The organism is uncultured Sulfitobacter sp., assembly GCF_947499945.1.
Taxonomy (GTDB): domain Bacteria; phylum Pseudomonadota; class Alphaproteobacteria; order Rhodobacterales; family Rhodobacteraceae; genus Sulfitobacter.
The window spans coordinates 1,192,342-1,418,714 of sequence record NZ_CANMQD010000001.1; the positions used below are offsets into that span (position 1 = coordinate 1,192,342).

Here is a 226,373-nt window from a genome sequence, read left to right on the forward strand (position 1 = left end):
GCCCCTTCACAACCCACGCTTTCTCACAACAACTTTGAACGGCGAAGGAACGAGGAGGGGCTTTTGTTCAATTTCGGGTAATGTCTTTTGTTGAGTGATCACTTCATGTCCGCGCAATGTACCGACAACAATTGCCATTAATTGCTGCATAGCCATGCCTTGAGCCACGCAATTTCGAGGCCCGTGGCCAAACGGGGCAAAGCTGGTGGAGCGCTCAAGAGTCCCATCCAAGAACCTTGTCGGAGCAAAGATCTCGGGTCTCGTGAATACAGCCGGGTTATGATGCATGTTGTAGAAAGAATTGAAGATGTACGTACCCTTGGGAAGTCGGTGCCCAGCGATATTCACTTCCTTGCGTAAAACGCGTGGCTGATTGGCAGGCGCTGGCGGGCGCAATCGGAGCACTTCGGAAATTGTTGCTTTGAGTAGCGCGCAATTGTGAAAGTCCTGCGCCTCCGAACCAATGTCTGCAACTTCGGTCCGAATTTCATCTTGCAGGTGGGGGTGATGCGCAAGAAACGCCAAAACCCACGCTGTTGCTGCTGCAATATTATCTTGGGCACCCATCAACAAACCGACGAGAATGGCCAGCACTTCATCATCATTTGAGGTGATAAAATCGCCCTTAACGTAGTGGTTCATCAAGCCATCATTAGGCACGTCCGTGTCTCGCAGATCGTCTATGGCACTCTGAACAATCGGGAAGACGTCACTCTTACGGCGGGTCAATTCTCTTCGCCAAGGCGCAAGCATCCAATTGGGGCGCGCAAAAAGTTGGGCAGACTCTGCGTTAAACCTATCTGCTGCCGCTTGGCTAAATGCAATTTGAGTGTCGGCCTCACCCAAAGAAATCGCGCGTCCAAGAATTCCGCGACTTGAGGTCAGCGCGGCCATGCGTCTTGCAATTGTGATTGCATCTTGTGGTGCCGCACCCAGCCCCGCGACATAATTGCGTGTAACGTCGACTTGCCCTGAGCAAGACGCTTCGACGACATTGCGTGAGAACAAGATGTTGGCCTCTTTGCGTTTCCTACGCCAATCACCACCATGGGCCGTCGCGACGCTTTGGCCGGCGGCATAAATAAACGTTTGGATCTGGGAAGGTGATTTCCCAAGCGCTTCGGTGTTGCGCACAAACAATTCTCTGTTCGCGGCACCGTCACTGATGAATGCAAAATTCAACAAACCACCGAAAAGCCGCCAATGAATCAAATCGCCGTGGCGCGCTTGCACTTTGGACATTGTGCCAATGTAGTCGTTGGGCAATTCCTTTAAAAACCGCACCAACGGCCAGCCAAACTCTCTTCCGTTAACAACATTAAACTGCATTTTTTAAAACCGATCGTACGATCATTCGATGAAACGGCGTGATGATGGCGATATAGATGCGCCCCAATGCGTTGTGGCGATTAACGAGGGTTGTCGCACGCAATCGAAAGGCCTGAGCCCCTTTGCTTCGGTCAACGATGATACGAAAATCCAGATGCCTATCATCAAAACCAAGGACGATCCGGTCCTTCGTTTCGTCCAAGATCGGGAAAATACCAACGCTATCCACTTCGCCTTGCAGGTCGTTCATACCGTCGATCTTCAACCCAAACGGCGCGACAACAATATTTCGAACTCGAAGAAGCCCTCTCGCCCAGCGTGGCATGGAGCCGATCGTTTGACCGGCGACGGATCTCATGTCCCCAAAATCTCGGTGCGTTTCAATTTCAAATGCATCCGCCCAATTCGCACCGGGTAAGATGGGGTTCGGAAATTGCGGAGTGACTTGGACCGGTTTTACGTTTGATGTGATGTTGTCTGACATGTGATTAGCCTTTCGCGTGTTGCAGGCAATCTGGCACAATCATTTCACCGTCTATAGAATGAACACGTCAACTTTTAAAAAGGCGGCTCAATGCCAACAAAAAGCCAACTGATCCTACCGCCAAAAACACTCTCCAACTGTATCGCTGGCTGTATTGTCCGTGATACCCGGGGCGTGCCGTTATCAGTCACCGACCGCGTGAATTACTTTCCCGCCTCGCCCCTTTATACGGTCACTTTAACTTTTGCAGGGAGGATACATATGGCGGACCAAATTCTCCCGCTTGAGCAACTTCGCAAGCGACCTTGTGCCCCAAAGAGGTTGTTCATGCCGCCTCAAAGCAAGCCGCAGATGAGTTGGAGTTCTGGACCTATCTGGGCAATGACAGTCGCATTTTATCCTGATGCCTGGCAGCGACTGGGAGGCACATTGGATGGTGCGCCGCCTGAAACTATTGAAGATGCGTTATCCCTGCTGGAAACGGGGCTTCTTGAAATCTCTTGGTCTGAGTTTTGGCAGGAAATGTCGACCATTTGGGCGAAAAGTGAAGGCAGCGATTGGCCGACGAATTGGAGCGGTTCTGACCGACTTAAAGATTGGACCAATCACCTGATGGGCCAACTTTTGCAAACAGGCTTGGGGCGCAGTCTTCGATCTACACAACGTCGCCTCCAACGTTGGACGGGTCTCGACAAACAGGCGCTCGAATTTTTTGCCAGGATCGAAGAAGTGCACCGATTAATTTCCGCCGAACCTACGGCCACTCCGGCTGAACTTGCCACAGAAGCAGGTTTTGCCGATCAGTCGCATATGGGGCGTTCTCTCAAGCGTGCAACCGGCTTTTCTCCAGTGAGCCTGAACCAAAAAATCGCCACCGAAGAATCATTCTGGTGTTATCGCCTTCTAGGTGAAAGGTTTTGATCTTCCAAAACTCTGGCTCTCAGACACGATGCTACCCCAACATTCATCAACAGGTACCGGATGGCCGCTTTTCGTGATCCAACGTCATTGGATATTTGAACCAAATAGCCACCATCTATAGGCCGGATATTGATTTATTCTCCAGCATCATACATTTTTGGCTCGGGTTTGGCGGTTTGCTCAGCAGGTTGGAAGTGGCTGGCAAGTAAGATAAATTATTGCTCTCTTAATGTAATAAGGCCATTCCAAAGTCGCTTGCCGTGGGTGATGGCATCTAACGCGATTGCGCCACTGTCCGACAAGGCGGCATCAAAGGAGACGATGAGTTCGATCTGGGGCGAGATGTCTATGCGGGTGTAGCAGCGGCCATTAACGCAATCGCCGTCCGCTATTGTCAGCCCATTACCGCGTGTCTGGAAATACACTCTGAACCGCGCGTCATCGGCATCTTGAACACAAACAACAGATCTATGTTCTGAAGGCACTGAGGTGCACCAGTCCCGAAGTTGCGCACCGCTAACGCCCTCGCAGTATGCGCGCGACGGCCCATCGCAATCCAATGCGACCTCCAAAACAATAAGTTGCGACAGAACCAATGGGCCTGAATTTGTCGCAAGAACCTCAGCGAATTCTTCTAAGCTGCGCTGTCGTTTCAGATTGCCACCGTAAAAGTTTCCGTCCGCGCCACGATAAACCAGATGAAAGCGCGGGCTTAAGGGCAATTGAAAGTTCATATCCCCGAGTTGAACAACAGGGTGTTGCGTCCAGACCGCATTGCGGGCGGCTGCGTCCTCGCGTTCTGACAGAAACGTCCAGGCACTACCTATCAACACGGGCAATGCCAGCAAAACCACAGCTACAACAACTCCGCGTCCGACGTTTCGCCCGCGAACAATGCCCTGCACATACAGCCCCGCCGCAAGCCCGGCTGCCACCACCGTTGGGACCCCGAAAAAGGCAATAACGGGAAGCAAAACGAGGCCTGCCCCAGCTTGTCGCGCTGTAGCAAGGCTAAAAAAAATGATCACCCCCAGCGAGACAAACATCACTCTTAAGCACGACTTAACCCACAGCCTTATATTGCGAACGGGTAGCACAACCCCAAGCAAGAAAGCGCATGCATAAATATACCAAAAGAGCATCATATTCCTTGTGACATCGTTGAAATACCTGAAACGCCACCGGTGCTACGTTACCATGGCTGTAGAGACTGCAAGTTAAGGACGATGCTTAGCGCAACTTAAATTACTCTTTGCGCCTGCTGATCTGGGTCGGTTTCCCGCTAATTGACTACAACAAGTGGCTGCCAGACAAGGGCTGGGTGCGGACACTGGCTCATGAACCCGGCTTCTTTGGTACGCAGTTAGTACGGCTGGTTCAGCCTGCTTCGTCTCTAGAGGCTCGGCGCATTGCTTGTCCTGTCCAATGCCCATCATGAACTCCGCCTCCAGTTTCCGCGACACTATTTCGTTTCCGTCGCGGCCAGTATCATTTGTTTCAGTGCAGTAAGCGCGCCGCTGCTGTTTGTACGGCCCTTGGATTGCAGATCATCCAGACCGATATATGCCCCATAAATCAATTCAGAGAGTACTTTTCCATCTAATCCCCAACCATCCAACAGGCTCTTTAGAAACAAGAGCCGCAGCGTATCTAAGTCAGCTAATGCCTTTCCTACGTCTTGATCAGAAAGCGCCCATGCCCGCATGGCAGGTTCGATTTTTTTCCCGCCGTACTCTTCGGGTGCGGGGCGCGTGGCATCTGCAAACAACGCATCCAGCTGCTGCTCAAGGGTTTGTTGGGCATTGATGTTATCGATGACATCGCTTGCAACTTTGGTACGCCAAAGCTCAAGCATAGCCGATTTGTATTCTGAGATATCCTTAAAGTGCCAGTAAAAGGATCCCTTTGTTGCACCTAATTTTTGGGACAGCAAATTGATTTGCACGGAGGTAGGACCGCTGTCCGCCAGAGATTGAAAACCAGCTGCAAGCCAAGTGTCTTTGGAGAGTTTTTCCTTTGCCATACGGGACCATACCCAAGGGTATTGACATTTGCAACAGGCTTACCGTACCTTTGGGTATGGTAAGAACTATTTTCAGTATTCCCGCCCTCATTGCCATTAGAGCAACCGCGCTGCACCGTCTGTTGGGGCTGTCGCTGGTCGTGTTCATCGCAGCGCATCTTGGCAATCATATTGCACTATTCTGGGGGGTGGAGCAGCACCTCGCAGTGCAGGAGGCTCTGCGAAAAATTTACCGCCATACTGTTATCGAGACAATTCTTGTTGCTGGCTTTGCGATTCAGCTATTCTTGGGTATGCGGCTACTCATAAAGCGAGGTTGGCCGCGGCGTTTCTGGTCTCGATTGCAATGGTTGAGTGGCGTCACTTTAGTCTTGTTTCTCGTTCAGCATGTTGGCGCAGTTTTATATACAAGGGCGTTCTGGCCAAGCATTGATACCAATATATATTGGGCAGCTTCTGTCGTCAGTCAAACCAACTCGGCTTTATACTTCGCCCCTTACTACGTTCTAGGTGTCAGTGCGTTTTTTGTTCATATCGCCGCCTTCGTAGCCCTGAAAAAACGGCGCATGCGCCTTGCTTGGGCAGTCTGCATTCTAGGTGGCATGCTTTCGATCGCGCTCGTTATGGCACTTAGCGGGGCATTCTATTCGATAGATTTGCCTTTGCCCTATGTTTCATATCTTAACGCGGCAGGTTTTTGAATAGATTTAGCTTCTGAAGCAGATATTTGACTGCGATGCAGTATCGGTCATAATTGGCTCGAAGCTGCCGTTCGCGGCATTTGCCTCCCTCAAACCGGCAACGCCGTCGTCTTACAAACAGTCCTGAGCGCAAAGCTCGACTGCATCTGCCCCACCCCCGGCAACCTCGCCAGATACTGGCGGTGGATGCGCGCAAAATCCTCGGTATCCTCCGCCACAACCTTCAGTAAATAATCCGCCGATCCCGCCATCAGGTGACACTCCAGCACATCAGGTATCCGCCGCACACCCTTCTCGAAGGCCTCTAACAACTCATCCGCCTGCCCCGACAGCGTGATCTCGACAAACACAGTCGTCGGCACCCCCAGCTTGCGCGCATCCAGCAGCGCGACGTAATCGCGGATATACCCCTCCGCCTCCAACCGTTGCACACGCCGGTGACAGGCCGAGGGCGACAGATTCACCTGCTCCGACAGTTCTGAATTCGACATCCGCCCGCGTTGCTGCAACGCGGCGAGGAGCTTTCGGTCTATACTATCCAACATACGCGCAATACCTTTGCGTCTAGGTGTCCTTTATCCGCAGACTATTCGAACATCCCCCCCTTTAGCGACCCATAATCGCCACCTAATTGCAGTCAATCAGGCGTATTCCTCACGCAATCATCGGAGGAGGAAAATTCCATGAAAATCGGTTGCCCAAAAGAGATTAAACCCCAAGAATTCCGCGTCGGCATGACACCAAACGCAGCTTATGAAGCTGTCCAAGCAGGCCATAGCGTCATCATCGAGACAAACGCAGGCGCAGGTGCAGGCTTTGAAGACGCTGACTACATCGCCGCTGGTGCCGAGATTATCGCCACTGCCGCCGAAGTCTTCGCCGCCGCCGATATGATCGTGAAGGTGAAAGAGCCACAAGCAGGCGAGCGCAAGATGCTGCGCGAGGGCCAAGTGCTGTTCACCTACCTCCACCTCGCCCCCGATCCAGAACAGACAAAGGACCTCATCGCGTCAGGTGCAACTTGCATCGCCTATGAGACAGTGACCGACCGTAACGGCGGCCTGCCCCTGCTCGCCCCGATGTCCGAAGTCGCAGGTAAACTCGCCCCCCAAGTAGGCAGCTGGACATTGCAAAAGGCCAACGGCGGCCGCGGCGTCCTCATGGGCGGCGTTCCGGGTGTTGGCCCTGCAAAAGTCGTCGTCATCGGCGGCGGCGTTGTGGGTACTCACGCCGCTCGCGTTGCGGCGGGCATGGGCGCAGACGTCACAGTCCTCGACCGCTCGCTCGTGCGCATGCGCTACCTCGACGATGCCTTCTCTGGCGTGTTCAAAACCAGCTTCGCCTCCGCAGGCAACACCATAGAGCTGGCCCGTCAGGCCGACCTGATCATCGGTGCGGTCCTCATCCCCGGTGCCGCTGCCCCCCAGCTTATCACGCGCACTCAACTGTCCGAACTCAAACCTGGTGCCGCCCTCGTGGACGTCGCCATCGACCAAGGCGGCTGTTTCGAGACGTCAAAAGCCACCACGCACCAAGACCCGATCTATGAGGTGGACGGCATCATGCACTATTGCGTGGCCAACATGCCAGGTGCTGTGGCCCGCACCTCCACCATCGCCCTTGGCAATGCCACCATGCCCTTCATGATGGCACTCGCCAACAAAGGCTGGAAGCAAGCCTGCGCTGACGATGCGCATCTGCTGGCAGGTTTGAACGTCCACGCAGGCCAGATCACCTATGCCGCAGTGGGTGAAGCGCTCGGCATGGACTACATCACAGGCGAACAAGCCATCGCATAAACGAAAAAGGGGGCCGCATCACTGCGACCCCCTCCTCTATGTCAAAAGGCTGATGCCTTCTTACTTCTTCAACGCAACTAAGATTTGAGCCAACAGCTCTTCTTGTGTTGGACCAGCAGGCGCCTCAGGAGCGGCCTCTTCTTTTTTCTCTGATGCTTCCTTCACGCGGTTCACCATTTTCACCAGCATGAACACAACAAAAGCAATGATCAGGAAGTTGATGACAGCCATGACAAAACGGCCAATCGCAAAGACAGCAACGCCTGCTTCGGTTGCGGCCTCGATGGAGCTGTACTCGGACGCGTCGCCACCGATTACATAAAACCAGCCAGAGAAATCAATGCCGCCAGTAAAAAGAGCGATGATCGGGTTGATCAAGTCGCCGACAAGCGATGACACAATTGCAGTGAATGCCGCACCAATGATGATACCAACAGCCATGTCCATGACGTTGCCCTTGGCGATAAAGTCTTTGAATTCGTTAATCATGTGTTTTGTCCCTTACAGTGTTATCGGCCGCAGGTTTTCCCACCCTTTGGTCCGTTGCGTAAGCCACTAGCACAGCAGTTCAAGCGAGACACCTTATTTTTATGGGGAAACAACAGACATCTCGCCCCATCATAAGGGCACAGAAAACTCTTGGGGGACGTTGAACAGCTCCACTTTAATATGCAAACCGCACGCACTACTATTGTTCAATATTTCCAAGCACATCACCCGCAACCAAGTGCATCTATCGGAAATTGCGACCGTTCCAGCGGATAGCCCAAGGTGCCCCGCCATGCGCGTATCCCGATATCACAGGGACATTCGTCGGCCCCAATGTTACACCACCGCCCAGAAAATCGGAGCTTAACTTCAACAATTGTCCTTGGCGCACAAATATCTTCACCGTACAGACCTGCATCCCGCAGTACTTGCTCAGGGTTCTGCTGCCCTTACACCTAAGCTCGCCATGCGAGAGCAACAGATCCTTGCGTCCGTCGCCGTTCAGATCCCGTTCAATCGCACCTTTTGATGTAAACCGCCCGCCCAAAGGACAGGCCGCCTTGATCTCTTGAGCCATCAAATACCTCGCCGCTTTGGAATAAGACTGCGCCGCAGCGGCCCCAACAGATGCTACGACCAGCACCAGCCCCAAAACAGCCGCATGGATCACGCCAGCGCGCCTGTCAGGACATAGCGCAAAATCTCCACAACCTGCGCTGGTTCTGATGCGACCGCCAGCGCCGCTGCATCCACTTCTTTCAGCGCATGGGCATGATCGGCCCCATGCAAAATGATCAACGACTTACCAAGTGCAGCAACATAGCCAGCATCAAACGCAGCATTCCACTGCTTGTACTGATCTCCAAACCGCACAACCACTACATCCGCGTCGGCAATCCCCTTGCGCGTGCGGATCGCATTGATCTGCGCACCTTTACGGTCATGCCAGAACTTGTTCGCCTCAGCGCCCAAAATGGCCACGCCGCAATCATCGCTCGCCGCATGATCTGTCACAGGGCTAGAGAACTCCACATCAAGCCCAGCCGCACCTTCAACAATCTGCTCCCGCCAATCGGTATGAATCTCACCCGACAAATACACTTTCAACATCGCATCATCCTCCTGCCGCATCTTCAGTTGGCCAATAAACTCAAATCCCACGCTCTCAAATAGGTGCAGGTAATTCGGTTATCCGCGCAATACACCACCCGTTGCCTTCGCAATAGATGCAACCACCTTGGCGGAGACCGCCTCGATATCCGCATCCTTCAACGTGGCATCACGCGGCTGCAAACGGACCGTCAGCGCGAGGGACTTCTTACCCTCCCCCAGACTGCCACCAATGAACTCATCAAAGACACGCACATCGTCGATCAGTGCCTTATCCGCACCCATCGCCGCATTGACCAGCGTCAGCGCTTCAACATCGGCATCAACAACAAAGGCAAAGTCACGCTCGACTGCCTGCAAGTCGCTCACCTTGAGCGCGGGACGCGTGGCCCCTGCCTTGCGCTTGAGCGGCACTTCCGCAGGATAGAGGGTAAAGGCCATCGCAGGCCCCTTCACATCCAGCGCAGCCAGCACTTTAGGATGCACTTCACCAAAGATGCCCAAAACCTTCTTCGGCCCCAGACAAATCTTGCCGTGACGGCCAGGATGCCACGTATCATCCGCCCCGCGCATGACTTGCACTTTTGCAGGCGCACCAATCGCAGCCAAAATCGCCTCGGCATCCGCCTTCACATCAAACACATCCACATCCCGCGCCGAGCCCAGAACATCCTTCGGCCCCGTGCGCCCAACCAGCAGACCACTCACTTGCATATGCTGCTCACCGGGCTCACCACCTGTGAAGACTGGCCCCACTTCAAACAGCGCCATATCGGCAAATCCACGCGCCTGATTGCGCGCCGCCGCTTGCAAGAGGGCAGGCAACAGTGACGGGCGCATATGGCTCATGTCATTGCTGATCGGGTTCTCCAGACGCGTCGCATCTGTGCCCCCGCCAAACAGCGCCGCAGAGGGCTGATCGATGAAGCTGTAGGTTACGCACTCATGGTACCCCAGCGCCGCAGCCGTCCGCCGTGCGGCCACTTCACGCCGCTGCACAAGTGACATTACAGGACGCGGCACACCCGCCGTCAAACGCGGCAGTGGCACACCTTCCAGCTTGGTCAGCGATGCAATCCGCGCCACTTCCTCCACCAGATCAGCCTCCCCCTGCACATCGGGACGCCAGCTGGGGACATGAGCCATATCACCCTCCAAACGGAAGCCTAGTGCAGTCAACGACTGCCGCTGCGTCGCCTCCGGAATGTCCATCCCCACCAGCGAGATGACACGCTTTGCGTTCAGCTTATACGCCCGCGCCGTGTCAGGCACCTTACCCGCAATCACCACGTCAGAGGCCTCGCCACCCGCATGCTCCATGATCATCCGCGTCGCATGCTCGATACCGTCCACCACAGATGCAGGATCAATCCCGCGCTCGAAACGGTAGCGCGCATCGGAGTTTATCTTGAGCGCGCGGCCCGTATACGCCGTGCGCACTGGATCGAAATACGCCGCCTCGACAAACACATTCACCGTCTCATCGGTCACACCGGACGGCAGACCACCCATCACACCACCGATGCTCTCGACACCATTCGCGTCCGAGATCAGCGTCATCCCCTCGGTGAGGGTATATTCCTTGTCGTCCAGCGCGACCAAAGTCTCACCACCAACCGCACGGTGCACGCGCAGCGCATCGCCGCCAATCTTATCCGCATCAAACACATGCAGCGGGCGGTTGCGGTCATAGGTGAAAAAGTTCGTCACATCGACCAGAAAACTAATCGGCCTCAGGCCGATCGCACGCAACTTGTCTTGCAACCAAACAGGCGATGGCCCGTTCTTCACACCGCGGATCATACGGCCATAAAACACCGGACACTGCTCCAGCGTATCGGCGTCAATACTCACCGAGACAGGACAGGAAAAACTGCCATCGACAGCCTCCACATCGCGCTGCTTGAGCTTACCTAAACCACGCGCTGCCAGATCACGCGCAATGCCGCGCACGCCCAACGCATCGGGGCGGTTCGGCGTAATCGCAATCTCTATCACAGGGTCCACTTTGCTCGGGTCATTCTCGGCCAGCCAATCGGTGAAGCTGTCGCCGACATTGCCCGACGGCAGCTCGATAATCCCGTCATGCTCCTCGGACAGCTCCAGCTCCCGCTCGGAGGCCATCATGCCAAAACTCTCGATCCCGCGAATTTTGCCGACGCCAATCGTCGTATCAATGCCGGGCACATAAACGCCGGGCTTGGCGATCACGACAGTAATCCCCTCCCGCGCATTGGGCGCACCACAGATGATCTGTTGCAGCCCCTCGTCCGTCTCGACCTGACACACACGCAGACGGTCCGCATCGGGATGCTTCTCGGCAGATTTCACAAAGCCCAAGGTAAACGCGCGCAGCTTAGCGCCCCGATCCTCGACCCCCTCCACTTCCAGACCAAGATCGGTCAGGGCATAGGTGATCTCATCGACCGAAGCCGTGGTGTCGAGGTGCTCTTTGAGCCAAGAGAGTGTGAATTTCATTTTGGTGCTCCCCAGTGAAGTATTGCCCAAGTCGTTAAGGCAGCGGTTACTATGCTAGTTATCCCATGAGGGACACGCTCTAAAGTGGTTAACCACCAACCATGAAGCAACGGCTTGTTGTGCTCTTCCAGATATTCCCAACCGATCTGTGTTAGGCGAACAATTTCGCTTTCTATCTGATAAGAAGGCCTTTCAAGGCCAGGGTGCCTCTCAACCTCCTTATACTTAGAGCGAATAACGAAACCGAACCTATAAGCAAGGATCATATAGTCCTCGAATTCTTTGCCATGAAACTGATAGGCAGGGGTACACGAGAACCTAAAGCGTTTAGACTGGAAAACTTGAGTATCATCTAGCTGGCTCGAAATCAGACCGTTGTGTTCCATTCCGTGGATGCCAGCTTCACCGACTATCGTTAACGCTTCTGCCATTAACTTTCGGCTATAGGAAAAACTCACCTACTCAACCCACCATGCAAATTCGGCTGATCCAAGCTGGCAAACCCATAGTGCCGCAGCCAGCGCAGGTCTGAATCAAAGAACGCGCGCAAATCAGGTATCCCGTATTTCAGCATCGCAATCCGGTCGATCCCCATGCCAAAGGCAAAGCCCTGCCAGATGTCGGGATCAATCCCGCCAGCGGCGAGAACTTTGGGGTGGACCATGCCAGAGCCGAGGACTTCCATCCAACCATCACCCTCACCAATGCGCAGCTGCCCGTCGACCCAAGAGCATTGGATATCCACCTCGGCAGACGGCTCCGTGAACGGAAAGTGCGAGGCGCGGAAACGGGTTTTGATGCCGTCAATCTCGAAGAACGCGGCAAAGAACTCCTCCAGCGTCCATTTCAGGTTCGCCATGGAGATGTCTTTGTCGATCGCCAAGCCCTCAACCTGATGGAACATCGGCGTGTGGGTCTGGTCATAATCGGCACGGTACACACCACCGGGGCAGATGATGCGCAGCGGCGCGCCTTCGGCCTCCATCGTGCGGATTTGCACAGGGGACGTATGCGTGCGCAGGACGTGCGGCGGACGGTTATCCCCCTCGTCCCGCGCCATATAAAATGTGTCCATCTCGGCCCGCGCAGGATGGTGACCCGGGATGTTCAGCGCGTCAAAGTTATACCAATCGGTATCAATGCGCGGCCCCTCGGCCACGGAAAATCCCATCTCGGCAAAGATCGCAGTCAGCTCTTCGGTGACCTGTGACACAGGGTGCAACGTCCCCGCAGGGCGCCCCCGCGACGGCAACGTCACATCAAGCCACTCAGACCGCAAACGCTCATCCAAAGCCGCATCGCCCAACGCAGCCTTCTTCGCCGCCAGCGCCGAGTTAATCTCGTCCTTGAGCGCGTTCAAAGCTGGCCCAGCCACCTGACGCTCCTCAGGGGTCATCTTGCCCAGTTCGCGCATCTTGAGGGCCACTTCGCCCTTCTTGCCAACGGCACCCAGACGGATGTCCTCCAATGCGGCTTCGTCGCTCGCATTTGCAATCTGGCTGAGGTATTTTTGCTTAAGATCGTCCATATCACACGCGTCCTTGAGAATGTCCAAACCTGCTACCAGAACCGCCACCAAACGCAACCCGTCAGCCTGCCCCGACACCCTACTGCGCTCCTCCACGACAAAATTTTCCACCAAATTTCCTGCCAGTGCAGATACTTTTTCCTAAGGGGTGGAAAACGCGCTAGCATGGCACAGGTTATGCGCGGGGAATTTGTGTGCTACGCATCCCCAAGACACAGACAGATAGGGTAAAAATGACACCAGTGATGTACTCACACAGACTTAAAAACGTCCTCCAGCACACCGTGCGGGAACTGGGCCTGACTGTGTCGCTCACCGATGAAAACACGCCTGTGTCCCTCGCCGATAATGAGGCGATGATCCGTGAAACCGCTACAATGCTGGGCATTCAGCTGTCGATTGAGCATGGCGAAAGTGGCACCTACGTGACATTCTTTCCTTGATCTGCCAATTAGGTGTTCTCAGGAAACCGGACTGTATCCATGACTGACAAAAAGACCCAAATCGAAATCCAGCGCTTACGTGCCGCCGGATTTTCGCTGGCCAATGCCGAACGAATGGCCCGTGGCAAACGCGGATCGGGAATGTTTCTCATCATTTGTCTGATTGTCGCGCTTTTTTTGTTGGGTGGAATACTCACCCTCGCCTACGAGCGGTACCGCAGCGCAAACACCACGGTAGAGCAGATACAGATACCCACACTCCAGCAGACGGATGACATCGCATGACACTCGCCTTCATACTTCGATTTATGCTCATTCTTCTGGCGATGCTCGCCGCAGGTGCCGCAGGCTTTGTCTATGCCCGCAACCAGGCAGAGCGGCGCTCGGCCATGCAAATCGCTATGCTGTCATCAGAGATCGGCAAAATGCGTCGGCGCACCGCTCACGCCGAAAGCGAGGCAGAACGCGCCCGCAGCAGGTTCTCGCAAGAGAAACGTCGCAATCGTCGGGCGTAACGCTCTCAGGCCAATTCAACAGAGAGGTCTTGTAACACGTCTAGCAGGCTCTCCACGTTTACCGTCTCGGGGTTCACTTCGTCGGTAGCAAAGTAGCGCAGATAGATCGCACGCGTCTGGTCATCCATTCCCTGATGCAGGCCCATAGACCAGCGCGGGAACATCCGCTCACGCACATCATAACATCCCATTAGGATAATATTGCTGTGCCGCGTGTCACGGGCAATCCGGTGGTACAGCGCCGACACCTCGACGCGTCCCCCTTCAAGCACCTGCAAAAAGTGGTCGCCGTTGTAATGCAACAGACCCGAGACATTCATTCTGCCGTTATTGCGCTGGCACGTCTCGATCAGCTTGTCGATTTCAAGGCTCTCGGACGGGTTCCGTTGGCTGTAATAGACCAGTCGCGTGAGGTTCATGTGCGTATCCGTTCTGACATTTATATCGATTCCGAGGTAACCTAGCACTTCGCAGGGAAAAGCACACATAACAACAGGTGCAAAAACAGTCTGTACATTCAAACTGGACAATGTGCCGCCCCCCCTCGTAGCGTTGCATACCCCAGCAGGAGAAAGCATCATGACGACAACCGGAAAATGTTATTGCGGTGAAATTACTTACACCAGCACCGACGCGCCTGTGTGGCAGGCACAGTGCCACTGCCGCGAGTGCCAGTATATCTCGGGCGGCGGTCCAAATTATTTTATGATGGTCCCTGAAGAAGGATTTTCATACACAAAAGGCACTCCATCACAGTTCACCCGTAGTGATCTGGAGGCCCCGCGCACCCGTGACTTCTGCGGTACCTGCGGCACACATCTGCTCACCCGCTTGCCCGGTCGCCCGCTTCTGGTCCTCAAGGTGGGAACGCTGGACGATCCAAAGGCCTACACAGGCCCAGAGATGGCGATCTTTACCTGTGACAAACAAAGCTTTCATGTCATCGCTGATGGCGTCCCAACAGCAGACAAACTACCGCCCCGTTAACAAGGCCAACAACGAAAAAAGCCGCCCCTTACAGGACGGCCTCTCAATCTCATGGCATCAGTGGCGCATTTTACGCTGCCAGTGACGCCTGTGCCTGCTTCACAATCGCTGTGAAGGATTCCGGCTCGTTCACGGCCAGATCAGCGAGAACTTTGCGGTCAACTTCGATACCGGCAAGGTTCAGACCATTGATAAAGCGTGAATACGTCAGCTCGGCGTCATGTGCGCGAACAGCCGCGTTGATCCGCTGGATCCACAATGCGCGGAAATTGCGCTTGCGATTCTTGCGGTCACGGGTTGCATACTGGTTGGCCTTATCGACGGCCTGACGTGCGACCTTAAAGGTACTCTTGCGGCGGCCATAATAACCTTTGGCTGCTTTGACGACCTTACGGTGACGGGCGTGGGTAACTGTACCACCTTTTGTACGTGACATATCGGCTCTCCTTAGCGGTCGTAGGGCATAAAGCCCTTGATGATCTTGGCATCAGCAGAACAAAGTGTTGTTGTGCCACGTGCGTTGCGCAGGAACTTATTGCTCCGCTTGATCATGCCGTGCTGTTTACCAGCCTGACTCGCGATGACCTTGCCGGTCGCCGAGATCTTGAAGCGCTTTTTAGCGCTCGACTTCGTCTTCATCTTGGGCATTTCTGTCTCCTAATAGTCTACAGTTTAAGCGATGCTCGGCATGCCACTTGAGCCGGCACCGCAGGAATGAAACTGGGCTATAAGATGCACAGCAGTTTAACGCAAGAGGGGATCACCGCCTCCCGTCAGATCCTCAGGGCATGTAGCGTGCAATCACGTTTACAAAAACATCAGGCAGCTGCGCCAGTTGGTATCCACCGGGTTTTCCCTGGATGGCAAACACGATCAGACCTCCCGCAATCAGAATCGTAATTGCAGACGCACGCGGCGCACGCCGGTCCGACAGTGCCGACAAAATCGAGGGGACTGTTAGGGCCGCCAAAACAAGGCCAATAACAAGCGCCAGATCTGAATCCATTATAGGTCTCCGTGTAACAGGTTAATCGAACGTTACTCCGGATCGGCCGCGAAAATCAAACGTTCATCACAGGGGGCAACCCGCAGGATATTGGTACTGCCTGGCACGTTAAACGGCACACCGGCAATCACAACAACATGATCCTGCTCCTCGGCAAAGCCCTCGTTCCGCGCAGCACGCACTGCACTCACTACTGCCTTTTTGAAACGATCCAATTCCTCAGTCAGTACACAATTCACACCCCAGCTGAGTGCCAGACGGCTCGCCGTCCGCTTGAGCGGGGTCAATGCGATGATCGGCACGCGTGGCCGCTCCCGCGCGGTGAGCAATGCAGTGGTTCCTGAATGGGTAAAACAACAGATCGCTTTCACGTCGGTTGTCTCCGCAATCTCGCGCGCTGCCACTACCATCGCATCGGCAATGCCAGAGCGTGACGCGGTGCGGCTCGCCTCTATGATCTGGGTATAAGTGGGGTCGCGCTCCACCTCGATGGCAACATTGTCCATCGTTTTGACTGCCTCAATCGGATAGCTGCCCGCTGCTGATTCCGCCGAGAGCATGACCGCATCCGCACCTTCATAAATCGCTGTTGCCACATCGGACACTTCCGCACGAGTGGGCATCGGGCTCTCGATCATGCTCTCCAACATCTGGGTCGCCACGATCACAGGCTTGCCCACGGCACGACAGCGCCGCACCAGCCGCTTCTGGATCGGCGGTACCGCCGACACAGGAAGCTCGACCCCCAGATCACCCCGCGCCACCATGATTCCGTCACTCACTGCCAGAATATCGTCAAACCGCTCAACCGCAGAAGGTTTCTCGATTTTCGACAGCAGCGCCGCACGGCCCTTAGCCAGCGCCCGCGCCTCTTCCACATCCTCTGGACGCTGGACAAAACTCAGCGCGAGCCAGTCAACACCAAGCTCACAAACGAACTCCAGATCGGCACGGTCCTTATCGCTCAGCGCGGCCAGCGGCAGCACAACGTCAGGCACGTTCACGCCCTTACGGTTGGAGATAGTGCCCCCGATCACAACCTCACATTCCGCGAAATCCGCTCCACAGCGCACAACCTTGAGGCGGATCTTCCCGTCATTCACCAACAAGGAGGACCCTTCCTTTAGAGCTGCAAAAATCTCGGGGTGCGGCAGGCACACACGGCTGACATCGCCCTCGGCAGAGTCAAGATCAAGGCGGAACGCCGCCCCCTCAACCAGTTCCTCACTCTCGGCCGCGAACACCCCCACACGCAGCTTGGGTCCCTGCAAATCCGCCAGAATACAAATGCTCGATCCGGTTTCTTCTTCAACCGCACGGATCATAGCATGTTTGGCGCGAATCTCGTCATGGCTGCCGTGGCTCATGTTGAGGCGAAACACATCCGCACCCGTCTCGTGCAGTAGCTTGATCATCTCATAGGTATCTGACGCAGGCCCAAGGGTCGCTACGATCTTTACATTGCGTTGACGTCTCATTGGGTCGTTCCTTTTAACCAGATTTGGCAAATGTTAGCGCACACATTGCCTATTGATATAGCCATAGCGCCTGACCACCGCCACTAAAACCCGAAAACTGTTTCATTGCGGTGACAGTCTGGCAAAGCACCGATACCATGATCCAGCAATCACACACCCCACTTTAGGTCAAATAAACAGGAGCCCCCATGACAGAGCACACACAACAAGAAATCGAACTTCAGGCCGCCGCATTCCGCCGTTTGCAAAAACATCTGATGGAGGACCGGACCGATGTGCAGAACATCGACATGATGAACCTCACCGGCTTTTGCCGCAACTGCCTGAGCCGCTGGTATCAGGAAGCCGCCGCCGAGAGTGGCGTCGAGATCGGCAAAATGGAAGCGCGCGAGTTGTTCTACGGGATGAGCATGGACGACTGGAAAGCCAACTATCAAACCGATGCGACCGACGGCCAACAAGAGGCGTTCAAGACGGCGTTTGAGGAGAATGTGGGGAAGAAATAGAAGGATGCTGTGGGTCTCGTAGCACGCCAGCATCCGCATCCAGCCCATACTGACAGATGCTTCAGGGCGCATGAATGCCCGCTATCATGAGACCGACCAAAAAACCTTAAACAACTACATGGGTTTTGAACGGGGTTTTTGGCAGCGTGAATTAAGGTGATTTGAAGCTGTTCCAGAAAGGAGGGTTTTTGGAACATATCTGAAGATCTCCAATGCCCGATAAAGCGGCCATTGAAAAAATCAGAGACCGCTCAGAGCCGTAAAGGCAAACCATGTCCAAGCCGCAGACGCCAAAACCACAAAGCGCAGCCAGCCGAAAACCGGCTGGCCCCGACGTTTTTGGTGAACATGGATCGGCCATGCGATTGCACAAGCTATGGTCGGCATGAAAAGCAGCCCTAGAAACATAGCTGCCTCTGCCAAAGCAGCTAGATAGCGAGGATGTGTCCCGACTGTATCGGATGGAGGCGTGAATAAATCTGCAAAGATAACCATTAACAAAACGACACTGGCCGCCAGTGCCACCGTTGCTATGAAGTCCAGATATGTCCCAACTCGTGATGAAATACCCGGCAAACTCTTCTCCTTCAGGATGTAAATAGCGCAATAATTTTCCGGCATCTACCCTCCCAAAAACGACCGTTTTTGAACAATCTCGAAGCAACAATTGGGCGACGAATGTAAAACCTAACTTTGTTCTGCAAAATAGACCCAAAATCGCTCGAATCCCTGCCGCACCGCGACAGCTTTCAAACTGCCGCCTTGCGCATCTCGTCCAGATAAATTTCGCGCAGCCGCAGCGCCACTTTGCCGGGCACACCTTCGCCCAAGGCAACACCGTCAATCTCCACCACAGGCATCACAAACGCACTGGCCGAGGTGGTAAACGCCTCATCCGCCGCTTGCGCTTCCTCGATGGTAAAGGACCGCTCCTCGACTTCCATCTGCGCCTCACGCGCAAACCGCAGCACAGCCGCCCGCGTAATCCCGTGCAAAATTTCCGTCCCCAGATGCCGTGTGATGATACGGTTGCCCTTCACGATATAGGCGTTGTTTGATGTCCCCTCGGTCACCATCCCGTCTTCAACCATCCACGCATCATCGCATCCGGCCTTCTTGGCCATCATCTTGCCCATCGACGGATAGAGTAGTTGCACCGTCTTGATGTCACGCCGCCCCCACCGGATATCCTCAATGGAAATCACCTTGGAGCCACGCTTCGCCGCAGGGCTGTCCGCCAGTCCGGGCTTGTTCTGCGTGAACAACACAATCGTAGGCTCTGTCGTCTCGGGATCAGGGAAGGCAAAATCACGATCCCCATCCGACCCGCGCGTAACCTGCAAATAGATCAACCCTTCGTCAATCTCGTTCACCCGAACCAACTCGCGGTGCACCTCCAGCAAATCCTCCTTGGAGATCGGATTGCGCATATCCAATTCACCCAACGAGCGTTCCAACCGCACAGAGTGTCCCTCAAAATCGATCAGCTTGCCGTCCAGCACCGATGTCACTTCATACACACCATCCGCCATCAGAAACCCGCGATCAAAGATCGACACAGTGGCTTCATTCTCCGGCATATACTGCCCGTTCACATATACTGTCCGCATGTCTTTACCCCCACAATGCACGGGATGGTGGATGCACCCCCGCCGCGTCAAATTTCAATGGCTCGGCCCTGTCTTCGGCCAACAACAACGGCCCGTCAAGGTCCACGTAAGGCATCCCCTGCGCCACTAATACCGCAGGGGCCATCGCAAGCGACGACCCCACCATACAGCCAACCATCACATCATACCCCTGCGCCAGTGCTTCCTCACGCAGTGCCAAGGCCTCGGTTAAACCGCCCGTCTTATCCAGTTTGATATTAACCACATCGTACTTACCCTTCAGGCTCGGCAAACTCCCTCGATCATGGCAGCTCTCGTCCGCACAAACAGGCACAGGCCGCGCCATGCCGATCAACGCATCATCGTCACCCGCAGGCAACGGCTGCTCCACCAACGCCACCCCAAGCCGCACCAGATGCGGCGCCAGATCAGCATAAACCTCTGCCGACCAGCCCTCATTTGCATCCACAATAATCGTGCTCTCAGGCGCACCCGCACGCACCGCCTCAAGACGCGGCATATCATCGGGCGTGCCCAGCTTGATCTTCAACAAGGGACGAAACGCATGTTCCGCCGCTTGGCGTTGCATCGCCTCTGGCGTGTCCAACGACAGCGTATAAGCCGTAATCTCGGGCTTCAAAGGCGCCAGCCCCGCCAACTCCCAAACAGCTTTGCCAGACTGCTTCGCCTCCAGATCCCACAACGCACAATCAACCGCATTCCGCGCCGCCCCCGCGGGCAACAAATCATAGAGGTCCGCCCGCGTCACAGGCCCAGACAGCCCTTCAATCTGCGCCGTCACAGATTCAAGCGTTTCACCATACCGCGCATAGGGGACACATTCCCCCATGCCCACAGCACCACCATCGCTGATGCGCACTGTCAGCACCTTGGCCTCCGTCCGCGATCCCCGCGAGATGGTAAACACCTGCGCCAGCCGAAACACATCTGCCGTCACTTCAATCCGCATACTGCCCTCACAAATCGCACGCAGACCTTACAGCCCGCATTGCTTCTTTATTTTGCCCTTAAACCCAATCCCGCACCCTCAACAGATGCGACAGATCAAATCGCTTCCAGCGCCTCCGCCAAACGCTCCGCACCAAAGCGGAAAGGATCAACCGCAGGAATACCCATATCAGCTTCAACTTTAGCCAGATACGCCTTCGCCTCATCCTCTCCCATGTGTTGCGTGTTGATCGCAGCCCCCACAACCACACAGGCAGGGTTCGCAACCCGCGCCAGCGTCAGCGCCACATCACGGATCGCCTCCATGCTCGGCACCTTATAATCTGGCAAACCGCGCATATGCTCCCGCGTCGGCTCATGACAGATGATCAGTGCATCAGGCTGTCCCCCATGAATCAACGCCAGCGTCACACCGGAGTAGCTCACATGCATCAGGCTGCCCTGGCCTTCGATCACATCCCAGTGATCAGGGTCATTATCAGGCGTCAGATATTCGATCGACCCCGCCATAAAATCCGCCACAACAGCATCAAGCGGCACACCATCACCCGTGATCAAAATCCCGGTCTGTCCCGTCGCGCGGAACGTGCTTTTCATACCGCGTGCCTGCATCGCCTTATCCAGCGCCAGCGCCGTGTACATCTTACCGACAGAGCAGTCGGTCCCAACAGCCAGCACCCGCTTGCCCGTCCGCTTCACACCATTGGCAATCGGATACTCGACCGTCGGAATCCGCACGTCATGCAAGGTGCGCCCCTTGTCCGCCGCCACAGCCACCAGTTCCTCGTCATCACTCAGCAGGTTGTGCAAACCCGAGGCCAGATCATACCCCATGCCCAGCGCCTCGATCAGCACCTCTTTCCACGCCTGCGAGATATAGCCACCACGGTTCGCAACCCCGATCACCAGCGTCTTGGCGCCCTTGGCCTTGGCATGGGCCAGTGTCAGATCCTCCAACCCAAGATCAGCTTTGCAGCCCTCCATCCTTAGTTGCCCTACAGCGTTCTCGGGACGCCAGTCTTTGATCCCCTGCGCCACTTTTGCCGACAACTGGTCAGGCGCATCGCCAAGGAACAGCAGGTAAGGTGTCTGGATCATGGGTCGATTCTCCGATTAAATATGCGTTAGCGCCAGATTGCGCCAAAACCCCCGCAATTCAATCGCGTATCCGCGCATAGCCCCCAACTGGGCGCAAGAATATCCGAGAACTGGACTTATTTGCGCAACATTTTTGCGCAAAGCTTCACACTCGCAAGCATTAGAGGAATGCTGCACCTGCAAAAAGACCTTGCAGCGCTTGGCGTAACTTTATAACTCACAACGGCAATTATACGACATTTTATGTCTCGAAAGGATCACTGTAATGAGCTTCCGCCTCCAGCCAACACCCCCCGCACGCCCCAACCGCTGTCAGCTTTTCGGCCCGGGCTCCAACACCAAGCTCTTTGCAAAAATGGCCGCCTCTGCCGCTGACGTCATCAACCTCGACCTCGAAGACAGCGTCGCCCCCAACGACAAAGACATGGCCCGCGCCAATGTGATCGAAGCGATCAACACCGTCGATTGGGGCAACAAAACCCTCTCCGTGCGCATCAATAGCCTCGACACTCCTTACTGGTACCGCGATGTTGTGGACCTGCTGGAGCAAGCCTCCGAGCGTCTGGACCAGATCATGATTCCCAAAGTAGGTTGCGCCGAAGATGTCTATGCCGTCGACGCACTTGTCTCTGCAATCGAGGCCGCAAAAGGCCGCAAAAAACGCATCGCATTCGAAGTCATCATCGAGAGCGCCGCAGGCATCGCCCATGTTGAGGCAATCGCCGCCTCCTCGCCGCGCTTGGAAGCAATGAGCCTCGGGGCCGCAGATTTCGCCGCCTCTATGGGCATGCAAACCACAGGCATCGGTGGCACACAGGAAAACTATTACATGCTGCACGACGGCCAGAAACACTGGTCCGATCCATGGCACTGGGCACAAACCGCAATCGTCGCCGCCTGCCGCACCCATGGCATCCTGCCCGTGGACGGCCCCTTCGGTGACTTCTCCGATGATGAGGGATGCCGCGCTCAGGCACGCCGCTCCGCCACGCTCGGCATGGTCGGCAAATGGGCAATCCACCCCAAACAAATCGCCATCAGCAACGAAGTGTTCACCCCGTCGGAGGAAGCTGTCACCGAAGCCCGCGAAATCCTCGCCGCAATGGAAACTGCAAAGGCCAATGGCGAAGGCGCCACAGTCTACAAAGGCCGCTTGGTCGATATCGCCTCAATCAAGCAAGCCGAAGTGATTGTGCGCCAGTCCGAGATGATAGCAGGCTAAGACCACTCCCCAAAACGACAAAAAGGCCCGCTATTTCTGCGGGCCTTTTTCATGTGTGCTTTCGGGTATCAGGAAAGATCAGTGAAAACTGGCAAATCGCGCATTTTACTATCCTGCGAGAAATCTACCTTCGCCATGTAGAGCGCGATCCCGACAATCGTTCCAAGCAATCCAACCAGCACATAATTAACCAACGTCATATTTAGCCACCTTTGAAACACATTCTCGCCACATTCAGACCAGCACCTAACCGAGGATACAAGCAAACGGCTCGAAACAGTCTGTTTCGACATCCTTACCGATCCTAGTTCTACCCAGACGAGAAAGATTGTTTCCACGCTGGCGTCGCCGTTAAGGAGAAATTAACAATTTCAACCCGTCAGCTTTTCGCGCAAACCATACGTATGAATTTTGAAACCCTTACCGCCCTCACCCTCTTCGCCTTTGTCAGCTCCTCCACACCGGGACCGAACAACCTGATGCTGATGGCCTCGGGCGCAAACTTTGGCTTTATCCGCTCGATCCCTCATATGCTGGGTATCTCCGTAGGGTTCATGATGATGATGTTCGCCGTGGGTGCAGGCCTTGTGCAAATCTTTGACCGCTTTCCTGTGATCTATGACGTGCTCAAAGGGGCCAGCGTGGTATATATGCTCTGGCTTGCATGGAAAATCGCCAACGCAGCCCCGATCACGAAAAACGCACTGGCAGGCAATCCAATGACCTTCCTCCAGGCCGCCGCTTTCCAGTGGGTAAATCCCAAAGCATGGGCAATGGCCCTCACTGCGATCACCGTCTACGTAGGGGATGCCTCCATCCTTTGGTTGGGCTTAGGCGCCTTGGTGTTTGCCATCGTTAATCTGCCTTCGGTTTCCATCTGGACCATTGCGGGCCAGCAGATGCAGCGCTTACTGACCAATCCCCGCCGCCTGCGCATCTACAATTGGACCATGGCCGCGCTGCTCGTCGCCTCCCTCTACCCTGTGCTCGGCCTTTGAGTCCCGTTGCATCGCGCCGCGTTCACCGCCATATAAGGCGCAACATCAGTGCGGAGCGCATCACATGACCCAGTATATGGATTTCGAAAAACCCCTCGCCGAAATCGAGGGAAAAGCCGAAGAACTGCGTGCCATGGCGCGGCGCGACCCTGACACCGACATGACCGCAGAGGCAAAAGCGCTCGACGCAAAAGCCGCTAAAATGCTGGACGATCTCTATAAAAACCTCACCCCATGGCGCAAATGTCAGGTGGCCCGGCACCCCGACCGCCCCCATTGCAAAGACTACATCGAGGCGCTCTTTACCGAATACACGCCCCTCGCAGGGGATCGTAACTTCGCCGATGATCACGCGGTCATGGGGGGCCTTGCACGATTCAATGACAAACCGGTGATGGTCATCGGCCACGAAAAAGGCAACGATACCAAATCACGCATCGAGCGGAATTTCGGCATGGCCCGACCAGAGGGTTACCGCAAGGCCGTGCGCCTGATGGAAATGGCCCATCGCTTTGGCCTTCCCGTGATTACCCTCGTTGACACTCCCGGTGCCTACCCCGGCAAAGGTGCGGAAGAACGCGGCCAGTCCGAGGCCATCGCCCGCGCCACCCAGAAATGCCTTGAGATCGGCGTGCCCCTCGTCAGCGTCATCATCGGTGAAGGTGGCTCAGGCGGCGCTGTTGCATTTGCAACCGCCAACCGCGTGGCGATGCTGGAACACTCCGTCTATTCTGTGATCTCTCCCGAAGGCTGCGCCTCCATCCTATGGAAAGATGCCGAGAAAATGCGCGAAGCCGCAGAAGCTTTGCGCCTCACCGCACAAGATCTCAAACAACTCGGCGTAAACGATCGCATCATTCCAGAGCCTAAAGGCGGCGCTCACCGCGACCCCCAAACCGCCATCGCTGCAGTCTCCGAGGCCATCACAGAGATGCTCAAATCGCTTGAGGGCAAAGACCCGAAGGCCCTGATAAAAGACCGCCGCGAGAAATACCTCGATATGGGCGACCGCGGGTTAGCCGCCTGATCACCCTCTATCCCATCGCCACAAATTTGGCTGGCGCGCTCACCATCATGACGCGCCCGCAAGTTCTGCCTGACGACATCAAGACTGCGCGTGCCGCTGGCATCACCACCATAATCTCCCTGCTGGAACCAGACGAGGCCGCCAAAATCGGCCTTCAGGATGAGCCCGCCGCCTGCGCCGCAAACGGCATTACTTTCCTAGACCACCCCATCCGCGACATGCACCTGCCAGAGCCCGCAGCTTTCACAGCATTCGCCGCAACAATCGCGAACCGCATCCAAGACGGCGAACACGCAGCCCTTCATTGCTATGCCAGCATCGGCCGCTCGGGCATGCTCACCTGCGCCATCCTCGCCCATTTCGGCTTTGACGCGGAAGCCGCCCTCGCCCACACAAGCAAGATGCGCGGAACAGAAGTTCCAGACACACACGCGCAAGCCTCCTTCATCCATCAAATAATGGTGGGTAAGGCCAGCTGATCCAGCTCCCGCATCTCTATTTTGCCAATAACTCAATCCCGCGCTCACAAACCGCGTAAGCCCTAACCGTCAGCTCGCAAGCATCCGCAGTCCCTGCGTCACATCCGACCGCACAGCCAGCCGCAACCCCGGCTCATCCCCAGCCCGCAGCGCCGCAATGATCAAACGGTGAAACTGCGGCGGCTCCGTCCTGCGTAATCGTCCATAAAGCGCACGCATCGTCGGTCCCATCTGCAACCAGACAGTCTCGGCCATGGCAAGCATCGCAGGCGCTTGGGCACGCAGATAAAGCGTGCGGTGGAATTCCAGATTTGTGCGGATGTAGCTGACTGCATCACGCTGCGCGACGGCCTCCGCGACTTTCACGTTGATGTTCTGCAACCGCTCAATTAGCGCCAGATGCGCACGCGGCAGCGCACGGCTCGCCAGTTCCACCTCGATCAATGCCCTAAGCGCCGCCAACTCCTCGATCCGCTCATTGCTCAACAATGGCGTCGAGATGCGCCCCGAGTTCGACATACTCAGCGCGCCTTCCGCGACCAACCGCCGCACCGACTCACGCGCGGGTGTCATTGAAACTTCGTATTCTTTTCCCAGGCCGCGCAGTGTGAGCGCCTGACCAGGCGGAATATCTCCATGCATGATACGAGACCGCAAATGGCGGTACACCCGATCATGGGCAAGCGGAGCGGGGTCAATAGGACGGGCGGTCAAACTCATACCGCTTGTGTGATCACAAATTTTCCCTGCGTCAACCACCCTGCCATGCGCAGCTGTCACTTCTTCCATGCGCAGCTGTCACTTCTTCGGATCATGCCCCCAGTTCATCAACGAATAGCGCCAGTCGGAATGCTCCATATCCTCTTCAGGCCCCCCTTGGGACAAATGCCGTTTGATATAACCAACAACCGTGGCCATGTGGTCCCACTGATCCTCCGTCAGATTGTCCTTGTTGGTTCGCTTGATTTTCACAATCCGCCGCCCCGATTTATGGCCAGTCGATTCACCGCTGTCACTATCCCCGACCGAACGTGATTCGTCCGTCTCCAACCACTCTTCGATCTCCTGCGGTGCCATATTGACGAGATCGCGCCACTCGTCCCAAATTTGCTCATGTGATTTCGATGATGACATATCTTACTCCTTGGTTTCGCAGTACCAACGCTGCACGGACCAATATCGTTCGCTTCTCGCTGTTGCACCTTTGGCGAAATCCGCTCCACAGACGATACTCTTCGCAATCCTCTGGTAAAGGACCACAAAATGAACCCATGGATCATTCTGATCATTGCAGGCCTCTTCGAAGTTGTTTGGGCAGTTTCAATGAAAGCCTCCGATGGCTTCACCAATACGGTGCCCAGCATCATCACGGGCATCGCTGCCTTTATCAGCTTCTGGCTGCTGGCCATCGCAATGAAAGAACTCCCGCTCGGCACGGCCTATGTGGTCTGGGTCGGCATCGGTGCAATTGGCGCGGCAGTATTTGGAATCATAATGTTCGGTGACGCGGTGACAGCACTGCGAATCGCAGGCATCGCACTGGTTGCCGCAGGGATCGCAGCACTCAAATTCGCCTAGAACTTGTAACGGTGCAATGTGCTGCCGTGCGTGCGCAACCATCCGCGCGCGGCGGCATAATCCCCGTAAATCCGCGTCACCTCGTCCCAAAACGCCTGCGAGTGATTCATCTGCGCCAAATGGGCCACTTCATGCGCCGCGACATAGTCCAGCACTTCTGGTGGAGCCATTATCAATCGCCACGAGTACATGAGCCCCCCATCCGAGGTGCACGATCCCCAGCGCGAGCGTGTGTCGCGCAAACTCAGACGACTATAAGACCGCCCCAAACGCGCAGCGTAATCATCGCTCGCCCCGGCCAGTCTGTCGCGGGCAATCTCTTTGAGGTGTGCGCCAAGTCGCTTGCTTACGCGCTCGGCAGGCCCGGGAACAAATATTCCTTCGGGTGTGATCTGCACGCGACGCCCCGTGCCAGACACCACTGGATACATCTTCCCTGCCAGTGGCAACTCGCTGCCGATTCCAACAGTCTCGTCTTCGCCCCGCGCCTCCAGATGCTTGCGAATCCATCCCTCCTTGCTGCGCGCAAAATCCATTGCTTCGCGTTCCGCCAGCCGTTTTGGCATGGTCAACGTAACTCGCCCGTCCAGTTGGCTGATGCGCAACGAGATGCGCTTTGCCTGCGCAGAGCGCCGCAAGATCAAGGGAATCGGCGGATTGCCGGGTAAATGCGGATCGGACATGGAAGGCTCTTGGCTAAGGGACAATAGGCTTAGGGCTGGACAGCATGCCCTGCATATGGCACTTGGCCATGAAACTGAATACACATCATCTAGACACAACACCAAGTATCAAAGGGGAAATCCATGCCCAACGAAGAATGGGGAACCAAGCGCCTGTGCCCCACCACGGGCAAGCGTTTCTACGACCTGAACAAAAACCCGATCATCAGCCCCTACACGGGCGAAGTCGTGGAAGTAGACCAGTCCAAATCCCGCATGATTGCCGCTGACGCGGAAGATGCAGCCACAGCAAAAGCAAAAGCATCCGAGGTAAAAGACGAAGACGATCTCGTAGATGACGAAGATGTTGACGTGGATCTGGACGACGATCTGCTGGACGACGACGAAGACGATGATGATACTGTTCCGCTCGAAGAGATCGCTGACGTAGCATCAAACGACGACGACTAAAAACGCTGTGGCGGGCGCATGCGTTTTTCGCTTGATCCCGCCGCCGCGAGTGCCTAGTACACGGCGCATCGGGTCCATTGGATCCACACCAGACACTCGGAAACGGGTGGACCAAACCACGCTTGCGTGATTGGGGCATTAGCTCAGCTGGGAGAGCGCCTGCATGGCATGCAGGAGGTCAGCGGTTCGATCCCGCTATGCTCCACCAAGCGCTTTTACGTAGTAAAAGCGCGAAGCCACGGCAGGGTATTCGTGAAACGAATGTCCCGAGAGTGGCAAGGCCTTCAAAAACCCTTCAACTGATTTCAGTTCCTATCAAACTCGGCTCGACAGCCGCCCCTCACTCCTCAATCAATACCGCCCGAAAATCATTCACATTCGTCCCGGTCGGTCCCGTCACAAACAAACTGCCCGCAGCGTCAAACGCGCCCCACGCATCATTGCGCCTCTGTGCATCCGCAGGGTCCACGCCCGCCGCCCGCATGACCGCAGCCGTGCCGCCATCTGCAAACGCCCCAGCATTATCCTCTGACCCGTCAATCCCGTCCGTATCCGCCGCCAGCGCCGTGATCCCACCAACCCCGTCGATTGCCTGAGCAAAGCCCAGAAGGAACGCCGTGTTCCGCCCGCCGCGCCCGTCCTTATGGCGCAAGGTCACTGTCGTCTCGCCACCCGACAGGATCACAACAGGCGCCTTGAACGGGCGCCCCTGCGCCTTAACTTCCCGCGCAATCGCAGCATGCATCTGGCCAATGACCTCCGCCTCGCCCTCAATCGCATCCGACAGGATCACCGCAGGAACGCCTGCCGCCTCCGCATTCGCTGCCGCCGCCTCCAGCGATAGACGCGCCGAAGCGATCACCCGCACTTCATGCCCCGCAAAAACTGCATCATCAGGGTGCGGCGCATCGGCAAGCTTGGCCAGCACCGCCTCAGGCACCGCAATCCCCCGCGCCGCAATCATCGCACGCGCATCGCTCAAACTCACCGCATCAGGCACTGTGGGGCCAGACGCCACCTGCGCAGGATCATCGCCGGGCACATCCGAGACCACCAGGCTCAGCACACGCGCCGGATGGGCCGCCGCTGCCAGCCTTCCACCCTTGATCCCGCTCGCATGTTTGCGGATCGCATTCATCACACCAATCGGCGCACCAGACGCCAACAGCACCTCGTTCAGCCCCTGCTCATCCCCCAGCGTCAAGCTATCAGGCGGACAGGGCAGCAGCGCCGACCCACCGCCACACATCAAAGCCACCACCAAATCATCAGGTCCCAAACCGCGTACCGCCTCAAACAACGCCGCCATCGCCGCCAGACCCGCAGCGTCAGGCACAGGATGCGCGGCCTCCATCACGCGGATGGACTTTGTCTCACAACCATAGCCATAGCGCGTGACGACAACCCCCTCGCACACGCCGTCCCACAACTCCTCAAACGCCGCCGCCAGTTGTGCCGCACCTTTGCCAGCCCCCACAACAACCAACCGCCCCTTGGGCCGCTCAGGCATATTCGGGCGCAGCGCCGCCTTGGCATCTGCCGCCTCAACGGCTGCCTCGAACAACCCCGTCAGAAACGCCCGTTTTGCTGGGTCAATCATCCGCCATACTCCGCACGCAACGCGACCTTCTGCACCTTACCCATTGTATTGCGCGGCAGCTCCTCCACAATGCGGTACTCCCGCGGCTGCTTGAACCGCGCCAGCGCCATGCCCACCGCCGCCTTTACTGCGTCCAGATCAACCTGCGCGCCAGCCTGCGGCACCAACACCGCGAGCGGCACCTCCCCCAGATCAGCATGGGGAATGCCCACAACAGCACTCTCCATCACACCGTCCTGTGCATCCAACACCAACTCCAACTCTTTAGGATAGATGTTATAGCCGCCCGAAATGATCAGGTCCTTGCCGCGCCCGACGATGGTAACATAGCCCGCTTCGTCCTGCACCCCCAGATCACCCGTGATGAAAAATCCGTCCTCACGCATCTCTTCGGCTGTCTTTTCGGGCATGTTCCAATAGCCGGCAAAAACATTGTCACCGCGCACTTCAACCACACCTGTCTCGCCACGGGGCAGCTCAACGCCGTCCGCATCCGCCACCCGCAACTCCACATCAGGCAAAGGCAGGCCCACCGTTCCCGCGCGCCGCTCGCCTGCGTAAGGGTTGGACGTGTTCATATTCGTCTCCGTCATGCCATAGCGTTCCAGAATACGGTGGCCCGTCCGCGCCTCAAACGCCACATGCGTATCCGCGAGCAGCGGCGCAGAGCCCGAGATAAACAGCCGCATATTCGCTGTCAGATCACGGTCAAACCGCGCATCATCCAACAGCCGTGTATAGAATGTCGGCACGCCCATCATCGCAGTCGCCCGCGGCATCCAGTCAATCAACTGATCCACATCCAGCTTCGGCATAAACACCATCGCTCCCCCCGCGATCAGCATCACGTTCGTCGCTACGAACAGGCCATGCGTGTGAAAAATCGGCAGCGCATGGAGCAACACGTCATCGCTCGTAAACCGCCACAACTCTGTCAGCGTCGCAGCGTTGGAAATCAGGTTCTTCTGCGTCAGCATCGCCCCCTTGGACCGTCCCGTCGTGCCCGAAGTATACAGGAACGCCGCCAGATCATCCTCATCCCGCGCCACAGTCTCGAACGTCTCGTCCTGCCCATCCGCCGCGTCGCTTAAACTGCCGCCCGCACTGCTCAGCGTGGCAAACACCGCACCAGACGCATCCGCCACGGTACGTAATTCATCCTCCCGCGCAGGATCGCCCACCAACAACGCCGCCCCACTATCGCCCACAAAATAGGACAGCTCCGCACCCGTATAAGCCGTGTTCAGTGGCAGAAAAATCGCCCCCATCTGCGCACAAGCAGCATAAAGCGCCAGCATGTCAGGGCATTTCTCGACCTGAACCGCCACGCGGTCCCCAGCCTTTACACCCATGCCCCGCACCGCATGGGCCAGCTGCGCCGCACGCCGCACGAACGCATCATGCGTTATCACACCCCCCTCGGGCAGATGCAAAAAAACCGTGTCCTTACCCGCATGGGGTGCAAACATCGTATCATAAAGCGGGTTATTCATGTCGGGACCTCTGTGCTGTTTCCAACACCCTAGCCCAGCATCGCGTCAGTGAAAATCACGAGATTTCGGGATCACCCGCACATCACGCGGATGCCTGCGCCCGCCCCCCACTTGGGAGGGCAGCGGATGGGTCGCATGATCCCCACGCACCGTTGTGGCAGGGACCCGCTCCTGCGCCAAACGGTCAAGCCGCGCCGTGCCATCCTCCAACCGCTCGGCGACCACATGAATAACCCGCCCGTCCGTCTGCACACGACCATGCACCACCAGCAGACGCGCCGTCATAATCAGCGCACGGTAGTGCTCGAACATCTTGGGCCATATCACAAGGTTCGCCACCCCGTCCTCATCCTCGATGGTGATGAAACAAACCCCCTTCGCACTGCCGGGTTTTTGCCGCACAAGAACCAGCCCCGCCAGCGATACACGTTGCCCATGCCCCATGTGGATCAGGTTATGCGTGCTGGAAAACCCCTGTTTGCGCAGGCTCCCCCGAAAGAACCCCATCGGATGCGCCTTAAGCGAGAGGCGCAGCGTCTGGTAATCCGCCACCACATGCTCCGCCTGCGCCATGGCGGGCAAATGCGTCTCTGGCTCCGCCCCTTCCCCTGCCGCCTCCGCATGTTCGAACAACGCCAGCGCAGGCGCATCGCGCAACCCCTGCGCCTGCCAGAGCGCGGCCCGTCGATCTATCCCGCAGGATCGAAACGCATCCGCAGCCGCCAGCTTGCCCACGATCCCACGGTCCAGCCGCGCCCGCGCCTTCACATCCCCCACATCCACAAACGGCTCAGACCGCGCACCCATCAGACGCAGCGCCGCATCCATGCGCATCCCGTCCACCTGCCGCAGGCCCAATCGCAACGAAAACCCCTTATTATCAGGCTCTAACGTACAATCCCAATCGGAATAATTCACATCCACAGGCCGCACCTCGACCCCATGCTCGCGCGCATCACGCACAATCTGCGCAGGGGCATAGAACCCCATCGGCTGACTGTTGAGCAGCCCACAAGCAAACGCCGCCGGATAATGACACTTCATCCACGAGGACACATAGACCAGCTTGGCAAAACTCGCTGCATGGCTCTCGGGAAATCCGTAATCCCCGAACCCTTTGATCTGGTTGAAACACCGCGTGGCAAACTCCTCGTCATAGCCGCGCTCGGTCATCCGCCCAACCATCTTTTGCTGGAGCAACTCAATCGTCCCGCGCGACCGAAACGTCGCCATCGCCTTGCGCAACTCGTTCGCCTCCTTGGGGCTAAACCTTGCCGCATCAATCGCGATCTTCATCGCCTGTTCCTGAAAAATCGGCACGCCAAGTGTGCGCCCCAAAATCCGCAGCAACTCATCCTGCGGATGCTCTGGTCCGGGCGCGGGATAAGACACCCCCTCCAACCCCTGCCGCCGCCGCAGATAAGGATGCACCATATCCCCCTGAATGGGGCCAGGCCGCACAATTGCCACTTCAATCACCAGATCGTAAAACTTGCGCGGCCGCAGCTTGGGCAGCATGGCCATCTGCGCACGGCTCTCCACCTGAAACACGCCCAAGCTGTCCCCCGCACAGAGCATGTCATAGGTATCCGCATCATCGCTCGGCACAGATGCCAGATCATGCCGCACCCCGTAATGCGCCCCCATCAGATCAAACACCTTTGCGATGCAGGTCAGCATCCCCAGCGCCAGAATATCCACCTTGAAAATCCCCAGCGCGTCGATGTCGTCCTTATCCCACTCGATAAAACTCCGCTCTGGCATGGCCCCGTTCCCGATCGGAACCATCTCCGTCAGGGGCCGCTCCGTCAGAATGAACCCGCCCACATGCTGGGACAAATGCCGTGGCATCCCCGTCATCTGCCGCGCAATGGCAATGACGCGGCGCAGGTACGGATCGCTGAGGTCCATCCCTGCATCCTTGACACGCTCGTCGCCCATCTGCCCCTCGAAACTGCCCCAGACCGTGCTGGCCAGCTTGCTGGTCACATCCTCGCTCAGTCCCATCGCCTTGCCCACTTCGCGGATGGCACTGCGCGGGCGGTAGTGGATCACAGTTGCGCACAACCCCGCACGCTCCCGCCCATAAGTGCGGTACATATACTGGATCACCTCTTCGCGCCGCTCATGCTCGAAATCCACGTCAATATCAGGCGGCTCATCGCGCTCCTCGGACAGGAACCGCTCGAACAAAACGTCATGCTCCTCAGGGTCCACCGCAGTGATCCCCAAACAAAAACACACCACCGAATTCGCCGCCGAGCCGCGCCCCTGACACAGGATCGGCGGGCTGGCCTCCTCCCGCGCAAACCGCACAATGTCATTGATGGTCAGGAAATACCGCGCAATGTCCTTGGAGCGGATCAAATCGAATTCCTTCTCAATAATCCCCCGCACCCTGTCCGTCACCCCGTCAGGATAGCGCCACGCCGCCCCTTCCCACGTCAGGCGCTCCAACTCGCTCATCGCGGTGGCCCCTTCGGGGACAATTTCGTGCGGGTACTCATACTTCAGATCATCAAGGCTAAAGGCGCAGGCATCTGCCACCTCCCGCGTCGCCGCAATCGCGTGGGGCCACTGCGCGAACAGGCGGCGCATCTCTTCTGGCGGCTTAAGGTATCGCTCCGCATTTGCCTCCAACAAGAACCCCGCCGTCTCGATCGTCTTGCCGTGGCGGATGCAGGTCATCACATCCTGCAAAGGCCGCCGCGCAGGATGGTGATACAGCACATCATTCGTCGCCAATATCCCCAACCCATGCCGCTGCGCGATCCGGTCAAGTCGCGCAATCCGCGCCACATCATCCCCGCGATAGAGATACGCCGCCCCCACATGCCGTAACGTGGGCAAAGCATTGCACAACCGCCCCAACCCCGCCTCGAAGACATCCAGATTGTCGGGCGGCATCACAATCAACTGCACACCCGCTGAATACGCTGCCACCATCTCCAGCGTAAGATGCGTCTCGCCCTTGACCTGCCACCCACCATCCGCATCCACCATTTTCCCCCGCGACAGCAACGTAGACAGCCGCGCATAAGCCTCACGGTCACGAGGATAGGCCAACAACTCCGTCCCACAGAGCAACAACAAGCGCGCCCCAATCAGGGGCCGCACCTTGGCCGACCGCGCCTCCACATGTACCCGCACCACCCCCGCCAGCGTGTTGTGATCGGCCACCCCGATGCTGTGATAGCCTAGCATATTCGCCGTCACCGCGAGATCGACAGCATCCGACGCCGCGCACAGAAACGAAAAACACGTCGCCAACCCCAGCTCCACATAAGGGCCGGGGGCGTTCCAGTGGAACGGATCGTCGTCCTCTATCGAACGGCGCTTATGTCCCTCTTGTTGTGGCATCAGGTGGCAGCCTTATCCCCTAAAAACAGTCTCTACCGGCCCTCATCGCTCGAACGCGCCTGCGGCCCCTCCGCAAGACGCTCTTCGCATGAACCCCGAAAGGGATGGTGGGTGGGGAGCCGCGCACAGTGCGCTCGTCACCCGTCATCCAAAAACCCCATGCACAAACCACTGCGGATCCCCGCCCCGCGCATCGCCTACAATGCCCTCCCGAAACAGCCAGAACCGCCGCCCGTCCGTGACCTCGACCTTGTAATAATCCCGCAACCGCGTGCCGCTACGATCCCGCCACCACTCTGGCGCAATCCGCTCTGGCCCCTCGAACCGCGTCATCAAAAACGCCACCCTGCGCCAGCGAAACCGCGCAGGCGGCCCCTCTGGCACCGCATACAAAACCGCAACCTCCTCCGCAGGGTCAAACATCCGCAAAGGCCGCTCACGTGCGATCTCCACCACACCCGCAGGTGGCCCCGCCAGCACCGACACACGCTCTTCTACCCGTTCGGGCTTATGGCTTTGCACCCATGCATCCCATGTCACCTTCGACGGCCCCAACTTGGCAGTCAGCCGGTCCAGCAACGCTGCCACATCCGCCCCTGCATCGCGTCCTCCGTCCAGACGGTCTTGGCGCAGGACCAGCGGCTCCACCCGCAGCGCCTCCAACGTCATCAAATCAAACCCGAAACCCGGATCAATCCCCTCCAGCTTTCCCGCGACCAGCCGCACAAAATGCAGCGCGTCACGGCTCGCCCGCGCAGTCGAGACATCGCGCGACCGCCACTCCCCATCCACACGGTAGATCGTCACCCGCAACCGCCGCGCACCTTGATCTGCCTCCGCCAGTTGCTTGCCCAAATCCTCCGCCAACCCCTCCAGCCATGGCACAGGATCGACTACAGGCTCCGCCATCCGCACCCGTGCCAGCCAGCGTGGCACCTCTGCAGGCGCATCCAACGGATCGGCAGACCGCCCCAACGCACGGTCCAGCAGCACCAGCGGGTTCACCGCTTCCGCCGCTCCCGCAAACCGCCGCATCAACCCCACACGCGGCACATCCGCCAGCGCACCAACCGTGCGCTGCCCCAAGCGCTCCAACAAGCGTACCGTTTCACGCGGCAGACGAAGTGCTGCCACAGGCAGCGGCGCCAAAACATCCGCCACATCCTCCTGCGCACAAATCACCCCCTGCCCGCCAAACCGCGCCAGCATCTGCGCCGCACCGCGCGTAGGCGCCAAGGCCAGCCGCGCGCGCAACCCCTGCATCGCAAACCGCGTGTGCATGTCGCGCAACATCTGCGCCTCGCCGCCGAACAAATGCGCCGCACCGCGCACATCCATCAAAATGCCGTCCTGCTCTGCCACTGTCCACGGACACCACCGCCGCGCCCACAGCGCCACACGCTTGAGCAAGGCCTGATCCCCCTCCACATCCGCCTGTTCCACATGCAGATCAGGGTGGATCGCCTGCACATCAACGACCCGCGCACCGCAGGTAATCCCCCGCACGACACCCGCCGCATTTACCGCATGCACCACAGGTCCGTGTGTGCCACCCGCGGCCAGAACAACAGGCACCGCCTCATCCGGCAGCGTGCGCTGCGCGGCTGTGATCCTCCTCCAACGGTCCATCGCCAGATCGGGAAAGAAAACGGAGACCACTCTCGCCCCCGTCATGACAGACCTCATGGCTGACCTCCCAGACACCGGGCGCACGCCCCCGCGCCCGAAACAGCTCCGCCTCCCAAACAGGCGCACCAGGGGCCGCCGCATTGTAGGAATGCACGCCCGAGGGCAGTGATCCGATCCGCCACCGCTCCCGCGCCGCACTCAACCCCTCGACAGCACCCGACCGTATCAACCAAACAGGCAGCCCCGTTGCTTCCGCCCGCATCGCCAAGCGTTTGGTCGCTGTGAAATCCAGAACGGGCGGCGCGCCATGCACTTCGCCCACCACAGCGGCCAACCCGCCACAAGACGCCCCCTCCTCCATCGCCCAAAGCACATCGCGGGCATTGCTCACCTCGACCCGCAACAGCCGCACACCCTTCAAAGCAGGCCCATAAACCCGCCCGTTCTCCAACCGTGAAGTACGGTCCTGCACCCAAAGCACGGGAGCCTTGCTGCGCGGCAAACACGCTAACACAAAGGCCGTCACCGCCGCATCGAAAGGCCGCGCCGACAGCGCATCCTTGAGCACCGCCTGCGCCACGTCGGGCCGCGGCATATCTGCCCCCGCCTCCCCGTCGCCCAGCCGCACCAATCGGTGCAAAGAAGAATCGCTCATCATACATTCCTCCATTTTGTTCTTCTTTTGTTCTATATGGAAGTCATCATTTTTACACCCTCTTTTTGCACCCCTTCACATCACATCGCGCCACAGCCCTGCATCACACACAATGCTGCATCCGCAAAACGCCCCATGTACAAACGCACCTCAACGCTTTAGGGGCAGGAAACCTTATTCTTTATCCGCTCAGGAACACCCCTTGATTCAAACGATCGCAGACGCACTGGCCGCTCAAGGCTACGATACAATGACACCCGTTCAGGACGCTGTAATAGCGCCCGAACTCGACGGCGCCGACCTTCTGGTTTCCGCCCAAACCGGCTCGGGCAAGACCGTGGCATTCGGCATGGCAATCGCCCCCACATTGCTGGGCGACGAGACGCATTTCGGCCGCGCAGGTGCGCCATTGGCCCTCGTTATCGCCCCAACGCGCGAACTTGCCATGCAGGTAAGTCGTGAGCTGACATGGCTTTACGGCAAAGCAGGCGCGATTGTCGCCACTTGTGTCGGCGGCATGGACACGCGCACAGAGCGTCGCACGCTCGACCGTGGCGCACACATCGTTGTGGCCACACCGGGCCGTCTGTGTGACCACATCAAACGCAACAACATCGACCTCACCGACATCCGCGCCGTGGTGCTGGATGAGGCGGACGAGATGCTCGATCTGGGCTTCCGCGAGGACCTTGAGTTCATCTTGGGCGAATCCCCCGCGACACGCCGGACACTGATGTTCTCCGCAACCGTGCCTGCCGCAATTGCAAAACTGGCAAAAGCATACCAGCGCGATGCACAGCGTGTGTCCGTTGTATCCGATGGCAAGCAGCACTCTGACATCGAATACCGCGCACTCACCGTGAACCCGCGCGACACCGAGAACGCGATCCTAAACATCCTACGCTTCTATGAAGCCAAGAATGCGATCGTCTTCTGCAACACCCGCGCCGCCGTGGCCCGCCTGACCGCGCGCCTGTCAAACCGCAACTTCTCTGTCGTTGCCCTATCAGGTGAGCTGTCCCAGCAAGAGCGCACAAACGCCCTGCAATCACTGCGCGATGGTCGTGCTCGCGTTTGTGTGGCGACTGATGTTGCTGCACGCGGCATCGACCTTCCCAATCTTGAGTTGGTCATCCACGCCGATCTGCCCACCAACGCCGACACGCTTCTGCACCGCTCTGGCCGTACAGGCCGCGCGGGCCGCAAAGGGGTTTCCGCCCTTATCGTGCCGCCAAAAATGCGCTCAAAAGCAACCCGCCTGATGGGCTGGGCCAAACTTGACGCCGAATGGGCACTGCCACCCTCTGCTGCCGAAGTGAACGCAGCGGATCAAGAGCGCCTGCTCAACGACGATGCATGGACAACACCTGCACCCGAAGACGCAGTCGAGTTCGTGGCAAAGCTGGTCGAGCAATACACGCCCGAACAACTGGCCACCGCCTTCGTCAACCTCCACCGCTCGCGTGGATCAGCGCCCGAGGAACTCTCCAACCCGGGTGATGGTAAAGAAAACGCACCACGCATGGAATTCGGCAAATCCGTCTGGTTCACCGTCTCCACAGGCCGCAACGATGGGGCCGAGCCGCGCACGATCCTGCCAATGCTCTGCCGCGTCGGCGACATGACCCGCGACGACATTGGTGCGATCCGCGTACAGCCGCGCCACTCCTACGTCGAGGTGGCCGAAGGCGCTGTGCCGAAACTGACAAACGCCCTTGGTCCCGACATGAAGGCAGAAGACGGCGTGACCCTCACCCGTCTCGACGGTGTGCCAGACTTTGGCCCCCGAACAGGCCGCCCCGAGAATAAAGGTAGCGGCCCCAAAGGTGGCAATGATCGCGGCCCAAAGCCAGCGTGGAAAGACAAGCCAAGCTACGACAAAGCCGCAAAACCCGCACCGCGCGATAAACCTGCCTACGACCCAGACGCGCCAAAGCCTGCCTATAAGGCAAAGCCCGCACGCGACGAAGCTCCCAAGGCAGAGTACAAACCCCGCACTGACAAACCACGCGGCGCACCCGCCAAGCCAAAGCGCGATGCAGCACGCCCGCCAAAGTCCCACAAGACTGAGCGGACGCCCATGAAAGCAGGCGAAAAGCCAAAGGCAAAGCCGGCATGGAAAGACAAACCCGCCGGCGACAAACCCGCAGCTAAGTCTGGCGCAAAAGCAGTGTGGAAAAAGCCGTCAAAAGAGGGCGGCGCCCCAGCGCGTGATGCGAAACCAGCAGGCGGCTACAACCGCGCGTCAGACGCTTCCAAACGCTTCACCCCTCCGGGCAAAGGCAAAAAGCCAAGCGGCCCGAAGAAGTAAACCAGACAAGACGGAGAGCATAATTTCTTAAAGAAATCGCTCTCTCAACCTTCTGTACTACACATAAAAAGGGCCGGAGCATCTGCTCCGGCCTTTTTCTTATCCAAAACTAATACGGCGGGATCAGCCTTTTCCTTTCCACGGCACCATCACCCGCTCGGCACCGCGCATCAGCATATCAATACCAAAACCGATGATCCCGATAAGGATGATGCCCAAGATTACGATATCCGTGTTCTGGAACTTGGACGCGACCATGATCATCATACCCGCCCCCTTCTCCGCTGCCACCAACTCGGCCGCGACAACAGTACCCCAACACACGCCCATCGCCACACGCGCACCCGTAAATATCTCGGGCAGCGAGTTGGGGATGATAACATACCGCATGATCTGCCACTTGCTTGCCCCCAGCGAATAGGCTGCGTGCACCTTGGCAATGTTGACACCAGACACGCCCGACCGCGCCGCAATCGCCATGATCCAAAGTGCGGCAAGGAAGAGCAGGATAATCTTCCCCTTCTCCCCAATCCCCGCCCAGATAATCACCAGCGGGATCAGCGCCAGCGGCGGCACGGGGCGCATAAATTCAACAATCGGATCAAACCAGCCACGGAACCAGTTGCTCAAACCCATGGCATAGCCAAGCGGAATACCCACAATCGCGCCACAGACAAAACCGGCCACAACACGAAACAGCGACCAGCCCAGATGGCCCAGTAGGGACGTTCCACGAAACCCCTCATCCAGTACCTTGGCCGTCCGTTCAAGAACCGCTTCGGGCGACGGCAGATACAATGGCTCCATCTGCAATCCCTTTTCAGGCGCAAAATTTGGCGTGCCTTTGTCGGAGATCGTCACCGATCCTCCTTCTATTTCCACCGTATCACCTGGCTTCACAGGCGCGCCATTGATCGCGACAACTTTTGCACCATCAGCACGTTTGACCTCATCGTTGCGGTCAAACAGCACAAGTTCGCTGCGATATTGCGCAACGGTGATGCTGTCATTTTTGGCGATCCCGTCACCCGGCTCTATTGCCAATGCATCGGGATTCTCTTCCCGCTCATGCACCAGCACAGACACAGTTGCCGTATCAGTCTGGCCATTGGCCGAAACCGTATAGTCAAACGATGTCTCGCCCTTGAATGGGGCAGGCGCGTGCAAAAAGCGCGGAACTAACGAGGACCCCGTAAACATCCCCCACAACAACAACAGCGTCAGAATGGAAATAATCCCTGCCGCACGGTTGGGCCGCACTGCACTCTCGTCGCCAAAAGTAACCGTCTTGAGGGCGGTGTACCCGTCCTTGCGCACCCCAATGCGCGTAAAGATAAACGCCGCAGCAGCAAAGATGCCAACATAGACAGCCAGCAGAATGAATCCGGTCATGCTTTTTCCTCCGCAGTGCCCATAATCTCTTCTTCCATGTCCCAAATCATGTTCAGAATCTCTTCACGCTTAACCGAGAAATCAGGATGCTTCTTCACCTCTCGCAAATCCGCCGCGACACCCAGCTCCGCAAATGGCAGACGATATTCTTTGTGGATGCGACCCGGACGCGGGGCCATCACAATCAACCGCTCGCCAAGAAGCAGCGCCTCTTCAACCGAGTGGGTGATCAAAATGATCGTCTTTCCCGTCTCTTTCCACAGCTTGAGCACCAGCGATTGCATCTTTTCCCGCGTCAGCGCGTCCAATGCGCCCAGCGGCTCATCCATCAAAATCACATCGGGATCATTCGCAAGGCAACGGGCCAAAGCCACACGCTGCTGCATCCCGCCAGACAGTTCGTAAACCGCCTTTTCCTTGAAATCCTGTAGCCCTACAACGTCCAGCAGATGATTTACAATCTCTGCCTTGTCGTTGCGCGGCATCCCCTTCATCGACGGGCCAAATCCTACGTTCTCGCGCACGCTCATCCATTCGAACAATGCACCCTGCTGGAACACCATGCCGCGGTCGGCATCGGGTCCGGTAATCGTCTTGCCGTTCAGGGTCATCACACCTTCGGTCGGCGCCAGAAACCCCGCAACGATGTTCAGGAGCGTTGTCTTACCACAGCCCGACGGCCCCAGCACACTCAGCAGCTCACCCGCTTTGAGATCAAGCGATACATCCTTGAGCGCCTGCACCGATCCGCCATCTGGTAAATCAAATCGCATCGAGAGTTTATCAATGGAAAGTCCGGACATGTCCCTGCTTTCTGGCCGCGGCTGGCGGCCCGTAGGATGGGGTTGGCCCCACCTCGTTTTCCGTAAAGTCGTCTTGGCTACAAAAAGGTCCGGCGCACATATGGACGCCGGACCAGAATAACTCCCGAAGGAATTACATGCCTTTTACGGCCATCAACGGGCCTGTGTTCACAGTGCCTTCATAGCTTTCCAGCGCGCCGTCAATAGAGCCACTTTCAACGAAGACCTGAGCAACGCCACCCATGAAGGTCTGGCTGCCGCCGCCGAACCACTTGGCGCTCAACTGCTCTTCAACGGACGGGAAGGAGAAGCCCGCCAGCGTCTCTGCTGTGGCCGCTTCGTCCATGCCTGCATCTTTTGCAATCACGGGCAGCATTTTGGCCGCATCATCACCACCGGCATTCCACATGGCGTTGGCATCTGCCGTCACCTTCAGGAACTTTGCCAGCTCGTCACCGTTCTCGGCAACGTAAGATGCGGGTGCGGATGTCACGTCAAACACCAAGATACCAAGTTCTTCTTTCTCGGCACCAGTCAGCAGGATATTACCGGATTCTTTCATGCGACGCAGTGCACCACCCCAACCACATGCCATGTCTACGGCACCTTGGCTCAGCGCTGCTGCACCTTCGGCAGGGGCCATATCAACAACGGACATGCCTGTAACATCCACGCCAAAGTGGCCCATCTGCTTAAGAAAGCCATAGTGCGCGGCAGTACCAAGTGGCACAGCCACCTTCTTACCTGCCAGCTCCGCTGCGGAAGTCTTGTCGATCTCCAGACCGGAAGCCACAACGCAGTTGTCATTCTCGGAATAGGATACTGCAACGTCAACAATCTGGATATCCTGACCACCCGATGTCGCCACAACGAACGGCGGCACACCTTGGCTTACGGAAATCTGCACGTCACCAGACGCCATGGCCGCAGACATCGCAACGCCGCTGTCAAAGCTGACCCAGTTAACTTTCTTGCCCAAAGCCTCGTCATACGTGCCATTCACTTTTGCAAACTGAAACGGCATGGGCCACTCAAGGAAATAACCGACTGTGATCTCACCATGGCCATCTGCAAATGCAGCCGTGGATGCCAGTGACATTACTGCGCCAGCGACGAACGCGCTTACTGTTTTCTTCATCATATTAGAATTCTCCCAGTTTCATTTTTGCCCGGCTCCTTAACAGAACTCGGGATCGTAGGTTGTGTTTTCACAACTGACGCAGGCATCCTGTGCGATGCCCGAACCACTTGCAATACACTTTGCGGCGATACCCAGACACGAGGCCTGCATACACGCAGATCGTTTTCCGTCCCGTTCAAACGGTCAACAGCAGTTTCGTTCCTCCCCGAGGCATTGACGAAAAGACGGCCCTGCCCCGCGACGTTTGCACATCAACCATGCACAACGCCCGAACTTGCAGCACTCTGGGCTTTGCACACAGAAAACAAATAACCAGTTTCTCCCCCGCCATGAGTCCAGTCACCGCACCTCTCTTTTGCTTTCAATCCCGCTTACACAGGCAAAGCTGCCGACCTCGACCAGAACCCGCACTGCGCACCGCCAAAAGTGATCTCACCGATCCAGCGGCCGTGCATTTGCAGCACCGTCTCAATCGTGCCGTACCTCCCTAATTCCACCTCCAAAACATCTCGCCAAATCCGCCGTAAACAAGGGCTTTTACAGCAACGACAAAACTGGCCATACGCTTCCCTCCCTGCTGGCCCTATTTCCAGAATGAAATTCCCCGTCTAACATAGTGTGAATCAGGGAAGGCACTGCTGATTTCCCATTCTCCTATCCAATCGAAAGGTCGCCTCCATGGACGGTACATTTAACGAAAATGACATTTCCCGCATCGTAGAGGCGGACCGCGCCCATGTCTGGCACCACCTGAGCCAGCATAAACCCTATGAAACAACCGATCCGCGCATCATCGTTGAGGGCAAAGGCATGCGCGTCTGGGACCAGAACGGCAAAGAGCATCTTGATGCCGTCTCGGGCGGTGTGTGGACCGTCAACGTAGGCTACGGCCGCGAATCAATCGCCAATGCGGTCCGTGACCAATTGATCAAATTGAACTACTTCGCAGGCTCCGCAGGTTCGATCCCCGGCTCCATCTTCTCCGAAATGCTGATCGACAAGATGCCCGGGCTGAGCCGCGTCTACTTCTGCAACTCCGGCTCGGAGGCAAACGAAAAGGGCTTCAAAATGGTCCGCCAGATCGCGCACAAGCGGTTCGGCGGCGTGAAGCACAAGATCCTTTACCGCGACCGCGACTATCACGGCACAACGATCACCACTCTCTCTGCAGGGGGTCAGGACGAACGCGGCGCACAATACGGCCCCTTCACACCGGGCTTCATCCGCGTCCCCCACTGCCTTGAGTACCGCAGCTTTGAGCAGGATGGCGCGCCCGTTGAAGGTTACGGCGTCTGGGCCGCCAACCAGATCGAAAAAGTCATCCTTGAAGAAGGCCCCGAAACTGTCGGCGCCCTCTGCCTTGAGCCCGTGACCGCTGGCGGCGGCGTCATCACGCCCCCCGATGGTTATTGGGAGCGTATCCGCGAGATTTGCGACCAATATGACATCCTCCTGCACATCGATGAAGTCGTCTGCGGCTTGGGCCGCACAGGTACGTGGTTCGGCTACCAGCACTACGGGATCAAACCTGACATGGTGACAATGGCCAAAGGGGTGGCATCAGGCTACGCCGCCATCGCCTGCCTCGTGACCACCGAAGATGTCTTTGACAAGTTCAAGGACGACGCCTCCGATCCCATGAACTACTTCCGCGACATCTCCACCTTTGGCGGCTGCACTGCCGGCCCCGCGGCCGCAATCGAGAACATGAAGATCATCGAGCGCGAAGGCCTGCTGCAAAACACCGTCGACATGGGCGACTACATGACAGGCCGCCTGCATGAGCTTGCGGACAAATACCATGTCATCGGCGATGTTCGCTCCAAGGGTCTATTCCTCGGTGCCGAACTGGTCACAGATCGCGAGAGCAAAACACCCGTGGCCGAGAAACTGGTTCAGGCAGTCGTGGGCGATTGCATGCAGCAGGGCGTTGTCATTGGTGCGACCAATCGTTCTCTGCCAGGCAAGAACAACACCCTGTGCTTCTCCCCCGCGCTCATCGCAACAAAAGACGACATCGACCAGATCATCGACGCTGTCGACGGCGCCATGGGCCGTGTTTTCGGCTAAACTTGCAAAATTCCGCTCATCAGACAGGCCTTCCTCGCAGGGAAGGCCTTTTTCGTATCTACAGATCAGGAACCTTCTAATATCCCGCACGTTAAGAACTGATAGATAAGGAATACTCTTATGAAAAAATTCGCACTCGTTATCCCGATGATCGCCGCCCTCGCGGCTTGCGACACACCTGACGGCACCCTCGCTGCATCAACTGTGACAGGAGCAATCATCGGCGCAAGCGTGTCTGGTAGCAACGACAAAGCAAAAGGGGCCATAATCGGTGGCGCTGCTGGCTTAGCCGCAGGAACGCTTATCAACCGTGGCCAAAACGGCAACTGCACATATCAACGCCCAAACGGCACGACATACATCGCAGCCTGCCCGTAACCGCAACGCCTGTTAAAACGAGAAAAGGCCCTGTTGAAAAACAGGGCCTTTTTCCATTCCACACGGAGCTCTTACTCTTTGGTAGCCTAAACACCCCACATAATTGAATGCCAACTACGCTTGTTCACATACCTCTGATACAGCAGAATGACCGTAAGAGCACCGAGCAAGACAGACAAAAAGCTTTCAATCCGACATAGAAAAGCGCGATCGTCCCGACTGCGAACAACGGAACAAACGCGATCATCCGATTTCGCCATGCATTGCGTATTGCGGCCTCTCGTTCAGGGTCTGTATTTTTCTCAATTATTTCAACCATCCATCACGTTATCCGATCTTAGGTGGCATCACCTCTTAGGGCAACGCGCTCCATCATCCCTTATTATTTCCAAGATTCACCATTTGTAGAATAATTCAATTCGCCCTAGGGTAAGGCCAGTTGATTCACCAATTAAGTCCAAATAAAAAGGCACCCCATGGCCCTTCCCGTCGAGACATTCTTCCTCCAGACAGATGCCCAAGGCACATTGCAATCACAGATTCAGCAGATGATTGCACAGGGGATATTGTCGGGCCGTTTCCAGCGCGGGGAAAAGCTACCTTCAACCAGAAAACTCGCTGTGCATCTGGGCGTTAGCCGCATCACAGTGACCATCGCCTACACCGAACTTCTGGCCTCTGATTACCTCAGCTCTAAAGGGCGCTCAGGATATTTCGTATCAGAGAATGCGCCCTCGCCTCCCGTCTTTACTCCGGGTCCCGACACGCAGGATGCTGTCGATTGGACCCGTGCCATCGGGCAGCGGTTTAGTGGCGGCGTCACTCCCAGCAAGCCGCAAGACTGGTCAAAATACCGCTATCCCTTTGTTTATGGTCAGGCTGATAAAACCTTGTTTGACCACGCAAACTGGCGGCTTTGTGCACTTCAAGCTTTGGGTCAACGGGACTTTAACTCGATGACAAATGACTATTATGATCAGGACGATCCACAACTGATTGAATTCATCGCCCGCCATACGCTGCCCCGTCGTGGCATCACCGCAGCGCCTGAACAAATTTTGATTACCCTCGGTGCCCAGAACGCATTATGGCTGACAGCGCAGGTGCTGCTTACCCAGCGTCGTCGCGCCGCTCTTGAAGACCCCTGCTATCACGCCCTGCGCGATATCCTGATCCAATCACGGTGCCACGTAACACCAGTCCGCGTTGATCAGGACGGCCTTCCACCCGAGGCAGTTCCACCCGATACGGATGTCATTTTCACTACCCCCAGCCATCAATGCCCCACAAATGCAACAATGCCCATGGCGCGACGAAGTGCCTTGCTGGAGCGTGCCCGAGAGATAGACGCAATCATTGTGGAGGACGATTACGAATTCGAAACGTCATTTTTGCGCCCGCCGTCCCCCGCGCTCAAATCTCTCGATACCGATGGCCGCGTGATCTATGTCGGCAGCTTCTCCAAATCTTTGTTTCCGGGCCTGCGCCTTGGCTATCTGGTCGGGTCCGAACCATTTATACGCGAGGCCCGCGCCTTACGTGCGTCAGTTTTGCGTCACCCGCCCGGCCACATCCAGCGCACAGCCTCCTACTTTCTGTCCCTCGGCCACTATGATGCGCTGGTCCGTCGCATGAGCAACGCGCTGCATGAACGCCGCACAAGAATGGAAGAAGTTATCGCGCAAACAGGTCTGATCATCGCAGGTCAGGGCGCACACGGTGGCTCCTCATTTTGGATGCGTGCACCTGAAGATGTGGATACGAATACACTCGCCACACGCTTACGCGCCTGTGGCGTATTGATCGAACCTGGGCAGTCCTTTTTCGGCGGTGAAGAACAGCCACAAAACTTCTACCGCCTCGGCTATTCCTCCATCCCAACAAGTCGCATAACCGACGGGCTGCAAGCTCTGGCATCAGAAATTGATGCCATGACAAAAGCTGGTCCTATTCCAGTATAATAACTGGCCCTAACCTTATCCACGCCAAGCGCCTAAATTGCCCCAAACCAGATTCGCATTCATTTAATCCAAGGATCACCTGCTATGAAGATGACCACCGAAGAAGCATTCGTAAAAACGCTCCAGCGTCACGGCATCCAACATGCTTTTGGCATTATTGGCTCTGCCATGATGCCGATCTCCGACATTTTCCCAAAGGCAGGGATCAAATTCTGGGACTGTGCGCACGAAGGCTCCGCCGGTATGATGTCTGACGGCTACACCCGCGCCACTGGCAAAATGTCGATGATGATCGCGCAAAACGGTCCGGGCATTACCAACTTTGTGACGGCTGTTAAAACAGCATATTGGAACCATACGCCTTTACTTTTGGTCACGCCCCAAGCTGCGAACAAGACGATCGGTCAGGGTGGCTTCCAAGAGATGGAGCAGATGAACCTCTTTGCCGATTGTGTCGCCTACCAAGAGGAAGTGCGCGATCCCTCCCGCATCGCCGAAACGCTGAACCGCGTGATCATGCAGGCCAAACGCGCCTCTGGCCCCGCTCAGATCAACGTCCCGCGCGATTTCTGGACCCAAGTCATCGACATCGAAATTCCAGAAGTGGTCGAATTGGAAGTCCCTCAAGGCGGCGACAATGCGATCACACGCGCCGCCGAAATGCTCTCCGAAGCGAAGTTCCCCGTGATCCTGAACGGCGCTGGTGTAGTGCTAGCACAGGGCGGCATCGAGGCTTCCCGCGTGCTTGCCGAACGGCTCGACGCACCTGTTTGCGTGGGCTACCAGCACAACGATGCCTTTCCCGGAAACCACCCGCTGTTCGCAGGTCCGCTTGGCTATAACGGCTCAAAAGCTGGAATGGAGCTAATCTCGAAAGCGGACGTGGTCCTGTGCCTCGGCACGCGCCTCAACCCCTTCTCGACCCTGCCGGGATACGGCATTGATTACTGGCCCACAGACGCCAAAATCATTCAGGTCGACATCAACCCCGACCGCATCGGTCTAACCAAAAAGGTCACCGTCGGCATCGTCGGGGACGCCGCAAAAGTGGCCACTTCCATCACTGCAAAACTGGCAGAAACAGCAGGCGATGCAGGTCGCAAAGAGCGCACCGCCCTAATCGCACAAACCAAATCCGCTTGGGCGCAGGAACTCACCTCCATGACAGACGAGGCCGACGATCCGGGCACAGACTGGAACGTGCGCGCCCGCGCGGCCAAGCCTGACTGGATGAGCCCCCGCATGGCATGGCGCGCGATCCAGCAAGCACTGCCTGTCGAGGCGATTATCTCCTCCGACATCGGCAACAACTGCGCCATCGGTAACGCCTACCCCTCCTTCAATGAGGGCCGCAAATACCTTGCACCCGGTCTGTTCGGCCCCTGCGGCTACGGCCTGCCCGCCATCGTTGGTGCCAAGATCGGCCAGCCTGACGTGCCTGTTGTCGGTTTCGCTGGTGACGGCGCTTTCGGCATCGCGGTCAATGAGTTGACGGCGATCGGCCGCGGCGACTGGCCGCCAGTGACCCAAATCGTCTTCCGCAACTACCAGTGGGGCGCGGAAAAGCGCAACTCGACACTATGGTTTGACGACAACTTTGTTGGCACGGAGCTTGACGAAGACGTGTCATATGCAGGCATCGCACGGGCCTGTGGCCTGCAAGGCGTTGTTGCCCGCACACAAGAAGAGCTGACAGCGGCGCTGGCCAAGGCACTCGACGACCAGATGAACCACGGAAAAACCACGCTGATCGAAGCGATGATCAATCAGGAACTTGGCGATCCCTTCCGCCGTGATGCGATGAAACAGCCCGTTCAAGTTGCAGGTATCGACCCTGCCGACATGCGCGAGCAGGCGGTATAAGCCTTTGGCTCAATCGCCCATATTGGTGATGAACGCAGGATCGTCATCAATCAAGACAGCGCTCTTTGACGGGGCGCTGTCTGAACTTCTCCGCATCGAGGCGACAGGCATCGGCGGACAAGGCGCGGTGAAGATCGGTGAAACGTCGCAAAGCGTCGACCTTCCCGACAACGCCAGCGCCCTATCAACAATCATCGACGCACTTGGGAGCCAAGGCATCGCCCTCACCGATCTGCGCTGTGTCGCCCACCGCGTTGTGCACGGCGGCACTGGCCTGACGACGGCCCAGCGGATCACCCCGCACATCCGCCAAGAGATTGCCGACTGCATCCCGCTGGCTCCCTTGCACAATCCTCACCACCTTGCTGCAATCGACGCCGTGCAGCAGGCCGCCCCTGATCTGCCCCAATGCGCCAGCTTTGACACCGCCTTTCACGCGACCATCCCAGCGCTCGCCCATCGCTTTGCCCTGCCCGACCAGCCTGACCTTGCTGGCCTGCGCCGCTACGGGTTTCACGGTACCAGCTATGCCGCCCTCATCCATCGCTTGCCCGATCAAAGCGGCATACTGCCCCCCCGCCTGCTCGCACTCCACCTTGGCAATGGTGCATCGCTTTGTGCGATAAAGGACGGCCAATCCATCGCCACAACCATGGGCTACTCCCCGCTGGGCGGTCTGACGATGGGTACACGCGCGGGCGAGATTGACCCAGGTGCTGTGCTGGCACTGGCACGGCTGCGCGGGCTGGACGCGGCCGATCACCTGCTCCACCACCAGTCGGGCCTGCTCGGCCTATCGGGTCTCAGCGCCGACATGCGCACCTTGGAAAGCAGCGATACACCTGAAGCGCATTTCGCAATCGCGCATTTCTGCTACTGGATTGGTCGTCAGGCGGGCTCCATGATTGCCGCTCTCGGCGGGCTGGACGCCATCGCCTTTACAGGTGGCATCGGTGAGAAATCGGCCCGCGTGCGGGACACTGTCCTTGAGAATTTGCGCTGGATGGGTGACGTTCCTTCCTACATCGTTCCAGCCGAAGAAGAACTTCATATTGCACGCGAGGCACGCGACCTGCTCGACCAGACATAGCGCAGTCCGCCACCTGAGAGGATCACCATGACCCACATACAGCCCACGCTGGACCTGAGCCCAAAAGTCTCTGACGAAGTCCGCAAGACGACCTGCTACATGTGTGCCTGCCGATGTGGGATTAATGTTCACATGAAAAAAGATCCTCTCGGCGATCTCAAAGTCGCCTATATCGAGGGCAATCGCGACCATCCCGTGAACAAAGGCGTGCTCTGTGCCAAAGGCTCCGCTGGCATCATGCAGCACAACGCGCCGTCGCGCCTCAAATCTCCCATGAAACGCGTGGGCGAACGCGGCGAGGGCAAGTTCGAGGATATCAGCTGGGAAGAAGCCTACAGCATCGCCGAAAGCTGGCTGCGCCCCATCCGTGAGACAAACCCCGAGAAACTCGCCTTCTTCACAGGCCGTGATCAGTCGCAAAGCTTCACCTCGCTCTGGGCGCAATCCTTCGGCACACCTAATTACGCGGCCCACGGCGGCTTTTGCTCCGTCAACATGGCCGCCGCTGGCATTTACACCATGGGCGGTGCGTTCTGGGAGTTCGGCCAGCCCGATTGGGACCACACAAAACTCTTCATGCTGTTCGGCGTCGCCGAGGATCACGACTCCAACCCCATCAAAATGGGCATTGGTAAAATCAAGAAACGCGGCGCGCGCATCATTGGCGTGAACCCTATCCGCACAGGCTATAACGCTGTGGCCGATGATTGGGTCGGCATTACACCGGGCACTGACGGCCTGTTCATCCTGTCGATGATCCACTGCTTGATGAAAGCAGGCAAGATCGACCTGCACTATCTCGCGCAATACACAGACGCCGCCGTGCTGATCAACGGCGATGAGAAATCCCCTGAATTTGGCCTGAAACTGCGCGACGACAACGGCAAAGAACTGGTGATTGATCGCAATACGGGCAAGCCAGCGCCCTTTGACAAAAAGGGTGTAAAACCTGATCTGGCCGCCACCATGCGTGTCGCTGGTGTCACGCACCGCCCCGTCTTCCACCAGATGGCGGACATGTACCTCGACGAGCAATACGCGCCAGAGGCCGTTGCCGATCGTTGCGGTATCTCTGCCAAACGCATCCGCACGCTGGCGGCTGAACTCGCCCGCGTAGCGTTCGACGAAGCATTTGAGCTGGAGCACGAATGGACAGATTTTCGCGGCGAGCATCACACATCCATGACAGGCCGCCCCGTCTCCTTCCACGCCATGCGCGGCATCTCGGCCCACGCCAACGGTTTCCAAACCTGCCGCGCGTTGCACACCCTGCAAATCATCCTCGGCACAGTCGAAGTACCGGGTGGCTTTCGTTTCAAACCACCCTATCCCAAGCCTGCAACTGCCCACCCCAAACCGCACTGCAAAGTCACACCCAACGCGCCGCTGGACGGCCCACACCTCGGCTTCGTACACGGTCCCGACGATCTCGCGCTCAAAGAGGACGGCAGCCCCGCGCGCATCGACAAAGCCTTCACATGGGAAAACCCCATGTCGTCGCATGGCCTGATGCACATGGTGATCTCGAACGCCTACGCCGGTGATCCCTACAAAATCGACACGCTCTTCATGTATATGGCCAACATGTCGTGGAACTCCTCAATGAACACGACAGGCGTGCAAGACATGCTTACGGATAAGGACGAGAGCGGCGAATACGTCATCCCACGCATCATCTACTCCGATGCCTACAGCAGTGAGATGGTCGCCTACGCCGACCTGATCCTGCCCGACACAACCTACCTTGAGCGCCACGATTGCATCTCGCTCCTTGACCGCCCGATCTGCGAAGCCGACGCCGTAGCCGACGCCATCCGCTGGCCCGTGGTAGAGCCTGATCGCAACGTCAAAGGCTTCCAATCCGCGCTCTGCGATCTGGGCGCACGCCTTGGCCTTCCCGCCTTCACCAACGTCGACGGCTCCCAAAAATACGCCGACTATGCAGACTACATTGTCAATCACGAACGCCGCCCCGGTGTCGGCCCCCTCGCCGGATGGCGCATGGGCGAGAACGGCCTGCAAGGCGGACGCGGCAGCCCCAACGAATCCCAGCTCGACAACTACATCGAGAACGGCGGCTTCTTCGTTGAGCACATCCCAGACGGTGCCAACTACTACAAGCCATGGAACGCCGACTATCAGGACTGGGCTGTGAAAATGGGCCTTTACGACAGCCCGCAACCCTACCTGTTCAGCCTCTATTCAGAGCCGATGCGCAAATTCCAACTTGCCGCCGAAGGGCATGGAGAACGTCAGCCTCCGGACCACCTGCGCGCGCGCATCAAAGAGAAAATGTCACCCCTGCCCATCTGGTACGAGACGGATCAACAAGGCAACGAGGGCTTCACCGTTACTGCGCTGACCCAGCGTCCCATGGCCATGTACCACAGCTGGGGAAGCCAGAACGCGTGGCTGCGCCAACTCCACGGCTGCAACCCGATGTACCTGCCGTCCAACCTGATGCGAGAACACGATTTAAGCGATGGCGACTGGGCCGAGATTACCTCCCCCCACGGCGCAATTACTGTGCCCGTAATGGAAATGGCCGCCCTCAACGCCAATACAATCTGGACATGGAACGCGATCGGCAAACGCAAAGGTGCATGGGCGCTGGATGAAAAAGCACCCGAAGCCACCAAAGGCTTCCTGCTCAACCACCTCATCCACGAACTCCTGCCGCCAAAAGGCGACGGCCTCCGCTGGGCCAACTCCGATCCGATCACCGGACAGGCGGCGTGGTTCGACCTAAAAGTTGCGATCAAAAAAGTCGCAGCACCTGCGGATGCACAGTCTCAACCCAACATGCCACCGATCAATTCTCCCGTCGGCAAAGGGCCGTCAGAACTCAAATGGAAGGTCGGCCAATGACACAACTGCCCACCCATACCGAAAAGAAGCTCGGCCTTGTCATTGATCTGGACACCTGCGTCGGATGCCATGCCTGCGTGATCTCCTGCAAAGGCTGGAACACCGAAAACTACGGTGCGCCCCTCAGTGACCAAGATCCATACGGCGCCGACCCCTCAGGCACCTTCCTCAATCGCGTGCACAGCTATGAAGTCCAGCCCGCCCAAGGCGACGCCCAACTCATCCACTTTCCCAAATCCTGCCTACATTGTGAGGACGCCCCCTGCGTCACCGTCTGCCCGACAGGAGCGAGCTACAAACGCGTCGAAGACGGCATTGTGTTGGTGAACGAGAGTGATTGCATCGGCTGTGGCCTGTGCGCATGGGCCTGCCCATATGGCGCGCGCGAAATGGACGCGGCTGAGGGTGTGATGAAGAAATGCACCCTTTGCGTGGACCGCATCTATAACGAGAACCTTCCCGAGGTGGACCGTGAGCCGTCCTGCGTGCGGACCTGCCCGTCCAACGCCCGCCACTTTGGCGATCTTGGCGATCCAAATTCCGACGTGAGCAAACTGGTGGCGGAGCGTGGCGGCATGGACCTCATGCCAGAGCAGGGCACCAAACCTGTCAACCAATACCTCCCCCCCCGCCTCAAGGACCGCTTGGCCCAAGACGAGGACCAGATCGACATCCTCGCGCCATACCTCGCACCTGTCGCCACCGAGACCAAAGGCTTCTTGAGCTGGCTCGATAAAACGCTGGAAAAACTCTGATGCATCCCGCACCCTCCGTCATCTTCTTCTCCACTTTCTCTGGCTTGGGCTTTGGCCTCCTGATCTTCCTCGGCCTCGGCATGCCTGCGACCACGGGGTTCAGCGCCTTCATCTTCTTCGCCATCGCCTATCTTCTCGCTGTTGGCGGGTTGATCTCCTCCACCTTCCACCTTGGCCACCCAGAACGCGCGCTCAAGGCGTTCAGCCAATGGCGCAGCAGTTGGCTCTCGCGCGAAGCATGGTGCGCCGTTGCCGCCCTCGTTCTCATGGCAATCTATGGCGCAGGGCTGGTCTTCTTCGGCCAACGCTGGACCATTATCGGCCTACTGGGCGCAATCGCATCCCTCGGCACTGTCTTCACCACTTCCATGATCTACGGCCAGCTCAAGACAATCCCGCGCTGGAACAGCCCGCTCACCCCCGCCAACTTCCTGTCGCTCTGCATCGCAGGTGGCGCATTGATGGCAGGCCAGACAACCGCTGCAATCATCTTGCTGGCAATCGCGGGTGCTATCCAAGTGGCCACATGGCTGCGCGGTGACACCGCGTTCGCAGACAGCGGCACCAACATGGCAACCGCCACAGGCCTCGGCAATATCGGCACCGTCCGCGCGTTCGAGCCACCGCATACAGGTACGAACTACCTTCTGCGTGAATTCGTGCACGAAATCGGCCGCAAACACGCGCAAAAGCTGCGCATCATCGCAATCGTCCTGATGGCCGTTCTGCCTATCTTCTTCCTGCTCATCCCGTTCAACCACATCATGGCCCTCTTGGCCGTGGTGGCACACGTCGGCGGCGTCCTCACCGCACGCTGGCTCTTTTTCGCGGAGGCTGAACACGTTGTCGGCCTCTACTACGGGAAACGTTGAACCTTGCTGACATAAGAGTACGCGCTGCAGCTGCAGCAGATGCAAAAGCTAAGTCAGCCTTGGTCTACCGCGCCGTGAAATCGAACGGCCACAGTGAGCAGGCAATGGAGAAGTTCGCTCCTTCTTCATAGCGCCAGAGTATCAGGGGCGCGGCATCGGCAAATGCTTGCTACTGGCACTAGTGACCATCGCCAACACCCAAGGGATCATCCGATTGCAGGCCCACGACGATCCCATTTTGGTCAAGCATTACGAAATCTTTGGCTTCAGAATCAAGGGCTCAAAGGCCTCACACTCCTGCCCTGATGCGGCAGTACCCTACGTGCTCCGCGATATCTAAAGTGGTCCGTTAAAGCGGCAAACGCTTTTCCACCATCCGCGCCATCACCGATGCTCCAATCGGCAGGATCTCTGGATCCAGCGTGAACGCCGGATTATGCAGCGGCACGGTCCCCCCATGCCCCACAATGCAATAGGCTCCCGGTACAACTTTGAGCATGTCGGCAAAATCCTCGGACCCCGTCGCGGGGTCGGACTTTTCGATTATATTCTCCGCACCAACGATCTCTGCCGCTGCCTCCATATAAGCATCAGACAGATCGCTATCATTGATCAGCACGTCGAACACATTGCGCAACTCCAGCTCAATCGTGACCCCATGCGCCAGCGCAAACCCGTCGCAAATCGCCTGCATCCGGCTCGCCGCCAATTCATAAATCTCGTCTTTGAAATAGCGGATCGTGCCCGCCAGCGTGGCAACCTCAGGCACCACATTATAAGCTGATCCCGCGTGCATCTGCGTGATCGACAGCACACAAGTATCCAGCGGCGGCACATTACGGCTCAGGATCGTCTGGAACTCGGTCGCGAGGCTGGCCGCAATAATCAGCGCGTCTTTTCCCTGAGAGGGCTGCGCCGCATGGCTGCCCTTACCCGTCACTTTGATATCAATAAACGCCGCCCCCGCCATGGCCGTGCCCTTACAAATTCCGACCTGCCCCAAATCACCACTGGGCCAGTTGTGCATCCCGTAAATCTCGTCGCACGGGAACTGCTCGAACAACCCGTCTGCAATCATCTGGCGCGCTCCGCCCAGCCCCTCCTCGGCAGGTTGGAACACCAGCACCGCCGTTCCGTCAAAATCCCGCGTTGCAGCCAGATGCTTGGCCGCCCCCAGCAGCATTGTCGTATGCCCATCATGTCCGCAGGCATGCATAACCCCGTCATTCTTGGAACTATAGTCCACACCCGAAATCTCATGAATCGGCAGCGCATCCATATCCGCCCGCAGCCCCACACGGCGATTGCCCACACGCTTGCCGTGGATCAGCGCCACAACACCTGTCTTACCCAGCCCCGTATGCACTTCATCCACGCCATATTCGCGCAGCTTTTCAGCCACCACAGCACTGGTGCGCTCTTCGGTAAATCCAATCTCGGGATGCGCGTGAAGGTCGCGAAAAATCGCGAGCATCTCGTCTTTACTCTCGGCAATAACAGGAAGGATATTCATGGCGCAGGCTCCAGCGTTCGGGGGATTAGCACCACCCTACACACGGAGCCTGCGATGAAAAGACTAGTTCAACAAACCAGCGTGACGCAGACCCGCATCAACCAATGCGCGTGTCTCGTCGCTCAACCCCGTCAGCGGCAAACGTACCTCTTCGGAGCACAGATCAAGCCGCGACATGGCATATTTCACACCAACGAGGCCCGGTTCGGTAAAGATCGCTTTGTGCAGCGGCATCAAACGGTCCTGAATGCTCAGCGCCGCGGCATAATCACCCGCAGCACAAGCCGCCTGCAACTCAGCCGACAGTTTCGGTGCAACATTCGCTGTCACGGAAATACAACCAACACCACCTTGGGCGTTGAACCCATGCGCCGTGGCGTCCTCCCCCGACAGCTGGATGAAATCCGGCCCGCAGGTCATACGCTGGTCACACACCCGCGCCAGATCGCCCGTGGCGTCTTTGACACCCACAATGCGCGGCAGCTTGGCCAACTCGCCCATCGTTTCGGGCGACATATCCACGACCGAGCGGCCAGGAATATTATACACAATGATCGGCAGCTTGCAGCAATCATGAACAGCCGTGAAATGCGCGATCAATCCGCGCTGTGTCGGCTTGTTATAATATGGCGTGACCAGCAGGATACCGTCTGCACCAACCTTTTCGGCGTGCTGCGCAAGGCGAATGGACTCAAGCGTATTGTTGCTACCAGCACCCGCAATCACAGGGATGCGACCTGCAGCAGCTTTTACAACTTCTTCCACAACCATCTCATGCTCGCGGTGCGTCAACGTCGGCGATTCGCCCGTGGTGCCAACAGGAACAAGGCCGTTAGACCCTTCTCCGATATGCCATTCCACAAGTTTCTTCAGCGTTTCAATATCCAGCTCGCCGTTGCGAAACGGCGTGACGAGGGCAGGCATAGAACCTGAAAACATGTGCACGCTCCTTTATGTGCTGGAGACCGAACGGCCATCCGGTGAAGCCGCCAGGATGGCGACAAGAAGAAGACAGCCAGCACTTGCGTTCGTGAATTGAACACCGCGCCAGATAGTCTATGATCAAAGGCTGTACTGTGAGCGAGATAGGAAATGCAAGCCATGAGACGCTATCTGACGGCCCTGTTGCTCCTGTGTGCCATGGCACTTCCTGCCAGCGCCGAACGTCCCCGCCCCCTTGGATGGGGGATGGACGCCATGCGCGGGGGTGATTTCGACGCCGCTGAAACCATCGCCGCGCGTGATGGTCAGGTCGCCCGTGACGTGATCATCTGGCACCGTCTGCGCGCCCAACAAGGCAGCTTCGAGCAAATCACAGACTTCCTCAAACGCCGCCCCGATTGGCCCGGTGAGGATTACCTGCGCCGCCGCTCCGAGCCTGAAGTGATCAAGCAAAGCGACGAGCAGATCATCGCCTTTTTTGCCCAGACTGGCCCGCAAACACCCCAAGGGGTGCTCGCCCACGCAAAAGCGCTCACTGCAAAAGGGCTCAGCGGCCCTGCCGAGGCAGGTGTCGTACTCGCATGGCGCACCATGCCGATGAATGCCAATTCGCAGGCTGACTTTCTGGCGGCCCATGCCGACCTGCTCAAACCACACCACGATGCCCGTCTTGATGCGATGGTCTGGCAGCGCGAATACGACGAGGCGCGCCAGATGTACGGCATCGCCAGCAGCTCTGCCAAACAAGCCGCCGAAGCACGTATCGCCCTCTACCGCCGCTTGGATAATGCCGTCTCGCTGTTCGAAGCACTCCCCGCCGCGCTCAAAAATTCGGGTGGCGTGAACCACGCACGGTTTGAATGGCGCATTCGCAAGGGACGCCAAGGCGATGCAATGGACCTCATGCTGGAGGCCTCGAAGAGCATTGAAACACTTGGCGATCCCGCCGCATGGGGTAACCGCCGCCGCGCTCTGGCACGCTATGAAATGCGCAATGGTGACCCAAAACGCGCCTATCAAATGGCGTCGCAGCACAAGCTGACCGAAGGATCTGATTTTGCTGATCTCGAATGGCTTTCAGGTTATCTAGCATTGCGGTTTTTAAAAGATCCGCAACTTGCGTTGAAGCATTTCAAAGGCCACGACAGTGCCGTTGTGTCCCCCATCAGCCAAGGCCGCGCAGGCTATTGGCAGGGTCGCGCACTTGAGGAAGCGGGCGACAATGAAGGGGCCACAGCCGCCTACCGCATGGGCGCGAACTTCCAGACCTCCTTCTACGGCCTTCTTGCGGCCGAGCGGGCACGCATCCCCTTCCCCGAAAAACTACGCGGTGCCCCCCCCGAGGCCGACTGGCGCACCAGCGCATTGGCAAAGGCGCCCCTGTTCGAGGCAGGCCTCCTGCTCCAAGCGTCGGGCGAGATGAACGTGGCTGAGCGGTTCTGGACCCATCTGGCCGAGCAACTTCTGGAACCTGATCTGGAGCTGTTGGGCCAAGCCGCCATTGATGTGGGCCAGCCCCATATCGCCGTAATGATCGGCAAACGAGCCGCCAGACGCGGGTTGGAAATCGCAAATGCTTACTATGCCTTGCACCCTCTCAAAGACGCGGATCTTCCAATGGCGCCAGAAATGTCGCTGGCCATCGCACGGCGCGAAAGCGAATTTGACCCTGTCGTACAATCCGGTGTCGGGGCGCGCGGCCTGATGCAACTGATGCCTGCGACCGCACAGGAAGTGGCGCAAAAGCTCGGGCTGAGTGCGCTGCACAGCACCGACCGACTTACCGCAGACCCCGTCTACAACGCTGTGCTCGGATCTCAGTACCTTTCGGAACTTGCAGGCCGTTTCGATGGCAACGTGGTGATGATGTCTGCAGGATATAACGCAGGCCCAAGCCGCCCGATCCGCTGGATGGATGAATACGGCGACCCGCGTTCGGGCGATATCTACATCGTTGACTGGGTCGAGATGGTCCCTTTCCGTGAGACACAGAATTATATCATGCGCGTCACCGAAAGCTTGCCGATCTACCGCGCACGCATGGGGCAAGATGCACTACCAATACCCTTCTACGAGGAACTTACAGGATCAACCCTTTTGCCGTTCGCGCCAAAAAGTGAATAAGCCAGCAGCCACGATGATCACACAGCCGATTGCGACATTGGTGCTCACCGTTTCGCCGAACAGTGTAATGCCGATGGTCGCAGCGAATACCAGTTGCAGATAGGCAAAAGGCTGCACCGCGCTGGCCTCTGCCACTTCGTAACACCGGATGAGCAGCCAGTGACCCGTCACACCCGTGAGGCACAAACAGCCCATCCAGATCCAGTCCGAGCCGCTCATCGGTTCCCAGAACCAGACGCCCAGACTCGTCATCGCCACCGCCCCCACCGTACCCGTCCAAAAGAAACTTGTTGCCGTGCTGTCGCGCCGTCCGGCATAGCGGGTGAGCAATCCGTATACCGCAAACATCGCCGCCGCCAAAAGTGGGATCAACGCGCGGATGTCAAAGACATCGCCACTTGGTTGCAGAATGATAATCACCCCTATGAACCCGACCCCGATCGCGGCCCAGCGCCGCCAGCCTACATGCTCGCCCAACACAGGCCCCGACAGCGCTGCCACCAACAGCGGATAACACGTGAACACCGCATGGCTTTCCACAAGCCCGAGAATGGTAAATGCAGCAACCATCACACAAATCTCAAGGCTCAGCAGAAGTCCTCGCGTGATCTGGATAAACGGCTGTTCCGTCTTGGCCGCCGCTCTGATCCCGCCTGCACGTTTCTTGGCAATCGCGATGACAAAAGCCGCGAAAAACCAATAGCGGATCATCACGATCATTAGAACGTTATACTCACCCGCCAAATGTCGCGACAGCCCGTCCTGCACGGCAAAGACAAATGTCGTGGCGATCATCAGACCAATGCCCAGCGGGATGTTGTTGCTCTGCGTCATGTCCGTACGGCCCGTGTCATATGTCGTTTGCGGCCAAAGCCCTGAACGCGGCTCACTTCAAAATCCGCTTCCGCCAACCCGCGTCGTACAAACCCCGCCGCGGTGTAAGTCGCCGCTGTACCACCCGTCACCGTATGCGTGCCAACTTCCAACATCAGCTCGGGCGACCAAAGCTCAGGGTTTTTGGCTGGGGAAAATCCATCAAGAAACCAAGCGTCCGCAAGCCCCTCCCAGACTGGCAATGTCTCCCGTGCATCGCCGATCACAACCCGCAATTCGAAGTCAGGCCCGTCCAGCACCGCAGGAAACGCAGCAACCTGCGCCAAGTCATCGGGCAACCCTTCAAACGCCCGCAACGCCGCATGCAGATCATCCATCGCCATCGGAAACGCCTCAAAGCTGGTGAACCGAAGCTTCCCCCCGCACCCGCATTCCCGGAACGCTTGCAACGCCACGAGAAAATTCAGCCCGGTGCCAAACCCCAACTCCGCCACATGAAACCCGTCGGAGAACCGCGCAGGCAGATCATTGCCACCCAAAAACACATGCCTCGTCTCAGCCATCCCGTTCGCGAGACTGAAATAAGGATCATCAAACTGTGTCGACACAGGCACCCGCCCGTCACGCCATTCGATCTGTGCTGTCTGGTCCTGCACGGCTCTGCCCTATATCAGTCATTCAACCGCAGTTAGCGCGCAATCAAAGGCCAGAGCAATGACCGATATCACCATCCGCGGCGCAGGGATTTTCGGCCTGTCCATCGCATGGGCCTGCGTCCAGCGCGGCGCATCAGTCCAGATCATTGATCCGAGCGGTGCAGGTGCAGGCAGCAGCGGCGGCATTGTCGGCGCCCTTGCCCCCCATGTGCCTGAGAATTGGAACCCAAAAAAGGCGTTTCAGCTTGAAAGTCTCCTGATGGCAGAGAGCTTTTGGCAGCAGGTGAGCGCGGCTGGTGGCAAGAATGCAGGCTATATCCGCAGTGGTCGTTTGCAACCGATTGCGGACCAAACGGCCCGCGCTTTGGCAGTGCGTCGCCATGAGACTGCCGTTGATCTTTGGCAGGATAATGCGATTTGGGAGGTGATCCCTACTCCGCAAACCGATTGGCAACCTGTCAGCCCCGATGGCCACCTCATCCGCGACACACTGAGCGCACATATGCATCCGCGCCGCGCCTGTGACGCGCTGGTCGCGGCACTTACAACGTCAGGCGTGAGCATACTGTCCGAGGGACCAGACAAAGGCGCGGTGGTCTGGGCGACTGGCGTGGCAGGGTTGGATGAGTTGAGTGCTGGCCGATCCCGCATCATGGGTAACGGGGTTAAGGGACAGGCTGCCCTCCTGCGCTATGACGCGATTGGCGCACCCCAGTTGTTTGCAAGCGGTGTTCATATCATCCCGCACCTCGATGGCACAGTCGCTGTCGGCTCCACTTCCGAGAGGGAGTATGATCACCCTACCTCCACCGATAACCAGCTTGACGATGTGATCGCGGCCGTGCGCCACGCGGTTCCAGCGTTGAAGGATGCGCCCGTCATTGGCCGATGGGCAGGTGTGCGCCCACGTGCACGTTCACGGGCTCCTATGCTTGGCGCTTGGCCTGATCGCGCAGGGCATTTCATTGCGAACGGCGGCTTCAAAATCGGCTTTGGCATGGCACCCAAAATTGCCGATGTCATGAGTGAACTTATACTAAATGATACGGACACTATTCCTGACGGATTCCGCGTGGAGGACAACCTTTGACGCCCCAACTCACAATGCTCGATCACCTCGTACTCACAGTAACCGATATCGAGGAAACAGTTGCGTTTTACAGCGACGTCCTCGGTATGACTCATACGCCCTTCACTATTGCGGATGGCAGCACGCGTCACGCCATGCGTTTTGGCAATATGAAGATAAATTTACATCAAAAGGGCGCAGAATTTGAACCTAAGGCGCAGAAGGTACAGGTAGGGTCTGCTGATTTGTGTTTTCTGACGGAAACGCCGCTCGACACTTGGAAAGAACATCTGGTCAAATGTGGCGTGACGATCGAAATCGGCCCGACCCCCCGCACAGGGGCAACCGGACCGATCATGTCCCTCTATTTGCGCGATCCCGACGGAAATCTCATCGAAGTCAGCACATCGGCTTAAATATTTATTTCAGCGCGTAGCGATTCCATCAACTGTCTCAGATCTTTGATGTACATCTCGCCCGTGAGCTGGCCATTCTCGTCGAAGGCTTCATGGCTCGCAGCGACATGGATCTCCGGCCCTTGCAGGATGCGCGGACGGAACGGCACCATAAAACCGCGCAGCACCATTTGCGCACGCTCGCCTCCTGCACGCCCTGCTGCGGCAGACATGACCGCAACGGGCTTATTCCCCCATGGCTTCACCTTCGAGCGGCTAACCCAATCCAGAGCGTTCTTAAGAGCACCTGATGGCCCTTTGTTATACTCTGGTGTCGAAATCAAAATCGCATCTGCATCCGAAATCTTTTGCGCCAGCGCGTCAACAGCAGAAGGAACGCCATGCGCCTCTTCGTCATCGCCATTGTAGAGCGGAAAGTTGATGTCAGCCTCATTATAGGTGGCATCGCCAAACAGGCGTGCCGCTTCTGCCAGCAACAAAGAATTGTGGCTGCCTTTGCGCAAAGAGCCGGAAATACCAAGAAGTGTGGTCGTCGCCATGGGAGTGTTCCTCGTTTTCAATAACATTTTTAGTTTAAATGAGGCAGTATGCCCAAGTCTCAAGGGTCGCTTATGCACAGCTTCTGTTCATTCCTGCGCACGCATACAAAAAAGCCCCGAAGCTAAAAGGCTTCGGGGCTTTTGTTTGTCAAATTGGATGTGGATTAAGCTGCGTTCGGCAGTATCACAATCTCAACACGGCGGTTTTGAGCTTTGCCTTGCGGGTTCAGGTTGCTTGCGACTGGCTGGCTTTCGCCACGGCCAAAGGCTTGCACACGTGCATTGCTGATACCGTTACCCAACAGAACCGACGCAACTGCATTTGCACGGCTTTCCGAAAGTTGCTGATTAAAGCCCGCCTCACCGTCGCTATCTGTGTGACCGATCACCTGAATCGTCGAGTTCGGATAGGCCTGCAGGTTGCTTGCGACCGCGCCCAAATCTCGCTGAAGGTCAGGACGTACCGCGCTGGACCCTGACGCAAACAGAATATCCTGGGGCAAGGTCACGATCAAACGGTCGCCCGTATTGTTGATCGTGACATTATTGTTGCCAAGGCTTGCACGCAAATCACGTTCCTGACGGTCGAGCAACGCACCGCCACCGGCACCGATCGCAGCACCGATTAAAGCGCCTTTTACGGCACCTTGATCACGATTGCCGTCACCTTTCGATAGCGCACCGATCACAGCACCCGCACCCGCACCGATCAAGGCACCGTTCTTCGCCCGCTGGTTCGGGTCGTTCTCACCCGCAAGGATAGAGCCGTTTGGATTGGTGCATGCGCCCAACGCAATAACTGTTGCCATAGCGGCAACGAGAGGGAATTTCACAAAAGTCATAGTATACTGCCTTACTGTTTCGGCTTCGTTCGGGCGAAGCACTCTTTTCACAAACTCTGTATAGAGTGGAATAGTTCACGACAAAATGACAGTTCGAAGGGAATAAGCGGCATCCCGCGCAGGTCATCGGTTGTCGACCCGTGCAGCCTCATAGCCAAGCATGGCGCGCTTCATTTGCAGACCCCAATGATATCCGCCCAATTCACCCGATTTGCGCAAAACGCGGTGGCAGGGAATGAGATAACCAATGGGGTTGCGCCCCACAGCAGTCCCCACGGCGCGGACCGCCTTGGGATTCCCAATCGCCGTAGCGATATCACCGTAGGTCGTCACCTGCCCCTCAGGCAATTGCAGAAGCGCCTCCCAAACCTTGATCTGAAACGGCGCTCCGATGAGGTAAAGTGGTGCCTTCTCTGGACCCGCCCCGCCAAACGCGGCCTCGACCCAAGGGCGCAACATCACAGTATTCTCACGGAAAATGGCCGCAGGCCAACGCTTGCGCAAATCAGCCATAGCTGCCTCTTCCCCCATCTCGGCTGCAAGGGACAAACCGCAAATCCCCTTGTCCGTGCCCATCACCAGCACCCGACCAAACGCACTATCAAACCAGCCCCAGCTGATCTGCAACCCGGCACCCCCGCTTGCGTATTCACCGGGGCTCATCGCCTCCCAACGCACAAACAGGTCATGCAAACGACCCGTTCCAGACAGGCCTGCGCCATGTGCCGCCGCCAGCGTGGTAGAACGGTCCCGCAACAACACCTTGGCATTGCCCAACGTGAGATACTGTTGATAGCGTTTCGGTGAGACACCCACCCATGACGAGAAGACCCGCTGGAAATGCGCAGCACTCATCCCCATCTGGCCCGCCAGCGCCTCAAGGCTTAGCGGCGCATCAGCTGCATCAATCAGCTCAATCGCACGGGCCATAACGCCATAATGGTACGCGCGGCTAGGGTCATTGGGGTCAGGCATCATCTGTGTCATGGGGCCACATTATGCGGCCTCGCGCTTGCACGCGACCCGAAACCTGCGCATACCCTTGCCCCATGAACAAAGCATCAAAACAACTCGATTATCACACCATTCGCGCGATCATGGAGCGGTTTCAAGAAGCCGACCCAGAGCCAAAGGGCGAGCTTGAGCATGTGAATGTCTACACTCTTTTGGTGGCAGTGGCCCTATCGGCCCAGTCCACAGACGTTGGCGTGAACAAGGCCACCCGCGCCCTGTTCCAAATCGCCGACACCCCGCAAAAGATGCTCGACCTCGGCCTCGATGCCCTGATCGAACACATCAAGACCATCGGCCTCTACCGCCAGAAGGCAAAGAACGTCATTAAGCTGAGCCAGATTCTTGTAGATGACTACGGCGGCATCGTCCCCAATTCCCGCGCGGCTCTGCAATCACTGCCGGGTGTGGGCCGCAAAACCGCCAATGTGGTGCTGAACATGTGGTGGCATCAGCCCGCACAAGCGGTCGATACCCACATCTTTCGCGTCGGCAACCGAACCGGCATCGCCCCGGGTAAAACCGTCGACGCCGTCGAGCGCGCGGTCGAGGATAACATTCCCGCCGATTTCCAGCTTCACGCCCATCACTGGCTCATCCTGCATGGCCGCTATCACTGCAAGGCACGCAAGCCCCAGTGCCGCACCTGCCTCATCAAAGACCTCTGCGCATATAAGGACAAAACCGAATGAAGACTTACGACCTCGTGGGAATTGGCAATGCTGTTGTCGATGTAATCAGCCATTCGGACGATGCGTTTCTGGACAACATGGGCATTGAAAAAGGCATCATGCAACTGATTGAACAAGACCGCGCAGAGCAGCTCTATGGTGCCATGAGCGACCGCTTGCAAACACCGGGGGGCGCTGTTGCCAACACCATCGCAGGTGTGGGTGCACTGGGTCTAAAGACCGCGTTTATCGGGCGTGTGCGCGATGACGGCTTGGGCCGCTTTTACGCGGACGCCATGACTGACAACGGCATTGATTTCGTCAACCCACCTGTGGCCGATGGTAATCGGCCCACCTCGCGCTCCATGATCTTCGTGACACCTGATGGCGAACGCTCGATGAACACCTATCTGGGTATCTCCACGGGTCTCTCCTCGGCAGATGTCCCTGCCGATGTGGCAGGCAACGCCAAGATCATGTTCCTTGAGGGCTATCTGTTCGACGAGGACGCAGGCAAAACCGCCTTCCGCGAGGCGGCCCGTGCAGCAAAAGCGGGTGGTGGCATGGCAGGCATCACGATCTCCGATCCCTTCTGCGTCGAGCGTCACCGCGCCGACTTCCTCCAGATGATCGAACACGAGCTGGACTTCGTCATCGGCAACGAGGCCGAGATAAAATCCCTGTTTGAGACCGATGCTTTGGAAGACGCCATGGCAAGAACAGCAGCGATCTGCCCCGTGATGGTGTGCACCCGCAGCGGTGACGGCGTTACCCTCATCCGCGGCAAAGAACGTGTCGATATTCCTGCCCCTGAACGCATCACCCCTGTTGACGCCACAGGCGCCGGCGATCAATTCGCAGCGGGCTTCATCTATGGCATGGCAACAGGCCGCGACCTTGAGACTTGCGGGCGCATGGGCAACTTGTGCGGCTCGGAAGTCATCAGCCATGTCGGGCCACGCCCCGAGAAAAATATGATGGAAGAGTTCCGCAAAGCGGGTCTTGTCTGATGCTGGAAAACGGGCTTTTCGCTGTGCCAAAGGGCAAGGTGGCTGTGGTGGTCACCTCCCTCGAGATGCACGTACGTCCATTGATGAAGCAGATCGACCTGCCAGAAGATATCACCTTTTGCCAAGTGACCCCCACGGTCGAATGGTATCGCGATCTCTTCACCCGCGTCGGCGGGTTGGACTGGTTGTGGTATGGGCGGCTCAAGATGGATGACACAACACTACAGACTATTTTAGCAGATCCCAAAAGGGCATTCTTCACCCTGACAAAAGACGGCAAGGACGAGGCGCTGCTAGAGTTGCACTTCCAAGATGGGGGCGATTGTGAGCTTGCCTATTTCGGATTGACCGCCGCCCTCATTGGCACGGGTGCGGGCCGATATCTGATGAACGAGGCGATCACGCGCGCCTGGGACGCTGCCATTCGCCGCTTTCACGTTCACACCTGCACCCATGACAGCCCACAGGCCCTCGGCTTTTATATCCGCTCAGGTTTTGCCCCTTATAAGCGAGAAGTAGATATTGATGATGATCCACGCCTGACAGGCGTGCTGCCAGCAGATTCGTGCAAGAATATCCCGATCATCTAGTTGACCCACTGACTTGCCTGCAAATCACTATCGAATTGTGCGTCGCATATTAGGCTTGGTGAACTGAACCAATTATTCACTACAAAGGTTTGCGCTGACCACCGCACTGTGTAAGTTAGCCTGTCCAAATGCTGGAGCGGATTGCAGCCCTCACAAGTGCTCTGCGAACTCTTCGAGTACGCGCTCATAAACTTTACGCTTGAAGGGTACGATCCCCTCCAGCATTTGCGCAGGAGCCAACCAGCGCCATGCTGCAAACTCGGGCTTTGCCGTTTGGATATTGACCTGATCATCGGTCCCCATAAACCGCAGCAAAAACCACTTTTGCTCCTGACCGCGGAATTTGCCCTTCCACAGCTTTGGCACCAGATCGTGGGGCAATTCGTAAGGCAGCCAGCCTTCCGTTTGAGCCTCGATATTGACCAGATCGCGGGTGATGCCTGTCTCTTCTTCCAACTCGCGCAATGCTGCCTCGGTTGGATCTTCACCGGGGTCTACACCGCCTTGCGGCATTTGCCATGCATCATAATCACGGTCCAAGCGCTGGCCCACAAACACGTAGCCCTCTTTGTTCATCACCATCACGCCCACACAAGGCCGATAAGGGAGCTTAACAATCTCTTCAGGGGTCATACCACGTCCAACTCTTTGATCCATTTGCGCATCAACCTACATCAAGGTTTGCGCGGGTGATAGGAGCCAGCGACTGACGCGGCGTCTTTAATGACAATGCGCAGCCTCATGACCATGCTGCACTCAAACTTATACCTCAAAAAGGGTCCCTCATATGTCTAGCTATCCCAACATGCTCGCGCCTCTCGATCTGGGCTTCACAACCCTTAAAAACCGCGTCCTCATGGGCTCCATGCACACTGGGCTGGAAGAGACGAAGGACTGGAACCGCGTCGCGGAGTTTTATGCCGCACGCGCGCGCGGTGGTGTGGGGCTGATGGTTACAGGCGGCATCGGCCCCAACCCCGAAGGCTCGGTCGCACCCGGGGCCGCCATGATGGCCAGCGACGAGGACGTGGAAAACCACAAAGTCGTCACCGACCGCGTCCATGCCGCAGACGGCAAGATCGCAATGCAAATCCTGCACGCTGGCCGCTATGCGTTCAGCCCGAAATGCGTGTCGGCTTCCGCTATCAAATCACCCATCTCTCCATTCCCGCCAGCCGAATTGGATGAGGCAGGCATCGAAAAGCAGATCGCGGACATCGCGGCCTGCGCAGGCCGCGCAAAAGAAGCAGGCTATGACGGCGTCGAGATTATGGGATCGGAGGGGTACTTCCTCAACCAATTCCTTGTCACCCATACCAACAAGCGCGAGGACCGCTGGGGCGGCTCTTATGAGAACCGCATGCGCCTGCCGATCGAAGTGGTCAAGCGCGTGCGCGAAACTGTTGGCCCCGATTTTATCGTGATCTACCGCCTGAGTATGATCGACCTAATCCCGAATGGGTCTACCTATGATGAGGTTGCCCAACTGGCCGTCGAAATCGAGAAGGCGGGCGCGACGATCATCAACACCGGTATCGGCTGGCACGAGGCGCGCATCCCGACCATCGCCACCTCCGTTCCCCGCGCGGCATTCGCATGGGTGACCAAGAAGCTGATGGGCAAAGTCTCCATACCCCTCATCACTTCCAACCGCATAAACACCCCCGAAGTCGCGGAGGAAGTCCTCTCAACAGGCTGCGCAGACATGGTGTCGATGGCGCGACCCATGTTGGCAGATGCAGAGTTCGTGAACAAAGCAGCCGCTGGCCAATCTGCGCAAATCGCACCCTGCATCGGCTGTAACCAAGCCTGCCTTGACCACACCTTTGGTGGGAAAATCTCAAGCTGCCTTGTGAACCCGCGTGCATGTTACGAGACGGAGCTGGTGCTGACCCCCGCATCCACACCCAAGAACATTGCCATCGTTGGCGCTGGCCCCGCTGGCCTGTCAACCGCTCTCGCAGCCGCTGAGCGGGGCCATACTGTCACCGTCTTCGACAGGGCGGCTGAAATTGGTGGCCAACTTAACCTAGCCAAGCAGGTCGCAGGCAAAGAGGAGTTCTGGGGCTTTGTAGACTGGTATCGTACCATGGTTGCGCACCACGGCATCACCGTGAACCTCAACGCCGAAGTCTCTGCCAACGATCTGGATGGTTTTGACGAAATTATTATCGCCACAGGTGTCGTTCCGCGCGACCCACAGATCGATGGGCAGAACCGCGATAACGTCTACAGCTATATCGACGTTCTGAACGGCACAGCCAAGATTGGGGAGCATGTGGCCGTGATTGGCGCAGGCGGCATCGGTTTTGACGTATCCGAACATCTTGTGCATGATGGGCAGAGCACCACGCTTAACCTGCCGGAATGGATGCGCGAGTGGGGTGTGGCCGATACGTCCGAGCACCGCTCGGGCCTCGCACCCGAAGGGCCACAACCGCATAAACCCGCCCGCGCCGTCACCATGATGCAACGCAAACCCTCCAAAGTGGGCAAGGGTCTGGGCAAAACCACAGGCTGGATCCACCGCGCCTCCCTCACGATGAAGAACGTCGATATGATTGCAGGCGTGAACTACGAGCGGATCGACGATGACGGTGTACACATCACCTTTGGCGAGGGTCGTGAGAACCCGCAGGTGATCCCCGCAGATACCGTTGTCCTTTGCGCTGGGCAGCTTTCCGACCGCTCCCTCGCCGATGCGTTGGAGGCGAAGGGTAAAACCTGTCACGTGATCGGCGGTGCGGATGTCGCAGCTGAGCTGGATGCGAAACGTGCGATTGATCAAGGCACCCGCCTCGCGGCGACGCTCTGAATTAATAGCCGAGCGGGGAAGGTGCTCCTCCCCCGCTTGCAACCCCCCGCCCATCGCGCGACACTGGCACAGCACTGCAAAAAGGACGCAGCCTATGCCCATCTGTGTTTTCGACGTGAATGAGGACGGCAGCACAACTGTTCCCGACACAGCTGCTCTGACTGGTCCTGCCCGCTACCGCTGGTGGCACTTTGATCTGTCCGACAGCCACCTTGCCGACTGGTGCGAAACGCATTTGCCTGCGATCCCTGCTGGTGCGCTCCTGCAGCCCGAAACACGCCCCCGGTGCGATACCTATGAGGACGGGCTGATCCTCAACCTGCGTGGCATCAACCTGAACGCAGGTCAGCATACCGACGAGATGGTTTCAATTCGCATGTGGGTTACCGATGCTGCGATCGTCACAGTGCGCATGCGGCGGGTGTTCGCCATTGATGAAATCCGCCAGAGCGCTGTTGCCCAGATGGCCCCAACCACACCAGCCGCCTTTGTCACTGCTCTTGTGTCTCGCCTTACGACACGTATCCAGTCCGAAGTCAGCGCCATCAGCAAACTGACCGAGTTCTTCGAGGCCGACCTCGAGGACGAGACAACGCCGATTCCTGCCGAGCTAACTCAATCGCGCCGCCGCGTGATCCGCCTGCGCCGCTACCTCGATCCCCAACGCGCAGCACTCAACGCCCTCTCGAGTTCTCCGCTGATCCCGCAAGGAGACCATCCGAGCCTGCGTGAGCTTGCGAACCGCACAACGATGACAGTTGAGGAACTAGACGCGCTGCGCGACCGATTGAGCGCGGTGCAGGACGATCATGATCTTGATGTTGCCCGCAAACAGGCGCGGAATAGCTTTCTACTTTCTGTAGGGGCCGGGATATTTCTGCCGATCAGCTTTCTCACAGGTGTTTTTGGTGTGAACCTCGGCGGTATGCCAGGTGTGGATAGTCCTTGGGCCTTCACAATCCTCTGCGTTGGCATGACTGGCCTCGCCTTTCTCCTTTTGTTGGTCATCCGCAGGATGCAATGGCTTTAGACCGTTCATAATAGGCATTAAGCGCCTGTCTGAGATGTCCCGAAACAGACTGTTCCCCTGTTTCCTGACACGCAACGGTTGCGCAATTACCTTGCTACTGTCCCATCCCTGCCCAGATTGCGCCCCATTCCACCGCCATAGCTGATCCTCGAACAAAGAATGGAAGGGGACGGCAATGGACCGCCTGACAGAAATGGAAGCTTTCGCCACCGTGGTGGATCAAGGGGGCTTCACCGATGCCGCCAAGAAGATGGGGATCTCCAAATCGGCGGTCTCCAAACATGTCTCATCATTGGAGGCACGCCTCGGCGCACGTCTGTTGAACAGAACAACACGCCGTGTGTCACCGACGGAAATCGGCCTCGCCTATTATGACCGCGCCCGCCGCGTTCTCAATGATGCGGGAGAAGCGGACGCGCTTGTCACATCCATGCAATCAGCGCCCTCAGGCCTGCTGCGCATCTCGGTGGCCACAGATTTTGGTGTTAATCACCTCAGTCCGGTCCTATCAGAATTCTTGGGCGACTTTCCTGACATCACCGTCAACATGGTCCTCAACAACCGCTACGTTGAACTGATCTCGGAAGGTTTCGACATGGCTGTACGTATTGGGGAGTTGGAAGACAGCACTCTGCGGGCCCGAAAGCTGACAGAGACGACCAAGCGTATGATCGCCTCGCCTGCTTACTTTGAAAAATATGGCCGACCGGAAAAGATCGACGACCTGAACGATCACAAGCTGCTGCATTACTCCAACCAATCAAGCGGAAACGTATGGAAACTGACAGCACCCTCTGGTGAGAAGCGTCAGGTACGCACCGCAGGCTGGCTTTCGGTCAATGACGGACAATCCCTGCTCAACGCGGCTGTCTCTGGCCTCGGCATCGCCTACCTTCCTAGCTTCCTCTATGCGGATGCGATGGAAAAAGGCCTGATTGAGGACGCGATCCCCGATCTACCGATCGAGACCCAAGGCATCTATGCAGTCTACCCGCCCGGGCGCTTTACGCAGCCCAAGGTCCGCGCCTTTATCGACTTTCTGGTCCACTCCTTCGCCGAAAAAGGCCCAAGCGAGTGGTAAGCTAGACACGACACACCATCTCCCCTCGGTGAACTTTGCCCCGGTAATGCATCATGCGTTATCGGGGCTTTTTTATTCAGAGAGCACAACTGCCTCGACCCTGCGGTTTGTCTCACGACCTTCTTCGGTGCCGTTAGTGGTGATCGGAGCGAGATACCCAGCGCCCTGAGCCTCAAGCCGCGATGCGGAAATTTCAAAGCGGTTGATCAGATAGTCACGCACAGCACTTGCACGGCTGATCGAGAGCGCCGTGTTCCCCTCAAGACTGCCGATGTTGTCAGTATGCCCTACCAAGGCGACGCGCATATCAGCCTGTGCCAAAAGTGCTTGGGCCAAAGCCTCCAAGGTGGCAAACGGCCCAGTGCCCAGCGCGGAGGTGCCACTCTCGAACTCAAGATCCGACAGAACTGCATGTCCATTCTCGGACAATTCCTGCGCGATGTCTCCTTGCGGAACGATGATGCTGCTGACCGGCACAGCACTTTGCCCGACAGCGATAGGCTCCTCTATACCTGCTTGAATAATCTGGACAAAAGATGCGCCACTGGATGCGCTGGCCAGAATGTTCACGGCTTCCTCTGGCACCCCGTCCAAGCTGCGCATGGCAGTGAGAACATGGAAATTTCTGATGTTGACGTACATGTTCGGAGCGGGAAGGACCTCGGCGGCGAAACGGAAATCATACCCGCCGCATGCCCGCGCCGCGCAGTCCAACACGATCTGGTATCCTGCTTCTTCCAGTTGACGGCGCAAAGGATCGGCCAGTTGGAGCGGCGTCAACCCAGCAACATCAATGCGCCACGCGCTACGCTGTACAGACCCCTCGATCATCCGGGTCGGTAAAACACCATCCTCAAAGGGTCCGGTTGGCGCAAAGAACCGGTCCTGCAACGTATCGCGTGAAATCATCTGGCGCGCGCCATTGGGCAATTGCAGTTCAACCGCTTGCGCGGTTCCTGCAATCCCAAGCAGTAGCGCGAGCCAGACAAGCTTCATCGTGATTGCGCGTGGTACGCTTTGTTCGGGCGCATGTCTGACGCGCTGGCAACGCGGTTTGTCATGTTAAAGAATGCTGCAACCGACGCGATGTCCCAGATGTCACGATCAGAGAAGCCGACCACACGCAGCGCCTCACGGTCGTCCTCCTCGATGATCTCTGGCGCCTCGGTCAGCTTGACCGCAAAATCCAGCATCATCCGCGTCTTGTCGTCCAGATCGGCAACGCGGTAGTTCATCACCATCTGCTCACCCAAGATCGGATCACCCGACAGCTCGCGCACTGCCGCACCATGGGCGGTCAGGCAATAGAAGCACTTGTTCACCGCCGAAACGACCACAGCAATCATCTCGCGCTCAAGCTTGCTTAGGTTACTATCGCCCAGCATCAGATCATTATACAGCGCAGTAAATGTATTCAGCTTATCGATATCAAACGCATAGGCCTGCAAAACGTTGGGGATCATACCCAGTTTGTCCGTGCAAATGTCAAAATACTTCTGCGTGGTAGGTGGCAGCGGATCAACCATTGGAAGGTCAAGGGCGGTAGGTGCGTCATCAGCCATGTCAGGCTCCTTTATTCAGGGTATTGTCGGTAATGATATGTGCCAACGGGGGTAAAGCCCAGCTTGGTGTAAAGCGCATTGGCGGGTTTGTTCTCAGTCACGCAGAGGACCGAAATATGGGTAGCACCTTGTTTGGCGCTCCAGAAGGCAGCGGCCCGCATCATCCATTGGGCAACACCCTGTTTGCGCTGATGCGGCAAAACGACGACCCCATGCACCATAGCAATGCCATTATGGATACCAACAAAGGCAACCCCGCCCGGCTTTTCATTCCAGCGTGCCAAGATGCCCGTTTTAATCTTCGCACGCTCCATCACGGCCAACCTTGCAGGTCCGACACCATCTGTCGCCCAAATCTCGGTCATGATTGCAAGCGGCTCCCAGATATTGAAACATGTCACGCGCGGGATCGGAATATCGGTAAGTAAATTGACAGGCGCTACATACAGTTGGACCTCATCGATACGGGCGTAGCCGCGTGCATCAAGCATCGCATCCAGCGCATCATCCCCCTCACGGATCATGAACAGCGGCGGCTGCCCTATCCCGCGCATCGCCGTTTCGGCCGCTGGAATATCACTGTCCGTCACATCGCTTAGCGCCGTTGCAGCCGAGACACGCTTGCCCCCGCCCGCGCCATCACGCAGCGTCCAAACACCCTCCGCCCACGCGCGTGCAGGGGGCCAAGTCCCCTCACAAACATCATACAAAGTGGCAGCATCAGGCGTCATGAAAACGCCTCCGCCAATTTGCCCATCGCCTCATCCAGAAGGGCAGTATCCTGACCCCGCACAACGATATTAGCGCCATACTTCCCGTCCCGCTGAAACGGATAGCTGCCCATCGACAGGGCAGGATAAGCCTCCGCTAACGCACCCAGCGGCCCCGCAATATCGCCCTCGCCACGGTGTATAGTGAGGGTTTTGCTGATCAACGGCGCACCTCCTGTGAGCGTGGGCAGCACACTTGCCACCATCGCTTTGAACACACTGGGCACACCTGCCATTACGTGCACGTTCTCGATGGAAAATCCGGGCGCGGCAGAAACGGGGTTGTCGATCAGCCTTGCACCCTCAGGAATACGCGCCATGCGCAACCGCGCCGCGTTCAACTCGGTCCCCGCCTTGTCGTAATGCACCTGCAAAATCGCGCGGGCATCATCTCTCACATCAATGCTCTGTCCAAACGCCGCCGCCATACAATCGGCAGTAATATCATCATGCGTCGGCCCGATCCCGCCCGAGGTAAACACGGTATCATAAACCGCCGAAAGCGCCTGCACCGCCGATATAATCGCGTCGCGGTCATCCGAGACGATGCGCACTTCGGCAAGGTTGATCCCCACTTCCGTCAACGCCCCCGCAAGATAATGCATATTCGCATCCCGTGTGCGCCCCGAAAGGATCTCGTCCCCGATCACCAGCATTGCTGCGGTTGGATTCGCCATGTCGCCTCTCCTTGAGCCTGTTCCCTCAAAGGTATAGGCCCACCATCATGCGCTTTCAAACCGATCTTGTCCCCGCCCGCCTTATCCGCCGCTACAAACGGTTTCTGGCCGACTGTACGCTGGAGGACGGAAGCGAAATCGTTGCCCACTGCGCTAACCCTGGCTCCATGATGGGACTGGCCGAGGCGGGCACAAAAGTTTGGCTTGAGCCAAATGATGACCCTAAGAAAAAGCTGAAATACGGACTCAGGTTGGTTGATCATGAAAACGGTCACCTTACTGGCGTCGACACCTCCTTGCCCAACCGTGTGTTGCGCACAGCGCTGGAGGCTGGTGAGATTGAGGCGCTGGCCGCTTACACAAATGTACGACCCGAAGTGAAATATGGCGAAAACTCCCGCGTGGATTTCCTGCTGACCAAAGACGGGTTGCCAAATGCCTATGTTGAGGTGAAGTCGGTCACGCTCTGCCGCACGCCTGCGCTGGCGGAATTCCCAGATAGCGTGACCGCACGTGGCACCAAACATATGCATGATCTGGCCGAAGTCGCACGTATGGGCCACCGCGCTGTGTTGCTCTATCTGGTACAGCGCACCGATTGCACCCACGTCGACATCGCCGCCGATATTGATCCAAAGTATGCCGCTGCCCACGCGGAAGCCACAAAAGCAGGCGTTGAAACCATCTGCATCGGCACCCACATCACACCCCAAGGGATTACCATCGCCGCCCCTCTGGCCCTTGGCCGTCCATCGCGTTAAACACCCCCAACACAAGGATGGAGAGAGCCGTGACAGATATTCACAAAGGTCGCACAACTAAGGACGGCATTCGCATCCATGAGGCTGCCGATTTCGCTGGCATGCACGCCGCAGGGCGCCTCGCAGCAACCATCCTCGATGAAATCGCCGAGCATGTGACCGTGGGCCAAACCACTGCCGAGCTTGACCGCATCATCGAAGAAAAGGTGAACACCGCAGGCGCAAAATCCGCGACTATCGGCTATAAAGGCTATCAGCATGCAAGCTGCATTTCCGTAAACCACGTCGTTTGCCACGGCATTCCAGGTGATAAAAAGCTGAAGGATGGCGACATCCTCAACATCGATGTGACCGTGATTGTCGATGGATGGTTTGGCGACACATCCCGCATGTATGTGGCGGGAAAACTTGCCCGCAAGCCTGAACGCTTGATTGAAGTCACCCATGAGGCTCTGATGAAGGGCATTGAGATGGTCAAACCGGGCAATACCTTTGGCGACATCGGCCACGCGATCCAGACCTTCGTAGAAGGGCACCGCATGTCCGTTGTAACTGACTTCTGCGGTCACGGTCTTGGCCGCGTTTTCCATGCACCGCCAAACGTCCTGCACTACGGTAAGGCAGGCACAAAATCTGTATTGGAACCGGGCATGTTCTTTACCATTGAACCGATGGTGAACCTTGGCCGCGCCGAGACAAAGACGCTTGCCGACGACTGGACTGCCGTGACCCGCGACAAATCCCTGTCAGCGCAGTTTGAGCATTCCATCGGTGTGACCGAGACAGGTTACGAGATTTTCACCCTCTCACCTGCGGGTAAATTCCACCCGACCTACTGATCCGCGATGGGTGCCTGAACGGTGTACAGGGGGTGTACAGCAGGTGTACGCATGGCACCCCCCACTAATCCAGCTTGAGCAGCGTCACATGCGTATCGCCATATTTGCGGCGGTCCAGCCGCGTGAACCCCGCAGGCGCGTGCATCGCCGCATTCTCTTCCCAGACCACCACTGCACCCTGCGCCAGCCAACCGCCCCCATGCGCAGCGGCAAGGGCGCTCTGCCCCATCCCCTTGCCATAGGGCGGATCAAGGAAAACCAGATCAAACGGCGCCATAGGCCAAGCGCCCAATTGCGTCGCGTCGTTGCGCATCAATGTCGTCGCATCCTTGGCATGCAACTTCTCGATATTTTGGGCAATCAATTTTTGCGCCACGCGCCCATTTTCAACAAAAACAACATGTTGTGCGCCCCGCGACAGCGCCTCAAGCCCCAGCGCACCAGTCCCCGCAAACAAATCCAACACCCGTGCACCACGGATCACACTCAGATGGGTCAGCATGGAAAACAGGCTCTCTCGAACACGGTCAGAGGTGGGGCGCAAATGCGCGTCCATATCTCCCTTTCCGACATCTGCCAGAACCGTTCCGCGATATGCCCCCGAGATAATCCTCACGCGGACAGCAGCGCCTTCATATCGGTCTCTGGATTGGCAATCACATCTGGCGCAGGAGATTTACTGCCCTCAATCAATCGCTTACCAATCATATACCCGCGCGGGTCATTGGCTGCATCCACCGCCAGCAATGTCTCGCCACGGTAGTACCAGAACGACACCGGCCCCGGTGCGGCCCCCCGCGTCACGACACGGTCATACCCCGTATTCAGGCCCGCGATCTGAAGCTTCACGTTATACTGATCCGACCAGAACCACGGCTTCGCATGGTATTCCTTCTGCGCCCCCATCAGGTTCTCGGCGACCACTTCGGCCTGCTCAATCGCGTTCGGCACACTCTCCAACCGTATGCGCCCGCCGCGGTAGGGGAAAGAGGTGCAATCACCAGCAGCCCAGATGTGCGGAACATTTGTGCGCCCCAAGCTGTCCACCGCGATACCGTTGTCGAGGGCAACGCCCGCCGCCTCTGCCAATGACGTTGCAGGTGCTATACCGACACCAACAATTACAAAATCAACGTTCAGCGTGGTACCATCGGTCAACACAGCACTGCTGACAGCGCCCTCGCCTGCTAAACGCTCAAGCCCGACACCTTCGCGCAGCATCACGCCGTTGCGTTGATGCAGGGCGCGGAAGAAATCAGACGTCTCGGGTGCCGCAACACGCTGCAAGATGCGCGGGGCCATTTCGACCAGCGTCACTTCAAGCCCCAGCTTGGCCGCGACCGATGCCGCCTCCAAACCGATGTAGCCGCCGCCGACAATCAGTACTCGCGCACCTGCCTTGAAACGCGGTGCCATTGCATCCACATCTGCCAATCCACGCACGACATGAACGCCCTCCAATGCACCACCAATCGCAGCGGGCAGATGGTGAGGTGTAGAGCCAGTCGTCAACACCAGATCATCATATGAAATAACCTCATCCCCTAAAGCAATCTGCTGTGCACCGGGATCAATCGCAGAGACAGTTGCACCAAGGCGCAGATCGATATTCTGCTCGGCATAAAATGCCTCTGGCCGCAGGAACAATCGCTCCAGAGCCATTTCCCCCATCAGATAGGCCTTGGACAAGGGTGGGCGCTGGTAGGGGGGGTGTGCCTCGGCCCCGATCAAAGTGATTTTCCCGTCAAACCCGCCATTGCGCAGCTTAGCCACGCAGGAAGATCCCGCCTGCCCTGCTCCGATCACAACGATATGGCGCATGGTAAATCTCCCTGATGCACTGGCCCCGACTGTGCGATGACCCTATATCTGGGATAAGGCTAAACACAATCACATGAAAGGTGACACCATGCCAATTTCCCAAGGCGATACTCTTCCCGACGCGACACTGGTCAAGATGGGTGCAGAAGGTCCCGCTCCCGTCAAGATCAGCGACCTGACCAAAGGCCGTAAAGTCGTCGTATTCGCCGTGCCAGGTGCATTTACGCCCACATGTCATTCTGCCCATGTGCCCAGCTTTGTGCGCACCAAGGACCAATTCGATGCAAAAGGCGTGGACGAGATCATCTGCATTTCCTGCAACGATCCCTTTGTGATGCAGGCATGGGGCGAAGCCACAGGTGCGACGGCTGCGGGCATTACCATGCTCGGCGACGCCAGCTCCGAGTTCACAAAGGCCATAGGCATGGATTTTGACGCAGCGCCCGCTGGCCTCGTTGCACGCTCCAAGCGCTATGCGATGCTGGTAGATGACGGCAAGGTTACTCTTTTACAAGAGGAAGAAAACCCGGGCGTTTGCGAAGTGTCCGGTGGCGAAGGCCTCCTCGCCAGCATGTAATTCAAATAAGGGGGCCGCACATGATGCGGCCCCCTGTGCTCTTATGCGCACTATTACCTAGCTGGTTTTTGCCTGAACCATTGTTCGTGTAGGGAACGGAATATCTACGCCGCCCGCGTCCAAGGCCTCTTTGACCTTTCGGGTCATGTCGGCACGGTAAGCAAAGTATACCGATGCGTCACACCAGACCCGCACCAAGAAATCGACAGAACTATCGCCGAGGTTTGTGACCTGCACAAACGGCTCCGGCTCCGCATGGGAGCGGGAGTCGGACATTACCGTATTGCGAATGATCTCCTCGGCGTCCTTGAGATTGGCACCATAGCCGACGCCAAATTTCCATTCGGCACGTCGTGTATCATTCGTGGAGTAGTTTGTTATAATATTGCCCCAAACCTTGGCGTTTGGCACGATGACCTGCACATTGCTCGTGTCTGAAAGTTCGGTAAAATTCAGATTGATTGCTTTGACAGTCCCCATCTCGTCGGCAACTTCGACGAAATCACCAATTTTGATCGGACGAAACAAGATGAGCATGACCCCCGCCGCGACGTTGGAAAGGGTCCCCTGAAGCGCTAGACCGATTGCCAGACCAGCCGCACCGATGATTGCCACGACAGATGTCGTTTGAACGCCGAAGGTGTTGAGAACAAACAGGACGGTAAAGCCCATGATGATATAACGTACAATCGAGGCTAGAAACTCGAACAGCATATTGTCGAGGTGCTTGTTCTTTTTGCTGAGCTTAATGATCCGGCGTTGCATCCACGCTGATAGCGTCCAGCCGATAAAAAGAATTACAACAGCACCCAGCAGGGACCCCGCCGCAGAGGCGAGAAATTCCAGCGTAAGCAGATCAGACAATGACTTTCCTTGCCAAATTTCGGCATTCATCAGATTATTGATCGTTTCCATATCTTCAGAGCCCGTCCATTTTGCGCGCGAGCTTTGCGTCAAGGGTACTGAGGCCGTCAACATCATGCGTCGTCAGCGTGACTGTGACTTTGTTATAGACGTTTAACCATTCGGGATGGTGGTTCCACTTCTCAGCCCAGATCGCAGCCGAGGTCATCCAGCCAAAAGCATGCGCAAAATCATCAAATTTGAAGGTTTTGACGATGGCATCTCGCCCCTCAGCCATTTCCCATCCGTTTTGCAACAACGGATCCAACAACGGGCCGCGTGTCTCTTCGCTAAGTTTCTCTGTCATTCCTGTTCCTCAATCTTTGTCTTTTTGAACGGACCATAGTCCGTCAGTATTTCAATTTCTTCGTCCACTGCGGCGCGCTCTGCTTCCAGATAGTCGCCCACAGCACGTGCAAACCCCCCATCGCGCATCCAGTGGAGCGACCATGTCGGCGTTGGCAAGTATCCCCGCGCCAGTTTGTGCTCGCCTTGCGCACCCGCTTCAACCGCGCCGAGGCCCATCGCTATCGCGATATCAATCGCTTGGTAATAGCACAGCTCGAAGTGCAGGCAGGAGTGATGCTCTGTGCAGCCCCAATATCTTCCGTACAACGCGTCAGCCCCGATAAAGTTCAATGCCCCAGCGACCCAGCGACCGTCCCGCTCGGCCAGCACGAGTGCCATATCGTTTCGCAGTGTCTCTTGAGCAATGTCGAAGAAAGAACGGGTCAGATAAGGTGTACCCCATTTGCGCATGCCGGTATCCTGATAGAATATCCAGAAGGCATCCCAATGCTCCGGCAGAATCTCGTTTCCAGTAAAGGTTTGAATCGTGCCGCCGAACCCCTGCGCTGTGGTACGTTCTTTACGCATGTTCTTGCGCTTGCGTGAACTGAGGCTGGCAAGGAACTCATCAAAATCTGCATAGCCGTCGTTGCGCCAATGGAACTGCTGGCTCTTGCGGGGCATGAGGCCAAGCCCTTCGGCCCGCTGCGCTTCCTCAGCTGTGCAAAATGTCACGTTGAGCGAGCTGAGATTATTACTCTCGGTGAGTTGCACCGCCCCTTGGACCAGCGCATCGAACGCCACTTCTTCAAACCCCGTTCGTGTCAGGAACCTGCGTCCCGTGGCAGGAGTATGCGGCACAGCAATCTGAAGTTTCGGGTAATAGCGCCCGCCTGCCCGCTCATAGGCATTAGCCCAGGCGTGATCAAAGATATACTCGCCCTGACTATGCGACTTGGCATAGAGCGGTGCGACCCCGATGATCTGCCCCTCGATTTGTGCCGTGAGGTATTGCGGCTGCCAACCCGTACCTGCACCCACACTGCCACTGTCCTCCATCGCTTTGAGAAAGCGATGAGTTGTAAACGGGTCATTGGGCCGCGCGCCATCAATTGCTTCGGGACAAGCACAAGCATCCCAATCCACAGCATCAATTTCGGACAGTGATCCAATGATCCTGATCTCGACCTCTTGCGCGCTCATCATGCAATCCCTGTGCGGTGGCTGAGTGCTAAAGGTGGCACGCAAGCCGCGATGTTCAAGCGTTTGGTACCGCGAGATAGCCATCGAACGTGATTGTATCAGCGACGCGACGCGCTTGTACTTCTTGCTCAGCACTGCGCACCGTCCAGCAGTTTATCACAGCGCCTGCTTTCTTGAGCTCCGCAACGCGTGCACTCTCCAGATCGCTCACTTCGTGACTTATAAATGATGCTCCCACACGGTCGTAATCAGGGATACCCCGAAGCACTGCACAGACCTCCTCCGACAACGGCCAGTCTTCGGGGCGGTAGGCGGAAGTCGTTAGCCCGCGCGGAAGATCCGGCGCCAGCACCTGCATAGTAGCCACGGCATGCGGGTTAAAAGACATGACGGCCACATCACCCTCATATCCTACGAGTGCCTGCGCTGTAGCCCGCTCAAGAGCTCCAACTTTTGGCCCCATTGCGCCATCTTGATCCTTTAGCTCGATGAGGAGCGGCACTTGTCCCGAGACAATCTCAAGGACCTCCGCTAGATCCGGAATGCCTTCATTTCCACCGCGCAGCGGCGTGGATTTCAGAGCATCTGCCGTTAGGAGCTGCACCGCACCCTGAACATCGGTAAGGCGCTCAAGGTGATAGTCGTGAAACACCATCGCAGCCCCGTCACCGCTCAACTGCACATCAATCTCGATGCCATAGCCTGCTGCAATCGCTGCGCGGATGGCTGCGCGGGAGTTCTCGGGTCGCCCGTCTGTGACATCATGCAAGGCGCGATGCGCGAACGGAAGGCGCGCAAAGCTGGGCGGCAATTGGGAAAATGTCATGCGATCTCGAAGATACCTTCGATTTCGACTGCAACGCCCAAAGGCAAAGCACCTGCAGATACGGCAGAACGTGCATGACGGCCTGCATCCCCCAAGGCCTCAACCAGAAAATCGGAGCAGCCGTTGATCACCTTGGGCTGGTCGGTGAAATCCTTGGTCGAGTTTACAAATCCTGTTAATTTGACCACGCGCACAAGGCGGTCAATATCACCGCCACAGGCAGCACGAACCTGAGTAAGCAGTTGGAGCGCACAGGTGCGTGCAGCGGCAGCACCCTCTTCAACGCTCATGTTATCGCCCAAAATGCCAGTGATCAGACCATCATCGGTGCGCGAAATCTGACCCGAGACATAGAGCGTGTTCCCGACCTGAACAAATGGCACATAATTGGCCGCAGGCGCAGATGCGTCTGGCAGAGTGATCCCTTGGTCGGTCAGGCGTTTTGCAATGCTCATAGTGTCGTGTCCTCTTAAATGTTGGTTTTCCAGACGCTAGCGCCCTTGGTTCTCACACGAAAGGCCTTCAGTTAGCTTTCGCGCCAAGACTTCACAAAATAGTCGGTCACAGGCTTGAGCAGATACGTCAATGGAGAGCGATCCCCAGTCTTGATGAACGCATCAACAGGCATACCTGGCAACAGTTGGGTACCCTCAGGAAGCCGCTCGACCTCTCCGGGAGAGAGTGTGATCTCGGCTCTGAAATACCGCGCACCTGTGTTTGGGTCATCAATCGCATCAGCCGAAATGAGCATAACACGCCCTTTGAGTTCTGGTGTTGTGCGTTGATCCATTGAGGACAGACGCAAGTTTACTTCCTGACCTACCGAAATTTCGTCGATATTGGTCGGCAACACTTGTGCTGCAATCACCAGCGGACGGTCCTGTGGCACCAAAAACATCAGGGGCTCTGCCGCCCGAATAACCGAACGCGGCGTGGTGACTTGCATCGAATAAACGATGCCCGAAACAGGGGCGCGGATATCCAGCCTATCGATCATCGCCAAAAGTGCACGCCGCTGCTCAACCAATGACAGCTCTCGATAGCGAATTTCGCGCAGTTGGGAAATCGCTTCTTCGCGACCCGATGTACCAAGTTTTAGACCAATGATCTCAATCTCGGTGATACGTCCTTCTGCTTGCGCGCGGGATGCAACCAAACGGCCGATTTCACCCGAAAGACGGGCTTTCTCGCGTTGAAGTCCCAACACAGTAGACACCTGCGCCAGCCCTTGATCCAACAGGCTTTGTTGGCTGGCTAGTTGCTGCTCAATCAGGCCCAACTGCGTGCTAAGTGCATCCTCTTGTGCACCGATGCCCTTGATCTGCTCCTCAATCTGGTTGCGTTGTTTGCCAAGTTGCTCAATCTCGCGTGCGACACTGTCGCGGCGCGCAAAAAACAGATTGCTCTGACCGTCCATCAACTCTTTGGCGTCAGGGTTAGTCTGCCCAGCAGCTTTCAGCTCTTCGGGAAAACTGATTTCGGCAACCTCATCGCGCTGCGCCTCTAGACGGCCACGACGTGCCATAAGTTCAAACAATTGACCCTCAATCAATGTCAGTTCTGATTGTGCTTCTTGCGGATCAAGCTGCAACAACAGGTCCCCCGCCTTAACCAGATCACCCTCATCGACCAAGATATCGGATATTGTGCCACCTGTGTTATGCTGAACGACCTGTCTGTTGCGGTCCACTTCGATGCGGCCCGAGGCGATAATCGCACCTGCAATGTTGGACGTGACGGACCATGTGCCGAACCCGCCGAACAATATCACAACACCAATAAATCCGATAAGGACGGGGCGCCATGCGCTCCATTTGTTTGCTTTGCTCATGTCACGCCTCCTGTGCCCTTGGGCGCGTTTTGGATTTCTTTGTGGTTTTTGACCATTCCTTTGAGCACTTCGTCCTTGGGGCCAAAGGCCACACACATCCCGTTATCGAGCACCAGCAAAGTATCACACTCCTGAATGGCCGCAGGCCGATGCGCCATAATTAAAACCGAACGCCCAGAGGCTTTCATCGCGCGAATAGCACGATTGAGCGCTTCAGAACCTACATTGTCGAGGTTGGAATTCGGCTCATCCAGCACCAGTATCACTGGATCGTAATAAAGGGCACGTGCAAGACCAATCCGCTGCATTTGCCCCCCTGAAAGGCGGACCTGCCCCGCATTGATCATCGTGTCATAGCCGTCCGGCAGTTCGAGAATCATCTCATGAGCAGCAGCCATTTTTGCAGCAGCGACAACCTTTTCATCATCGGGCGTATCGGCCAAACGCGCGATGTTCTGCGCGATTGTGCCATCGAACAGCGAGACCCGCTGCGGCAGATATCCGATGTAGCGGCCTAGTACCTCGGAGCCGTAATGCTCAAGACTTGCGCCATCAAGCCGAACAGAGCCCCCCGCAGGACGCCAAACCCCCGTAAGAGTTCGTGCCAGTGTTGACTTACCCGCACCGGAAGGACCAATCACACCAACGGCCTGTCCTGGTTCAACTTTGAACGAAACCGACTTGAGCGATGCCTGTTTTTCCCCGGGCGGGACCACAGTAAGGTTTTTTGCAACCAGCATCGCACGGGGTTTTGGCAGCTCAGTGCGCTGCCCCTCTACTGCGACAACGCCCAACAGCTCTGCAAGGTTTGCCCAGCCCGTCATACCCCGTTGCACAACCGGCCATTGGTTCAACCCCATTTCGACAGGCGCAAGGGCGCGCCCCAACAGGATAGAGCCAGCGATCATCGCACCAGGCGTCAATTCATTCTGTAACACCAGATACGCACCCATCCCCAGCATCGCAGATTGTAAAAACAGGCGAATGGTCTTGGTCATGGACGTAAATGTGCCCCCTACGTCTGCAGCTGTCACCTGACCCTCAAGTGCTTCGGTACGTGCCTTTTGCCAGCGGGTGAAGGCCGCGTCGCGCATGCCCATGGCCTGCACCATCTCGGCTTCGGTCCGAATTTGATCTGCCATGCCGCCTGCCTGTTGGCCTGCAACCGCCGCACGCGCCTGTGCGCCGCGTGACAAATACTGGTTCGCTATCGCGATCACGACCAGCACGGCCCCACCCGCGAGCGCAAGGTACCCCAGATAGACGTGAAAAACAAAAATGCCTGCAAAGAAAATCGGCGTCCACGGCAGGTCAAATGCTGCCATGAGCACTGGTGACGTAATCGTGCGCTGCACGGCCTCTAGATCGGCGAGGCCTGCATTTGTCTTTGCATCAGGAGCCACTGCCGATTTGCGCACAACAGCGTCAAACACCCGTCGGTCCAGATCATCCTGAAACCGTGCCCCAACACGCGCCATGATTCTTCCGCGGGTGTAGTCAAGGATGCCCATTACACCGTATAAAAACACAACGAGCAGAGACAGAGCTACCAGTGTTTCCTGACTGCCTGACCCTAAAACACGGTCATAAACCTGCAACATATAGAGTGGGCCAGTCAGCATCAGCAGGTTTGCAAAAGCTGAAAACAGCCCCACCGTCCAATACAATCCACGACTGCGCTTGCGTATCTGTTGTAGTTCTGCACGGCCGCGCTTGACAATATCGGTCTGCATTTTTCTCCTTCCAAAGCCGCTATCGGCTCCTTGCGTTATCACATGTTAACGCGTAATCACGTCAGCCGAAGCCCAAAGTCAACTAAAGCACTCATTACTTTAAAAGCACGTATAAAAAATCCACATCACCGATCTCCCGCGCGTGGTGCAGGAGCTGAGCTACCCTCACCCCCTCCACCAAAAATATCCTGAAGAACCTGATCAATAATATTGGTCGGGCGCGGCGCCGCGGAAACAGGTCCAAGATTTGTATCTGGCAACGGAGCAACCTCGTTGACGTCACCCTCAAAGAGAACCCGCGCAGGGGCCGGCAACACCATCGGCAGCGGTTTCACCGGAACGCCCTCATGCACCCGTTTCATCGCTTCGCGCCAAATCTCGGTTGGCAAACCGCCACCAGTCACCCCTTTGAGGGGCGTATTATCATCATATCCCATCCAGACACCTGCGACGTAGTCGGCTGAAAAGCCGATAAACCACGCGTCTTTTGCTGCGGATGTAGTGCCCGTCTTACCCGCCAATTGACGGCCTCCGAATTGAGCACGCTGACCCGTCCCTTCAGAGACGACTTTCTCCATCATATAGATAAGCTGACCCGCAGCGTTCTCTTGGATAACGCGTTCACCGATTCCGCCGCCACTGCCCATCAAGGCCTCTGAATCGCCCCGCAAGCGCAGGTCAATCAATCCATAGGGTGTTACAGAGGAGCCGCCGTTCAGGATGCCAGCAAATGCGCCTGTCATTTCTATAAGAGTGCTCTCAGACGCACCAAGTGCAAGCGCAGGACCTGCCGCAAGATCATTCTTGATCCCGAATTGCGAGGCAACGGTGCTGACAGTCTCACGGCCAACAGACTCGGATATCTTGACCGCAGGAATGTTCAGCGATTGCGCCAGCGCGTTGGTCATCGTGGTCTGACCGGAAAAGCGGTTTGTGTAGTTGCGGGGGCACCACTCTCCCGATCCTGGAATGTTAAGGCAATACGGGCTGTCGTCCACCAGATCATTGGGCGAGTAACCCAGATCGAGTGCTGCCGCATAAACGAAAGGTTTGAATGCTGATCCCGTTTGCCGCAGTGCTTGGGTCGCACGGTTAAATGCGCCCGACACCTTGGTCTTGCGTCCACCAACCATCGCGCGCACCGCACCATCCGCACTCATCACTACAATCGCAGCCTGCGCTTTTGATCCTTCGCGTACCTTGTTGTCAAAGACCCAATTCAAACCGTCCACTGCCGCCTGCTGCATACGCTGGTCGAGTGTAGTGCGGATAATCACGTCTTCTGTTGTCTTGCGGGTAAAGAACTCTGGCCCTGTGGACATAACCCAGTCAGCGAAATAACCGCCTGCTCGTGCTTCTGCAGCTTCGGACAGGGTTGCGGGATTGGCCATCGCCTTTTCCACTTGCTCATCCGTCAAATACCCCTGCTCGTTCATCAGGCGCAGGACCGTTGCCGCACGGTTGCGCGAACGTTCAAGATTTGATGTCGGCGAAAGTGTACTCGGCGCCGTGAGCAGACCCGCGATGGTCGCCGCCTCGGCGGGATCAACGTCGGCTGCTGATTTTCCAAAAAACCGTTGCGAGGCCGCCTCTGCACCATAGGCACCGCCGCCCATATACGCGCGGTTCAAATAGATGGAGAGGATATCGTTTTTGGAATACTTTGCCTCCATCGCCATCGCATAAACGGCTTCCTTCGCCTTACGCTTGATGGAGCCACGGCGGCATTCACGTTCATACTCCGCCTCAGTTTGGCCTGCGGTAGGATCAAACGGCTCTCCCAGGCACAGCAATTTGGCCGTCTGCTGGGTAATCGTGGAGCCGCCATGCCCCGACAACGGGCCACGCCCTTCGCTCAGGTTGATGCGTACTGCGGATGCGATGCCGCGCGGGCTCAAACCAAAGTGTTTGTAAAACCGCTTATCCTCGGTCGCGATAACGGCATTCTTGAGGTGAGGAGACACGCCACTTGCCCGCACTGCGCCGCCAAACTGGTCCCCGCGCCACGCAAACACATCACCCTTATAGTCCAACATCGTCACGGAGCCATTCGCCCGTCCATCCAACAGGTCCTCGACGGGCGGCAAAGTGGTTACGAAATATCCGACGACCACCGCAAGAACGGCAAAACCAACCAACACAGAGCGAGATGTGATCACCCAGATGAGACGCAGGAACCAGCGGGCAATCGCGCTGAAGAAACCCATCACGCCACCGCGACGGGGCCGCGTAGGTTTACGAGCCCGTTTCGCTTTGGTTCTCGGCTTCGCTATCTGCTTTGAGGCTGCTGGCTTTGCACCCTTGCGATACCGATTTTCCGCCACCAATGGACGCTTCCGCGTTGGTTTATCACTCATTTATTCGGGCCTGCTCGCCTGCTGTTTCTTCGCACCATAACCCTCTTCATACCGATTGTTTAGCACTTGATCACTTCCTCGCACTCATATTATTGCACAATTTTTAAGCCAATTCACGATATCGATTAAAAATTAGGCGCATGTCCGCCACAAAGTGACCATCTAGGCCTTCCTGCTCTTCCCTCCAGGCGATCCCATCCTCTTTCCTGTCGCTACATCAAGCAGGGATTCCTGCATTTCAAGAGGGACAATCAGATGAAGCTCATCATTGCCACAATTAAACCGTTCAAGCTCGAAGAGGTCCGCGAAGCGCTGACCGAAGCGGGCGTGCGCGGTTTGATGGTTACAGAAATCAAAGGGTTCGGCGCACAGTCCGGCCATACAGAAATTTACCGCGGTGCAGAATACGTCGTAAACTTTGTGCCCAAGGTGAAACTTGAGCTGGTGGTGGCCGACAGTGTCGCCGACCAGATGGTCGAAGTCATAACCAAAACCGCCCACACAGGCAAAATCGGCGACGGCAAAATCTTTGTCCTCGATGTCGAGCAAGCCGTGCGCGTACGCACAGGCGAGACCGGCGAAGACGCTATTTAAATTCAAGGATGACACTGATGAACAAGAAATATCTAATCCCGCTCAGCCTTGGCGCCGCGATGCTGCCGACGCTGGCACTGGCACAAGATGCCGCCGCCCCGAGCTTTGATGAAATCGGCCCCTACCTGATGACCACCCTACTGTTCCTTGTGGGCGGTTTTCTGGTATTTTGGATGGCAGCAGGCTTTGCCATGCTGGAGGCGGGCCTTGTGCGGTCCAAGAACGTCACCACACAGCTGACCAAAAATATAGCACTCTTCTCCCTTGCCTCGATCATGTACTGGCTTGTCGGCTTCAACCTGATGTATCCGGGTGATTTCAACGGCTACTTCGCCTTCAATTTTGTTCCCACCGTGCTGGAGCCTGTGGGCCTTACAGCAGCAGATGCATCACTTGACTACGCCTCTGTGGCGTCTGACTTCTTCTTCCAGCTAATGTTTGTCGCCGCGACAGCGTCCATCGTATCAGGTGCGCTGGCTGAGCGTATCAAGCTGTGGCCCTTCCTTGTCTTCGTGCTTGTCTTGACTGGTTTCCTCTACCCGATTTCCGGCTCATGGCAGTGGGGCGGCGGCTGGTTGTCCGAAATGGGCTTTAGCGACTTTGCCGGATCCACAATCGTACACTCCGTTGGTGGCTGGGCTGCTCTGGCTGGTGCGCTGATCCTCGGACCCCGCCTTGGCAAATACAAAGACGGCCGTGTTAACCCGATGCCCGGTTCGAACCTTGCACTGGCGACACTGGGTACGTTCATCCTGTGGCTGGGGTGGTTCGGCTTTAACGGTGGCTCACAGCTTGCTGCGGGTACTGTAGGCGACATCACAGACATTGGCCGCATCTTTGCAAACACCAACATGGCAGCCGCCTCCGGTTCTGTCGCGGCCCTGATCCTGACACAGCTGCTCTATAAGAAGGTCGACCTCACCATGGTCCTGAACGGCGCGCTTGCTGGTCTGGTCTCTATCACAGCCGAGCCTCTGGCACCCTCCCTCTTCGGTGCGCTCTGGATCGGTGCAATCGGTGGTGTGATCGTGGTCTTCGCGGTGCCATTCCTTGACAAGCTCAAGATCGACGACGTGGTTGGTGCCATTCCGGTCCACCTCTTCGCTGGTATCTGGGGCACGATCGCGGTGGTGTTCTACAACGGCGATGCGAGCCTCATGGTGCAGCTGACAGGTATTGCGGCATACGGCGTGTTCACCTTCGTCGCAGCAGGCATCCTCTGGTTCATCCTCAAGGCGACTGTCGGCATCCGTGTCAGCGAAGAAGCCGAGATCATGGGTCTCGACACCTCGGAGCTGGGTATGGAAGCGTACCCTGAGTTCACCCGCGGCTAAGGCACTGCACGGCGCTTGGCCTCCTCCCTCCAAGCGCCGTATCAGACAGCCGAAAACAGAAAGCCCCGCATCGTTCGATGCGGGGCTTTTTGTTGTTCCAGAGGTGGGCTGTTTTATATGCCTGCGTCGATGATCGCTTTGGCAAGGATCGGTACGGTCTGAGCATTCAGGCCCGCGATGTTCATGCGGCTGTCACCCACCATGTAAATCCCGTGTTCAACCCGCAGTTTTTCCACCATCTGCGGCGTGGTGCCGAGACGCGAAAACATACCGCGATGTTGCGCAAGAAAACCGAAGCGGTCAGAACCGGACAAGCGCTGAAGTTCCGCCGCAAGCTGGCTGCGCAGACCCAACATCGACTGGCGCACTTCCTCAAGTTCAGCCTGCCAATCGGCCCGTAACGCATCATCGCTAAGGATCATCGTCACAAGACGCGCACCATGGTCAGGCGGGAAACTGAAATTCTGGCGATTCAGATACGCCAACGTGCCTTGGTTCAGCGCCTGCGCACTTGTATCCGCGCTGATCGCCATCAAAAGACCCGTCCGCTCACGGTAGATACCAAAATTCTTGGAACAGCTGGCCGCAATAATGCACTCTGGCACTGCTGCTGCGACTTTTCGCGTCGCCGCTGCGTCTTCTTCTAGACCGTCACCAAATCCCTGATAAGCAATGTCGATCATCGGGGTGGCACCTGTCGCCAGCAACACTTCGATCACAGCATCCCACTCCGCGCTGTTCAAATTAGCACCCGTCGGATTGTGACAGCAGCCATGCAGTAGGACAACATCACCCTTTTTCGCAGTCTTGAGATCAGCGATCAGACCGTCAAAATCAACGCCCCGCGTCTCATCATCAAAATAGCGGTAGGGGACCATCTCCATCCCAAGATAGGCCAGCATCGACAAATGGTTGGGCCATGTCGGATCAGACACAAACACCCGTGCATCCGGGCGGGCCATCTGGATCAGCTCAAACGCCTGACGCACTGCACCTGTCCCGCCGGGTGTAGCGGCGGCCGCTACATTGCCGCGCGGCACTGCATCGCCCAGCACCAGCTTGATCATGGCGTCAGCAAAGGCAGGATCACCAGCTAGACCCGTATAGACCTTCGTGTCCTGCACTTCCCATAACTGATGCTCCGCCGCTTTTACAGCACGCATAATCGGGGTCAGGCCAGTGGCATCTTTATAGACGCCAACGCCAAGGTCGACTTTGGTATCGCGCGGATCGTCGCGGTACATCTGGACAAGGGCCAGAATTTTATCGGCTGGTTGCTGCTTTAGAGTTTCGAACATCACGCTTCTCCGGTCGCGACTGAGACAGTAGGGAACATCCCCCATTCCGCCCAAGATCCATCATAAAGAGACCACTCACTGTGGCCCATACGCTCCAATGCCAGCGCCAAAACGGCGGCAGTAACGCCCGAACCGCAGGAGGTAACGATCGGCTTGCCCAGATCAACTCCCGCCGCTTCAAACACGGCGCGTGTGTCCTCCACCGACTTCATCGTCTGGTCCTCATTCAAGAGCGTTCCAAAAGGTACATTACGTGATTTGGGGATGTGGCCTGCACGCAGACCTTCGCGTGGCTCGGGTGCTTCGCCACGGAACCGCGCCGCAGCACGTGCATCGACAATCTGGGGTGTTCCCAACTTTGACGCGTGGGCTACTTGAGTAACATCGCGCACAAGATGGTTCTGAAAGCGCACTGTCATGTGACGATCGCGTGCAATCGGCGGCATATCTTCGGTCGGGCGTTCCTCGGCCAGCCATTTCGGTAGGCCACCATCAAGCACGGCAACATTCTCTTGGCCCATCAGCTTGAACAGCCACCAAACACGGGGCGCCGACATAATGCCCGCACCGTCATAGACGATAACCTGATGACCATCGCCCACACCCATTGCCCGCATCCGTGACATAAACTTTTCAATCGGGGGGGCCATATGCGGCAGTTCTGACCGCGCGTCGGAAATCTCGTCTATGTCAAAGAAACGTGCGCCGGGGATATGGGCGGCAGTATACTCGGCCTTCGGATCACGCTCCTCTGCGGGAAGATACCATGAGGCATCCAGAATACGCAGATCAGGATCCTTCAGATGCTTTGCCAACCAGTCGGTCGATACAAGTGTTTTTGGATCATCAATCATAGCAGCCCCTTTTCGGTACGCTTCCTGACTACTCCGACAGACGAATCGGAGCAAGCATATGTCGCACAAGAGATATTGCCTTGGTGATTTCTTTTGAGAAAGGGTGTCGCCTACCAGATCAAGAACAAGCGGCGCAGATGCTATCCGTGATCTTTCAGCAGACGGGACTTCTGGCGTGACCAGTCCCGCTTGGCTGCATCTTCACGCTTGTCGTGCAGCTTTTTACCCTTGGCGATGCCAATCTTGATCTTGGCCATACCGCGATGGTTGAAATACATCACCAGCGGTACAAGAGTCATTCCCTTGCGCTGGGTCTCATTCCACATATGGGCAAGCTGTTTACGGCTCACCAGCAGCTTTCGGCGGCGGCGCTCTTCGTGGCCGAAAGTCTTGGCCTGCTTATAGGGCGCGATGTAGCTGTTCACGAGCCAAAGCTCACCATCTTCAACTGCGGCATAACTCTCGGCAATATTAGAGCCGCCCATACGCAGGGATTTAACTTCGGACCCCTCAAGCATGATGCCACATTCGACATCCTCCTCGATCGCATAATCAAACCGTGCACGGCGGTTTTCTGCAATGACCTTATAGTTGGGGTCGGATTTAGATGATGATTTTACCTGAGCCATGACAGCGATGTAGGGCGCATAGGCCCCGCGTGCAAGGGAGCGCCTTAGCGGAGACCCTTGGCCGCCAGATATTTCGCCAGATCAAGGATCAGCTGGCCGCGTGCGCGTGCAATCGCGGCTGGTCCACCCTTGGGATCATAGGCGACTGCCAGATCGAACACACCAGAACGCTCACGCCCCTCGTAGACACCCACAAAATACTGGCCCGTCGCGCGGTATGTCCCGTCAGTCCCTGCAATCAGATCCGAAAAGCGCACATCAAGGGTTGCGGCGGCATCTTCTTCAAACGGCCACGGCTCGGACGCGACACGCCGTTTCGTGAGACGTGCAAGGTTGCGGCTCAACTCAAGGCCAATAGCACGCTCGGGTGCATCCGCCCACAGGACCTTCGACGTAATGAGCGTGCCATCTGGCGCCTGTTGGGCAATCTCGTCTGCGGCTGCATAGCTAGGCAAAGAAACGTCCTTTACCTCAACCGATTTAAAACCGATGCGCACGGTCTCCGTAATGGCAGGAGACTGCACCACAATACTCTCGGGTGCACCACAAGCGGCCAACAAAGCCAACGCGGCAGCGGCGGCAAAGGATTTCATCAGTTTCATATTATCTTCCCAACAGCAGAGAATTAGGGTTTCGCTCAATCGTACGCGCAAGTTTTTCCAACGCTTTGGCAGCTTGTTGAATGTCGCGCAATGCGGACTGGGCAGAGCGGCTCAGCTCGTCCCCTTGGTTAAAGCCTTCTATGGTTCGGCCCGCTTGTGCAAACAGCCCGTTCAGACGTGTAATCACCTGTGGTAAATCACGTGCAGAGACCGCAATGCTGTCCGCGGCCGTGCGGGCCGAGGCAAGGGTCTGGTTCACATTTTGCACCGCGCCGCCTTCACGCAATTCCTTGAGCGTGGCGTTCAACTGATCCAGCGCACCAGCAAGAGCGACGGGTAGCTGTGCAGTCTCCGGGCTACTCACCAAAGCCTCCGCAGAGGAGGTCAGCGAGGTCAGCTCTTTAATCAATACATCGAATTCCAGCGTTGCCGCTTTGGCCGCAACTGTCTGTATTTCAGCGACCAGTTCCGGCACACCTGCAACAGAAGAAGTAACCGCATCGGCAGCTTCAGACGCTGATGTCAGTGTTTTACCCAATACTTCGGCTATCCGCTGCCGCTCCAACTCGGCGACAAGGCCCTCAACGCGGGTCAGCGTCGCATTAAGAGCGACGGGGATATTCTTCACATCTTCAGATGTGACAATATTTGAAATATCACTCAGCAGCGTGCTCACATCGCCAGGAACCTTTTGCAGATCACCATTGGACATAAGCGTCTCGGCAGAGTTCATCACATTGATTGCGCTGTTGAGAAGCTCCTCAATCGGTAAGTTATTTATACGGGTGAACACACCCTCTACAGTAGCGGCCGCATCCGAGGTTTCGCTCTTCGTGGTCGGCATAATCGGGAGATCGAGTCCGGTCTGTGTCAAACGGGCCAAGGGTGCGTCTTCAACTTCAACAAGTTCGACCTTAAGGCCTCCCGTCAGCAAACTGGCCGAAGCAAGGCGGGCCCGCAATCCGTTCACAACACGGTCCTGTATCAATGTAAGCGCAGCGGCGGCACTCACGTCACCGGGCAGGCCAAGGCGGGCAGGTTGAATCGAGATAATGACATTCAGGCGCACACGGCTGTCGCCAAACTGGTTAAAGTCGACAATACCAGACAGGCTCTCGACAGACCCGATGCGAAAACCGCTCAGCTCTACTGGCGCATCAACTGTCAGGCCAGATACGTTTTCGTCAAAAATGATGCTCAGTTTCAATGGATCGACTTCAGAAGTTGTGAATAGGCTATTGCGCGCCGTCTCTTTGTCCTCGAACACCTCGAACACTTCGCCATCGCGGGCGTCATCCCCCCCTGACACAAAGGTGTCAAAAGTAATACCTCCGCCCACAAGCGTGGCCAATGATGAAAAGTCGATATCGGCACCTGTTGGTCCGATAGAAACTGTAAATCCAGAAGTTTCCCAGAACCGCGTAGAAGAGTTCACCAAATGGCGGTGTTCCTCATAAATAAGCCCTTCGGTAATCGCAAAAGCGCCACTGCGGGCAATCTGGGCACGTCCGACCTGTCCCACTTGGATGCCGCGAAACATGATGGGGGCGTTGTCGGTAAGAGAACCGTTGGTCGTCGTGCGAAATGCAATCTGCAAACCACTATCACCAGGTTTGATCAGTGGTGCGACATCGGACCCTTTGAACCGCGTTGATGCGGTGCCGATCTCATTGTCCCATGAACCTTCAATATAGACACCGCTTAGCACTGTGCTAAGGCCACTAATCCCCTGCGCTGTCACTTCAGGTTGAATGATCCAAAAAACCGAACTTTCGTCGACATATTCCGCAATGTCCTTTTTCAGCCGAATATGGACCTCGACTTCACCCAATCCTTCACTGAAGCCAACCTCTTCCACTTCGCCAACTTCGATATCGCGATACTTGAGCTTTGTTTCACCCGCAGCGATGCCCGAACCGTCAGTGAACGTCACGACGATGACGGGCCCCCGTGCGTTATACGACTGCCAAGCTACGCCAAAGGCCACAAACAGTGCGAGCACCGGTATAATCCAAACCAACGCAATCGCGGAGAAGCCGCGCTTGCGGGTTTTCTCGATTTCAACTTTGGGCGGTGTCTCAACCATTGCCAGATGCCTCGTCGGTGTCAGCCTGTGCATCCCAAATCATGCGAGGATCAAAGGATTGAGCAGACAACATTGTAAAAATCACGGACAGAGCAAAAAAGAACGCAGCTGGCCCCGGTGTTATAGACGCTAGCCCTTGGAGTTGCACAAGGGCAGACAGAATGGCAACCACAAAGATATCAATCATTGACCAGCGTCCGATGTATTCAACCACTTCGTACATCAGCAGACGGTGCCGCGAGGCATAGCCCCCCTTTTCCCGCACGCTGAGCGCGAGAAAGGCAATAGCCCAGAATTTGCCCAACGGGATCACAACAGAGGCCACGAGAATGATTGTCGCAATGCCGAATGCGCCATGCTGGGCAAGTTCAACCGCGCCGCCGATAATCGTGCTCTCATCCACCGAGAACAACTGCTGCGTGCGCAGCATGGGATAAAGATTGGCCGGAACATAACACATCAGCCCAACCAGCCACAGCGCCCATACCCTTTGCAGGCTATTCACATCTCGCGAGATCAGCTTGGCTCCACAGCGCCCACATACCTCTGTCTCCAGCGGCCAAGCACGTGCGCAGCGTGTACACGCCACAAGACCAGCCGCGCGGGCCGTTACCGTCTTTTTGGGTGTTCCAACGAGTTCCATACCGACCACTTACACATATAACCGTCTTGCACGATGACCAGCACCACCAAGACACCAAACATCCAGAACGCAGGCCCAAAATCTACAGTGGCCAAATCCGCTACTTTTACCAATGCCACCGCACAACCCAGTGCAAAAATCTCTGCCATCGACCATGGCTTGAGCGCTTCGGAAAACCGAAACGCTGCGATTGCATGCTCTGCCGGAGGACGGTCCAGCACCACAGGCACCAGCACATACAGTGTCAACAGCATCCGCAACAGCGGCACGAAAATGATAAATCCCGCCGTCAACAACGCCAGTACCAGCATCGGCCCCTCGGTAAAGGTAAGCGCGGCATCAAGGATCGAGACAGCATTGCTGCGGCCCCCTGCCGAAATCTTCAAGAACGGAAACACACTTGCTGCGATAATCAACACCACAACGGCAATCGACACTGCAATGATTTGCATACCCGCTTTTGCGCGGGGCGCGATAAGCACTTTATGACACCGCGTGCATACCGCACGCTCGCCATTTTTGGGGCGTTGCAACTGATACGTCGCATCGCAGACAGGGCAGATAATCAGCCCTTCCAGAGGGCCACGCGAGAACTCAGCAGCATCAGACATGACGCCACATATAGCGTCTGGTCAGGGTAAGTGACACCATTATTTGCGACGTCAACTTAAGGATACAGTTGCTAGTTTTGTCGCCCCATCGCCTGTCGTTCAGCTGTATCATAACCCAGCATTTCCAAGATATCGTCAGTGTCCCCACCGATACCAGTCGGTGCAGACGGATGCGCTGTAACTGTACGACTAAAACGGGGCGCAGGTGCTGCTTGGACCACACCGGCAGGTGCTATGAACGTTTCGCGTGCGGCCATATGGGAGTGAAATTGTGCCTCCGAGAATGTCAGAACGGGTGCGACACAAGCATCAGTTCCATCAAAGATCGCAGCCCATTCATCGCGGGTCTTGCGGGCAAACGCGTCTGCATAGCCAATGCGCCTCTCGGGCCATTCTGAAACGTCATTCTGACTATCTTGATGGGACTTGGGCAGATCCGCTTTTTCCAACAATAGCGCATGAAACTGTGGCTCTAATGCCCCAACCGAAAGGTAGCCTCCGCAAGCGCACGTGTAGCATCGATAAAACGGCGCACCGCCATCCAACCAGTTTGCACCGCGCCTCTCGCTCCATTTCCCTTGCGCAAGCATTGCATGGATCAGCCCCATCATTGCAGGCACGCCATCCACCATCGCAGCGTCGACTACTTGGCCTTTGCCCGAAACCCCGCGTTCAATCACTGCACTCAGGATACCAAGCAGCAGGAACATCGTTCCACCGCCATAATCCGCCACTAAATTAAGAGGCGGCACAGGGGCGCGGTCCGCATCTCCCATCGCGTGCAATGCACCCGTAAGCGCGAGATAATTAATATCATGTCCCGCAGTTTGGGAGAGCGGCCCCTCCTGACCCCAGCCCGTCATGCGTGCATAAATCAGCTTATCGGAGCAATCATTGGGCCCAAGCCCCAATCGCTCCATCACACTGGGACGGAACCCCTCAATGAGCACATCACTGGCCGCGATCAGACGGTGGGCAGCCTCCACCCCTTGTTTGGTTTTGAGGTTCAGCACGACAGAACGCTTTCCGCGTCTGTTGATGTCGGTAGGATCGGCAGGCGCGGCCTTGCGGTCAACGGTGATGACCTGCGCTCCAAGATCAGCAAGCAATTGGCCCGCCAGAGGCGCAGGACCCAGCCCCGAAAACTCAACGACCTGCAATGATGCCAACGGTCCCATATCTACTCCACCCCTGGCAACACAACCTCGCGCGCGCCTTCCACAAAATCCTTGAGCGATAGCGGCCAGATGACACCGGGCCAGCGCAGCTCCATCTCCTTTTTACGCGGACGGTAGACAGCCGTATAGAGCGTGCCAAACCCGTGCTTGAAAGCCGTTGAGTAGAGCGGCGGGCGCAGGAAGAGATTGATGAACTTCTCTTCTGGATCGTGGTGCAGGCGCAGGCGTTGTTGCAAAAACCGCTCCCGCTCCACTGTCGCGGTAAAACGCGCATGGCTGATCCACTCCACAGTTTCCTGATGGTTGGTAGCAACCGCACGCTGCGTGATCACGGCGGGACGGTCCGGCGCCATCATCACCGTCAGATAATTCCGCTTCCGGTCCAACACGGTTACGTTATAGCTCATGTGGGTTGGCACGCGGGCCAGTACCTCTGCTGCCTCTTCCGCCGTCTCACAAATTTGCATGACATAACGCAGGATGAGCGGCACACCGAAGCCCTCACCCACCACACGCCGACCACCAAAGGTGAGCGAGATCGACAGCCCCTTGTCGTTCACCCCGTCAACCAAACCCCACAGCCCGTCCGAAGTCCCCATCACCGAGCGGCCCATCCAGTTGGTGCGTAGCACAAGGCTGTCGAACGCCTTAGGATTATAATCGTAGTTCCGCACCATAACAGGCTGTTTGCCTGCCCAAACGGCTTGTGAGCAGCTCGCCAGATAGGCGGGGGGCGTATAGAAACTCAGGAACCGCGCCGCGTGATCGCCACCGCCAGCCAACTCGCACAACTCTTCATAAAGCGGGACCATCTCAGGCATATGGGTCCGTAGCGCACGCAGGCTTTCGGCATAGGTAGGACGGGCGGTCTCTCCCTCTTTGAGCCACCATGCCCGATAATCGGACCAATATTCGTGGAAAAGCCCAGCCCACTTGGGGCCGGGCGAATCCTCGGAGATTGCACGCCAGTACATAGCGGCCTTTCTTAAGCATTTGGGAAGATCCGCTTAGGCCGCGGACCTTCCGTCAAAGCAATACGGGATTTGACTTACAGAATCTTGAACGCTGGATCCGACAACATCGGGTCTGCTGAAGCTGCGGGCAGAGGTGTACCCTCGACTGCGCTCTTGATGCCGTGAATCCATTTCTTTGCCCGCTCGTTCAACTGGAACGACTTGGTCATGGAACGGCCACGTGTCACAAGAATACCGATGTCGGCCCCTTCATAGCGGTAGTCACCCGGCTGTAAGATACGCAAGAAGAACGCCTCGTTTTCGCTCTCCACCGCGCGACGGTGATAGTCGAAGCGGTCAAATACAACAGAACCGTCTTCTTTCATCTTATAGATGCCCGTCTCGGGCGCCTCTGAGCAGATATCGACGCTGTCTTTGGTGTGCTTGATCACCATCTGGCTCCATCCGTCAATGTTGGCAGGATCGGCCCAGCGTGCGTTCAATTCGTCCACGTCGAGGTTGAATTTCTTCTTGGAGAACTCCAGCAGGTGGAACAGGAACAAGGGCGCATCCGCATGGGCAAAGGCCGCGTGGTTTGTCATGGAGGACGCACCAGTGATCCGTGGGTTCAACTCACCCAGCCAAAGCTCACCCGTCTTTTTGTCGATAAGAAAGTCGAGCTCGAAGTAGCCACGATAGCCTTCCTTGCGAAGCTGCTCTCCGAACTTGAAGGTCATCTGGCGCGCTTGTTCGCGGACTTTGGGCGGGAACGCTGTCGCCAGCATCTCGTTGCCACACCATCCGCCGCGATAAGGCGTCAGCTCGCTAAAGCCGACAAGCTCGGTCATCAACGGACCGACAATGGTACCTTCTTTGGTGGCACAAGCCTCGATCGCTGCACCGCGACAGCTGATCCGCTTCATGATCTTGATCTCGCCCTCGCCGATAATCTCGGACTGGTGGCGGCGGAAGTCGGCCTCGTTCTTGATGAAGAATGTCGTGTGACCACTATCGCCATAGGCTGATTGCAGCACCAGATCATGCCCAATGCCTGCCTTTTCACACGTCTCGCGAAGACCCTCGTAGCTGTCCACTTCGGCCAGCGTATTCGGCACGGATGGCACGCCAGCCTTGTTCCCGATGCGCACGGTGGCGATCTTGTTGTCCATTGATTGGCGCAGCTTGGCCTTCGGGAACCAGACATCGGCGCCCAGCTCTTTTGACAAACGCTCTGTTTCTTCGTCGAACATCAGGAAGACAAACTTTGGCTTGCCGCCACGCTTTTTGATGAAGTCGATGACTTCTTTGTGTTGAAGCAGATAGTTGTTGATGTCCTCGATGGACTGGAACTCTGCGTGCGGCTGCTCGGAGGGGCAGAACACGTTCGGGTGCTTGCCGCCGTAGCAGTCGATGTAGCAGATGTATTTGAAATTCTTGACCCATTCATCAAGGCCCAACAAGTTAAAGTTGGTGGCCGAGATGAAATAGACCGGCTCCTCGTTGCGGTGAAAGAACCGACGGATTTCAGAGATATTTCTAAGAACGGTAGCCATATTGGTGCTCCTTATCTTGGTATTAAAATTCTTGAACTCAAGCAGATGATTTTTTGGATTTACGGACGGGCGCAGGGATCGCACCCGCTTCGGAAAGTGCTTCTTGTGTAAACACACGCAGACCCAGATCGGGCCGATAGCCGTGGATTTCGCTCACGTCGAGCGCGCGCATGAAGGCGAGGATTTCCTGACTAACCACCTGTCCGGGAACAAGGATCGGGAAACCCGGTGGATAGGGAATGATAAAGCTAGCCGAGACAATCGTCTCACCGCGATCCATCGCTTCTGCCAGCGTGCCGTTCAGTTCCAGATAGTCGCAATTGACGTCGTCGTATGATAAAAAGAACGCCTTGCGGATATCGCCTTCACGACTGTTTCCACTTTCCAGAAACGCTTTGTGAAAGCGGCTGAAATCCGGCAGCGGTGGACAGTTTTCAAGCAGGTTCTTCACGCGACGGTCAAAGCCGAGTTTTTCCATACCGGACGCATCATCGTTCAATTCGTCCAGCGATTTCGCAATCTCGACCAGCACTTCGATCAGGTACGCGACCGAGGACCGCGTTGTGCCGATGTTGGTCATAAACAGAACCGTGTTGCGCGAGGTCTTATTGATTTGAATACCGTATTTGTCCATCAAGACCTTGTTCTTGAAGGTATCACCATCCCAGCCTGTACCACCGACCAGCAGTGTCACGCGGGAGGCATCCAACACAAAGTCATCACGCTCCCAACAATCCCACATATCGGTCCAGCCTTGATCGGAATCATAGTAACTGGTCACGCCGCTTTCGCGGTACTCTTCCGGGATCATGTCGCCAGCGGTGAGCACCTGAAAGTATTTCTTCAACAACGGGTGGTCACTGATCGCACGGCGCATAGACATGGCCGCCTCAATCTGGCGTTGGACAAACTCAAAGCCCTCGAGTTCTACCTGTCGACGGCCCACATCGAGGCTTGCGATGATTTGATAGTTCGGCGAGGTCGAGGTGTGCGTCATATAGGCCTCATGAAACGCCTGCTCCACCTCACCCTTGAAGTCCTGATCGTTGACATGGATCATGGAGCCCTGCCGCAATGACGTAAGCGTCTTATGGGTGGATTGCGTGGAATAGACCCGCACCCGCGCCGTCGGCGGCGGTATCAGGCGGGTTTTCATCAGCGTCTTATGGTCAGCGCCTTTCAACTCTTCCTGCTGGGCGGCATACGCTTCGGCATGTGCGTCGGACTTGAATCTCGCGCGCAGAACATTGGCCGCGTTCATCGCGGTGCGCTGGCGGTATGTCGGGTTAAAGCGGGCGAAAGCGAACCATGCTTCGTCCCACAAAAAGATTAGATCAGGCTTGATCGCCAGACATTCCTGCATCACTCGCTCGACGTTATATACAAGCCCGTCAAAGGTGCAGTTGGTGAGCAGCAGCATACGCACGCGGTCAAGCTTGCCTTGATCCTTGAGTTCCAGCAGCCGTTCTTTCATCTCTGACAGCGGCACAGCACCGTACATCGAATACTTACTTAGCGGATAGCTATCGAGATAACTGACCTGCGCACCCGCCAGAACCATACCGTAGTGGTGTGATTTGTGGCAATCACGGTCCACCAGCACGATATCACCGGGCTTCAACAACGCTTGAACGACAATCTTGTTACAGGTTGACGTGCCGTTGGTGGCAAAGAAGGTTTGCTTGGAGCCGAACGCACGGGACGCCAGTTCTTGCGCCTCTTTGATCGGACCTACAGGCTCCAACAGACTATCCAGACCGCCGGAAGTCGCAGAAGTCTCTGCAAGGAAGATGTTGGGGCCATAAAATGCGCCCATATCCTGAATCCAGTGCGAGCGCGTGATAGATTTCCCGCGGCTGATCGGCATCGCGTGGAACACACCTGTCGGCTGCTTGGAATACTCGACCAGTGCGGTAAAGAACGGTGTCTTATTACGCGCCTGTACACCGCGCAAAATGTTCAGGTGCAGCTCCATAAAGTCTTCGGAGTTGTAGAACACACGCCGACAAATCCCCAAATCAAGGCCTGCGATATCCTCGACGGAGCGCTCAGTCACCAGATAGGCATCCAGCTCTGGACGCACACGCGCAATCATCCGGCAAAGCTCGGGGCCGTAGTTCTCGGGCGGGATCGCATCAATCTCGGTCCGCCCACCTGCCCGCGCGAGATAGCGGGTCAGGATTTCTTCTACGTTTTCGGAGTGCAGGACCAGACCTGGCCGCACCACAATCGCCTGAATGTTGTGGTTAAAGAGTACCGCAATCAGTGCGTCCTCAATCGAGGGGACAACAACGGCTTCATATATAAACGGGTCTTCAGGGCGGCGCATGCCAGTCACATTTGCCTTGAGCCAGCGTTCCTGATGCTCGTTTACACTGTCTACAATCAGAACTTCAAAATACGGTTTGGTCAGGGCGCGCATTTCGGGGCTGTTGTGCGCGTCATCATCCTGCTCTTCCTGATCCACGCTGTCACGCTCAAGCGGGATGGAACGGCGGCGGTATGCCCCTGTGGTGAGCGCACGGGTGATCCGGTTCACGGCAAAGCTGACGTCGTCGAGCTTACCCTGCTCGAAATGGCGGCGGATTAGGGCGAAAGCGTGTTTTCCCGGAAAGGCCCAATAAGCCTCCATAATACCAAGCTTATCAAACAGCTCGTTTACCGCAGCACGCAGTTGTGCTGTCTCTCCTGCGCTGGGGTTCCGCGTCAACGCGCTGGTCGCTTCGCGCAATGCGCTCCACCGATCAGAGCGCAGCTGGATCGCAGATGAATAGTCTCTCATCGAATGCATCGGTCGTTCTCCGCAAAAATGCGCAGCTTGGGCAATGCGATGAGAAGCGGGAGAGCATGATGCCCGCCCGCCCCAAAAGCACAGCCTAGCCGCTGGATGTGTCAGTGTCCGCGGTGCCGGTCAGTACACCGGGCTTCACGGTTGGATTAGGGGCTACGGCCACGGGGGCTGCAACAGGTGTTACGTCTTCGACAGGGGTAGCGGTTCCTGCCGATGGGTTTGGCAATGGCTCGTCCGGGAATGCTGGTGGAACTTTGAATGCAAAGCCCGGCAGACTGTCTTCGCCAGCGGCATCGGGTGTGTAGGGCACACGCATCGCAGGTGCCATCATATCAAGGCCGGCTTTTGTGCCCTTGTGCGGGATCGCGAGGGGACCAAGTGTTTTGAGATAAGCGTCTGTTCCGCTTGCGCGGTCATAGACGGAGAAGTCGGTGGAGCGGTCGCGGAAGGATTTGAGCACTTGGCCCAAGCCTTTCATGCCCGTTTCACGCTGGCGGCGCACCATGTCGAGGTCGATCTCGATCGGGAACATGTCCTCTTGGCCCGCAGACTGGTGCAACACTTGTGACGTTGGATCAATTACACAAGATTTGCCTACACCACCGGCACCGAGGCCGTTTACGTCGATAACGTAGCACTGGAACTGCACAGCGGTGGCGCGCGCAATCGCCAGCTCTGCATCACGGTCGGTTGTTCCGGTCAAAACAGGGTGCAACAGCACTTCAACACCCTGCGATGTCAACTGGCGCGTAGTTTCAGGGAACCACATATCGTAACAGATCGACAGACCAAAGCGGCCAACATCCGGCACGTCAAAAATACAGAATTCACTACCTGCGGCGACGCCTGCTTCATATGGGCGAAACGGAAACATCTTGGAATAGCGGCGAATAATTTCGCCCTGCGGGTTAATGACAACCGCAGTATTATAGATGCGGCCATCTTCTGGATCCGTGATGAACATCGATCCAGGAATGAGCCAGACACCGTGCTTGACCGCTGCGGCCTGAAATTTCTCAAGCGCTTCGTTCTCTGGCGGCAGCGAGTACTGGTCGAGTGGACCATAAGCTGCCAACTCAGAAAACAGGACCATCTGGGTCCATGGGAACCGTGTCATCAGAATGTCCAACCGCTGGATCATACCATCGACGTTGGGGTGTAGGGCGTTGACGTACATCTGTACGCCTGCAATTGCAAAAGGTGTCATAGCTGTTCACTCCGTAAACCACGGCTCAGGCCGTTTGAGCCATCCCTTACGCCCTTTGTATAAGGAGTGAAACAGCCCAAATGCACCCGTGCCGTAACGGCGTCGCATCGCTTATATGTCAGCCTACTGCGGGTAATCTATGCAGCCGCCGCTTTGCGAGGTGCGCGGCCATTGCGGCCCCGCTGGAGCATGACGATCCCTGCCAATAACAACAGTGCAGGCAGGAACATCAGATATTTGCTGGGCTGTGGTTCAGGTTTGAGAACGCGAATGACTTCCTGATCCCAGTCCAGACCGGCAGCTTGTGCAGGAGAGTTGTAGGAAACGTCATCGATGATCACCTTATCGCCCTCTTGACGCAGTGTCAGACCAGCAGCTGTCAAACGCTCTGCTCCATCAGCACCTTCACCGAGAGGCAGCAAGGCCACAAATTCAAGTGGATCACCAAGATCATTCACACCGGACACCCGCAAGCGCAGCGTTTCACCAATCGGCGTGTCGCCCGCAGCTTGGACAAGCTCGGCGGAGGCCACCTCAGTATATGGCGGTGAGACCATATCCATCCAGAAGCCCGGACGGAACAAAGTGAAGGCGATGAGCAACAGCGCAATCGTCTCATAAAAGCGGTTCTTGGCAAGGAACCAGCCCTGTGTTGCCGCCGCGAACAGCAGCATCGCTATGGTAGCGACAATGAAAACGAATATGCCTTGCGCCCATGTCACATCGATCAACAACAACTCGGTATTAAAGATGAACAGGAATGGCAGCGCGGCAGTGCGCAAGCTGTAGAAGAACGCAACCACACCCGTCTTGATCGGATCACCACCGGAGACAGCAGCCGCAGCAAAACTGGCCAGCCCCACAGGCGGCGTCACATCAGCCATAATCCCGAAGTAGAATACAAAGAGGTGCACCGCGATGAGTGGCACAATCAAACCGTTCTGCTGACCCAAAGTAACGATCACAGGGGCAAGCAGCGCGGACACAACGATGTAGTTGGCCGTGGTCGGCAGGCCCATTCCGAGGATCAGCGACAGCACCGCTGTCAGCAGCAAGATGGCAAGGATATGACCACCTGACAGAACCTCAACAACATCGGCCAACGCAGCACCAACGCCGGTTTGACTCACCGAGCCAACAATGATGCCCGCAGTCGCCGTAGCGATACCGATACCGATCATATTGCGCGCACCTGTGACCAACCCGTCAACCAAATCAAGCAGACCCTCTTTGATGTCAGAACCAAGGTTGCTCTGCCCACGGAAGATCGCCGTTAGGGGGCGCTGCGTCACAAGGATGAAAACCATATAACAAGTCGCCCAGAAGGCCGACAACCCAGGAGACAGACGGTCCACCATCAGCGCCCAGACCAGTACAACAACTGGCAGGATAAAGTGCAAACCAGAACGAACAGTCGGGCCCGGCAAGGGCAGCTTGGTCACTGGTGCATTGGGATCATCCAGCTCAAGAGGCGCTTCCTTGGAAGCGACGTAAAGCAGACCCACATACACGGATGTCAGGAAGACGAAAATAATATAGCCAGCGGTCTCGGGAAAGGCAGGACGAATCCAGCCCATCAGGTAATAGACCGCAAAACTAAGACCGCAAATCACCGCAATGGTGAACGCAATGGACATCAACCACGCCAACAATGGCTTGGGCGGTGTTGGGCGCGGGAGACCTTCCATGCCAGCCTTCAGTGCTTCGAGGTGCACAATATAGACCAGCGCGATGTAGGAGATGACCGCAGGCAAGAAAGCGTGTTTGACCACGTCAAAATATGGAATGCCTACATATTCAACCATCAAAAACGCGGCAGCGCCCATGACAGGCGGCATGATCTGGCCGTTCACAGAAGAGGCTACCTCAACAGCGCCAGCCTTCTCTGAACTAAAGCCCACCTTTTTCATCAACGGGATCGTGAATGTACCTGTGGTCACCACGTTCGCGATGGATGAGCCGGAAATCAAACCCGTCATGGCCGAGGATACAACTGCCGCCTTGGCAGGTCCGCCCTTCATATGACCCATTAGGCTGAATGCCACTTGGATAAAGTAGTTACCCGCACCCGCACGGTCCAACAGGGAGCCGAAGAGCACAAAGAGAAATACAAACGACGTTGAGACGCCCAGCGCGATACCAAACACACCCTCGGTCGTAATCCACTGGTGGTTCACGATCTCGGACAGGCTGTTGCCCTTGTGCGCGATGATACTCGGCATGTTCGGACCGAGAACAGTGTACATCAGGAACACTGACGCCACGATCATCAACGCAGGCCCGAGCGCGCGGCGTGTGGCCTCCAGCAGGATCGTGATGCCAATGACTGCTACCACATAGTCCTGCGTGATCGGCGCACCGACACGGTCCGCGATATCGCGGTAAAAGAAGAAGAGATAGAGCGCTGCAAGCGCACCAACCACGGCCAATGCCCACTCCCAAATCGGGATGCTGCTCTTGGGCGAGCCAAGCACAACCGTTGCAGCAACAGCGATGGCGGGGATCGGAATCCACCACACAGCAACACCGTCTTTCGCCGCGACCATGAACAGCGCGGCAAGGGCGAGTGGCACCACAATACCAAGGATCATCTGGAACTTCGTACGCGCGGCAGGAAATGCCATGATACCAAGGAACACCGCAAATCCGAGGTGAATCGAGCGTGCCAGCGTGTCATTAAACAAACCAAAGGGCGACGCGATATAAAGCTGAAATAAGGACCATGCGAGTGCCGTGAGCATAAGCAGTATGCCAACCGGACCTCCAACGGATCGTCCGCCCGTGTCAGAGGAGGCAACAAGCTCGTCCAGCTCGGTCTGATCAAGGCCACCGCGTCCTGCGGCTTCGGCTTCTACAGCGGCTGCTTGGTGTTGGTCAGTCATAGCAATGTCCCCTATTGCGATGCCGCACCTTTCCGGCGCGTGCTGGTCTTTGCCAACTTGGGCAAAGCCGTCAAAGCGGCGGACACTTTCATCCGCCGCTCCGTTGTCTTAACGCGCGAGGCGCTTATTCGATCCAGCCACGCTCTTTGTAGTACTTCGCGGCACCATCATGCAGAGGCGCGGACAAGCCTGCAGAGATCATGTCTTCTTCTTTGAGGTTCGCAAACGCAGGGTGCAGACCCTTGAAGCGGTCAAAGTTATCAAACACTGCTTTTACAGTCTGATAGATCGTGTCTTCGTCAACATCAGAGGAGGAAACAAACGTGGCTTTTACACCAAATGTGTTCACATCCATGTCCGTACCTTTGTACATGCCACCGGGAATGGTCGCTGCGGCGTAGAACGGGTTGTCGTTAATCAGACCGTCGATTTCAGGACCCGCAACTGTGATCAGCTCCGCATCAATTGTGGAAACTGCTTCCTGAATGGAACCGTTCGGGTGGCCAACGGTGTAGATGATCGCATCCACTTTGTTGTCGCCCAAAGCGGCTGCCTGCTCGGCAGGCTTCAACTCGGATGCAAGTGCGAAATCATCCAGCGTCCAACCTTTTGCAGCCATCACAACTTCCATTGTGGCGCGTTGACCGGAACCGGGGTTGCCGATGTTGACGCGCTTGCCTTTGAGGTCGTCGAACGTCTTGATGCCGCTGTCTTTGCGCGCAATCACGTTGAACGGCTCACCATGGACCGAGAATACGGCGCGGAGCTTGTCGAACTTCTCACCCTCAAACTTGGACGTGCCGTTGAATGCGTGGTGCTGCCAGTCGGACTGGGCCACGCCCATATCCATATCACCCGCCTTGATTGCGTTAATATTTGCAATGGAACCACCTGTGGATGGCGCCGTGCACTTCAAACCGTGATCAGCGGAGCCGCGGTTTACAAGGCGGCAAATCGACTGACCTACCACAAAATAAACACCCGTCTGCCCACCAGTACCGATGGTGATAAACTTCTCCTGCGCGAAGGACGCAGTACCCGCCAGCATGGCACCTGCAAAGGCACCAGCGACAGTGATCGTCTTAAACATTGTCATTATCGATATCTCCCGTTTGTGTCACAAGAGCTCCATAAAATGCAGCTCTCATTCTTGTGTCGGAAAGCGGAATATCCAAATAAGCAGACAAGCTGCACTTCTTCTTAACTTCCTGACCTCCCGTTCCGGTTTGCAGTCCAGCAAAGGACCACATCCGGAATCTTGTTTGAGCGTAGGCAGCTTTCTTAAAATGAGCAAGCGATCTATCGAAGACTAATGCACATATATTCATCGCCCTGTTTAATATATGTTATTTGCACAAAAATCGCTCAATTTCTCTTATAACTTCCAAAACCTTACGCTAATCACACTCACGTAATGCTGTGCTGCAACCCTTGCCAACCAGCCTCTTAATGGGCTCTAAACCCTTGCACGCTAGCTATTGCGCAATCAGCCGGAGCACTTGATGTCGAATTTATCGAAACTCACCCGTTACAGCACTTTTGCGGGGGTCTTGATCCTCACTTTTTTGAGTATGCTCGCGATGTTCGGCTGGTCTGGTTGGTTCGTGTTGCCCTTTATCGTCTTTGCTGCGCTTTCACTGCTCGGTCTAAACGATGTCCGTCAAAGCGCACATTCTGTTTTGCGAAATTATCCTGTGCTGGGTCATGTCCGTTTTTTAATGGAAAAAATTCGTCCCGAAATCCGCCAATACCTGCTTGAAGATGATCAAGAAGAAGAGCCGTTCAGTAGAGATCAGCGCAGCCTAGTCTATCAGCGTGCCAAGGGTCAGGAAGATGCGCGACCATTCGGCACGAAAAAGCGGGTCTACGAAGGCGGCTACAGCTGGGTCACGCATTCGGTCCATCCTAAGCATATCGAGAATACGAATTTTCGCATCACTATCGGCGGCGCGAGTTGCGCACATCCCTACAGCGCGTCGATCTATAATATCTCCGCGATGAGCTTTGGCTCACTTTCTGGTCCTGCGATTAAAGCCCTCAATATGGGGGCAAAGGAAGGTCAATTCGCCCATGACACTGGCGAAGGATCGGTCAGCCGCTACCACAAAGAGGGCGGTGGCGATTTGATTTATCAAGTAGCTTCGGGCTATTTCGGCGCACGGGCGGAAGATGGCAGTTTTGATCCTGATAAGTTCAGCGTTACAGCGCAATTGCCGCAAGTAAAGATGATCGAGATCAAGCTGAGCCAAGGTGCGAAACCCGGCCATGGAGGGATGCTTCCCGCAGGAAAAATCACGGAAGAAATCGCAGAGGCGCGGGGCATCCCGATGGGTGAAGACTGTGTGTCTCCCGCAGCACACTCCGCTTTTTCAACGCCAATCGAGATGTGCGAATTCATCGGCCGCTTGCGGGAGTTGTCGGGCGGAAAGCCCGTCGGCTTTAAGCTGTGCATCGGTCATCAGCGCGAATTTATGTGCATGGTCAAAGCCATGCTGAAAACGGGCATCTACCCCGACTTCATCGTTGTTGATGGCGCTGAAGGTGGCACTGGTGCGGCCCCTCTTGAATTTGCCAACCATGTGGGGATGCCAATGGTCGAGGGCCTCACATTTGTCCATAATACGCTGCGCGGTGCCGGCATCCGCGACCAGATCAAGTTGGGCGCTGCCGGCAAAATTGTGTCCGCATTTGATATCGCACGCGCACTCGCGCTTGGTGCAGACTGGTGCAACTCTGCACGGGGGTTCATGTTTGCTATTGGTTGCATTCAGGCGCAGGCCTGTCACACCAATCATTGCCCTGTTGGTGTAGCGACCCAAGACCCGCTGCGGGCACGCGCACTTGATCCCGATCACAAGTCAAAACGTGTGGCTCGTTTCCACCGTGAAACACTGGACGCATTGGGCGAGATGACAGGAGCAGCTGGCTTATCTGACCCCAGCGGGTTTTTGCCCCATCACTTGATGCAGCGCCTTTCAGACCGCTCAATGGTTCAGGGGAATAAGGCATTTCCTTATCTGCCCATCGGCTTCCTGATCGATGAGGACGCTCCAGATCATAAAGGCTATAAGGACCGCTGGTCCCGTGCAAGCGCAGATACTTTCAGTCCGCCAGAATATGCCTAGCACAGCCCAGCGCTTCAAAGGCAAGATCAAGACCTTTAGGCGGTGTTTTCACAATTCGCCCATCCTGAACACACCGCGCAATTAGCGCACCAGGGGTTGGCATCTGTGAATCACGGGCGGCGCCTGTGATCCCTGTGCCATGAATCATAAATGTCTGGGAGGCGATGGGTTGGGAGGCGTAACCTTGCCACCATATCAGATCAGCTGGTTTGCCAAAAATACCCTTGGACATGAACCGCACCCGCAACCCCTCCATTTCGGGTTGCCCGCTAAGGATCCAAACATCATTGCCATACCCCCCGACTGGAGGCTCGGCAGATATCAGAGTACTCCCTCCGATTTTGAGCATGTCAGGACTCACCATACCTGTCAGTTGGGCAAAGCGACCCTCAATCCGCTTCAGATTGCTAGTGATCGCCTTTTCGCCACTCCATAATCCACTGATCGCAAAGGTCTGCCCAACCTTGATCTCCGTATCTGGCGGAATGTGGATTGGACTGCCCAAAATCGTGGCGGTGTTGCCCTGCACAGCACTTACGGGGCCAACAACAGGATAAACCTCAAGTATCCGCAAGGCAGTCAGTCGCCTTTCGAGCAAAACAGCAGCAATGGCTAAGGTGTCGCCAACAGTAATCTCTTGCCCCGGACCTAAAACACTGATCACGGAAACGCCTGCGGGCACATCAATTTCTTGGCCCGCAACAACCAGAGGCGTCGCACGGTCAACTGTGCCGAAAATACCCAAACGTATGGATTCCTCAGGCAAGGCGGCTGTTGGCAAAAACACTAAGATAAATACAGCCCAAAGCCGCATAGAAGAACTCCCTAGCGCATCAATACTGCCAAACATAGCCATCCCCAACGCAAAACGCGCGAAGGTTTCCCCCCGCGCGTCTGATTCCGGAACAAATGCGAAGCTGCGTTAGGATGCAGTTTCGGCAACTGCCGCCGCAAGTGACGCTTCAAAGATCGCGAGACCTTCATCGACAATCTCTTCTGACGCTGTCAGCGGCACCATCACGCGGATCGCATTACCGTGCATCCCACAGCTGAGCAGCAGAAGACCCCGCTCAAGCGCATGTGCGATGATTCGCTTGGTCAGCGCTGCGTCGGGTGTTGCAGAAGCGAAATCAGTCACAAACTCGACAGCGACCATCGCGCCAAGGCCACGAATGTCCCACATGCGGTAAGGTGCCGCGCGCGCACCGATCTCGGCAAAGCGTGCCTTGAGTTTGTCCCCCATCGCGATCGACTTGGCCAGCAAACCCTCATCCTCAATTGCAGTGATCGCAGCTAGGGCCGCTGCACATGCGACAGGATTACCACCGTATGTGCCTCCCAATCCGCCAGGGATCATCGCATCCATAACGTCAGCACGGCCGATAACACCCGCCAGCGGATAACCACCCGCCATGGATTTCGCCACTGTGATCAGGTCAGGCACAACGCCGGAATGCTCAATCGCAAACCACTTGCCCGTGCGGCCAAATCCGGCCTGCACTTCGTCGGCAATCAACATGATACCGTGCTGATCACAGATTTCGCGCAGCGCTGTCATCATCTCGAACGGCACTGGAGTGTAACCACCTTCGCCCAAAACAGGCTCGATGATGATACAGGCGATACGCTCGGGCTGTGCATCGGTTAGGAACAGATTTTGCAGACCCGTCAGCGCGTCCTCAACTGTGATACCATCACGTGTATTCGGGAAAGGCGCACGGAAGATATCGGACGGGAATGGGCCGACGTCTTTTTTGTAGGGGCTAATTTTGCCAGTCATGCCGAGTGTCAGCAGGGTGCGACCATGGTATCCGCCAGTAAAGGCAATGACACCAGGGCGGCCTGTGGCGGCGCGGGCAATCTTGACGGCGTTCTCGACCGCTTCGGCACCTGTTGTGACCAGCAATGTCTTTTTGGGCGCATCACCGGGAGCCAACTCGTTCAGCTTTTCGGCAAGCTCGATGTAGGGCGCATATGGCACCACCTGAAAGGAAGTGTGGGTGAACAAGTCTTCTTGGGCTTTTGCCGCGGCGATGACTCCGGGGTGACGGTGACCTGTGTTTAGAACACCAATACCGCCAACAAAGTCGATAAAGCGCTTACCATCGACATCCCACAGCTCCGAATTCTCGGCGTAGGACGCATAGACAGGTGCCGCTGAAGCAACACCGCGGGGCACAGCAGCTTCGCGACGACGGATCAGATCTTCGTTTGTGTAAACTGTCGGTTCTGCCGCTTCGACGATCGCGATTTGGGGTTTTTTCTTTGCGGATTTGCGCGGCGTGCGCTTTGCAGTGTTGGCCATGATGCATTCCTGAAATAAGAGTTGAGACCAACGCGGCCTATCCCGCGTTTAAAAAACCTTTCTCTGTGTTTAATTTAATTGTCAATCTGGATAATCGGGACACTTGTGTTTTTCAGTGCCTAGTGATCAATTCGGCAAAACATCGCTGGCTCAAACTCCAAGCTGTGCGAAAAATATCAAAACAGGACTGGTTCTTTGGACATTGGGCAACGCCTTAAACAAATTCGAATCGCTCAAGGGCTTTCTCAGCGCGAGCTGGCAAGCAGGGCAGGACTAACAAATGGCACCATCTCCCTGATCGAAACGGACAAGACCTCGCCTTCTGTCGCTTCGTTGAAGAGTTTGCTTGATGCAATTCCCGTCTCCATGGCGGAATTTTTTGGTGCCCTTGAAGAGCAGAGCAGCCCAAAAGTATTTTATCGCGCTGATGAATTTACCCAAGTGGCACCGGCGGGTCCCGGCCAAGTATCCCTGCGTCAGCTGGGCAATGCGCGCGACCACAGCTTGCAAGTGCTCCACGAGACTTACCCACCAGGTGCAGATACTGGCCCTGAATTTCTAAGCCACGATGGCGAAGAAGCGGGTATAATTACCAAAGGCGAGATCGAGCTCACTGTGGGTGACGCAATCACTGTGTTGAAAGTTGGAGACGGCTACCTCTTCGCGAGTCGCCTGCCCCACCGCTTTCGCAACATTGCCACGACGCATTGTGAAATCGTAAGTGCGTTGACGCCCCCAGTTTTTTAGAGGGCGCCATCACCTGCGGTTCTGAGGTTTCGCCCGACTTCCGGCACGTGCAGAAGTCATTGAAATAATGATCACGGCGACCATCGTAAGGATCACAACACCGCCGAAAAACATCTCTAACGTCATCTCCGGCTCCTTTGATTGGCTTCACACAAGCCCAACAAACATAGTCGTTAGAAGTTCCGATCTGACTTGAAAACAATACGCTCTACAGAGACAAGCGTTGCTCAATAGTCGTAGATGGCCTTGTCCGACTGCGGAACAGGAAAATCGAGTGACATAAGATACATGCCGTCTTCTTCGCTCACTTCAAGTGTCCCGTTTAATTGCCGTGAAAACGCGAGAATAAGACGGGACCCGAGGCCAGTTCCTTCTTCAGGCGGCGCTCCACCCGCTGTGTTCACAATACGAAGCTGGGCCCGCTCTGGTTCGATGAGCTTCAGACTCACTTCAATTTTGGAATTTTTCGCCTGACCTCGAGGCACATATTTTAGGGCATTGGTCACGGCCTCGGATGTCAGAAGCGACAAGGGTGCAGCATCGTCAGGCCCGATTAGAATACTGTCATAGTCCTCAATCACATCAATGCCCGCATTCGTCTCCATCCCGACTTCGAGACTGCGCGCGACAATCTCACGTAGCAGCGTACCTGCGTCCACTCGTGACATCTCGTTGTCTTGATACAGGCTCTTATGCACGGTCGCCAAACTAAGGATCCGGTCTTGGAGTCGTTGCAGAACGCGCTTGTTCGCCTCGGTCGGTGCTTGACGGATTTGCATGTTCATGATGGAGGAGATCAATTGCAGATTGTTTTTGACCCTGTGGTGCACTTCTTTGAGCAGCATATTCTTTTCGCGCAGACTGTCTTCCAGTCGCGCCTCATCTTGAAGAATAGACCGCGCCATACCAAGAAACGATTTTTCCATCGCAACGATCTCGACAGGCACCTGCTCTCCCAGCGGCTTACGCGGCAAGGTACGATTGAGCGCGAAATGGCGCATCTGGCGGCCCAACTTGCTGATATGAATGATTGCTAATCTATTAAGCGCCCAGAACGCGACAACCAAACTCGCGACCCACATTATAATGGGTAAAAGTGACGAGAGGCGGCTGGAAAAGTCAGTCTCTAAAAGGGCAGTATCGCTGGGCCAGACACTCATGGCAAAGACCGTGCCCTCCACCATAGGGATCACCGCATACACACGGTCGATCCCCTCGGCATTTCGGGCGGTAAATACCTGCCGCGTATTTCCGGTCAACTGTTTCAGCGGATATGCCTCGGGCAATTCAAGTTCAGCAAAACCTTGCTCTTGCTCGGACGTTACAATCTCGCCCATATCGTTGAATGTAATCATCGAAAGTGGCGATCGAGTTGGATCTTCCATCTCTCTCGTTTCCAAAGCATCACGACTGATCGAAATGAAGAAAAAACCAATGGCTTCATCGTCCTCGAACAACGGAACAGTAACAACAACGACAGCCGCGCCAGAGACACGCCCCTGATCAACTGCGGTAACGGTACGAACAGAGCGGGCCACAGCCTGCTTAAAAACAACTGATTCAGAAAGATCAAAGGACTGATGCGTAGAGGAACAATCCATCTTCCCGTTCACATCAATGAACCCAACCAAACGGTACTTGCTCACTTCTTCCTTGTAGCTTTTCAGGAAATCCGAACACTGACGCGGGTTGTCGCGCACAAGCTTTACAACAGATGTAAGCGCACGGCTCGCGCCTAGTGCTTCTTGCAGTAAGGACCGCTCGGTCGCTGCCGCCTGTTCCGTCACCGCAATAAGCGATAACTCTGCGGTACGCTGGCTTTGGTCTGCAATTTGCTGAGTCTGAATAAATGCGATCAGGCCAATCGGCAGAAGGGCCAGCGACAAAAACAGAAGGACCCGAAAAGCCAGCCCCCCAAAGAGGCTATTGCGCAAAAAACCTGAAGTCATCGGTTAGAAACTTGCTACTTTAGATGCAGACAGGACAGACATCGTTGCATCGTCCGTCATCTCCATTGCTTCGTCTTCATTGAGGCCCATCAGGTCAGCGAGTTGAGCCCGGGCGCGGTTAACACGGCTCTTTACTGTGCCAACCGCCACACCGCACATCTCAGACGCTTCCTCATAAGAAAATCCGGAAGCACCAATCAACAAAAGCGCCTCGCGTTGTTCGTCCGTGAGTTTGCCCAATGCTACACGAAAGTCATTCATCTGAAGATGTCCGTCGTGAGCCGGCTTTTCAGCAAGGCTTTCGGTAAACACACCATCAATATCAGCCACCTCTCGCCGCGCTTTGCGCCGTGAGGAGTAGTAGGTGTTGCGTAGAATAGTGAAGAGCCACGCGCGCATGTTGGTGCCCACATGAAACTTGTCCATGTTTGTCCATGCTTTGACTAGGGTATCCTGCACCATATCATCAGCAATCGCTCCGTTTCGCGTCAGAGATATTGCAAAGGCACGCATTGCAGGCAAGTGTTCAACCAATTCATCACGTGGATCAGAGCTACTCACTGCTCGGCGCCCTGCTCGGTATCTTGATGTTTTAGTTGTTCGAGCAAATTCTTGAACCGATCAGGAACGCCCTCATCCATTGCCTCTTCGTACACGCGGCGCAGATTTTCATCGATAACTCTCTCGCGCGATGTATTTTTATCCTGATTTGCCATTTAATCCCGACCGAAACATGTAAAAAACCACATTGACTACGGAACCAAACGCGCTCCGACTGCGTTTGGTTCCGGAAAAGATAAGAAAAAAAGGATCAGCTCGGATGAGTGATGCACCAACAGATCAAAGTGTAAGCGACCAATTGGGAAAATTCATCCCCTACCTTCGCCGATATGCACGCGCGCTAACAGGAAGCCAAGCCAGCGGCGACGCATTTGCGGCTGCCTCCTTAGAGGCTATTTTAGCGGATCGTTCTGTATTGGACGGTACTGATGTTAAAACCGGGTTGTTCCGCGTTTTATACGGTATCTGGGCAAGTGCAGGTGCGCCTGTAGAAGAAGGCGAATCAGGTGCACGCGCCAAGGCCCAGAGGCACCTAGCAAAGCTCACCAATAACAGCCGCGAAGCGCTGCTTCTCTACACGATCGAGGGGTTTTCCTACGGGAGTATCGCCACAATCATCGGCGTTGACGCGACAGAAGCCGAGGCACTGGTCGGGATTGCGCGTCAGGAAATGGCCGACAGTGTAACAGGTTCCGTTATGATTATTGAGGATGAAGCCATCATCGCAATGGATATTGAGAGCATCGTCGCGGACATGGGTCACCGCGTGACTGGTATTGCGCGTACCCGGGACGAAGCGGTTGCGCTGGGTCGCGCTGATAGCCCTGACCTCATCCTTGCTGATATCCAACTTGCCGATAATTCATCCGGTATTGACGCCGTCAATGATCTGCTCGCTGAGCTGGGCCAGCGGCCTGTAATTTTCATCACCGCCTTCCCCGAGCGTCTACTGACTGGCGACAAGCCAGAGCCCGCCTTTCTAATTTCCAAACCTTACACCGAGGATCAGGTCATTTCAGCGGTCAGTCAGGCCATGTTCTTTTCCTCTACAGAAACCCTACACGCCTGAAAAAATCACCGTAATTCTGCGAAAAAGGAGCCCTACCAGAAAGGTGGGGCTTTTTTTTATGGAACATCTTACGGGGGTCAGGGGTTTGCTTTGCAAGATTAACCAAAACCAAGGAGAGCACGACATGGCAAAGACCAGCGCAACCCTGAATATTGCAAACGCAAAAGAACTTTCAGTTGATGACCTCGCTGCACAAATTCAAACCTTGAAGGATGATCTGTCAATTCTGACGCAAACTCTTTCGGAATACGGCACGGCCAAAGCAGAGAATGCTGCACAGACAGCTCAAGCAAAAGCAGCCGAGCTGAAGGCCGCAGGTCAGGATAAAGTGGTCGAAGCACAGCTTCATGCTGAAGAATTCGTGCGCACACAGCCCGCGACATCTCTTGGCCTTGCAGCTGGCCTTGGATTTCTTGTTGGCATGATAGCGGCACGCCGCTGAGATGATCAGCGCCATTGTAAATAAGGCCCGCGCCAAAGCCGAACATACAGCAGGCACAGCCGCGATAGGTCTAGGAGCCAGCCTTGCACTTGGTGTAGGGCTGGCTTTCTGGACTGGTGCGGGTTGGCTGTACCTCATTACCGTAACAACACCCCTCAACGCTGCAATGATACTTGGTGCGCTCTATACTGGCGCGGGGTGTATTGGTTTTGCTGTGGTTGCGACCCGCCGACAGGCTCCGATAACTAAGGAACCAGTGGTGGAAACTTCTCCCACTTTCGATAATATTATGAGTGCGTTCATGTCAGGTGTAACCGCTGGAGCCCGCACCCGCTCATAGCTTCAAATCATGGTATGGGCTGTGCCGGTGTCCCGTCTGCCTGCTCTTCCGCCGGGGCGTCAACCAAATCACCAAATGGTGATGCCGCCTCGGCTATATGCTTTCCGTAAACATGTTTCTCTACTTGGGCATTTACGACAGCACCCAGCAAGATCAGAAAACTGCTCAGCCATAACCACACCAGCATCGCAATCACTGCCCCGATTGAGCCATATACCTGATTGTAGTTTCCAAAATTCGCCACATAGTAAGAAAACGCCACCGATAGGGCGGCCCAGCTTACCACTGCGACCACCGCTCCTGGTCTTATTGACCGACGTCCTTGGTTTTTTTTCCTGTTCGGACCAAAGCGGTACAAAACGCTCACTCCTGCCAGTAAAATAGTGACAGCAATCAGCCAGCGCAATGCCTCAACAAGGATGCCTGTCACACCGCCCAAAGGAAAAAATGCCAAAATTACAGGCGCAACAACAAGCGTTATCAGAGCAACAATTCCTACGCCAACCAGCGCAAGTGTCAGGAAGAACGCACGAACATAGTGAGAAACGGTAGCGCGGTTTTTCTCACCATGCACCGCATTTAATCCGGTCATCATCGCGGCAACACCCGCCCGAGCTGACCACAAGGCCACCAAGATAGAAATCGCCCCGGCCCATCCAAGCGTATCAGGGCTTGTCGTGACCAGGCTCACAATTTGAGCATAGAAGATTTGATAAACGTCATCCGGCAGCAGGCCTCGCATATTCTCAAGCTGCGCCACAACAATGTCAGGATCAGCCACAAGGCTCAGCAAAGCGATCAACGCGGCAATCGCAGGAAACACCGAGAGCATACCGAAGAAGCCGACGCCCGCCGATACAAGTGCAAGATTAGTGTCACCAATCTGCAAAAAACCTTCTTTGAGCGCCGCCCAAGTTTTGGCTAGCCCCCCTTCAGGGACTGAACTCAAATCCGCTTTACTCATCTGATATCCTCAATGTGTACTCTTGCCACTATCGCCTGCGGACATCGCTACATGCAAACATCCAATTCAGACCTTGCACACGGGCGCAGTTGCGCAATGATACTCATCTAACGCACAGGCTCGCTAATTCGTTCAATAAAAGGGCGCACTATGGTCACTCCTCTCTCACAAGCCATCACCGCAAAGCGCGATGACCTTATTGCTCTAACCCAAGACTTAATCCGCATACCAACCCTAAACCCCCCTGGTCGCGACTATCTTAGGATCTGCGAATACCTTGACCGCAGGCTCACGGCGCACGGGTTTGAGACACAATTGATCCGTGCCCACGGCACACCGGGTGACAGCATGAGATATCCCCGCTGGAACATCATCGCACGCCGCGAAGGAAAGCGCAGCGGCGAATGTGTCCATTTCAACAGCCACACCGACGTGGTGGAAGAGGGGCAAGGCTGGACTTTTGACCCTTTTGGCGCAGAGCTTGTAGATGGTAAAATCTACGGACGCGGAGCTTGTGATATGAAGGGCGGTCTCGCCGCCTCCATTATCGCAGCCGAAGCATTCATCGAGACATACAGTGACTTTGCAGGCGCAATCGAGATTTCGGGCACAGCAGACGAGGAGTCAGGCGGATATGGCGGCGTCGCCTATCTGGCAGAGCATGGCCACTTCAACCCCGCCCGTGTGCAGCACGTTATCATTCCCGAACCGCTGAACAAGGACCGCATATGCCTTGGCCACCGCGGCGGCTGGTGGGCCGAGATCGAGACGATGGGCGAGATCGCGCACGGCTCCATGCCATTTCTCGGCGATTGCGCCGTCCGCCATATGGGTGCAGTGCTGAATGAATTCGAGAATAAGCTCTTTCCCGCGATGGCCCTGCGCACCACCGATATGCCCGTCGTGCCAGAGGGCGCACGCAGCTCTACAATGAACATCAATTCCATCCATGGTGGCGCAAAGGAGCAAGACGACGATTTCGACGGCCTGCCCTCCCATTGCGTTCCCGACAGTTGCCGCATCACAATCGACCGCCGCTTCCTTGCCGAAGAGCCATTGGATGATGTCCGTGACGAAGTAACTGCTCTGCTCGAAGGACTGCGAGTCACCCGTCCCGATTTCGACTACAAGCTGACTGAGATAAACTCTGTCTTGCCCTCAATGACCGACCGTGATGCCCCCGTAGTGCGGACGGTGGCAAAAGCGATCCAGGATGTCATGGGCAAAGACCCCGAATATGTCGCCTCTCCCGGCACGTACGACCAAAAACATATCGACCGCATCGGGAAACTGAAAAACTGCATCGCTTACGGTCCGGGTGTACTGGAGCTGGCCCATAAACCCGATGAATGGATCGGCGTCGATGACATGATCGACAGCGCTTGCGTGATGGGTGCGGCGCTGGAGACGCTACTGCTGACTAAAGGCTAACGCATCATTCAAACGCCCGCGCACTGGCAAGGCTAAGCCCGTCCACAATCGCGGTGAGCGCGTGACCATGATGCACCTGCGCCTGCGGAAAGACAGCTTGCAATGCACCGCGTGTAACTTGCATCAAACTTGACCCACCCACAAATACCAGATGCGTCACGGCCTCGGGTGCAACTTCGGCTTGCGCCATTGTCACCAGTGCCGCAGCACCCATCTCGTCTGCCATGGGCCGCAGCAGCGCCTCAACCAGACCATCGCCCAGCGCCACGGCCAACCCGCGCTCTACTACACCCAGATCAATTGCGCCTGCGCCAGTGCCATTAGCCGCAATCTTTCCCGCTTCCACAGCAAAGGCGATATCATGCCCCAACTCGTCCTCCAGCACGGAAACAAGCCGCGCAAACAGATCAGGCTCCACCGCGTATTGGGCTAGATCCTTTGCCAGACGGCGGCTGTCGGGGGCATAGAGAAATGGGATTTTCTGCCACGTTGCAAGGTCGTTAAAGATCGTTGTTGGGGCGGTATGCGTCTCGTTGCCAAAGGCGTGGCGTATCTGACTTCCCCGCCCCAAAAGCGGCATAACAGTCTCTAAACTCACCATGCGGTCAAAATCAGTCCCGCCCAGACGCACACCGTGGCTGGCCAGAATATCGATCGCATCCGCCCCGTTGCGGAAAAGTGTAAAGTCGGACGTACCGCCACCAATGTCGACAATCAGCCCCAAATCACCTTCGGCCAACACATCACGGTTGGCCAGTGCCGCCGCCTCCGGCTCATACATAAAGGCAACGTCATCAAAACCTGCCCGCAGATATGCTTCCCGCAGGTCCACTTCGGCCTGCGTATTGCGGGCATCATCACCGTGAAACCGCACAGGACGGCCTGACAGGGCACGCTCGAACCGCTCGCCTGTTTGCGCCTCCGCTGCGACTTTTACCCGCCCCAAAAACCTTGAGACGACATCAATGAAATCGAGCTTTTCACCCAGCAAGTTCCGTTTTTCGCGCATCAAGGGCGCGCCCAACAGGCTCTTGACTGCCCGCATATAGCGCCCCTCCTCACCCGCGAGCAGTGCAGCACCAGCGTCTGACCCAATCAGCATCTTCTTGGTGTCGAAATCAAAGAACACTGCGGTAGGCATCGTCATATCACCAGCCTCAAGCTGGATCAGATGGGCAGCGCCATCCCGCGTGATACCCGCCGCCGAGTTTGACGTCCCGAAATCCACACCCAAAACTGCCATGCTCAATCCTACCTTCGCTAAAGCGCGCAGGCCTACCCCAGTGCCAATGCTGCCGCAAGGTTTCTCCTAGCCAACATGTGAATCGTCGCTTAACCTTTCACTCGAAACACAACGAGGGAGTCTCTCATGTTCAAACTGTCCCCACTCTTGCTTGGTGTCAGCGCTGCCGCATTGCTGGCTGGCGCCGCCATGGCAAAAGATGATCTCACAATCGCTATCCAGCTTGAGCCACCGCACCTTGATCCGACCAGTGCCGCCGCAGGTGCTATCGACTCCGTGCTTTACTCTAACGTGTTCGAAGGGCTGACCCGCTTTGATAGCGCAGGGGGCGTGATCCCCGGTCTGGCAAAAAGCTGGGAGATTTCCGAAGACGGGCTGACCTATACCTTCATGCTGAACGAGGGCGTAACGTTTCATGACGGCACGACAATGGACGCTGAAGATGTGAAATTCTCCCTCGACCGCATCGGTGCCGAGGACAGCGCAAACGCACAAAAAGCGCTCTACTCTGCAATCTCCGAAGTTAACGTGATCGACCCGATGACCTTCGAAGTGAAACTGTCGGAGGCCAACGGCAACCTGCTCTTCAACCTTGCATGGGGGGACGCGGTTATTGTCGCACCCGAAAGCATCGAGGGCATCAAACAGACGCCCATCGGCACAGGTGCCTTCAAGTTCGACAGCTGGACACAAGGCGACAAGATTGAGCTGTCGCGCAACGAAAGCTACTGGGGCACGCCTGCCGTACTCACCAATGCTACATTCAAATTCATCTCTGATCCCACCGCCGCCCTTGGCGCGATGATGGCAGAAGACATCGACGTCTTCTCGGGCTTTCCCGCGCCCGAAAACCTGCCACAGTTCGAGGCAGATCCACGGTTTCAGGTCCTCGTCGGCTCCACCGAAGGTGAGACGATCCTGTCCACCAACAACAAGATGCCGCCCTTTGACAACGTGAAGGTCCGCGAAGCATTGGCCCACGCCATCGACCGTCAGGCGATCATTGACGGCGCGATGTTCGGATACGGCACGCCCATCGGCACACATTTTGCACCGCACAACCCCGCCTATGTCGATCTGACCGCGATGAGCAGCTATGATCCCGAAAAGGCAAAAACACTCCTCGCCGAGGCTGGCTTTGCAGACGGGTTCGAGACAACACTCTTCCTGCCACCCCCCTCCTATGCACGTCGCGGCGGCGAGATCATCGCCTCGCAACTGGCCGCAGTGGGCATCAAGGCCGAGATCACAAATGTCGAATGGGCGCAGTGGCTGGAGTCAGTGTTCAAAGGCAAGAACTTTGGCCTCACCATCGTGAGCCACACCGAGCCGATGGACATCGGGATTTACGCCAACCCCGAGTACTACTTTCAGTACGACAATCCCGCGTTTCAGGAGTTGATGACCAAACTCAACATAACAACCGATCCCGAGATGCGCAAAATGATGTTGGGTGATGCGCAGAAAATGATCTCTGGCGACTACGTCAACGGCTACCTGTTCCAGCTCGCTGCACTCTCGGTCGCAAAAGCAGGTGTTCAAGGCCTGTGGGCGAACCAGCCAACCCAAGCCAATGATCTGACCGCCGTAAGCTGGGCCGACTAACCCGCAGAGCGCACCACTGGGAAACTTTCTGATAAAGGCCCCGCGTGTTGGGGCCTTTATGCGTTAAATCGCGCGGATCGCCCCACATCTGGATCACACGTCATGATATTCCTCATCACGATCTTTGTCTATTTTGTTGGCGTGAACATCTTTGCCTATCGCGCTTTTGCAATCGACAAGCGCAAGGCGATCAACAACGACCGGCGCACATCTGAGAAAACGCTGCTGTTTTGGGCAAGTATCGGGGGGTGGATCGGTGCGAAAATCGCCCAGCACAGACTCAGACACAAAACTCACAAACAACCCTTCGGAAGCGAATTAAACTTCATCGGGATGCTTCAGGTCGCCTGTATGGTCTTATTCATTGGAGTGTTTACCGCGCTCGCATTTGTCCCGACAGGTGCAAATTTTAGGCGCCCTGCACAGACGGCAAGTCCCGTGCCGCAAGTTGTGCAACCCGTTGACGGACAACTCTTGATATCACTCCGCCCTCCTGCCGCGCGTCCTGCAACGTGGTGAACCAATGCTCTGGTGGGTTGCGGCCACGGCTGTTGCCTTCAAACGTAAGCGCACGCAGGACATCTTGCGCTGCTTTGGGGAGCGTCCCTCCCAAATCATGACCGTTGAGTACACCCCACACACCCGTCCACAAACGACCAACCGTCCACGGATTATACCCACCACCGCCCAAAACCAGCAACCGTGGTGCACCCAAAGCCATCAGCCCCCGCAATATATCCCAATGGGCATTATTGCTGAGCCCCAGATGCGCTAGCGGATCATCCACCACACCGTCAGCACCACAAAGGAACACAATCGCATCAGGCTCGAATGTTTCAACTTTCGGCAGGATCAGAGCGTCACGCACATGCGCCATCTCGGCATCATTGAAACCGCGCGGCACGGGTAAATTGATCGCATTTCCGCCTGCATCATCGTCAATCAGCCCAGTGCGCGGCCACAGGCGCTCTTCGTGGACAGAAATCATCAGGCAGTCAGGGTCGCTAGAAAACCCCTCTGCAACACCATCGCAATGGTGCGCGTCAATATCGATATAGGCAATGCGGCGGACGCCATGATGGCGCAGGGACAACATTGCCAGCACGGGATCATTGAGATAGCAAAACCCGTTCGCCCGCCCAGGCAGGCCATGATGCGTCCCGCCGGCAGGATTGTAGATGACCCCTTCATCGGCCAGAAGCTCCCCTGCCAAGATTGACCCCCCTGCCGCAGTAGCTGGTCGGCGAAAGATCTCTGGAAAAACAGGATTGGTCACAGACCCGATATCGAACCGTGCCAGATCATCGGAAGTAGCTTCTTGTGCTGCCTCCACACGTTGTAGCGCCGCGAGATAGTCAGGGTCATGCCAGACCTCAAGCGCCTTCGGCTTGGCGCGGGGCGATGTGATAAATTGCTCAGAAGGGAGCCACCCAAGCGCACGGCTCAGGTCCATTACGGTGGACACCCGCGGCACACGCAACGGATGAAACCGCCCATAACTGGAACCACGAAAAATCTCGTGCCCGATGAAAAGAGGGTGCTGCACTTGCAATGGCCTAGCTTGGTAATTTTAGACAGATAGTAGCGCACAGGGTGATCGACACCCCAATGATAGCAAATATCTTTCTGACATGAAAAAAGGGCCGCATAATGCGGCCCCTCCTCATTGGTATCTGATGGTTTTAGCGTGTACCGCTTTGACCAGCAGCCGCTTCAGTTACCATGGCATCCCAGTTCCGCGAGCATGTGCGGTTCAGCAGCGCCATTTTTTCCGCCATTGCGGTCTCATCGTCACCTGCCATCACGGTGGATGTCGCAGTTGCGGTGCCGTTGTTCTCTGCCAGAGTCTGTACTGAGCCTGTTGTGCTTTCCTCGGCTTTCTCACCCTCGGTCGCGTTGGTCGCTGTTGCTGTTCCGTTGTTGTCCGCAATTGTTGCGTCGGACACACCGGTGATGTCGGCGATTGCCATCATTGCGACCTTATCGCGGTCAGCTCCCGACAGCTCATTGTACTGCTCGCATGTCATGTTACCTACATCAAGGTGGGCCGCCGCAAATGCTGGCATTGCTGTTGTAAGGGCAAGGGCTGCGATAGCTGTAGTCTTGAAAAGACGTGTCATAATAAACTCCTGTGTTGCAACGCAGTCAGTGCGCTGCTTCGTTGATAAGACAATGCAAAGCTTGCCGTCTTCGTTCCGATTTTTTTGATAAACAATGTTTGGAACCAATACGCAGGAAGTGCGTTGCCGCTGCCCTCATATTGGACAGTTCTGGCTGGACCCCTCCCCCAACTGCGCCTAGGCTTCAACTGATGTTGCGGTATACTTTCAAACGCTTGTTGTCCTTGATTATCAGCCTCGCCATCGCGTCGCTGGTGATTTTTGCCGTTATCGAAATCGCACCGGGTGATCCGGCATCCTACATGCTGGGTATAAACGCGCAGCCCCAGACATTGGCCGCTTTGCGCGCCGAACTTGGTCTCGATGTGTCCAAAGTCGAGCGGTACATCACATGGATCACGGGCATGTTGAGTGGTGATTTCGGCACTTCCTATACCTACCGGACCCCTGTCGCTGATATGGTGGCGGCGCGGTTGTGGGTTTCTTTACCGCTGGCCGTTTACGCACTCATGCTCTCGACTCTTATCGCCTTCCCTGCGGGCATCTATGCGGCGGCACGACGCGGGCGTGCGGGAGATATGGGTGTGATGGGTGCCACACAACTCGGTGTGGCAATCCCCAACTTCTGGTTCGCGATGATTTTGGTTCTGCTCTTTGCGATAAAACTACGCTGGTTTGCAGCGGGCGGTTTTGTCGGCTGGGACGAAGGATTTTTCGCGGGGGTTCATTCCCTGACGCTCCCCGCAATTGCCCTCGCCCTGCCCCAAGCGGCGATTCTCGCTCGCGTCATGCGCTCGTCCCTACTGGATGTCTTGGGCGACGATTTCATGCGCACCGCACGCGCCAAAGGGCTGACTGAGTGGCAGGCGCTCCGCCGTCACGGTCTGCGCAACGCTATGATCCCCGTCCTGACAATCATAGGGCTGCAATTCTCCTTCCTGCTCGCAGGGGGCATCATCATTGAACAGGTCTTCTACCTGCCAGGCCTTGGCCGGCTCATCTTTCAGGCCATCTCTGCCCGCGATCTGATTGTGGTGGAAAGTGTAACGATGCTGCTGGTCTTTGCTGTGATCTTTGTGAATTTTTGCGTTGATCTGGCATATGCAGCCGTCGATCCCCGCCTGCGGGGGCGCGCATGACACATTTCGATCCCGGCTTGCGGAGCCGCACATGAACCGCAATTTGACCATTGGCGCACTGCTAGCGGGAACCTTTATCCTCGCCGCACTGGTATCATTTTTCTGGACGCCGTTCGACCACGCGACGCTCAGCATTCCAAACCGACTACAAGCACCCAATGGCACAAACTTGCTCGGGACCGATCACTTTGGGCGCGATATCCTAAGCCTGATTATGGTGGGCGCACGGACCTCTATCGCGGTGGCGTTGGTAGCCGTCGGCATCGGGATGTGTCTTGGCATCCCCCTTGGCCTGTGGGCGGCGGCGCGGCGTGGCAGCCTCATCGACGAAATCATCATGCGCGGTAACGATCTGGTCTTTGCCTTCCCATCTCTTGTCATCGCGATCCTGATCACTGCTGTCTTTGGCGCAGGCGCCATCAACGCCATAATCGCCATCGGCATCTTCAACATCCCCGTCTTTGCCCGCATCACACGCGGCGCGGCGCTGTCGCTTTGGGAGCGGGAGTTCATCCTCGCCGCCCGTGTCTCTGGCAAATCCAGCCTGCGCATTTCCGTTGAGCATATCCTGCCCAACGTCACCAATCTCCTCATTGTGCAAAGCACCATCCAATTCTCCCTCGGCATCCTCGCCGAAGCAGGCCTGAGCTATGTGGGCCTTGGCGCACAACCACCCCTGCCCTCATGGGGGAGAATGCTTGCCGATGCCCAAACCATGGTAAGCATCGCACCACATATGGCGCTCATGCCTGGTTTTGCGATCATCCTCACGGTGCTGGGGCTGAACCTGATGGGAGACGGTCTGCGCGACACCCTTGATCCACGGCTCAGGGTAACACGCACATGACCCTATTGTCTGTCCAAAACCTCAATCTATCGATCCACAGCTATTCGATTTTGCGGAACATCAGTTTTGACATCTTGGAGGGGGAGATCGTCGCCATCACAGGCGAAAGCGGCTCTGGAAAATCCATGACAGCACTGGCCACGATGCAATTGCTCCCGCGCGGGACAACCTCGCAGGGCCACATCATGCTGGACGGTAAGGACCTTCTCGCACTCAGCGAAAGCGACCTCTGCGCCCTGCGCGGCAATGACATTGGCATGGTATTTCAGGAACCGATGACTGCCCTCAACCCCGTCAAAACCATCGGCGATCAAGTGGCCGAGACGATCCTCATTCACAAACAAACCACCAAGGCGCAAGCGCTGGAGCAAGCGGCCCGGACCCTCACCCGCGTGGGCCTGCCGCAAGAACAATTCCCCCTGTCCCGCTTTCCGCATGAGTTGTCGGGCGGTCAGCGCCAGCGCGTTGTCATTGCCATGGCCATCGCCCTGCGCCCGCGCCTCCTGATCGCTGATGAACCGACAACTGCACTGGACGTCACAACCCAAGCGCAAATCCTCGACCTGCTCACTACCCTTGTGCGCGAAGACGGGATGGGCCTGATGATGATCACCCATGACCTTGCCGTTGTTGCAGACATGGCCGACCGTATCATCGTCATGCGCGAGGGAGAAATAGTTGAGCAAGGGCAAACTAAAAACCTCCTGCGCGAGATGCAGCACCCCTATACGCGCATGTTATTCGCGGCCTCTTCGCATAAGGTCGACCTACCCCAAACAGAGGCCGCGCACCCCCTGCTCGAAGTTACAAACGTTAGCCGCGACTACCATACCCCGCGCAAGACTTTATTCGGCAAAACGGGCAAGTTCCGCGCGGTAAAAAACGTCAGCTTCACACTACACAAAGGGGAGCGTTTGGGTCTCGTCGGCGAAAGTGGCTGCGGCAAATCCACCCTCACCCGTGCCTTGCTTGGCCTCGAGCAAGTGCAGGAAGGCACGATCACTCTCGGCGGCGAACCCGTTTTCACAGGCAACAAACCAAACCTCGCCGTGCGCCGCCGCATGCAGGTGGTGTTTCAGGACCCCTTTGGCAGCTTCAACCCACGCCACCGTGTTGCCCGCCAGGTTACCGAGCCGTTTCACCTGCTCGACACCCCGCCCATCGGCGCAGCACGCCAGAATGCAATTGATGAAGCACTGACTGCTGTGGGCCTCACGCCCGCAGACGCAAATAAATACATCCACGAATTTTCTGGCGGCCAGCGCCAGCGCATCGCCATCGCCCGCGCGTTGATCATCCGTCCCGACCTTATCGTCTTTGACGAAGCGGTGAGCGCGCTGGACGTCTCGGTGCGCGCACAAATCCTCGACCTTTTGGTGGAGTTATGTGAGGCTTATAACCTCAGCTATCTGTTTATCTCCCATGACCTCAGCGTCGTGCGCACAATCACTGATCGCGTGTTAGTGATGAAGCAAGGTGAGATTGTCGAGCGTGGCGACACTGAAGCCGTGTTCACCAACCCGCGCCACGCCTACACAAAATCCCTCATCGACGCAGCGCCAGTGCTGCCCGACCTGAAAGGCATCCAAGCATGACCCCTATTAACCTCACTGAGAAGCTCATCCATATTAGCACACATTGGGACCCGCATGTGATCGCGGACTACAACGAGAATGATGTTATGGTTGTCAAATTCGCTGGCGAGTTTCCCTATCACTTGCATGAGGACACCGACGATTTTTTCCTTGTCCTGAGCGGTGAAATGACCATGGACATCGAGGACGAAAGCCATAGCGTCAAAGCTGGGGAACTGTTCATCGTGCCACGCGGTGTGTCCCACCGCCCCCGTGCCGCGCAAGAATGTCACGTCCTGCTGATCGAGCCGAAAGGTACCCCCAACACAGGCGATACCAGCACCGCCAGCAGCAAACCGAGGCTCTAATAGTATGAAGGTCGGCCCTACAAACAGCCTCACAGATGTCGGCGGCCTGCGTGTCGGCAACGCGCACGATGCCACCCTGCAATCAGGTACAACAGTTGTTTTAGGCGACACGCCTTTTACCGCTTCTGTCGCCGTCATGGGCGGTGCCCCCGGCACGCGAGAGACTGACCTGCTGGCTCCTGATAAATCCGTGGTTGCCGTTGATGCACTGGTGTTGTCGGGCGGCTCTGCCTTCGGGCTCGACGCTTGCTCGGGCGTGGTGGACGGGCTGCGCGCTGACGGTCGGGGGTTTCGTGTCGGTGCTGCTCAAATCCCCCTCGTCCCGGGTGCGATCCTGTTTGATCTGCTCAATGGCGGAGCCAAGGATTGGACCGAAAACCCTTATCGCGCCCTCGGCCTTAAAGCCTACCGAAACGCCTCAGAGCAGTTCGAGATCGGCAGCGTGGGCGCAGGTACAGGTGCGCTCACCGCGATGCTCAAAGGGGGGCTTGGCACGGCATCCCTACAACTACCCGACGGCAGCACCGTCGCCGCCCTCGTCGCCGCCAACCCTGTCGGTGCCGTAACCACACCTGGTGATCGCCATTTCTATGCCGCCCCCTTCGAGATGGGTGGCGAGTTTGGTGGTATTGGTCCTGACCCAGCCAGCGGTCTGGGCCTCAGCCGTGAAAGCCGCAAGATGAATGCGATGTCCGCCCGAGCTAACACTACAATCGCTATTGTTGCCACAAATGCAGTGCTAACAAAGGCGGAATGCCACCGTGTCGCGACCGCGGCCCATGACGGGATCGCCCGTGCCTGTGTGCCCGCACATACGCCAAATGATGGTGATCTGGTCTTTGCGCTGACCACAGGTGCGCGCCCCGCTGCGGACGTTTTGCTTACGGGACACGCCGCCGCACTGTGCCTCTCACGGGCCATTGCGCGTGCGGTTTATGAGGCAACCCCTGCCGAGAACGATATCATGCCTTGCTGGAGGACTGCCAATGCCAGCATTTGAGCAAGGCGCAGTATCCCTCCATTATGAAATCTCAGGCGACGGCCCACCACTTCTACTGATCGCAGGGATGATGAGTGATAGCGCAAGCTGGGCGCCACTTGTCCCACGGTTGGAGCCGCATTTCACCGTTATTCGCCCTGACAATCGGACTACTGGACGCACAATGCCGATTGATGCTCCCGCGTCTGTCGATCTCTTTGCAGCAGATTGCGCTGATCTCCTCAGCCATCTGGACCCGGGCCCTACACATGTCATGGGGCACTCTTTAGGCGGAATGATCGGGATGCGGCTGACATGTGCACATGCCGGTCTTGTCAAATCCCTGACATTTGCTGCCTCTGCACCAATACGATTGGAGCGGAATGTAGCATTGTTCAGAAACCTCGCAGCAATTAGGCAAAGCAATGCGGCCCCAGATGTGTGGCTGAATGCTTTATTCCCATGGCTTTTTGCACCTACATTCTTTGAGACTGAAGGAGCCGCAGAGCAGGCGGCGATGCTATCTCTCGCCTATCCCTTCGCTCAAAGTGCCGAAGCAATGCTACATCAGATTGCGGCCTTGGATGGCTATGTTCCAGATCACATCAAAAACATCCCCTGCCCCACGCAGGCGTTACTGGCGCAAGGCGATTTACTGCTGCCTGCCCATCTGGCCAAGCCTTCTTTGGGCAATATCCCTGTGCATACGATCGCAGACGCGGGGCATTCGATCCACTGGGATGCTCCAGATGCAGTTGCCGCGCACCTTATCGCATTCATCGCCCAACATGAGGAAGACCGACATGACAACTGATCTCTATGGCCTCGAAGTAACCTGCGACAAGGCGGCAACACTGACGGCGATCAACGACTTCATCCATGGTTTTCTCAGCTACCAACCAAAAGCCACGAACATCCTTGCGGCAGCTGATGCCGATCCTGAATGTGCGCTGGCGAACGCCTATGCCGCATTGTTGTGGATGTTCCTCGAAGCGCCTGTTGCGCCGCAAAAGGCCGCTCCCTACATCGTCCGCGCCCAAGAAGCGCGAGAGGGGATCACCACGCGCGAAGGGCTAATCATTGATGCTGCCGCCGCATGGACGCAGAACGACGTGCCAAATCTGCTTAGGATTTGTGACGAGATCACCACGGATCACCCCCGCGACATGGCCGTACTCAAACTCGCACAATACCATCTTTTCAACCTTGGCGATGCGACGGGAATGTTGCGCATGGCACTCAAGGCACTGCCAGAGGCAGAAGACATCGCCTATGCCCATGGGATGGTCGCGTTCGGCTATGAACAATGCCATTTGATCAGCCGCGCCGAGAGAGCTGCACGTCACGCCATGGCGCTGCAACATGATGAGGCGTGGGCCCATCACGCCATTGCCCATGTCATGCTGACCGAAGGGCGTGTTGCCGAGGGTGCCGCGTTTATGGAAAGCGTGGCCAAAACTTGGGGCGGGTTAAATAGCTTCATGCGTAGCCATAATTGGTGGCATCTGGCACTGTTTTATATCAGCCTTGGCCGTCACGACGACGTGCGCAAAGCTTATGACACGCATGTCTGGGGACTAGCCAAGAATTACTCGCAGGATCAGGTTGGCGCGACATCCCTTCTGGCGCGAATGGAGTTTGCAGGCGTTGATGTAGGCGACCGCTGGGGTGACGTGGCCGATCATGTCGCCACGCGCGGTGCGGATACAGTGAGCCCGTTTCTGACTCTGCAATACCTCTATGCCCTCGCCCGCACCTCACGCCCAGAGGCTAGGCCGTTGATGCAGGCGATTGTGGCCCGTGCACAAGACGACACTCAGTACGACCACATTGCATGGCGCGATGTCGCCCTTCCCGCAGCGCAGAGCATCATCGCACACAGCAAAGGCGATTGGGACACCGCGATTACCCAAATGGCCCGCGCGCTCCCGCGTATGTCCGAATGCGGCGGCAGCCATGCCCAACGCGATCTATTTGAGCAAATTCATCTGGATGCCTTGGTAAAAGACGGTCGCGCATCCTCGGCTCAGCAAGTTCTGGAAATGCGGCGGACTTATGATCCGGATGGCGTGCCTCTCAATATGCTTTTGGGTGACATATACGACCAGACAGGCCTGCCCGCCCTCGCCGCAGAAGCACGCGCTCGGGCAAATCAAACGCTCATCTCGCAGAATCCTTGAGGCAATCAGGACTGCACGCTAGGTTAAAGTAATTTTATAGAAGGTTAGGCCAGATTATGAGCAAAGATTGGTATTACGCCGTTGAAGGCACGTCAAACGGACCGATCAGCGAGGTGGAGCTTAAAGAACTCGTCGCAGTTGGCACAATTCGGAGCGATACACTTGTCTGGCAGGAAGGTATGGCAGATTGGCTACCCTATGCACGTGCACAAGGAACGCAGAGCGCTGAGCCTCTGCCCCCACGAACGCCGTCAGGTGGGGGACACGATCCTGCCCGCGATGACGCCAATACATTCATGGGCGCGCTCAAGGACGGCTTTGCCCGCTTTGTCGATTTCAAAACCCGCTCAACACGGTCGCAATACTGGTGGTTTACGCTGTGGTCGATTATCGTCAGCGTTATCACAGGTGTCATCGATCTGTCCTTGGGCATGGGCGACACAGGGCCTATAGGCCTGATGGCTTCCCTCGTTTTCTTCCTGCCCTCAATCGCTGTTGCAATCCGGCGCTTGCACGATATTGGCCGAACAGGATGGTGGATGCTCCTTGTCTTTATTCCGCTAATTGGGTGGATCGTGTTGATCGTCTTCTACTGCACCAAATCCGAACCAACGCCGAACCAGTGGGGCCCAGAACCACAGCACTAAACTATACCCCTCTTGGCACACCTGCTAGGAGGGGCTCGCCTTAAGCGCGCGGGCCGATGGTAATTTCCAATTCAGCGATTCCATCAACACCTCCGGTGATGACATCCCCTTCAACCACTGCCGCTACACCCGCCGGTGTGCCTGTCATCACCAAATCGCCCGACGCCAATGTCATCCCTTGGCTCAGCGTTGCGACGTGTTCGGCAACGGACCAGATGAGATCAGCAATATCAGCATCCTGACGAACCTCCCCGTTCACCGCGAGCCAGATACGGGAGTTTGTAAGACTGGGAACATCAGAAATAGGTTTGAGTGCGGCAATGGGTGCCGAGAGGTCAAATGCTTTTGCCCAATCCCAAGGGCGGCGCGTTTGCTTGGCCTCGGCCTGCAAATCGCGACGGGTAAGGTCGATACCAACAGACGCGCCCCAAATGTGGTCCATCACATCCTCGGGCGCAATATTGGCCCCGCCTTTGCCAATCGCGATTACCAACTCAATCTCGTGGTGCAGATCGTGCGTCAGCGGTGGATAAGGTATGGTGCAAGGAGTGTCACAAGCGGCATCCGCAGGCTTGGTAAAGAAGAATGGCGGCTCGCGGTCAGGATCATTCCCCATTTCGCGGGCGTGCGCCTCATAATTTCGCCCAACACAAAATATTCGACGCACAGGAAAACGCGCATCAGTGCCCTGCACAGCAAGGCTTGCTTGAACGGGAGCTGGAAAAACAAAATCCATGAGCGGAACCTTTTAGATGGTGGGTGTATCATATCAGACTAGACCCAACACCCTTGAGATTGTCCAGCTAAAGGCCGTCAGTCCCCCAGCTTGGCATGAACTTCATCGAGATCGATTTCGCCAATCGGCATCTTATTGGCAGGATTTTCGAAGTCATATTTGAACAAATCAAAATCACGCTTGAAAATCTCACGCACCAGATGCATCGACAGATCGTCAAAATAATCCTCAACGGGGTGCGCGCGCTTGGGGCCATGCCCTTCGCTTTCGTTAAAGCGGGGGATCGCGGTCAAATCAACTGCATGTGGCGTCTTGATCGCGTCCAACACATCTTGCATGCCATCGTTAAAGCTCTCGGTCCACACAATCTTGTCGTAGGTACCGCCATTCACGATGAAGGTGCTCACATGGCCCGCCTGACCCGACCAGTGGATGTCAGGGTCCATCGGGCGGCGCCATCGAATGGTGTCACGGGCAAACAGCAGAAAGCGGCGGAAGCTTGCGATCTGGTCAAACTCCTGCTTTCCATCATCACCGCCCACTTCGATTCCGTATTTTTGGATCAAAAGTGGCACTAAATTGCCACGGTACCGCTTTCCGTTGCGTTGAATTCCACAGATCTTGTCAAAGAAAGAACTGAGGATGCGCGTGTAGGGATTACGCACACAGGTAAAGGCATAGGACTCGTGGTTTTGTACATTACGGGTGATCGGGTCCTGACTTTCTTCAAGCGCCCACTTGTGCATTCCACCCACCGCATCATGGATATCACCGTCGAAAAACACACCGTGATCAGAATAATACATGATCTGACCAATGGTCGAGCAAGCACATTTCGGCACCACGCGGTACACGACACTTTCACTCTCGGTCATCCAGGTTCCGGGAAAACCCATGTGTGATACTCCTGCTCAGGTCAAATTTGCCGCCTCTTGGGGCAGCTTTACGTTACAAAAGCAAATAATTGCTGTTTATTCAATGAGTGTTCACGATTATCTATGTAAACAATAGAGTGTAAAATAGTGAATTGTTTCTGAATGGCAAAAATTGCCTACATCCTGCTGTGCCACAAAGATCCGGACGCCATTATCAAACAGGCGGATCGGCTGACAGCTGTGGGCGACTATATGTCGATTCACTTTGATGCGAGTGCCGACCCAGCGCAGTATAAAGCCATCCGCGCCGCGCTTGAAAATAACCCTAATGTAACCTTCGCCAAAAAACGCATCAAATGCGGCTGGGGTGAATGGTCGCTTGTACAGGCGACGTTGCACGCGGTTCAAGCCGCGGTTGAGGCTTTTCCCCGCGCAACACATTTTTACATGTTGTCAGGCGACTGTATGGCGATCAAATCTGCGGAATACACGCACCGCTATCTCGATAATAACGATGGCGACTTCATCGAGAGCTTTGATTACTTCGAGAGCGACTGGATCAAAACGGGCTGGACAGAAGAACGGCTGATCTATCGTCACTGGTTCAATGAGCGAACCCAGAAAAAGCTTTTCTATGCGATGTTCAACTTCCAAAAACGATTTGGCTTCAAACGGGAAATTCCCGCAGATATCCAAGTGCAAATCGGCAGCCAATGGTGGTGTCTGCGCCGGCAAACCATCGAAAAGATCCTTGATTTCACCAAACAACGCCGTGATGTGGTCCGCTTCTTTCGCACAACATGGATTCCCGACGAGACGTTTTTCCAAACGCTTGTGCGCCATATGGTGCCTGAAAAAGAAATTCACGCACGCACGCTCACCTTCTTGATGTTCACGGATTACGGGATGCCCGTAACCTTTTACAACGACCACTATGACCTGCTGCTCAGCCAGGATTATCTTTTTGCCCGCAAGATCAGCGCTGATGCAAAAGACCTTAAACGTCGCTTGGGCCTTCTCTACTCCGCGCAAGGGGTGCAGTTTCAAATCAGCAACGAAGGGCGAAGCCTGTTCAAATTTCTGACGGGACGTGGACGCATTGGTCGCCGCTTTTCGACACGGTTCTGGGAGACGGAAAGTACACTTGGCCGCGAGCGCGAACTCCTGATTGTGGTCTGTAAGAAATGGCATGTCGCCAAGCGCGTGCTGGAACGCATCCGTCAAAGCACAAATGTCCCCGCCATCGAATATATCTTTAACGAAGAGGATGCGCACTTGCCCGCGCTCGGCGGGATCGAAAAGACGTTGGGAAAGCGCACACGACACCGCCGCGCCTTGATGCGGATGCTGTTCGATTACTTCGAAACAGACAGGCTGATTGTTTGTATGGACCCAAGCAACCTCGACCTGCTCGAAGATTTTGCATCAGACCGCTCTGTCACCCGCATTCTTGAGATTGATTGTACCTTCACCGAAGAATACCTGATCGGTCATGCCATGCGGGTCGGTCTTGCGGGGGAGCAAACGTCACAGGAAACTCTGGATCGCCTGATGCCGACCATCCGGAACGATATGATCTTTGAAAGCGACGCAATCCGCGATGCGCAGTTCGAGAACCACTGCCGCATCCGCGAGGTCGCCTCACCAGAGGAAAACGCCGACGAGTTGGCAAAATTTCTCGGCGTCAACCGCGACAAAGCACATGAAATTACCAGCACCGATTATCTTTTCGCCGACTAAGGAATTCACCTGTGACCTATACATATGACGACCAGAATATATTTGCCAAAATTCTGCGTGGCGAAATCCCCAACACCACCGTTTTAGAGACCGAGCACACGTTGGCTTTTCGTGATCTCTATCCACAAGCGCCGGTGCATGTACTCGTGATCCCCAAGGGGCCCTATGTCAGCTATGATCATTTCGCGGCCAGTGCGTCGGATGCCGAGATTGTGGACTACACCCGTGCCATTGGGGAAGTTTGCAGGATGGAAGGAGTCGCCCTTGATGCGTCAGACGGCTTTCGTATGATAAGCAATGCAGGCGCACACGGCGTGCAGGAAGTGCCACACTTGCATGTTCATATCCTTGGTGGCCGCAGCATCGGCCGAATGATCCAAAAGCCTGCTTAAACCCAGAAAACGCCGCAAACCAAGGGTATCGGATTTTTTGCAAAAATTCGCCTGTTTAGGGCTTCTTGCGCCACGACCCCAGCCAGCCTGTCACTGCACCTGTAGCATCTGCGATATCGTCTTCGATCGCTTCCATGGTTGGATCAATCCGCGCCATGCGGAACCGGCGCCAGCGCACCCAGATGCCATAGATCACGGCGGCAAACAGTGTCAGGATGATGATGTTCAGCCACGGTATCCCCTTGGACGCGTCAGGCCCTGCTACGGCACGCACGGAGATCGCATTGGGAAAGATGGTCAGAAACTCGTTGCGCCAGCCGTAGTGTTTGATCGCGACATAGCGCGGCGCGGCTTCAGTGGACGCCATATCGCTCGCCTCCGCCTGAAGGTTGGAGGTGTCGAATTTGAAATATGGAGGCCAGCCCCAGCCTGTATCCTCGTTGCGGTAAACCATCACATCACCACCAACGCGGCGCGTCTGGATGAAAAAAACATCGCGGTTCGCTAGTGTCCCATCCGTACCAACATCCGCCTGCGCCCAGAAAAGCGCATTCTCACCCGGGTCGATCCGCTTTTCATAGGTGTCCGTGACCCGCACGATATCGGTCTGCGGCAGCGTATAGTGGAACACTGCAGCGATGATCACCCAAACGGTGATCCAGAATGTCCAACGGATAAGACCCAGCATGCAAAACTCTCTCAGGCAAAATTTGTAAGGTAGATGACAATTGACACAAGGATCACCGGAATAACATAGACCGAGAGGATCAATTTGCGGCGCAGTGATTTGTCGTACTCCGCCAACCCTTCGTCGAGAAATTCATCAAGGCTCTGTTCTTTCGGTCCCTCGTTCCACTCTGCACGCAGCTTACCCTTCCGCACAGAGCGCGAGTAAAGCGACAAGCAGACATAAATCACGCTCAGCACGATAAAGCCAACAACCATTAGGCGGGCAAGTGCGGCCATATTCTAACTCCTTTTTGACGGCCCCCATGGGCCATCTTGTACGGTATTCTTCGGCACGGGTGGCGGTTTCTTACCGCGGCGCGGCAGCGGCGGCGGGCTGATCAGCGCTGCGTGGCCGAATAGTGCGTCACGCACCCCTGCTTTGTCCATAATGTACTCGCGCTCTAGAAAATCAACAACATAGGCCTTCTTCGCTTCGGGCCAATTGGCGTAGGTGCTGTAAAACAAGTCTTTGTGGCAGATAAACAGCTGGCGGATATCTTTTGGCGCAAGTTCAGCCAGTAGCATATTCACCAGCTCGGCATCGGGGGTATCGGCGGCACGTAGAGTGTAGAAATACACGGGGTCACTGCTGTTAATATTCGGGAACGCACCACCATTCTCGGCCCAGTTCACCAATTGCCCCAGCGTGTGGAACTCGGGGGGCAGCTTGTCGCTATGCTCACGTGCAAGGCGGCGCAGGTCGCCGCGCGTCAGACCCGTCAGGTCTACCCCTTGCCCCGCCACCGCGTCGATAAGGATAAAGTCCATCTTCTGTCGCAGGATCGCGGCAGATTTGATGCCCCGCGCCTCAAGGATCGTTTGGGTCAGGCCGTTAAGTTGGAAAAACTTGGCGACATGGTTGCGCTGGGTCGCATCAAAGATGTGCTCGACGGGCAGATCGGTGAGGGCATCCTTCCCCGCAGGGGCGATCACGGCGGGATGCTCCACGTCTTGGAACACATAAAGCCCGCCAAAATGCGCGGACCAGAAGTTGCGCTGGTCAAAGCTCATGGTTTTGAGTTTCACAGGATTGCGCACCACATCGCCTGTCTTGCCCGCGATCTCGATCATCTGGGCGATGAGCACATCGTCGTACCAGCCCTCCTCCGTCTCGCGGAATTCATCGACCATATCAGCCAGCCTTGACGCATCCTTGACCGTGCCGCCCGTGGTGTCTGCGTCGATGGTGATGCGGCGAATATCGAACAGACGCGCAGGCGAGGAGACGTCGTAGACACTGTTTACAAGCTCCCCCGCGACAGCATCCTTGGCCGTCAGCGCGAACAGCGCCGCTTCGTTCTGGGCAATAAACTCCTGCAAAATCGCCTTGGAGGTCGAGAATTTGGTGTTGAGCAAAGGCGACATGCGCTGCTCGACGCTCAGCAGAATGAACTGACGGTTCACGCCCTTGTGGTTGAGGTAAAGCGGGTCTGACAGCTCATCGCCAATCTCGGGCGAGTAGCCGGAGATGTCGATGTAGAAATCCGTGAGGGTGGTCCGCTTCCCCGTCAGATGATGCAGCGCACGGTTATACCGCTCGACCAAGGCGGGCGAATGGACGTGGAAGAGATTGCCGAACATCAGGCCGGCGCGGATGAGGCGGTTCATTTAGATTTCCTTGAACCATTCTGGGTGAATTGTGACCTGCTCCACCATTTCAGTTGTTACACCCAAATTGTTTATCTTAAGGAGCTCGCACAACCTACCTCCGTCGATAAGATCAATCGCAGTTGCCCCATCTCTTGTAGCCTCGTCATTTGCCTGCGCTGTGTAATGACCCGTAGTAATAAAAAGCCCTTTATCCGCCCTACCTTGCATAGCACCGCGGAAGTCTCTTATTTCCCCTGCTGCGACACCGCCCTTATAACGCTTGCATTGGAAATATACCTGAAACGAAACAAGATTAACGCGTAAAACACCAACGCCATCAATGCCACCGTCGCCAGATTTCCCCCGAACCTCTACTTTGGTAAAGCCAGCTTCTCTTAAAAGCCTTTGGGCCAGCCTTTCAAATGCGCTGGGGTCCATGCTCCGCAAAACAGATAGTAGCTGTTCATCCCAAGAGGCATCTTGTTCATTCTTCGGATTATTCTCAGGCCCCAGATCTCCATTTTTTTCGCCTGTGCTACCTTTTTCAATTTCAGCGCTCTTTAACTTAGCCAATCTTTTTCCACGAGCTTTCTCACGCTCTTCAACTTGAACTGCTTCGTAAATTGCTTTTGTCTCGGCATATGAGTTGATTGAAGAACCTAAGGAGGTGAGTGCCCACACTCCTTTCCTTGAGTTTTCAAGTGCTCCACCCTTTTTTAGATAGGTTCGCGCCCAAGCCAAATAATAATTGAGGCGAGGACTGTTCCCATCCACCATCATGTATGATTGCTCTTCTTCCGAACATCCTTCGACTTCTACAACCTTCTCATCCAACTCCGAAATAGCCGCAGACCCGCCGATTTCTTTGAGAGCTTGAACCGTTACAAGCATCAAACCAGCCAGATCTGGAAACCCCGTTTCTTCAATTTTGAACCTTCTAGTCATGGCCTTCCTCCCAAATACCGCTTCTTCGCCTCTTCCATACGCCCCATATCCCGCACAGCATTCTCAATCGCGACCTCATCCGACTTATCGGCATAGCGAAACTCTGAATCCGCGTAGCGGTTGATTTCTTGCACGACCATCTCCACCGTAATGGGCTGGCGCATGTCTTCGATCATCGCTTTCTTGGTGTCGTAGTCTTTGAACAGGAACAGGTCGGGCTGCTCCATCCATTCGTCGGGCAGCTCGAAGTCCATGGCGCGGACTTTTACAGCGTCGGTGATGTTCTTGATCGCGCGGCCTGTGAAGCGGGGGTCGGCCTCTTGGATCGCCTTTAAATACGTCCCTAACTTGTTGATCGTGTCCAGCGCGCCGATCTGCGACTGCACAGCGGTGTAGACCTCCAACAGCTCCGCTTCATGCGGCTTGGCGTGGCCTGCGAACGATGCTGCGACTGCTTTTTTGATCGCTTGGGCCTCGAACACCGTGTGATCGCCCAGCGGGATGTCGTGGTTTTTACCCATTAGCAGATAGAGGATATCGACATAGTCATCACGCGTCTGCGGTCCGTCCACAAGGAAGCGCGCGCCTGCGCGTTGGCGGAGCGCATCGTCCACATTCTCGGGGTAGTTCGAGAACATGCCGAAGGTGCAATTGCCGCGCACAACTGTATTGGCGCCTGCAAAACTCTCCATCAGAACAGCAGTAATCTCCAGCTGACCCGCCGAGGATTGGCGGTCGCCGCGCTTGCCTGCAAGCTGGTCAATGTCGTCGATGGTGCCAAAGCCGATCACGGAAGGGTCAATGATGTTGTTGATAAACGCCTTGGCGTTCTGGCCCGATTTGCCCTGATAGCTGTCGATGTTATCGGTGCTGAGGTTCTGATAGCGGAAGGGATAGTCCGCGTTGCCGCAATACTCCGAAATCAGCCCCGCCATCATCTGGATCAGGGTCGTCTTCCCCGTGCCCGGGGCGCCATCGCCCATGAAGGTAAAGATGAAGCCGCCCAGATCGGCAAAGGGATTGAGGCGACGGTCAAAGTCATAGGCCATCAGCATCTTTGCCAGCTTCATCGACTGGTATTTCGCGATGTGATTGCCGACGACCTCATTGGGTTTCTTGAAGGTCATCGTGAGTTTGGTAGATTTAGCCGCGGAGGCAGGGGTGAACCCGCGCACGGTGAAATCATCGGCCTCAACGTGCCATGCGGCAGCGGCAAATGCCTCAAGGCGCGGGGCAGTTGTGGCGCGCAATGCGACCTTCTCCATCAGGCTTTCGGCGAAGGCGCTGACTGTGGCGACCAGACGCGCATCATCTGTGGCATGGGTGGCGATATCTCGGTCCAATTCCCACAGCGCGCCGTGCAGGGCGGTTTGGCCATTGTCGGTCAGGACTTCCTCCACCTCGCCCACTTCGACGGTGACTTCGCTCAGGTGTGAGGACAGCAGATAGGCAGTGGCATTGGCGAATACATGCAACGTGACCAACGCATCAGCGGCAAGCAGTTCGCCGAACTCAGCCTTACGCGCGGGGGGCAATGCGCCGTCGAGATTGGCGCGTTTGAGATCACCGAGGCTTGAGCTTTCCGCGACATTTTCGGCCACGGCCAGCGCGATGGCAATGGCGTGGCGCAGGGCGTGCAGCACGGTAGCCTGAAGCGGCGACATGAGTGCGTCATCGCCGTCAGCACCTTCAACCGTAGCGATCAGTTGCACAGCGCCTGTTGGCGTGCGCCGCCGCGTTACCAGGCCCGGTGTGGTCGAACGGAACCGCCGCCGCGTGCCAATCCCGCTGGAACGCTCCGCTGCGGGGGCATCCGCCGCTTTGCCGATCCGTGGCGCGTGGTCAAACCCTTCGATCAGGCTTTGTGCCATCTCGATGTGGCTGGCGATGTCTTCCTCACGGAGTTCCATTTGATCGGAGGTCTGGCTCATGGGATGCCCTTTCTGATTGTCTGTTCGCCGCGCTTAATATTGCAGCACGCGGCCACCTGTGCTGACCACGAATTTCCTCACGCCGTTGAAACCCGGCGGGTTATGCTCTTCCAGCACCTGATAGGGGCGTTGGGGCAGGATGATGCTGCGCTGGGTGCGAGTGGCACCGATATCAGGCAACGCTCCCCCCATCGGATCAAGCGCAAAAATCTCCCGCTCAACCGTTGAGAACCAGCCCGCCTTCTCTTCTATTACCCTGTCAGAGAGCAGCTCTTCCTCCGTCCAGACCATCGCCCAATCGTGACCCTCGGGCGCCTTTGCTTCTGCCAGAACATCGTGCAGGGGGCCGTTCTGGCGGGTGTAAGCATGGCTGTACATCGGCCCGAGGTGAAATCGGCGCAGGCGTTTGGGGTGTAGATCGTCAAAATCCTCGTCAAAACCGCGTGCGATTGTGACAAGCTTGAGCCCACCAAGCGCCTGTGCGCTCAAGTGCGCTTGGACTTCTGGCCAGCGGCGGGCATCGGTGGGTAAAGGATCGCTACCTGAATCCTCAAGCTCCATCATGTAGATCACGGGCAGGTTCACTTGGCTGTCATAGGTCGCCCAATGGATGCGGTATTTCCGGCGATCTACGATATCGCCCATGTATTCCGCTTGGGGATCGTTGCGGACCCAGAACAAATTACCACGCAACAGTTCCTCGTAATAGAGCCTCTGTGAGAGACTGAACTGGAGCTTTGTGGGGAGGGTGCGATCGCTCAGGACTACCTGAACCATGCGATCCTTGTGTTCTTTCACGGACGGCATCGTGGCCAGATGGGTTTGCGCCTGCTGCGTGTCATTGGCCATCGTCATCAACTCAGCGGCGACGGGAAAACCGCTGTCGCGCCCGTCTACTGTAAGAGATCCAAAGAACCGCCCTGTCTCACGGCCTACCAGCAGGTATTTCCAGCTTAGCGCCTGAAACGTGTAGGTAAGCATGGAGGCATAGGTAGCGAGGATCGTCACTTCTTCACGGGTCAGCTGCCCCTCCGCCTCCATCACGCCCGCCACACGCAGCATATGCTGCATGATGCCTTTGAACTTGGCGAAATACCTGCGGCTGGCGAAGGTGTCTTTCAAGTCGTAGTGGTTGGCAGTGGGATCAGTCATAGCTTCTACTTAGAAATGTCAGGACGACCGAGGGATACCCAAACCGATTTGAAGGCAGCTTGCTTGACCCGTCTTTATTCAAACCAAGCCACCAAATACAGATTGGGCCGCTAAATTCTCGTCCTTGGAAAGTATCATAGAGAGCGTAGGAATTTGTTGCCGTAACCCACGCTTGAAATAGCCTACAAACTCCACCTAACAAGAATATAATACCGAAAACAAAAGCACCAAACAGAAAATACACAAAAACCGGTTCCGGCACGCGCAGTCCAGCATCGCTTTTGGAAACAAGGCAGAACATTACAGCGCTAGAACAGATCGCAAAAATAGCCCCACCCCAAACCAATGCCAGACGTATTTCGTTTCTAAAACTCACTCCCCATACGCATTGCTGTCATGCTTCTCGACAATCTTCTGGAAACGCCGCGCAAAACGCTCATCCGCTTTGGCCTTCTGCTCCAGAACGTCACGGGCGAAGACCATGTGATCCTCGTGCTTTTCCATCATCTCGGCCATACGCGCATTAGTGGCGGACCCTATCCCTGCCATAGCAGACTGCGCCTCTTGGTCGGTTTTTACACCGATCTCGTTGATGCGGTGGGCGACGTCCTGCTGCTGTGCAGTTTTCAGGGATTTGGTCAGTGCGTCATAGAGGACAACACGCTGTTTGGTGTCGGTTTGCAGCTTGTTGATGAGGACCATCTGTGTGGCGGCTTGGTTCTGTAAACTGTCCACCCATGTCTTGCCCTTATCGATATAGCGCTCAAGCGTCTGGCTCTTGGCTAGCTTGACCTGTTCCTCCTGCACCATCGCGTTGTAACGGCTGTTGGCTTCGGCAAGTTGTGTCTCGAGTGCGGTTCGTTTGGCGGCGTCCATCTCGGTCGAAATGGCATTCTCGAGCTTGATGATTTCGGGATCCATAGCACCGATATCAACGCGCAACGCCTCAAGCTCGGCCACGGTCATCTCGCGGTCATCCAGTGTCTCGACGAGGTTTGCCTCTACCTTTGTCTTTTGTTCTTCCAGCACAGCCAACTGCCCTTCGAGCAGCTGTACAATCGTGTCGGATTTGGCAATCAGGTCCTGCAATTTGTCGTCTATGGAGGCGCTTCGGACGCGTTCCTGACGCATGCTGTCAGATTTAGCGGAGGAAAAGATGCTAATGACACTTTCCCAACCCGTCTTTGAACGCATTTCGTCGAAGTCGCGGGAGAAGCCAGCGGTCACGTCATCCAGACCCATTATCAGCTCGGCGATATTCGCATTCATCACTTCGGTATGAGCATGCACATCTTCGAGCGAGGCATTTTCGATATCAATCTCGGCGGCATCCCCTGCCTTCAGCTTGGCGCGTGCCGTCTCAATCCGGCTGGTCAGTTCGGCGATTTTGCCCTGCGCCTCTGCCACCTGCTCCTGAGATTCGCGCACTTGTGCATCAAGATTAGCCATCGATCACTCCGTCTTTATGTATCTTTAGGTTAATATAGGTAATGTAAACACGATTTACATCCCTCGATCCGGTCTATCTGGCAAGTTTTGCAAAACGCTGCGCTAAATGAAAGCCTGAACAGCCTTTGCCATGGAATCACCTTAAATGACCCAATCAATCATAAAGCTCGAAAAAAGCGTTGCCGCCTCCCATGCGACGCCACCAACAGGCGACATCATCGACGGCGCCCCGGAATTCACTACCTGGAAACTCGAGGATGATGACGGGCTGCGCTGTGGTTTGTGGCAATGCACCCCTGGCAAATGGTCGATGACCTACACTGTTTGGGAGTACATCCGCATTCTGGAGGGGTTTGCCATCATCACACCCCAAGATGGTGATCCAATCGAATTGCGTGCTGGAGACAGCTACATCCTTCGCATAGGGTTCCGCTGTACGTGGGACGTTAAAGAAACACTACTAAAAGAGTTTGTGATCCGCGCCTAAGGACTGGCGCGGCCACTAATTTACTTAAGTCCCAGCAACGCTTTGATCATCGGACTCTCTGGATCAGCGAGATCGTCGATGATGTCAAAGTGATGCTTTCCCTCTTCAACGACACGCCGAGCGCCCCAAGTGCGGGACAACTGCTCGGCCTGCTCCAAGAAGGCGGGGCGCTCATCTGCGCCGACCCAGATAGTGACATCAAGGCCATGTGGCGGTTGCATATTCACAAGGCTTTCAGCCTCCGCCTCGGCCGCATCAATGCCCAATATCTCGTTCATGGAGGTGTCCATAAGAGGCGCAAGGTCCGCAACGGGCGAGATTGCGACGATCTGCTTGATCCGTTCACGAATCTCCGAGGGGAGAATCAGCGGATCCGTCATGCGACAGACCAGATGCCCACCCGCCGAATGGCCGACCAATGCAATCGGACCGCCAAACGTACGGTCCGCAACTTTGGACACCGCCGCCGCAATCTGCCGGGTAATATCGGCAATCCGTACATCGGGGCACAGATCATAACTCGGCATGGCAACGGCCCAGCCACGCGCCAACGCCCCAGCCGCCAAATGCGACCAAACACTTGCGTCAAAGGCTTTCCAATAGCCGCCATGCACAAAAATCACTGTTCCGCGCGGCACGCCTTCGGGCTGAAACATGTCAAAAACCTGACGCTCCGAGGGGCCATAGCGGACACCCTGCTGTGCCCGCGCACCCAAACCTTCGCGGAACGCTTTCGCTGCCGCCGCCCAACGGGGGGGGTAGGCATCTGCGCCTTCAATATAGGCTCCGTTCGCATAGGCATCATCCAGCTTCATCGCACAGACCCTTTCAATGTGATCTGGACAATCATAGCCATTGTTGCTTTGGGTTCCCAGACGAATTCAAGGAGACTGCATAATGACTGCATCCACAACCGATCTTAAATCCATGCTCAAAGACCCGACCCTACTGGAAACCCGCGCCTATATCGGTGGCAAATGGGTAGATGGCGATGATGGCACATTTGACGTGACCAATCCCGCCCGCGGCGATGTTGTCGCAAAAGTTGCCAACCTGAGCCGCGCCCAGGTCGCCGGAGCCATTGCACAGGCAGAGACAGCCCAAAAAGAATGGGCCGCATGGACTGGCAAAGAGCGTGCAGGCGTGATGCGCAAATGGTTCGACCTGATGATGGAAAACCAAGAAGACCTCGGCAAGATTCTGACAGCAGAGCAGGGAAAACCGCTGGCGGAAGCCAAGGGCGAGGTTGCTTATGGCGCGTCCTTCATCGAGTTCTTTGGCGAACAAGCAAAGCGCGTTTATGGCGAGACCATACCAGGCCACCAGCGCGACAAGCGCATCACCGTGATCAAGCAGCCCATCGGTGTCGCCGCCTCCATTACGCCGTGGAACTTTCCCAACGCAATGATCACCCGCAAGGCCGCGCCCGCGCTCGCTGCTGGCTGCTCATTCGTGGCACGCCCTGCCGCCGAAACACCGCTGAGCGCGATTGTCATGGGTGTACTGGCGGAACGTGCTGGCATCCCTGCGGGTGTGTTCAACGTCGTACCGTCGAGTTCATCTTCGGAAGTTGGCAAAGAGTTCTGCGAAAACCCTGCCGTGCGCAAGCTGACCTTCACAGGCTCGACCGAAGTGGGCCGTATTCTGATGAAGCAAGCTGCTGATCAGGTGATGAAGTGCTCAATGGAGTTGGGCGGCAACGCGCCATTTATCGTGTTCGATGACGCTGATCTGGATGCCGCCGTCGAGGGCGCGATTCTGTGCAAATTCCGCAATAATGGTCAAACCTGCGTCTGCGCCAACCGCATTTATGTTCAGGCAGGCGTCTACGACACGTTTGCGGAAAAACTGAAAATGGCCGTGCAAAATATGAAAGTTGGCGACGGCTTTGAGGACGGTGTCGATCTCGGCCCGCTCATAAATCCATCGGCTGGTGAGAAAGTCAAAGAGCATATTGAGGACGCAAAATCCAAAGGTGCCTCAGTCATCATGGGTGACGACGGCAGCATGGACGGCAACTTTCTCGCGCCTACCATCATGACGGGGGTGACCCAAGATATGATGGTCGCAACCGAGGAAACCTTTGGCCCTCTCGCGCCACTGTTTAAGTTCGACACCGTGGATGACGTCATCGCCATGGCGAACGACACGATCTTTGGTCTGGCCAGCTACTTCTACGCAAAGGACCTGAGCCGAGTTTACAAAGTCGCCGAAGCCTTGGAATATGGTATTGTCGGCGTGAACACTGGCCTCATCTCAACCGAAGTTGCACCGTTTGGCGGCGTTAAGCAGTCCGGCCTTGGCCGCGAAGGCAGTCACCACGGTATCGAGGACTACCTCGAGATGAAATACATCTGTATGAGCGTCTGAGCCAATACGTTATAGATAAAAAAAGGCCCGATGCGTTCACCTGCATCGGGCCTTTCTCGTTCTAGGCCATTCTAGGAGAATAAGTTAATTCACCGACTTAGCGTCGACGACGTCCTTTGCAATGCTTGGGGTTTTCGATGCGATCTGGATCTGGCGCGGTTTCAGGGCATCGGGCACCTGACGCTCCAACTCGATATGCAACATCCCATCAGAATGCGCAGCACCTGTCACAATCACATGATCCGCCAGATGGAAGCGGCGCTCGAACGCACGAGTCGCGATACCGCGGTGTAGGTAGGTTTTCGCTTCATCCTCATCCGCCTTGCGGGCAGACACAATCAGGGACTTCTCGCGAACCTCAACGCTCAGATCAGCATCGGAAAACCCAGCAACCGCGATGGAAATACGGTAAGCATCATCATCGAGTTTTTCGATGTTGTAAGGGGGGTAGCTTGGCTGTGAAGTTTCAGCAGTCAGCACACGATCCATCAGGTTCGCGATTTGGTCAAAACCAACTGTGGAACGGTATAGGGGTGCAAAATCAAAATTACGCATGTGTTCATCCTCATCTTTGAGCGATTGTATTTAGAACCTTCCAGCATTGGACAGGCCCATACTTCGTTACAGTCAAAGCCCTGAATAGGCGCTTTGATGCAGATGATGTGGGGATGAATTTTTGCGTTTCAAGACCCGCCAGCACTGATGAATTTTGCCCCACCGCCCGTGCGCGTTCCCACACTGATACGTTTCTGGCGGGCGGGTGCACGTGACTTCTCAGCAACCAGCTTTGCTTTAAGTTGGCTCACAAGCGCAGGTAACGACATGCCTGTAGTGCGACGGACGCCTCTGATGTGGGCATATCCAGAGATAACTGAGGCAATCCTAATCTGTGTTCCTTCGCGGCGAAAAACCGGTGCGCCAGAAGAGCCAAAAGTAGTGTCGCAATTCATTACCATAACACCCTTAAAACTTCGCAAGACAGCACAGGTCGCTTGCAGGGATGGTAAGGTTGAGCGCCCACGTCCATATGAGACAACCGTGACCTCGCCTTGGTTCAATATCCGGGGTTCAACAACAAACGGTGATATCACATGAGTTGGAACGGGAGATTTTAGACGCAAAAGAGCCACGTCATTGGCTATGCGGGTAACCGTATCTTTGGACTTGTATTGATAAGCATCTGGCATTGCGACTTGCACAACTTTACGCTCGGCCTCAACGCGGCCCTGACGGTAGCCTGCGCGAAAAGTGAGGCGCTCTGGCTGCAACTGATTGCCACTTGCGTCAAACGCGCAATGCGCAGCAGTCAGGACAATATCGGGCGCAATCAGTGTTGCCGTACAATAGCCAACATCTTCCATATCAAGGCGCCCAACCGCTTTCCATGGTGAGGCCTGCTCGTTTCGGGTCAAACCGATAAGGGCGCTATCAGCATGGACCGCTGTGCCAAACAGCATGACCAATAAAAGAATGCTACGGAGAAACAAACTTGGCCCCTCCTCCTGCACGCACACCTGCACCGATGCGCCGTTCACCTGGCTTTTTACCCAAATAGATCGAGCGGCCGGCAACAAGTTCAGCCTGCAATTCTGCCAACGGTTGGCCCAACGCAGTTCCAAGCGAGACTTCCTTGCCATCAACTTCTGCCTTGGCGGACACAACCGAGACAATCTGCGCTTCGCCATCCTCAATGATAAAAATTGGTGCGCCGCTGGAGCCAAAATCAACCGAGCAAGAGGTCACGAGAACACCGTCTTGCCGCGCCAATACCGCGCAAACTTCTTGCAGCGAGGGTGCTTCTGCACGCTCAAGCGCATAGCTGACAACGCCTACACGGTCTCCCGTCCGTGGGCGTGCAGCAGTCTTGAATGGCTTAATCGAATTATTCCGAATTGGCATCTCCAACTCAAGCAGCGCCAGATCGTTGCGCACCCGCTCGGAAGACAGTTTTTCAGCATATACATATTCAGGATGCACAACCACACGTGCAACATCGCGGTAGGCTCCTGCGCGCCCGTTGCGCCACCCTGCGAGAAATTCAATGTGACCCTTGTCGATCCGTGCGCCCGTTTCACTATCGTACATGCAATGCGCCGCTGTCAGGACTAATTTGGGAGCTATCAGCGCGCCCGTGCAAAAGCCCTTACCGTCGATGTCCAACCTGCCAACAGCTTCCCATGCTTTTGCATCATCGCCATTGTCCAACCGCTTCAGATTCGCATCTTGGGCTACTGCACCAGAGGTGAGCAACAGTCCAAAAACGGTCAGAGCGACCCATCGCAGCAAATCACATACCCCAAATATTACCCTAGCTCTCTGTCGATAATAGCAAGGTAAGGCAAAATTAGGGCAAATCAGTTAACGAAGAAGTGGAACGTCGCCTTTTTGCTGACGGCTATACTCAAGTGCAGGTGGCTTTGGCCCTCCCCACGCCCAATCCAGCAACTCAACCGAGTGAACAATCGGCACCGATGAGGCAGAGCCGATCTGCATCATACACCCGATGTTGCCGGCTGCGATGACGTCGGGGTTCTTAGCCTCCAAGGTTCTAACTTTCAGCTCTTTAAGCTGCTGAGATATCTCGGGCTGCATCAAGTTATATGTCCCAGCAGATCCGCAACACAGATGCGAATCTTTCGGCTCTACAATGGTGAAACCTGCTTTCTTAAGCAGTGTTTTTGGATGGGTTTTAATTTTCTGACCGTGCTGTAATGAACAGGCAGCATGGTATGCAACGATCATGCCCTCTGGTGCACGCGCTGTCTTTGCAACCTTGGCCCATTCGGGTTCGGCCTTCCAATCACCATCCGTTAATTCGACCAAGACTTCTGAGATGTCGCGGGCAATGTCAGCGACCCGCACCGCATCGGCGGCCAATGGTTCGTTGCGGAACATATGGCCATAATCCTTGACTGTCGTGCCACATCCAGACGTATTGATTACAATGGCGTCAAGACCGCCATTATCCATCTCGGTCGCCCAAGCGCGGATATTTTTGGCCGCAGTTGCATGGCTTTCGGTCGTTTTGCCCATATGATGGGTTAACGCGCCACAACAACCCGCCCCTTCAGCCACAACCACCTCAGCACCCAAACGCGTCAGCAGGCGAATTGTGGCATCGTTGATATCTGTGTTGAGCGCCTTTTGCGCACAGCCTGTCATCAGCGCGACGCGCATCCGCTTGGGCGCTTGTGGCGTGAAGGTTTGCGGATCGTCATTGCGGCTCACTGGCGGGATCACTTTTGGCGCCATTTCCAGCATCGCCCGCAGTCGGGCGTCAGGCATGAACCGTGCAAACGGGCGGCCAATCTTCGCTCCCAAAAGGGCTACACGGAATCGCATCGGATATGGCAGTATCCGTGCCAAAATCCACCGCAACGCACGGTCCGTGAACGGGCGTTTATACTTTTGCTCGATATAATCCCGCGCGTGATCAACCAGATGCATATAGTGCACGCCAGAAGGGCATGTTGTCATACAAGCAAGACAGCTGAGGCATCGGTCAATGTGCTTGACCGTTTTGGCGTCCGGCACTCGCTCATTCTCGAGCATATCCTTGATCAGATAAATCCGCCCTCGCGGACTGTCCAACTCGTCCCCAAGGACTTGATAAGTGGGACATGTCGCCGTGCAAAAGCCACAGTGAACACACGCACGCAGGATTTCATTCGCACGGTTTGTGCCGGGATCTTCGAGCTGTTTTTCGGTAAATGTCGTCTGCATGTTATCCCCTCAACCAGCCAACAGGCTGGCACTTGCCAAACCGAACCACGGCACTGTCGTTCCGGCAGCACCTGCAACGGCGGTCCAACGTCGCATGCCCAGCCCATGATCCATCAGCCGCAACGCCTGTGCGCCATAAGCCAGCACACCAATCCAACCGCCCCAAATGAATGCAACGCCTGTCCCCGTCACAAGCAGGTTTTGCCCCCAAAGATGTGCAAAACCATACCGCAATGTAAGGCCAGTTGCTGCACACAGGGCCATAAGAATTGCCAGTCGCCGAAAAGCTTTTGGTGAAGGTCCACCACGGGTCAGTGAACGAAAGGCCAAAGGCCCACCAACAAACACAATGACAAACAGTACAGCCAAACTCATCCCATGAGGCCCGCATTCAAAAGTCCGCGCGGGTCAAACCGTGCACGCAGTCCTGCAGTAAGCCTAGCTACACCTGCGCTTTCAGGCTCGAAACGTGGCTGGCCTGTGCCACGCACCAATGTTGCATGCCCATCGTATGCGCCCAAAGCAGAGCGTAAATCGTATCCTGCTGCAGCGCGCAGCCAGATTAATCCGCCTGCCCAATCATAAAGCACCGCTTGTGCATTCGATTTGGCAACCAAAGCGGGGCCATCAGAAGGTTTGCACGAGACGCGCCAAACATCGCCCTCAACGCCAGCAAAGGATGCCACATCGCGCCACGCATCCCAGCGTGCTGTGTTGTTTTCCTCAACGATAATCTCTCCGCCCAAGAGAGTTTTTAATTGGTTCACACGGTAACTAACAGAGTCGGAAAACCCTTCAAGGCGAAGCAAAGTCTCACCTTTTGCAGGATCGTGCGCCGCGGCTGAGACTTCAAATGGACTGCCCAGCGCCTTTGCCAGTGCTCCAACCGCAGACGTATCGTCCAAACCGTGAAGTATCAGCGTCGACTGTGCCTCCGGACGCGGCAAAACTTTGAGTGACACTTCGCTTAAGACACCCAAGGTGCTGTGCGCTCCTGCCATTAGTTTAACCAAATCATAGCCCGTGACGTTCTTCATCACACGGCCACCGTTCTTGACGATCTGACCCATCCCATCGACATACCGTACGCCCAGTAGGAAATCGCGGGCCGCTCCAACAGATATCCGCCGCGGACCGCTAATGTTCGCGGCCATCACGCCACCAATCGTGGGGGTGCCCGTTGTCCCGAGCAGTGCGCGGTGGTCCATCGGCTCGAACGCAAGTCTCTGGTTCTCAGCAGCAAGTACAGCTTCAATATCCGCAATTGGCGTCCCCGCCTTTGCCACAACGGTCATTGCACCGGGTTCATAGAGAGTGATGCCAGACAACGCTGAGGTGCTCAGGCCGGCACCCGCCACATGTACGCCACGCGTACCGCCACCCCTGATACACAAAGGCGCTGTGGAAGCGGCCACAACCTCGGAAAGCTCCGCCTCATCCGACGGGGTGTATTTGATTTCTGTCACCATTTTTCCTTTGGAGAGTTCGGGCCGCGCGGCACCTTCCTGAAAGTTATTCAGCTGCAATCGCTACTTCCCTACGCCGCTCGGAGGCATCAAGGGGGAATACTTTAGCCGGATTAAGGAGCCATTGCGGATCAAAGACATCCTTTACCGCCATCTGTGCCTCCAGGTCATTGGGCGCATATTGCACATGCATTAAATCGCGCTTCTCGATTCCAACGCCATGCTCTCCCGTCAGGCAACCGCCAACCTCGACACATAGTTTGAGAATTTCGGCACCAAAAGCTTCGCAAAGCTCAAGATCGCCTTCTTTGTTTGCGTCAAAAAGGATCAGGGGGTGCATGTTGCCGTCGCCTGCATGGAAAACATTACCGACCTTCAGGCCATACTCCTTGGACATCTCACCGATACGGCGCAAGACATGCGGCAAGCTGGACACAGGGATTGTTCCATCCAGACACATGTAATCGTTGATTTGACCCATCGCACCAAAGGCCGACTTGCGACCCAACCAGATGGCTGCACTTTCCTCGGCTGATTTACTCTGCCGCAACTCAACCGGGTTATGTTTACGCGCAATTTCCATGATCAGATCAAGTTGGTGATCAATCTCGGCATCCGATCCTTCCACCTCGACGATCAGCAGCGCCTCGCACATGGGATAGCCCGCTTTTGCAAAAGCTTCAGTTGCTTCAATACAAGGACGATCCATAAATTCAATCGCGACAGGCAGCACACCCGCCTTGATGATCGCAGTCACGCAAGCCCCAGCCACTTCGCTATCGTCAAAACCCATGAGAACGGGCCGTGCGCCTTCGGGTTTGTGCAGAATGCGCAATGTCGCTTCGGTCACAACACCAAGCTGTCCCTCAGAGCCGCAGATCAGCCCAAGCAGGTCAAGCCCGCCCGCATCCAAGTGCGAACCACCGATATCGACAATCTCGCCGTCCATCATGACCATTTTGACGCCCATGAGGTTGTTGGTGGTCACACCATATTTGAGGCAATGCGCCCCGCCAGAGTTCATAGCGATGTTACCCGCAATCGCACAGGCAAGCTGGCTCGACGGGTCGGGCGCATAGAAAAAACCATCCTCTTCAACTGCGCCGGTCACGCTAAGGTTAGTGCGACCAGTTTGAACACGAATAATACGGTTATCGTAATCCGTCTCAATCACATCATTCATCCGTGCGATGCCCAAAATCACACAATCCGCTGTGGGCAGCGCACCACCCGCCAATGAAGTGCCAGAGCCGCGCGGCACAACGGGCACGCCTTCTTCATGGCAAATCCTCAGCACGGCGGAGACCTCCTCGGTCGTGGAGGGAAGGACGGCAACCATCGGAGCACAGCGATACGCAGTTAGCGCGTCACATTCATACGCGCGCGTCTCGCGTTCATCATGAATCACAGCGTCCCCTGCGAGCACAGCTTTCAGTCGCTCCACAACACGGGCCTTACGCGCAATAATCGCAGAGTTGGGGACAGGCATTTCCATACGTAACGCTCCTAGCCGAATTGAATGTTCTAATTTGGTAAAATTATATTACCAATTTCACCATTAGACAAGTGTCATCCTTTTGCATGGTCAAATTCTGTGCGAGGCGGGACTGAAATGCCAGGCGCTTCCCTATTCCAAAGGAGCAGCCGCACTGCAACATTCCAAGCTAATAACCGCCAAGGCTAGACTACCAAAACCTTCCGCAAAATTAGAAAAAAGAGATTTATACGCCGTAAACAAAAAGGAAAACTGCCAATCTAGATCCATCCTAACGCTGGTCATACCGAAACCACACGCGTAGGGAGAGCAAATGATATCTATTGAAAGCTTCTCGTTCCTATCCATTCTTGATATCGCGGCGCTGGCCGTTCTTCTGCTGTTTTGGGGTGGCATTGGCTGGCGGATCGAAAATCCTTCGATCGGGAAGCCTTCAACCTCGCTGATCATGGCGGGGTATCGACGCCAGTGGATGGCTCAGATGATGGCCCGCGACGTACGCATTTTCGATGCGCAGACCATCGGAACGTTGCGGCAAGGAACATCCTTTTTCGCTTCAACTTGCGTCATTGCCATCGGGGGAACCCTAGCACTGATCGGCAATGCAGAGCAGGTCGCTGGCGTTGCCGCCGACCTGACGGAGGTCCGCGACCCTGCGATTGTCTGGGAAGTGAAGCTTTTGGTCATTGTAATGCTCCTCACCAGTGCATTTCTCAAATTCGTCTGGTCGAACAGGCTTTTTGGCTATTGTTCTGTTATCGTCGGCGCAACGCCCAACGACCCTGATGATCCAAAAGCACCCGCATTTGCGCACAAAGCGGCAGAATTGAACATTACAGCGGCCCGCAGTTTTAACCGGGGATTGCGTGCTCTCTACTTTGCACTGGCCGCTGTGGCATGGCTGGCAGGGCCGATTCCTTTGCTCTTGGCTGCCCTTGTTACATGCATCGTGATCTGGCGGCGGGAATTCGCTTCACATTCCCGTAGGGCCCTCTTGGAAGACACTCCATAACACACTATCTACATTCTCTAATCTTTGGATAGGTCGCATGCTTAAAAAAACCATTGCTGCTCTTGCTCTCATTGCATCGCCCGCTTTTGCGGATAATGCTCAGGTGCAAAACGTAAAGGTCGCCAAAAACGGGTCCTCTTTTACGTTTGATGTTACAATCTTGCACACAGATATCGGTTGGGATGATTATGCGGACATCTGGCGCGTGAAAGACGCCAATGGCAACGTGTTGGGAGAGCGTATCTTGGCCCATCCGCACGTAAACGAGCGGCCTTTTACACGCTCGCTGTCAGGGGTGAAAATTCCTGAAGGGACCACACAGGTCTTTATCGAGGCGCACGATACCGTCAATGGATGGAATCCTGAGACAAAGGCCGTGAGCCTACCCTAAATCCGGTGATACGGTCCGCCCGACAGAATGGAGGCCGCGCGGTACAACTGCTCGGCCAGCATTACACGGACCATCATATGCGGCCAGACCATAGAACCGAACGAAAGCAGATGATCAGCCTCGTCGCGCAGGCTTGGATCAATGCCGTCAGCCCCGCCAATGATAAACGCAAGGTCACTGCGGCCCGCATCACGCCAACCCTCAATGCGGCGTGCAAATTTTGGCGACGTTTCAACAGTACCACGCTCGTCCAGTGCGCAGATGACGGCTCTCTGAGGGAGCGCGCGGCGCAGTAAGGCCGCCTCGGCCTCCATACCTCCGCCTTTGCGATCATCTACTTCCAAAACAGAAACCGGCCCAAGGGAAAGCCCTCGGCCGGTTCTATCGAAGCGTTTGAGATAGTCGTCTATCAGCGTCTTTTCAGGACCGGCTCGCAGCCGTCCCACGGCACAGATATGTACCTTCACGCGATTTTACGCCTCGGTTTCGGGTTGTCCCAGCCACATCTTCTCAAGCTGGTAGAACTCACGCACTTCGGGCCGGAAGACGTGGACGATGATATCGCCCGCATCAATCAGAACCCAATCGCCTGAGCCTTTACCTTCGGTGCGCACGGCATGACCATATTCATCCTTAAGGCGCTGCGCCAATTTCTCGGCAATCGCGGACACCTGACGTGTGGAGCGACCTGAACAGACGATCATATGATCGCCAATCTCGGATTTTCCAGCCAGATCGATATGCACGATATCTTCTGCTTTGTCGTCATCAAGTGATGCGAGAACGGTTTCCAACAGCAGATCGCTGGTGGCCTTTTTCTGACCGGCCATTACGACCGCACCAGACTGCGCAGGGGAAGCTGCGTGTGTTTGCGTAGACAGGACATTGTCCTCCTTATGTCGCGCCGCCGGACCCCCGGCGCTGGGGTGAGTTCTCTAACTAACAACCCCATAGCCCATTTTCAATGACGCGCACCACCCCGTGCGTTACCAGCCTTCTTCTGTGACGATTTTATCTGCATCAGCACCAAGGTCTTTGAGCGCGTCACGCACATCATTCACAAAGCCCTGTGGCCCGCAAATATAAAATGTCTGGTCAAAACGTTTCAGGTTTTCCTTGAGAAATGCCTTGTCGACCTTCTCTTCTTTTACGCCAGCGCCCGTATCATCTTCATCGGTCACAGTGAAGATGGTCGTCAGCCAATCCATCTTTTCCCACTTCTCGCGCAGAATGACATCAGCCTCGGTCGCGTTGGTGAAAATAAGGGTGCAGGCCATTTTGCCCGCTTCTGCGTGCTTTTCGAGAATCGGAATAAAGGGCGTGATTCCCGCGCCTGCAGCGATGAAAACGCCTGGACCGTGGTCAGATATTGCTCCAAACGGCGCATCTATTTCTACCGTGTCACCTTTTTCAAGCTTCGCCAGCTGTTCTGTTACGCCATCATGGTCGGGGTAGCTTTTGATCACAAATTCAAGTGCGTTTGCATCCGGTAGAGAGGTGAACGTAAAAGGCCGCGCCTCATCGCGCCAGCCATCTTTCAGCAGCGTCAGCTCCGTTGCTTGCCCCGCGTCAAAGTCCAAGCCCTCAGGCTTGTCAAAAACATAGCGGTAGGTATCAGGCGTCAGTTGCTCTTTGCTTTGCAGTGTCAATTTATATGTCATGTGTATCTCCTTTGAGATAACAACACACCCTAACCGCCATGCGTTCCCTTAGCTGTCGTCAAGCAGCTTAACTTCCCGCTGCGGGAAGGGAATCGATATGCCATTTTCCTGAAAAATATCCCAAAGTGCCAGAAACACATTTCCGCGGATGTTGGTCAAACCGCCTGTCGGATCCCTGATCCAAAAGCGCAGGATATAGTCAACCGAACTGTCACCGAAACCGACGATGTGGCACACAGGTGCCTTGAAGCCGAGAACGCGATCGACCGAGGCTGCCGCCTCAATCGCGAGTTTGCGTACAACATGCGGATCGTCGCCATAGGCTGTGCCAAAGTGGATATCGAGTCGCACAAAATCGTTGGAGTGGGACCAGTTCACCACCTGACCCGTAATTAGATCTTCGTTCGGGATGAGGTATTCTTTCCCGTCTCGCGTCACAACTGAGGCATAGCGTGCCCCGAGCGTCTGAATCCAGCCGAATGTCTCGCCTAGCGAGATCACATCCCCCGGCTTGATCGATTTATCGAGCAGAATGATCACGCCCGACACAAGGTTCGACACTACCTTTTGCAAACCAAAACCGAGGCCAACACCAATCGCACCAGACAGAACCGCGAGGCCTGTCAAATCGATTCCCACCGCTTGGACGCCCATGTAAAAGGCGATTCCATACATCAACAATTGAACCGCCTTTACGGCGAGCACCTGCATGGAGGGGCTGATATCCTCGTTGCGGCGGATTGTGCTGACCGTGGCCTGAGATGCCACTCGTGCAAGTGTAATGAGCAGCCCAATTACAACAATCGCTGTAATCATAGTGAGGATTGAAAACCTAAAATCACCTAACTCAAGCGCAACACCGTCCAAAAAGGTTGCCACATCGTCAGAAACATTCAGCAAATAAAGCGTCGCATAAATCCAAAGCGACCATGTCACCACACGACGCAGGAAGCGGTTGCGCACCAGTCGCGCGGCAAAGGCAACACCAACCCAAACAATCGCTAGTGTGGCGGCAAGTCCGATGAGGTAGCTGCGCGAGGGCCATGTAATGCTCTGCATTACGAAGTAGACGGCCCAAGCCAGTGCCGAGAACCAGATCAAGCCCAAACGGCGCTTGATCTGCACGATAGCGCGGAGCTGCCACTTCTCCCACCCTTCGCGCGAGCGGACCCATCTTTCCAACAGATTGCCACTACTTCGGTGCAAAGCCCACGCCAGCAAAGCAAGAACAATAACGATGATAACTTGGTTTTGCCGCCAGCCTGGTTGGATAACCCCAGAGAAAAACGCGATGGCGTTGATCCAAAGACCCTGAATAGTAATCAAAAACTCTGCAAATGGATCAATGGCGTCTTGCATGAAATCTCCTTGTAAGGCTCGAATCGTCGCACGATGGCGCAGACCCTGCAACCCTTGCAGCGTTCCTCAATGCGCTGTAACTGAACTAGTATGAAACATGTGTTCAACCAGACCGACCGCGCACGCCTGCCGGATCGATTCTTTGGCGCCATGCACACAGTGCTGGCACGACTATAAGTATGTCCTGCGATTAACCTCGCAGCCCCGTATCTGACCATTCAAACAATCACATCATCTAAGGGAGAGGACCATATGTCCCCCAAAACGCTCTATGATAAAATCTGGGAAGCTCACGTTGCCCATGAAGCCGAAGACGGCACTTGCTTGCTCTATATCGACCGTCACCTCGTACACGAAGTGACCTCACCCCAGGCGTTTGAAGGTTTGCGCATGACGGGCCGCACTGTACGCGCACCTGATAAAACGATTGCTGTACCGGATCACAATGTGCCCACCACGCTGGACCGTGCCAATGCCGCAACTATGACCGAGGACAGCCGCATTCAGGTTGAGGCGCTGGACACCAACGCCAAAGAATTCGGCATCCACTACTACCCCGTTTCCGACGTACGCCAAGGGATCGTGCACATTGTCGGCCCCGAGCAGGGCTGGACCTTGCCCGGCATGACGGTTGTTTGTGGTGACAGCCATACAGCAACCCACGGTGCATTCGGCGCATTGGCGCATGGCATCGGAACCTCCGAGGTTGAGCATGTGCTAGCCACCCAAACGCTGATCCAGCGTAAGGGCAAGAACATGAAGGTCGAGATCACGGGCAAGCTGCGCCCTGGTGTCACGGCCAAGGATATTACGCTGTCGGTCATCGGTGAGACAGGAACCGCTGGCGGCACAGGCTATGTCATCGAGTATTGTGGTGAGGCGATCCGGGATTTGTCCATGGAAGGGCGCATGACCGTCTGCAACATGGCGATCGAAGGAGGCGCGCGCGCTGGTCTAATCGCACCAGACGAGAAAACCTATGAGTACTGCATGGGCCGCCCCCACGCGCCAAAGGGCGCACAGTGGGAAGCTGCTCTTGCATGGTGGAAGACACTCTATTCAGATGACGATGCACACTGGGACAAGGTCGTGACGCTCAAAGGCGAAGACATCGCACCCGTCGTTACTTGGGGTACTTCGCCCGAAGACGTGCTGCCAATCACTGCCACAGTTCCCGCTGCGTCCGACTTCACTGGCGGTAAAGTGGAAGCGGCCCAGCGCTCACTCGACTATATGGGTCTGACCGCCGGCACACCGCTGACCGATGTCGAAATCGACACCGTGTTCATCGGCTCCTGCACGAACGGCCGTATTGAAGATTTGCGCGCTGCTGCTGCGATCCTTAAGGGCAAGAAAATCAAGGACGGTATGCGGGCAATGGTTGTGCCCGGTTCAGGTCTTGTTCGTGCACAGGCCGAGGAAGAAGGCCTTGCCGATATCTTCATGGAGGCTGGTTTTGAATGGCGGCTTGCGGGTTGCTCCATGTGTCTGGCGATGAATCCAGACCAACTCGCCCCCGGTGAGCGATGTGCAGCGACATCCAACCGCAACTTTGAGGGCCGTCAGGGCCGTGGCGGACGCACGCATCTCATGTCACCTGCAATGGCGGCAGCGGCAGCTGTTACCGGCAAGTTGACGGACGTACGCGAAATGATGGACCTTCCAGCCTGATATGAAAACAGTGTTTGAAAAGCGGATGGATCTGCGCAAGGAAAAGTCGTACCGGATATCGTCCAGCCATCCGCGTACGCTCACCTTGGCGGTGCCCGGCTTTCTTTTCTTTATGGGTCTGGCAATCGCCAGCTTTTCTGCGCTGCCTTTCTATCCAGACCATCAACTGCTTTTGGTTGCAGGCTTTATCCTGGGCATCCCTGCCGCCATCGGCTGGATGTTTTTTGCGCTCATCTATGGCAAGCGCCAATACGAAAAAAATGCCCCGCTGACTGTTGCTGAACAGCGCGCCGATGGCATGACAAAAGGAAAACAGACGTGAACAAATTTACCACTCTCAGCGGCATCGCCGCACCCATGCCGTTAATCAATATCGACACGGATATGATCATCCCCAAGCAATTCCTCAAAACGATCAAACGTTCAGGCCTCGGCGTGAACTTGTTTGACGAGATGCGTTATGATGACGACCGCAACGAGATCCCCGAATTTGTACTTAACAAACCCCAGTATCGGGATGCGCAAATTCTAGTGGCGGGCGACAACTTCGGCTGCGGCTCCTCGCGTGAGCATGCGCCATGGGCGATCGCCGATTTCGGCATCACCTGCGTAATCGCGCCGTCTTATGCGGATATCTTCTACAACAACTGCTTCAAGAACGGCATACTCCCGATCGTGCTTCCGCAAGAGCAAGTGGACGTGCTGATGAAAGACGCCGAGAAAGGTGCCAATGCACGGATCGAGATTGATTTGGAGAACCAGACCATTACGTCTTCGGATAGTGATGTGTTCACATTTGAAGTTGATGCGTTCAAAAAGCACTGTCTTATGAACGGCTTGGACGATATTGGCCTGACAATGGAAAAGGTTGCGTCCATTGACAAATATGAAGCAGCAGCGAGTCAGAGCCGCCCTTGGGTCTAATTCTGTCAGATTAACCTTTAATTAGGTTATTATAAAATTTAAGCGATTTCTCTAGTGGGCAGGCATGCCCCGCCCACTAGATGTTGCGGTTGCCTTATTTGCGCCCCGTAAATGATGCAAGAACGCACCACCCTCTCCCTCAAAACGCCCTACCCGTCCCGTTATCTGACGCAATAGTCTTGAGAACTAAGGCGAAAGAAGGCACGATTGTGACAACAATGAGGCAGGCCTTCTCGACCCGAAGGCATCAAGTTGGGACAAGCATGCGACAAACGCGGCTGACCAGTTTGAAAGGGATAGAACGTTGATAGTACGTATGACCAGCGCTGCGGCGCGTGGACTTTTGGTTGCGACCATGATCATGACGCCAGCGCTTGTGCTGCCGGGTCTGGCCAGTGATTCCACACAAATTGTTTTGCTTGTGGCTCTGTTGGCTGCGGTTTTGACGTTCGTCGAATACAACTCTGTCTTCCCGAGCATTGTTGAATTCCGCGATGCAGCCCCCTTTAACCGTTTGCGGTTTACATCCCTTTTTCTGATGGTCTTTTTGCTCAGTGCGATCCTGAAGGGCATGGCGGACCCTACTTTGTTTACGAATGCCTTGACCTCAATTGGCACAATTGTCGGCAATGCGATGGACTTCCCTTATTCTCCTGTTCGCATGGTTGTCCTCATGCTGCCACAAGATGCCTCGTACGAAACCGTGAATTTTGTGCGTACGGCAGCTGGCTTATCCTACATGATTTCCCTTATCGCGATGACGGCATTTCTTATACTTGTGCGGATCCTGAACTGGCCTGCACGCTCGGGCGCATTTAATGTATGGGTCAATTTGCCCCTGTTTGACCCCACCGCTGGTGGCGATGTGCTGGAACGTTTGCAGCGCGACGCGCGGGTCAACATTGCACTCGGATTTCTGTTACCCTTTGCCGTTCCAGCAATGGTCAAGCTAGCCTCTGATCTGATAGACCCTATCACATTGCAGAACCCGCAAACCCTTATCTGGACAATTGCAGCATGGGCCTTCCTACCCGCCAGTATCATCATGCGCGGCATCGCTATGGGCAAGATTGCCGACATGATCGAGGAAAAGCGCAAGCGTGCCTATGCAGAGCAGGCAGCCGAAGGTTTGCAACTAGCCTGACCCAAGCACTGTGCATGATTGTGGTGGCGCTCGTCGGCACTATCGTACAGGCGGAACCCATCCGCATTGCTACTTTCAACGCTGAATTGACTCGAAAAGGGCCCGGTCTTTTACTGCGAGATATACAGCGCGGAGAGGATGAACAAGTTCAGGCCTTTGTCGTCCTTCTGTCCGAGGTGCGTCCCGACATCATCGCCCTACAAGGCATTGACTATGACCTGCGCCAAACGACCCTGAAGGCTCTTGTAGAAACGCTCTCTACCGCGGGTCTCACCTATCCTCACTATTTCACCGCTGCGCCCAATGCAGGGCAAAGCACGGGCCTTGACCTGAACGGGAATGGCCGTCTCGGTGACGCGGATGATGCCCACGGGTTCGGGCGGTTCAACGGAATGGGCGGCATGGCAGTTCTGTCACGTTTTCCAATAGATCGCGATGCGGCAGAGGACTTTACCTCAATGCTTTGGCGCAATCTGGAGGATCATACATATCCAATGGTCAATGGCGCGCCCTTTGGCGGCGAGGACGTGTTTGCTGCGCACCGCCTTTCGTCTCGGGGCCATTGGGTTGTTCCGATCAAGACACCTGAACACGGCACTCTGCGCCTTATGACATTCCACGCAACGCCGCCCATCTATGACGGCGAAGAAGACCGCAATGGCCGCCGCAATCACGACGAGGTTGCATTCTGGCTGAACTACCTCACCCGCGACACAAATATGAATCCCTTCATCATTGCCGGAACCGCAAATACCGACCCTGCGCGCGGCAGAGGAAGGCGACGCGCGATTAAGGAATTGCTGGCCTCCCCCGACCTACAGAACCCTTTTGACGACAGCCCGACAGCCGACTTCAAAGATCCGTTGCCGGGAGATTTGCGAGTTGACTACCTGTTACCGTCTGTGGATTGGCGGGTGGTCGACAACGGCATGGTAACGTCCCCAATTGCAAGCCGCCACAGCCTGCTTTGGGTGGATATCACCCGCGCCAATCCTTGACGCCCCTTCTCCTGCACGCTACGCCACAGGCAATCAATTTCAGGAGCATTACGCCATGGCAAACCCCACCCTTTTGATCCTCGCCGGTGACGGCATCGGCCCCGAGGTCATGGGCCAAGTCACCCGTATCATCGACTGGTTTGGCGCAAAGCGTGATCTAGCATTTGATGTCGAACATGATCTGGTCGGCGGCGCCGCCTATGATAAACACGGAACACCTCTGCACGACGACACGATGGCCCGCGCCCTCGAAGTTGACGCGGTGTTGCTGGGCGCTGTTGGCGGTCCGAAATACGATGATCTGGATTTCTCGGTAAAGCCCGAGCGCGGCCTGCTGCGCCTGCGCAAAGAAATGGACCTGTTCTCCAACCTGCGCCCCGCGCAGTGCTTTGACGCGCTGGCCGATTTCTCCTCGCTCAAGCGTGAACTGGTCGCTGGTCTTGATATCATGATCGTGCGCGAGTTAACCTCTGGCGTCTATTTCGGTGAGCCGCGCGGCATCTTTGAAGAAGGCAACGAGCGGGTGGGCATCAACACACAGCGCTACACCGAGAGTGAAATCGACCGCGTCGCCCGCTCCGCATTCGAGCTGGCACGCCGTCGTGGTAACAAAGTCTGCTCTATGGAAAAAGCCAACGTGATGGAGAGCGGCATCCTTTGGCGTGAAGTCGTGCAAAAAGTGCATGACGAAGACTATCCTGATGTCGAACTCAGCCACATGTACGCAGACAACGGCGCAATGCAGCTGGTGCGTGCGCCCAAGCAGTTTGACGTGATCCTGACCGACAACCTGTTTGGTGACATTCTTTCGGATTGCGCCGCGATGCTTACTGGCTCGCTGGGCATGCTGCCCTCCGCCTCCCTCGGCGCGCCAAACGCTGACGGTCGCCCTAAAGCGCTTTATGAGCCCGTACACGGTTCTGCCCCTGACATCACAGGCAAAGGCCTCGCGAACCCGATCGCTTGTATCCTCAGCTTTGCTATGGCGCTGCGCTATTCCTTTGACCAAGGGGATGAAGCCACACGTCTGGAGACTGCTGTCGAGAAAGTGCTGGCCGATGGCGCGCGCACAGCGGACCTCATGGGTGAGGAAGGCGGCACGCCGATCTCCACCACTGAAATGGGCGACGCGATCCTCAAGGCGCTTGACGCAAGCCTCTAGGGTTTGATCACAACACCGGTGCGCACGTCCATCTCGAAAAGGGCGAGCGCATCCATCGCTCCGTCTTGCATAGATGACACGCGCCAGACATCCGGCCTGCGTGTCGGCAAAACGGCCAGCACACGGCCACAGCGATGCCCGTTAAGTGCGACGATTTCGGCAGTGAGTTCATTCCGCTCGGCATCGGTCAACGTGGCGAAGCCAACCGCTGCAATGCTGCTCGCAAGATCAATGGCAGTATGTTTCATGGTACGCCTCGCTTTTGCTGGACCAAGCGTCAAACCCGATGATGGCAAAAATATGGCATTTGATTAAAGTGCCTTTGGTGATTGAGGCCGCTGCTGAAAACAGGCAGGCTCTGTAACATCATTACGACAGGATTGACCGATGACCGACGCACCCATCCTCGCCGAATTCGTACTCCCCACTGAGGAACTGCGCGATGATTTGCCATTCTATACCAAGACGCTCGGCATGCGGCTCGAGAACATCTTTCCCGCTGATGATCCTTCTGTCGCCAGCTTTTCCGGCCATGGCCTGCGCCTGCGGATTGAGAAAGGCGCTGACGTGCCTGCGGGTCATTTACGCATCCTGACTGATGATCTGGACGGATTTGCCGATGGTGCACGTGAGCTGACGGCGCCCAATGGGACTCGAGTATCCATCGTACCGCTGACGCCGCAGGTTGATGTGATCGAGACACAGCACGAATTCGCCGTGCGTCGCCTCGCGGATGAGGCTCCTTGGGTCATTGGCCGCGCTGGCATGCATTACCGCGATCTGATCCCCTCCCGCCTTGGCGGATCTATCATCGCCAGCCACATTCGCATTCCTGACGGTGGCCCTGTGCCCGATATGGTCCATTACCACACCGTCGGCTTTCAGCTGATTTTTTGCTACCGCGGCTGGGTTGACGTTCTATACGAGGACCAAGGCGATGTGATCCGCCTGCATGCGGGCGATTGCGTGACCCAACCCCCCGGCATCCGTCACCGCGTGGTCGAAGCCTCCCCGAATATCGAGGTGATCGAGATTGGCGTGCCAGCCGAACACGTGACGACAATTGACCATGATTTTACCCTGCCCAATGGCATCGGCAATCCGCGTCGTGAATGGGGTGGCCAAACCTTTGTGCACCACGTCAAAAAAGACGCCACATGGCAACCCGCCAAAATTCCTGGTTTCACCACGCGCGATACCGGCATCACAGTTGGCACCAAAGGCGTGGCAGGCATTCAGACATTGCGCCGCGGCCATGGCGAAACAACAGCCTTTTCGCATGATGCAGACATCTACTTTGCCTTTGTGATGGAAGGCACAATGACACTCCACGCGGAAGGTCAAGAAGACCGAGCGCTGGAAGCTGGCGACGGATTTGTCATCCCGCCCCATATGAAAGTGCACTACAAGAACGCCTCAGAAAATATCGAACTCCTACAAGTCGCCCTGCGCGGCGATTTCAGAACGTCACTTGCTCAATAACCGGAGCCGTTCCTCCACCCCAATGCTGTGGTGACCCCGATTGGATTCGAACCAATAACCTGCCCCTTAGGAGGGAACCGTTCATAGCGTTATTCCTTCTTTGATTTCTGCTGCTTGGGTTTTTGTACAGGGTCTTCCTGTACATGGTTTGTACGAAAACGGGCCCTGACATCGGCCTCATCCGTCTCTGCGTGGGCATAAATACGCATAGGCAAATTGGGGTCGGACCACCGGCCAGCTTTAGCCGCTGTGACCGGATCGACCCCTTGCCGGACCACCAATTCGGTGAAGAACCCATGCCGCCCTGCGGGATGCGCTGAAAGGTACTGGATGCCCGCACTCTTGCAGATCGTCTTCCAGCGCGTGTTGTATCCGGTAGAACTTCCATAGCCGAACACACGCGGTTTCATGAATTTGCCGGTCTTGCGGTTCTTGGGTCTCTTCGCTGGCAATGCCAGCATCTCGTCCATCATTTCAGGCGAAACGGTGATCCAACTCTCTGGATGCCCCTTCTGTGCTTTCACCCTGACCTTGTTCTCTGCGGGCCGCAGATCGTTTGGCTCCAATGAGACAGCCTGATCGATCCGCGCCGCCGTCTCGAACATGAACCGTACCAACGCTGCATTGTATGGATCAGCGGCACCGCAAAACGCCTCGATCCATTCCTTGTCCGCCGGTGTGCGCTCCACCCTGCTGATTTTCCCACGCCGTCTGTCTTGGGCGATCCGTTCGAACTTGTCATAGGGTTTCACCCGGATCAGCGGCGTACCTTCCAACTCATGCGCGTTGTTGATCACCGCACTGGCTGGCGTCACGATTTCACGCCACCACGTATCGGTAGACGCCTTCGGCTTCAACTTTGGCCCCAACCCTTTCAGCAGCGCACCAGATACTACTCTTAATGGCGTGTCGCCAATCTCCTTCACAATTTCGATCAATTGCTTGGCCGCTTTTGGAGAGGCGTTGTACAGCATGATGGCATCAGAAAACGTCTTGCTTGGCTCATCTCCGAGCAAGTACTGACGAATTTGATATTCCGTTTCACGCGCTAGCCAATCCCGTGCGCCTGCTTCTGTAGTCGACCCAGTGCTGTCGCGGTATTTACGTGAGAACGGTCTGCCGTTGTATTCGATCGTCCCGTAGACATAGTAGAATCGGCCCCGCTTATAGATTTTGGTCGGCATGACGGGCCTCTCTCAAATATGGTATCGATCTGCGCAGGTGTGATCAGCATGGTTCTCCCCAGCCGGTAAAAAGCGCCCGTGTCATTCGCCCGCTCTCGCAATGTGCGCTCAGAAATCTCAATCTCTCGCTCGGCCATGATCTCAACCCATTGAGCTGGGGTCTTGCCAAGTCCCAGGATTTGCGAGCTGTCTGATTTTTCAATTTCTGCCATTTCATTCGTCCTTGTCCGCTAGGGGTGAATGGGTGTGCCGCATGGAATCGCTTGTTCAGCACCATCTGACGTGTTCAGATGGGAATAACCGTAATAGTTCGTCATTTTTTGCGATATTCGCGAAAAAAGACGAAGTCGTCAATTGGAAATCGAAGATGGCGCAAAAACATGCTGATTTGTTTGCTGCTATGGGTGCGCGTCTGACCATTGCACGCAGTGAAGTTGGCATTTCGCAGGCAGCAATGGCGGAGGCTATCGGCGTCTCCCCACGCGCGTACCATAGCTACGAGAAAGGCCAGCGCGGCATTCCAGTGGAAGCCCTGATAGCAATGGGCGAACGGTTTGAAGTCGATGTGCCTTGGCTATTGCTAGGTACAAACGCCATCAGAGCCGGACACGACTTCAATGCACTCAAAGAGATTGAAAGCTCGCTGGATCAGCACCTCAACGCACAGGGTATCAAGATTAAAAGCGAAAAACGCGGGGCAATCGTCGCGCGCTGGTACGAGTCACACGTCAAAGGTCGTGAAGTAACGGATGACGACGTTCACACATGGATCGAGCTTGTTAGGGAGTAGAGAAATGAAGAAACCGAGCGAAAACTGGAAGCGTATCCGTCGGGCGGCTTTGGAGCGTGCGCAACGAACCGCAATCGATCCGCTGTCGCCGCTATACAACATATATTCGGGCGTCTGTGCCTTGTATCTTGCGGGCTTTCTTCATTTCAAATTCTTCGACTACGGCACCGATTTCAGTTGGTTCACAGCATGCCTAATCATCTGTGTTGCCGTGGCGGGCGCTCTTGTTCCAGTGCTAACAGGCTCAGTTCTTACCTTGCATTTCGCTAGCAAGAGATTGGAGCGTTTGATTGCTGAGTGACCAAAGCACAATGTGCTGTTTTACAGCTCTTCGGGCATGCGGGGAACTATCCAATACGATTAAGACTTGGCTAAAACTTGTCTGCCGGGAAGGCCAATTCGCGTGACGTTTGGAGTATTCATTCACCGGACAGACTCAGTCTACGATGACGTCCCATCGGAACGATACCAGTTCCCAAAAAAATACCTGACGCGTGTGCAGCAGTGTGAAGGCGACTGGATCGTCTACCTTGAACCCACCAAGGTGAAAAACACCAAAGGCTACTTCGCAGTCGCCAAGGTTCAAGAGATCATCGCAGACCCCCGCAGCGCTGATATGTATTTGGCTGTCATCGAACCCGGGACCTATCTCGACTTTGGCGATCCGGTTCCATTCCGCGATACTGACGGCATCGTCGAGCAAGGCGTCTTGAACGATCTTGGAAACATTTCCGGCCGTGCTCAGGCTGCAGTACGGCCACTTTCGGCGGAGGATTTCGCCCGGATCGTGGAGCGTGGACTTCAGCAAGACGATGATTTTCTGCCTCGCGTTGACCAGATAACCCAGATGCCCGGCTTCCAAGATCCGCAAGTACCCTTTCAGCATCTCGCGGCACGGGATCGAGTCAACCAGTTGACCAACCGTGCCGTGCGCGACCGCAACTTCAGAAAGAATGTTTTACGCGCTTATGGCGAACGTTGCGCGATTACGGGGCTACGCCTGATTAATGGCGGCGGGCGTGCCGAGGTTGAGGCCGCACATATCAGGCCCGTGGAACGTAACGGCCCTGATATCGTGAGCAATGGGCTAGCTCTCTCTGGAACCGCACATTGGATGTTTGATCGTGGTCTAGTGGGGCTGGCCGAAGATTTTTCCATTTTGGTGTCGAGGCAAAGCAACGATCTGGAAGCCGTGACAGCGATGATCAACTCTTCCGGGAAGCTATTAGCACCCGAACGCCCAGCCAATCGACCAAGAACGGAGTTTGTGACTTGGCACCGAGCGAATTGCTTTAAACACTGACTGACTTTATTGGTTAATGGCTAGATGCCAAAGCAATGCAATTACGATACGAACAACACATCTTAAGTTTTTCTCCTAGGCGTCTGTCAAAGCCTGGCTACTTGCAGATAAGCCGAATGCAGCCTAAGTTCACTAAATGTTCTATTCATTAAGGATGAATTATGATAACCATAGGTATCAGAGCGCGGCCAACTGACGTTGTTTACGCAGTCGTGGACACGGAAGACGCCTCTGTAGTCAATCTTGATCAGGTAGTAATACCTATGGCCTTCGACACACCTGACGCACTTAAATATGTTCGCAGCAACTTTTTGGACATTATTCGCGAATACGGCATCCAGCGAGCTGGTATTCGCGCCACAGAGCCGAACTCGCAACGTATGAACATCAACAGGATTCAGATTGAAGGTGTGATCATTGAAGCGTTCGCAAGCAGCCCCTTGAAGGGTTACTACGTCGGACATATCGCTTCGATTGCTTCTCGCCTCGGTCGAACCAGAACTGATTTGAAACCAATGATCGATGGCGACGTTGCATATAATGTCGACGGTTGGGCAGATATGTCTAAGGAGGAAAGAGAAGCTGTTCTTTGCGCGCTAGGAGCTGACAACAATGCTTAAACCACACAAAAGAGCTGAAGTTGAGTGGCATGAGATTCGCGAGATTGGACAGGAAGGGAAGAATTCAACTGCGCATGTTGTTGAGGATGTTCAGCTAGGCGCGGAAATCGTCATGAAAAAAGTAGAAAAAGCCAAACTGGATTCAGCAGATGAGTACTTTTCTGAAGCTAAAGCTCTCTACGCTACCGCTCACCAAAATGTTGTGCCAGTGCTCTACTCCTGTGAAGATGATGACTACGTCTACATTGCACTCCCGCTGTATGAAAATGGTTCGCTAAAGGCGTTAATGACGGCCCGCAATCTAACAGTCCGGGAAATTGTAAGGATATCTTGCCAACTCCTCTCCGGCCTTCATAACATACACTCTAAAGGGTTGATTCATTTTGATATCAAGCCGGACAACGTCCTGCTTTCGGAACGTGGAGAAGCGCTCCTTTCAGATTTTGGGCTAGCAAAGCAGATGTATTCTGGGGAAGCCTGGCAGGATCAATTTTATATGCCGATCGCTCCCCCGGAAAGAGTGGCGGGGCCGCCATTTAATCTACAGCACGATGTCTACCAATTTGGGCTGATGCTTTACAGAATGTGCTGCGGTGAAGATACTGTTCGTAATCAATTTGACGCATTTGGCGGTGACCGGGCAGCTTTTATTGCCGCGCTCGAAAATGGAACTTATCCAGATCGATCAATGTTTCCGGAACATATTCCAAATAGACTGAAGAGCGTTGTAATTCGCTGCTTAAAACCAAATCCAAACGAAAGGTTTGGCTCAGCCCTAGCCGTCGCAAACGATCTGGCAAAAGTTGAACATTGTTTTGACTGGGAATTTGAAGCGGGCGCGGGCCTCAAAAAGTGGAGTCGAACCGAAAACGGAGCCGTTAAGTCCTTCGTGGTGAACGGCGATGGTTCTACAGTATTTTCCACTACTAAGAATGGGAACACCCGCCGTAAAACGGCTCATTGTAAACAGACTATGACACTAACAAGAATCCGTGGCGTTCTTAAGGACGAAGGATAGTCAATGAAACACGTAAAAAATGACCCAAGTTCATATAAAGGCCGTGAAATCAAAGCGTCGGCTTGGAACTCACTTGATGAACGTCGTGATCCAAATTCGCGTAGGAAGCTCCTAAGCGTCAAAATGACGCGCAAAGTTAATGTGACAGTAAAGTCGAGCACGCAGAGGTGAAAGCGCCAATTCTATAGAATTTAGGGGGGCAACCTTTTCACTGCCAAATTACTCTACGGCTTCTGAGGTTTCGCCTTAGTATCTTTAGACAGAGGGGCGTACAGATTTTCATAAATCGCATGGTTGAGCCTGCTTTGCGCCCCTACTTCCACGTTTCCGAGCCGAGGTGATTTTTGACCTTTATGCCAGTCAACAACGTCGCCTTCGCTCGTTTGACGTGATCCTTTCTCAAAGATATCGCGATATCGGCGTGGAGAAATGCCGTAGAAATGCTCGATGCTTACCTTAGAGTTACCAGAAACATCTGGGCCAAGCATGTCTTGAAATAGGCTCTCTGTTTTACTTTTGGGATAAGGCTCTACGAAGACGATGCGCTCAATGCCTGCGGCGATCAAGTGCTTGGCACAGTTGTGGCAAGGGTAAGTTGTGACAAATATGGTTGAGCCTTTTACCGATCGACCGAGACGTGTCGCATCACATAGTGCATTCATCTCAGCATGTACCATTCGGCCGTACTCAGTGACCCCTCCCACTAGGGAGCTCTTTATAGCCTTGCGATGTTGATCATCGGCCAAGATATCTTCGATTTTCTTTCCGTCTGCAATTAGTCCTTGCTTTTCGAGTACACCCAAAAAGTCAAATATTATCCGGTTTATTTCATTTTTGTTAGCCTCACCGCCAAGATCAATATCACGGTTCTTCTCCTCATCCTCATCCCAATAATTTCCGCCACCAAACTTTGGAACTTCATTGCACCCTACTGATATCAGGTCCCCTTCGGGTGTTGCGATGGCTGCACCAACCTGCCTTGATAAATCCACCGATCTCAGAGCCGCAGCCTGGGCCATGTAACTACCAAATTCATCTCTTGTTGGAGCTATGTTATTTCGTCCAAAAAATGCTTTTACAAACCGCTGGCTGGATTTTTCGAGGGTTTCTTCGGATGTTCCATCGAAAAAGACATCTCCAAGGTGAAATATTTTTGAAATCCGTTGTCCGTGATTATCTTGCCGTTCATTTTGATCGGTCGAGATCAATTTATTTGCATGGACTTCACAGCGGCTGTTGTCCCAGCCATGCTGCTCATTCCGTAAGCGTGCCACAAGGGATTGCTTTCGCTTTTCTAGGGGCGTCACAACCGAAACTTGGATGAACCGTTTTCCGAAGGCTTTAACGAGCAAATCTACCTCTTCGGGGCGTTTGAGCTGGTCGATAATGAATGCATGTTCATCAAGGGGAATCTTTGCCTGCTCATTAAGCTCATCTGGATCGGTAACACCGTTATCAGTTGCAACTTGAAGGCGAAACTCGACGACTTGACGGATCGCTTCTGCAGCCAGAACCCCATCTTTTGCGAACGCCTTACGTACTGCATTACCCTTAAGTATTTTTTCTTCCAAGATGGACTCTGATGTACGGTCAACTTCGCACCCCTTGGCAGTCAACAATCTGTCCATCTCGGCGCTTAATGAGATGGATACTGGGACATAGTCCATCTTCTTGAGGGTTGAGGCGAGAATATCGCGGGCTTGATGGATTGGGCACCCGATTGGACCAACCAGTCCAAACACCAGTTCAACGCGATCACTCATTTAAATTTCCTCTGTAGGTCAAAATGCAAGAAGATGCTCAAATTTACCCTATCCTTAGGACAGGGATTGATCCAATAGACAAAGTGATTCAGACTGCATCTACCAAAGGGAGCAACACAACATGGACCATGAAGACCAGTCGGACCGTCAAGATGAGCAAAAAAACGACCAAGTGGCGCGTGATCTCGATAAAGAGCGTGAAAAATTTGAGCAGATGATCAAGCACGAGTCTAAAGCATCACGCGAATATACCCGTGGAAAGTTGCTATCTGCATAGTGCCATAAAACTAAAGCTGGGAGCGCCATAGCGTTACCAGCTGCCATCAGCTCTTCCTAAATTCAACAACATTACTTGCCGAACTGAACAGGTTTAGTATCAGCATGATGGTTGCTTATTGCCCTGCACTAGGCTCTATAACTTTCCATCCATATGGTATTAAACACTAATTTATCACTTATCGTCTTAAAGCAAAAAAAGATTATCTAATATGTCCATGTGATGTATCACTTGTTGACACACGTATCATATTGCGATACATAATCCCATGATAAAGAGCACCAGAGGTAAACTTGCAGCCAGTGCCGTGAAGGGCAAGTACGGCAAGGGCTTCCCCGGTGACTTGGTGAAGCGCACGCGGGCAATGCTTACGGCGCTGGACGCCGCGGTTGTTGTGGAGGACTTACGCTTTCCACCTGGCAATCATTTAGAAGAACTGAAAGGCGATCGGGCTGGGCAACATTCTGTGCGGATCAACGCGAAATGGCGCATCTGCTTTGTCTGGACGCCGAACGGGCCTGCCGATGTCGAAATTGTCGATTATCATTGAGAGGATACGCTGATGAGCTTGCTTGAAGATCCAGTGCACCCCGGTGAAGTCCTGAAAGAGCTTTACCTCGATCCCCTAGAGATAGGGGCTATTGCGTTTGCGCGGCGCTTGGGCGTGCCTCGTACGCGGATCGAGCGGTTGATCAAGGGTACGACTGGTATCACGCCAGATACGGCGCTGCGGCTCGCTCGTGTGTTCAACACCACCGCGGCCTATTGGGTGAACCTACAAACGAACTATGACATGGCATTGGCGGCAAAGGAAATCGACGTGTCTGACATTGAACCTCTAATTGCCGCTTAGTGGGAATGGTCGCTTATAGCGACAAAACCCTGCGCTTTCGCCACTGGAACGTTTGTGGCTTAAAAAGCACATGCGCAGATACTACTTCGGGATTTGGGAAAGAGCCAACAAGCGGTCTATGCGATGAGTTTGACATCATAGTGGCTCCCGAAATCTCTAATCCTCCTCCTCGAGTTTCTGAGCAAGAGCTAAGAATTTTGTAGCACGTTCTTGTAGGTACCCGGCTTCATTTTGATCGAGTCGCGTAGAAGTTATCATTGTCCCTGGCTGGATATTGAGAATGCCGACTCCCGCTGAATCTGGTTGTGCCAATCTCAGTATAGTTAGCAACCCCCTCTCCTTCTTTCTGGGTAGTTGCTCCTTTCCGAAATGTAGGAAAATAATTCTTCTCTGATTGTTTGCCTCTGTGCGTAAATACCAAGCTGTTGTGATATGCAGGCCAGAAATAATCGCTTCAACAGGGCTACGCCCCTGCCAAATGAGCGCGTGATCCTCTTTCAAGTCCAGATAGTTTTCGCACAGAACCTTGTATCCAGCTGATTTGTTAGGGGAAACGCTAGAATGCAGGGTCAGAAATTGCTTGGTAGAAAGTTTTTGATCCTCAAAAGAAGTCATTGCTTCTCGAAACTGCTTGTAGCGATCCTTGGCAGGGTCATACGGTAAATCGATGTCCCCAATAATACCTTTGACTTTGGCCTTATCTTTGCGCTTGTCTCCGTACGCAAAATCGATGAACTGACTAACCCTAATCTTCATTTTAATATCCTGTATAGCTCCATGAATCATTTTAGGACCCGACTGGGAACAAATAAAGAACAATCTGATGGAAGGTGCCTTCAAATACAGTTGGCATTGTCCATAGGGCCGACATCGACTGATACTAATGCGTCATCCCTCGGTCCATCTCGGCTTCCCGCTCTTCTAGCTCTGTCTCAACCTTGCTTCGGCGGCCTTCACTAATTTCAAGCTGGTCTCGAGTTGCGTGCGCAGCTTCCCGTAGTTCGAGCCCTCGTTCAACAAGCCGTGCAACGCAGCCACGGACGCCGTTTGCGATTGAGTGAGCACCGACACGCAGGCGGCCAATCCATCCATCTGGCTCTGCATCCTCTTCGTCGAGCGTGCTTCTAACCCGCTCAATTCCTTTGCTGAGACCTCGCAGGCCGTCACCAACCGCTCGACGCAGGCGAGCAAGTCGCGTTCCAAGGCTGTCAGGGGTGTCGTCATCTAGTTCTCCTCGATCTTGATGCAGGTCACTGATCTGCCGCCCAGCGTGCAGGTCCTCAGGCGGGTCTTGGTGGGGTCCAGCACCAGCCACGTCCCGTCCTCCCTGTCGATCCGCGTTAGGCCCAAGTCCGTCAATTCCGAGCTGGCCAGCATCAGCGTCCAAAGCAAGCTCGCGACCATCATCGAGACGATCCCCGCCAAGAACATCCCCGTGATCAGCCAGGGCGAGATCGTCAGCCAGCTCTTGTTCTGTTGCAGAAAGGCGCGGGTATCGATCTCGATTGTACGCTGCGCGTTGGTCGCAATGCTGTTCAAATCGGTCCTGAAGCTCTCCAGTTGCGATGCCATCGAGGCGGCGTAGTCCTGCCGGATCCTGTCCAATTCCGCGTTCAGCTTCTCGCTCAGCCGCGTCGGCTTGCCAGTCTTCATGGAATATCTCTCCTTTCAAACGCCAGCGTTCACCGGTGTCGGGGTCTTGGGCGGTTAGGTAGGCTTTGCCTGCTCGGGGGATGTCAAAGCCCGCATCGGTAAGGGCGTCGAGCATGCTGCCACGGTCAGTGATCAGGCCGACGCTGATCTGGTCTTGCAGCCACGCATGCAGCTCGTCACGGCCTTGGGCGCGTGTTGGGGTCTCGATAATGTCGCGGACCTCTTGGCTACGCTCCAACTCCATCGGATCGGCCCAGCCGTGGCGCTGGTTCATCACATCGCGCAAGCTGTCGAAGGCCTTCTCATAGCCGGGCGGCGCGATGTTAAGGCTGCGCCCCGAGGTCAGCTCCAAGCGCGGCGTGCAGAAGTGAAGCTCAACGCGGTTTTCGTGGGTATGTCGGACCCAAAGCACCTCATATTGCGTCGGGTCCAGCCCCGCGAAGGCCAGACGCTCGAAGCCGTCCATGACCTCGACCTGCTGCTCCTCGGTCGGGGCGTCAGTGGCGGCAAAGCTGATCACACCTGCGCGGTAGGTCCACTGGTGGCGGCTGGCGTCGATCAGGGCTTCGGTCCGGTCTGGGTTGCCGCGCAGAACCTCCGGCAAAGGCTCCCGCGTGACAGTCACAGACTGGCCGTCCGCATCGCGGATCAGGTCGCGATTGTCGTCATAGGCGAGCACCTTGTCCGCGACGAGGTAGCCGACCGGACCAGCGCCCACGCCTTTGCCGTTGCGGAAGAACTTGATCAGCATCGGCGCGCGGCCTCGACGATTTGGGCAAGCTGGCGCTCGATGCTCAGCAAGCGGCGGGCAACGGTGAGCGCGTCGAGGTCGGTGCGGCCCGCCAGCATCGCGCGGTTCAGCCAGCGGGCGATCTGGTTGAGGTTGCCGCCGATGCGCCCTACGGCCAGCACCAGTGCTGGATCAACGCGGGGGATGGGCTTGCGGCGGCGGGCTTCGGTGAAGCCAAGCGCCTCGCGCAGCAGGGTCGCAGCGGGCAGGCCAGCGGCCTCGGCCTTGGCGCGCAGCTGAGCCTTCTCTGCCGCTGTGCACCGGAAGACGAAGGTCTCCGTCAGCGGCTCTTTGGTGCGGGCTATTCCCGCGCCGGTGGGGTTCGAAGGGGAGGCTTGCCGCCCCTCGCAAGGTCCCGTGTCAGCAGCGCCAGCGTATGACATGGGTCGCCTTGCTGTTTGCTCTTCGATGGGATCGGTTGCGGTCATGTTCTGAGGCCTGCGGCTTGGATTTGGGCCTCGGAAACCATCTTCGACGCAAGCAACGCCGTGACTTGGGTGCCCGTGATGTGTTTGCACATCGGGCTGCGATCACTGATCCAGCATGCCAGCCGCGCATGGTGGTCCGCCTGCAATGCTGCCGTCTTCTCTCGGTCTACCGCTTGTTTCTCAACATAAGCCAGCCAGCGCCGAGACTGGAACCAGTTGTCGGAAAAGCAGACCTTGGAGCGGGTGAAACCTGCGCTGTCGGTCGCATAGGCTTGGACGGCCTGCCACAAGTCCTTCGGCGCGATCCCTTCCTTCATGGCCCCTTCGATATGGGCAAGGCAGGCCGCTTTGCTGCGCAGTCGGTCGGGCGGATAAGCCGCCAAAATCTTCTCAGCTTTTGCATCTCCCGCCGCCTCGCGCTTGCGCGTAGGTGGTTTATGGATGGTTTTAGGATGGTTTGGGGGCCGTGGTGGCCCCGGTACCCCGGCCACAGTGGCCCCCGTACCGGGGCCAGACTGGACGGGGACCACTGTGGACCCCGTCTCAATCTCGGGCTCAAGCGTGGGTTCCAGCGCCTCAACCTTGGCCAAATCGATCCGGTAGACGACGGTGAAACCGTTCTTGCAGGTGCGCGCACCCGTCTCGATTAAGATTCCTTCTTTCAAGAACTCACGCACGGTTCGCTTGACTGTTGTCTCCCCCAGCTCGGTGTGCCTTTGAATCGTACCCTTGGAACACCAGATGCCTGAGCCATCATCGCTCGCCTTGTCCGCCAGAAACATGATGATCTGCTTGCGCGTTGCGCTACCGAACTTCCGTTCTGCGCATGTATTCGCAACCCGCCAGCTCATTGGAAGACCCCCAAAGGCGCAAAGACGTGCGAATTTTGTACAGGTTTTGTACGAGATTTCCGCCAATTCAACAGAATTCGATGCGAAAGCTCGCGGGATTTTCTGCAAGCTTCTGCACAAAGCCCTGTAAATAAGCCATATTTTAAAGGTGTTTTTGGTGACCCCGATTGGATTCGAACCAATAACCTGCCCCTTAGGAGAGGGCTTCATTTCAAATTAATATCATGATTATAAATGATAAATAATCTACCTGTGTAAAAATGTGTAACTAAGTGTGTAAGTTTCACATCAATATTCCAGCCAATAGCTACCTATTGAGCCAATAGTCATTTCCTACATTTCGCTAACGCGTTCTAGCTGTAAGCATGTGCCTACTACACCGCAAATTCTTTGGCTACGTAGGCCAACATGCTATCCATTTGCCTATCCGTCTTAAGAGCCGGATAGGCAGATTTCAACAATGCCTTGCAATTGTTGAACGATTTCCCCCCCGTTGCCGCCTCTACGCGAGGCGACCGCTTTTCTTTTCCTAACTCGTCGGCTTCCTGCACCTGATTATCATACAGGTTTGTAATCTCTCCGTGTTTGCCCTGACACAACAGGGCACCGTAAAATAAAAGCGGTCGCCTCGCTCGCCCTGCACACACAGATAGTCACCTCCTTCGTCGGAGCCTACTGTGGCACAGGACGGCTGGTGCAACGGGGGGGAAACTTGTTCCGACGTGTACGTCGGCCATCCCTCCGCCCCGAGGGATGTATTCTGTTCCGCCTTCGGCGGGACTGTGTTCGGTCTATTTTTTGCAAAAATAAGACCAACGTTTTACGGTTGGCCTTGTTGCTCAGTAAGAGCGGGTAGTTGTTATTTTAGTCTAGCTAGAAACTCATCCGACATGTCATCGGGTTTGACGTTTTCAGGGAGGACGAGTTGTCGAACATAGAGGTATGGCGATAGCTTTTTGACAGCTTCTTGCGCGCCATTTTTTCCTGCTTCATCACTGTCGAACAGAACAGTTGCATACCGGATTCCGGTTGCTACGATTTGTTCAACTTGTTCGTCAGTCAGCGCCGTACCCATTGTGGCGACCGTTGGAATATCCTCTGAATCTAGTCGGAACACAGACCAAAATCCTTCAACAATAACGAGGTGTTTGACCGACTGGTTTTTGATGCGGTTGAGGTTGAAAAGGACGTGCGATTTCTGGAAGCCTTTTGGCAGTTTATATCGCAGTGTGCCCTCTGGCAGTTCCTCTTGTGCATAGCGACCAGCATAGGCAACGAGTTCATCGTTTTCGTCGTGCAATGGGATGCAGATACGACCTGCCATAATACCCTTTTTGCAGTATCCCAAACCGAAGCGATTAGTCGTCTCGTTTGAGATATTCCGTTGTTCAAAAAAGACGTGTTCTTGGTCGAGTTCGAGGGTGAATTTAAGGGGAGGATTTATCTCACCTTTTGGTTCATCGTCTGGTTCGTCTTGTTTGGACTTGGCTGGTTTCTTGCTACCTGTCTTGGGAGTTTTGGCACGAACGGGTTTTTTTGTCGTTGGTGTCGTGGCGCGATCCTTACCACCGCCATTGCGGAAGTCAGCTTCGTCTAATCCCATGATCTCCAAAGCGTGCAGTGCGCCCTTTCGGATTCCGGTTGTTGTCGTTGGGTCTTCACCTTCCATACGTGCTACAAATTCCATTGCATTGCCTTTGGCATCGCATGAGAAACAGTTGTAGACACCCTTGGCGGTGTTGACGCCGCAAGACGGCTTTGTGTCGTCGTGAAACGGACAAATGATCTTGAGCTGATCGCCAGTCCCTACTGGTTCGATTTGATAGTGTGAAAGAACAGTAGGAAAATCTAAGGCCGCTCTCACGTCCTTGAAGTTGATGTATGCGGTTTTTGTCATATCGTAATTTCCCATAATTTTAACCGCATGAGATTGTACCATGAAACCAATATTATGAGCTATCTCTAACGATAAACAGGGATCGTCGGTGATATGAACTCATAACCAACTATACGCCCTCCATCGGAAAAATCTTGGAGGCAGTATTCAAAAGTAATTACGAAAGTATCGGTGATTTTTGCTTCCGGAGTCAGGATAGCATTGACGTAACCTAACCGGTTCTCATCCGTTGCGGTCAGATCAAATTCGACCCTAAATCTAGTATCACAGACACCATCTTTCGAAGGAGTGGCACGATAGCTTCGAGACGAAAGTTCTGCGTACTTATATTTGCACGCAGAAGCGTCACAGACGCTCAAATCATCCTTCAAGATATCTGAATTTAATTTAAATTGCACCTCTTGAGCGGGCACCCAACGAAAACCAGAGTCTGCGGCGCGGCCAGTGTTCAAGACGTTCTTAGTGTAAAACCGTTCGGCATGTTCTCGATAAAATTTAGGCACGTTTTCATCGGACATGGTTGACGGTTCAACCTGATGAATTTTATGCAACCCAACAGGATGCCTAATGATAGATCCATTCGGTTGTTGAAGAAATTTGCTAGTAATAATTGGCAAATCAAGTTCCCAATGAAAGTAGATAGTATCATTTCGGATTTCATTTGATGGTAGTTTGTCTTGCCAAGCGTCGTATGCTTTCAAAAACTCACGCCATTCAGCTGTTGAATTTTGACGTTTCTGCGCAGCATCTATTTCAGTGATTTTTCCGTTCTCATCCTTGTGGATTGTCTGAACCTGATGTGGTCGATACTCTTGAGTGGAGAACACCAACCCACTTGTTGTTTTCGGTGCCGCGGACGGCAGAAAGCCAGTTTCAGAAAAGCAGAACAACTTTTCACTGCCAAAGTTGACGACACAGTCTAGATCAGCCGAACTACCTTCGCCTGTGCTATTGGTTAAGCCTGCTGGCTGGCCGTTGATCCGATAGGCCGAGTTGACATCGCTGTGCTTACTTTCAACGACAGTCTTTGATCCTGATGGCCATGTAAAGTCGATGACGCATGCTCCCTTATCGTCACAGCTTCGCAGCGATTTGGAGCATGGTTCATCATCGTATATTTTAGAAAAATTGGCGTTAGAAACACGACAGAAACCTTGGACTGTGTTGCTTTCAAGCGACTTAGATTCTGTATTGGGATCTTCTAACTCAAGCCTTATTCCGGTCATGTCCGCATTTACTAGAAGTGCGTGTCTTAGAGTCGCGTTTTCTAGTTTGTTGATTACGTTGCTGAGGATCGGGCCACATTCCTTGGTGTTTACATCTCCCTCACCATTTATCAGGTAGGTGAGGCAGGAGTCTTCGGTTTCTTCTGCGTGCAGAGCGCTACTCCACAAAGTGATCAACGCAATAGACGAGAGTGCTAAAAACTGGCGCAACAATGTGAGGCTCCGTTCAAGATTTATTTTCCATTGGATTCATCTTAGACTAAGGGATCTTGTTATCCAATATGACGCTTAGCATATGCTATAATCCACGTCTTCGGGTTTAAGAATTTCTGATGTTTCAGGATCAGCCTGTACGCCGGTTGCGACCTCATTCTACAAGACGATGTGTGTTGCCGCTCAACGGTAGGCTGGTCTTGGCATATGAGCACAAGCGATAAACAACCACACATCTATCTTGGACGTCGATCATCACGAGATGGATTTTTGTCTTTGGACAAAGAAACCAGACGACGACACATTTACAGTATCGGAAGCACGGGTGCGGGGAAAACCACCTTCCTGCAATCCCTTATCAACCAAGACATTCAAATGGGTAGAGGTGTATGTTTGATTGATCCACACGGCGATCTTGCAGAGGACATTATCGAGAACATCCCCCGAGATCGTATAAATGATGTGATCTATTTTGACGCTAGCGATCGCGACTATCCAATCGGGTTTAATCCCCTGGCTGGTTGGGAACATGATCACGAAAGGGAGCTTGTCGCGTCTCAATTGGTATCGACGTTTAAAGGGCTGTGGCGTGACAGTTGGGGAGAGTGGCTTGAGTACCTACTGAAGAACACGCTCATGGCTCTGCTTGAACGGGAGGGGGTGGCCGTGAGCCTTCTTTCTATATCCCGTATGTTGGAGGACGTGGAGTATCGAGACCATATCATTGCGGGTGTGCATGATCCTGTTGTGAAGAATTTTTGGGTGGAATATTTTGGTGGGTTTGATGCTAAGGAACGTCACTTGCGGGTTAGTTCAACATTGAACAAAGCCGGTAAGTTGGTCTTGTCGCCGGTCTTGCGGAACATTCTAGGTCAGACAAAATCCAGCTTCGATATGAGCGAGGTCATGGACGGATCAAAAATCCTGATCGTGAACTTATCGAAGGGGAAGATAGGCGAAGACAATGCCAACTTTCTGGGATCGTTGATTGTGTCCGACATTGTATCGAGGGCGATGAAGCGAGCGTACCAGAAAGAGGCCGACCGGCGAGATTTCTACTTGTTCATCGATGAGTTCCAAAACTTCACAACGGACAGCTTCGCGTCCATCGTTTCAGAGGCGCGTAAATATCGGTTGTCTCTAAATATCGCGCACCAGAACTTTGACCAGATCAGCCCCAAGGTGCTTTCTGCGATCATCAAGAACACAGGAACATTGACCGCTTTCAATGTGAACTTTGAGGATGCAGAACGGCTGGCCGCAAACTTCAATCCTATCAAACCGGATGCTTTGGCAAGCAGCACGGTCGGAGAGTATTGGTGCCGCACGTCAGGTACCGTTGAATTGATCAAAGGGTTCTCGCCAGATGATCAAGCGTCCCTTGGTCGGTCTTCTTCGAGACGGGTGATTTCAAATTCACGTAGGCGGTACGGGAAAGCGAGGAAACAGGTGCAGAGGAATTTCGATAAGTGGTGGAGTTGATGTCGGTTACGTCAATGGTCGTTATTTGATTTATCTTATTCGCAATCAATCAAAAAGGAGCGCCCCTTTTACGGCGTCCACCTTTGAAGCATTTCCACGCGTTCGACTGCGGCCACAGCGTCTCGGCAATCTGCGACCTTAGCCTTCCATTGTTCGTGTTTTCGGACAAGAGGCGACGGATCACAAGCTAAACTGACTTTATTTTGGCATCTCCGAACAGCAGCATATTTTCCGAGACCTGCCATCAATCGAATGAAGTCTCCAGCGTTACCACCTGTGGTTTCTCCGTAATTGTCCAATGCTCCAAAAACCGAGGACTCGACAATGCCAATGGTCGTAATTTGTCCATCATTGACAGCTTGTATTAACGCTGAACACAAAGCGCTATTTTTCGCGCCTGTGGATGGCCTCACATCTTCGGCTTCCATAATCTCGCCACAAACGAATTCTGAAGCTCCTGCTAACACACATTTTGCTTGAAGTGCTTCTACAGTTTTTCCGTCGCATTTATGTTTAGGAGAAGCTGGTAATTGTAGTGGTTTAACCTTTCCACAATACTCATAAGGCCGGATTATTCGTTTAGGTAAGTCAGGATGTCTCCTGTTACCGAAGACGGAGGCTAACTCTTTCAACTGTTTGGATTGAGCTCTAGTAAGAGGTCGATTGAGAGCGCCATTGTCCGCCATAAGGCCTGCAACACCAAACTCGTTTGCGTATTTATTTCTGACCATATGCGAAAAATCGAGATCTCCTCTAATGTCTTGAGCTCTCACGAGGTACGTTTCATGATTTGATCTCTCTAGTCCATAAACTCTGGCAAATTGATTATTACTTCCTTCAAATTTCTTTATTTTGAAAACCACATCTTGAAAATATTTTTCGCGGGATTTAGTAATTTTTCCCTGATTGTAATAATATAGGTAAAGCCTTTCAGTCTTGCCGTTGAACTTTACGATATCTCCTACCTTGAGGCTTCGCGAAGATCTATTTTTTGAGCTTGACGTAGTCACCTCGCGAGAAACGGACTTAGTCACTTCCTTTCCCGATCTCCAGTTGTACATAGCTACGTAGTTTTTACCGGATGAGCAAATTGCGTCATTTGGTATTTTGCCTGCACTTTTCCACGCATCCATAATCGGCGCTTCTTCGTGGGGTTTTAAAGAGCCGATTGAAATTGCATACCAACCGTTAGAACTACGAAAGATTTTGGCAAAACGATTATCATCTACTTCCTGAATATAACTGCGCGCCTCAGACAGAGATTGGCGAGAGGCGACAACAAGCTCACAGGTTCCATTCTCAACCAAACCCTCACTTACAGCTGGCGAACAAACAACCATTGAAACAATTAAACTTAAAACAAAATTCTGCACTTGAACTCCAACCGTCGGTAAAAAAGAAGCATGATAATTGATTGAATAAGGCAAGTAATACACACTCTCTGTCAAGAGCAGGTAATGAGCCATGATGTGGTTATTCTCAATCTCAAACTACTTACTGGCTACTACACCATCTTCTTCTTAACAGTCTTTCTCTGGTGGTCTTGTCGTTGCGAAAATTTGAATTTTTGAGATTTCACTTTTCCTAACTGCCAATCAGTGAGCTATAATGCTTGCATGGGTCGACACTATTCAAAAACCAAACGTAAGGCCAAGCCGCAAACGGTCATGCTGACCGACCGTGACGTTGTTGTCATCGAGGCGCTGTTTCGGTTTGTAATTCTTTCGACAGATCAGCTATTCCAACTGGCAGGCGGTGGTCGTGACGGCTTCAGAAAACGAATGAGGCTTCTCTATGATGCTGGTTTCGTTGCGCGGCCAAGCATCCAGAACGAACTATTTCGATACGGGGCGAAACGACCAACAATATACACACTCGGAAAAGAGGGTGCGGAATATTTAAAGGTTGTCTGCGGTCTAGCTGTGCCAACGGGTATCGATTGGGAGCGCAAGGCGCGTGATCGCAAAGGTATGCGTGGTCAGTTTAAGGTATTGCATGACTTGGGCGCTAATGGCGCGGTGATATCTCTGAATGCCGCTCTGAGCGCTGTTGAGGGCATTGTCACTCTATCTCCTGATGAGCTGGTCAAGCAGTCGCCTGACTGGACACAGAAGGCTAAATTTCCATTCTCAATACCGACGCGCTTTAAGTGGGTGGATGGCCGACAGCACGACAGGACTGTAATTCCTGACGGTATGGTCGCTTACATCGACCATAGAATGGAAGCGCCGGTGAAAGCGTTATTGTTCATTGAGTTCGATCAGGAAATGGACGTGAACCGATCCGATGTTACGCAGTCTTCGATCCGTCAGAAAATCGCTTGTTACAGCTCAATGTTTAAAGACAACACGGTTAAGAAGCGCTTCGGTTTCGATGCGTTCCGCGTCTTGTTTGTTACGTCCGGAAGTTCGAAACATTTGCAGACGATGTGTGAGTGTTGCCAAGAGTACAGAACCAAGACTGTTCGAGATGTTCCTGCCTTTCCATTCTTCTTTTCAACCGTGAACGATCTCGATAGTGCTGAAAATCCATTGAGTAATTTCTGGCGCGATGGTGGAGGAGTGTACAAGGGGATTATTAGGCTGGATTAACAGTGGATCAATAAACATCCATTGTGCCTTTCTCCTATCCTGTTGGATTCATAGGATCGCTATCGTCTGGTAGCTGAGGCAGTTCTTGTTCTGAATGAGCCATAGGCTTGTCTTGTAGATCTGGGTTCATAATGTCTTCTAGAATAGGCCGGTATGTAGAGTTCATAAATCGTTTCATACGTTCTTCGATTTCAAACTCTACCTCGTGATTTGGTCGATGAATGGGTGATTTTTCTCTAATCTGTTGCAAGACACGTGCGCGACGTGTGCCTGATATTTTAATGTCAGGTACATCCAAGGTTTCAATTTTTGCCATACCTTCACCTGCGATCACAACGAAGGCGGAGCGTTTTGGCAAAGTTAGGATTGCATCTGTGAATTGATGTTTCAATTCTTCAAGTGAGAACAAAACAGTGTGTCGTTCTTCGAGAATAGGTCTGAGGGATTGGCTTCGTCCTTGTGAGCTTGTGTTGCCCTGCATTGCCCCCTTGCTTATTCCTTTACTACTAGTGCTGCCCTGTGCGGTACTTGTTGATTCTGCGACACCTTCACTTGAAGATATTCCCCTGCTTTGAGTTCTCGAAGCGGTGATACCTTCGCTAATAGATTGGTTTGTTCCATGTGCTGCGCTTGCGCTTGCGCCTGATCCTGACGCGCCGCTGGTACTAACACCTGAGTTATGTGATTGCGCTGCTCCCGCATTGGAGGTGCTCATCATCGAGAGTGAGCCCCCTGCCGCCATTGTTTCCGACGTTGGTGCTGGTTCCGGATTACCGTGCGCGTCGGTTGCCGTAGTTGTACCTGCTGATGTGGTTGCGCCCATGCCCGAACTCATTCCAATGCTGGCAGTCTCTGATGCCCCACTGCTGACGCTTGTGCCTGATCCCGATGAGCTTGAATTCATCGTGCCTTGGTTGTGGCTTTGGCTTTTACCGGATGAGCGAGTTGATGAGTGAGCGAGGGAGTCTGATGTTGTCTCTGATAGCGAGGTAGAGGTGCTACGTGTTATGCCCTGCCCCTCCATATGAGACACGGCCTGTGCTGTAGCTGTGCCTTCTGTCGTCGCTTTAGATTGACCTATTCCATGAGATTCTAGCTCAATGATTTCATGCCCGATAACCACTGGCTTATCCATTGAACGCTTTGGTCTTTCCAAATCGTAATGACCGGCAAAGATTCTGCGTTGCATCACTTCTGCATCCTCAGAATCATCGATGGCGAAACAAACCTTGTTCCGTGCTGTTGCCATGACCCCTTTATAGATCAAGTCGCCTTCTGCGATAAGTTGATGCAGGTATTGATGAGCCATCGTTAAATGGAGGCCGAATTTGCGACACTCAGCTAGGAGGGTCGGAATATCTCCAGACAAGAAATTATGCACCTCATCTATATACAGATTGAAGGGACGAGAAACACGGGCTTCCCTTTGTAGTGCACTACCTACGAAGCTACTAACCAATAATCTGCCAAAGAGGTTTGCACTTCGTGGCGGCACGTATCCACCAGATTGCGACAGATCGACCAAGATCATATCACCGGCGTCCATTGCCTTCAGCAGGTTCAGGTTCTTCTCTTTTTGCCCAACAATTGAATTCAGGAATCTATTTCCTGTTAGAGAAGTTAAGCGACGTTCAGCAGCCCTAAATTCCTCAAGGTATAGTTTGGGGTTTCTGACAGCGATTTCGTTGTACGTATTCCAACGCGCTTTATATGCCCTATTCTTGATCGTATCTGTTATCGCATGACGTTCCTCAGGATGGTATGGATCGAGTAAATAAAACGCTTCTGTGAGAGTGAGGCCAGCATAGGAGAGCGCAATACAGACTGATGTTAATGTGCTTTCTAGCAGAGGCATTTTTGATATATCATCGCCCCCTTTCGAGGTTGCGATTGCGTTGACTGTTCGTTCTACGTTGGCTTCGATCTGGTGTTCAAAATCTACCCGCAATGGATCAAATCCAAAACTGTAATCAAGGTCTTTGAAGTCGAGGATATGCACCGTTCGTCTGTTTGTGATCTGTTCGTTTTTTGCTAACCAGTCTTTGACGTGATCGACAAGTTCGCCGTGTGGGTCGATCAAACAAAAGCCCCGTCTGTACTGAATGTCTTGCTGTATGAGTGATAAGAGAAATCGGCTTTTACCCTGACTCGGAGCGCCCAAGACGTGCATATGTTCTTCGCGCAAGTTCACATCCATATCGTGATCGAGATAGTTCTCATCTGTACCTAGGAGAAGTCTATTTTTCACTTGAGTGCACCATAGCTAATTGAAATTAGACAGTTCTTTATATATTTGCATAATATTACATGAAGTTCTTTGTTTTTTCAAAGCTCAAACCAGCACGTGACATTTTCGTCGCCTGTTGTGAGAGCTTTGGAGAGTTTTATGAAAGACGCAACCGCCGAATTTGTCGGAACATTTGCATCAGTTCCACACCCAGAAGAAGAAGGCACGATGGAAGCCTTTCGTTACAGCGCAATGGCTACATTCTTAAACATTAAGTTGGATCATCCTGACGTTGTTGAAGGCATCGCACGTGCGGGAATGGCGCGGCTATTTTTAAAGCAGACTCTTGAACTTGCAGGGTCGTTGCCTTGGATGGAAGCCAATGTTCACTATGCCTACAAGTTCGCCGTAGATATGGCAGATAGCTATATTGACGACATAATCGCTCGTGGAGAACTTCCTGATGGAGACACACCGTTGTCTGACCTTGGGGCGACGATAGCCGACTTAGTACCTATCCGCTTTGTTGCGCACTTCGCTAACAATCCTGCGCACGATAAGGCCGGTTTTCAGAAGCGTTTAGAACGCGCTGCTAGACTGGACGGCGGGGACTTCGTTCTTTCTGGCTGGCTCAAGACGCCCCTACCTTTACCGGAGTATGACGCGATCTTGAAATGTGCTTAGAGCACATGACGCCCTTGCTTAGGCAGGGGCGCTTTTAAATGCTCTGAATATACTCATCTATTGCTTCTTCGATTTCTTCTTCTGGCAAACCAGCTTCCGTCAAGGATTTCCTAAGGTCTATCGTCTCTTCTTCTATTTGTGTTCTTCTTTTGTGCGCCTCTATTTTTTCAGCGAGAATTTTAGATTTCAGATCACCAGGGCTAGTTCCTTCAGTTTTATCAGATTTGCCGATCTTCTCGTGAAACTTGGCCCGCTTCGCTTTTACTGTGTGATCTTTGATTTCGTCTTCTAGAACTTCTTCGTCTGACCGGAATGCCTTTATTTTGATCCGTGCGTGTCCGTTTGTAATTTCCTGAGCTGAGCCGTACGGGATCAACCGATCCCCTTCCTTGCGGTATGCGAAAAATTCAATTTTCGTGACAACATAGTAATTGTAGGTTTTCCCCGTTGGCGCCTCTGTATGGGCGAACTCACCGTCAGGCGTTAAGGTGTCCGAGTAAATTTTTGTACAGTGCTGATCGAAGTCTCGTTCAACCAACCTTCCTTCGTTGATGTATATTGAAAGCGTTACACCAATTTCTTCTTGAGCGACGAGACTAGTAAATTTTCCGTACCCACCTTCTGAAAAGGTATCAGCCGTAATATCTGCTACGTCTGAAATATCGGGCATGGTCAGCCTTGAGCCTTCCCATTTTATAACGGGAGCACCACGTGTATCAGGATTGAATTCGTCCGCTTCTATGCTGACATCTAGGTGAGAAAGGCGGATAATCTGCGTAACCGCATCAGTTTTGTTTTCCATATATTTAGTAACACCGTTTGCTAGTGATGCTTTCATGTTCTCCAAAACTGACTGAATTCTTGAGAGTTCTCGTTGAAACGCTTTACCTGTCAAAATCTCTGGATTTTTGAACTGATCTTCTCTGCCTTGTGCTTGCCTCTGACGCATCGCCATCATGTGATCTTCTTGGGCTTGGATAAATTTTGGGGTTGAGATTAGACTTTCGGCAAGTGCATATGCAATAAGACCGGCGACTGCAGCAACTATAAATGCGAGGAACCCGTACCAGCCTGCTCCCTTTGCAACAGCAAAGACAATAACACCTGTTATTCCCAAGGCCATTATCTCAGGGGTTCTTTCTCTTCTGACAGGTTGATTTTCTAAAGAAGAGTAGCGACTACTTTTGTCATCATCGAGTTCTTTTTGTCGTGCTTTTAGGTCGTTCATCTCAGCAACGTAATCGATGCGACCTTGTTCAGCTTGTTTGAGTTCTCGTTCGACAGTTTCTACAATTTTTTGCACAGAATCCACTTTGTCATGGGCAACGAATTTGCCCTGTAATCCTCTTAGAGCCTCCGCAATGTTGGCTAAACTCTTGTCTTGAAAATCGTAATCTAGTTTATCTACGTTAATGCTCATCGACTATCTCATACTGTTTTGAAACTTTGGGTGTTTTACCCAATATATCTCCTATTTTCTTTTTTGGTATAAAATTTCCGTCAATGTTGAAGTGGTGCGAATATCATTACTTTCGATCCAATCACTAACCCATTGCTACAAATAGGTTTATTGTGGATATTAATTCCGGTGCGAAACATCGGACAAAATGTTACAATCAGCGGATGCTAATTGGATATGCCCGCGTCTCAACAACCGCTCAAAACCTTGATCGCCAAATCGCTGCAATCAATGATTTGGGTGTTACTCAAATCTACCGCGAGAAGATCTCTGGCAAAAGCCTCAAAGGGCGACCTGAGCTTGAGAAAGCCGTCGATGTCCTTGGGACGAACGACGTTTTGGTTATTGCCGAATGGGATCGAGCCACGCGGTCGATGGCCGATGGTATTTCGATCATTCAGCGCATTGCGGACCGTGGTGCATCTGTCAGAGTCTTGGATAAGCCGTGGCTCGATTTGACGACCCCAATGGGAAAAGGCATCTTAGCTTTCCTTTCTGCACTTGCCGAAGATGAGCGGGTTCGGATTACAAGGAGGGCAAATCAAGGACGTATACTGGCTAAAGCTAAGGGGGTTAGGTTCGGTAGAAAACCAAAGTTGACGTCTCATCAAATAAGCGTTGCAGTAAATCGCGTAGCATCCGGTGATAGCTTTCGCGCCGTCGCGAAGGATATGGGAGTCCACCATGCAACGATATCACGATTGATGAAGTGAAGTAAGTTCGCTTACTTCAAAATGCTAAGATCTAAATGGGAGCGTGCGCTCAGCCCTACCCCAAAGATTAGTCAATTTTAAATTATGCCTCAAGCGCACGGTAGTATTCATCGATGTAAGGCTTGAATAAGCTTGTTACTCCATCAAATTGGCTCTGTTGCAGGAATGAGTCTTTTTCAGAAGGAACAATCTCATAACCCTTGTAGTCATAATCATGTAAATAAACGGCACCCAAAACAAACTGGGTGTCATCAGGTCGGTTTTCGAATGCAAACTTGATCATCGCGTTGATGTTGCTCTGATCTTGTTCGTTTTGATTTGGCGTATCTATAACAATCGGTGCGAAAACTGCTGTAGAAAATTTCTTGATCGTGTGAAGTACGGCATAGTTGTAGGCGAGAACTTTCCTTGCCTTATCACTGCCAGTTGCATCTATGTTCGGCTTGATGTCGGTTTTCATTTTATCCGTTGCAGTGGTGTTCAGCTTCCTAGCAAATACTTCCAACTTTCCTGCATAAAAATCCATAATCTCTTTTTTTCTCGCGGTGGATGATAACTTCGTCATTTCCTTGGTGTAGCCTTTGATTTCCGCCGCCAGAGATCCCACTTTCGTGTCGATTTTTTCTAACTCTTGAACGAATACCCTGTTGGAAAATTGTTTAGTTTCACGCTCAAGTGCCTGCCGAAGTGTGACCTTGCCTTTAGTTTGCGACAGCAAACTCTCAAGCTTGGCCTGTTGTGTTTGCAGTTTCCGTACACTCTCCAGCTCACCTTGGATATTAGTTGATATTTTATTCAACTTGATAAAGGCTTTATCGCGATACTCTCGACACAACACCACATCGTCCATCAAACTGAATGTGTTAGAGAAATCATTTAGGTGCAGAGTTCCACAGGTTGGACAAGGTATCTCATCATCTGCCGTTTTCTTGAGGAACTTCGTGTCTTTTTCAAGTTCAGACAGTGTGGCTTCAGCTAATAAAAATTCGTCATGCATTGCTACCTTTTGAGACTGCAGTCCAGACAGTTTACGTTTCGTTTGATTCAGTTGAACGTTTAGGGCATTCAGTTCCGAAAGTAGTTTTTCGACTTCCTTTTCAAAAAGTGTGATGTCGATTTCGATTCCGATATCCAACTCTCTAGTTTTTAGTGCTTTTTGTGCGTATTCAAAATGCCCTCGATACTTCTCTTGTTCACGCTGCTCTTCAAGCGCGCTATTTTTTACTGCGTTAGCCACATAGTATTCTTTTGGTTTTATCGCCGTATGAAATTCAGTTAGATTCCTAGCGGCATTGCTGAATGCGGCCATCTCCGAAAAGGCGTTAGCTGGCTGCGACCAACCACTATCTTGATCGATATAAAACGGCATGAACAATGAGGCAGGCCATGGTGTCATCGGAATGTTCAATCTTGAAGGAAATTCAACCTCAATTTCAAGCTTCTTACACAAGAATTTTCCAGCGCGAGTTGACGATGAAAAATGATCCAAAAGGATCCCATTTTCATCAAAAAACGCAACGAGATTTCCATTTCGAAAACATGTTAAGTTCTCCCCATCTATCGAGAATTCAATCAGTGTTTGCACTTCGGCATTGGTGACATTGCCATACGCTAGGGGATCGGCCCCAAGCGAGCCGTAAAGGTGTTTTATAAATGCTGACTTACCCATGCCGTTGCCGCCATGAACCACTGTTTCAGTTGGATTGATTGACTCGGTTCTCGCTTTCCTTTCTTTGTTCGAAAGTATCGAGAGTTTCTTGAATAGCAGTTTTTTCATTTTTACTTTTTCTCAAATTCCGTATTAGTTTTTTGAATCTATCCTGCTTACTTTTTTGTATAAACTTCATATATTATTGCCGCTTTCAGCTGAGATTGCGAATGACCATAAACACCCAAAAGTTTTTGAGAGACTCTATGCAAAACGTCTTTAAGCGTTTCGATGTCACCAATTGGATTCAATTCAAGTTCCCGTTTGATGCAATGTTTTAGTTTTTCAATTAGTACGTTTTCACTATTTAGAACCTGAGTTCTATATTCTTCAAAATCGCTTTTTAGTGAGATTTTCTCAATCAGTGACAGCTCGCCAAGCTCTGGCAGTATCTCGCTCCATGTCGGGCACCTTCGGTAGTTTGTAGCCGTATTTATCCATTCGTCTAATTCTGATTTTGACACGCCTTTTTGCTTTATGGCTTCGGCGTAGACAGAGGATACGTCAGATGTCTTCTTTGTTTGTTTCTTTCTGCAAATTTCTTTGATCGTCGCAGTCAGAGCCTCAAGGGGTTGCTCGTCTGTACCAGTAACTGCCAACAAAAAGTCATGAACAGCACCTTTAACAATCTGTAAATGCTCTTCTTTGCTCATCTGAACTTTTGTATAACCAATTTTTGCGAGTGAAGTATGGTCAATGTTTGATGGTGTAAAGCGAGTTTGGAGAAGTTCAATAACACGGGTTTTATCGTCGGAGCTAAGTTCATCAAAAGTGAACCGCTCTTTGTGTAATACCTTATCGCTGGTTTTCGGTGTCTTGCAGTGAGTCGCGGAGACAACATCGGCACTGGTTGCCGTATTTCCAAATTTTTCAATATTGAAATACAGCTTCTCAATCACGGAATCTTTCGTTTGCGCCGTCCCATCTTCTGTAGCCTTTTTTGACTTATCCCTTTTCAATAGACTGGCTAGCGGAAGATCATTTGCGTAGGATTTCAGCTGATAAAATTTAATTTCCGAAGGATCCTCTGGATTCAAAATCATTGCTAAATCATCATGAAATTCGAATAGAACGACAAAGTCATCGACAGTTTCGTATCTTGAAAACAAGAGCTTCAGCCCGTAGCATAGCTGAAGTTCGAACGCGGCGTGTGTATGACCTGCATCAAAATCGGGCATCTCGCAAAGCTTAGCTTGGATTGTCATGCACCTGTCCACTCACAGTAATCTATTTAGGCGACGTTAGTCAGTAGGATATCGATTTGCAACTATGGCGATAGCTCCTTGCCTGCATTTATCTTTCAAGTGCTCACAACGGAAGGTCTGCACTTAGCTTTACGGTTTGAATTTAGAAGTTTGGGCGACCCAGCTCTATCTATTGGCGATTGTCTTGCATTGCTCGTGTGTGGATAACTTACCGTTCAAGATCCTTCCTGCCTGATACGATTCAATCATGAACACACAAGAACACCAGAATCCCCGCACTTGGCTTACTGTCGATCAAGCCTTCGTTGCATGCCAATCTGAAGGCCTAAATCGAACAAAGAAGACTATCCGATCATGGTGCCGTCACGACCATGTTGAATCGCAAAAACAAACAACTCCAACTGGTGAGCGGTGGATGGTTGAAGAGACTTCCCTAACAGTAAAAATCCAATCTGAGCTGGAGTTCCTTCATCAAAAACCTGACGTCCAGACGAGTGCGAACCTGTCCGAACCCGTACAGACGCAGTCCGAACCGGTGCGCACAGGTGCAGACCCGTTCGAACAAGCGCAAACGCGTTCGTACATAGGTGAACCTGAGCAAGCATATGTGAGCCTATCTGAACGAGAGCGACAGCTTGAGGCTCAAGTGCAATCATTGAGGATCGACAAAGCTGTGCGTGACAAACAGATCGAATTTTTCACCAAACAAAATGAGGAAGGGCAGATAAGCCTCCTCGGTCAAAGCCGATACATTGGGCATCTCGAAACCCATGTGCTACGTCTTGGTGGGCAACCTGATCAAGCCTTCTTGCAAGCGCCAGTTCCACAACAGCCTATCAATCATGACCAACGGCCGCTGAACGGTGTGCATTAGTCAATGCATCTAGATCGTCAGTGCGTGATATAATCTAATCATCTATGGAAGCCCAAAACATCGGACAGCTCCTTCGGGATAGAAACATCATCCTCAAAGGTGGAGACGTCATCACAAATGGTGGTGGCTTTACGCAGGTTCCAAATTTCATTCTGGTCAGTAAAAAGGTCAGCGTCGGAGCGAAGCTGACATACGCAATGCTTCTGAAATACGCTTGGCAAAACGATCACTGTTTTCCAGGACAGGAAACATTGGCCGATGACATGGGAGCGGGGAAGCGATCAGTTGTTAGGTGGATCAAGGAGCTTGAGGAAGTGGACTTTCTAAAAGTTAAAAGACGTGGTTTGGGAAAATCTAATCTATACGAGATGAACCTGACCGCACGTAAAACGAAAACCTAGGAGTGCCAAAATGGCACTTCTGGAAACGCCAATGGGTCACCCCTGTGACGCCAATTTGGCACTTCCCTCTATAGAAGAACACTCACTTAAGAATAAGTAAGTCAGAAGCATTCAGAATTTCGTATTTTAAAAAAAAGGGGAGGAATCCAGACAAGGCCGATCAGGGCCGAACCTTCCGAACATTGATGGCGGCGGCATCCAAACTGTTCTTTAAATGAACGGCATAATGCTTCTCGATCATCTCAACGCTGGTGCGACAATTTTTGGCGATCTGATAGATATCAGCGCCCTCCAACAGACGAAATGAAATGTAGCTGTGCCGTAGCGAATAGAGCGTCCGTCGATTACCTTCACGATCAAATTTTAAATTTAGCTCTTCCAAAATCCGATTGAACTGTTTCTTGTGATCTGCCGGAAAAAGACGGTCGGTCGGTTCCGGTTGATTGCGTTCAATCATCCTTTGAAAAGGACGAACAGCACCGATGGTGCTTTTGCAATATCCCACCCCGCGCTTGCCGCGCACTTCGATCTCCAAGATCGTCTCACCTGTGGCATCATCTTCGACGACGTCGACATCTCGGTATTCAAGCCAGTTGGCTTCGTCAGGACGAATACCTGTATTTGCCATAAACAAGATTTTGTCGTGCAGCTGCTCGGCAAGACGAACGTGATATCCATTTGTCATTGCTTTGATATTGGCTCGGGTTGCCGTGTAGAGCTGCTTGTATTCGTCTGGAGAGAACCAAGCCCGATGTGAGACCTTAGTTGAGCTGCGATAGGGAGCCGTTAGGTCTGGTATGTGATCAAGCCACCCATGGCGCACAGCCGCTTTCAGAGTCATGCGCAATGTCACAATTTCTTTTTGCAATGTTGCTGCCGCTGGATGCTTGCCTCGATACGTCGATTGAAGACGCGCAATTCGGTACTCTTGGATCTTTGTGGTTGTTATCTCAGATAGCCCCAGAGGCCCCAAAAACGGTGTCAGATGCAGTCGAAGGTGGTTGGAGTGGTTGCTAAGGCATTTAGGGTTCCGTTCGCCCATAGTGTCTGCCTCAAACTCCCTCAGAAAAAGCTCACCTGCTTTGGCAAACGTTCTTTCGTTTTTCAGCTCCCCACGCGATTGTTTGCCGCGAAGCGTTAGGTACCAATCTTCTGCAAACTCCTTTGCAAGCTTCAGGCTTTCTTCTTTGGTCGAAACACGGTGATTTTTACCGTTCAAGAACGTTGCTGACTGCCAATAACGACTATTCTCACGTCTGTAGACGTGGACTTTGTCACCTAGAATCGAATGCTTCTCAGTACCCATGCCAATACTCTCCAAATGTGTGAAAGTGTGTAAGCTATGTGTAACGGTATTTCAGCTTGGATTGTCGGTCAAGTATTTCAATAATTACTTGTTTTTGTTTGTTTAAATGGTGACCCCGATTGGATTCGAACCAATAACCTGCCCCTTAGGAGGGGGCTGCTCTATCCAGTTGAGCCACGGGACCACGCGGGTGGGAGTAGCTTAAACAGACGGCATGTTCCAGAGGGGCAGACGCATAGATCGCCGATTGCCTGTGTTCTCCTGAATGGCTACGTTGGAGAAAGACGAATTGCCCAGCAGGAGACACACCTTGTCCCAAAGACCAAAACGCCCCCTCACCTTGCGCGATGTATCAGAAGCTTGTGGTGTCTCGGAAATGACTGTCAGCCGCGTATTGCGCAAAAGTGGCGATGTCTCCGCGACGACCCGGGAGCGGGTTTTGGCAGCAGCCAAAGAGCTTGGCTATGTCCCGAACCAGATCGCTGGATCGCTGGCCTCGCAGCGGGTCAATCTGGTTGCAGTCATTATTCCGTCGCTGGGTAACATGGTCTTTCCTGAAGTACTCGGCGGGATAAATGCTGCGTTTGATGATACGCCTTTACAACCTGTTGTTGGCGTAACGGACTATCGCCCTGAAAAAGAAGAACAGGTTTTGTACGAGATGCTCTCGTGGCGGCCCTCTGGCGTCATTATCGCAGGGTTGGAACACTCTGAGGCGACACGCGCGATGCTGCTCAATGCAGGCATTCCCGTGGTTGAGATTATGGATGTGGATGGCAACCCCATAGACGCAATGGTGGGTATCTCGCACCGCCAAGCGGGGCGCGACATGGCGAAGGAAATCCTGCGCGAAGGGTATCAGCGTATCGGTTTTCTTGGCACTAAAATGCCGCTCGATCACCGGGCACGCAAACGGTTTGAAGGATTTACCGAAGCTCTGACCCGTGAGGGGATCGAGATTGAGGACCGCGCGTTTTACTCTGGCGGATCAGCCCTACTGAAAGGGCGCGAAATGACTCGTGACATGCTCGAACGCTCGCCTGATCTGGATTTTCTGTATTACTCGAATGACATGATTGGAGCGGGTGGTTTGCTTCACCTGCTCGACCAAGGGATAGACGTGCCGGGCCAGATCGGGCTCGCCGGCTTCAACGGGATTGAACTGCTCGCCGGTCTGCCGATGCAGCTGGCGACCACTGATGCCTGCCGCCGCGAGATCGGGATTGAAGCGGCCAAGATGATCCTCAACGCCTCGGGCACCGAGCCTGATCCCGACATGCCCAAAGTTATCACGATGAAGCCCAAGCTCACGCTGGGGGACACGCTGCGCCGCCGCAAGCGCGGATGAGCGTTCAGCGCCTGTCAAACATCGCAGCTCGGCGGATATTTCTGGACCGTCACGCGTTGTTGGAGGTGCCACAAGGGCCCGCCGACAGTAATTCGCTACTGGGCTTGATCGAACGGTTGGGGTTTATCCAGCTCGACAGCATCAACACGGTGGCACGGGCGCATGACCTAATTCTGTTCGCACGCAAACCGCGCTACCGCACCGATGACCTCAAAAGACTGTATGAGCAAGACAAGGGTTTATTCGAACATTGGACCCATGACGCCGCGATGATTCCACTTGCCTACTATCCGCAATGGGAAATGCGCCGCGTACGGGATGCAGCAAAACTACGCAAGCAGTGGCGCAACTGGCGCAGGGACGGGTTTGAAGAGCAGTTACAGACTGTTCTTGACCATATTCGCGCCAATGGCGCATGCGGCTCTTCAGATGTTGGCAAAGGAGAAAAGCGCGGCTCTGGCGGGTGGTGGGATTGGCATCCTTCCAAGACTGCGTTGGAGTATCTGTGGCGCAGCGGTGCGCTGCACGTTGTTAGACGTGAAGGGTTCCAGAAACGCTATGACCTGTCAGAGCGCGCACTTGATGCGCAGGTTTGGGCCACAAACAAAGCACCATCCGACATACAAACAATTGAATGGTGCTGCGCTGGAGCTTTGGACCGATTGGGCTTTGCCACTTCGGGCGAGATTGCAGCATTCTGGGCGCATGTCACCGCAGCCGAAGCAAAAGCGTGGTGTGCGGAGGCATTGCACCGTGGTGAGATCGAAGAGATCGAAATCATAGGTGCAGACGGCACGGTCAAGCGCAGTTTGGCACGCCCTGATATTGGCACAGATCAAGCGACCAAGCAAAGTGCACCAAACCGCATCCGCGTACTCAGCCCGTTTGACCCGGCCTTGCGTGATCGCAAGCGGGCCAATTTTCTCTTTGGCTTCGATTACCGCATCGAAGTGTTCGTTCCAGAGACAAAGCGCATTTTTGGCTACTATGTATTCCCCTTGCTTCAAGGAGAACGTTTGGTCGGGCGCGTCGATATGAAGGCGTTTCGCGGTGAGGATATACTGCGCATTCGGGCAATCTGGCCTGAGCGAGGCGTAGCGTGGGGTAAATTGCGGCAAACCGCTTTTGAGGCAGAACTGGAGCGTATCAAGAAACTCGCTGGCGTGAGCAGAATTGAATTCGAGGATGGCTGGCTTAAACCTTCAATGGATCACCAGTTTGGCTAATCCAACAAAAGTGACTATCGATAGGGGGTTTCTCGATCACCTTAGCTCGACTTATTTAGTCTAGCCTTATTTTACTTCAAATAGGGCACCTCAAACCTATAGCTTTAGGAAACAGGTTTGTTCGCTTCGTTTAGGATCACAGAATGGACGCCGATTTTATCATTGTGGGGGCAGGCTCGGCAGGATGTGTTCTGGCAAATAGGCTAAGTAAAAGCCCTCGGAACAGAGTAATATTGCTCGAAGCGGGCGGGCGGGACTGGAACCCATGGATTCACATTCCTGTCGGCTATTTCAAAACCATCCACAATCCCTCAGTGGACTGGCGATATAAGACCGAACCTGATCCGGGCCTGAATGGCCGCGCCCTAGATTGGCCGCGTGGTAAAGTGCTGGGGGGATCATCCTCGATCAACGGTCTGCTGTATGTGCGTGGGCAGCCGCAGGACTATGACCGCTGGCGCCAGATGGGCAATGTCGGTTGGGGGTGGGATGACGTGCTGCCCCTGTTCAAACGCGCCGAGAAGAATGAGCGCGGCGCAGACGCGTTTCATGGAGACGAGGGGCCATTATCCGTCTCTAACATGCGCATTCAGCGACCCATCACAGACGCTTGGATCGCCGCAGCGCAGGCAGCGGGCTACAAGTTTAACCCCGACTATAACGGCGCCGAGCAGGAGGGCGTGGGGTTTTTCCAACTCACAGCAAAGAACGGGCGACGCTGCTCAACCGCGGTGGCCTACCTCAACCCTGCAAAGGCGCGCCCGAATCTGCGGATCATCACCCATGCGCGGGTCGAGCGGGTCTTGCTGGATGGTAAGCGTGCCACTGGCGTCCAGTATAGAGATAGGTCAGGCGCACTCCAGACCCTCAGGGCGGGCAAAGAGATTATCCTGTCGGGCGGCTCCATCAACTCACCCCAGCTTCTCATGCTGTCGGGTATCGGCGAGGCGGAGCATCTCGCGGAACATGGCATCACCGTGAAGCAAAATCTGCAAGGTGTAGGGAAAAATCTGCAAGATCACCTACAAGCGCGGCTGGTCTACAAGACCTTCGAGCCAACCCTTAACGACGAAGTCTCGACCCTGATTGGCCAAGCGAAAATCGGGTTGAAATATATCCTGTCCCGCTCTGGCCCCATGACCATGGCCGCAAGCCTCGCCACAGGTTTTCTTAGAACCCGCCCCGACATCGAAACGCCTGATGTCCAGTTCCACGTACAACCGCTGTCAGCCGAGAATCCCGGCAAAGGGGCGGATAAATTCAGCGCCTTCACCATGTCCGTATGTCAGTTGCGGCCCGAAAGCAGGGGCGAGATCAGGCTGGCCTCCTCTGACGGGCGGACCTACCCCATGATTATCCCCAATTACCTGTCGACTGAAACAGACCGCCGCACCATGGTGGCAGGGGTGAATATCGCACGGCGCATCGCCAAACATGCGCCCCTGACCTCGAAAATCTCCGAAGAGTATCGCCCGAACCCTGCCCTCGATATCAACGACTATGAGGCCACACTGGATTGGGCGCGCAACAACACTGCCTCGATCTATCATCCGACAGGCACCTGCAAAATGGGAAGCGGCAAGGAGGCCGTTGTCAATGCGCGTTTGCGCGTTCATGGCATTGCGGGGCTGCGTGTGGCTGACTGCTCCATCATGCCCGAAATTGTATCAGGCAACACCAACGCCCCCGCCATCATGATCGGCGAAAAGGCGAGCGACCTCATCCTTGAGGACAACCCCGCCTAGGTCATTGCCTTTGCACCCCTGCTCTGGTCTGAATAACGGACAGGAGGCCGCCATGCACCGCTCATCTCTGTGCCAATTCGCGTAATGGCGCATCTGCTCCCCTTTATCTCGCGACATGCGCGTGTCTGCTTGATGCTTGGTTTGGCGGCGGGTCTGCTTTTGCCTGCACTGGCGGGGGCCATGGCCCCGTGGTTGCCCATGATGGTTGCCGTCTTATTGACAATTACCGCACTGCGCATCGGCCACCATGCCGCGCGGGGTGCGGCGCAGGATCTACGCTGGGGGTTGGTGGCCGTAGGCGTGCTTCAGCTTGGCGTGCCGCTGAGCTGCCTCGGGGCGCTCACCCTCGCAGGGTTGGCGCAAACTCCCGCCGCACTGGCCGTCATCCTCGCCACATCAGCGCCGGCCATCTCAGGCAGTACCAACCTCGCACTCCTGCTTGGCCTTGATGCTGGCCGTATGATGCAAATCATGGTGCTCGGCACAGCTGCATTCCCGCTCACTGTTTTACCTGTGCTGTTGCTCGCGCCCCAGATCGGTAGTCCTGCGGATGTGATCATTTCCGCAGGTCTTGTCCTTGCAGTGATCTTGAGCGCCACTGCCTTCGGGTTCGTCCTGCGCGCAACCTTATTTCCAAAGCCAAGTGCGCCGCAAATCGCAGCTCTCGACGGGGCATCGGTACTGGCGTTTTGCATTATTGTCGTTGCCCTAATGGCCCCCCTCAATGAAGCCTTACGCGAAGCACCTGCACAGGTCGCCCTTTGGGCATTACTCGCCTTCACCATCAGCTATGGGTTGCAAGCAATCACGCTGTTTGCATTACGAAACACCGCCCTGCGCCCCGTCGCGGGGCCTCTGGCAATCGGGGCAGGGAACCGCAACATCGCCTTGTTTTTAGTCGCCTTGCCGCCTGAAACAATCGCGCCTTTGCTGATCTTCATTGGCTGCTGGCAATTACCGATGTATCTAACCCCTATCCTACTCCCCGCGCTCTACCGGAAGGCCCTCACAGATGGCTGACATTCCCCCAATTCGCCCCGTTGGCCTGTCTGGCCTGTTGGTGCAGTTCGCTACCTCCATGTCAGAGCCTGCAAACCGTGCGGCAATCGCATTCCGCGCCGCAGTAGAGGCGCAGCACTGGCCCGAAGTGCGCGAGACATCCACCTCATTGGTGTCGACCTTCATAAGTGTCGATCTGGTCACAACGCCGCCCGAGGCAATGACCGAGCGGCTGAATCACCTGCTGGCGACACAAGACTGGCTCAATGCGCCTCTCCCCACTGGGCGCACGCTTTGGGAAATACCAACGCTCTACGGGACGGACCATGCACCGCAACTCAACGAAGCAGCTGAGGCCGCAGGCGTTTCCCCCGAAACCGCTATAGCAGAGCTTTCCTCGGCCCGTGTTCGCGTCCTGACCATAGGATTTGCACCGGGCCAGCCCTACACAGGGGAACTGCCGCCACACTGGGACATCCCGCGTCAGCAAAACCTGACCAAGTCGGTTCCCTCTGGTGCACTTGTTGTGGCGATCAGGCAGTTGATCATTTTTACAAACGCCTCACCAACAGGTTGGCGGCATGTGGGTCAAACCGCCTTTCGAAACTTTCGCCCGCAAAGCGCGACGCCCATCGCGTTGTCACCGGGAGACGAGCTTTGCTTTCCCTCCATTACCGAAGCTGAATACACCCGCATCCTCACCTCCGACAAAGGCGGGAATGGCGGCGCAGAGCGGCGGGTCCTAACATGAGCGGTACACTCACCATTCAAGGTTGCGGCCCCGCCGTCACCGTCCAAGATATGGGCAGGACCGGTTTTTTGGCCCAAGGTATGACACGCGGAGGGGCCGCAGACACCCAAGCGCTCTTTGAAGGGGCGGCATTGCTCGGGCAGTCCGTTGAACTGGCAGCGCTGGAAATGGTCGGAATGGGCGGCACCTTTTCCACGGATAAGGACACCCGCATTGCCTTAACAGGTGCGCCAATGATGGCGAGCATTGAAGACGCCCCAGTTGCATGGAACGCCAGCCATCTGCTGCCCGCAGGCGCAACACTCAAAATCGGCGGTGCCCAGCGCGGGACTTACGGCTATCTCCATGTGGGGGGTGGAATCGACACACCGTTGATGATGGGCGCACGCGCGGCGCATCTCAGTGCGGGTTTGGGGCGCGCGCTGACCGCTGGTGACACGCTTCCCCTCGGGCGCGATAAGAGCAGCACCATAGGGATGACCCTGTCTGTAGAAGACCGTTTTGACGGCGGCGCAATTCGCATCACCCCCTCTATGCAGACAGAACAATTCGATGCGCAGACACGTCACAGGTTCGCCACCACCCCGTTCAAGCGGGATGCGCGGGGCAACCGCATGGGCGTGCGGATGGCCCACGACGGCGCACCCTTTGTATCGACCGATCAGCTGACAATCCTGTCGGATATCATCGTACCCGGTGATATCCAGATCGCTGGGGATGGCGCGCCGTTTGTCCTCATGTGTGAGTGTCAGACCACTGGCGGCTACCCTCGTATCGGAACAGTGTTGCCCAGTGATATGGCCCGCGTGGCACAGACCCCTGCGGGTGCAATACTCACTTTTGAATTTATTGAACTGGATGTGGCACGCGCCATTGAGCAGCGTGCCACCGGCGCACGTGCCACCCTTGGCGCAAGTATCACACCCCTGCTACGTGATCCGCACAGCATCCGTGATCTCTTCTCTTACCAACTTATCAGTGGCGCAATATCCGCTACACAAAACCCGTTCAACAAAGAGGAATAGCCATGCGCGTGGATTTGAATGCCGATATGGGCGAAAGCTTTGGACCGTGGCGCATGGGCGATGATACCGCCCTCTTGCGCACCGTCACCTCGGCGAACATCGCCTGCGGCGGCCATGCAGGAGATGCCGATGTTATGGCAGCGACAATGGCAATGGCACACTCCAACGGTGTCGGCATCGGTGCGCACCCCGGATTTATGGATTTGGCGGGTTTCGGACGCAATCGCATGTCGGTGCCCCGCACAACTTTGCAAAACCAAATCCGCTATCAGGTAGCAGCCAGCGTTGGCATGGCCCGCAGTATGGGTGCAAAGGTACGCCACCTCAAACTTCACGGCGCAGTATCCAACATGTCATCAGAAGACCCGATTATGGCGCGTGATCTCTATGAGGCGGCCCTCTCTGTTGATCCCGACCTCATCATCATGATTCTTGCTGCGACAGCGCAGCAACAAGCAGTTGAAGAGCTTGGCTGTACTTGGGCTGGCGAGATTTTTGCCGACCGCGCTTATAACGATGACGCAACCTTGGTGGACCGCAGCATAGAAGGCGCTGTGATACATGACCCCGATGTTGCAGGGGCCCGCATGGTCGAGATGGTAAAAGCAGGCGGCATTATTACAGACACCGGCAAACACATCCCCGCAGCTATTGATACAATTTGTTTGCATGGCGATACGCCGACGGCTGTGCAGATTGCACGCAGTGTGCGCAGCGCCTTGGAAGGTGCGAATATCACTGTGCAAACATTTGATGGCAGACGCTAAAGTCTCAAACGCCCCAAACCGTCACAGTTCAGAATCCAAATCAGCAGACATGCGTAAAGAGTAGGCCATCCTCGACAGAGGTGCAAAACTACTGTTCGAAAAACTTGACTGCCTGTTCAATATTTACCTAAAGTAAGATAGAACTTAACGCGCGCTAAGATTTCTCACAGCGAAAGACAGCATCGGCAGCTTCGATCATGACAGATCAAAAAATAAAAAATATGGAAGAGTTTGCCGCAAAAAGCGGTGTGTCCCGCCCGACTGTCTCAAAATATTTCAACGACCCTGCCAGCGTACGCAAGACGACCCGCGCCCGCATCGAAACAGCGTTGGAGCGGTATGATTTTCGTCCCAATGTCTATGCGGTGAACCAGAACCGCAGGCTGACCAAGAATATCGGAATCGTCGTCCCCTATGTTGCCGACCCCTTCTTTGCTGAGATTGCGCGGAACATCGAAAAGCGCTGTATTGATGCAGGGTTTTCACCATCAACCTACAGCTCCCATGGCCGCCCCGAACAGGAAGTCGAAATTCTCGATACCCTGCGCTCCATGCGTCCTGCGGGTGTTCTCCTCGCGCCATTGGGCCGTGCCTCAGACCGAAAAAGCATCGAAGCCTTCTGCCACGATGTGCCAACTGTCCTGTTTGACAGTAATATCGAAGATATAGGCGCAACTTTCATTGGCTCTGACAACTTCCAATCCGTGCCACTGCTCGTTGACTATTTGTGCCGCACGGGAGAGCCCCCGTGCTTTTTCGAGATGGCACCAGTTAACCCGAACGCAAAAAAGCGGCGGGATGCCTATCTGATGGCGATGAACAATCTCGGGCATACGCCTAACGTAATTCGCGCATCTGGAGAGGGCTGGGAGTTTGAGAATGTAGGGTATTCGGAAGGCCGCCGTATCTTGTCCGAAGGTGCGTTTCCCTCTCAAACGATTCTGTGCAGTAACGACCGTATTGCGATCGGTCTGCTCGCAGCCGCGTACGAAACAGGTGTTCATGTTGGGATCACGGAAGGCTGTAGTTTGCGCGTCGCAGGCCATGACGATCACCCCTTTTCAAAGTTCACCTGCCCATCGTTAACAACTGTAGCCCAGGACTATGCCGCCATATCCGAACGCAGCGTCGAGTCCCTGCTCGCCCTGATTGAAGGTGGCGGTAACGATTCGGTGGATGGCGCGTTGTTCAAGGGCCAGCTTGTGATGCGCTCATCCGCTTAAAGCTATACCTAAGTTTACGCGCGTAAAATTTAGATTGACGCCGCGTAGGGTCGTCCGCTACCCTTGAAAAGAGACAAAAGACACCAAGGGAGGAAGTCTAATGAAACTTAACGCACCACTGGCGCTTGCAGGGGCTGTCGCAATGACTGCGGCATCTTTTGCACAAGCCGAAACACTCACCATCGCGACTGTGAACAACGGCGACATGATCCGCATGCAGGGTCTGACCGCTGACTTCACCGAAAAGACAGGCCACGAAGTCGAGTGGGTCACTCTTGAAGAGAACGTCCTGCGCCAGCGCGTCACAACGGACATCACCACAAAAGGTGGTTCTTTCGACATCATGACCATCGGTATGTACGAAACACCGATCTGGGCCAAAAACGGCTGGTTGGTCCCGATGGACAACCTGTCCGCAGAATACAATGCCGACGACATCCTGCCAGCCATGCGCAATGGTCTGTCCTATGAAGGCACCATGTACGCCGCGCCGTTCTATGGCGAATCCTCCATGGTTATGTACCGCACTGACCTAATGGAAAAAGCTGGCATGGAAATGCCAACGGCTCCTACATGGGAATTCATCCGCGATGCGGCTGCTGCCATGACGGACCGTGACAACGAGATTAACGGCATCTGCTTGCGCGGTAAGGCCGGTTGGGGTGAGGGCGGTGCCGTCATCACAGCAATGTCCAACTCCTTCGGCGCACGCTGGTTCGACGAGAACTGGAACCCGCAGTTTGACTCCGAGCAGTGGGCCAACACCCTGAACTTCTACAAGGGTATGATGGACGCATCCGGTCCTTCCGGTTACGCGACAAACGGTTTCAACGAAAACCTGTCGCTGTTCCAGCAAGGCAAATGTGGCATGTGGATCGACGCAACAGTTGCGGCATCCTTTGTAACAAACCCGAACGACAGCACCGTTGCTGACAGCGTTGGTTTTGCACTCGCACCCGACAACGGTCTGGGCAAGCGCTCCAACTGGCTCTGGGCTTGGGCACTCGCAATTCCTGCGGGCACACAAAAGCAAGAAGCAGCACAGCAGTTCATCGAATGGGCAACTGGCACAGACTACATTGAGCTGGTAGCGGCCAATGAAGGTTGGGCAAACGTTCCTCCAGGTGCGCGTACATCTCTGTACGAGAACCCGAACTACAAAGAGGTTCCTTTCGCTCAGATGACACTCGACTCCATCCTGTCTGCTGATCCGACGAACCCGACTGTCGATCCTGTGCCATATGTTGGTGTACAGTTCGCTGCGATCCCCGAGTTTGCGGGCATTGCAACAGACGTGAGCCAAGAGTTCTCCGCAGCCTATGCCGGTCAGCAGACCGTCGAGGAAGCGCTGGCAAAAGCACAAGCGATCACAAATGACGCGATGGAAGCTGCCGGCTACAAGTAGGCCTGCGCTACCAATCTCAAGGGCGGCGGTTCTGCCGCCGCCCTTACGCCCCCCAATTTCCCCGATCCTAATTCTGATATCTGCGCTGATTCATTCATCGCACAGGAAGGTGTATTCCCATGGCCACCAAAGCATCCCGATCCGCCGCACGGTTGATGATGGCACCCGCAGTGATCTTGCTCTTAGGCTGGATGCTGGTGCCTCTCACAATGACCCTATGGTTCTCGTTCCGCAATTACCTGCCCCTGCGCGGTGGTGATCTGGGATGGGCCGGTTTCGACAACTACACTCGCTTTATAACCTCCAGCGCCTTTTGGCCCAGTGTCCAAGCGACCCTGATCATCGTAGGCGCCGTTCTGCTAATAACCATAAGCCTTGGTATCGTGCTTGCGATCCTATTGGACCAGCCAATGTGGGGTCAGGGCGTTGTTCGCATTCTTGTGATCGCGCCATTCTTTGTCATGCCCACCGTATCTGCCCTCGTGTGGAAAAACATGTTTATGGATCCAAACAGCGGTCTGTTTGCCTATCTCTGGAAATTCTTTGGCGCCGAACCAGTATCGTGGCTCTCCGAAGCGTCCCTACCCTCGATTATTCTAATCGTAAGCTGGCAGTGGCTGCCCTTTGCCACACTGATCTTGCTGACCGCGATCCAGTCGCTCGACAGCGAACAGCTCGAAGCCGCTGAGATGGACGGCGCGCCGCCATTGTCACGCTTTCTCTGGCTCACGCTGCCGCATCTGGCGCGCGCCATCACAATTGTCATCCTGATCCAGACGATCTTCTTGCTGTCGATCTTTGCCGAGATTTTCGTAACGACAGGCGGTGCATTCGGCACCAAAACACTGACGTACCTCATCTTCCAGCGCGTACTGGAAAGCCAGAATATCGGCCTCGGCTCTGCCGGTGGGGTTTATGCAATCATTCTTGCCAATATCGTTGCCATCTTCCTGATGCGCATCGTCGGCAAAAATCTGGACGCGTGAGGGATATCTGATGGCACGCTCGATCACAAACAACCGCAAGGCGCTCAACACGGCAATCGCATGGACGATTGGTCTGTTGATCTTCTTTCCAATCCTTTGGACGATCCTCACAAGCTTCAAAACCGAAGCACAGGCAATCGCCGATCCGCCGATCTTCTTGTTCTTTGACTGGACACTCGAGAATTACGCAGTCGTTCAGGAACGCTCGAACTACACCCGCTTTTTGATGAACTCGATCATCATCGCAGGGGGCTCAACCCTACTGGGTGTCATCATTGCGGTCCCTGCTGCATGGTCCATGGCTTTTGTGCCATCCAACCGCACAAAAGACATCCTGCTCTGGATGCTCTCGACCAAGATGTTGCCAGCTGTTGGTGTGCTCTATCCGATCTACCTCATTTTCATCAAAATGGGTCTGCTGGACAGTCGTATTGGCCTCACCGTCATTTTGATGCTGATCAACCTGCCGATTATCGTCTGGATGCTCTATACTTACTTCCGCGAAATTCCTGGTGAGATCCTTGAAGCGGCACGGATGGACGGTGCCTCCCTGCGTGACGAAATCCTTTATGTTCTCACGCCAATGGCCATTCCCGGAATTGCGTCCACTCTCCTGTTGAACTTCATTCTTGCGTGGAACGAAGCATTCTGGACCCTCAACCTCACTGCCGCAAAAGCAGCACCCCTCACCGCGTTCATCGCCAGCTACTCAAGTCCAGAAGGCTTGTTCTATGCAAAGCTGTCGGCGGCTTCGACAATGGCCATTGCGCCGATCCTCATCCTTGGCTGGTTCAGCCAGAAACAGCTCGTACGCGGCCTCACCTTCGGCGCGGTAAAATAGGAATAGTCCCATGGGAAAAATCCAACTCAAAAAAGTCACTAAAAAATTCGGTGACACCCAAGTGATCCCACCCCTTGATCTTACGATCGAGGATGGGGAGTTCACGGTTTTCGTCGGCCCTTCGGGCTGCGGTAAATCTACGCTGCTGCGCATGATTGCGGGGCTAGAAGATCTTACGTCCGGCGAGGTGGCGATTGATGACACCGACGCGACGAACACGCCACCGGCCAAACGTGGCCTCGCGATGGTGTTCCAGTCCTACGCCCTCTACCCGCATATGTCGGTGCGCAAAAACATCGCCTTTCCCCTTCGGATGGCAAAGATGGACCCCGCAGAGCAGAACCGCCGCATTGAGGCAGCTGCTGCCGCGCTGAACCTAACCGATTACCTCGACCGCCGTCCGGGTCAACTCTCTGGTGGTCAGCGCCAGCGTGTTGCCATCGGTCGTGCGATTGTGCGTGAACCCTCCGCGTTCCTGTTTGACGAGCCTTTGTCGAACCTTGACGCCGCCCTGCGTGTAGGCATGCGTCTCGAAATTTGCGAGATGCACAAACGCCTCCAGACAACCATGATCTATGTGACCCACGATCAGGTCGAAGCAATGACAATGGCCGACAAGATCGTCGTTCTCCAGGCTGGCGTGATCGAGCAGGTAGGCTCCCCGCTTGAACTGTATCACACCCCGCGCAATGTGTTTGTCGCAGGTTTCATCGGCTCGCCAAAAATGAACCTGATCACAGGTGCCGAAGCGGCCAAACACAACGCCGAAACCATCGGCATCCGTCCAGAGCATATCGATGTGTCCGCCACCAAAGGCACATGGTCAGGCCGCGTCGGTGTGGCCGAGCATTTGGGGTCAGACACATTCTTCCACATCCATGATACGGGTTTGGGCGATATGATCACCGTGCGTGCACCGGGCGAAGTGAGCTTTAACACTGGCGACACAATCCACCTGACGCCACGGACCGACCAGATGCACCGCTTTGACGCTAAAGGCCTGCGGATCGCATGAAACGACTTGAGGGCAAAACTGCTCTAATAACAGGGGCCGCCCGAGGGATCGGGCGTGCCTTTGCCCAGCGATATGCGCGTGAAGGGGCGCGCGTTGTCATCGCAGATATCGATCTCGACAGTGCGCAAGAGGCCGCATACCAGATCAACAAGGATATCAGTGAATGTGCCATTGCCATGCCGCTTGATGTCTCGAAACAAGATAGTATCGACGCATGTGTTGCACAGACTAGGGAAGTTCTGGGCGATATCGATATTCTGGTTAATAACGCCGCAATATTCACAGCAGCACCAATAGTTGAGGTCACGCAAGAAGACTTCGACCGTGCCTTCAGCGTAAATGTCTCCGGTACGTTTTTCACTCTTCAAGCTGTTGCCCGCCAAATGATCGATCACGGCAAGGGCGGCAAGATCATCAATATGGCCAGTCAGGCAGGACGTCGTGGTGAGCCGCTTGTCGCGGCCTATTGCGCGACTAAAGCAGCCGTGATCTCGCTAACGCAATCGGCAGGTCTTGACCTGATCAAGCACGGGATAAACGTCAATGCGATCTCGCCCGGCGTGGTGGAGGGTGAGCATTGGGACGGCGTCGATGCCTTTTTTGCCAAATATGAGAACAAGGCCCCCGGCCAGAAAAAACGCGAAGTTGGTGAGGCCGTTCCATATGGCCGCATGGGCACCGCAGATGATCTGGCCGGCATGGCCGTATTTCTTGCAAGCAGCGATGCCGATTACATAGTTGCACAAACCTATAACGTGGATGGCGGCCAATGGATGAGCTAACTCCCCTGTCGAATGCGACATTAGTCGATTTGCCAAAAGATATTCGTGTCCCAACCTATGACCGCAGCGCACTGAGCGCGGGAATGGTGCATATCGGACTTGGAAACTTTCACCGCGCCCATCAGGCGTGGTATCTGCACCGCTTGTTTGATGCGGGGCTGAACCACGACTGGGCAATTATCGGTGCAGGCGTCCGCGCGAATGATGCCGCCCAGCGCGAGCGTCTTTTGGCACAGGACTGCCTCACCACTTTGATCGAGCTGGACCCCTCGGGCAAGTCAGTCGAAGTGTGCGGCGCTATGATCGATTTTGTTCCAGTCGATCCTGACAATGCATCGCTGATCGCGCAAATGACAGATCCTGCTATCCGCATTGTATCCCTCACCGTTACCGAGGGCGGATATTTTATTGATCCTGCCACGGGCGGTTTTGATGGCATCCATGCGGACATGCAGCATGACGCAGCGAACCCGCAAAGCCCGCGCACAGCATTCGGTGCTATCATTGCCGCACTCAAATTGCGCCGCGACCGTAAGCATGGTCCATTCACCTGCATGAGCTGCGATAACCTGCAAGGCAACGGTAGGGTCTTGCGCCAGACTGTCCTCTCCCTCGCACGTATGTCTGATCCCGCGCTTGCAGATTGGATCGAAGCCGAATGCAGCTTTCCCAATTCGATGGTGGATTGCATCGTTCCCGCGACAGGACCGTCCGAGCTTGCCCTCGCCCGCAGCTTTGGCATCAACGACGCGGCACCCGTCACCCACGAGAACTATCGCCAATGGGTAATCGAAGATGACTTTTGCGCGGGCCGTCCTGATTGGGACAAAGTGGGTGCTACATTCTCCGACCGCGTGCATGATTTCGAGGCGATGAAAATCAGAGTCCTCAATGGTGGTCACCAGATCATTGCAGGCGCGGGTGAACTGCTCGCATGCCAAACGATCTCGGGCACCATGGCGCATGCAGGCATTGCTGCCATGCTTAATAAAGTTGTGACCGAGGAAATCGCGCCGCATGTCGCGGCTGTACCCGATTGCACGGCCGAGCAGTACCTAGCGCTGATCTCCCGCCGCTTTGCAAACGACCAGATCGCCGACACGACCCGCCGTGTGGCCTTTGACGGTTCAAGCCGCCATCCCGGCTTTATTGTGCCATCCATCCGCAAAGGCCTCTCCGAGGGCACACCAGTCAATGGCTTGGCTCTTGTGTCCGCCATTTGGGCGCATTATTGCGCGGGCGTTCGTGAAGACGGTGAAACGATCGAAGCAAACGACCCCAATTGGGCAAGCCTGCACGCAACGGCCCTCGTCGCAAAATCCGATCCCGCTGCATGGCTCGAGATGCGTCATCTCTACGGCGATCTTGCAGATCATCCAAAGTTCGTCGCCAACTTTACTCACTGGCTTAATCTGCTTAATTCAGACGGGGTTGAGGCGGCAATAGACGCCTACATCTCGGGGTGAGCTACCTTGGCGTTGATATCGGCACATCAGGGCTTCGCGCGCTTTTGGTAACGGATGAGGCGACAGTAATCGGCTCATCCGAGCAATCCTACCCAACGCAGCATCCGCACACTGGCTGGTCTGAGCAGGATCCAGCGGATTGGATTGCTGCATTTGATGCCGCAGTTGATTCATTGCGCACGGCACATCCCGAGTTCCGAAAGCTCAAAGGCATTGGTGTCGCAGGCCACATGCATGGTGCGACCCTGCTGGACGCAAATGACGATGTCCTGCGCCCTTGCATCCTGTGGAACGACACCCGCGCCCATGCCGAAGCTGCAGCCCTTGATGCAAATCCTGATTTCCGAACGCTGAGCGGGAACATCGTCTTTCCGGGATTTACTGCGCCCAAACTCGAATGGCTGCGCACCCATGAACCTGAAGTGTTCCAACGCATCGCAAAAGTGCTGCTGCCTGCGGGCTACCTCAACCACCATCTGACAGGCAATGCAGTGGCCGATGTCTCTGACAGTGCTGGGACATCGTGGCTGGATGTGGGGCAAAGAGATTGGTCGGATACCCTTCTGGCCGCCACCCGGATGCAAAAAGGGCAGATGCCACGTCTGGTCGAAGGGTGCGCAGCCGCAGGTCTGCTTCGCGATGAACTCGCCCAAAAATGGGGCCTGAACGGTGACGTCGTTATCGCAGGAGGCGCAGGTGACAATGCCGCCGCTGCGTGTGGTCTCGGCCTCATTCAAGAGGGCCAAGGCTTCGTCTCTCTTGGAACCTCCGGCGTTGTCTTGCTCACCCGCGATACCTACCAACCCGCAGCAAGTGCAGCGGTCCACAGCTTTTGCCACGCCGTACCAGAGCGCTGGTATCAAATGGGCGTTATGCTTGCCGCTACAGACAGCCTGAACTGGCTTGCCACCATCACCGGCAAGAGCGCGCAAGTGCTGACACAGGTGCTTGGCGATACGATTATGCCACCTTGTCCGACCCGCTTCTTTCCATACCTTTCGGGAGAGCGGACACCACATAACGATGCCCATATCCGCGCAGGTTTTGTCGGGATCGGAAGTCAAACGAGCCGCACAGACCTGACCCGCGCAGTACTGGAAGGGATTTGTTTCGGACTTAGAGACTGTTTTGAAGCCGTTTGCGGAACAGCAGCAAAGCCTGCGTATCTGTTTGCCATCGGCGGAGGAAGCGCCTCACGCTACTGGCTGCGTCTTTTGGCAACGATCCTGAACACGCCCCTTCATATCCCCGCCCAAGGCGAAAACGGCGCTGCCCTCGGAGCGGCGCGGCTGGCCATGGTCGCGGCAACGGGCAAGCCTGTTGATCGGGTAATGGGAACCGTTGAGACGGCAGAGATCATCGCGCCTGTTACAGAGCTTGTTGGTGCCTTCGATGCCGCATATCAAACGTTTCGCGAAAGCTATCCAATTCTTAAATCCCAGACTCAGACAGGTGCACAATGATACTTTGTTGCGGTGAAGCATTGATCGACATGATCCCAACGGCCACGACACAAGGACCGGACGGGTTTGTCCCCCATTCGGGCGGCGCTGTATTCAACACGGCGATTGCACTGGGCCGCTTGGGCGCACAGACGGGTATGCTATCGGGTATCTCGACGGACATGTTTGGCCGCCAACTCATCGACGGACTTGAGGCAAGCCATGTGAACACCTCACGCGTCATTTTTTCCGACCGCCCCACAACCCTGGCTTTCGTACAGCTGACAGATGGGCATGCCACATATGATTTCTATGACGAGAATTCGGCGGGCCGGATGCTGGTGCCCGACGACATGCCAAGGCTGACGGACGAAATAACCGCCCTCTTTTTTGGCGGAATCAGCCTCGCATGTGAGCCCTGCGCAGATGCCTATGCCGCGCTGCTACTGCGCGAAGCAGACCAGCGTGTGATTATGATGGACCCGAACATCAGACCTGGCTTTATCAAGGATATCCCGCGCTATCGTACCCGTCTTACCAGCATGATCACCAAGGCCGACATCATAAAAGTCTCTGACGAAGACCTAAACTGGATCATGCCCGACATAACAAACCAACAGGTACAGATTGCTGCATTGCTGGACAGCGGGCCGTCGTTGGTGGTGCTGACGCGCGGTAGCGAAGGGGCCACAGGATTTGTGGCGAACGGGACAGAAGTGTCTGTGCCAGCGCAAAATGTAGTCGCTGTGGATACAGTTGGCGCGGGCGACACCTTCAACGCGGGCATTCTGGCGAAACTCTCACAGCTCGGGCTTCTTGGAAAAACAGAGGTCAAAAACCTTGATGCCACAACGCTAGAGACTGTTTTGCAGTATGGCGCTAAGGTAGCTTCAATTACCGTTTCACGGAGCGGCGCAAATCCACCTTGGGCAAAAGAACTGTAAAATTCTTCTTTGATGCAGCGCTTTTGGCTGCTAGAAGTGAGTAAATGTTAGCGCTATCATTCGGCAAAGGAGCATAAACATGTCACTGAATTCGACACTGGACCGCGTCACACAGCGTATTATCGACCGCAGCGCACCGACGCGTGATGCCTATCTGAAACGGATGGCCGCTGCAAAATCAAGCGGCCCCGCGCGTGCTCATCTGTCATGTAGCGGACAGGCACATGCCTACGCAGCCTCTGGTCCCGACAAAGATGGATTGGCCACAGGCAGTGCCGGCAATCTCGGTATCGTTACCGCCTACAATGACATGCTGTCTGCGCATCAGCCCTTTGACCGCTACCCCAATGTGATCCGCGAAGCCGTGCGCGAGATTGGCGGCACGGCACAAGTCGCAGGCGGTGTGCCAGCCATGTGTGACGGCGTTACCCAAGGCGAAGCAGGCATGGAGCTTAGCCTTTTCTCACGTGATGTGATCGCACTGTCGGCCTCCGTCGCTCTCAGCCACAACACATTTGACGCCGCAGTATTTCTCGGTGTCTGTGATAAAATCGTGCCTGGTTTGATCATTGCAGCACAGGCTTTTGGCCACCTGCCTGCCGTCTTTCTTCCCGCAGGCCCAATGGTCAGCGGCCTGTCCAACGACGAAAAAGCAAAAGTGCGCCAACAATTCGCCACCGGAGAAGTGGACCGCGCCGCCCTCATGGCCGCCGAGATGGCCGCATATCACGGCCCCGGCACCTGCACCTTCTACGGCACTGCAAACACCAACCAGATGCTGATGGAATTCATGGGCCTGCACCTGCCCGCAGCCAGCTTTGTCACCCCCAACACCCCCTTGCGCGACGCTCTTACCATCAAAGGCGCGCAGCAGGCGCTCTCACTCAGCGCTCTCGGGGAAAATTACACTCCCGTTTGCGATATTCTCGACGAAAAGGCATTTGTGAACGGTATCGTTGGTCTGAATGCAACAGGCGGCTCGACAAATCTGCTCATTCACTTGATTGCCATGGCCCGTGCAGGTGGCATCATCCTCGATTGGCAGGATTTCTCAGAGCTGTCAGAAGTGACCCCGCTGCTCGCCCGCGTTTATCCAAACGGCTTGGCTGATGTGAACCATTTCCATGCCGCTGGTGGTCTGGGCTATATGATCGGGGAATTGCTGGGCGCAGGCCTGCTGCACCCTGACACCAAAACCGTGGGCGGCACAGGCCTCCATCACTACACTCAAGAGCCGCATATCATTGACCACACGCTTGTCTGGAAAAACGGCGCGGGCAAAAGCCTCAATGATAAAATTCTGCGCCCTGCCTCCGACCCCTTCCAACCCACTGGTGGCTTGTCACGTCTTACAGGTTCACTTGGTACAGGCGTGATGAAAGTCTCTGCCGTAGCGCCCGAGCACCGCGTAATCGAAGCGCCTGCGCGGGTCTTCGAGAATCAGGAAGACGTGAAGGCAGCGTTCAAAGCTGGCGAGCTGGTCGGCGATATGATTGTTGTTGTCCGCTTTCAGGGACCAAAGGCTAACGGCATGCCAGAGTTGCACAGCCTAACGCCTTTGCTATCGATCATGCAGGGGCGCGGTCAGAAGGTCGCCTTGGTCACAGACGGCCGCATGTCTGGTGCATCTGGTAAAGTGCCTGCAGCGATCCACATCTGCCCCGAAGCAGTTGACGGCGGCGCCATTGCACGTCTGCGCGACGGTGACATTCTTCGCGTTGACGCAGAACAGGGTGTGTTGGATATTCTGACCGAAGGCGTGCTTGATCGCGACGCCGCCGTTGTCGATCTGAGCGGGAACAATTTTGGCACTGGTCGCGAGCTGTTTGCGAACTTCCGTAATAATGTCGGTGGAGCAGACACTGGCGCAAGCATTTTTGGAGTATAGCAGATGACCCTGTCAGCTAGTGAAGCATGCCGCCGCACCCGTGAGATTTGCAGCCTTGCGCCCATAGTTCCGGTACTCGTGATTCACGATGCACGCCATGCGAAAAAACTGGCGGAAGCGCTGGTCGCAGGCGGACTGCCCGCATTAGAAGTTACGCTGCGCACCCCTGACGCACTGGAGGCAATCCGCCTCATGGCCGAAGTACCAGGCGGTTTTGTCGGGGCGGGTACTCTTGTGACGCCTGACGATGTCCGCGCTGCAAAAGCGGCTGGTGCCAGCTTTGGCGTCTCACCCGGCGCGACAGACACGCTGATCGAAGCATGTGAGGCTGAAGGGCTTCCCCTGTTAGCAGGTGCCGCCACTGCAAGCGAAGCAATGCGCATGCTCGAGCGCGGCTATGACATGCTCAAGTTCTTTCCTGCCGAAGCATCAGGCGGCGCACCCGCCCTCAAAGCAATCGGCGGCCCCCTGCCCCAGATCACCTTCTGCCCCACAGGCGGCGTTAGCCCAACAAATGCCGAGACTTATCTCGCGCTGGACAATGTCCTATGTGCAGGCGGCAGTTGGGTCGCTCCAAACGATTTAGTCGAAGCGGAAAAGTGGGACGAGATCGAAGCCTTGGCAAAAGCTGCCAGCGTATTGGGACGGGCGACCTAGGGTCACGACCTCGCTCGCTGACCTGCCGACAGCATCATGCCTCAGCCAGCGGCCCTCTGTGCCGCTACAGCGGCATCAAAGAGCGGTATGCGCACGCCCTCCCTAGTCACGTCGGGGTCATAAGGGCGGCGCGCAAAGATCTCCTCAACCATCGGCGCAAAAAAACCAAGCGGCAGGTCATCATAATCGGGATCGAAACTCGCCAGATCCCAATGCTCACAAAAATCGGCACAATCGTCAAAGTAGGGACTGTCTTTAAAGCGGTCCCGCTTGCTAGGGTTCCCGCCGACGTGGTGACCATAGTAAATCATCTGAAAGTCCCCATGCGTCTGGATACACCATGCGCATTGCTCTCTAACAAAAGGACGCAAGATAGCCGCCGCATACTCATCATGGTTATAGGGCGCGTAGATATCGCCAATATCGTGCAACAGCGTGGACACAACCCAATCGATATCCGCACCAGCCCGCCATGCACGCGTCGCGGCTTGTACCGAATGACCTAGCCGCGTGATTTGATATCCCGACAGCCCTTCATCCAGCTCTGTCATCGCTTTCATCAAACGCAGGGCAGTGCCTTTCGTGTGATCAATCTCATGGGCTGTCAGGAACTCATATTCCTCCTTGCTTCCGTCTTTCATCTGGGTAAATGCGACTTTATCCACTTGGCAACTCCCCTGCTGTCCTAACAGTATGGCGCGGAAAAACGCGCACGACGAGTCACTCCACCCTGGATTAATCAATACGCTGGTATGGAAACACAAATGGGCCAGTAGTTTCCTACTGACCCATTGAATGAGTGGTGAGCCCGTCCGGGTTCGAACCGGAGACCTACTGATTAAAAGTCAGTTGCTCTACCAGCTGAGCTACAGGCCCACTAGCGCGGTGTTTAGAAACCTAGCACCTACGGGTCAACCCCATAACGCATCAAATTACCTCGCACTGCTGGAATAAATGTAGCGCTACCGCTATATGCGCAGAATGAGCCTAAAAGCACCCTCCTCTTTGCCCTTCATGAAAATGCACGGGCTTGGCAATGACTTCGTCGTTGCGGACGCGCGCACGCGTGAAATCCCCTTATCACAAGGGCTCGTGCGCGGAATTGCCCACCGCCAGACGGGAATCGGTTTCGATCAATTGGCTGTTATTTCCAATGGGACCGGTGATGCGCACCTCACTTTCTATAACGCGGACGGCTCTACCTCCGGCGCGTGCGGCAATGCGACACGCTGCATCGCACGCTACCTGATGGACACTGAAGGGGCGCAAACCCTACACCTGACCACCGATCGCGGCGATTTATACGCAAGAGATTCGGGTAACGGCCTCACTTCCGTGAACATGGGCCAACCCCAACTCGACTGGTCCGAAGTTCCACTGGTCGAGGCGATGGATACCCTTTCTCTCCCAATTGAGGGCGCGCCCGTGGCGACAGGCATGGGCAACCCGCATTGCACTTTCTTTGTGGACGACGTCGACGCGATCAACCTCGCCGAGTTTGGTGCAGCGCACGAGCATCATTCCTTCTACCCAGAGCGGACCAATGTCCAAATCGCCCAAATCGTTGGGCCGAATCACATCCGCATGCGGGTCTGGGAGCGGGGCGTGGGCATCACCATGGCCTCAGGCTCATCCAGTTGCGCCACGGTTGTCGCAGCCGCCCGTAGGGGCCTCACAGGGCGCAGTGTGCGCATTGACCTTGACGGTGGCACCTTACACATAGACTGGCGCGAGGACGGCGTCTGGATGACAGGTCCCACAATGCATGTCGCCGATGGCATCCTCACCGCTCAATTCATCGAGAATTGCGGATGAGTGCCCCGATCTTCTCCAACCACGGCTGTCGCCTCAATCAATACGAACTTGAGGCGATGAAGGAGCTGGCCGATGGGGCTGGCCTCCGCGATGCCGTGGTGATCAACACCTGTGCTGTCACAGCCGAGGCTGTGCGCAAAGCGCGTCAGGACATTCGCAAGCTACGCAAAGCAAATCCAAACGCCCGCCTGATCGTGACAGGCTGCGCTGCGCAAACAGAACCCGCCACTTTCACCGCCATGCCCGAAGTGGACGCGGTGATCGGCAACACCGAAAAGATGCTTGGCGCGACATGGCAGGGGTTGGCCGCTGATTTCATCGGTGAGACAGAGGCGCTTCAGGTAGACGACATCATGTCCGTGACCGAGACAGCAGGCCACCTGATCGACGGGTTCGGCACGCGCAGCCGCGCCTATGTTCAGGTCCAGAACGGCTGTGATCACCGCTGCACCTTTTGCATCATCCCTTACGGTCGCGGAAACTCCCGCTCTGTGCCTGCGGGGGTGGTCGTGGACCAGATCAAGCGGCTGGTGGACAAAGGCTTTAACGAAGTTGTCCTCACAGGGGTCGATCTTACCTCATGGGGCGCTGACTTGCCTGCTACGCCACGATTGGGCGATCTGGTCATGCGCATCCTCAAGCTGGTACCAGACCTGCGCCGCCTCAGGATCAGCTCGATCGATTCCATCGAGGTTGATGAGAACCTCATGCAGGCCATCGCCACCGAGCCGCGCCTGATGCCCCACCTACACCTATCGCTACAACACGGCGACGATATGATTCTCAAACGGATGAAACGCCGCCACATGCGCGACGATGCCATCGCCTTTTGCACCGAGGCACGCAAACTTCGCCCCGACATGACCTTTGGCGCTGACATCATCGCAGGCTTCCCGACCGAGACGGATGAGATGTTCCAGAACTCGCTCAAGCTGTTGGAAGAGTGTGATCTGACGTGGATGCACGTCTTCCCCTATTCCGCGCGCGAAGGCACGCCCGCCGCCCGTATGCCTCCTGTAAACGGCACCGTGATCAAGGCCCGCGCTGCACAACTTCGCGCCGCTGGTGATGAACAGGTCCAACGGCATTTGGCGCAACAGATCGGACAGACTCACAGCGTCCTCATGGAGAATCCTCGCATGGGTCGTACTGCGCAATTTGCAGAAGTTCGTTTCGATACGCCCCAAACCGAGGGAGCGATTGTCGTAACGAAAATCATTGGTTGTGACGGTATCCAGCTTATTGCGGGATAAATTCACTTTCTGATGACCAGATACGCAAAAGGCCCGCAGATTAGGATCTGCGGGCCTTTGCAATTTCTAACCTACAGGGTTCAGTCTTTGTGTTTGACTGTGGACCAGAGGCGCTTGTTGGTGAGGTACAAAAGAACCGACATCAACGTAAGAAACAATACACCAGCAAAGCCAGCCTGCTTGCGTGCTGCCATCTTTGGCTCGGCTGTCCACATCAAGAATGCAGATACGTCTTCTGCCATAGCTTCTACGCTATTTGACGAACCGTCGGCATACTCAACAGCTTCATCATAAAGCGGTGGACCCATAGCAAGCCAACCACCCTCGAAATACTTGTTTTCGTAAAGCGTCACGCCAGCTTGGGTTTTCTCTTCACCCGTATAGCCATGCAGCAATGCCGTGATGTATTCCGCACCACCAAAACCGTACAGAAGCTGGTTGATACCCAGACCGTAGGGGCCAGAAAAGGCTTTGCGCTTTTTCGCCATCAAAGACAGGTCAGGCGCAGTCGCAAGGCCCGACGCAGGAAAGTGATCTACTGGTGTCGCTTCACGGAAATCATCCAGATCGGCGTCGAAAACTTCCCATTGCTTGGAATACTCGATCACTTGCTCTTCGGGCAGCATAGGGCCGCCGTCATCGCCCAGTGTCCGCAACGGCACATACTTCAGGCCATGACAGGCTGAGCAAACTTCGGTGTAGACTTGGAGGCCGCGCTGAAGCTGGTTCACGTCATAGGTGCCAAATGGACCGTCAAAGGAGAAATCGATATTCTCGATCGGTGCCCCCTTCTCGCCCGCCGCAAATGCGGCGGGAGCAGTAAACGCAACAAGCGCGCTGAGGAGTATTGTTTTGATCATATTCATCTCTGGTTTACTCCGCGGGGTTCACGATGGTGGTCGTGCCGCCGACTTTTGGCGCATAATGCGCATTAAAGTCTTCTTCGATGGTTTCCGGCTGTGCATCAGGCTTCTCGATCACACCCAAAAGCGGCAAGATGACCAGGAAGTAAGCGAACCAGTAGGTCGTCGCGAGCAACGAAATTGTCGCGTATGGCTCTTCGGCAGGCATAGCGCCGACCCACATCAGGACGAAGAAGTCGACAACCAGCAACGAGAACCACCACTTGAACATTGGGCGGTAACGGCCGGAACGAACGCGGCTTGTATCGAGCCATGGCACAGCTGCCATAACGCCGATGGAACCAAACATCGCAAGTACACCAAAGAATGTGGCGTTAACGATGCCGCCCGTCAGGAAGGACGCAATTTGAACAACCCATACTTCAGCAGTAAAGGCCCGCAGAATCGCATAGAAGGGCAAGAAATACCATTCAGGAACGATGTGTGCAGGTGTCGCGAGCGCGTTCGCTTCGATGTAGTTATCTGGGTGACCAAGGTAGTTTGGCATAAAGCCAACTACCGCAAAGAACACGACCAGAATAACCGCCAATGCAAACAAATCCTTGATCACGAAGTATGGCCAGAACGGCAGCGTGTCTTTCTCTGCTTCTTCCTTGGACGTTGTGCGCACGGGAACACCAGTCGGGTTATTGTTACCCGTGGTGTGGAAAGCCCAGATGTGCAAAATCACAAGACCCGCAATCACAAACGGCAGAAGGTAGTGCAACGAGAAGAAGCGGTTGAGCGTTGCGTTATCAACGGCAGGACCGCCAAGCAGCAACGTCTGGATCGCTTCGCCAACAAATGGCACGGCACCAAACAGACCTGTGATAACAGTCGCGCCCCAGAAGGACATCTGACCCCATGGAAGGACGTAACCCATGAAAGCAGTCGCCATCATCAAAAGATAGATGATCATCCCGATGATCCATGTGATCTCACGTGGCGCCTTGTAAGAGCCGTAGTACAGACCGCGGAAAATGTGGGCATACACTGCGATAAAGAACAGCGATGCGCCATTCATATGGATGTAGCGCAACATATGGCCACCGTTCACGTTACGCATAATATGCTCGATAGATGCGAACGCACCATCAACAGACGGGTTGTAGTGCATCGCGAGAACGATACCTGTGATGATTTGAAGTACCAAGCAGAAAGTCAGTACGATGCCCCAAATCCACATCCAGTTCAGGTTCTTGGGCGTGGGGATCATCAATGTGTCATACATGAGCCCAACAATCGGCAGGCGCGAGTGAATCCACTTCTCGCCTTTCGTCTTTGGCTCATAATGGTCGTGAGGAATTCCAGACATAAGTTTGTTCCTTTAACCGAGTTTAATTGTGGAATCGTCGAGGAACTCTGCCGGTGGGATGGGCAGGTTCAACGGCGCGGGGCCTTTGCGGATGCGGCCCGCAGTATCATAGTGGGAACCGTGGCACGGGCAGAACCAGCCACCAAAGTCACCAGCATCGCCAAGCGGAACACAACCGAGGTGCGTACACACACCCATCATGACAAGCCACTCACCGGCCTCGTCCATCGTCCGATTTTCGTCAGCTGCGGTGGCGTCTGCTGCAATGTTTGCATTCTCCGCACCTTGATCTGGCAGATCAGAAAGCTCGACCGCGCGGCCCGCTTCAATCTCTTCTGGTGTACGGCGACGGATGAATACAGGTTTGCCCAGCCATTTCACAGTCAACTGAGAGCCTGGCTCGACACCGCTAACATCCACGCGGATGGAAGAGAGCGCCAGAACATCGGCGGAAGGGTTCATCTGGTTGACCAGTGGCCAAACGGCAGCACCTACGGCCACGGCACCAGTGCCTGCGGTCGCGTAATAGAGGAAGTCCCTCCGGTTGCCTGCGGTATCATCAGCTTGTGACACGTCGGTTTCTCCGTATTAGGGCCGGAATTCGGCCAATAGGTATTGTGACGCACTTAATCAAGGCGTCGGCCATTGCTGCGGTATCTAGATCGGAATAGCACAGCCGTCCAGATGGTTTAGCTGCGCAAACCGTCGCAGTTGCCAATTATCACGGCTGTTTTGATCTAGTTTGGTAACTTTTATGCCGCTGGCGGGACCGTGGACTGCATCCATGGCCGCGATTCGAAACTCTCGAACCACGCGGCCAGCCCGTCATTCCCTTTTCGCCAATCCCGCGCACCGTGACGGAAGTCCACATAGGCCAACGCGCACCCCACGGCGATCTGGCCCATATCCAGCGGACCGTTCAAATGACTCATCCAACGTGTGTTGAGGGCAGCAACACTGCGTGCAATCTTGCTCCACTGCCCGTCGACCCACTCTTCCATCCGCTTCTCCTCAGGGCGCAACCGCATCTCGTATGTCATCAACAGCGCCGCATCCAAAATACCATCTGCCGTCGCTTCAAGTGTCAGCGTATCCCAGCGCCGCGACCCGGCCGGGTAGAGCTTATCACCGCTGCGCGCATCGAGGTAGGCAGTGATCACACGGCTGTCATAAAGTGTCGGCCCGTCTGGCCGTTCCAGCGCCGGAACTTTGGCCAGCGGATTTTTTGCCAATAGCGCTGGATCGGCAGCAACTGGCGTGGTGGCGACATTGATTAGTTCCACATCATCCCGCTGCCCTGTCTCTTCGAGCAGAATCATCACTTTGCGCACGTAGGGCGATGTAGGGGCGTAGTAGAGCTTCATATCGATATTCCTGTAATGAACATTGTGTGTGCCACTCTTCACCTGATTGCGGGCCAAAGCAACCTTGCGCTAGATATGATCCAGATCACGCATCATGGCCGCAATCGTTTCAATTTCACTCCCGATGCCGTGCGCTGCCATCTGCTCCGCCGCCGATATCCTCACCGCTTCCACCTTATTCTGGCCCAGCTTCCATGTCCCGTCCACGCCGGTCACTTTAAACCGAAAAGGCACAATCATTCGCATCATCTTTTCCAGCACCTCGGGAGTCATCTTGCCCGTGGTCCACGGTTTTTTGGGATGAAGCTGTTGTTCATAAGCAGCCGACTGGCGATCCAGCATATCGTGCATGACCTCCTGCGGCAGTCGTTCCAACGTGCCGGTCAAATGCACCGCGATGTAATTCCATGTCGGCACTTGGTCCTGCACCGCGTACCAGTCGGGCGAGACATAGCTGTCCGGCCCAGACACCAGTATCTTTGCCGCATGAGAACCTGCACCCATCCGCGCAATAGGATTAGAGCGAACCAGATGCAGGTCCACCGTGGTCGCATCATCGCCCAGCAAAAAAGGGATATGGCTGATCAATGGGCCATCCTCACCATTAAGGGCGAGCACACCAAAAGCACGCTTGCGCGCAAAAGCGATATTCTTCGCCGTATCCACATCATGAAATACTTGATTGGGGTGCATCGCGCCCTCCTGAACAATTGATGCGATAAGCTATTGCAGACCAAGCCCCCACTTGGCAATCTGCACCCATTCTCAGGGCGGGGTGAAATTCCCCACCGGCGGTATGGAGGTCTGACCTCCGAGCCCGCGAGCGCTTGCTTCTTTTCAAAGGGAGGCAGGGTCAAGCAGATCCGGTGAGAGGCCGGAGCCGACGGTTAAAGTCCGGATGGAAGAGAATGCAGGGTTTTGGCGTCACCTCGACAGGTGCGGCCGATGGCCTGTGATCGCCTTGGGTGGACTGTTAGAACCTAAAGGAGATCATGATGACAGACACCCCAACGACCCGCTTCGCTTTTGTAAAAGCGCAATGGCACGCCGATATCGTTGACCGCGCCTACGACGGCTTTGTCGAAATGACACCCGATGCGCGGACAGACGTGTTCGATGTCCCCGGCGCATTTGAGATGCCGCTCAAAGCGCAACAACTCGCCAAAACAGGGAAGTACGACGCCATCATCTGTGCCGCATTTGTCGTCGATGGCGGCATATACCGGCACGATTTCGTCGCCGCTGCTGTTGTTGATGGCCTCATGCGCGTAGGCCTTGATACGGGTATCCCCATCCTATCCGTATCGCTGACCCCGCACCAGTATCAGGAGACAGATCACCACAACGCAATCTACCGCGCACATTTCATCGAGAAGGGGCGTGAAGCTGCCCGCGCTGCTTTGGCGATCGTGACCTGACCCGCTTTCTTTGAAAGAAACCGATCGGAATTTTTCATAAACTCCGCCGCGCCCTAGCCCAAATACGCTCTTAACTCTGGCGGTGGATCATCCATTAACGCTGCCGCCGGACGGGGCGCATGAGCGCGGCCTCCTTCGACAAAAATGACCTCATCCGCAATGCGTCGCACGTCCTCTGGCGCATGAGTCACCATCACCAGCGCAGCCCTCGTTTGCGCAATGGTATCCTGTACCAGATCAAGCATCTCGTTTCGCAGCGCAGGGCCAAGTGCGGCAAACGGCTCATCCAACAGAACCAGCGGTCGCGCCTGCACTAACACACGTGCCAGCGCCACGCGGCTTTGCTGACCACCTGACAACTGACCCGGTTTCACATCAGCAAATTGCGCCAGATCAACACGTCCCAAGGCGCGCTCAACCTGCTCGCGTTCGGTTTCATTCAATCGCAAATCGGGACGCAGCCCCAATCCGACATTCTGCAACACACTTAAATGCGGAAACAAATTGTTGTCCTGAAACAGCATCGTCATGGGTCGCGCATCGGGTGAGGCTTCCGTAATATCACGATCCCCCCAATACATCCGCCCCGCCGCCAAAGGTACAAACCCGCACAGCGCCGCCAGCAGCGTCGATTTCCCAGCACCCGACGGCCCGATCACCGCATATTTGCGCCCCGCCTCAAGCGTGAAATCCGCGCGCATCTGGAAATCGCCCTGCGCAATCAGCGCGTCCTCAAGCTTCAGCACGCCAGCGCCCTCCCTTGTCGCATATCCAGAATATCCCCAAACTCAGCGCCAATAGCACCAGCGCCGCCCCAGCCGCCGCATCCATGCGGTATGCCCCCATCAGCCGCTCCATCTGCAAGGGCAATGTCACCCGATCGGGATCTGCAAACAGCGCAATCACACCCAGATCCCCCATCGACAGCGCCCCCGTCAGCCCCGCCGCGAACCCGATCTGCGCACGCAATCTAGGGATCAGCACCACGCGCCAGAGCCGCCAGCCACGCACGCCAAGCATCATACTCAGCCGTCCGTACTGCGCCACCGCATCGCGCATTGGCGGCACAAGAATGCGCAGAGCAAAGGGTAGCGCCATCATCACATTTACCGCAACCGTGACCACCAGCGCAAAATCAAACGGGTCGGCGTAAGGGTTAATTAGAATAAACCATCCCGTCCCGATCATCAGCGGCGAGGCCGACAGCCCCAACAGGCCAATCGCCTCCACACTGCCCCCGCTGCGCCCTGCAATCCACCCCGCCATCGGCAGCGCCAGAAGCAGCAGCACAACAATACTCGCCACTGCTACCCAAATCGACGTGCCCGCCGCCGCATAAACCTCTGACGGCATCTGCGGAAGCCCCCGCACCCCGCGCCAGACCACCGCACTCAATGGGACAAGCAGAAACAACGCAGCCAACACGATCACAAGAGCATCACCCATCCGTTGCACCCCGCCCCGCGCATCCCAGCGCGGCATCATACGGTCCAACCCGCCGCCAATCCCCAGCTTAGGGACAAGCCAAAGCGCCAGCACCGCCATGCTCCCCGCCAGCACAAGCTGCACCACTGACAACAGCGCCGCCCGCCCCAGATCAAAATCAAACCGAAACGCCTGATAGATCGCCAGCTCTATCGTCGTCGCCCGTGGACCGCCGCCCAACGTCAAAGCCACGGCAAAGCTCGTCAAACAAATCACAAACACCAGCGCCAGCGCGCCGGGAACCACCTGCCGTAACATCGGCAGTTCAACCGCCCGAAACATCGCACGCGGCGTGAGCCGAAGTTGCGCCACAAGGCGGAACCGCTCTGCCGGAATGCCCTGCCATCCTTGCAACAAGAGCCGCGTCGCCAGCGGCATGTTGAAAAACACATGGGCCAGCGCCACACCGTGAAACCCGTAGATCGACACTTCGGGCAAACCCAAAGCGCCAAGGCCATCATTCACCCAACCGTTGCGTCCGAACACCGCCAATAGCCCCAGCACCGCAACAATCACAGGCAGGATAAACGGCGCACCCAAAAGCGTCACCAACGCACCCCGCCCCACAAACCGCCGCCGCGCCAAGGCACGCGCCACAGGAATGGCGAGGAGGACTGAAAGGAACGAGGAGCATGCCGCCTGCAAAAGCGTGAACCGCACAGCGGCCCAATCGCTCGGCCCCAGCCCCGCGCCCACTTCGGCACGGCTCAGCACAGCGCCCAGCGCCAACAGGATCAGCGCCAACATCAAAAGTGCAGCACTGATCCCCGTTTTTGAACTAATCCTGATCAGACTTACTGCGACAAGGCTTTGAGCCACTCGGCCAAAGCTTCCTCACGGATCGCGGGAACTTCATCCGAAGAGATCAGCAAGGCTTTCTGCGGCACCATCAGTGTCTCGAAACCCACAGGCAAACCCGCGCTCGGCGTCACAGCAGGGTACATCCAGTTTGTCGTGGGTAGGATATTCTGCGCCGCCTCCGACACCATAAAGTTCAGGAATTGATCCGCCAGTTCAGGCTGGTCACTCCCCGCCAGCTTACCGACCACTTCGATTTGCATGTAGTGGCCCTCGTCAAAAGCTGCCGCAGCCTTCCCGTTATCTTCCTCTGCAATCAAATGATATGCAGGCGAAGTGGTATAGCTCAGAACCATATCGGCCTCACCCTCCAGAAACAGGCCATACGCCTCTGACCAACCCTTGGTCACTGTCACGACATTGTCGGACAACGCAGCCCAGATCGCAGGCGCGTCATCGCCATAAGCGGCCTTTACCCACATCAAAAGGCCGAGACCAGGTGTCGAGGAGCGCGGGTCTTGAATAACGATCTTCAGATCACCCGCCCCCAGATCGACAAAATTCGTCGGCACTTCCAAATCCTTGTTGTACACAAAGGCAAAATAACCCCAGTCATAGGCTGCAAAGACAGGGTCGTTCCATTCAATCGGCAGCGTGTACTCCGCCTCTACGGCAGTCTCCGCGAACAGCCCCGTTTCCTTCGCCGCCGCGATGAGCGAGGTGTCCAGCCCCATCACCACATCCGCGTCAGAACGCGCACCCTCCAGCTTGAGCCGCGCCAAAAGCGCCGCGCCGTCGCCCAACCCAACGAGATTGAGGT

Annotated in this window: 223 protein-coding genes, 3 tRNA genes, 1 pseudogene and 1 riboswitch (1 of these 228 running past the window's edge); of the genes and pseudogenes, 103 read left to right on the forward strand and 124 right to left on the reverse strand. The window is 55.2% G+C overall.

The window, feature by feature from the left end; translation table 11 throughout:
- Positions 1-6: 6 nt before the first annotated feature.
- Positions 7-1,329 (reverse strand): cytochrome P450, encoded by a 1,323-nt coding sequence (locus Q0775_RS06000; RefSeq protein WP_298858446.1) that lies wholly within the window; start codon positions 1,327-1,329, stop codon positions 7-9.
- A complete protein-coding gene (locus tag Q0775_RS06005; protein WP_298858447.1) occupies positions 1,319-1,813 on the reverse strand; it encodes a DUF2867 domain-containing protein in 495 nt (164 codons plus the stop codon). Before Q0775_RS06005 ends, Q0775_RS06000 begins: the two co-directional genes overlap by 11 nt.
- A gap of 90 nt (positions 1,814-1,903) precedes the next feature.
- On the opposite strand from Q0775_RS06005, the gene Q0775_RS06010 reads away from it, so the two are divergent.
- Positions 1,904-2,734, forward strand: a complete 831-nt coding sequence (locus Q0775_RS06010) for a helix-turn-helix domain-containing protein (RefSeq protein ID WP_298858448.1) — start codon at positions 1,904-1,906, stop codon at positions 2,732-2,734.
- 215 nt (positions 2,735-2,949) lie between these two features.
- Here the strand turns inward: Q0775_RS06010 and Q0775_RS06015 are convergent, their stop codons facing one another.
- Together Q0775_RS06015 and Q0775_RS06020 are read right to left on the reverse strand one after the other, a co-directional pair.
- On the reverse strand, positions 2,950-3,669 hold the full coding sequence (locus Q0775_RS06015) for a hypothetical protein (RefSeq protein ID WP_298858449.1): 720 nt from the start codon (positions 3,667-3,669) through the stop codon (positions 2,950-2,952).
- Between the two features lie 527 nt (positions 3,670-4,196).
- The gene (locus Q0775_RS06020; protein ID WP_298858450.1) at positions 4,197-4,757 is read right to left on the reverse strand and encodes a TetR/AcrR family transcriptional regulator; all 561 of its coding nucleotides are present in this window, start codon (positions 4,755-4,757) and stop codon (positions 4,197-4,199) included.
- Positions 4,758-4,813: 56 nt separating this feature from the next.
- Here Q0775_RS06020 and Q0775_RS06025 point away from each other — a divergent pair, with 56 nt between their 5' ends.
- Positions 4,814-5,458 carry a hypothetical protein gene (locus tag Q0775_RS06025; RefSeq protein ID WP_298858451.1) on the forward strand — a complete coding sequence of 215 codons (645 nt, stop codon included), beginning with the start codon at positions 4,814-4,816 and terminating at the stop codon, positions 5,456-5,458.
- Positions 5,459-5,547: 89 nt separating this feature from the next.
- On the opposite strand, the gene Q0775_RS06030 is transcribed toward Q0775_RS06025, so the two are convergent.
- Positions 5,548-6,003 (reverse strand): Lrp/AsnC family transcriptional regulator, encoded by a 456-nt coding sequence (locus Q0775_RS06030; protein ID WP_298858452.1) that lies wholly within the window; start codon positions 6,001-6,003, stop codon positions 5,548-5,550.
- Between the two features lie 138 nt (positions 6,004-6,141).
- On the opposite strand from Q0775_RS06030, the gene ald reads away from it, so the two are divergent.
- The gene (gene ald / locus Q0775_RS06035; protein ID WP_298858453.1) at positions 6,142-7,257 is read left to right on the forward strand and encodes an alanine dehydrogenase; all 1,116 of its coding nucleotides are present in this window, start codon (positions 6,142-6,144) and stop codon (positions 7,255-7,257) included.
- A 60-nt stretch (positions 7,258-7,317) separates the two neighbouring features.
- Here ald and mscL read toward each other — a convergent pair whose 3' ends face one another.
- The 6 genes from mscL to pheS form a co-directional block, all read right to left on the reverse strand.
- The gene (gene mscL / locus Q0775_RS06040) at positions 7,318-7,746 is read right to left on the reverse strand and encodes a large conductance mechanosensitive channel protein MscL (RefSeq protein ID WP_298858454.1); all 429 of its coding nucleotides are present in this window, start codon (positions 7,744-7,746) and stop codon (positions 7,318-7,320) included.
- A gap of 244 nt (positions 7,747-7,990) precedes the next feature.
- On the reverse strand, positions 7,991-8,416 hold the full coding sequence (locus Q0775_RS06045; protein ID WP_298858455.1) for a hypothetical protein: 426 nt from the start codon (positions 8,414-8,416) through the stop codon (positions 7,991-7,993).
- Positions 8,413-8,856 (reverse strand): YtoQ family protein, encoded by a 444-nt coding sequence (locus Q0775_RS06050; protein WP_298858456.1) that lies wholly within the window; start codon positions 8,854-8,856, stop codon positions 8,413-8,415. The genes Q0775_RS06045 and Q0775_RS06050 overlap by 4 nt, the downstream gene beginning before the upstream one ends.
- Positions 8,857-8,934: 78 nt before the next feature.
- Complete coding sequence (gene pheT, locus Q0775_RS06055) at positions 8,935-11,334, reverse strand: phenylalanine--tRNA ligase subunit beta (RefSeq protein ID WP_298858457.1); 2,400 nt, start codon at positions 11,332-11,334, stop codon at positions 8,935-8,937.
- The gene (locus tag Q0775_RS06060; protein ID WP_298858458.1) at positions 11,331-11,765 is read right to left on the reverse strand and encodes a hypothetical protein; all 435 of its coding nucleotides are present in this window, start codon (positions 11,763-11,765) and stop codon (positions 11,331-11,333) included. The genes pheT and Q0775_RS06060 overlap by 4 nt, the downstream gene beginning before the upstream one ends.
- Before the next feature lie 23 nt (positions 11,766-11,788).
- Positions 11,789-12,862: a phenylalanine--tRNA ligase subunit alpha gene (pheS, locus tag Q0775_RS06065; RefSeq protein WP_298859963.1), complete on the reverse strand. Its 1,074-nt coding sequence runs from the start codon at positions 12,860-12,862 to the stop codon at positions 11,789-11,791.
- Between the two features lie 245 nt (positions 12,863-13,107).
- Here pheS and Q0775_RS06070 point away from each other — a divergent pair, with 245 nt between their 5' ends.
- Genes Q0775_RS06070 through Q0775_RS06080 form a run of 3 tightly spaced genes read left to right on the forward strand, consistent with a single transcriptional unit; the run spans position 13,108 to position 13,820 of the window.
- Positions 13,108-13,305: a hypothetical protein gene (locus Q0775_RS06070; RefSeq protein ID WP_298858459.1), complete on the forward strand. Its 198-nt coding sequence runs from the start codon at positions 13,108-13,110 to the stop codon at positions 13,303-13,305.
- Between the two features lie 39 nt (positions 13,306-13,344).
- Positions 13,345-13,590 carry a hypothetical protein gene (locus Q0775_RS06075; RefSeq protein ID WP_298858460.1) on the forward strand — a complete coding sequence of 82 codons (246 nt, stop codon included), beginning with the start codon at positions 13,345-13,347 and terminating at the stop codon, positions 13,588-13,590.
- A complete protein-coding gene (locus Q0775_RS06080) occupies positions 13,587-13,820 on the forward strand; it encodes a hypothetical protein (RefSeq protein ID WP_298858461.1) in 234 nt (77 codons plus the stop codon). Before Q0775_RS06075 ends, Q0775_RS06080 begins: the two co-directional genes overlap by 4 nt.
- Positions 13,821-13,825: 5 nt before the next feature.
- Here Q0775_RS06080 and Q0775_RS06085 read toward each other — a convergent pair whose 3' ends face one another.
- Complete coding sequence (locus Q0775_RS06085; RefSeq protein WP_298858462.1) at positions 13,826-14,239, reverse strand: BLUF domain-containing protein; 414 nt, start codon at positions 14,237-14,239, stop codon at positions 13,826-13,828.
- Positions 14,240-14,399: 160 nt separating this feature from the next.
- Here Q0775_RS06085 and Q0775_RS06090 point away from each other — a divergent pair, with 160 nt between their 5' ends.
- Entirely contained in the window at positions 14,400-14,807 is a 408-nt protein-coding gene (locus Q0775_RS06090; protein ID WP_298858463.1) for a GFA family protein, read from the forward strand.
- A 70-nt stretch (positions 14,808-14,877) separates the two neighbouring features.
- On the opposite strand, the gene rplT is transcribed toward Q0775_RS06090, so the two are convergent.
- The 4 genes from rplT to pyk form a co-directional block, all read right to left on the reverse strand.
- Positions 14,878-15,243 (reverse strand): 50S ribosomal protein L20, encoded by a 366-nt coding sequence (gene rplT, locus Q0775_RS06095; RefSeq protein ID WP_298858464.1) that lies wholly within the window; start codon positions 15,241-15,243, stop codon positions 14,878-14,880.
- Positions 15,244-15,254: 11 nt separating this feature from the next.
- On the reverse strand, positions 15,255-15,455 hold the full coding sequence (gene rpmI / locus Q0775_RS06100; protein WP_298858465.1) for a 50S ribosomal protein L35: 201 nt from the start codon (positions 15,453-15,455) through the stop codon (positions 15,255-15,257).
- Between the two features lie 133 nt (positions 15,456-15,588).
- Complete coding sequence (locus tag Q0775_RS06105; protein ID WP_298858466.1) at positions 15,589-15,813, reverse strand: hypothetical protein; 225 nt, start codon at positions 15,811-15,813, stop codon at positions 15,589-15,591.
- A 32-nt stretch (positions 15,814-15,845) separates the two neighbouring features.
- Positions 15,846-17,291, reverse strand: coding sequence for a pyruvate kinase (gene pyk, locus Q0775_RS06110; RefSeq protein WP_298858467.1), 1,446 nt, complete (start codon positions 17,289-17,291; stop codon positions 15,846-15,848).
- A gap of 188 nt (positions 17,292-17,479) precedes the next feature.
- Here pyk and Q0775_RS06115 point away from each other — a divergent pair, with 188 nt between their 5' ends.
- Positions 17,480-17,797, forward strand: a complete 318-nt coding sequence (locus Q0775_RS06115; RefSeq protein ID WP_298858468.1) for a DUF1244 domain-containing protein — start codon at positions 17,480-17,482, stop codon at positions 17,795-17,797.
- A 240-nt stretch (positions 17,798-18,037) separates the two neighbouring features.
- Here the strand turns inward: Q0775_RS06115 and Q0775_RS06120 are convergent, their stop codons facing one another.
- The 4 genes from Q0775_RS06120 to dgcN form a co-directional block, all read right to left on the reverse strand.
- Positions 18,038-18,418 (reverse strand): hypothetical protein, encoded by a 381-nt coding sequence (locus Q0775_RS06120; protein ID WP_298858469.1) that lies wholly within the window; start codon positions 18,416-18,418, stop codon positions 18,038-18,040.
- 128 nt (positions 18,419-18,546) lie between these two features.
- The gene (locus Q0775_RS06125; RefSeq protein ID WP_298858470.1) at positions 18,547-19,407 is read right to left on the reverse strand and encodes a D-amino-acid transaminase; all 861 of its coding nucleotides are present in this window, start codon (positions 19,405-19,407) and stop codon (positions 18,547-18,549) included.
- A 4-nt stretch (positions 19,408-19,411) separates the two neighbouring features.
- A complete protein-coding gene (gene dgcA / locus Q0775_RS06130) occupies positions 19,412-20,377 on the reverse strand; it encodes an N-acetyl-D-Glu racemase DgcA (protein ID WP_298858471.1) in 966 nt (321 codons plus the stop codon).
- A 95-nt stretch (positions 20,378-20,472) separates the two neighbouring features.
- Entirely contained in the window at positions 20,473-21,474 is a 1,002-nt protein-coding gene (dgcN, locus tag Q0775_RS06135) for an N-acetyltransferase DgcN (protein WP_298858472.1), read from the reverse strand.
- A gap of 265 nt (positions 21,475-21,739) precedes the next feature.
- Between dgcN and Q0775_RS06140 the strand changes: the two genes are divergently transcribed.
- On the forward strand, positions 21,740-22,696 hold the full coding sequence (locus Q0775_RS06140; RefSeq protein ID WP_298858473.1) for an L-malyl-CoA/beta-methylmalyl-CoA lyase: 957 nt from the start codon (positions 21,740-21,742) through the stop codon (positions 22,694-22,696).
- 68 nt (positions 22,697-22,764) lie between these two features.
- Here the strand turns inward: Q0775_RS06140 and Q0775_RS06145 are convergent, their stop codons facing one another.
- Positions 22,765-22,896, reverse strand: a complete 132-nt coding sequence (locus Q0775_RS06145; RefSeq protein ID WP_298858474.1) for a hypothetical protein — start codon at positions 22,894-22,896, stop codon at positions 22,765-22,767.
- A 204-nt stretch (positions 22,897-23,100) separates the two neighbouring features.
- Here Q0775_RS06145 and Q0775_RS06150 point away from each other — a divergent pair, with 204 nt between their 5' ends.
- The 3 genes from Q0775_RS06150 to Q0775_RS06160 all read left to right on the forward strand — a co-directional run bounded on the left by Q0775_RS06150 (position 23,101) and on the right by Q0775_RS06160 (position 25,200).
- Positions 23,101-23,694, forward strand: coding sequence for a LysE family translocator (locus Q0775_RS06150; protein ID WP_298858475.1), 594 nt, complete (start codon positions 23,101-23,103; stop codon positions 23,692-23,694).
- 64 nt (positions 23,695-23,758) lie between these two features.
- Positions 23,759-24,721 carry an acetyl-CoA carboxylase carboxyltransferase subunit alpha gene (locus Q0775_RS06155; protein WP_298858476.1) on the forward strand — a complete coding sequence of 321 codons (963 nt, stop codon included), beginning with the start codon at positions 23,759-23,761 and terminating at the stop codon, positions 24,719-24,721.
- A 47-nt stretch (positions 24,722-24,768) separates the two neighbouring features.
- Positions 24,769-25,200 (forward strand): hypothetical protein, encoded by a 432-nt coding sequence (locus Q0775_RS06160; RefSeq protein ID WP_298858477.1) that lies wholly within the window; start codon positions 24,769-24,771, stop codon positions 25,198-25,200.
- Between the two features lie 69 nt (positions 25,201-25,269).
- On the opposite strand, the gene Q0775_RS06165 is transcribed toward Q0775_RS06160, so the two are convergent.
- Positions 25,270-25,920 carry a GntR family transcriptional regulator gene (locus tag Q0775_RS06165; RefSeq protein ID WP_298859965.1) on the reverse strand — a complete coding sequence of 217 codons (651 nt, stop codon included), beginning with the start codon at positions 25,918-25,920 and terminating at the stop codon, positions 25,270-25,272.
- Positions 25,921-25,998: 78 nt separating this feature from the next.
- On the reverse strand, positions 25,999-26,334 hold the full coding sequence (locus Q0775_RS06170) for a DUF3140 domain-containing protein (RefSeq protein WP_298858478.1): 336 nt from the start codon (positions 26,332-26,334) through the stop codon (positions 25,999-26,001).
- 129 nt (positions 26,335-26,463) lie between these two features.
- Here Q0775_RS06170 and Q0775_RS06175 point away from each other — a divergent pair, with 129 nt between their 5' ends.
- The gene (locus Q0775_RS06175; protein WP_298858479.1) at positions 26,464-26,778 is read left to right on the forward strand and encodes a multidrug efflux SMR transporter; all 315 of its coding nucleotides are present in this window, start codon (positions 26,464-26,466) and stop codon (positions 26,776-26,778) included.
- On the opposite strand, the gene Q0775_RS06180 is transcribed toward Q0775_RS06175, so the two are convergent.
- Positions 26,775-27,461, reverse strand: a complete 687-nt coding sequence (locus tag Q0775_RS06180) for a SprT family zinc-dependent metalloprotease (RefSeq protein WP_298858480.1) — start codon at positions 27,459-27,461, stop codon at positions 26,775-26,777. The two genes, Q0775_RS06175 and Q0775_RS06180, sit on opposite strands and share 4 nt — an antisense overlap.
- Positions 27,462-27,584: 123 nt before the next feature.
- Between Q0775_RS06180 and Q0775_RS06185 the strand changes: the two genes are divergently transcribed.
- A complete protein-coding gene (locus Q0775_RS06185) occupies positions 27,585-27,911 on the forward strand; it encodes a TIGR02300 family protein (RefSeq protein ID WP_298858481.1) in 327 nt (108 codons plus the stop codon).
- Between the two features lie 132 nt (positions 27,912-28,043).
- A tRNA-Ala gene (locus Q0775_RS06190) sits at positions 28,044-28,119 on the forward strand.
- 132 nt (positions 28,120-28,251) lie between these two features.
- Here Q0775_RS06190 and Q0775_RS06195 read toward each other — a convergent pair.
- The 5 genes from Q0775_RS06195 to Q0775_RS06215 all read right to left on the reverse strand — a co-directional run bounded on the left by Q0775_RS06195 (position 28,252) and on the right by Q0775_RS06215 (position 36,651).
- Complete coding sequence (locus Q0775_RS06195; protein WP_298858482.1) at positions 28,252-29,511, reverse strand: glycerate kinase; 1,260 nt, start codon at positions 29,509-29,511, stop codon at positions 28,252-28,254.
- Positions 29,508-31,004, reverse strand: coding sequence for a malonyl-CoA synthase (locus tag Q0775_RS06200; protein WP_298858483.1), 1,497 nt, complete (start codon positions 31,002-31,004; stop codon positions 29,508-29,510). Before Q0775_RS06200 ends, Q0775_RS06195 begins: the two co-directional genes overlap by 4 nt.
- Positions 31,005-31,049: 45 nt before the next feature.
- Positions 31,050-34,364: an error-prone DNA polymerase gene (locus tag Q0775_RS06205; protein WP_298858484.1), complete on the reverse strand. Its 3,315-nt coding sequence runs from the start codon at positions 34,362-34,364 to the stop codon at positions 31,050-31,052.
- 144 nt (positions 34,365-34,508) lie between these two features.
- The gene (locus Q0775_RS06210) at positions 34,509-36,050 is read right to left on the reverse strand and encodes a DNA polymerase Y family protein (protein WP_298858485.1); all 1,542 of its coding nucleotides are present in this window, start codon (positions 36,048-36,050) and stop codon (positions 34,509-34,511) included.
- A complete protein-coding gene (locus Q0775_RS06215; protein ID WP_298858486.1) occupies positions 35,944-36,651 on the reverse strand; it encodes a hypothetical protein in 708 nt (235 codons plus the stop codon). The genes Q0775_RS06210 and Q0775_RS06215 overlap by 107 nt, the downstream gene beginning before the upstream one ends.
- Before the next feature lie 199 nt (positions 36,652-36,850).
- Between Q0775_RS06215 and Q0775_RS06220 the strand changes: the two genes are divergently transcribed.
- A complete protein-coding gene (locus Q0775_RS06220; protein WP_298858487.1) occupies positions 36,851-38,959 on the forward strand; it encodes a DEAD/DEAH box helicase in 2,109 nt (702 codons plus the stop codon).
- Between the two features lie 123 nt (positions 38,960-39,082).
- Here Q0775_RS06220 and Q0775_RS06225 read toward each other — a convergent pair whose 3' ends face one another.
- From Q0775_RS06225 to Q0775_RS06235, 3 genes are all read right to left on the reverse strand, one after another.
- Positions 39,083-40,351 carry an ABC transporter permease gene (locus Q0775_RS06225; protein WP_298858488.1) on the reverse strand — a complete coding sequence of 423 codons (1,269 nt, stop codon included), beginning with the start codon at positions 40,349-40,351 and terminating at the stop codon, positions 39,083-39,085.
- Positions 40,348-41,154, reverse strand: a complete 807-nt coding sequence (locus Q0775_RS06230) for an ABC transporter ATP-binding protein (RefSeq protein ID WP_298858489.1) — start codon at positions 41,152-41,154, stop codon at positions 40,348-40,350. The genes Q0775_RS06225 and Q0775_RS06230 overlap by 4 nt, the downstream gene beginning before the upstream one ends.
- Positions 41,155-41,287: 133 nt before the next feature.
- Positions 41,288-42,292: an ABC transporter substrate-binding protein gene (locus Q0775_RS06235; protein WP_298859967.1), complete on the reverse strand. Its 1,005-nt coding sequence runs from the start codon at positions 42,290-42,292 to the stop codon at positions 41,288-41,290.
- Between the two features lie 681 nt (positions 42,293-42,973).
- On the opposite strand from Q0775_RS06235, the gene Q0775_RS06240 reads away from it, so the two are divergent.
- From Q0775_RS06240 to Q0775_RS19960, 9 genes and pseudogenes are all read left to right on the forward strand, one after another.
- Positions 42,974-44,365 carry an aminotransferase class III-fold pyridoxal phosphate-dependent enzyme gene (locus tag Q0775_RS06240; RefSeq protein WP_298858490.1) on the forward strand — a complete coding sequence of 464 codons (1,392 nt, stop codon included), beginning with the start codon at positions 42,974-42,976 and terminating at the stop codon, positions 44,363-44,365.
- Between the two features lie 120 nt (positions 44,366-44,485).
- The gene (locus tag Q0775_RS06245) at positions 44,486-44,743 is read left to right on the forward strand and encodes a hypothetical protein (protein WP_298858491.1); all 258 of its coding nucleotides are present in this window, start codon (positions 44,486-44,488) and stop codon (positions 44,741-44,743) included.
- A 476-nt stretch (positions 44,744-45,219) separates the two neighbouring features.
- A complete protein-coding gene (locus Q0775_RS06250) occupies positions 45,220-46,704 on the forward strand; it encodes a PLP-dependent aminotransferase family protein (protein WP_298858492.1) in 1,485 nt (494 codons plus the stop codon).
- 84 nt (positions 46,705-46,788) lie between these two features.
- Entirely contained in the window at positions 46,789-48,567 is a 1,779-nt protein-coding gene (gene xsc, locus Q0775_RS06255) for a sulfoacetaldehyde acetyltransferase (protein ID WP_298858493.1), read from the forward strand.
- Positions 48,568-48,571: 4 nt separating this feature from the next.
- Positions 48,572-49,657: an acetate/propionate family kinase gene (locus Q0775_RS06260; RefSeq protein WP_298858494.1), complete on the forward strand. Its 1,086-nt coding sequence runs from the start codon at positions 48,572-48,574 to the stop codon at positions 49,655-49,657.
- A gap of 27 nt (positions 49,658-49,684) precedes the next feature.
- On the forward strand, positions 49,685-52,525 hold the full coding sequence (locus Q0775_RS06265) for a molybdopterin oxidoreductase family protein (RefSeq protein ID WP_298858495.1): 2,841 nt from the start codon (positions 49,685-49,687) through the stop codon (positions 52,523-52,525).
- The gene (locus tag Q0775_RS06270) at positions 52,522-53,280 is read left to right on the forward strand and encodes a 4Fe-4S dicluster domain-containing protein (RefSeq protein WP_298858496.1); all 759 of its coding nucleotides are present in this window, start codon (positions 52,522-52,524) and stop codon (positions 53,278-53,280) included. Before Q0775_RS06265 ends, Q0775_RS06270 begins: the two co-directional genes overlap by 4 nt.
- Positions 53,280-54,152 (forward strand): DmsC/YnfH family molybdoenzyme membrane anchor subunit, encoded by an 873-nt coding sequence (locus Q0775_RS06275; protein ID WP_298858497.1) that lies wholly within the window; start codon positions 53,280-53,282, stop codon positions 54,150-54,152. The genes Q0775_RS06270 and Q0775_RS06275 overlap by 1 nt, the downstream gene beginning before the upstream one ends.
- Positions 54,153-54,267: 115 nt before the next feature.
- Positions 54,268-54,492, forward strand: a pseudogene (locus tag Q0775_RS19960) (GNAT family N-acetyltransferase); the annotation flags it as partial.
- 9 nt (positions 54,493-54,501) lie between these two features.
- Here the strand turns inward: Q0775_RS19960 and Q0775_RS06280 are convergent.
- Together Q0775_RS06280 and dapA are read right to left on the reverse strand one after the other, a co-directional pair.
- Positions 54,502-55,665, reverse strand: a complete 1,164-nt coding sequence (locus Q0775_RS06280) for a M20 aminoacylase family protein (RefSeq protein WP_298858498.1) — start codon at positions 55,663-55,665, stop codon at positions 54,502-54,504.
- 63 nt (positions 55,666-55,728) lie between these two features.
- Positions 55,729-56,604, reverse strand: coding sequence for a 4-hydroxy-tetrahydrodipicolinate synthase (gene dapA, locus Q0775_RS06285; protein ID WP_298858500.1), 876 nt, complete (start codon positions 56,602-56,604; stop codon positions 55,729-55,731).
- A gap of 153 nt (positions 56,605-56,757) precedes the next feature.
- Between dapA and Q0775_RS06290 the strand changes: the two genes are divergently transcribed.
- On the forward strand, positions 56,758-58,731 hold the full coding sequence (locus Q0775_RS06290) for a lytic transglycosylase domain-containing protein (protein ID WP_298858501.1): 1,974 nt from the start codon (positions 56,758-56,760) through the stop codon (positions 58,729-58,731).
- Here Q0775_RS06290 and Q0775_RS06295 read toward each other — a convergent pair.
- Together Q0775_RS06295 and mnmD are read right to left on the reverse strand one after the other, a co-directional pair.
- Positions 58,696-59,565, reverse strand: a complete 870-nt coding sequence (locus Q0775_RS06295) for a DMT family transporter (protein WP_298858502.1) — start codon at positions 59,563-59,565, stop codon at positions 58,696-58,698. The two genes, Q0775_RS06290 and Q0775_RS06295, sit on opposite strands and share 36 nt — an antisense overlap.
- On the reverse strand, positions 59,562-60,221 hold the full coding sequence (mnmD, locus tag Q0775_RS06300; protein WP_298858503.1) for a tRNA (5-methylaminomethyl-2-thiouridine)(34)-methyltransferase MnmD: 660 nt from the start codon (positions 60,219-60,221) through the stop codon (positions 59,562-59,564). Before mnmD ends, Q0775_RS06295 begins: the two co-directional genes overlap by 4 nt.
- A gap of 58 nt (positions 60,222-60,279) precedes the next feature.
- On the opposite strand from mnmD, the gene Q0775_RS06305 reads away from it, so the two are divergent.
- Positions 60,280-61,311 (forward strand): FAD-dependent oxidoreductase, encoded by a 1,032-nt coding sequence (locus tag Q0775_RS06305; RefSeq protein ID WP_298858504.1) that lies wholly within the window; start codon positions 60,280-60,282, stop codon positions 61,309-61,311.
- A gap of 14 nt (positions 61,312-61,325) precedes the next feature.
- The gene (locus tag Q0775_RS06310) at positions 61,326-61,706 is read left to right on the forward strand and encodes a VOC family protein (protein ID WP_298859969.1); all 381 of its coding nucleotides are present in this window, start codon (positions 61,326-61,328) and stop codon (positions 61,704-61,706) included.
- On the opposite strand, the gene Q0775_RS06315 is transcribed toward Q0775_RS06310, so the two are convergent.
- From Q0775_RS06315 to Q0775_RS06325, 3 genes are all read right to left on the reverse strand, one after another.
- Positions 61,703-62,245, reverse strand: coding sequence for an NADPH-dependent FMN reductase (locus tag Q0775_RS06315; RefSeq protein ID WP_298858505.1), 543 nt, complete (start codon positions 62,243-62,245; stop codon positions 61,703-61,705). The genes Q0775_RS06310 and Q0775_RS06315 overlap by 4 nt on opposite strands.
- Positions 62,246-62,409: 164 nt before the next feature.
- The gene (locus Q0775_RS06320; RefSeq protein WP_298858506.1) at positions 62,410-63,087 is read right to left on the reverse strand and encodes an OmpA family protein; all 678 of its coding nucleotides are present in this window, start codon (positions 63,085-63,087) and stop codon (positions 62,410-62,412) included.
- Positions 63,088-63,210: 123 nt separating this feature from the next.
- Complete coding sequence (locus Q0775_RS06325) at positions 63,211-64,074, reverse strand: methylated-DNA--[protein]-cysteine S-methyltransferase (RefSeq protein WP_298858507.1); 864 nt, start codon at positions 64,072-64,074, stop codon at positions 63,211-63,213.
- 62 nt (positions 64,075-64,136) lie between these two features.
- Between Q0775_RS06325 and nth the strand changes: the two genes are divergently transcribed.
- From nth to Q0775_RS06340, 3 genes are read left to right on the forward strand one after another with little or no spacing between them, the layout of a single operon-like run.
- Entirely contained in the window at positions 64,137-64,790 is a 654-nt protein-coding gene (gene nth / locus Q0775_RS06330) for an endonuclease III (RefSeq protein WP_298858508.1), read from the forward strand.
- Positions 64,787-65,779: an adenosine kinase gene (locus Q0775_RS06335; RefSeq protein WP_298858510.1), complete on the forward strand. Its 993-nt coding sequence runs from the start codon at positions 64,787-64,789 to the stop codon at positions 65,777-65,779. Before nth ends, Q0775_RS06335 begins: the two co-directional genes overlap by 4 nt.
- Entirely contained in the window at positions 65,779-66,369 is a 591-nt protein-coding gene (locus Q0775_RS06340) for a GNAT family N-acetyltransferase (RefSeq protein ID WP_298858512.1), read from the forward strand. The genes Q0775_RS06335 and Q0775_RS06340 overlap by 1 nt, the downstream gene beginning before the upstream one ends.
- 150 nt (positions 66,370-66,519) lie before the next feature.
- Here the strand turns inward: Q0775_RS06340 and Q0775_RS06345 are convergent, their stop codons facing one another.
- Positions 66,520-67,002 (reverse strand): RNA pyrophosphohydrolase, encoded by a 483-nt coding sequence (locus Q0775_RS06345; protein WP_298858514.1) that lies wholly within the window; start codon positions 67,000-67,002, stop codon positions 66,520-66,522.
- Positions 67,003-67,156: 154 nt separating this feature from the next.
- Here Q0775_RS06345 and Q0775_RS06350 point away from each other — a divergent pair, with 154 nt between their 5' ends.
- From Q0775_RS06350 to Q0775_RS06360, 3 genes are all read left to right on the forward strand, one after another.
- Entirely contained in the window at positions 67,157-69,184 is a 2,028-nt protein-coding gene (locus Q0775_RS06350) for an NADPH-dependent 2,4-dienoyl-CoA reductase (RefSeq protein WP_298858515.1), read from the forward strand.
- Between the two features lie 94 nt (positions 69,185-69,278).
- On the forward strand, positions 69,279-70,214 hold the full coding sequence (locus tag Q0775_RS06355) for a CorA family divalent cation transporter (RefSeq protein WP_298858516.1): 936 nt from the start codon (positions 69,279-69,281) through the stop codon (positions 70,212-70,214).
- A gap of 175 nt (positions 70,215-70,389) precedes the next feature.
- The gene (locus Q0775_RS06360) at positions 70,390-71,295 is read left to right on the forward strand and encodes a LysR family transcriptional regulator (RefSeq protein ID WP_298858518.1); all 906 of its coding nucleotides are present in this window, start codon (positions 70,390-70,392) and stop codon (positions 71,293-71,295) included.
- A 72-nt stretch (positions 71,296-71,367) separates the two neighbouring features.
- On the opposite strand, the gene Q0775_RS06365 is transcribed toward Q0775_RS06360, so the two are convergent.
- From Q0775_RS06365 to Q0775_RS06380, 4 genes are read right to left on the reverse strand one after another with little or no spacing between them, the layout of a single operon-like run.
- Positions 71,368-72,291 carry an OmpA family protein gene (locus tag Q0775_RS06365; protein WP_298858520.1) on the reverse strand — a complete coding sequence of 308 codons (924 nt, stop codon included), beginning with the start codon at positions 72,289-72,291 and terminating at the stop codon, positions 71,368-71,370.
- Entirely contained in the window at positions 72,288-72,857 is a 570-nt protein-coding gene (locus Q0775_RS06370; protein WP_298858522.1) for a peroxidase-related enzyme, read from the reverse strand. The genes Q0775_RS06365 and Q0775_RS06370 overlap by 4 nt, the downstream gene beginning before the upstream one ends.
- A gap of 11 nt (positions 72,858-72,868) precedes the next feature.
- On the reverse strand, positions 72,869-73,588 hold the full coding sequence (locus tag Q0775_RS06375; protein ID WP_298858524.1) for a GNAT family N-acetyltransferase: 720 nt from the start codon (positions 73,586-73,588) through the stop codon (positions 72,869-72,871).
- Positions 73,585-74,304, reverse strand: coding sequence for a molybdopterin-binding protein (locus tag Q0775_RS06380; RefSeq protein ID WP_298858527.1), 720 nt, complete (start codon positions 74,302-74,304; stop codon positions 73,585-73,587). The genes Q0775_RS06375 and Q0775_RS06380 overlap by 4 nt, the downstream gene beginning before the upstream one ends.
- Positions 74,305-74,351: 47 nt before the next feature.
- On the opposite strand from Q0775_RS06380, the gene sfsA reads away from it, so the two are divergent.
- Positions 74,352-75,065 carry a DNA/RNA nuclease SfsA gene (gene sfsA, locus Q0775_RS06385; RefSeq protein WP_298858529.1) on the forward strand — a complete coding sequence of 238 codons (714 nt, stop codon included), beginning with the start codon at positions 74,352-74,354 and terminating at the stop codon, positions 75,063-75,065.
- A 17-nt stretch (positions 75,066-75,082) separates the two neighbouring features.
- On the forward strand, positions 75,083-75,904 hold the full coding sequence (gene map / locus Q0775_RS06390) for a type I methionyl aminopeptidase (protein WP_298858531.1): 822 nt from the start codon (positions 75,083-75,085) through the stop codon (positions 75,902-75,904).
- 64 nt (positions 75,905-75,968) lie between these two features.
- On the opposite strand, the gene rsmD is transcribed toward map, so the two are convergent.
- Entirely contained in the window at positions 75,969-76,520 is a 552-nt protein-coding gene (gene rsmD / locus Q0775_RS06395) for a 16S rRNA (guanine(966)-N(2))-methyltransferase RsmD (RefSeq protein WP_298858533.1), read from the reverse strand.
- Positions 76,517-77,725 carry an FAD-dependent oxidoreductase gene (locus Q0775_RS06400; RefSeq protein WP_298858535.1) on the reverse strand — a complete coding sequence of 403 codons (1,209 nt, stop codon included), beginning with the start codon at positions 77,723-77,725 and terminating at the stop codon, positions 76,517-76,519. Before Q0775_RS06400 ends, rsmD begins: the two co-directional genes overlap by 4 nt.
- Before the next feature lie 88 nt (positions 77,726-77,813).
- Between Q0775_RS06400 and Q0775_RS06405 the strand changes: the two genes are divergently transcribed.
- A complete protein-coding gene (locus tag Q0775_RS06405; protein WP_298858537.1) occupies positions 77,814-78,302 on the forward strand; it encodes a peroxiredoxin in 489 nt (162 codons plus the stop codon).
- A gap of 57 nt (positions 78,303-78,359) precedes the next feature.
- Here the strand turns inward: Q0775_RS06405 and Q0775_RS06410 are convergent, their stop codons facing one another.
- The 8 genes from Q0775_RS06410 to Q0775_RS06445 all read right to left on the reverse strand — a co-directional run bounded on the left by Q0775_RS06410 (position 78,360) and on the right by Q0775_RS06445 (position 87,443).
- Complete coding sequence (locus Q0775_RS06410) at positions 78,360-79,217, reverse strand: mechanosensitive ion channel domain-containing protein (protein WP_298858539.1); 858 nt, start codon at positions 79,215-79,217, stop codon at positions 78,360-78,362.
- A gap of 4 nt (positions 79,218-79,221) precedes the next feature.
- Entirely contained in the window at positions 79,222-79,512 is a 291-nt protein-coding gene (locus tag Q0775_RS06415; RefSeq protein WP_298858541.1) for a 4a-hydroxytetrahydrobiopterin dehydratase, read from the reverse strand.
- Positions 79,509-80,696 carry a GNAT family N-acetyltransferase gene (locus Q0775_RS06420; RefSeq protein ID WP_298858543.1) on the reverse strand — a complete coding sequence of 396 codons (1,188 nt, stop codon included), beginning with the start codon at positions 80,694-80,696 and terminating at the stop codon, positions 79,509-79,511. Before Q0775_RS06420 ends, Q0775_RS06415 begins: the two co-directional genes overlap by 4 nt.
- A 55-nt stretch (positions 80,697-80,751) precedes the next feature.
- On the reverse strand, positions 80,752-81,522 hold the full coding sequence (locus Q0775_RS06425) for a glycerophosphodiester phosphodiesterase family protein (RefSeq protein WP_298858544.1): 771 nt from the start codon (positions 81,520-81,522) through the stop codon (positions 80,752-80,754).
- Positions 81,519-81,977: a RidA family protein gene (locus Q0775_RS06430; protein ID WP_298858546.1), complete on the reverse strand. Its 459-nt coding sequence runs from the start codon at positions 81,975-81,977 to the stop codon at positions 81,519-81,521. The genes Q0775_RS06425 and Q0775_RS06430 overlap by 4 nt, the downstream gene beginning before the upstream one ends.
- 71 nt (positions 81,978-82,048) lie before the next feature.
- Positions 82,049-83,353, reverse strand: a complete 1,305-nt coding sequence (locus Q0775_RS06435) for an HlyD family type I secretion periplasmic adaptor subunit (RefSeq protein ID WP_298858548.1) — start codon at positions 83,351-83,353, stop codon at positions 82,049-82,051.
- Positions 83,350-85,086 carry a type I secretion system permease/ATPase gene (locus Q0775_RS06440; RefSeq protein ID WP_298858550.1) on the reverse strand — a complete coding sequence of 579 codons (1,737 nt, stop codon included), beginning with the start codon at positions 85,084-85,086 and terminating at the stop codon, positions 83,350-83,352. Before Q0775_RS06440 ends, Q0775_RS06435 begins: the two co-directional genes overlap by 4 nt.
- A 125-nt stretch (positions 85,087-85,211) precedes the next feature.
- Positions 85,212-87,443: a transglycosylase domain-containing protein gene (locus tag Q0775_RS06445; protein ID WP_298858552.1), complete on the reverse strand. Its 2,232-nt coding sequence runs from the start codon at positions 87,441-87,443 to the stop codon at positions 85,212-85,214.
- Positions 87,444-87,698: 255 nt separating this feature from the next.
- Between Q0775_RS06445 and Q0775_RS06450 the strand changes: the two genes are divergently transcribed.
- Entirely contained in the window at positions 87,699-88,037 is a 339-nt protein-coding gene (locus Q0775_RS06450) for a P-II family nitrogen regulator (protein WP_298858554.1), read from the forward strand.
- A gap of 8 nt (positions 88,038-88,045) precedes the next feature.
- On the forward strand, positions 88,046-89,371 hold the full coding sequence (locus Q0775_RS06455; RefSeq protein WP_298858556.1) for an ammonium transporter: 1,326 nt from the start codon (positions 88,046-88,048) through the stop codon (positions 89,369-89,371).
- Between the two features lie 113 nt (positions 89,372-89,484).
- Here the strand turns inward: Q0775_RS06455 and Q0775_RS06460 are convergent, their stop codons facing one another.
- The 14 genes from Q0775_RS06460 to Q0775_RS06525 form a co-directional block, all read right to left on the reverse strand.
- Positions 89,485-90,669 (reverse strand): amino acid aminotransferase, encoded by a 1,185-nt coding sequence (locus Q0775_RS06460; protein WP_298858558.1) that lies wholly within the window; start codon positions 90,667-90,669, stop codon positions 89,485-89,487.
- Positions 90,669-91,523, reverse strand: a complete 855-nt coding sequence (sseA, locus tag Q0775_RS06465) for a 3-mercaptopyruvate sulfurtransferase (protein ID WP_298858560.1) — start codon at positions 91,521-91,523, stop codon at positions 90,669-90,671. The genes Q0775_RS06460 and sseA overlap by 1 nt, the downstream gene beginning before the upstream one ends.
- A 140-nt stretch (positions 91,524-91,663) precedes the next feature.
- Positions 91,664-92,152, reverse strand: coding sequence for an SsrA-binding protein SmpB (gene smpB, locus Q0775_RS06470; protein ID WP_298858562.1), 489 nt, complete (start codon positions 92,150-92,152; stop codon positions 91,664-91,666).
- Positions 92,153-92,196: 44 nt separating this feature from the next.
- Positions 92,197-92,754 carry an ABC-type transport auxiliary lipoprotein family protein gene (locus tag Q0775_RS06475; protein ID WP_298858563.1) on the reverse strand — a complete coding sequence of 186 codons (558 nt, stop codon included), beginning with the start codon at positions 92,752-92,754 and terminating at the stop codon, positions 92,197-92,199.
- A 1-nt stretch (position 92,755) separates the two neighbouring features.
- Entirely contained in the window at positions 92,756-94,840 is a 2,085-nt protein-coding gene (locus Q0775_RS06480) for an MlaD family protein (RefSeq protein WP_298858564.1), read from the reverse strand.
- Positions 94,833-95,483, reverse strand: a complete 651-nt coding sequence (locus Q0775_RS06485; RefSeq protein ID WP_298858565.1) for a paraquat-inducible protein A — start codon at positions 95,481-95,483, stop codon at positions 94,833-94,835. The genes Q0775_RS06480 and Q0775_RS06485 overlap by 8 nt, the downstream gene beginning before the upstream one ends.
- Entirely contained in the window at positions 95,450-96,094 is a 645-nt protein-coding gene (locus tag Q0775_RS06490) for a paraquat-inducible protein A (protein ID WP_298858566.1), read from the reverse strand. Before Q0775_RS06490 ends, Q0775_RS06485 begins: the two co-directional genes overlap by 34 nt.
- Before the next feature lie 71 nt (positions 96,095-96,165).
- On the reverse strand, positions 96,166-97,272 hold the full coding sequence (locus Q0775_RS06495; protein WP_298858567.1) for a CaiB/BaiF CoA-transferase family protein: 1,107 nt from the start codon (positions 97,270-97,272) through the stop codon (positions 96,166-96,168).
- A gap of 2 nt (positions 97,273-97,274) precedes the next feature.
- Complete coding sequence (locus Q0775_RS06500) at positions 97,275-98,246, reverse strand: C45 family peptidase (protein ID WP_298858568.1); 972 nt, start codon at positions 98,244-98,246, stop codon at positions 97,275-97,277.
- A 74-nt stretch (positions 98,247-98,320) separates the two neighbouring features.
- Entirely contained in the window at positions 98,321-99,778 is a 1,458-nt protein-coding gene (locus Q0775_RS06505; protein WP_298858569.1) for a biotin carboxylase, read from the reverse strand.
- Between the two features lie 37 nt (positions 99,779-99,815).
- Complete coding sequence (locus Q0775_RS06510; RefSeq protein ID WP_298858570.1) at positions 99,816-102,569, reverse strand: aminotransferase class I/II-fold pyridoxal phosphate-dependent enzyme; 2,754 nt, start codon at positions 102,567-102,569, stop codon at positions 99,816-99,818.
- A gap of 85 nt (positions 102,570-102,654) precedes the next feature.
- A complete protein-coding gene (locus Q0775_RS06515; RefSeq protein ID WP_298858571.1) occupies positions 102,655-103,776 on the reverse strand; it encodes a carbon-nitrogen hydrolase family protein in 1,122 nt (373 codons plus the stop codon).
- Positions 103,777-103,913: 137 nt separating this feature from the next.
- Entirely contained in the window at positions 103,914-106,658 is a 2,745-nt protein-coding gene (locus tag Q0775_RS06520) for a TRAP transporter permease (protein WP_298858572.1), read from the reverse strand.
- Positions 106,659-106,782: 124 nt separating this feature from the next.
- Entirely contained in the window at positions 106,783-107,754 is a 972-nt protein-coding gene (locus tag Q0775_RS06525; RefSeq protein WP_298858573.1) for a TAXI family TRAP transporter solute-binding subunit, read from the reverse strand.
- 406 nt (positions 107,755-108,160) lie between these two features.
- On the opposite strand from Q0775_RS06525, the gene Q0775_RS06530 reads away from it, so the two are divergent.
- Positions 108,161-109,783 (forward strand): FMN-binding glutamate synthase family protein, encoded by a 1,623-nt coding sequence (locus tag Q0775_RS06530; RefSeq protein WP_298858575.1) that lies wholly within the window; start codon positions 108,161-108,163, stop codon positions 109,781-109,783.
- Here Q0775_RS06530 and Q0775_RS06535 read toward each other — a convergent pair.
- Both Q0775_RS06535 and gabT read right to left on the reverse strand, forming a co-directional pair.
- Complete coding sequence (locus Q0775_RS06535; RefSeq protein ID WP_298858576.1) at positions 109,761-110,597, reverse strand: hypothetical protein; 837 nt, start codon at positions 110,595-110,597, stop codon at positions 109,761-109,763. The two genes, Q0775_RS06530 and Q0775_RS06535, sit on opposite strands and share 23 nt — an antisense overlap.
- A gap of 108 nt (positions 110,598-110,705) precedes the next feature.
- Positions 110,706-112,088 (reverse strand): 4-aminobutyrate--2-oxoglutarate transaminase, encoded by a 1,383-nt coding sequence (gene gabT, locus Q0775_RS06540; protein ID WP_298858577.1) that lies wholly within the window; start codon positions 112,086-112,088, stop codon positions 110,706-110,708.
- A 195-nt stretch (positions 112,089-112,283) separates the two neighbouring features.
- Here gabT and Q0775_RS06545 point away from each other — a divergent pair, with 195 nt between their 5' ends.
- On the forward strand, positions 112,284-112,835 hold the full coding sequence (locus tag Q0775_RS06545) for a cupin domain-containing protein (protein ID WP_298858578.1): 552 nt from the start codon (positions 112,284-112,286) through the stop codon (positions 112,833-112,835).
- Positions 112,836-113,062: 227 nt separating this feature from the next.
- Here the strand turns inward: Q0775_RS06545 and Q0775_RS06550 are convergent, their stop codons facing one another.
- The 3 genes from Q0775_RS06550 to Q0775_RS06560 all read right to left on the reverse strand — a co-directional run bounded on the left by Q0775_RS06550 (position 113,063) and on the right by Q0775_RS06560 (position 115,500).
- Positions 113,063-114,721, reverse strand: coding sequence for a histidine kinase dimerization/phosphoacceptor domain -containing protein (locus Q0775_RS06550; RefSeq protein ID WP_298858579.1), 1,659 nt, complete (start codon positions 114,719-114,721; stop codon positions 113,063-113,065).
- 66 nt (positions 114,722-114,787) lie between these two features.
- Positions 114,788-115,345: an RNA polymerase sigma factor gene (locus tag Q0775_RS06555; protein WP_298858580.1), complete on the reverse strand. Its 558-nt coding sequence runs from the start codon at positions 115,343-115,345 to the stop codon at positions 114,788-114,790.
- Positions 115,342-115,500 carry a NepR family anti-sigma factor gene (locus Q0775_RS06560; RefSeq protein WP_298858581.1) on the reverse strand — a complete coding sequence of 53 codons (159 nt, stop codon included), beginning with the start codon at positions 115,498-115,500 and terminating at the stop codon, positions 115,342-115,344. Before Q0775_RS06560 ends, Q0775_RS06555 begins: the two co-directional genes overlap by 4 nt.
- Positions 115,501-115,604: 104 nt before the next feature.
- On the opposite strand from Q0775_RS06560, the gene Q0775_RS06565 reads away from it, so the two are divergent.
- The 3 genes from Q0775_RS06565 to Q0775_RS06575 all read left to right on the forward strand — a co-directional run bounded on the left by Q0775_RS06565 (position 115,605) and on the right by Q0775_RS06575 (position 117,196).
- Entirely contained in the window at positions 115,605-116,414 is an 810-nt protein-coding gene (locus Q0775_RS06565; protein WP_298858582.1) for a response regulator, read from the forward strand.
- Positions 116,415-116,538: 124 nt separating this feature from the next.
- Positions 116,539-116,856, forward strand: coding sequence for a DUF883 domain-containing protein (locus Q0775_RS06570; RefSeq protein WP_298858583.1), 318 nt, complete (start codon positions 116,539-116,541; stop codon positions 116,854-116,856).
- 1 nt (position 116,857) lies between these two features.
- Positions 116,858-117,196, forward strand: a complete 339-nt coding sequence (locus tag Q0775_RS06575; RefSeq protein WP_298858584.1) for a hypothetical protein — start codon at positions 116,858-116,860, stop codon at positions 117,194-117,196.
- 7 nt (positions 117,197-117,203) lie between these two features.
- Here the strand turns inward: Q0775_RS06575 and Q0775_RS06580 are convergent, their stop codons facing one another.
- Complete coding sequence (locus Q0775_RS06580; protein ID WP_298858585.1) at positions 117,204-118,160, reverse strand: YihY/virulence factor BrkB family protein; 957 nt, start codon at positions 118,158-118,160, stop codon at positions 117,204-117,206.
- Positions 118,161-118,310: 150 nt separating this feature from the next.
- On the opposite strand from Q0775_RS06580, the gene Q0775_RS06585 reads away from it, so the two are divergent.
- Positions 118,311-119,591, forward strand: coding sequence for an acetylornithine deacetylase/succinyl-diaminopimelate desuccinylase family protein (locus Q0775_RS06585; protein WP_298858586.1), 1,281 nt, complete (start codon positions 118,311-118,313; stop codon positions 119,589-119,591).
- Positions 119,592-119,595: 4 nt separating this feature from the next.
- On the opposite strand, the gene Q0775_RS06590 is transcribed toward Q0775_RS06585, so the two are convergent.
- A complete protein-coding gene (locus tag Q0775_RS06590) occupies positions 119,596-120,834 on the reverse strand; it encodes an Hsp70 family protein (protein ID WP_298858587.1) in 1,239 nt (412 codons plus the stop codon).
- Positions 120,835-120,960: 126 nt separating this feature from the next.
- Here Q0775_RS06590 and Q0775_RS06595 point away from each other — a divergent pair, with 126 nt between their 5' ends.
- Together Q0775_RS06595 and Q0775_RS19965 are read left to right on the forward strand one after the other, a co-directional pair.
- Positions 120,961-122,439, forward strand: a complete 1,479-nt coding sequence (locus Q0775_RS06595; protein WP_298858588.1) for an ABC transporter substrate-binding protein — start codon at positions 120,961-120,963, stop codon at positions 122,437-122,439.
- A gap of 102 nt (positions 122,440-122,541) precedes the next feature.
- Positions 122,542-122,958, forward strand: a complete 417-nt coding sequence (locus Q0775_RS19965) for a DUF1294 domain-containing protein (RefSeq protein WP_366863221.1) — start codon at positions 122,542-122,544, stop codon at positions 122,956-122,958.
- On the opposite strand, the gene Q0775_RS06600 is transcribed toward Q0775_RS19965, so the two are convergent.
- Positions 122,849-123,985, reverse strand: a complete 1,137-nt coding sequence (locus Q0775_RS06600; RefSeq protein ID WP_298858589.1) for an acetoin utilization protein AcuC — start codon at positions 123,983-123,985, stop codon at positions 122,849-122,851. The genes Q0775_RS19965 and Q0775_RS06600 overlap by 110 nt on opposite strands.
- Positions 123,986-124,121: 136 nt before the next feature.
- Positions 124,122-124,559, reverse strand: a complete 438-nt coding sequence (locus Q0775_RS06605; protein WP_298858590.1) for an HdeA/HdeB family chaperone — start codon at positions 124,557-124,559, stop codon at positions 124,122-124,124.
- A 191-nt stretch (positions 124,560-124,750) separates the two neighbouring features.
- Here Q0775_RS06605 and Q0775_RS06610 point away from each other — a divergent pair, with 191 nt between their 5' ends.
- The 8 genes from Q0775_RS06610 to Q0775_RS06645 are packed head-to-tail and all read left to right on the forward strand — an operon-like array spanning position 124,751 to position 132,293.
- Positions 124,751-125,698 carry an ABC transporter permease gene (locus Q0775_RS06610; protein ID WP_298858591.1) on the forward strand — a complete coding sequence of 316 codons (948 nt, stop codon included), beginning with the start codon at positions 124,751-124,753 and terminating at the stop codon, positions 125,696-125,698.
- A 31-nt stretch (positions 125,699-125,729) separates the two neighbouring features.
- Complete coding sequence (locus Q0775_RS06615; RefSeq protein WP_298858592.1) at positions 125,730-126,545, forward strand: ABC transporter permease; 816 nt, start codon at positions 125,730-125,732, stop codon at positions 126,543-126,545.
- Positions 126,542-128,140: a dipeptide ABC transporter ATP-binding protein gene (locus Q0775_RS06620; RefSeq protein ID WP_298858593.1), complete on the forward strand. Its 1,599-nt coding sequence runs from the start codon at positions 126,542-126,544 to the stop codon at positions 128,138-128,140. Before Q0775_RS06615 ends, Q0775_RS06620 begins: the two co-directional genes overlap by 4 nt.
- Complete coding sequence (locus Q0775_RS06625) at positions 128,137-128,487, forward strand: cupin domain-containing protein (RefSeq protein ID WP_298858594.1); 351 nt, start codon at positions 128,137-128,139, stop codon at positions 128,485-128,487. The genes Q0775_RS06620 and Q0775_RS06625 overlap by 4 nt, the downstream gene beginning before the upstream one ends.
- Before the next feature lie 4 nt (positions 128,488-128,491).
- Positions 128,492-129,487 carry a P1 family peptidase gene (locus tag Q0775_RS06630; protein ID WP_298858595.1) on the forward strand — a complete coding sequence of 332 codons (996 nt, stop codon included), beginning with the start codon at positions 128,492-128,494 and terminating at the stop codon, positions 129,485-129,487.
- Entirely contained in the window at positions 129,474-130,280 is an 807-nt protein-coding gene (locus Q0775_RS06635; RefSeq protein ID WP_298858596.1) for an alpha/beta hydrolase, read from the forward strand. The genes Q0775_RS06630 and Q0775_RS06635 overlap by 14 nt, the downstream gene beginning before the upstream one ends.
- Complete coding sequence (locus Q0775_RS06640; RefSeq protein WP_298858597.1) at positions 130,270-131,646, forward strand: tetratricopeptide repeat protein; 1,377 nt, start codon at positions 130,270-130,272, stop codon at positions 131,644-131,646. The genes Q0775_RS06635 and Q0775_RS06640 overlap by 11 nt, the downstream gene beginning before the upstream one ends.
- A 56-nt stretch (positions 131,647-131,702) precedes the next feature.
- Positions 131,703-132,293, forward strand: coding sequence for a DUF805 domain-containing protein (locus tag Q0775_RS06645; RefSeq protein ID WP_298858598.1), 591 nt, complete (start codon positions 131,703-131,705; stop codon positions 132,291-132,293).
- Positions 132,294-132,333: 40 nt separating this feature from the next.
- On the opposite strand, the gene Q0775_RS06650 is transcribed toward Q0775_RS06645, so the two are convergent.
- Both Q0775_RS06650 and Q0775_RS06655 read right to left on the reverse strand, forming a co-directional pair.
- On the reverse strand, positions 132,334-133,029 hold the full coding sequence (locus Q0775_RS06650; protein ID WP_298858599.1) for a fumarylacetoacetate hydrolase family protein: 696 nt from the start codon (positions 133,027-133,029) through the stop codon (positions 132,334-132,336).
- Between the two features lie 77 nt (positions 133,030-133,106).
- A complete protein-coding gene (locus Q0775_RS06655) occupies positions 133,107-133,925 on the reverse strand; it encodes a sulfotransferase family protein (protein ID WP_298858600.1) in 819 nt (272 codons plus the stop codon).
- A 141-nt stretch (positions 133,926-134,066) separates the two neighbouring features.
- On the opposite strand from Q0775_RS06655, the gene Q0775_RS06660 reads away from it, so the two are divergent.
- A complete protein-coding gene (locus Q0775_RS06660; RefSeq protein WP_298858601.1) occupies positions 134,067-135,644 on the forward strand; it encodes a DUF5928 domain-containing protein in 1,578 nt (525 codons plus the stop codon).
- A gap of 11 nt (positions 135,645-135,655) precedes the next feature.
- Complete coding sequence (locus Q0775_RS06665; protein ID WP_298858602.1) at positions 135,656-136,036, forward strand: histidine triad nucleotide-binding protein; 381 nt, start codon at positions 135,656-135,658, stop codon at positions 136,034-136,036.
- Positions 136,037-136,091: 55 nt separating this feature from the next.
- On the opposite strand, the gene Q0775_RS06670 is transcribed toward Q0775_RS06665, so the two are convergent.
- The 7 genes from Q0775_RS06670 to Q0775_RS06700 form a co-directional block, all read right to left on the reverse strand.
- A complete protein-coding gene (locus tag Q0775_RS06670) occupies positions 136,092-136,721 on the reverse strand; it encodes a DUF1523 family protein (RefSeq protein ID WP_298859971.1) in 630 nt (209 codons plus the stop codon).
- A gap of 14 nt (positions 136,722-136,735) precedes the next feature.
- On the reverse strand, positions 136,736-137,002 hold the full coding sequence (locus tag Q0775_RS06675; RefSeq protein ID WP_298858603.1) for a hypothetical protein: 267 nt from the start codon (positions 137,000-137,002) through the stop codon (positions 136,736-136,738).
- A 3-nt stretch (positions 137,003-137,005) separates the two neighbouring features.
- The gene (locus Q0775_RS06680) at positions 137,006-138,373 is read right to left on the reverse strand and encodes a DUF6638 family protein (protein WP_298858604.1); all 1,368 of its coding nucleotides are present in this window, start codon (positions 138,371-138,373) and stop codon (positions 137,006-137,008) included.
- The gene (locus Q0775_RS06685; RefSeq protein WP_298858605.1) at positions 138,374-139,300 is read right to left on the reverse strand and encodes a restriction endonuclease; all 927 of its coding nucleotides are present in this window, start codon (positions 139,298-139,300) and stop codon (positions 138,374-138,376) included.
- Positions 139,297-141,231, reverse strand: coding sequence for an ATP-binding protein (locus tag Q0775_RS06690; protein WP_298858606.1), 1,935 nt, complete (start codon positions 141,229-141,231; stop codon positions 139,297-139,299). Before Q0775_RS06690 ends, Q0775_RS06685 begins: the two co-directional genes overlap by 4 nt.
- A 33-nt stretch (positions 141,232-141,264) precedes the next feature.
- Positions 141,265-142,383: a hypothetical protein gene (locus Q0775_RS06695; RefSeq protein ID WP_298858607.1), complete on the reverse strand. Its 1,119-nt coding sequence runs from the start codon at positions 142,381-142,383 to the stop codon at positions 141,265-141,267.
- Positions 142,384-142,755: 372 nt separating this feature from the next.
- A complete protein-coding gene (locus Q0775_RS06700; RefSeq protein ID WP_298858608.1) occupies positions 142,756-143,832 on the reverse strand; it encodes a hypothetical protein in 1,077 nt (358 codons plus the stop codon).
- A 145-nt stretch (positions 143,833-143,977) separates the two neighbouring features.
- Here Q0775_RS06700 and Q0775_RS06705 point away from each other — a divergent pair, with 145 nt between their 5' ends.
- On the forward strand, positions 143,978-144,319 hold the full coding sequence (locus Q0775_RS06705; protein ID WP_298858609.1) for a cupin domain-containing protein: 342 nt from the start codon (positions 143,978-143,980) through the stop codon (positions 144,317-144,319).
- A gap of 20 nt (positions 144,320-144,339) precedes the next feature.
- Here Q0775_RS06705 and Q0775_RS06710 read toward each other — a convergent pair whose 3' ends face one another.
- Complete coding sequence (locus Q0775_RS06710; RefSeq protein WP_298858610.1) at positions 144,340-145,134, reverse strand: alpha/beta hydrolase; 795 nt, start codon at positions 145,132-145,134, stop codon at positions 144,340-144,342.
- An 82-nt stretch (positions 145,135-145,216) separates the two neighbouring features.
- On the opposite strand from Q0775_RS06710, the gene Q0775_RS06715 reads away from it, so the two are divergent.
- Positions 145,217-146,689 (forward strand): NAD-dependent succinate-semialdehyde dehydrogenase, encoded by a 1,473-nt coding sequence (locus Q0775_RS06715; protein WP_298858611.1) that lies wholly within the window; start codon positions 145,217-145,219, stop codon positions 146,687-146,689.
- A gap of 84 nt (positions 146,690-146,773) precedes the next feature.
- Here the strand turns inward: Q0775_RS06715 and Q0775_RS06720 are convergent, their stop codons facing one another.
- The 7 genes from Q0775_RS06720 to Q0775_RS06750 all read right to left on the reverse strand — a co-directional run bounded on the left by Q0775_RS06720 (position 146,774) and on the right by Q0775_RS06750 (position 153,373).
- Positions 146,774-147,244 (reverse strand): Hsp20 family protein, encoded by a 471-nt coding sequence (locus tag Q0775_RS06720; RefSeq protein WP_298858612.1) that lies wholly within the window; start codon positions 147,242-147,244, stop codon positions 146,774-146,776.
- A 128-nt stretch (positions 147,245-147,372) separates the two neighbouring features.
- Entirely contained in the window at positions 147,373-148,176 is an 804-nt protein-coding gene (locus tag Q0775_RS06725; protein WP_298858613.1) for a trypsin-like serine protease, read from the reverse strand.
- A complete protein-coding gene (locus Q0775_RS06730) occupies positions 148,163-148,975 on the reverse strand; it encodes a trypsin-like serine protease (RefSeq protein WP_298858614.1) in 813 nt (270 codons plus the stop codon). The genes Q0775_RS06725 and Q0775_RS06730 overlap by 14 nt, the downstream gene beginning before the upstream one ends.
- A 72-nt stretch (positions 148,976-149,047) precedes the next feature.
- Positions 149,048-150,412, reverse strand: coding sequence for a glycolate oxidase subunit GlcF (gene glcF / locus Q0775_RS06735; protein ID WP_298858615.1), 1,365 nt, complete (start codon positions 150,410-150,412; stop codon positions 149,048-149,050).
- A gap of 9 nt (positions 150,413-150,421) precedes the next feature.
- Positions 150,422-150,787 carry a hypothetical protein gene (locus tag Q0775_RS06740; RefSeq protein ID WP_298858616.1) on the reverse strand — a complete coding sequence of 122 codons (366 nt, stop codon included), beginning with the start codon at positions 150,785-150,787 and terminating at the stop codon, positions 150,422-150,424.
- Positions 150,784-151,881: an FAD-binding protein gene (locus Q0775_RS06745; protein WP_298859973.1), complete on the reverse strand. Its 1,098-nt coding sequence runs from the start codon at positions 151,879-151,881 to the stop codon at positions 150,784-150,786. The genes Q0775_RS06740 and Q0775_RS06745 overlap by 4 nt, the downstream gene beginning before the upstream one ends.
- Positions 151,882-151,924: 43 nt before the next feature.
- The gene (locus tag Q0775_RS06750; protein WP_298858617.1) at positions 151,925-153,373 is read right to left on the reverse strand and encodes an FAD-linked oxidase C-terminal domain-containing protein; all 1,449 of its coding nucleotides are present in this window, start codon (positions 153,371-153,373) and stop codon (positions 151,925-151,927) included.
- Positions 153,374-153,686: 313 nt separating this feature from the next.
- Between Q0775_RS06750 and Q0775_RS06755 the strand changes: the two genes are divergently transcribed.
- Together Q0775_RS06755 and Q0775_RS06760 are read left to right on the forward strand one after the other, a co-directional pair.
- Positions 153,687-154,385, forward strand: coding sequence for a DUF599 domain-containing protein (locus Q0775_RS06755; protein ID WP_298858618.1), 699 nt, complete (start codon positions 153,687-153,689; stop codon positions 154,383-154,385).
- 37 nt (positions 154,386-154,422) lie between these two features.
- The gene (locus Q0775_RS06760; RefSeq protein WP_298858619.1) at positions 154,423-154,776 is read left to right on the forward strand and encodes a hypothetical protein; all 354 of its coding nucleotides are present in this window, start codon (positions 154,423-154,425) and stop codon (positions 154,774-154,776) included.
- On the opposite strand, the gene rlmH is transcribed toward Q0775_RS06760, so the two are convergent.
- From rlmH to Q0775_RS06780, 4 genes are all read right to left on the reverse strand, one after another.
- Positions 154,773-155,243, reverse strand: coding sequence for a 23S rRNA (pseudouridine(1915)-N(3))-methyltransferase RlmH (gene rlmH, locus Q0775_RS06765; protein ID WP_298858620.1), 471 nt, complete (start codon positions 155,241-155,243; stop codon positions 154,773-154,775). The genes Q0775_RS06760 and rlmH overlap by 4 nt on opposite strands.
- Before the next feature lie 6 nt (positions 155,244-155,249).
- On the reverse strand, positions 155,250-155,657 hold the full coding sequence (gene rsfS / locus Q0775_RS06770) for a ribosome silencing factor (protein ID WP_298859975.1): 408 nt from the start codon (positions 155,655-155,657) through the stop codon (positions 155,250-155,252).
- Between the two features lie 105 nt (positions 155,658-155,762).
- The gene (locus Q0775_RS06775; protein WP_298858621.1) at positions 155,763-156,437 is read right to left on the reverse strand and encodes an FAD-binding oxidoreductase; all 675 of its coding nucleotides are present in this window, start codon (positions 156,435-156,437) and stop codon (positions 155,763-155,765) included.
- 48 nt (positions 156,438-156,485) lie between these two features.
- Complete coding sequence (locus Q0775_RS06780) at positions 156,486-157,796, reverse strand: mechanosensitive ion channel domain-containing protein (protein ID WP_298858622.1); 1,311 nt, start codon at positions 157,794-157,796, stop codon at positions 156,486-156,488.
- A gap of 252 nt (positions 157,797-158,048) precedes the next feature.
- Here Q0775_RS06780 and leuC point away from each other — a divergent pair, with 252 nt between their 5' ends.
- The 6 genes from leuC (at position 158,049) to leuB (ending at position 163,695) form a co-directional block, all read left to right on the forward strand.
- Positions 158,049-159,467 carry a 3-isopropylmalate dehydratase large subunit gene (gene leuC, locus Q0775_RS06785; protein WP_298858623.1) on the forward strand — a complete coding sequence of 473 codons (1,419 nt, stop codon included), beginning with the start codon at positions 158,049-158,051 and terminating at the stop codon, positions 159,465-159,467.
- 25 nt (positions 159,468-159,492) lie between these two features.
- On the forward strand, positions 159,493-159,789 hold the full coding sequence (locus Q0775_RS06790; RefSeq protein ID WP_298858624.1) for a hypothetical protein: 297 nt from the start codon (positions 159,493-159,495) through the stop codon (positions 159,787-159,789).
- Positions 159,786-160,391, forward strand: coding sequence for a 3-isopropylmalate dehydratase small subunit (gene leuD / locus Q0775_RS06795; RefSeq protein ID WP_298858625.1), 606 nt, complete (start codon positions 159,786-159,788; stop codon positions 160,389-160,391). The genes Q0775_RS06790 and leuD overlap by 4 nt, the downstream gene beginning before the upstream one ends.
- A 304-nt stretch (positions 160,392-160,695) precedes the next feature.
- Positions 160,696-161,535: a hypothetical protein gene (locus Q0775_RS06800; protein ID WP_298858626.1), complete on the forward strand. Its 840-nt coding sequence runs from the start codon at positions 160,696-160,698 to the stop codon at positions 161,533-161,535.
- A 14-nt stretch (positions 161,536-161,549) separates the two neighbouring features.
- On the forward strand, positions 161,550-162,533 hold the full coding sequence (locus Q0775_RS06805; protein WP_298858627.1) for an endonuclease/exonuclease/phosphatase family protein: 984 nt from the start codon (positions 161,550-161,552) through the stop codon (positions 162,531-162,533).
- Between the two features lie 55 nt (positions 162,534-162,588).
- The gene (gene leuB, locus Q0775_RS06810; RefSeq protein WP_298858628.1) at positions 162,589-163,695 is read left to right on the forward strand and encodes a 3-isopropylmalate dehydrogenase; all 1,107 of its coding nucleotides are present in this window, start codon (positions 162,589-162,591) and stop codon (positions 163,693-163,695) included.
- Here the strand turns inward: leuB and Q0775_RS06815 are convergent.
- Complete coding sequence (locus Q0775_RS06815) at positions 163,692-163,943, reverse strand: hypothetical protein (protein ID WP_298858629.1); 252 nt, start codon at positions 163,941-163,943, stop codon at positions 163,692-163,694. The two genes, leuB and Q0775_RS06815, sit on opposite strands and share 4 nt — an antisense overlap.
- Positions 163,944-164,082: 139 nt before the next feature.
- On the opposite strand from Q0775_RS06815, the gene Q0775_RS06820 reads away from it, so the two are divergent.
- On the forward strand, positions 164,083-165,177 hold the full coding sequence (locus tag Q0775_RS06820; RefSeq protein ID WP_298858630.1) for a cupin domain-containing protein: 1,095 nt from the start codon (positions 164,083-164,085) through the stop codon (positions 165,175-165,177).
- Between the two features lie 89 nt (positions 165,178-165,266).
- Here the strand turns inward: Q0775_RS06820 and Q0775_RS06825 are convergent, their stop codons facing one another.
- Positions 165,267-166,361, reverse strand: a complete 1,095-nt coding sequence (locus Q0775_RS06825; RefSeq protein WP_298858631.1) for a tyrosine-type recombinase/integrase — start codon at positions 166,359-166,361, stop codon at positions 165,267-165,269.
- A gap of 253 nt (positions 166,362-166,614) precedes the next feature.
- Between Q0775_RS06825 and Q0775_RS06830 the strand changes: the two genes are divergently transcribed.
- From Q0775_RS06830 to Q0775_RS06850, 5 genes are all read left to right on the forward strand, one after another.
- Positions 166,615-167,151, forward strand: a complete 537-nt coding sequence (locus Q0775_RS06830; protein WP_298858632.1) for a helix-turn-helix transcriptional regulator — start codon at positions 166,615-166,617, stop codon at positions 167,149-167,151.
- Positions 167,152-167,155: 4 nt separating this feature from the next.
- Positions 167,156-167,452 (forward strand): hypothetical protein, encoded by a 297-nt coding sequence (locus Q0775_RS06835; protein WP_298858633.1) that lies wholly within the window; start codon positions 167,156-167,158, stop codon positions 167,450-167,452.
- Positions 167,453-167,554: 102 nt separating this feature from the next.
- On the forward strand, positions 167,555-168,454 hold the full coding sequence (locus Q0775_RS06840) for an HNH endonuclease (RefSeq protein WP_298858634.1): 900 nt from the start codon (positions 167,555-167,557) through the stop codon (positions 168,452-168,454).
- Between the two features lie 161 nt (positions 168,455-168,615).
- Positions 168,616-169,074: a hypothetical protein gene (locus Q0775_RS06845; protein ID WP_298858635.1), complete on the forward strand. Its 459-nt coding sequence runs from the start codon at positions 168,616-168,618 to the stop codon at positions 169,072-169,074.
- Positions 169,067-170,092: a serine/threonine-protein kinase gene (locus Q0775_RS06850; RefSeq protein ID WP_298858636.1), complete on the forward strand. Its 1,026-nt coding sequence runs from the start codon at positions 169,067-169,069 to the stop codon at positions 170,090-170,092. Before Q0775_RS06845 ends, Q0775_RS06850 begins: the two co-directional genes overlap by 8 nt.
- 224 nt (positions 170,093-170,316) lie before the next feature.
- Here Q0775_RS06850 and Q0775_RS06855 read toward each other — a convergent pair whose 3' ends face one another.
- A complete protein-coding gene (locus Q0775_RS06855; RefSeq protein WP_298858637.1) occupies positions 170,317-171,855 on the reverse strand; it encodes an anti-phage dCTP deaminase in 1,539 nt (512 codons plus the stop codon).
- 121 nt (positions 171,856-171,976) lie between these two features.
- On the opposite strand from Q0775_RS06855, the gene Q0775_RS06860 reads away from it, so the two are divergent.
- The 3 genes from Q0775_RS06860 to Q0775_RS06870 all read left to right on the forward strand — a co-directional run bounded on the left by Q0775_RS06860 (position 171,977) and on the right by Q0775_RS06870 (position 172,985).
- Positions 171,977-172,132 carry a hypothetical protein gene (locus tag Q0775_RS06860; RefSeq protein ID WP_298858638.1) on the forward strand — a complete coding sequence of 52 codons (156 nt, stop codon included), beginning with the start codon at positions 171,977-171,979 and terminating at the stop codon, positions 172,130-172,132.
- A 268-nt stretch (positions 172,133-172,400) separates the two neighbouring features.
- Positions 172,401-172,682, forward strand: a complete 282-nt coding sequence (locus Q0775_RS06865; protein WP_298858639.1) for a type II toxin-antitoxin system RelE/ParE family toxin — start codon at positions 172,401-172,403, stop codon at positions 172,680-172,682.
- 12 nt (positions 172,683-172,694) lie between these two features.
- Positions 172,695-172,985 carry a HigA family addiction module antitoxin gene (locus tag Q0775_RS06870; protein WP_298858640.1) on the forward strand — a complete coding sequence of 97 codons (291 nt, stop codon included), beginning with the start codon at positions 172,695-172,697 and terminating at the stop codon, positions 172,983-172,985.
- Between the two features lie 156 nt (positions 172,986-173,141).
- Here the strand turns inward: Q0775_RS06870 and Q0775_RS06875 are convergent, their stop codons facing one another.
- The 6 genes from Q0775_RS06875 to Q0775_RS06900 all read right to left on the reverse strand — a co-directional run bounded on the left by Q0775_RS06875 (position 173,142) and on the right by Q0775_RS06900 (position 180,043).
- On the reverse strand, positions 173,142-173,741 hold the full coding sequence (locus Q0775_RS06875) for a hypothetical protein (RefSeq protein WP_298858641.1): 600 nt from the start codon (positions 173,739-173,741) through the stop codon (positions 173,142-173,144).
- Positions 173,742-173,865: 124 nt separating this feature from the next.
- On the reverse strand, positions 173,866-175,389 hold the full coding sequence (locus tag Q0775_RS06880; protein ID WP_298858642.1) for a relaxase/mobilization nuclease domain-containing protein: 1,524 nt from the start codon (positions 175,387-175,389) through the stop codon (positions 173,866-173,868).
- Complete coding sequence (mobC, locus tag Q0775_RS06885; RefSeq protein WP_298858643.1) at positions 175,383-175,856, reverse strand: plasmid mobilization relaxosome protein MobC; 474 nt, start codon at positions 175,854-175,856, stop codon at positions 175,383-175,385. The genes Q0775_RS06880 and mobC overlap by 7 nt, the downstream gene beginning before the upstream one ends.
- Positions 175,853-176,707, reverse strand: a complete 855-nt coding sequence (locus Q0775_RS06890; protein WP_298858644.1) for a hypothetical protein — start codon at positions 176,705-176,707, stop codon at positions 175,853-175,855. The genes mobC and Q0775_RS06890 overlap by 4 nt, the downstream gene beginning before the upstream one ends.
- 859 nt (positions 176,708-177,566) lie before the next feature.
- The gene (locus tag Q0775_RS06895) at positions 177,567-178,604 is read right to left on the reverse strand and encodes a CHC2 zinc finger domain-containing protein (protein ID WP_298858645.1); all 1,038 of its coding nucleotides are present in this window, start codon (positions 178,602-178,604) and stop codon (positions 177,567-177,569) included.
- 65 nt (positions 178,605-178,669) lie between these two features.
- Positions 178,670-180,043, reverse strand: coding sequence for a hypothetical protein (locus Q0775_RS06900; RefSeq protein WP_298858646.1), 1,374 nt, complete (start codon positions 180,041-180,043; stop codon positions 178,670-178,672).
- Positions 180,044-180,319: 276 nt separating this feature from the next.
- On the opposite strand from Q0775_RS06900, the gene Q0775_RS06905 reads away from it, so the two are divergent.
- Positions 180,320-181,525, forward strand: a complete 1,206-nt coding sequence (locus Q0775_RS06905) for a type IV secretion system DNA-binding domain-containing protein (RefSeq protein ID WP_298858647.1) — start codon at positions 180,320-180,322, stop codon at positions 181,523-181,525.
- Between the two features lie 68 nt (positions 181,526-181,593).
- On the opposite strand, the gene Q0775_RS06910 is transcribed toward Q0775_RS06905, so the two are convergent.
- Positions 181,594-182,991 carry a hypothetical protein gene (locus tag Q0775_RS06910; protein WP_298858648.1) on the reverse strand — a complete coding sequence of 466 codons (1,398 nt, stop codon included), beginning with the start codon at positions 182,989-182,991 and terminating at the stop codon, positions 181,594-181,596.
- A gap of 201 nt (positions 182,992-183,192) precedes the next feature.
- Here Q0775_RS06910 and Q0775_RS06915 point away from each other — a divergent pair, with 201 nt between their 5' ends.
- Positions 183,193-184,116 (forward strand): replication-relaxation family protein, encoded by a 924-nt coding sequence (locus tag Q0775_RS06915; protein WP_298858649.1) that lies wholly within the window; start codon positions 183,193-183,195, stop codon positions 184,114-184,116.
- A gap of 34 nt (positions 184,117-184,150) precedes the next feature.
- Here the strand turns inward: Q0775_RS06915 and Q0775_RS06920 are convergent, their stop codons facing one another.
- Positions 184,151-186,364: a type IV secretory system conjugative DNA transfer family protein gene (locus tag Q0775_RS06920; protein WP_298858650.1), complete on the reverse strand. Its 2,214-nt coding sequence runs from the start codon at positions 186,362-186,364 to the stop codon at positions 184,151-184,153.
- Between the two features lie 138 nt (positions 186,365-186,502).
- On the opposite strand from Q0775_RS06920, the gene Q0775_RS06925 reads away from it, so the two are divergent.
- A complete protein-coding gene (locus tag Q0775_RS06925; protein WP_298858651.1) occupies positions 186,503-187,027 on the forward strand; it encodes a hypothetical protein in 525 nt (174 codons plus the stop codon).
- A 34-nt stretch (positions 187,028-187,061) separates the two neighbouring features.
- Here Q0775_RS06925 and Q0775_RS06930 read toward each other — a convergent pair whose 3' ends face one another.
- Positions 187,062-188,447, reverse strand: a complete 1,386-nt coding sequence (locus Q0775_RS06930) for a hypothetical protein (RefSeq protein ID WP_298858652.1) — start codon at positions 188,445-188,447, stop codon at positions 187,062-187,064.
- A 152-nt stretch (positions 188,448-188,599) separates the two neighbouring features.
- Here Q0775_RS06930 and Q0775_RS06935 point away from each other — a divergent pair, with 152 nt between their 5' ends.
- Entirely contained in the window at positions 188,600-189,199 is a 600-nt protein-coding gene (locus tag Q0775_RS06935; protein WP_298858653.1) for a recombinase family protein, read from the forward strand.
- An 82-nt stretch (positions 189,200-189,281) separates the two neighbouring features.
- On the opposite strand, the gene Q0775_RS06940 is transcribed toward Q0775_RS06935, so the two are convergent.
- Positions 189,282-190,976, reverse strand: coding sequence for a hypothetical protein (locus Q0775_RS06940; protein ID WP_298858654.1), 1,695 nt, complete (start codon positions 190,974-190,976; stop codon positions 189,282-189,284).
- Between the two features lie 47 nt (positions 190,977-191,023).
- Positions 191,024-192,112: a dsDNA nuclease domain-containing protein gene (locus Q0775_RS06945; protein WP_298858655.1), complete on the reverse strand. Its 1,089-nt coding sequence runs from the start codon at positions 192,110-192,112 to the stop codon at positions 191,024-191,026.
- A gap of 247 nt (positions 192,113-192,359) precedes the next feature.
- On the opposite strand from Q0775_RS06945, the gene Q0775_RS06950 reads away from it, so the two are divergent.
- Positions 192,360-192,986, forward strand: coding sequence for a hypothetical protein (locus Q0775_RS06950; protein ID WP_298858656.1), 627 nt, complete (start codon positions 192,360-192,362; stop codon positions 192,984-192,986).
- Between the two features lie 44 nt (positions 192,987-193,030).
- The gene (locus tag Q0775_RS06955; RefSeq protein WP_298858657.1) at positions 193,031-193,387 is read left to right on the forward strand and encodes a helix-turn-helix domain-containing protein; all 357 of its coding nucleotides are present in this window, start codon (positions 193,031-193,033) and stop codon (positions 193,385-193,387) included.
- A 160-nt stretch (positions 193,388-193,547) separates the two neighbouring features.
- Here Q0775_RS06955 and Q0775_RS06960 read toward each other — a convergent pair whose 3' ends face one another.
- Both Q0775_RS06960 and Q0775_RS06965 read right to left on the reverse strand, forming a co-directional pair.
- Positions 193,548-194,693, reverse strand: a complete 1,146-nt coding sequence (locus Q0775_RS06960; RefSeq protein WP_298858658.1) for a hypothetical protein — start codon at positions 194,691-194,693, stop codon at positions 193,548-193,550.
- A gap of 107 nt (positions 194,694-194,800) precedes the next feature.
- Positions 194,801-194,877, reverse strand: a tRNA-Arg gene (locus Q0775_RS06965).
- 126 nt (positions 194,878-195,003) lie between these two features.
- On the opposite strand from Q0775_RS06965, the gene Q0775_RS06970 reads away from it, so the two are divergent.
- The 18 genes from Q0775_RS06970 to eda all read left to right on the forward strand — a co-directional run bounded on the left by Q0775_RS06970 (position 195,004) and on the right by eda (position 215,203).
- A complete protein-coding gene (locus Q0775_RS06970) occupies positions 195,004-196,041 on the forward strand; it encodes a LacI family DNA-binding transcriptional regulator (RefSeq protein WP_298858659.1) in 1,038 nt (345 codons plus the stop codon).
- Positions 196,038-197,267: a crosslink repair DNA glycosylase YcaQ family protein gene (locus Q0775_RS06975; RefSeq protein WP_298858660.1), complete on the forward strand. Its 1,230-nt coding sequence runs from the start codon at positions 196,038-196,040 to the stop codon at positions 197,265-197,267. Before Q0775_RS06970 ends, Q0775_RS06975 begins: the two co-directional genes overlap by 4 nt.
- 143 nt (positions 197,268-197,410) lie before the next feature.
- A complete protein-coding gene (locus tag Q0775_RS06980) occupies positions 197,411-199,012 on the forward strand; it encodes a choline dehydrogenase (RefSeq protein ID WP_298858661.1) in 1,602 nt (533 codons plus the stop codon).
- Between the two features lie 69 nt (positions 199,013-199,081).
- Positions 199,082-200,032, forward strand: a complete 951-nt coding sequence (locus Q0775_RS06985) for a hypothetical protein (RefSeq protein WP_298858663.1) — start codon at positions 199,082-199,084, stop codon at positions 200,030-200,032.
- Positions 200,025-200,762, forward strand: coding sequence for a carboxyltransferase domain-containing protein (locus Q0775_RS06990; RefSeq protein WP_298858665.1), 738 nt, complete (start codon positions 200,025-200,027; stop codon positions 200,760-200,762). Before Q0775_RS06985 ends, Q0775_RS06990 begins: the two co-directional genes overlap by 8 nt.
- Positions 200,759-201,787, forward strand: a complete 1,029-nt coding sequence (locus Q0775_RS06995; RefSeq protein ID WP_298858667.1) for a biotin-dependent carboxyltransferase family protein — start codon at positions 200,759-200,761, stop codon at positions 201,785-201,787. Before Q0775_RS06990 ends, Q0775_RS06995 begins: the two co-directional genes overlap by 4 nt.
- 2 nt (positions 201,788-201,789) lie before the next feature.
- The gene (locus tag Q0775_RS07000) at positions 201,790-202,554 is read left to right on the forward strand and encodes a 5-oxoprolinase subunit PxpA (protein WP_298858669.1); all 765 of its coding nucleotides are present in this window, start codon (positions 201,790-201,792) and stop codon (positions 202,552-202,554) included.
- A 197-nt stretch (positions 202,555-202,751) separates the two neighbouring features.
- Positions 202,752-203,777 (forward strand): LacI family DNA-binding transcriptional regulator, encoded by a 1,026-nt coding sequence (locus Q0775_RS07005; RefSeq protein WP_298858670.1) that lies wholly within the window; start codon positions 202,752-202,754, stop codon positions 203,775-203,777.
- A 142-nt stretch (positions 203,778-203,919) separates the two neighbouring features.
- Positions 203,920-205,182 (forward strand): sugar ABC transporter substrate-binding protein, encoded by a 1,263-nt coding sequence (locus Q0775_RS07010; protein WP_298859977.1) that lies wholly within the window; start codon positions 203,920-203,922, stop codon positions 205,180-205,182.
- Between the two features lie 119 nt (positions 205,183-205,301).
- Positions 205,302-206,168, forward strand: coding sequence for a sugar ABC transporter permease (locus Q0775_RS07015; protein WP_298858672.1), 867 nt, complete (start codon positions 205,302-205,304; stop codon positions 206,166-206,168).
- Positions 206,169-206,178: 10 nt separating this feature from the next.
- Positions 206,179-207,009, forward strand: coding sequence for a carbohydrate ABC transporter permease (locus Q0775_RS07020; RefSeq protein ID WP_298858674.1), 831 nt, complete (start codon positions 206,179-206,181; stop codon positions 207,007-207,009).
- Between the two features lie 10 nt (positions 207,010-207,019).
- The gene (locus tag Q0775_RS07025) at positions 207,020-208,024 is read left to right on the forward strand and encodes an ABC transporter ATP-binding protein (protein WP_298858675.1); all 1,005 of its coding nucleotides are present in this window, start codon (positions 207,020-207,022) and stop codon (positions 208,022-208,024) included.
- Complete coding sequence (locus Q0775_RS07030; RefSeq protein ID WP_298858677.1) at positions 208,021-208,806, forward strand: L-iditol 2-dehydrogenase; 786 nt, start codon at positions 208,021-208,023, stop codon at positions 208,804-208,806. The genes Q0775_RS07025 and Q0775_RS07030 overlap by 4 nt, the downstream gene beginning before the upstream one ends.
- Positions 208,794-210,272, forward strand: a complete 1,479-nt coding sequence (locus tag Q0775_RS07035) for a mannitol dehydrogenase family protein (protein WP_298858679.1) — start codon at positions 208,794-208,796, stop codon at positions 210,270-210,272. The genes Q0775_RS07030 and Q0775_RS07035 overlap by 13 nt, the downstream gene beginning before the upstream one ends.
- Positions 210,269-211,735 carry a xylulokinase gene (xylB, locus tag Q0775_RS07040; RefSeq protein WP_298858681.1) on the forward strand — a complete coding sequence of 489 codons (1,467 nt, stop codon included), beginning with the start codon at positions 210,269-210,271 and terminating at the stop codon, positions 211,733-211,735. Before Q0775_RS07035 ends, xylB begins: the two co-directional genes overlap by 4 nt.
- Entirely contained in the window at positions 211,732-212,658 is a 927-nt protein-coding gene (locus tag Q0775_RS07045; protein WP_298858682.1) for a carbohydrate kinase, read from the forward strand. Before xylB ends, Q0775_RS07045 begins: the two co-directional genes overlap by 4 nt.
- 79 nt (positions 212,659-212,737) lie before the next feature.
- A complete protein-coding gene (edd, locus tag Q0775_RS07050) occupies positions 212,738-214,546 on the forward strand; it encodes a phosphogluconate dehydratase (protein ID WP_298858684.1) in 1,809 nt (602 codons plus the stop codon).
- A 3-nt stretch (positions 214,547-214,549) separates the two neighbouring features.
- Complete coding sequence (gene eda / locus Q0775_RS07055; RefSeq protein WP_298858686.1) at positions 214,550-215,203, forward strand: bifunctional 4-hydroxy-2-oxoglutarate aldolase/2-dehydro-3-deoxy-phosphogluconate aldolase; 654 nt, start codon at positions 214,550-214,552, stop codon at positions 215,201-215,203.
- Between the two features lie 41 nt (positions 215,204-215,244).
- Here the strand turns inward: eda and Q0775_RS07060 are convergent, their stop codons facing one another.
- Positions 215,245-215,868, reverse strand: a complete 624-nt coding sequence (locus Q0775_RS07060; RefSeq protein WP_298858688.1) for a peptidase — start codon at positions 215,866-215,868, stop codon at positions 215,245-215,247.
- A gap of 135 nt (positions 215,869-216,003) precedes the next feature.
- Positions 216,004-216,079: transfer RNA gene (locus Q0775_RS07065), tRNA-Lys, on the reverse strand.
- Between the two features lie 96 nt (positions 216,080-216,175).
- Between Q0775_RS07065 and dapF the strand changes: the two genes are divergently transcribed.
- Positions 216,176-217,018, forward strand: coding sequence for a diaminopimelate epimerase (gene dapF / locus Q0775_RS07070; RefSeq protein ID WP_298858690.1), 843 nt, complete (start codon positions 216,176-216,178; stop codon positions 217,016-217,018).
- Complete coding sequence (gene mtaB / locus Q0775_RS07075; protein WP_298858692.1) at positions 217,015-218,271, forward strand: tRNA (N(6)-L-threonylcarbamoyladenosine(37)-C(2))-methylthiotransferase MtaB; 1,257 nt, start codon at positions 217,015-217,017, stop codon at positions 218,269-218,271. The genes dapF and mtaB overlap by 4 nt, the downstream gene beginning before the upstream one ends.
- An 80-nt stretch (positions 218,272-218,351) precedes the next feature.
- Here mtaB and Q0775_RS07080 read toward each other — a convergent pair whose 3' ends face one another.
- From Q0775_RS07080 to Q0775_RS07100, 5 genes are all read right to left on the reverse strand, one after another.
- A complete protein-coding gene (locus Q0775_RS07080) occupies positions 218,352-219,131 on the reverse strand; it encodes a cytochrome c1 (protein ID WP_298858693.1) in 780 nt (259 codons plus the stop codon).
- A 13-nt stretch (positions 219,132-219,144) separates the two neighbouring features.
- Positions 219,145-220,488, reverse strand: a complete 1,344-nt coding sequence (petB, locus tag Q0775_RS07085) for a cytochrome b (RefSeq protein WP_298858695.1) — start codon at positions 220,486-220,488, stop codon at positions 219,145-219,147.
- Between the two features lie 12 nt (positions 220,489-220,500).
- Positions 220,501-221,061 (reverse strand): ubiquinol-cytochrome c reductase iron-sulfur subunit, encoded by a 561-nt coding sequence (gene petA, locus Q0775_RS07090; protein ID WP_298858697.1) that lies wholly within the window; start codon positions 221,059-221,061, stop codon positions 220,501-220,503.
- A 179-nt stretch (positions 221,062-221,240) separates the two neighbouring features.
- Positions 221,241-221,852: a glutathione S-transferase gene (locus Q0775_RS07095; protein WP_298858699.1), complete on the reverse strand. Its 612-nt coding sequence runs from the start codon at positions 221,850-221,852 to the stop codon at positions 221,241-221,243.
- Between the two features lie 69 nt (positions 221,853-221,921).
- A complete protein-coding gene (locus Q0775_RS07100; protein ID WP_298858701.1) occupies positions 221,922-222,545 on the reverse strand; it encodes an FMN-binding negative transcriptional regulator in 624 nt (207 codons plus the stop codon).
- A 64-nt stretch (positions 222,546-222,609) separates the two neighbouring features.
- Positions 222,610-222,766, forward strand: a riboswitch (FMN riboswitch).
- Positions 222,767-222,844: 78 nt separating this feature from the next.
- Between Q0775_RS07100 and Q0775_RS07105 the strand changes: the two genes are divergently transcribed.
- Entirely contained in the window at positions 222,845-223,270 is a 426-nt protein-coding gene (locus Q0775_RS07105) for a 6,7-dimethyl-8-ribityllumazine synthase (RefSeq protein ID WP_298858703.1), read from the forward strand.
- A 53-nt stretch (positions 223,271-223,323) separates the two neighbouring features.
- Here the strand turns inward: Q0775_RS07105 and Q0775_RS07110 are convergent, their stop codons facing one another.
- The 3 genes in view from Q0775_RS07110 to thiB are tightly spaced (at most 47 nt apart) and all read right to left on the reverse strand, a layout consistent with a single transcriptional unit that may run on beyond the window.
- Entirely contained in the window at positions 223,324-224,016 is a 693-nt protein-coding gene (locus Q0775_RS07110; RefSeq protein WP_298858705.1) for an ATP-binding cassette domain-containing protein, read from the reverse strand.
- Positions 224,003-225,502, reverse strand: a complete 1,500-nt coding sequence (locus tag Q0775_RS07115; protein WP_298859979.1) for a thiamine/thiamine pyrophosphate ABC transporter permease ThiP — start codon at positions 225,500-225,502, stop codon at positions 224,003-224,005. Before Q0775_RS07115 ends, Q0775_RS07110 begins: the two co-directional genes overlap by 14 nt.
- A 47-nt stretch (positions 225,503-225,549) precedes the next feature.
- Positions 225,550-226,373, reverse strand: the 3' portion of a protein-coding gene (gene thiB / locus Q0775_RS07120) for a thiamine ABC transporter substrate binding subunit (RefSeq protein ID WP_298858707.1). 154 nt of this gene lie beyond the right edge of the window; the window shows 824 of its 978 coding nt (coding positions 155-978); its start codon lies beyond the right edge, outside the window — the gene reads right to left on this strand; the stop codon is at positions 225,550-225,552.

What these genes read in the sequence shown, in the direction of transcription:
- Q0775_RS06010 (WP_298858448.1), top strand. Translation starts at nt 1,904, where the DNA reads ATGCCAACAAAAAGCCAACTGATCCTACCGCCAAAAACACTCTCCAAC.
- edd (WP_298858684.1), top strand. Translation starts at nt 212,738, where the DNA reads ATGTCACTGAATTCGACACTGGACCGCGTCACACAGCGTATTATCGAC.
- Q0775_RS06325 (WP_298858507.1), bottom strand. Translation starts at nt 64,074, where the DNA reads ATGACACAGATGATGCCTGACCCCAATGACCCTAGCCGCGCGTACCAT.
- Q0775_RS06580 (WP_298858585.1), bottom strand. Translation starts at nt 118,160, where the DNA reads ATGAGTAAAGCGGATTTGAGTTCAGTCCCTGAAGGGGGGCTAGCCAAA.
- petB (WP_298858695.1), bottom strand. Translation starts at nt 220,488, where the DNA reads ATGTCTGGAATTCCTCACGACCATTATGAGCCAAAGACGAAAGGCGAG.
- Q0775_RS06370 (WP_298858522.1), bottom strand. Translation starts at nt 72,857, where the DNA reads ATGGCTGATGACGCACCTACCGCCCTTGACCTTCCAATGGTTGATCCG.
- Q0775_RS07000 (WP_298858669.1), top strand. Translation starts at nt 201,790, where the DNA reads ATGCGCGTGGATTTGAATGCCGATATGGGCGAAAGCTTTGGACCGTGG.
- Q0775_RS06140 (WP_298858473.1), top strand. Translation starts at nt 21,740, where the DNA reads ATGAGCTTCCGCCTCCAGCCAACACCCCCCGCACGCCCCAACCGCTGT.
- Q0775_RS06645 (WP_298858598.1), top strand. Translation starts at nt 131,703, where the DNA reads ATGAGCAAAGATTGGTATTACGCCGTTGAAGGCACGTCAAACGGACCG.
- Q0775_RS06585 (WP_298858586.1), top strand. Translation starts at nt 118,311, where the DNA reads ATGGTCACTCCTCTCTCACAAGCCATCACCGCAAAGCGCGATGACCTT.
- Q0775_RS06335 (WP_298858510.1), top strand. Translation starts at nt 64,787, where the DNA reads ATGAAGACTTACGACCTCGTGGGAATTGGCAATGCTGTTGTCGATGTA.
- Q0775_RS06790 (WP_298858624.1), top strand. Translation starts at nt 159,493, where the DNA reads ATGGATCTGCGCAAGGAAAAGTCGTACCGGATATCGTCCAGCCATCCG.
- xsc (WP_298858493.1), top strand. Translation starts at nt 46,789, where the DNA reads ATGAAGATGACCACCGAAGAAGCATTCGTAAAAACGCTCCAGCGTCAC.
- Q0775_RS06990 (WP_298858665.1), top strand. Translation starts at nt 200,025, where the DNA reads ATGGCTGACATTCCCCCAATTCGCCCCGTTGGCCTGTCTGGCCTGTTG.
- Q0775_RS06740 (WP_298858616.1), bottom strand. Translation starts at nt 150,787, where the DNA reads ATGAGTTTGGCTGTACTGTTTGTCATTGTGTTTGTTGGTGGGCCTTTG.
- Q0775_RS07005 (WP_298858670.1), top strand. Translation starts at nt 202,752, where the DNA reads ATGACAGATCAAAAAATAAAAAATATGGAAGAGTTTGCCGCAAAAAGC.
- Q0775_RS06625 (WP_298858594.1), top strand. Translation starts at nt 128,137, where the DNA reads ATGACCCCTATTAACCTCACTGAGAAGCTCATCCATATTAGCACACAT.
- gabT (WP_298858577.1), bottom strand. Translation starts at nt 112,088, where the DNA reads ATGGCCAACACTGCAAAGCGCACGCCGCGCAAATCCGCAAAGAAAAAA.
- dapA (WP_298858500.1), bottom strand. Translation starts at nt 56,604, where the DNA reads ATGTTTTCAGGTTCTATGCCTGCCCTCGTCACGCCGTTTCGCAACGGC.
- Q0775_RS06450 (WP_298858554.1), top strand. Translation starts at nt 87,699, where the DNA reads ATGAAGCTCATCATTGCCACAATTAAACCGTTCAAGCTCGAAGAGGTC.
- Q0775_RS06380 (WP_298858527.1), bottom strand. Translation starts at nt 74,304, where the DNA reads ATGGCGAATCCAACCGCAGCAATGCTGGTGATCGGGGACGAGATCCTT.
- Q0775_RS06155 (WP_298858476.1), top strand. Translation starts at nt 23,759, where the DNA reads ATGACCCAGTATATGGATTTCGAAAAACCCCTCGCCGAAATCGAGGGA.
- Q0775_RS06105 (WP_298858466.1), bottom strand. Translation starts at nt 15,813, where the DNA reads ATGGATTCAGATCTGGCGCTTGTTATTGGCCTTGTTTTGGCGGCCCTA.
- Q0775_RS06165 (WP_298859965.1), bottom strand. Translation starts at nt 25,920, where the DNA reads ATGAGTTTGACCGCCCGTCCTATTGACCCCGCTCCGCTTGCCCATGAT.
- ald (WP_298858453.1), top strand. Translation starts at nt 6,142, where the DNA reads ATGAAAATCGGTTGCCCAAAAGAGATTAAACCCCAAGAATTCCGCGTC.
- Q0775_RS06915 (WP_298858649.1), top strand. Translation starts at nt 183,193, where the DNA reads ATGCTGACCGACCGTGACGTTGTTGTCATCGAGGCGCTGTTTCGGTTT.
- Q0775_RS06930 (WP_298858652.1), bottom strand. Translation starts at nt 188,447, where the DNA reads ATGAGCATTAACGTAGATAAACTAGATTACGATTTTCAAGACAAGAGT.
- Q0775_RS06995 (WP_298858667.1), top strand. Translation starts at nt 200,759, where the DNA reads ATGAGCGGTACACTCACCATTCAAGGTTGCGGCCCCGCCGTCACCGTC.
- Q0775_RS06310 (WP_298859969.1), top strand. Translation starts at nt 61,326, where the DNA reads ATGCTCGATCACCTCGTACTCACAGTAACCGATATCGAGGAAACAGTT.
- Q0775_RS06435 (WP_298858548.1), bottom strand. Translation starts at nt 83,353, where the DNA reads ATGAGCAAAGCAAACAAATGGAGCGCATGGCGCCCCGTCCTTATCGGA.
- Q0775_RS06415 (WP_298858541.1), bottom strand. Translation starts at nt 79,512, where the DNA reads ATGACAGAGAAACTTAGCGAAGAGACACGCGGCCCGTTGTTGGATCCG.
- Q0775_RS06005 (WP_298858447.1), bottom strand. Translation starts at nt 1,813, where the DNA reads ATGTCAGACAACATCACATCAAACGTAAAACCGGTCCAAGTCACTCCG.
- Q0775_RS06230 (WP_298858489.1), bottom strand. Translation starts at nt 41,154, where the DNA reads ATGTCCGGACTTTCCATTGATAAACTCTCGATGCGATTTGATTTACCA.
- Q0775_RS06845 (WP_298858635.1), top strand. Translation starts at nt 168,616, where the DNA reads ATGATAACCATAGGTATCAGAGCGCGGCCAACTGACGTTGTTTACGCA.
- sseA (WP_298858560.1), bottom strand. Translation starts at nt 91,523, where the DNA reads ATGATTGATGATCCAAAAACACTTGTATCGACCGACTGGTTGGCAAAG.
- Q0775_RS06215 (WP_298858486.1), bottom strand. Translation starts at nt 36,651, where the DNA reads ATGATGAGCGATTCTTCTTTGCACCGATTGGTGCGGCTGGGCGACGGG.
- Q0775_RS06295 (WP_298858502.1), bottom strand. Translation starts at nt 59,565, where the DNA reads ATGACGCAGAGCAACAACATCCCGCTGGGCATTGGTCTGATGATCGCC.
- Q0775_RS06000 (WP_298858446.1), bottom strand. Translation starts at nt 1,329, where the DNA reads ATGCAGTTTAATGTTGTTAACGGAAGAGAGTTTGGCTGGCCGTTGGTG.
- mscL (WP_298858454.1), bottom strand. Translation starts at nt 7,746, where the DNA reads ATGATTAACGAATTCAAAGACTTTATCGCCAAGGGCAACGTCATGGAC.
- Q0775_RS06180 (WP_298858480.1), bottom strand. Translation starts at nt 27,461, where the DNA reads ATGTCCGATCCGCATTTACCCGGCAATCCGCCGATTCCCTTGATCTTG.
- Q0775_RS06620 (WP_298858593.1), top strand. Translation starts at nt 126,542, where the DNA reads ATGACCCTATTGTCTGTCCAAAACCTCAATCTATCGATCCACAGCTAT.
- Q0775_RS07020 (WP_298858674.1), top strand. Translation starts at nt 206,179, where the DNA reads ATGGCACGCTCGATCACAAACAACCGCAAGGCGCTCAACACGGCAATC.
- Q0775_RS06675 (WP_298858603.1), bottom strand. Translation starts at nt 137,002, where the DNA reads ATGGCCGCACTTGCCCGCCTAATGGTTGTTGGCTTTATCGTGCTGAGC.
- Q0775_RS07015 (WP_298858672.1), top strand. Translation starts at nt 205,302, where the DNA reads ATGGCCACCAAAGCATCCCGATCCGCCGCACGGTTGATGATGGCACCC.
- Q0775_RS06305 (WP_298858504.1), top strand. Translation starts at nt 60,280, where the DNA reads ATGACCGATATCACCATCCGCGGCGCAGGGATTTTCGGCCTGTCCATC.
- Q0775_RS06420 (WP_298858543.1), bottom strand. Translation starts at nt 80,696, where the DNA reads ATGAGCGCGCAAGAGGTCGAGATCAGGATCATTGGATCACTGTCCGAA.
- Q0775_RS06150 (WP_298858475.1), top strand. Translation starts at nt 23,101, where the DNA reads ATGAATTTTGAAACCCTTACCGCCCTCACCCTCTTCGCCTTTGTCAGC.
- Q0775_RS06205 (WP_298858484.1), bottom strand. Translation starts at nt 34,364, where the DNA reads ATGCCACAACAAGAGGGACATAAGCGCCGTTCGATAGAGGACGACGAT.
- Q0775_RS06355 (WP_298858516.1), top strand. Translation starts at nt 69,279, where the DNA reads ATGCCCATCTGTGTTTTCGACGTGAATGAGGACGGCAGCACAACTGTT.
- Q0775_RS06375 (WP_298858524.1), bottom strand. Translation starts at nt 73,588, where the DNA reads ATGACGCCTGATGCTGCCACTTTGTATGATGTTTGTGAGGGGACTTGG.
- smpB (WP_298858562.1), bottom strand. Translation starts at nt 92,152, where the DNA reads ATGGCTCAGGTAAAATCATCATCTAAATCCGACCCCAACTATAAGGTC.
- Q0775_RS06640 (WP_298858597.1), top strand. Translation starts at nt 130,270, where the DNA reads ATGACAACTGATCTCTATGGCCTCGAAGTAACCTGCGACAAGGCGGCA.
- Q0775_RS06685 (WP_298858605.1), bottom strand. Translation starts at nt 139,300, where the DNA reads ATGACTAGAAGGTTCAAAATTGAAGAAACGGGGTTTCCAGATCTGGCT.
- Q0775_RS06485 (WP_298858565.1), bottom strand. Translation starts at nt 95,483, where the DNA reads ATGGAACTCGTTGGAACACCCAAAAAGACGGTAACGGCCCGCGCGGCT.
- Q0775_RS06280 (WP_298858498.1), bottom strand. Translation starts at nt 55,665, where the DNA reads ATGAATATCCTTCCTGTTATTGCCGAGAGTAAAGACGAGATGCTCGCG.
- Q0775_RS06700 (WP_298858608.1), bottom strand. Translation starts at nt 143,832, where the DNA reads ATGGCTAATCTTGATGCACAAGTGCGCGAATCTCAGGAGCAGGTGGCA.
- Q0775_RS06745 (WP_298859973.1), bottom strand. Translation starts at nt 151,881, where the DNA reads ATGGTGACAGAAATCAAATACACCCCGTCGGATGAGGCGGAGCTTTCC.
- eda (WP_298858686.1), top strand. Translation starts at nt 214,550, where the DNA reads ATGACCCTGTCAGCTAGTGAAGCATGCCGCCGCACCCGTGAGATTTGC.
- Q0775_RS06480 (WP_298858564.1), bottom strand. Translation starts at nt 94,840, where the DNA reads ATGGTTGAGACACCGCCCAAAGTTGAAATCGAGAAAACCCGCAAGCGC.
- Q0775_RS06050 (WP_298858456.1), bottom strand. Translation starts at nt 8,856, where the DNA reads ATGTTGAAAGTGTATTTGTCGGGTGAGATTCATACCGATTGGCGGGAG.
- Q0775_RS06275 (WP_298858497.1), top strand. Translation starts at nt 53,280, where the DNA reads ATGCATCCCGCACCCTCCGTCATCTTCTTCTCCACTTTCTCTGGCTTG.
- Q0775_RS07025 (WP_298858675.1), top strand. Translation starts at nt 207,020, where the DNA reads ATGGGAAAAATCCAACTCAAAAAAGTCACTAAAAAATTCGGTGACACC.
- Q0775_RS07045 (WP_298858682.1), top strand. Translation starts at nt 211,732, where the DNA reads ATGATACTTTGTTGCGGTGAAGCATTGATCGACATGATCCCAACGGCC.
- Q0775_RS06340 (WP_298858512.1), top strand. Translation starts at nt 65,779, where the DNA reads ATGCTGGAAAACGGGCTTTTCGCTGTGCCAAAGGGCAAGGTGGCTGTG.
- Q0775_RS07105 (WP_298858703.1), top strand. Translation starts at nt 222,845, where the DNA reads ATGATGACAGACACCCCAACGACCCGCTTCGCTTTTGTAAAAGCGCAA.
- Q0775_RS06680 (WP_298858604.1), bottom strand. Translation starts at nt 138,373, where the DNA reads ATGAACCGCCTCATCCGCGCCGGCCTGATGTTCGGCAATCTCTTCCAC.
- Q0775_RS06815 (WP_298858629.1), bottom strand. Translation starts at nt 163,943, where the DNA reads ATGAAACATACTGCCATTGATCTTGCGAGCAGCATTGCAGCGGTTGGC.
- Q0775_RS06590 (WP_298858587.1), bottom strand. Translation starts at nt 120,834, where the DNA reads ATGGCAGTTTTGGGTGTGGATTTCGGGACGTCAAACTCGGCGGCGGGT.
- Q0775_RS06350 (WP_298858515.1), top strand. Translation starts at nt 67,157, where the DNA reads ATGTCTAGCTATCCCAACATGCTCGCGCCTCTCGATCTGGGCTTCACA.
- Q0775_RS06080 (WP_298858461.1), top strand. Translation starts at nt 13,587, where the DNA reads ATGACACTCGCCTTCATACTTCGATTTATGCTCATTCTTCTGGCGATG.
- Q0775_RS06515 (WP_298858571.1), bottom strand. Translation starts at nt 103,776, where the DNA reads ATGACACCTTTTGCAATTGCAGGCGTACAGATGTACGTCAACGCCCTA.
- Q0775_RS06950 (WP_298858656.1), top strand. Translation starts at nt 192,360, where the DNA reads ATGAACACACAAGAACACCAGAATCCCCGCACTTGGCTTACTGTCGAT.
- Q0775_RS06250 (WP_298858492.1), top strand. Translation starts at nt 45,220, where the DNA reads ATGGCCCTTCCCGTCGAGACATTCTTCCTCCAGACAGATGCCCAAGGC.
- Q0775_RS06830 (WP_298858632.1), top strand. Translation starts at nt 166,615, where the DNA reads ATGGAATCGCTTGTTCAGCACCATCTGACGTGTTCAGATGGGAATAAC.
- Q0775_RS06085 (WP_298858462.1), bottom strand. Translation starts at nt 14,239, where the DNA reads ATGAACCTCACGCGACTGGTCTATTACAGCCAACGGAACCCGTCCGAG.
- Q0775_RS06975 (WP_298858660.1), top strand. Translation starts at nt 196,038, where the DNA reads ATGAGCGTTCAGCGCCTGTCAAACATCGCAGCTCGGCGGATATTTCTG.
- Q0775_RS06360 (WP_298858518.1), top strand. Translation starts at nt 70,390, where the DNA reads ATGGACCGCCTGACAGAAATGGAAGCTTTCGCCACCGTGGTGGATCAA.
- Q0775_RS06175 (WP_298858479.1), top strand. Translation starts at nt 26,464, where the DNA reads ATGAACCCATGGATCATTCTGATCATTGCAGGCCTCTTCGAAGTTGTT.
- Q0775_RS06365 (WP_298858520.1), bottom strand. Translation starts at nt 72,291, where the DNA reads ATGAAGCTTGTCTGGCTCGCGCTACTGCTTGGGATTGCAGGAACCGCG.
- Q0775_RS06025 (WP_298858451.1), top strand. Translation starts at nt 4,814, where the DNA reads ATGGTAAGAACTATTTTCAGTATTCCCGCCCTCATTGCCATTAGAGCA.
- Q0775_RS06655 (WP_298858600.1), bottom strand. Translation starts at nt 133,925, where the DNA reads ATGGGTTTTCCCGGAACCTGGATGACCGAGAGTGAAAGTGTCGTGTAC.
- Q0775_RS06855 (WP_298858637.1), bottom strand. Translation starts at nt 171,855, where the DNA reads ATGAGTGATCGCGTTGAACTGGTGTTTGGACTGGTTGGTCCAATCGGG.
- Q0775_RS06980 (WP_298858661.1), top strand. Translation starts at nt 197,411, where the DNA reads ATGGACGCCGATTTTATCATTGTGGGGGCAGGCTCGGCAGGATGTGTT.
- Q0775_RS06850 (WP_298858636.1), top strand. Translation starts at nt 169,067, where the DNA reads ATGCTTAAACCACACAAAAGAGCTGAAGTTGAGTGGCATGAGATTCGC.
- Q0775_RS06560 (WP_298858581.1), bottom strand. Translation starts at nt 115,500, where the DNA reads ATGGCAAATCAGGATAAAAATACATCGCGCGAGAGAGTTATCGATGAA.
- mobC (WP_298858643.1), bottom strand. Translation starts at nt 175,856, where the DNA reads ATGACCGCAACCGATCCCATCGAAGAGCAAACAGCAAGGCGACCCATG.
- Q0775_RS06115 (WP_298858468.1), top strand. Translation starts at nt 17,480, where the DNA reads ATGACAGAGCACACACAACAAGAAATCGAACTTCAGGCCGCCGCATTC.
- Q0775_RS06315 (WP_298858505.1), bottom strand. Translation starts at nt 62,245, where the DNA reads ATGGCGACGACCACACTTCTTGGTATTTCCGGCTCTTTGCGCAAAGGC.
- Q0775_RS06500 (WP_298858568.1), bottom strand. Translation starts at nt 98,246, where the DNA reads ATGTACTGGCGTGCAATCTCCGAGGATTCGCCCGGCCCCAAGTGGGCT.
- Q0775_RS06200 (WP_298858483.1), bottom strand. Translation starts at nt 31,004, where the DNA reads ATGAATAACCCGCTTTATGATACGATGTTTGCACCCCATGCGGGTAAG.
- Q0775_RS06400 (WP_298858535.1), bottom strand. Translation starts at nt 77,725, where the DNA reads ATGCGCCATATCGTTGTGATCGGAGCAGGGCAGGCGGGATCTTCCTGC.
- Q0775_RS06445 (WP_298858552.1), bottom strand. Translation starts at nt 87,443, where the DNA reads ATGAGTGATAAACCAACGCGGAAGCGTCCATTGGTGGCGGAAAATCGG.
- dgcN (WP_298858472.1), bottom strand. Translation starts at nt 21,474, where the DNA reads ATGATCCAGACACCTTACCTGCTGTTCCTTGGCGATGCGCCTGACCAG.
- Q0775_RS06240 (WP_298858490.1), top strand. Translation starts at nt 42,974, where the DNA reads ATGGACGGTACATTTAACGAAAATGACATTTCCCGCATCGTAGAGGCG.
- Q0775_RS06895 (WP_298858645.1), bottom strand. Translation starts at nt 178,604, where the DNA reads ATGACAAAAACCGCATACATCAACTTCAAGGACGTGAGAGCGGCCTTA.
- Q0775_RS06780 (WP_298858622.1), bottom strand. Translation starts at nt 157,796, where the DNA reads ATGCAAGACGCCATTGATCCATTTGCAGAGTTTTTGATTACTATTCAG.
- Q0775_RS06870 (WP_298858640.1), top strand. Translation starts at nt 172,695, where the DNA reads ATGAGCTTGCTTGAAGATCCAGTGCACCCCGGTGAAGTCCTGAAAGAG.
- leuC (WP_298858623.1), top strand. Translation starts at nt 158,049, where the DNA reads ATGTCCCCCAAAACGCTCTATGATAAAATCTGGGAAGCTCACGTTGCC.
- dapF (WP_298858690.1), top strand. Translation starts at nt 216,176, where the DNA reads ATGCGCAGAATGAGCCTAAAAGCACCCTCCTCTTTGCCCTTCATGAAA.
- Q0775_RS06955 (WP_298858657.1), top strand. Translation starts at nt 193,031, where the DNA reads ATGGAAGCCCAAAACATCGGACAGCTCCTTCGGGATAGAAACATCATC.
- Q0775_RS06245 (WP_298858491.1), top strand. Translation starts at nt 44,486, where the DNA reads ATGAAAAAATTCGCACTCGTTATCCCGATGATCGCCGCCCTCGCGGCT.
- Q0775_RS06755 (WP_298858618.1), top strand. Translation starts at nt 153,687, where the DNA reads ATGATATCTATTGAAAGCTTCTCGTTCCTATCCATTCTTGATATCGCG.
- Q0775_RS06910 (WP_298858648.1), bottom strand. Translation starts at nt 182,991, where the DNA reads ATGGCTCATTACCTGCTCTTGACAGAGAGTGTGTATTACTTGCCTTAT.
- Q0775_RS06475 (WP_298858563.1), bottom strand. Translation starts at nt 92,754, where the DNA reads ATGAAACTGATGAAATCCTTTGCCGCCGCTGCCGCGTTGGCTTTGTTG.
- Q0775_RS06170 (WP_298858478.1), bottom strand. Translation starts at nt 26,334, where the DNA reads ATGTCATCATCGAAATCACATGAGCAAATTTGGGACGAGTGGCGCGAT.
- Q0775_RS06410 (WP_298858539.1), bottom strand. Translation starts at nt 79,217, where the DNA reads ATGGAAACGATCAATAATCTGATGAATGCCGAAATTTGGCAAGGAAAG.
- Q0775_RS06020 (WP_298858450.1), bottom strand. Translation starts at nt 4,757, where the DNA reads ATGGCAAAGGAAAAACTCTCCAAAGACACTTGGCTTGCAGCTGGTTTT.
- rplT (WP_298858464.1), bottom strand. Translation starts at nt 15,243, where the DNA reads ATGTCACGTACAAAAGGTGGTACAGTTACCCACGCCCGTCACCGTAAG.
- Q0775_RS06880 (WP_298858642.1), bottom strand. Translation starts at nt 175,389, where the DNA reads ATGCTGATCAAGTTCTTCCGCAACGGCAAAGGCGTGGGCGCTGGTCCG.
- Q0775_RS06890 (WP_298858644.1), bottom strand. Translation starts at nt 176,707, where the DNA reads ATGAGCTGGCGGGTTGCGAATACATGCGCAGAACGGAAGTTCGGTAGC.
- Q0775_RS06750 (WP_298858617.1), bottom strand. Translation starts at nt 153,373, where the DNA reads ATGGAAATGCCTGTCCCCAACTCTGCGATTATTGCGCGTAAGGCCCGT.
- Q0775_RS06660 (WP_298858601.1), top strand. Translation starts at nt 134,067, where the DNA reads ATGGCAAAAATTGCCTACATCCTGCTGTGCCACAAAGATCCGGACGCC.
- Q0775_RS06195 (WP_298858482.1), bottom strand. Translation starts at nt 29,511, where the DNA reads ATGATTGACCCAGCAAAACGGGCGTTTCTGACGGGGTTGTTCGAGGCA.
- Q0775_RS06635 (WP_298858596.1), top strand. Translation starts at nt 129,474, where the DNA reads ATGCCAGCATTTGAGCAAGGCGCAGTATCCCTCCATTATGAAATCTCA.
- Q0775_RS06430 (WP_298858546.1), bottom strand. Translation starts at nt 81,977, where the DNA reads ATGAGCATTGCAAAACGCCTGACCGACCAAGGGATCACTCTGCCAGAC.
- Q0775_RS06945 (WP_298858655.1), bottom strand. Translation starts at nt 192,112, where the DNA reads ATGACAATCCAAGCTAAGCTTTGCGAGATGCCCGATTTTGATGCAGGT.
- Q0775_RS06860 (WP_298858638.1), top strand. Translation starts at nt 171,977, where the DNA reads ATGGACCATGAAGACCAGTCGGACCGTCAAGATGAGCAAAAAAACGAC.
- pyk (WP_298858467.1), bottom strand. Translation starts at nt 17,291, where the DNA reads ATGAGACGTCAACGCAATGTAAAGATCGTAGCGACCCTTGGGCCTGCG.
- Q0775_RS06610 (WP_298858591.1), top strand. Translation starts at nt 124,751, where the DNA reads ATGTTGCGGTATACTTTCAAACGCTTGTTGTCCTTGATTATCAGCCTC.
- Q0775_RS06595 (WP_298858588.1), top strand. Translation starts at nt 120,961, where the DNA reads ATGTTCAAACTGTCCCCACTCTTGCTTGGTGTCAGCGCTGCCGCATTG.
- Q0775_RS06690 (WP_298858606.1), bottom strand. Translation starts at nt 141,231, where the DNA reads ATGAGCCAGACCTCCGATCAAATGGAACTCCGTGAGGAAGACATCGCC.
- Q0775_RS06605 (WP_298858590.1), bottom strand. Translation starts at nt 124,559, where the DNA reads ATGACACGTCTTTTCAAGACTACAGCTATCGCAGCCCTTGCCCTTACA.
- Q0775_RS06960 (WP_298858658.1), bottom strand. Translation starts at nt 194,693, where the DNA reads ATGGGTACTGAGAAGCATTCGATTCTAGGTGACAAAGTCCACGTCTAC.
- Q0775_RS06125 (WP_298858470.1), bottom strand. Translation starts at nt 19,407, where the DNA reads ATGCGGACAGTATATGTGAACGGGCAGTATATGCCGGAGAATGAAGCC.
- Q0775_RS06575 (WP_298858584.1), top strand. Translation starts at nt 116,858, where the DNA reads ATGATCAGCGCCATTGTAAATAAGGCCCGCGCCAAAGCCGAACATACA.
- dgcA (WP_298858471.1), bottom strand. Translation starts at nt 20,377, where the DNA reads ATGCGGATTGAAGTGACGGCAGATGTGTTTCGGCTGGCGCAGGTGTTT.
- Q0775_RS06710 (WP_298858610.1), bottom strand. Translation starts at nt 145,134, where the DNA reads ATGAAGCTGGATGATGCCTATGCGAACGGAGCCTATATTGAAGGCGCA.
- Q0775_RS07095 (WP_298858699.1), bottom strand. Translation starts at nt 221,852, where the DNA reads ATGAAGCTCTACTACGCCCCTACATCGCCCTACGTGCGCAAAGTGATG.
- Q0775_RS06060 (WP_298858458.1), bottom strand. Translation starts at nt 11,765, where the DNA reads ATGGCAGAAGCGTTAACGATAGTCGGTGAAGCTGGCATCCACGGAATG.
- Q0775_RS06185 (WP_298858481.1), top strand. Translation starts at nt 27,585, where the DNA reads ATGCCCAACGAAGAATGGGGAACCAAGCGCCTGTGCCCCACCACGGGC.
- Q0775_RS07080 (WP_298858693.1), bottom strand. Translation starts at nt 219,131, where the DNA reads ATGATCAAAACAATACTCCTCAGCGCGCTTGTTGCGTTTACTGCTCCC.
- Q0775_RS07115 (WP_298859979.1), bottom strand. Translation starts at nt 225,502, where the DNA reads ATGTTGGCGCTGATCCTGTTGGCGCTGGGCGCTGTGCTGAGCCGTGCC.
- Q0775_RS06720 (WP_298858612.1), bottom strand. Translation starts at nt 147,244, where the DNA reads ATGCGTAATTTTGATTTTGCACCCCTATACCGTTCCACAGTTGGTTTT.
- Q0775_RS06160 (WP_298858477.1), top strand. Translation starts at nt 24,769, where the DNA reads ATGACGCGCCCGCAAGTTCTGCCTGACGACATCAAGACTGCGCGTGCC.
- Q0775_RS06650 (WP_298858599.1), bottom strand. Translation starts at nt 133,029, where the DNA reads ATGGATTTTGTTTTTCCAGCTCCCGTTCAAGCAAGCCTTGCTGTGCAG.
- Q0775_RS06695 (WP_298858607.1), bottom strand. Translation starts at nt 142,383, where the DNA reads ATGACTGATCCCACTGCCAACCACTACGACTTGAAAGACACCTTCGCC.
- Q0775_RS06290 (WP_298858501.1), top strand. Translation starts at nt 56,758, where the DNA reads ATGCAAGCCATGAGACGCTATCTGACGGCCCTGTTGCTCCTGTGTGCC.
- leuB (WP_298858628.1), top strand. Translation starts at nt 162,589, where the DNA reads ATGGCAAACCCCACCCTTTTGATCCTCGCCGGTGACGGCATCGGCCCC.
- Q0775_RS06775 (WP_298858621.1), bottom strand. Translation starts at nt 156,437, where the DNA reads ATGACATATAAATTGACACTGCAAAGCAAAGAGCAACTGACGCCTGAT.
- Q0775_RS06265 (WP_298858495.1), top strand. Translation starts at nt 49,685, where the DNA reads ATGACCCACATACAGCCCACGCTGGACCTGAGCCCAAAAGTCTCTGAC.
- Q0775_RS06565 (WP_298858582.1), top strand. Translation starts at nt 115,605, where the DNA reads ATGAGTGATGCACCAACAGATCAAAGTGTAAGCGACCAATTGGGAAAA.
- Q0775_RS06495 (WP_298858567.1), bottom strand. Translation starts at nt 97,272, where the DNA reads ATGGGACCGTTGGCATCATTGCAGGTCGTTGAGTTTTCGGGGCTGGGT.
- glcF (WP_298858615.1), bottom strand. Translation starts at nt 150,412, where the DNA reads ATGCAGACGACATTTACCGAAAAACAGCTCGAAGATCCCGGCACAAAC.
- Q0775_RS06525 (WP_298858573.1), bottom strand. Translation starts at nt 107,754, where the DNA reads ATGACAATGTTTAAGACGATCACTGTCGCTGGTGCCTTTGCAGGTGCC.
- Q0775_RS06425 (WP_298858544.1), bottom strand. Translation starts at nt 81,522, where the DNA reads ATGACATTTTCCCAATTGCCGCCCAGCTTTGCGCGCCTTCCGTTCGCG.
- Q0775_RS06075 (WP_298858460.1), top strand. Translation starts at nt 13,345, where the DNA reads ATGACTGACAAAAAGACCCAAATCGAAATCCAGCGCTTACGTGCCGCC.
- Q0775_RS06225 (WP_298858488.1), bottom strand. Translation starts at nt 40,351, where the DNA reads ATGACCGGATTCATTCTGCTGGCTGTCTATGTTGGCATCTTTGCTGCT.
- nth (WP_298858508.1), top strand. Translation starts at nt 64,137, where the DNA reads ATGAACAAAGCATCAAAACAACTCGATTATCACACCATTCGCGCGATC.
- Q0775_RS06345 (WP_298858514.1), bottom strand. Translation starts at nt 67,002, where the DNA reads ATGACCCCTGAAGAGATTGTTAAGCTCCCTTATCGGCCTTGTGTGGGC.
- Q0775_RS06835 (WP_298858633.1), top strand. Translation starts at nt 167,156, where the DNA reads ATGAAGAAACCGAGCGAAAACTGGAAGCGTATCCGTCGGGCGGCTTTG.
- Q0775_RS06875 (WP_298858641.1), bottom strand. Translation starts at nt 173,741, where the DNA reads ATGAAGATTAGGGTTAGTCAGTTCATCGATTTTGCGTACGGAGACAAG.
- Q0775_RS06320 (WP_298858506.1), bottom strand. Translation starts at nt 63,087, where the DNA reads ATGACTTTTGTGAAATTCCCTCTCGTTGCCGCTATGGCAACAGTTATT.
- Q0775_RS06535 (WP_298858576.1), bottom strand. Translation starts at nt 110,597, where the DNA reads ATGCGGCTTTGGGCTGTATTTATCTTAGTGTTTTTGCCAACAGCCGCC.
- Q0775_RS06705 (WP_298858609.1), top strand. Translation starts at nt 143,978, where the DNA reads ATGACCCAATCAATCATAAAGCTCGAAAAAAGCGTTGCCGCCTCCCAT.
- Q0775_RS06510 (WP_298858570.1), bottom strand. Translation starts at nt 102,569, where the DNA reads ATGCATTCGATGAGAGACTATTCATCTGCGATCCAGCTGCGCTCTGAT.
- pheT (WP_298858457.1), bottom strand. Translation starts at nt 11,334, where the DNA reads ATGAAATTCACACTCTCTTGGCTCAAAGAGCACCTCGACACCACGGCT.
- Q0775_RS06570 (WP_298858583.1), top strand. Translation starts at nt 116,539, where the DNA reads ATGGCAAAGACCAGCGCAACCCTGAATATTGCAAACGCAAAAGAACTT.
- Q0775_RS06615 (WP_298858592.1), top strand. Translation starts at nt 125,730, where the DNA reads ATGAACCGCAATTTGACCATTGGCGCACTGCTAGCGGGAACCTTTATC.
- Q0775_RS06630 (WP_298858595.1), top strand. Translation starts at nt 128,492, where the DNA reads ATGAAGGTCGGCCCTACAAACAGCCTCACAGATGTCGGCGGCCTGCGT.
- Q0775_RS06825 (WP_298858631.1), bottom strand. Translation starts at nt 166,361, where the DNA reads ATGCCGACCAAAATCTATAAGCGGGGCCGATTCTACTATGTCTACGGG.
- rpmI (WP_298858465.1), bottom strand. Translation starts at nt 15,455, where the DNA reads ATGCCCAAGATGAAGACGAAGTCGAGCGCTAAAAAGCGCTTCAAGATC.
- Q0775_RS07010 (WP_298859977.1), top strand. Translation starts at nt 203,920, where the DNA reads ATGACTGCGGCATCTTTTGCACAAGCCGAAACACTCACCATCGCGACT.
- Q0775_RS06210 (WP_298858485.1), bottom strand. Translation starts at nt 36,050, where the DNA reads ATGAGGTCTGTCATGACGGGGGCGAGAGTGGTCTCCGTTTTCTTTCCC.
- map (WP_298858531.1), top strand. Translation starts at nt 75,083, where the DNA reads ATGGAGAGAGCCGTGACAGATATTCACAAAGGTCGCACAACTAAGGAC.
- Q0775_RS06520 (WP_298858572.1), bottom strand. Translation starts at nt 106,658, where the DNA reads ATGACTGACCAACACCAAGCAGCCGCTGTAGAAGCCGAAGCCGCAGGA.
- Q0775_RS06820 (WP_298858630.1), top strand. Translation starts at nt 164,083, where the DNA reads ATGACCGACGCACCCATCCTCGCCGAATTCGTACTCCCCACTGAGGAA.
- mtaB (WP_298858692.1), top strand. Translation starts at nt 217,015, where the DNA reads ATGAGTGCCCCGATCTTCTCCAACCACGGCTGTCGCCTCAATCAATAC.
- Q0775_RS06070 (WP_298858459.1), top strand. Translation starts at nt 13,108, where the DNA reads ATGTACTCACACAGACTTAAAAACGTCCTCCAGCACACCGTGCGGGAA.
- Q0775_RS06145 (WP_298858474.1), bottom strand. Translation starts at nt 22,896, where the DNA reads ATGACGTTGGTTAATTATGTGCTGGTTGGATTGCTTGGAACGATTGTC.
- Q0775_RS06805 (WP_298858627.1), top strand. Translation starts at nt 161,550, where the DNA reads ATGATTGTGGTGGCGCTCGTCGGCACTATCGTACAGGCGGAACCCATC.
- Q0775_RS06090 (WP_298858463.1), top strand. Translation starts at nt 14,400, where the DNA reads ATGACGACAACCGGAAAATGTTATTGCGGTGAAATTACTTACACCAGC.
- pheS (WP_298859963.1), bottom strand. Translation starts at nt 12,862, where the DNA reads ATGGACGATCTTAAGCAAAAATACCTCAGCCAGATTGCAAATGCGAGC.
- Q0775_RS06490 (WP_298858566.1), bottom strand. Translation starts at nt 96,094, where the DNA reads ATGTCTGATGCTGCTGAGTTCTCGCGTGGCCCTCTGGAAGGGCTGATT.
- Q0775_RS19965 (WP_366863221.1), top strand. Translation starts at nt 122,542, where the DNA reads ATGATATTCCTCATCACGATCTTTGTCTATTTTGTTGGCGTGAACATC.
- Q0775_RS06530 (WP_298858575.1), top strand. Translation starts at nt 108,161, where the DNA reads ATGTCGAATTTATCGAAACTCACCCGTTACAGCACTTTTGCGGGGGTC.
- Q0775_RS06925 (WP_298858651.1), top strand. Translation starts at nt 186,503, where the DNA reads ATGAAAGACGCAACCGCCGAATTTGTCGGAACATTTGCATCAGTTCCA.
- Q0775_RS06440 (WP_298858550.1), bottom strand. Translation starts at nt 85,086, where the DNA reads ATGCAGACCGATATTGTCAAGCGCGGCCGTGCAGAACTACAACAGATA.
- Q0775_RS06940 (WP_298858654.1), bottom strand. Translation starts at nt 190,976, where the DNA reads ATGAAAAAACTGCTATTCAAGAAACTCTCGATACTTTCGAACAAAGAA.
- Q0775_RS06715 (WP_298858611.1), top strand. Translation starts at nt 145,217, where the DNA reads ATGACTGCATCCACAACCGATCTTAAATCCATGCTCAAAGACCCGACC.
- Q0775_RS06030 (WP_298858452.1), bottom strand. Translation starts at nt 6,003, where the DNA reads ATGTTGGATAGTATAGACCGAAAGCTCCTCGCCGCGTTGCAGCAACGC.
- Q0775_RS07100 (WP_298858701.1), bottom strand. Translation starts at nt 222,545, where the DNA reads ATGCACCCCAATCAAGTATTTCATGATGTGGATACGGCGAAGAATATC.
- Q0775_RS06865 (WP_298858639.1), top strand. Translation starts at nt 172,401, where the DNA reads ATGATAAAGAGCACCAGAGGTAAACTTGCAGCCAGTGCCGTGAAGGGC.
- Q0775_RS06760 (WP_298858619.1), top strand. Translation starts at nt 154,423, where the DNA reads ATGCTTAAAAAAACCATTGCTGCTCTTGCTCTCATTGCATCGCCCGCT.
- Q0775_RS07035 (WP_298858679.1), top strand. Translation starts at nt 208,794, where the DNA reads ATGGATGAGCTAACTCCCCTGTCGAATGCGACATTAGTCGATTTGCCA.
- Q0775_RS07030 (WP_298858677.1), top strand. Translation starts at nt 208,021, where the DNA reads ATGAAACGACTTGAGGGCAAAACTGCTCTAATAACAGGGGCCGCCCGA.
- Q0775_RS06460 (WP_298858558.1), bottom strand. Translation starts at nt 90,669, where the DNA reads ATGTTCGAAACTCTAAAGCAGCAACCAGCCGATAAAATTCTGGCCCTT.
- Q0775_RS06235 (WP_298859967.1), bottom strand. Translation starts at nt 42,292, where the DNA reads ATGAAGAAAACAGTAAGCGCGTTCGTCGCTGGCGCAGTAATGTCACTG.
- sfsA (WP_298858529.1), top strand. Translation starts at nt 74,352, where the DNA reads ATGCGCTTTCAAACCGATCTTGTCCCCGCCCGCCTTATCCGCCGCTAC.
- Q0775_RS06455 (WP_298858556.1), top strand. Translation starts at nt 88,046, where the DNA reads ATGACACTGATGAACAAGAAATATCTAATCCCGCTCAGCCTTGGCGCC.
- Q0775_RS06505 (WP_298858569.1), bottom strand. Translation starts at nt 99,778, where the DNA reads ATGGCTACCGTTCTTAGAAATATCTCTGAAATCCGTCGGTTCTTTCAC.
- Q0775_RS06120 (WP_298858469.1), bottom strand. Translation starts at nt 18,418, where the DNA reads ATGCCGGAAAATTATTGCGCTATTTACATCCTGAAGGAGAAGAGTTTG.
- Q0775_RS06270 (WP_298858496.1), top strand. Translation starts at nt 52,522, where the DNA reads ATGACACAACTGCCCACCCATACCGAAAAGAAGCTCGGCCTTGTCATT.
- Q0775_RS06405 (WP_298858537.1), top strand. Translation starts at nt 77,814, where the DNA reads ATGCCAATTTCCCAAGGCGATACTCTTCCCGACGCGACACTGGTCAAG.